Origin of the sequence: Pseudobacteroides cellulosolvens ATCC 35603 = DSM 2933 (assembly GCF_001262605.1) — a bacterium.
In the GTDB taxonomy this organism is placed as follows: Bacteria; Bacillota; Clostridia; order Acetivibrionales; family DSM-2933; genus Pseudobacteroides; species Pseudobacteroides cellulosolvens.
Map to the genome: position 1 here is coordinate 6,555,172 of NZ_LGTC01000001.1, position 230,686 is coordinate 6,785,857.

Annotated in this window: 190 protein-coding genes, 1 tRNA gene, 2 pseudogenes and 1 riboswitch (1 of these 194 cut by a window edge); of the genes and pseudogenes, 108 read left to right on the forward strand and 85 right to left on the reverse strand. The window is 34.7% G+C overall.

The features are described from left to right. The 3 genes in view from Bccel_RS27160 to Bccel_RS29925 are tightly spaced (at most 56 nt apart) and all read left to right on the forward strand, a layout consistent with a single transcriptional unit that may run on beyond the window. Positions 1-1,564: the 3' end of a Pls/PosA family non-ribosomal peptide synthetase gene (locus Bccel_RS27160; protein ID WP_036939945.1), read on the forward strand. It extends 2,576 nt beyond the left edge of the window; the window shows 1,564 of its 4,140 coding nt (coding positions 2,577-4,140); the start codon falls outside the window, past its left edge; its stop codon occupies positions 1,562-1,564. Positions 1,565-1,620: 56 nt separating this feature from the next. Beyond that, the gene (gene sigI, locus Bccel_RS27165) at positions 1,621-2,358 is read left to right on the forward strand and encodes an RNA polymerase sigma-I factor (RefSeq protein WP_081926864.1); all 738 of its coding nucleotides are present in this window, start codon (positions 1,621-1,623) and stop codon (positions 2,356-2,358) included. Between the two features lie 17 nt (positions 2,359-2,375). Further along, the gene (locus Bccel_RS29925; protein WP_036939948.1) at positions 2,376-4,028 is read left to right on the forward strand and encodes an anti-sigma-I factor RsgI family protein; all 1,653 of its coding nucleotides are present in this window, start codon (positions 2,376-2,378) and stop codon (positions 4,026-4,028) included. 108 nt (positions 4,029-4,136) lie between these two features. On the opposite strand, the gene Bccel_RS27175 is transcribed toward Bccel_RS29925, so the two are convergent. Next, positions 4,137-4,556: a C-GCAxxG-C-C family protein gene (locus Bccel_RS27175; RefSeq protein WP_036939949.1), complete on the reverse strand. Its 420-nt coding sequence runs from the start codon at positions 4,554-4,556 to the stop codon at positions 4,137-4,139. 101 nt (positions 4,557-4,657) lie between these two features. After that, positions 4,658-6,136 (reverse strand): dockerin type I domain-containing protein, encoded by a 1,479-nt coding sequence (locus Bccel_RS30550; protein ID WP_050753933.1) that lies wholly within the window; start codon positions 6,134-6,136, stop codon positions 4,658-4,660. Between the two features lie 156 nt (positions 6,137-6,292). Here Bccel_RS30550 and Bccel_RS27185 point away from each other — a divergent pair, with 156 nt between their 5' ends. The 6 genes from Bccel_RS27185 to Bccel_RS27205 all read left to right on the forward strand — a co-directional run bounded on the left by Bccel_RS27185 (position 6,293) and on the right by Bccel_RS27205 (position 11,925). Further along, on the forward strand, positions 6,293-6,508 hold the full coding sequence (locus Bccel_RS27185) for a hypothetical protein (protein ID WP_152966109.1): 216 nt from the start codon (positions 6,293-6,295) through the stop codon (positions 6,506-6,508). A 204-nt stretch (positions 6,509-6,712) separates the two neighbouring features. Then, complete coding sequence (locus Bccel_RS31890) at positions 6,713-6,898, forward strand: hypothetical protein (protein WP_242857054.1); 186 nt, start codon at positions 6,713-6,715, stop codon at positions 6,896-6,898. Next, a complete protein-coding gene (locus tag Bccel_RS31895) occupies positions 6,883-7,782 on the forward strand; it encodes an SGNH/GDSL hydrolase family protein (RefSeq protein WP_242857055.1) in 900 nt (299 codons plus the stop codon). Before Bccel_RS31890 ends, Bccel_RS31895 begins: the two co-directional genes overlap by 16 nt. A gap of 16 nt (positions 7,783-7,798) precedes the next feature. Beyond that, on the forward strand, positions 7,799-9,220 hold the full coding sequence (locus Bccel_RS27195) for a GDSL-type esterase/lipase family protein (RefSeq protein WP_081926853.1): 1,422 nt from the start codon (positions 7,799-7,801) through the stop codon (positions 9,218-9,220). A 172-nt stretch (positions 9,221-9,392) separates the two neighbouring features. After that, complete coding sequence (gene sigI, locus Bccel_RS27200; RefSeq protein WP_036939952.1) at positions 9,393-10,136, forward strand: RNA polymerase sigma-I factor; 744 nt, start codon at positions 9,393-9,395, stop codon at positions 10,134-10,136. After that, on the forward strand, positions 10,129-11,925 hold the full coding sequence (locus Bccel_RS27205; protein ID WP_036939954.1) for an anti-sigma-I factor RsgI family protein: 1,797 nt from the start codon (positions 10,129-10,131) through the stop codon (positions 11,923-11,925). The genes sigI (Bccel_RS27200) and Bccel_RS27205 overlap by 8 nt, the downstream gene beginning before the upstream one ends. A gap of 6 nt (positions 11,926-11,931) precedes the next feature. Here the strand turns inward: Bccel_RS27205 and Bccel_RS27210 are convergent, their stop codons facing one another. Then, a complete protein-coding gene (locus tag Bccel_RS27210; protein ID WP_036939955.1) occupies positions 11,932-13,152 on the reverse strand; it encodes an amidohydrolase family protein in 1,221 nt (406 codons plus the stop codon). 406 nt (positions 13,153-13,558) lie between these two features. Here Bccel_RS27210 and Bccel_RS27215 point away from each other — a divergent pair, with 406 nt between their 5' ends. From Bccel_RS27215 to Bccel_RS27230, 4 genes are all read left to right on the forward strand, one after another. Further along, a complete protein-coding gene (locus Bccel_RS27215; protein ID WP_050753934.1) occupies positions 13,559-15,439 on the forward strand; it encodes a CotH kinase family protein in 1,881 nt (626 codons plus the stop codon). 94 nt (positions 15,440-15,533) lie between these two features. Next, positions 15,534-17,498 (forward strand): CotH kinase family protein, encoded by a 1,965-nt coding sequence (locus tag Bccel_RS27220; RefSeq protein WP_050753935.1) that lies wholly within the window; start codon positions 15,534-15,536, stop codon positions 17,496-17,498. Positions 17,499-17,691: 193 nt separating this feature from the next. Beyond that, a complete protein-coding gene (locus tag Bccel_RS27225) occupies positions 17,692-19,761 on the forward strand; it encodes a rhamnogalacturonan lyase family protein (protein WP_036939957.1) in 2,070 nt (689 codons plus the stop codon). Positions 19,762-19,931: 170 nt separating this feature from the next. Further along, positions 19,932-21,590, forward strand: a complete 1,659-nt coding sequence (locus tag Bccel_RS27230) for a ribonuclease J (protein ID WP_036939958.1) — start codon at positions 19,932-19,934, stop codon at positions 21,588-21,590. 164 nt (positions 21,591-21,754) lie between these two features. On the opposite strand, the gene Bccel_RS27235 is transcribed toward Bccel_RS27230, so the two are convergent. Beyond that, on the reverse strand, positions 21,755-22,414 hold the full coding sequence (locus tag Bccel_RS27235; protein WP_036939959.1) for a hypothetical protein: 660 nt from the start codon (positions 22,412-22,414) through the stop codon (positions 21,755-21,757). Positions 22,415-22,643: 229 nt separating this feature from the next. On the opposite strand from Bccel_RS27235, the gene Bccel_RS29935 reads away from it, so the two are divergent. The 3 genes from Bccel_RS29935 (at position 22,644) to Bccel_RS27250 (ending at position 25,065) form a co-directional block, all read left to right on the forward strand. Continuing rightward, positions 22,644-23,825, forward strand: a complete 1,182-nt coding sequence (locus Bccel_RS29935) for a CAP domain-containing protein (protein WP_152966110.1) — start codon at positions 22,644-22,646, stop codon at positions 23,823-23,825. 176 nt (positions 23,826-24,001) lie between these two features. Beyond that, a complete protein-coding gene (locus tag Bccel_RS31070; RefSeq protein ID WP_201781985.1) occupies positions 24,002-24,769 on the forward strand; it encodes a hypothetical protein in 768 nt (255 codons plus the stop codon). Positions 24,770-24,789: 20 nt separating this feature from the next. Then, complete coding sequence (locus Bccel_RS27250; RefSeq protein WP_036939960.1) at positions 24,790-25,065, forward strand: hypothetical protein; 276 nt, start codon at positions 24,790-24,792, stop codon at positions 25,063-25,065. 212 nt (positions 25,066-25,277) lie between these two features. Here the strand turns inward: Bccel_RS27250 and polX are convergent, their stop codons facing one another. The 6 genes from polX to Bccel_RS27280 all read right to left on the reverse strand — a co-directional run bounded on the left by polX (position 25,278) and on the right by Bccel_RS27280 (position 34,928). Then, positions 25,278-26,981 (reverse strand): DNA polymerase/3'-5' exonuclease PolX, encoded by a 1,704-nt coding sequence (gene polX / locus Bccel_RS27255; protein ID WP_036939961.1) that lies wholly within the window; start codon positions 26,979-26,981, stop codon positions 25,278-25,280. Between the two features lie 132 nt (positions 26,982-27,113). Continuing rightward, positions 27,114-28,802, reverse strand: a complete 1,689-nt coding sequence (locus tag Bccel_RS27260) for a MutS-related protein (protein WP_036939963.1) — start codon at positions 28,800-28,802, stop codon at positions 27,114-27,116. 282 nt (positions 28,803-29,084) lie between these two features. Continuing rightward, positions 29,085-32,045 (reverse strand): dockerin type I domain-containing protein, encoded by a 2,961-nt coding sequence (locus tag Bccel_RS27265; protein WP_160317764.1) that lies wholly within the window; start codon positions 32,043-32,045, stop codon positions 29,085-29,087. A 57-nt stretch (positions 32,046-32,102) separates the two neighbouring features. Then, positions 32,103-33,677 (reverse strand): anti-sigma-I factor RsgI family protein, encoded by a 1,575-nt coding sequence (locus tag Bccel_RS27270; protein WP_036939965.1) that lies wholly within the window; start codon positions 33,675-33,677, stop codon positions 32,103-32,105. Continuing rightward, positions 33,677-34,441 (reverse strand): RNA polymerase sigma-I factor, encoded by a 765-nt coding sequence (sigI, locus tag Bccel_RS27275; protein ID WP_036939967.1) that lies wholly within the window; start codon positions 34,439-34,441, stop codon positions 33,677-33,679. Before sigI (Bccel_RS27275) ends, Bccel_RS27270 begins: the two co-directional genes overlap by 1 nt. Positions 34,442-34,565: 124 nt before the next feature. Further along, a complete protein-coding gene (locus Bccel_RS27280; RefSeq protein WP_036939969.1) occupies positions 34,566-34,928 on the reverse strand; it encodes a hypothetical protein in 363 nt (120 codons plus the stop codon). A gap of 242 nt (positions 34,929-35,170) precedes the next feature. Between Bccel_RS27280 and Bccel_RS27285 the strand changes: the two genes are divergently transcribed. Then, a complete protein-coding gene (locus Bccel_RS27285) occupies positions 35,171-37,036 on the forward strand; it encodes an LTA synthase family protein (protein WP_036940215.1) in 1,866 nt (621 codons plus the stop codon). 72 nt (positions 37,037-37,108) lie between these two features. Here Bccel_RS27285 and spoIIR read toward each other — a convergent pair whose 3' ends face one another. The 4 genes from spoIIR to Bccel_RS27305 form a co-directional block, all read right to left on the reverse strand. Beyond that, positions 37,109-37,807 carry a stage II sporulation protein R gene (gene spoIIR, locus Bccel_RS27290; RefSeq protein ID WP_050753937.1) on the reverse strand — a complete coding sequence of 233 codons (699 nt, stop codon included), beginning with the start codon at positions 37,805-37,807 and terminating at the stop codon, positions 37,109-37,111. A gap of 230 nt (positions 37,808-38,037) precedes the next feature. Further along, positions 38,038-39,648, reverse strand: a complete 1,611-nt coding sequence (locus tag Bccel_RS27295; RefSeq protein WP_036939970.1) for a CTP synthase — start codon at positions 39,646-39,648, stop codon at positions 38,038-38,040. A gap of 236 nt (positions 39,649-39,884) precedes the next feature. Further along, positions 39,885-40,937, reverse strand: a complete 1,053-nt coding sequence (locus Bccel_RS27300) for a PIN/TRAM domain-containing protein (RefSeq protein WP_036939971.1) — start codon at positions 40,935-40,937, stop codon at positions 39,885-39,887. Between the two features lie 67 nt (positions 40,938-41,004). Beyond that, positions 41,005-41,484 (reverse strand): CarD family transcriptional regulator, encoded by a 480-nt coding sequence (locus Bccel_RS27305; RefSeq protein ID WP_036939974.1) that lies wholly within the window; start codon positions 41,482-41,484, stop codon positions 41,005-41,007. Between the two features lie 359 nt (positions 41,485-41,843). Between Bccel_RS27305 and Bccel_RS27310 the strand changes: the two genes are divergently transcribed. From Bccel_RS27310 to murA, 5 genes are all read left to right on the forward strand, one after another. Further along, positions 41,844-46,739, forward strand: coding sequence for an S-layer homology domain-containing protein (locus tag Bccel_RS27310; RefSeq protein WP_036939976.1), 4,896 nt, complete (start codon positions 41,844-41,846; stop codon positions 46,737-46,739). A 10-nt stretch (positions 46,740-46,749) separates the two neighbouring features. Beyond that, complete coding sequence (locus tag Bccel_RS27315) at positions 46,750-50,652, forward strand: S-layer homology domain-containing protein (RefSeq protein WP_036939980.1); 3,903 nt, start codon at positions 46,750-46,752, stop codon at positions 50,650-50,652. Positions 50,653-50,722: 70 nt separating this feature from the next. After that, positions 50,723-51,577: an S-layer homology domain-containing protein gene (locus tag Bccel_RS27320; RefSeq protein WP_036939982.1), complete on the forward strand. Its 855-nt coding sequence runs from the start codon at positions 50,723-50,725 to the stop codon at positions 51,575-51,577. Between the two features lie 298 nt (positions 51,578-51,875). Next, positions 51,876-52,634 carry a YwmB family TATA-box binding protein gene (locus tag Bccel_RS27325; RefSeq protein WP_050753938.1) on the forward strand — a complete coding sequence of 253 codons (759 nt, stop codon included), beginning with the start codon at positions 51,876-51,878 and terminating at the stop codon, positions 52,632-52,634. A gap of 67 nt (positions 52,635-52,701) precedes the next feature. Next, the gene (gene murA, locus Bccel_RS27330) at positions 52,702-53,961 is read left to right on the forward strand and encodes a UDP-N-acetylglucosamine 1-carboxyvinyltransferase (RefSeq protein ID WP_036939984.1); all 1,260 of its coding nucleotides are present in this window, start codon (positions 52,702-52,704) and stop codon (positions 53,959-53,961) included. A gap of 331 nt (positions 53,962-54,292) precedes the next feature. Here murA and Bccel_RS27335 read toward each other — a convergent pair whose 3' ends face one another. From Bccel_RS27335 to Bccel_RS27345, 3 genes are all read right to left on the reverse strand, one after another. Then, positions 54,293-54,592 carry a hypothetical protein gene (locus Bccel_RS27335; protein WP_036939987.1) on the reverse strand — a complete coding sequence of 100 codons (300 nt, stop codon included), beginning with the start codon at positions 54,590-54,592 and terminating at the stop codon, positions 54,293-54,295. Between the two features lie 163 nt (positions 54,593-54,755). After that, entirely contained in the window at positions 54,756-55,907 is a 1,152-nt protein-coding gene (locus Bccel_RS27340) for a S1C family serine protease (protein ID WP_050753939.1), read from the reverse strand. Positions 55,908-55,975: 68 nt separating this feature from the next. Further along, positions 55,976-56,317 (reverse strand): hypothetical protein, encoded by a 342-nt coding sequence (locus Bccel_RS27345; RefSeq protein ID WP_036939989.1) that lies wholly within the window; start codon positions 56,315-56,317, stop codon positions 55,976-55,978. Positions 56,318-56,785: 468 nt separating this feature from the next. Between Bccel_RS27345 and Bccel_RS27350 the strand changes: the two genes are divergently transcribed. After that, positions 56,786-57,301: a hypothetical protein gene (locus Bccel_RS27350; RefSeq protein ID WP_036939991.1), complete on the forward strand. Its 516-nt coding sequence runs from the start codon at positions 56,786-56,788 to the stop codon at positions 57,299-57,301. A gap of 183 nt (positions 57,302-57,484) precedes the next feature. Here the strand turns inward: Bccel_RS27350 and Bccel_RS27355 are convergent, their stop codons facing one another. The 9 genes from Bccel_RS27355 to rd all read right to left on the reverse strand — a co-directional run bounded on the left by Bccel_RS27355 (position 57,485) and on the right by rd (position 64,506). Beyond that, a complete protein-coding gene (locus Bccel_RS27355) occupies positions 57,485-57,682 on the reverse strand; it encodes a DUF951 domain-containing protein (RefSeq protein WP_036939999.1) in 198 nt (65 codons plus the stop codon). Positions 57,683-57,727: 45 nt separating this feature from the next. Next, on the reverse strand, positions 57,728-58,552 hold the full coding sequence (locus Bccel_RS27360) for a mechanosensitive ion channel family protein (RefSeq protein WP_050753940.1): 825 nt from the start codon (positions 58,550-58,552) through the stop codon (positions 57,728-57,730). Between the two features lie 214 nt (positions 58,553-58,766). Next, complete coding sequence (locus Bccel_RS29350; protein ID WP_081926856.1) at positions 58,767-58,889, reverse strand: cyclic lactone autoinducer peptide; 123 nt, start codon at positions 58,887-58,889, stop codon at positions 58,767-58,769. A gap of 42 nt (positions 58,890-58,931) precedes the next feature. After that, on the reverse strand, positions 58,932-59,795 hold the full coding sequence (locus Bccel_RS27365) for a hypothetical protein (protein WP_036940004.1): 864 nt from the start codon (positions 59,793-59,795) through the stop codon (positions 58,932-58,934). 333 nt (positions 59,796-60,128) lie between these two features. After that, positions 60,129-60,845, reverse strand: coding sequence for a gamma-glutamyl-gamma-aminobutyrate hydrolase family protein (locus Bccel_RS27370; RefSeq protein ID WP_036940006.1), 717 nt, complete (start codon positions 60,843-60,845; stop codon positions 60,129-60,131). Between the two features lie 88 nt (positions 60,846-60,933). Next, positions 60,934-61,509, reverse strand: a complete 576-nt coding sequence (locus Bccel_RS27375; protein WP_036940007.1) for an ANTAR domain-containing response regulator — start codon at positions 61,507-61,509, stop codon at positions 60,934-60,936. A 220-nt stretch (positions 61,510-61,729) separates the two neighbouring features. Next, entirely contained in the window at positions 61,730-63,064 is a 1,335-nt protein-coding gene (glnA, locus tag Bccel_RS27380; protein WP_036940011.1) for a type I glutamate--ammonia ligase, read from the reverse strand. A 405-nt stretch (positions 63,065-63,469) separates the two neighbouring features. Then, positions 63,470-63,811, reverse strand: a complete 342-nt coding sequence (locus tag Bccel_RS27385) for an STAS domain-containing protein (RefSeq protein WP_036940014.1) — start codon at positions 63,809-63,811, stop codon at positions 63,470-63,472. A 530-nt stretch (positions 63,812-64,341) separates the two neighbouring features. Further along, positions 64,342-64,506 (reverse strand): rubredoxin, encoded by a 165-nt coding sequence (gene rd / locus Bccel_RS29355; protein ID WP_081926857.1) that lies wholly within the window; start codon positions 64,504-64,506, stop codon positions 64,342-64,344. 170 nt (positions 64,507-64,676) lie between these two features. On the opposite strand from rd, the gene Bccel_RS27390 reads away from it, so the two are divergent. The 3 genes from Bccel_RS27390 to Bccel_RS27400 all read left to right on the forward strand — a co-directional run bounded on the left by Bccel_RS27390 (position 64,677) and on the right by Bccel_RS27400 (position 69,516). Beyond that, positions 64,677-65,351, forward strand: coding sequence for a hypothetical protein (locus Bccel_RS27390; protein ID WP_201781986.1), 675 nt, complete (start codon positions 64,677-64,679; stop codon positions 65,349-65,351). A 377-nt stretch (positions 65,352-65,728) separates the two neighbouring features. Next, positions 65,729-67,819 (forward strand): transcription termination factor Rho, encoded by a 2,091-nt coding sequence (gene rho / locus Bccel_RS27395; protein ID WP_457920559.1) that lies wholly within the window; start codon positions 65,729-65,731, stop codon positions 67,817-67,819. Positions 67,820-67,878: 59 nt separating this feature from the next. Further along, a complete protein-coding gene (locus Bccel_RS27400) occupies positions 67,879-69,516 on the forward strand; it encodes an ArnT family glycosyltransferase (protein ID WP_081926858.1) in 1,638 nt (545 codons plus the stop codon). Between the two features lie 414 nt (positions 69,517-69,930). On the opposite strand, the gene Bccel_RS27405 is transcribed toward Bccel_RS27400, so the two are convergent. After that, complete coding sequence (locus tag Bccel_RS27405; protein WP_050753941.1) at positions 69,931-71,070, reverse strand: PGAP1-like alpha/beta domain-containing protein; 1,140 nt, start codon at positions 71,068-71,070, stop codon at positions 69,931-69,933. Positions 71,071-71,312: 242 nt separating this feature from the next. On the opposite strand from Bccel_RS27405, the gene Bccel_RS27410 reads away from it, so the two are divergent. Together Bccel_RS27410 and Bccel_RS27415 are read left to right on the forward strand one after the other, a co-directional pair. Then, a complete protein-coding gene (locus tag Bccel_RS27410; protein WP_036940020.1) occupies positions 71,313-71,753 on the forward strand; it encodes a CBS domain-containing protein in 441 nt (146 codons plus the stop codon). A gap of 667 nt (positions 71,754-72,420) precedes the next feature. Next, positions 72,421-72,573, forward strand: a complete 153-nt coding sequence (locus Bccel_RS27415; protein WP_036940021.1) for a small, acid-soluble spore protein, alpha/beta type — start codon at positions 72,421-72,423, stop codon at positions 72,571-72,573. 144 nt (positions 72,574-72,717) lie between these two features. On the opposite strand, the gene Bccel_RS27420 is transcribed toward Bccel_RS27415, so the two are convergent. Continuing rightward, positions 72,718-74,901, reverse strand: coding sequence for a DNA gyrase/topoisomerase IV subunit A (locus tag Bccel_RS27420; RefSeq protein ID WP_036940022.1), 2,184 nt, complete (start codon positions 74,899-74,901; stop codon positions 72,718-72,720). Between the two features lie 30 nt (positions 74,902-74,931). Beyond that, a complete protein-coding gene (locus Bccel_RS27425) occupies positions 74,932-76,911 on the reverse strand; it encodes a DNA gyrase/topoisomerase IV subunit B (protein WP_036940023.1) in 1,980 nt (659 codons plus the stop codon). Between the two features lie 245 nt (positions 76,912-77,156). Between Bccel_RS27425 and Bccel_RS27430 the strand changes: the two genes are divergently transcribed. The 3 genes from Bccel_RS27430 (at position 77,157) to Bccel_RS27440 (ending at position 79,717) form a co-directional block, all read left to right on the forward strand. Beyond that, entirely contained in the window at positions 77,157-78,137 is a 981-nt protein-coding gene (locus Bccel_RS27430; RefSeq protein WP_036940024.1) for a hypothetical protein, read from the forward strand. Positions 78,138-78,211: 74 nt separating this feature from the next. After that, entirely contained in the window at positions 78,212-78,799 is a 588-nt protein-coding gene (locus Bccel_RS27435) for a hypothetical protein (protein WP_036940027.1), read from the forward strand. 24 nt (positions 78,800-78,823) lie between these two features. Beyond that, positions 78,824-79,717, forward strand: coding sequence for a DUF350 domain-containing protein (locus Bccel_RS27440; protein ID WP_036940028.1), 894 nt, complete (start codon positions 78,824-78,826; stop codon positions 79,715-79,717). 178 nt (positions 79,718-79,895) lie between these two features. On the opposite strand, the gene Bccel_RS27445 is transcribed toward Bccel_RS27440, so the two are convergent. The 3 genes from Bccel_RS27445 to Bccel_RS27455 all read right to left on the reverse strand — a co-directional run bounded on the left by Bccel_RS27445 (position 79,896) and on the right by Bccel_RS27455 (position 80,762). Further along, a tRNA-Met gene (locus Bccel_RS27445) sits at positions 79,896-79,968 on the reverse strand. A gap of 178 nt (positions 79,969-80,146) precedes the next feature. Then, entirely contained in the window at positions 80,147-80,341 is a 195-nt protein-coding gene (locus Bccel_RS27450; protein ID WP_036940034.1) for a zinc-ribbon domain-containing protein, read from the reverse strand. 223 nt (positions 80,342-80,564) lie between these two features. Beyond that, positions 80,565-80,762 (reverse strand): cold-shock protein, encoded by a 198-nt coding sequence (locus Bccel_RS27455; RefSeq protein ID WP_036940035.1) that lies wholly within the window; start codon positions 80,760-80,762, stop codon positions 80,565-80,567. Between the two features lie 161 nt (positions 80,763-80,923). Here Bccel_RS27455 and Bccel_RS27460 point away from each other — a divergent pair, with 161 nt between their 5' ends. The 4 genes from Bccel_RS27460 to Bccel_RS27475 all read left to right on the forward strand — a co-directional run bounded on the left by Bccel_RS27460 (position 80,924) and on the right by Bccel_RS27475 (position 85,001). After that, positions 80,924-81,544, forward strand: a complete 621-nt coding sequence (locus Bccel_RS27460; RefSeq protein ID WP_036940037.1) for a PilZ domain-containing protein — start codon at positions 80,924-80,926, stop codon at positions 81,542-81,544. Between the two features lie 196 nt (positions 81,545-81,740). Then, positions 81,741-83,474: a GTPase HflX gene (gene hflX / locus Bccel_RS27465; RefSeq protein WP_036940039.1), complete on the forward strand. Its 1,734-nt coding sequence runs from the start codon at positions 81,741-81,743 to the stop codon at positions 83,472-83,474. 312 nt (positions 83,475-83,786) lie between these two features. Continuing rightward, complete coding sequence (locus Bccel_RS27470; RefSeq protein WP_036940041.1) at positions 83,787-84,212, forward strand: NUDIX hydrolase; 426 nt, start codon at positions 83,787-83,789, stop codon at positions 84,210-84,212. 135 nt (positions 84,213-84,347) lie between these two features. Further along, a complete protein-coding gene (locus tag Bccel_RS27475; protein WP_036940043.1) occupies positions 84,348-85,001 on the forward strand; it encodes a YigZ family protein in 654 nt (217 codons plus the stop codon). Between the two features lie 18 nt (positions 85,002-85,019). Here Bccel_RS27475 and Bccel_RS27480 read toward each other — a convergent pair whose 3' ends face one another. Further along, positions 85,020-85,973 (reverse strand): sensor histidine kinase, encoded by a 954-nt coding sequence (locus tag Bccel_RS27480; RefSeq protein WP_242857056.1) that lies wholly within the window; start codon positions 85,971-85,973, stop codon positions 85,020-85,022. A 357-nt stretch (positions 85,974-86,330) separates the two neighbouring features. On the opposite strand from Bccel_RS27480, the gene Bccel_RS27485 reads away from it, so the two are divergent. The 5 genes from Bccel_RS27485 (at position 86,331) to Bccel_RS27505 (ending at position 91,579) form a co-directional block, all read left to right on the forward strand. Then, a complete protein-coding gene (locus Bccel_RS27485) occupies positions 86,331-87,077 on the forward strand; it encodes a YebC/PmpR family DNA-binding transcriptional regulator (protein ID WP_036940045.1) in 747 nt (248 codons plus the stop codon). Next, positions 87,064-87,591: a DMT family transporter gene (locus tag Bccel_RS27490; protein WP_050753943.1), complete on the forward strand. Its 528-nt coding sequence runs from the start codon at positions 87,064-87,066 to the stop codon at positions 87,589-87,591. The genes Bccel_RS27485 and Bccel_RS27490 overlap by 14 nt, the downstream gene beginning before the upstream one ends. Positions 87,592-87,617: 26 nt before the next feature. Further along, on the forward strand, positions 87,618-87,935 hold the full coding sequence (locus Bccel_RS29360; protein WP_242857090.1) for an EamA family transporter: 318 nt from the start codon (positions 87,618-87,620) through the stop codon (positions 87,933-87,935). Between the two features lie 400 nt (positions 87,936-88,335). Then, positions 88,336-89,121: a copper amine oxidase N-terminal domain-containing protein gene (locus Bccel_RS27500; RefSeq protein ID WP_050753945.1), complete on the forward strand. Its 786-nt coding sequence runs from the start codon at positions 88,336-88,338 to the stop codon at positions 89,119-89,121. Positions 89,122-89,149: 28 nt separating this feature from the next. Beyond that, positions 89,150-91,579: a vWA domain-containing protein gene (locus Bccel_RS27505; protein WP_036940050.1), complete on the forward strand. Its 2,430-nt coding sequence runs from the start codon at positions 89,150-89,152 to the stop codon at positions 91,577-91,579. 78 nt (positions 91,580-91,657) lie between these two features. On the opposite strand, the gene Bccel_RS27510 is transcribed toward Bccel_RS27505, so the two are convergent. Continuing rightward, a complete protein-coding gene (locus Bccel_RS27510; RefSeq protein WP_036940053.1) occupies positions 91,658-92,548 on the reverse strand; it encodes an AraC family transcriptional regulator in 891 nt (296 codons plus the stop codon). 384 nt (positions 92,549-92,932) lie between these two features. Between Bccel_RS27510 and Bccel_RS27515 the strand changes: the two genes are divergently transcribed. The 3 genes from Bccel_RS27515 to Bccel_RS27525 all read left to right on the forward strand — a co-directional run bounded on the left by Bccel_RS27515 (position 92,933) and on the right by Bccel_RS27525 (position 99,139). Continuing rightward, positions 92,933-94,348, forward strand: coding sequence for an MATE family efflux transporter (locus Bccel_RS27515; RefSeq protein WP_036940055.1), 1,416 nt, complete (start codon positions 92,933-92,935; stop codon positions 94,346-94,348). A gap of 448 nt (positions 94,349-94,796) precedes the next feature. Next, positions 94,797-97,904, forward strand: a complete 3,108-nt coding sequence (locus Bccel_RS27520) for a bifunctional diguanylate cyclase/phosphodiesterase (protein WP_050753946.1) — start codon at positions 94,797-94,799, stop codon at positions 97,902-97,904. A 177-nt stretch (positions 97,905-98,081) separates the two neighbouring features. After that, a riboswitch (NiCo riboswitch) is annotated at positions 98,082-98,184 on the forward strand. An 88-nt stretch (positions 98,185-98,272) separates the two neighbouring features. Beyond that, positions 98,273-99,139, forward strand: a complete 867-nt coding sequence (locus Bccel_RS27525) for a cation diffusion facilitator family transporter (RefSeq protein WP_036940056.1) — start codon at positions 98,273-98,275, stop codon at positions 99,137-99,139. A 29-nt stretch (positions 99,140-99,168) separates the two neighbouring features. Here the strand turns inward: Bccel_RS27525 and Bccel_RS27530 are convergent, their stop codons facing one another. Continuing rightward, positions 99,169-100,371 carry a putative glycoside hydrolase gene (locus Bccel_RS27530; RefSeq protein WP_036940060.1) on the reverse strand — a complete coding sequence of 401 codons (1,203 nt, stop codon included), beginning with the start codon at positions 100,369-100,371 and terminating at the stop codon, positions 99,169-99,171. Positions 100,372-100,805: 434 nt separating this feature from the next. Between Bccel_RS27530 and Bccel_RS29365 the strand changes: the two genes are divergently transcribed. From Bccel_RS29365 to Bccel_RS27545, 3 genes are all read left to right on the forward strand, one after another. Then, positions 100,806-101,246, forward strand: coding sequence for a DUF4190 domain-containing protein (locus Bccel_RS29365; protein WP_081926860.1), 441 nt, complete (start codon positions 100,806-100,808; stop codon positions 101,244-101,246). Positions 101,247-101,414: 168 nt separating this feature from the next. Further along, the gene (locus Bccel_RS27540) at positions 101,415-101,735 is read left to right on the forward strand and encodes a DUF2752 domain-containing protein (RefSeq protein WP_050753947.1); all 321 of its coding nucleotides are present in this window, start codon (positions 101,415-101,417) and stop codon (positions 101,733-101,735) included. 33 nt (positions 101,736-101,768) lie between these two features. After that, the gene (locus tag Bccel_RS27545; protein WP_036940061.1) at positions 101,769-103,574 is read left to right on the forward strand and encodes a MutS family DNA mismatch repair protein; all 1,806 of its coding nucleotides are present in this window, start codon (positions 101,769-101,771) and stop codon (positions 103,572-103,574) included. Between the two features lie 12 nt (positions 103,575-103,586). Here Bccel_RS27545 and Bccel_RS27550 read toward each other — a convergent pair whose 3' ends face one another. Next, on the reverse strand, positions 103,587-104,033 hold the full coding sequence (locus Bccel_RS27550; RefSeq protein ID WP_036940064.1) for a Fur family transcriptional regulator: 447 nt from the start codon (positions 104,031-104,033) through the stop codon (positions 103,587-103,589). A gap of 320 nt (positions 104,034-104,353) precedes the next feature. Here Bccel_RS27550 and Bccel_RS27555 point away from each other — a divergent pair, with 320 nt between their 5' ends. The 8 genes from Bccel_RS27555 (at position 104,354) to Bccel_RS27590 (ending at position 113,687) form a co-directional block, all read left to right on the forward strand. Further along, positions 104,354-105,070, forward strand: coding sequence for a lysophospholipid acyltransferase family protein (locus Bccel_RS27555; RefSeq protein WP_036940066.1), 717 nt, complete (start codon positions 104,354-104,356; stop codon positions 105,068-105,070). A 75-nt stretch (positions 105,071-105,145) separates the two neighbouring features. Beyond that, complete coding sequence (gene yihA, locus Bccel_RS27560; protein ID WP_152966113.1) at positions 105,146-105,727, forward strand: ribosome biogenesis GTP-binding protein YihA/YsxC; 582 nt, start codon at positions 105,146-105,148, stop codon at positions 105,725-105,727. Positions 105,728-105,766: 39 nt separating this feature from the next. Next, positions 105,767-107,593 (forward strand): AMP-dependent synthetase/ligase, encoded by a 1,827-nt coding sequence (locus Bccel_RS27565; protein WP_036940073.1) that lies wholly within the window; start codon positions 105,767-105,769, stop codon positions 107,591-107,593. 13 nt (positions 107,594-107,606) lie between these two features. Next, positions 107,607-108,350 (forward strand): M48 family metallopeptidase, encoded by a 744-nt coding sequence (locus Bccel_RS27570; protein ID WP_036940075.1) that lies wholly within the window; start codon positions 107,607-107,609, stop codon positions 108,348-108,350. 136 nt (positions 108,351-108,486) lie between these two features. Beyond that, positions 108,487-108,813: a putative signal transducing protein gene (locus Bccel_RS27575; protein WP_036940078.1), complete on the forward strand. Its 327-nt coding sequence runs from the start codon at positions 108,487-108,489 to the stop codon at positions 108,811-108,813. 169 nt (positions 108,814-108,982) lie between these two features. Beyond that, positions 108,983-109,366: a hypothetical protein gene (locus tag Bccel_RS27580; RefSeq protein WP_036940081.1), complete on the forward strand. Its 384-nt coding sequence runs from the start codon at positions 108,983-108,985 to the stop codon at positions 109,364-109,366. A gap of 465 nt (positions 109,367-109,831) precedes the next feature. Next, a complete protein-coding gene (locus tag Bccel_RS27585; protein ID WP_036940084.1) occupies positions 109,832-111,679 on the forward strand; it encodes a CARDB domain-containing protein in 1,848 nt (615 codons plus the stop codon). 154 nt (positions 111,680-111,833) lie between these two features. Next, complete coding sequence (locus tag Bccel_RS27590) at positions 111,834-113,687, forward strand: CARDB domain-containing protein (RefSeq protein WP_036940087.1); 1,854 nt, start codon at positions 111,834-111,836, stop codon at positions 113,685-113,687. 78 nt (positions 113,688-113,765) lie between these two features. Here the strand turns inward: Bccel_RS27590 and Bccel_RS27595 are convergent, their stop codons facing one another. From Bccel_RS27595 to Bccel_RS27635, 9 genes and pseudogenes are all read right to left on the reverse strand, one after another. After that, complete coding sequence (locus tag Bccel_RS27595) at positions 113,766-114,824, reverse strand: ATP-grasp domain-containing protein (RefSeq protein ID WP_036940090.1); 1,059 nt, start codon at positions 114,822-114,824, stop codon at positions 113,766-113,768. Positions 114,825-114,903: 79 nt separating this feature from the next. After that, positions 114,904-115,707, reverse strand: a complete 804-nt coding sequence (locus Bccel_RS27600; RefSeq protein WP_160317765.1) for an HAD hydrolase family protein — start codon at positions 115,705-115,707, stop codon at positions 114,904-114,906. Positions 115,708-115,712: 5 nt separating this feature from the next. Continuing rightward, on the reverse strand, positions 115,713-116,867 hold the full coding sequence (locus Bccel_RS27605) for a cysteine protease StiP family protein (RefSeq protein WP_242853098.1): 1,155 nt from the start codon (positions 116,865-116,867) through the stop codon (positions 115,713-115,715). A gap of 76 nt (positions 116,868-116,943) precedes the next feature. Continuing rightward, positions 116,944-118,401, reverse strand: a complete 1,458-nt coding sequence (locus Bccel_RS27610; RefSeq protein WP_050753948.1) for a phosphoribosyltransferase family protein — start codon at positions 118,399-118,401, stop codon at positions 116,944-116,946. Then, positions 118,389-119,608, reverse strand: a pseudogene (locus tag Bccel_RS27615) (HpcH/HpaI aldolase/citrate lyase family protein). Before Bccel_RS27615 ends, Bccel_RS27610 begins: the two are co-directional and overlap by 13 nt. 79 nt (positions 119,609-119,687) lie before the next feature. Further along, complete coding sequence (locus Bccel_RS27620; RefSeq protein ID WP_050753949.1) at positions 119,688-121,835, reverse strand: calcium-translocating P-type ATPase, PMCA-type; 2,148 nt, start codon at positions 121,833-121,835, stop codon at positions 119,688-119,690. A 62-nt stretch (positions 121,836-121,897) separates the two neighbouring features. Continuing rightward, positions 121,898-122,653 carry an HAD-IC family P-type ATPase gene (locus Bccel_RS27625; RefSeq protein WP_050753950.1) on the reverse strand — a complete coding sequence of 252 codons (756 nt, stop codon included), beginning with the start codon at positions 122,651-122,653 and terminating at the stop codon, positions 121,898-121,900. A 19-nt stretch (positions 122,654-122,672) separates the two neighbouring features. Continuing rightward, positions 122,673-123,260 (reverse strand): TerD family protein, encoded by a 588-nt coding sequence (locus Bccel_RS27630; protein ID WP_036940100.1) that lies wholly within the window; start codon positions 123,258-123,260, stop codon positions 122,673-122,675. Between the two features lie 400 nt (positions 123,261-123,660). Next, entirely contained in the window at positions 123,661-124,833 is a 1,173-nt protein-coding gene (locus Bccel_RS27635) for a hypothetical protein (protein ID WP_036940103.1), read from the reverse strand. A 241-nt stretch (positions 124,834-125,074) separates the two neighbouring features. On the opposite strand from Bccel_RS27635, the gene Bccel_RS27640 reads away from it, so the two are divergent. Beyond that, positions 125,075-126,628, forward strand: coding sequence for a transglutaminase-like domain-containing protein (locus tag Bccel_RS27640; RefSeq protein ID WP_036940106.1), 1,554 nt, complete (start codon positions 125,075-125,077; stop codon positions 126,626-126,628). A gap of 29 nt (positions 126,629-126,657) precedes the next feature. Here Bccel_RS27640 and Bccel_RS27645 read toward each other — a convergent pair whose 3' ends face one another. Beyond that, positions 126,658-127,614 carry a hypothetical protein gene (locus Bccel_RS27645; RefSeq protein WP_036940109.1) on the reverse strand — a complete coding sequence of 319 codons (957 nt, stop codon included), beginning with the start codon at positions 127,612-127,614 and terminating at the stop codon, positions 126,658-126,660. Between the two features lie 199 nt (positions 127,615-127,813). Between Bccel_RS27645 and Bccel_RS27650 the strand changes: the two genes are divergently transcribed. The 4 genes from Bccel_RS27650 to Bccel_RS27660 all read left to right on the forward strand — a co-directional run bounded on the left by Bccel_RS27650 (position 127,814) and on the right by Bccel_RS27660 (position 131,103). Further along, complete coding sequence (locus tag Bccel_RS27650; protein ID WP_036940111.1) at positions 127,814-129,004, forward strand: M24 family metallopeptidase; 1,191 nt, start codon at positions 127,814-127,816, stop codon at positions 129,002-129,004. Between the two features lie 394 nt (positions 129,005-129,398). Beyond that, entirely contained in the window at positions 129,399-130,262 is an 864-nt protein-coding gene (gene ddpX, locus Bccel_RS27655) for a D-alanyl-D-alanine dipeptidase (protein WP_050753951.1), read from the forward strand. 298 nt (positions 130,263-130,560) lie between these two features. After that, a complete protein-coding gene (locus tag Bccel_RS29370; protein ID WP_081926861.1) occupies positions 130,561-130,710 on the forward strand; it encodes a Spo0E family sporulation regulatory protein-aspartic acid phosphatase in 150 nt (49 codons plus the stop codon). A 204-nt stretch (positions 130,711-130,914) separates the two neighbouring features. Next, entirely contained in the window at positions 130,915-131,103 is a 189-nt protein-coding gene (locus tag Bccel_RS27660; RefSeq protein WP_036940114.1) for a hypothetical protein, read from the forward strand. A gap of 174 nt (positions 131,104-131,277) precedes the next feature. Here the strand turns inward: Bccel_RS27660 and Bccel_RS27665 are convergent, their stop codons facing one another. The 7 genes from Bccel_RS27665 to Bccel_RS27690 all read right to left on the reverse strand — a co-directional run bounded on the left by Bccel_RS27665 (position 131,278) and on the right by Bccel_RS27690 (position 141,316). Beyond that, positions 131,278-132,765 (reverse strand): methyl-accepting chemotaxis protein, encoded by a 1,488-nt coding sequence (locus tag Bccel_RS27665; protein ID WP_036940117.1) that lies wholly within the window; start codon positions 132,763-132,765, stop codon positions 131,278-131,280. 363 nt (positions 132,766-133,128) lie between these two features. Then, positions 133,129-135,636 (reverse strand): M4 family metallopeptidase, encoded by a 2,508-nt coding sequence (locus Bccel_RS27670; RefSeq protein ID WP_050753952.1) that lies wholly within the window; start codon positions 135,634-135,636, stop codon positions 133,129-133,131. A 47-nt stretch (positions 135,637-135,683) separates the two neighbouring features. Beyond that, entirely contained in the window at positions 135,684-135,833 is a 150-nt protein-coding gene (locus Bccel_RS30555; RefSeq protein WP_160317766.1) for a hypothetical protein, read from the reverse strand. A gap of 209 nt (positions 135,834-136,042) precedes the next feature. Then, the gene (locus Bccel_RS27675) at positions 136,043-137,686 is read right to left on the reverse strand and encodes a DEAD/DEAH box helicase (protein WP_036940121.1); all 1,644 of its coding nucleotides are present in this window, start codon (positions 137,684-137,686) and stop codon (positions 136,043-136,045) included. A gap of 27 nt (positions 137,687-137,713) precedes the next feature. Then, positions 137,714-138,760 carry a hypothetical protein gene (locus tag Bccel_RS27680; protein ID WP_036940122.1) on the reverse strand — a complete coding sequence of 349 codons (1,047 nt, stop codon included), beginning with the start codon at positions 138,758-138,760 and terminating at the stop codon, positions 137,714-137,716. 153 nt (positions 138,761-138,913) lie between these two features. Further along, the gene (locus Bccel_RS27685; protein WP_050753953.1) at positions 138,914-141,019 is read right to left on the reverse strand and encodes a serine/threonine-protein kinase; all 2,106 of its coding nucleotides are present in this window, start codon (positions 141,017-141,019) and stop codon (positions 138,914-138,916) included. Between the two features lie 57 nt (positions 141,020-141,076). Next, entirely contained in the window at positions 141,077-141,316 is a 240-nt protein-coding gene (locus Bccel_RS27690; RefSeq protein WP_036940124.1) for a hypothetical protein, read from the reverse strand. 505 nt (positions 141,317-141,821) lie between these two features. Between Bccel_RS27690 and Bccel_RS27695 the strand changes: the two genes are divergently transcribed. Beyond that, positions 141,822-146,087 carry an HAF repeat-containing protein gene (locus Bccel_RS27695; RefSeq protein WP_050753954.1) on the forward strand — a complete coding sequence of 1,422 codons (4,266 nt, stop codon included), beginning with the start codon at positions 141,822-141,824 and terminating at the stop codon, positions 146,085-146,087. Positions 146,088-146,532: 445 nt separating this feature from the next. Further along, positions 146,533-147,630 (forward strand): alpha/beta hydrolase-fold protein, encoded by a 1,098-nt coding sequence (locus Bccel_RS27700; RefSeq protein WP_160317767.1) that lies wholly within the window; start codon positions 146,533-146,535, stop codon positions 147,628-147,630. Between the two features lie 281 nt (positions 147,631-147,911). On the opposite strand, the gene Bccel_RS27705 is transcribed toward Bccel_RS27700, so the two are convergent. Next, positions 147,912-150,488, reverse strand: coding sequence for a sugar-binding protein (locus Bccel_RS27705; RefSeq protein ID WP_081926863.1), 2,577 nt, complete (start codon positions 150,486-150,488; stop codon positions 147,912-147,914). A 357-nt stretch (positions 150,489-150,845) separates the two neighbouring features. Beyond that, positions 150,846-153,887, reverse strand: coding sequence for an S-layer homology domain-containing protein (locus tag Bccel_RS27710; RefSeq protein WP_036940125.1), 3,042 nt, complete (start codon positions 153,885-153,887; stop codon positions 150,846-150,848). Between the two features lie 236 nt (positions 153,888-154,123). Here Bccel_RS27710 and Bccel_RS27715 point away from each other — a divergent pair, with 236 nt between their 5' ends. Both Bccel_RS27715 and Bccel_RS27720 read left to right on the forward strand, forming a co-directional pair. Then, on the forward strand, positions 154,124-155,206 hold the full coding sequence (locus Bccel_RS27715) for an FHA domain-containing protein (RefSeq protein ID WP_036940127.1): 1,083 nt from the start codon (positions 154,124-154,126) through the stop codon (positions 155,204-155,206). Between the two features lie 138 nt (positions 155,207-155,344). After that, positions 155,345-156,010: a helix-turn-helix domain-containing protein gene (locus Bccel_RS27720; protein ID WP_036940129.1), complete on the forward strand. Its 666-nt coding sequence runs from the start codon at positions 155,345-155,347 to the stop codon at positions 156,008-156,010. A gap of 105 nt (positions 156,011-156,115) precedes the next feature. Here Bccel_RS27720 and Bccel_RS27725 read toward each other — a convergent pair whose 3' ends face one another. The 5 genes from Bccel_RS27725 to Bccel_RS27745 form a co-directional block, all read right to left on the reverse strand. Then, positions 156,116-156,889 carry a hypothetical protein gene (locus Bccel_RS27725; protein ID WP_036940132.1) on the reverse strand — a complete coding sequence of 258 codons (774 nt, stop codon included), beginning with the start codon at positions 156,887-156,889 and terminating at the stop codon, positions 156,116-156,118. 24 nt (positions 156,890-156,913) lie between these two features. Then, positions 156,914-159,475: an acetate and sugar kinases/Hsc70/actin family protein gene (locus Bccel_RS27730; protein WP_162838939.1), complete on the reverse strand. Its 2,562-nt coding sequence runs from the start codon at positions 159,473-159,475 to the stop codon at positions 156,914-156,916. Positions 159,476-159,665: 190 nt separating this feature from the next. Next, positions 159,666-160,355: a hypothetical protein gene (locus tag Bccel_RS27735; RefSeq protein WP_036940138.1), complete on the reverse strand. Its 690-nt coding sequence runs from the start codon at positions 160,353-160,355 to the stop codon at positions 159,666-159,668. Next, a complete protein-coding gene (locus tag Bccel_RS27740; RefSeq protein WP_050753956.1) occupies positions 160,352-161,650 on the reverse strand; it encodes a hypothetical protein in 1,299 nt (432 codons plus the stop codon). Before Bccel_RS27740 ends, Bccel_RS27735 begins: the two co-directional genes overlap by 4 nt. Before the next feature lie 92 nt (positions 161,651-161,742). After that, the gene (locus Bccel_RS27745) at positions 161,743-163,149 is read right to left on the reverse strand and encodes a type VI secretion system Vgr family protein (RefSeq protein WP_036940139.1); all 1,407 of its coding nucleotides are present in this window, start codon (positions 163,147-163,149) and stop codon (positions 161,743-161,745) included. A 314-nt stretch (positions 163,150-163,463) separates the two neighbouring features. On the opposite strand from Bccel_RS27745, the gene Bccel_RS27750 reads away from it, so the two are divergent. The 21 genes from Bccel_RS27750 (at position 163,464) to Bccel_RS27850 (ending at position 189,664) form a co-directional block, all read left to right on the forward strand. Beyond that, complete coding sequence (locus tag Bccel_RS27750) at positions 163,464-164,387, forward strand: serine/threonine protein kinase (RefSeq protein ID WP_050753957.1); 924 nt, start codon at positions 163,464-163,466, stop codon at positions 164,385-164,387. Positions 164,388-164,845: 458 nt separating this feature from the next. After that, the gene (locus Bccel_RS27755; RefSeq protein WP_036940141.1) at positions 164,846-165,382 is read left to right on the forward strand and encodes a hypothetical protein; all 537 of its coding nucleotides are present in this window, start codon (positions 164,846-164,848) and stop codon (positions 165,380-165,382) included. Between the two features lie 33 nt (positions 165,383-165,415). After that, the gene (locus Bccel_RS27760) at positions 165,416-167,317 is read left to right on the forward strand and encodes a stalk domain-containing protein (RefSeq protein ID WP_050753958.1); all 1,902 of its coding nucleotides are present in this window, start codon (positions 165,416-165,418) and stop codon (positions 167,315-167,317) included. Positions 167,318-167,429: 112 nt separating this feature from the next. Beyond that, on the forward strand, positions 167,430-167,822 hold the full coding sequence (locus Bccel_RS27765; protein WP_036940146.1) for a hypothetical protein: 393 nt from the start codon (positions 167,430-167,432) through the stop codon (positions 167,820-167,822). A gap of 140 nt (positions 167,823-167,962) precedes the next feature. Beyond that, positions 167,963-170,125 carry a hypothetical protein gene (locus Bccel_RS27770; RefSeq protein ID WP_036940149.1) on the forward strand — a complete coding sequence of 721 codons (2,163 nt, stop codon included), beginning with the start codon at positions 167,963-167,965 and terminating at the stop codon, positions 170,123-170,125. Between the two features lie 98 nt (positions 170,126-170,223). Next, complete coding sequence (locus Bccel_RS27775) at positions 170,224-170,646, forward strand: hypothetical protein (protein ID WP_036940151.1); 423 nt, start codon at positions 170,224-170,226, stop codon at positions 170,644-170,646. Positions 170,647-170,876: 230 nt separating this feature from the next. Continuing rightward, complete coding sequence (locus Bccel_RS27780) at positions 170,877-171,401, forward strand: hypothetical protein (RefSeq protein WP_036940154.1); 525 nt, start codon at positions 170,877-170,879, stop codon at positions 171,399-171,401. 42 nt (positions 171,402-171,443) lie between these two features. Further along, positions 171,444-171,893: a DnaJ domain-containing protein gene (locus tag Bccel_RS32235; RefSeq protein ID WP_036940156.1), complete on the forward strand. Its 450-nt coding sequence runs from the start codon at positions 171,444-171,446 to the stop codon at positions 171,891-171,893. A gap of 29 nt (positions 171,894-171,922) precedes the next feature. Beyond that, complete coding sequence (locus tag Bccel_RS27790; protein ID WP_050753959.1) at positions 171,923-172,540, forward strand: FHA domain-containing protein; 618 nt, start codon at positions 171,923-171,925, stop codon at positions 172,538-172,540. 34 nt (positions 172,541-172,574) lie between these two features. Then, positions 172,575-173,096 (forward strand): FHA domain-containing protein, encoded by a 522-nt coding sequence (locus Bccel_RS27795; RefSeq protein ID WP_036940159.1) that lies wholly within the window; start codon positions 172,575-172,577, stop codon positions 173,094-173,096. Positions 173,097-173,101: 5 nt separating this feature from the next. Continuing rightward, on the forward strand, positions 173,102-173,941 hold the full coding sequence (locus Bccel_RS27800; RefSeq protein WP_050753960.1) for a PP2C family protein-serine/threonine phosphatase: 840 nt from the start codon (positions 173,102-173,104) through the stop codon (positions 173,939-173,941). Positions 173,942-173,980: 39 nt separating this feature from the next. Further along, complete coding sequence (locus tag Bccel_RS27805; protein ID WP_050753961.1) at positions 173,981-175,693, forward strand: PP2C family protein-serine/threonine phosphatase; 1,713 nt, start codon at positions 173,981-173,983, stop codon at positions 175,691-175,693. Between the two features lie 60 nt (positions 175,694-175,753). Then, the gene (locus tag Bccel_RS27810) at positions 175,754-176,125 is read left to right on the forward strand and encodes a DUF4280 domain-containing protein (protein WP_036940164.1); all 372 of its coding nucleotides are present in this window, start codon (positions 175,754-175,756) and stop codon (positions 176,123-176,125) included. A 64-nt stretch (positions 176,126-176,189) separates the two neighbouring features. Continuing rightward, a complete protein-coding gene (locus Bccel_RS27815) occupies positions 176,190-177,611 on the forward strand; it encodes a contractile injection system protein, VgrG/Pvc8 family (RefSeq protein ID WP_036940167.1) in 1,422 nt (473 codons plus the stop codon). A gap of 114 nt (positions 177,612-177,725) precedes the next feature. After that, positions 177,726-178,214 carry a polymorphic toxin type 44 domain-containing protein gene (locus Bccel_RS27820; protein ID WP_050753962.1) on the forward strand — a complete coding sequence of 163 codons (489 nt, stop codon included), beginning with the start codon at positions 177,726-177,728 and terminating at the stop codon, positions 178,212-178,214. A 99-nt stretch (positions 178,215-178,313) separates the two neighbouring features. Beyond that, positions 178,314-183,482: an RHS repeat-associated core domain-containing protein gene (locus Bccel_RS27825; RefSeq protein ID WP_050753963.1), complete on the forward strand. Its 5,169-nt coding sequence runs from the start codon at positions 178,314-178,316 to the stop codon at positions 183,480-183,482. 21 nt (positions 183,483-183,503) lie between these two features. Continuing rightward, complete coding sequence (locus Bccel_RS27830; protein WP_036945963.1) at positions 183,504-184,160, forward strand: hypothetical protein; 657 nt, start codon at positions 183,504-183,506, stop codon at positions 184,158-184,160. Between the two features lie 208 nt (positions 184,161-184,368). Next, a complete protein-coding gene (locus tag Bccel_RS27835) occupies positions 184,369-185,133 on the forward strand; it encodes a ParB/RepB/Spo0J family partition protein (protein ID WP_050753964.1) in 765 nt (254 codons plus the stop codon). 724 nt (positions 185,134-185,857) lie between these two features. Further along, positions 185,858-186,820 (forward strand): hypothetical protein, encoded by a 963-nt coding sequence (locus Bccel_RS27840; protein ID WP_036945745.1) that lies wholly within the window; start codon positions 185,858-185,860, stop codon positions 186,818-186,820. Next, a complete protein-coding gene (locus tag Bccel_RS27845; protein ID WP_036945747.1) occupies positions 186,808-187,296 on the forward strand; it encodes a hypothetical protein in 489 nt (162 codons plus the stop codon). Before Bccel_RS27840 ends, Bccel_RS27845 begins: the two co-directional genes overlap by 13 nt. After that, positions 187,280-189,664, forward strand: a complete 2,385-nt coding sequence (locus Bccel_RS27850) for a restriction endonuclease (protein WP_036945749.1) — start codon at positions 187,280-187,282, stop codon at positions 189,662-189,664. Before Bccel_RS27845 ends, Bccel_RS27850 begins: the two co-directional genes overlap by 17 nt. Positions 189,665-189,677: 13 nt before the next feature. Here Bccel_RS27850 and Bccel_RS27855 read toward each other — a convergent pair whose 3' ends face one another. From Bccel_RS27855 to Bccel_RS29375, 9 genes are all read right to left on the reverse strand, one after another. Further along, positions 189,678-192,575 carry a DNA methyltransferase gene (locus Bccel_RS27855; RefSeq protein WP_036945751.1) on the reverse strand — a complete coding sequence of 966 codons (2,898 nt, stop codon included), beginning with the start codon at positions 192,573-192,575 and terminating at the stop codon, positions 189,678-189,680. Between the two features lie 765 nt (positions 192,576-193,340). Then, complete coding sequence (locus Bccel_RS27860) at positions 193,341-194,105, reverse strand: ParB/RepB/Spo0J family partition protein (protein WP_050753964.1); 765 nt, start codon at positions 194,103-194,105, stop codon at positions 193,341-193,343. Positions 194,106-194,313: 208 nt separating this feature from the next. Beyond that, positions 194,314-194,970, reverse strand: a complete 657-nt coding sequence (locus tag Bccel_RS27865; protein WP_036945963.1) for a hypothetical protein — start codon at positions 194,968-194,970, stop codon at positions 194,314-194,316. A gap of 21 nt (positions 194,971-194,991) precedes the next feature. Then, positions 194,992-195,798, reverse strand: coding sequence for an RHS repeat-associated core domain-containing protein (locus tag Bccel_RS32920; RefSeq protein WP_338053635.1), 807 nt, complete (start codon positions 195,796-195,798; stop codon positions 194,992-194,994). 106 nt (positions 195,799-195,904) lie between these two features. After that, positions 195,905-196,495, reverse strand: coding sequence for a hypothetical protein (locus Bccel_RS27875; RefSeq protein WP_050753966.1), 591 nt, complete (start codon positions 196,493-196,495; stop codon positions 195,905-195,907). A gap of 79 nt (positions 196,496-196,574) precedes the next feature. Continuing rightward, entirely contained in the window at positions 196,575-197,813 is a 1,239-nt protein-coding gene (locus Bccel_RS27880) for an IS110 family RNA-guided transposase (protein ID WP_050753967.1), read from the reverse strand. A 246-nt stretch (positions 197,814-198,059) separates the two neighbouring features. Then, the gene (locus tag Bccel_RS27885; RefSeq protein ID WP_050753968.1) at positions 198,060-198,404 is read right to left on the reverse strand and encodes a DUF2493 domain-containing protein; all 345 of its coding nucleotides are present in this window, start codon (positions 198,402-198,404) and stop codon (positions 198,060-198,062) included. Further along, positions 198,370-198,585: a hypothetical protein gene (locus Bccel_RS27890; RefSeq protein ID WP_050753969.1), complete on the reverse strand. Its 216-nt coding sequence runs from the start codon at positions 198,583-198,585 to the stop codon at positions 198,370-198,372. Before Bccel_RS27890 ends, Bccel_RS27885 begins: the two co-directional genes overlap by 35 nt. A gap of 6 nt (positions 198,586-198,591) precedes the next feature. After that, entirely contained in the window at positions 198,592-198,762 is a 171-nt protein-coding gene (locus tag Bccel_RS29375) for a SymE family type I addiction module toxin (RefSeq protein ID WP_082225175.1), read from the reverse strand. 1,032 nt (positions 198,763-199,794) lie between these two features. On the opposite strand from Bccel_RS29375, the gene Bccel_RS29380 reads away from it, so the two are divergent. The 8 genes from Bccel_RS29380 to Bccel_RS27925 all read left to right on the forward strand — a co-directional run bounded on the left by Bccel_RS29380 (position 199,795) and on the right by Bccel_RS27925 (position 204,929). Beyond that, on the forward strand, positions 199,795-199,965 hold the full coding sequence (locus Bccel_RS29380) for a SymE family type I addiction module toxin (RefSeq protein WP_081927302.1): 171 nt from the start codon (positions 199,795-199,797) through the stop codon (positions 199,963-199,965). 6 nt (positions 199,966-199,971) lie between these two features. Beyond that, positions 199,972-200,187, forward strand: a complete 216-nt coding sequence (locus Bccel_RS27895; protein WP_050753969.1) for a hypothetical protein — start codon at positions 199,972-199,974, stop codon at positions 200,185-200,187. After that, a complete protein-coding gene (locus tag Bccel_RS27900) occupies positions 200,153-200,497 on the forward strand; it encodes a DUF2493 domain-containing protein (RefSeq protein ID WP_050753970.1) in 345 nt (114 codons plus the stop codon). Before Bccel_RS27895 ends, Bccel_RS27900 begins: the two co-directional genes overlap by 35 nt. Positions 200,498-200,743: 246 nt before the next feature. Then, positions 200,744-201,982: an IS110 family RNA-guided transposase gene (locus Bccel_RS27905; RefSeq protein ID WP_050753967.1), complete on the forward strand. Its 1,239-nt coding sequence runs from the start codon at positions 200,744-200,746 to the stop codon at positions 201,980-201,982. A 79-nt stretch (positions 201,983-202,061) separates the two neighbouring features. Then, complete coding sequence (locus tag Bccel_RS27910; RefSeq protein ID WP_050753966.1) at positions 202,062-202,652, forward strand: hypothetical protein; 591 nt, start codon at positions 202,062-202,064, stop codon at positions 202,650-202,652. Positions 202,653-202,755: 103 nt separating this feature from the next. Beyond that, entirely contained in the window at positions 202,756-203,709 is a 954-nt protein-coding gene (locus tag Bccel_RS27915) for an RHS repeat-associated core domain-containing protein (RefSeq protein ID WP_050753971.1), read from the forward strand. 37 nt (positions 203,710-203,746) lie between these two features. After that, complete coding sequence (locus Bccel_RS27920) at positions 203,747-204,442, forward strand: hypothetical protein (RefSeq protein ID WP_050753972.1); 696 nt, start codon at positions 203,747-203,749, stop codon at positions 204,440-204,442. A 106-nt stretch (positions 204,443-204,548) separates the two neighbouring features. Beyond that, positions 204,549-204,929 carry a hypothetical protein gene (locus Bccel_RS27925; protein WP_050753973.1) on the forward strand — a complete coding sequence of 127 codons (381 nt, stop codon included), beginning with the start codon at positions 204,549-204,551 and terminating at the stop codon, positions 204,927-204,929. Between the two features lie 122 nt (positions 204,930-205,051). Here the strand turns inward: Bccel_RS27925 and Bccel_RS27930 are convergent, their stop codons facing one another. Together Bccel_RS27930 and Bccel_RS32240 are read right to left on the reverse strand one after the other, a co-directional pair. After that, positions 205,052-205,378 (reverse strand): hypothetical protein, encoded by a 327-nt coding sequence (locus Bccel_RS27930; RefSeq protein ID WP_036945980.1) that lies wholly within the window; start codon positions 205,376-205,378, stop codon positions 205,052-205,054. Between the two features lie 55 nt (positions 205,379-205,433). Then, positions 205,434-205,556: a ParB N-terminal domain-containing protein gene (locus Bccel_RS32240; RefSeq protein WP_276326182.1), complete on the reverse strand. Its 123-nt coding sequence runs from the start codon at positions 205,554-205,556 to the stop codon at positions 205,434-205,436. Between the two features lie 686 nt (positions 205,557-206,242). Here Bccel_RS32240 and Bccel_RS27935 point away from each other — a divergent pair. The 3 genes from Bccel_RS27935 (at position 206,243) to Bccel_RS31075 (ending at position 211,488) form a co-directional block, all read left to right on the forward strand. Next, entirely contained in the window at positions 206,243-206,878 is a 636-nt protein-coding gene (locus Bccel_RS27935) for a hypothetical protein (protein ID WP_036945982.1), read from the forward strand. An 802-nt stretch (positions 206,879-207,680) separates the two neighbouring features. Further along, positions 207,681-210,062, forward strand: coding sequence for a type I restriction-modification system subunit M (locus Bccel_RS27940; protein WP_036945847.1), 2,382 nt, complete (start codon positions 207,681-207,683; stop codon positions 210,060-210,062). Positions 210,063-210,081: 19 nt separating this feature from the next. After that, positions 210,082-211,488 (forward strand): restriction endonuclease subunit S domain-containing protein, encoded by a 1,407-nt coding sequence (locus Bccel_RS31075; protein ID WP_201781988.1) that lies wholly within the window; start codon positions 210,082-210,084, stop codon positions 211,486-211,488. A 594-nt stretch (positions 211,489-212,082) separates the two neighbouring features. Here the strand turns inward: Bccel_RS31075 and Bccel_RS27950 are convergent. Further along, a complete protein-coding gene (locus Bccel_RS27950) occupies positions 212,083-212,718 on the reverse strand; it encodes a hypothetical protein (RefSeq protein WP_036945982.1) in 636 nt (211 codons plus the stop codon). A gap of 686 nt (positions 212,719-213,404) precedes the next feature. On the opposite strand from Bccel_RS27950, the gene Bccel_RS32245 reads away from it, so the two are divergent. Together Bccel_RS32245 and Bccel_RS27955 are read left to right on the forward strand one after the other, a co-directional pair. Beyond that, on the forward strand, positions 213,405-213,527 hold the full coding sequence (locus Bccel_RS32245; RefSeq protein ID WP_276326182.1) for a ParB N-terminal domain-containing protein: 123 nt from the start codon (positions 213,405-213,407) through the stop codon (positions 213,525-213,527). Positions 213,528-213,582: 55 nt separating this feature from the next. Then, positions 213,583-213,909 carry a hypothetical protein gene (locus Bccel_RS27955; RefSeq protein WP_036945980.1) on the forward strand — a complete coding sequence of 109 codons (327 nt, stop codon included), beginning with the start codon at positions 213,583-213,585 and terminating at the stop codon, positions 213,907-213,909. A 184-nt stretch (positions 213,910-214,093) separates the two neighbouring features. Here Bccel_RS27955 and Bccel_RS27960 read toward each other — a convergent pair whose 3' ends face one another. The 5 genes from Bccel_RS27960 to Bccel_RS27980 all read right to left on the reverse strand — a co-directional run bounded on the left by Bccel_RS27960 (position 214,094) and on the right by Bccel_RS27980 (position 217,253). Next, a complete protein-coding gene (locus Bccel_RS27960) occupies positions 214,094-214,411 on the reverse strand; it encodes a hypothetical protein (RefSeq protein ID WP_050753974.1) in 318 nt (105 codons plus the stop codon). 106 nt (positions 214,412-214,517) lie between these two features. Beyond that, positions 214,518-215,213 carry a hypothetical protein gene (locus Bccel_RS27965; protein WP_050753975.1) on the reverse strand — a complete coding sequence of 232 codons (696 nt, stop codon included), beginning with the start codon at positions 215,211-215,213 and terminating at the stop codon, positions 214,518-214,520. A 37-nt stretch (positions 215,214-215,250) separates the two neighbouring features. Then, a complete protein-coding gene (locus Bccel_RS27970) occupies positions 215,251-216,204 on the reverse strand; it encodes an RHS repeat-associated core domain-containing protein (RefSeq protein WP_050753971.1) in 954 nt (317 codons plus the stop codon). A gap of 25 nt (positions 216,205-216,229) precedes the next feature. Beyond that, positions 216,230-216,592 carry a hypothetical protein gene (locus tag Bccel_RS27975; protein ID WP_160317768.1) on the reverse strand — a complete coding sequence of 121 codons (363 nt, stop codon included), beginning with the start codon at positions 216,590-216,592 and terminating at the stop codon, positions 216,230-216,232. 124 nt (positions 216,593-216,716) lie between these two features. Next, positions 216,717-217,253 carry a ferredoxin domain-containing protein gene (locus tag Bccel_RS27980; protein ID WP_050753977.1) on the reverse strand — a complete coding sequence of 179 codons (537 nt, stop codon included), beginning with the start codon at positions 217,251-217,253 and terminating at the stop codon, positions 216,717-216,719. Between the two features lie 214 nt (positions 217,254-217,467). Between Bccel_RS27980 and Bccel_RS30565 the strand changes: the two genes are divergently transcribed. Further along, positions 217,468-217,641, forward strand: coding sequence for a hypothetical protein (locus tag Bccel_RS30565; RefSeq protein ID WP_160317769.1), 174 nt, complete (start codon positions 217,468-217,470; stop codon positions 217,639-217,641). Between the two features lie 32 nt (positions 217,642-217,673). On the opposite strand, the gene Bccel_RS27985 is transcribed toward Bccel_RS30565, so the two are convergent. From Bccel_RS27985 to Bccel_RS29385, 5 genes are all read right to left on the reverse strand, one after another. Then, positions 217,674-218,240, reverse strand: coding sequence for an IS110 family transposase (locus tag Bccel_RS27985; protein WP_050753978.1), 567 nt, complete (start codon positions 218,238-218,240; stop codon positions 217,674-217,676). Beyond that, entirely contained in the window at positions 218,240-218,911 is a 672-nt protein-coding gene (locus Bccel_RS27990) for an IS110 family transposase (RefSeq protein ID WP_050753979.1), read from the reverse strand. Before Bccel_RS27990 ends, Bccel_RS27985 begins: the two co-directional genes overlap by 1 nt. A gap of 247 nt (positions 218,912-219,158) precedes the next feature. After that, positions 219,159-219,503: an SLOG family protein gene (locus Bccel_RS27995; protein WP_050753980.1), complete on the reverse strand. Its 345-nt coding sequence runs from the start codon at positions 219,501-219,503 to the stop codon at positions 219,159-219,161. A gap of 17 nt (positions 219,504-219,520) precedes the next feature. Next, positions 219,521-219,685: a hypothetical protein gene (locus Bccel_RS30570; RefSeq protein ID WP_160317770.1), complete on the reverse strand. Its 165-nt coding sequence runs from the start codon at positions 219,683-219,685 to the stop codon at positions 219,521-219,523. A gap of 6 nt (positions 219,686-219,691) precedes the next feature. After that, a complete protein-coding gene (locus tag Bccel_RS29385) occupies positions 219,692-219,862 on the reverse strand; it encodes a SymE family type I addiction module toxin (protein WP_082225175.1) in 171 nt (56 codons plus the stop codon). Between the two features lie 1,036 nt (positions 219,863-220,898). On the opposite strand from Bccel_RS29385, the gene Bccel_RS29390 reads away from it, so the two are divergent. From Bccel_RS29390 to Bccel_RS28005, 4 genes are all read left to right on the forward strand, one after another. Further along, positions 220,899-221,069 carry a SymE family type I addiction module toxin gene (locus Bccel_RS29390; RefSeq protein WP_082225175.1) on the forward strand — a complete coding sequence of 57 codons (171 nt, stop codon included), beginning with the start codon at positions 220,899-220,901 and terminating at the stop codon, positions 221,067-221,069. A 6-nt stretch (positions 221,070-221,075) separates the two neighbouring features. Then, complete coding sequence (locus Bccel_RS30575; RefSeq protein ID WP_160317770.1) at positions 221,076-221,240, forward strand: hypothetical protein; 165 nt, start codon at positions 221,076-221,078, stop codon at positions 221,238-221,240. Positions 221,241-221,257: 17 nt separating this feature from the next. Next, positions 221,258-221,602, forward strand: a complete 345-nt coding sequence (locus Bccel_RS28000) for an SLOG family protein (RefSeq protein WP_050753981.1) — start codon at positions 221,258-221,260, stop codon at positions 221,600-221,602. Between the two features lie 247 nt (positions 221,603-221,849). Beyond that, positions 221,850-223,088 (forward strand): IS110 family RNA-guided transposase, encoded by a 1,239-nt coding sequence (locus Bccel_RS28005; protein WP_050753982.1) that lies wholly within the window; start codon positions 221,850-221,852, stop codon positions 223,086-223,088. Between the two features lie 32 nt (positions 223,089-223,120). Here Bccel_RS28005 and Bccel_RS30580 read toward each other — a convergent pair whose 3' ends face one another. Beyond that, on the reverse strand, positions 223,121-223,294 hold the full coding sequence (locus Bccel_RS30580) for a hypothetical protein (RefSeq protein ID WP_160317769.1): 174 nt from the start codon (positions 223,292-223,294) through the stop codon (positions 223,121-223,123). 214 nt (positions 223,295-223,508) lie between these two features. On the opposite strand from Bccel_RS30580, the gene Bccel_RS28010 reads away from it, so the two are divergent. From Bccel_RS28010 to Bccel_RS28035, 6 genes and pseudogenes are all read left to right on the forward strand, one after another. Beyond that, positions 223,509-224,045 (forward strand): ferredoxin domain-containing protein, encoded by a 537-nt coding sequence (locus Bccel_RS28010; RefSeq protein WP_050753977.1) that lies wholly within the window; start codon positions 223,509-223,511, stop codon positions 224,043-224,045. Between the two features lie 80 nt (positions 224,046-224,125). Next, positions 224,126-224,533 carry a hypothetical protein gene (locus tag Bccel_RS28015; protein ID WP_036946096.1) on the forward strand — a complete coding sequence of 136 codons (408 nt, stop codon included), beginning with the start codon at positions 224,126-224,128 and terminating at the stop codon, positions 224,531-224,533. A 22-nt stretch (positions 224,534-224,555) separates the two neighbouring features. Beyond that, positions 224,556-225,383, forward strand: a pseudogene (locus tag Bccel_RS30585) (RHS repeat-associated core domain-containing protein); the annotation flags it as partial. Then, the gene (locus tag Bccel_RS28025) at positions 225,361-225,978 is read left to right on the forward strand and encodes a hypothetical protein (RefSeq protein WP_036946065.1); all 618 of its coding nucleotides are present in this window, start codon (positions 225,361-225,363) and stop codon (positions 225,976-225,978) included. The pseudogene Bccel_RS30585 and the gene Bccel_RS28025, both read left to right, overlap by 23 nt. A 1,227-nt stretch (positions 225,979-227,205) precedes the next feature. Beyond that, on the forward strand, positions 227,206-227,649 hold the full coding sequence (locus Bccel_RS28030; RefSeq protein ID WP_036945946.1) for a hypothetical protein: 444 nt from the start codon (positions 227,206-227,208) through the stop codon (positions 227,647-227,649). Between the two features lie 15 nt (positions 227,650-227,664). Beyond that, positions 227,665-228,252: a VanZ family protein gene (locus Bccel_RS28035; protein ID WP_036945948.1), complete on the forward strand. Its 588-nt coding sequence runs from the start codon at positions 227,665-227,667 to the stop codon at positions 228,250-228,252. Positions 228,253-228,792: 540 nt separating this feature from the next. Here Bccel_RS28035 and Bccel_RS28040 read toward each other — a convergent pair. Together Bccel_RS28040 and Bccel_RS28045 are read right to left on the reverse strand one after the other, a co-directional pair. Further along, entirely contained in the window at positions 228,793-229,374 is a 582-nt protein-coding gene (locus Bccel_RS28040) for a VanZ family protein (RefSeq protein ID WP_036945950.1), read from the reverse strand. Positions 229,375-229,463: 89 nt separating this feature from the next. Next, complete coding sequence (locus tag Bccel_RS28045) at positions 229,464-229,913, reverse strand: hypothetical protein (RefSeq protein WP_036945952.1); 450 nt, start codon at positions 229,911-229,913, stop codon at positions 229,464-229,466. Positions 229,914-230,686: the final 773 nt, after the last annotated feature.

Genomic DNA, 230,686 nt, shown 5'->3' on the forward strand with positions numbered 1-230,686 from the left:
CACACTTTGTATTAATTCTACAATGGCAGACGATTCAATGATTAAGGAGCAATCTATGATACCGTCACGTGTGACTATTCCTTCAGGAGAGACATGGGCAGGATCGCCGGCAGTTCCTTCAACTGCTGATGGTGATATTATAGAGCTTTTAAATGCCGGGAAAAAGGTTGGATTATTCAAGAAGGTTGTATTTTCAGTTCTGCATATAATGGGACTTTTATTCCTTGGGCTCTTTAATACATTAATCTTTACCCAGGGATTTGCATTCGGATATTTTTACTTTTCAACACCAACCTGGATGCTATTAATAAGTCCTATTACCGCCACAGCTATGGTTTTAGTATTGTGCCTGGAGATAATCATTTTTAAAAGACTGTTTATGAATAAAATAAAACCTGGAATTTACAGTGTATACTCCACTTGTTATGTTAGAAAGTGGATAGCAGATAATATAGTGTATGTCAGTCTTCAATTTTTACATACCCTGTATGCAACCTTATACACAATTCCATTTTTAAGAGCTTTAGGAGCCAAGATAGGTAAGAAGGTAGAAGTATCTACTGTAACTCACATATCTCCTGAACTTTTTGAGGTAGGTGACGGAAGCTTCTTTGCGGATGCGTCAATGGCAGGTACTCCGAAAGCTTTTAACAATTGTGTAATGTATGAAAAAACAAAAGTTGGTTCAAGGACATTTATTGGAAATAGTGCATTAGTGCCAATTAACACTACAATAGGCGATGATTGCCTCCTTGGAGTTTTGTCTGTACCGCCTGAGAAGGGTGAAACGGAAAACGGAACATCCTGGCTTGGAACGCCTGCTATGTTCCTGCATAAGCGTGATGTTAACAAGGATTTCAGTGATGAAACCACTTACAAACCTGGGAAGCTTTTGTACCTTAAGAGATTATTGATTGAGTTTATACGTGTAATACTACCAACAAACGTTTACATAGCGGCCACATATGGCCTGGCGTATTTGTTCCATTACTTTGCCAACACCTTCCCGTTCTGGGCTTCGATCGGTCTTATTGCAGCAACTGCTGTTGTGGGAGAAATAGCATTAATACTCTTTGTTGTACTTTTAAAGTTCTCACTTATCGGGACCTACAAGCCTTGCGTGAATCCACTTTGGAGCGAATTTGTATGGAAAACCGAGTTTGTAACAGGTATTTACGAAAATCTACTTGGAGATTATGTTCTTACTCCTCTTGCAGGAACGCCGATGCTGCCCATAGTAATGAGACTCTTTGGCTGCAGGATTGGTAAAAAAGTATTTTTGGATACAATTTTTATTTCGGAGTTTGACCTTGTGAGAATTGGTAATGAGGCGGCAGTTAACTTTAATTCAACTATGCAGACCCATCTTTTTGAGGACAGGGTTTTGAAGATGGCATATCTTACGATATGCAAAAGAGCAAGCGTTGGAAATGGTGCTGTAGTGCTCTACGATACATTTATGGAAGAAGGTTCTAAGCTGGGAAGTTCATCACTTTTGATGAAGGGAGAAACATTGGAAGCATATACACACTGGCATGGTAATCCGTCAAAATTTGCCGGATAATACTTGCAAAACCATCAGACATGCAAAATAATAATATTAAAGGGGTTTGAAGTTTGGTGCTTTGGAGTAAAAAAGAAAAAAAGGATGCTTCAAAAAAGAATGAAGATATTTCCCAGATAATTGAAAGGATAAAGAGTGGTGACAATAAACTCAGGGAAAGATTTATAGAGGATTACCGACCTTTTATTATAGGTTGTGTTTCAAAACAAATGAACAAATTTATTGATATAGAGAATAGTGAAGAGTTTAGTATAGGGCTAATGGCTTTTGATGAAGCCATTAGCAGCTATAATATAATGAAGGGGCAGCACTTTTTAAGTTTTGCAGAGCTTGTAATCAGTAGAAGACTTATAAACCATAGAAAAAAAGAGGTTAAGAATTCAAAAGTAATACCATTTTCTTATTTCGGGGGAGAAAGCGAACTGGTTATTGAGAACTCCATTTCTCAAAAATCCGTATACCTCCATTATGATAGATATGAAATGCGTGAAGAGATATTGATCTACAATCAGAAGCTTGAATTGTTTGGTATAACAATGGATGACCTTGTAAAGAAGTCTCCAAAACATAAAGATTCCAAAGAACTTATGATTGGCATAGCCAAAATTATTGCAGATAATGAATTTTTATATAACAAGCTTATTAGCAAAAAAACAGTGCCAATGTCGGATCTTATTGCGTACATAACTGTAAATCCTAAAACTGTTGAGAAAAACAGGAAATATATTATAGCAGTTTGCTTGGCATTAAAAAGTGAGCTTGAAATTATTAAAGGATTCATTAAAAAGTTTTAGAAAGGGGGGGAATATAGATGATTAAAAGTGGAGTTATCATTAAACTTGAGAAAAAAGAGGCAATTGTATTCAATGATTTGTTGGAGTATGAGAAGATAAAAAGGGTTGAAGGCATGTTTGAGGGTCAGACAATAGAATACAGGACATCAAAGTATGAAAATGTATACAAAAAATTAAAGATTCTTTCAGGAGCAGCAGCGGTTTTAGTTTTAATATTCAGCTTTTATATGTGGTTTGCAGTAATAAGCAGGCCCCAGATTTTTGCATTTGTGGATTTGGATATAAACCCTAGCATGGAGTTTTCGATAGATGAAAATAATTGTGTAATTGGATTGAAACCATTAAATAGTGATGCACAGAAAATTGTGGATTCCCTTGACGAGACATCAGGTAAGCCTATAAATGAGGCAATTAACTATGTAATTATAAGATTACATGCTGAAGGTATTTTAAAAAGGAAGAAAAACCATAAAATATTGATTTCTTCAACTCCAAATTCAACGGGTTTAAGCCAGGATGAGAAGAAGGACATTTATAAAAAGCTTGATGACACTATGAAACTGATAGAAGGCACTCTTTCAAAGCAGAAGGATGTAAATATATCTGTAAAGACCTATTTAAGCAAGGATCCTGAAATTAGAAAAAATAGTCAGGAAAATAAGATGTCCATAGCAAGGTATGCTGTTTATGAGAGTGATAGAATATCTTTACAAGATGCAAAAAGTGCAACTGTAGACAAGTTATTAGAATATTTGCCGGATAACAAGTCCAAGGACGATATTTTAAGCAATGCTTCAGTTGATGATAAGGGGAAAACGGCATCAAATGAAACATTAAACGGTACTAAAGAGCCTATTCCATCAGGAAAACAGAATGGATCACAAAGAGATAATAGCAAAAAGGCAGAGGTAGATTTGAAAAATGATTATACGGGTTCCGATAAAGCTAATCAGGATAAAAGCCACTCTAATAAGAAAGATACTTATTCTGATAAGGACAATGTTTTATCTGAAACAAATGAAAAAGATGATAATAATGAATATAATCAACGTTATGATTATACGCCAGCGATTGCTGTAACGCCGATTGTAACCTACGTATCTACAGTATTACCGCAGGTTACTTTGTATCCCACAGCAAATCCGGTTTCGACGGCAATACCAGTTGTAACATCGCCAGTGACAATACCTGTAACAACAGTAAAATTACCTGTGATAACACCTCATATTCCACCAGCAAAAACTACACCAAATCCTACAGCTGCAGTTACAGAAAGGATACCGGGAACTGGAAGACCTCCGGTTGTTGATAGAAACAAGCGTGAGAGAAATGGCTGGGGGCAAGAGGATAAACATGAAAAAGATCTAAATGGCGGAACGGAGCCAGGAAAATTGCCTATGCATCCAAATACGACACAACCTACAATTAAGCCTGACTTTACACCACATCCAATACCTTCAATGGGGCCTGCTACGACGCCAGCACCGAAGCTGACACCAGTACCGACACCAATACCCACATTGTCTTCTGGTGCTACGCCTGGGGCAATTCCTACATGGAAGCCAGGTCCGCCTGAAGCAATTCCTACATGGAAGCCGGGTCCGCCTGAAGGTCGTGTTATGCCGAGAGGTACACCTTTACCGATACCTCCTCCTATAAGAAGACCATAATGAATTGCAAATAAGATAGCTTATCCCTTCTATAAAACAACTGCTCAAATTCTCTTAAAGTCGGGCAATTTGAGCAGTTGTTATTTTAATGGAAAATTAAACTTAATATTATAAAAGATTCTCCACAATATCTACAGCATCTTTGACACACTTGGAGCAAGTAGTGGAAAAAAGCCCTTGTTCCCTTGCTTTTGCCATATCACAGCCAAGTATATCCTTGCATATTATAGACTTGTTTCTCTTTTCAAACTCATCACAGAATTTATCGATAATTGAATAGGTTCTTTCGTGGGAAATGGAGTCTTGGGCACTTGTTTTGCCATACTTTAAACCTATAAGCATTATCGCACCTGAAACAGCCCCACAGATTAATTGCTTTCTGGCAATACCCCCTCCAAAGCCATTAGCAATTTTTAAAGCAAGATCCTTTTCAAGACCCAATCTATCACTGAGTGCTGCTAATACTGCCTGCGAGCAAATAAAACCTTCATTAAACATATCTACTGCTTCCTGAGCTTTTGATACCATATATTTACCTCCCATAAAAGAGCATTATTTTCCGATATATTAAGGCATGAATTAAAAATTACTAAAAGTTAATAATCTTTTGCATTTGTCTGTCGCAAATTCTAATAGTTTAAGCTTGTTTTGTTAAAATTCATTGCAAGAATGAGGACATCACTCATATTGATGGAACCATCTCTGTTCAGGTCAATGCCTGCAGCATATTTTGAGTCATTGGAGATGCTGTTGAAGCTTTTTGCAAGTATTATGACGTCCGACATGTTAATAGCATTATCCCCGTTAAAATCTCCTGCCATAAGTTTTATTGGAGAATTTTCAAATGAGAGCTGGGTGTTGGAGTTTATTATGACATTTTTGATATCCTTGGAGAGATAGCCTTCCTTACTTATTTTTATTGAATAACCGGAAGTGTTTTTCGGTAAATCTTTTATTATGAAATATCCGTTTTGATCGGTAACTGCTGACTTGCCTGCTTCAGGAACTTCAACCTTAAAACCTGAAGCTAGTAACTGCTTTGAATTTCCGGTATATGAAAAGTCTGGTGATACATATCCCGAAAGAGTGTATGTACCCGGGAGAGTGGCTGTAGGAGCAGCAGTTGTAGTAGGAACAGGTGTGGAAGTAGGAGTGGCAACAGGTTTACCAGCAATTATTCCATCCAATTCTGTTTTTGTCACACTTACAACACTTCCGTGTCTTACTCCTGCCGGAACACTTACATTAGTTACCTTTGTCCAGCTTGTTGAACCCAAATCTGTGGTCTTCCAGCACTCGAATTTGCCGTTTTGGTTAAAAAGGTCAGCATACATATACCATGTGTTGGAGTTGTTATCCTTGAAAACGAATGGGCCTTCTGTGCCGGCTGATGTTATAAAATTCGGTGTATGTACAGTGAAACTGTTTGGATTTAGTGTCGTTGATTTGGCACCTTTAATTGATTTTCCGCTTGAACGCTCATCCTTGAAAAACAAATAAGCTGTGCCGTTATGCTGGATGACATCAGAGTCTATTACGTCATAGCCGGGATCGAAAAATACTTCGTTTGGGGTTATTGTATTGAAATCGGTGGTATAGTTTACATAAGTGCGATTATAATTTGTATTTCCAGACCATATGATGCCGTATTGCTTTTTATTGTAGTCATAGAACACTTCTGGTGCCCAAGCGTGCATGTTTGTTGAGTGCACCTTAAGCAAACGCTCGTTTTTAAAGGTAATAAGGTCATCAGATTCCCAGACATGGATGTATTGGCTGTGATCTGACCAGGTTGTTCCCAGCATGTCTGTAGCAACTATAACAAAGCCGCCATCCTGCTTTCTGCGGATATATGGATCACGGATGCCTTTGGTTCCCATAGTTGCATAAAGAATAGGTTTTCCATCTTTTATATTCTTCCAGTTAAGTCCATCAGTGCTGTAACAGAGATTCAGACCATACTCGCCTGTTGCCTGTTTAAAGTAACCCATGATATAACCGGAGTAGCTTTCTGCGGATACCGGCTGGCTAATTGACAGGAAAACCACTGATGAATAAATAAAAATCATAATAACAGTCAGTATTTTTTTGAAATTTTTAATAATCATATACAACCTCCTTATTGACTGGTTTGAAAATATTTTCTATATTAAAAGATCAGATTATTAAAGTGGTTAATTATAGTATATATTTACTATAAAAAGCTTTCAAGCAATATATTTATGTCTATGTTTTTTAAGGATTATTAGTCGAACATCCAGCCAATGATGCAAACATTAGATGAGATAATAAATGAATATAGTAGAAGTCTGTTCGTAAAATATATAGAAAATGGTGTTATTATAGGATCTGTCCGTGGTTATATTGATGAAAATGACACCAAAAACAGATGTTTCTATTCAAAGCTAGGTTATGTAGATACTTCATTTAGGGAAGTAAATAATGTTTCATTAGTTTTTATGAGTAAGGATAACAAATAAAGTTTGAGAGTTATCACTTCCACTATAGTTTAATCTTCAAACTCAAAATGATTATTGCAAAACATATAGTTCAAAAATGTACCCTAAAAATAATATTCTTTTCGCATATTAATAAAAATTATTATTTAGCGTGAGATCTTGCATCTTACGGTAACAATGATTTTAATTGATTTTTATTTTATAACTATCCAGGGGGGACATATTATGAGGAAGATTGTAAGTATAGGATTGATGTTTTTTTTACTGTTTACTTGTTTTGCAATAATTCCGCTAGGGCAGACTACAGCTGATGCAGCCGATGCTAAGCCGACGGTCTATATTTGCGGAGATTCCACTGTCCAGAGCTATTCGGCAAGCTATGCACCGCAAGCGGGTTGGGGCAGTTTATAGCGAAATATTTTACATCGGATGTATTATTTGTAAATAAAGCTATAGCAGGCAGGAGCTCAAAAAGCTTTATAGCAGATGGACGCCTGGATGAAATTATTAAAGTGATAAAGGCTAATGACTATATATTCATACAGTTCGGTCATAATGATGCCACCATAAGCAAGCCTGAACGTTATGCAGAAGCAGGCACCACATATAAGGAATGCCTCCGACAGTTCATTGACAGGGCAAAGGAAAAAGGTGCCTTTCCTGTTCTAATTACACCTGTTGCAAGATTAAATTATGTAAACGGTGCTTTTAAAAATGATTTTCCAGCATATTGTACAGCTATGAAAGAAGTTGCCAAGGAGAAAAATGTACCCTGTATAGACTTGATGAATAAGTGTTTAAGCTACTATACTTCATTGGGATATGACAAGGTGTATCCTTTTTATATGGTTTCATCAAATGGAACCGATTATACACATTTTACGGAAAAAGGTGCAATGCAAGTTGCCAGAATAGTTTCAGAGAGTGTAAAAGAATTAGGTTTGGATATTTCCAAATTTGTAAAAGGATCTTCTACGCCAACAAATACGCCTACACTAAAACCAACCTCTACACCGACAATTAAACCCACCAATACAGTAAAACCAACAAATACTGCCACTCCTAGTCCTACCAATACTCCAATTCTGCATAGCGAGGATTTAAACGGTGACAATGTAGTGAATATGGCTGATGTCATATTGATAGGACTATACTTTAATCAATTGGTTAATGAGCAAAACAAAAGGTTTGATGTTAACAAAGATGGAGTAATAAACATGAGTGATGTTATGAAAATAGCGATTAGTTTCAATAAGTTTACAATTTCAAATCCTGGTGAAGTGCATATAGATTAAAATGGGAGGTCACAGCATGCATAAATGGAAAAAGTTTTCGGTTACAATGAGTGCAATTGCTGCTTTTACAGCAATGAGTTTTAATATATCCGGCACCAGTTTCAGTGCAACCACAGACTACAAGTTTGATTTCGGAGGTGGCGGTGTTCAGTCAGGTTATATTGGAACCAGTGCATCTACAGCTTACAGCAAATCATTGGGTTATGGTTTTAATACTCCGGCAAATATGAAAAATGTAACTGCATCAGGTACTGGAGCTGCCAGTGATGCGGTTCAGTTTCTTACTTACGGCACAAAAAGCACAAATACCTTCAATGTAGACCTATCCAACGGCTTATATGAGGTGAAAGTTACTCTTGGTAACACAAGCAGGGCAAGTGTAGCGGCTGAGGGTGTTTTCCAGATAATTAACATGACCGGAAATAATGCAGTGGATAAATTTCAGATTCCAATAACCGATGGACAGCTAAATCTGTTGATTACAGAAGGCAAAGCAGGCACAGCTTTTACTTTGAGTGCTCTTGAGATTAAAAAATTGTCGGACAATCCTGCGACAAACAGAACAATATATATAGGAGGAGACTCAACGGTATGCAATTATTATCCCCTAGATACCAGTGTACAAGCTGGATGGGGGCAGATGCTGCCTAAATATGTAAGCACAGATCACTTTCAGATACGAAACATGGCATCAGGCGGACAGATTGCTAGGGGTTTTAGGGATGACGGGCAATTTGAAGCAATAATGAAATATCTAAAGCCTGGTGATTACTTTATTATACAGCTTGGTATCAATGACACTAATGCAAAAAACAACACTACAGAAGCACAATTCAAGGAAATAATGAGGGACATGGTTGTAAAAGCAAAGGCAACGGGTGCAACAGTCGTACTGTCAACTCCCCAGGGAAGGGCAACAGATTTTAATGTCTCAAATGTGCATACTGCTGTTGGCAGATGGTATAGAGCATCTACCATGGCTTTGGCAAAGGAAGAAAACGTACAGCTATTGGATTTAAATGTATTAAGCTCGACTTATTTTACATCAATTGGACCCGATGCGACTCTTGCACTCTATATGTCGGGAGATACATTACACCCAAACCGTGCAGGAGCTACACAGCTTGCACGAATAGTTTATGAAAGCCTGAAGCTGCCCATTGGTTCACCTACACCAACTAACACATCAACTAAAGCACCAACCAACACACCACTACTAACAAAAGCCCCTTCCAATACCCCAACTTCTACTGCCAAAACACTGGTGGAAGACATAAATGGGGACAGGGTAGTAAATATGGCGGATGTTATAATGCTTGCCCGCAATTTCAATGCACAGGTGACTGATAGCACCAGAAGTTGTGACTTAAACAGCGATGGTGTCATCAACATGAGTGATGTTATAAAGGTTGCATTGAAATTCAATACAAGCATGTAAGATTCAAGTCATTACTAATCATTAGAAAATTGGAATTTTAAAAATAAAAAAGCAAAACGCCATGTTATAATATTATTATGCAAAATAAACATGGCGTTTTTTATATTATATCAATAATTATATCCCGAAAAAGTTTTAAATGCACGCATATATAGCAAGGGTGTGATAGTATTTGTTTAAGTTCGGTTTTAACCCTGGTAAAGATAAAAACAGTGTTGAATACATAGTAGAAAAGATTAAATCAGGGGACACAGATCTAAAGGAAGAATTCATCAAGGATAACATATTATATATAACAAAGCTTGTTTCCAACATTGTGGGAGCATATGTCGACAACAAAAACAGCGAAGAATTCAGCATAGGATTATTAGCATTCAATGAAGCTATAGACAATTATGATTATAAGAGGAATGGAGATTTTTACAAATACTCTTATATGGTTATAAAACACAGGATTATTGACAATATCAGGAAGAACAAGAGGCACCAGAATAATCTGCTGTTCTCATCAATAGAAGATGATTATGATTTTAGCAATAGGTATATGGTATCAAACTCTCATTATCAGTTTGAAAATATTGAACTGGCTGAGGAAATTGACCTTTTTGAGAAATGCCTTTCGGACTATGAGATTTCATTGGGGGATTTGGTATCAAGCTCACCGAAACACAAGGACTCAAGGATGTTATCCATCAAAATAGCAAGGACCCTGGCTGAAGATGAAGAATTGTACCAAAAAATGATTAGGAAAAAGTGTATTCCATTATCAGATCTGCTTAAAAAAATTCAGGCAAGTAAAAAAACAGTTGTTAGAAATAGAAAATTCATTATTGCTGTGAGTTTGATTCTAAGGAGTAGGCTTGATGACCTTAAGGAGTTTGTTGTGAATATGGAAAAGAGGGAAAAGTATGAATGATTTAGATAATATAGGGGTTGTTATAAAGGTTGACAAAGATGGAGCTGTCGTAATGACCGATGAGGTTGTATTTAAGAGAATTAGAAAGAGAGAGGACTTGCAAAAAGGACAAAAGATACTTATTAATGAAAACGATGTAATAGATAATGATGTGACATTAGAAAGCAAAAAAACAATAAAATACTATTACCCCTTGCTGGCAGGTATTGCTTCAGTTATTTTGGTAGTGTTTGTTTTTTATCGTGTATTTGTTGTAAACAATACAACATATTCTTATGTAAGTATAGACATCAATCCTAGTATAGAGCTTGAAGTAAGTAGAGCAGAGAGTATAAAGGATGTCAGGGCTTTTAATGAGGATGGAAAAAGACTTTTGGAGAATATGGAATTAGAAGGCATGAATATCAATAAAGCAATTAAGCTGATTATAGATAAATCAAGGGGAATGGGCTATTTTAAGAACAACGAAATAAACAGCATATTGATTGCTGCAGTACCAGGAAAAGATAGCAATATTGAAAAAACAGAAGAGGAAAAGAAGTTTAATGATTTTCTGGACAGGATAAAAAAAGATATAAAAATTACCTACAGCAGCTTTATTGATGCAAAGGTAATCATGGTTTCTCAGGGCATTAGGGAAAAGGCGGAAAAGAATAACCTTTCAATGGGCAGATACTATATTTATTCCCAGGAGAAAATGGAAGGGAAGCAAGGCTCTGCACAATTACAGCTGCCGCCGACAGACACTGAATCTCCCATAACAACCGGAGCACACATTACCACCAATTTGCCAATGACAGCCTCACAGCCTGCAACATGCACAATATCAAGTTTGCCGTTATCAACTCCCCAAAAGCTGCAGGCAAAACCTACATACTCGATCCCTGCAAATGACAAAAGCAATGCAGGAAATGACTTAGAGAAAGGTAAAGATGCTGGGGTGCTGCCAACGCCTCAACAAATTGAAGCAATCTTGGGAAGCGGATTAAAAGGGGCGTATTATAACAATAGCGATTTAACCCAATTGGCTATGTGCAGAATTGATCCGGAAATTAATTTCAGATGGGTTGAAGACTCTCCCGATGGATTGATTGGAAACGATACTTTCTCGGTTAGATGGACAGGCTTAGTTGTTCCAAGATTTTCTGAAAGGTATACATTTAGCACTTACGCGGATGATGGGGTGAGGCTTTGGGTAAATAATGTACTGATTATTGATAACTGGAAGTCTCAGAGATCGGCAACCAGTCAGGGGAGTTTGGATCTTGCAGCAGGAAGGCAATATGATATTAAACTTGAGTATTTCGAAGATGTTAAAGCCTGTCAGGTTAAGCTTTTTTGGAGCAGTAAATCACAGAAGGCAGAGATAATACCATCAAGCCAGCTATATCACAAAACCGTCGTTTATCAAGGGGAGGATGCCAAGTTTTCGCGGTGTATAAAAGAGTCTTCCAACAGCGGATTTAGCGGTAATGGATATGTGAATTTTATAAATGAGAAAGGAAGTTACGTTGATTGGATTGTTGATATAAAAAAGGACGGTATATATACATTAAACTTCCATTATACAAATGGTACGGACATTGACAGGCCTTTAGAAATAATAGTAAATGAGATACCAGTATGTAACCGCCTGAGCTTTATTGGTACCGGCAGTTGGACTTTGTGGAAGCATCAGTATGTTCCGTTAAACCTGAAAGCAGGAATAAATGTAATTAGGACAATTGCAATTACTAAGGATGGTGGACCTAATATAGATTATATGGAATTAATAGCGGCTCAAAACTAGATATTATTAAAGCTGGTCCACTACTATTCGTCCATCCCGTAAGACCATGACTATATTCCTGGTGTCCTTTATGTTCTTAAGGGGATTTCCGTCTATTACTATGAGATCAGCCACCTGTCCCACGCCAATAGTACCGATGTAATCAGTTCTAAGTACTTTAGCGGCACCACTGGTGGCTGCTTTCAAAGCTTCCCTGGGCGTAAGACCGCTCTCAACCAGCTTTTCCATTTCATGATGAATTCCATCACCAAAGAAAGCCCCTGGCATCCCTGCATATGTTCCAACCACAATACGCGGCATATTATGATTCAATATTAACTTCAATATATTATCAGGCCACAAATTATTTATATCGCCAGTATGGTCTTCCAAATGCTGAAGACTATCAACTCCGGCATCAAGAACATCCTGTAGATCTTCTTCAGTGCCCCATCGGGCTACAACCGGAAGACTATGATTATGTGCCTCGTTTACAATGGCATGTAGTATATCATGTGCCACAGGATGTAGTGCATGTTGGCGGTCTCCTCTATCTTGGACCACTTTAATGAGGTCAATAGGTTCATCATTGTGAGCAAGTTCACGCACCATTCTTTGAGCTTCTTCAGGAGTAGACGGAAGCCGGACTGATTCTGGATCTGCACCCAAGACATCGGTAGTATGGCTTCCTGGGATTGTGAATACGGGACCTGCGGCAAATATGCGGGGACCTTCAAGCACTCCGTCACGAATCTGTTTTTTCAAATCCATAATCCATTTATATTCATCTCCTAAGCTGCATACCGAGGTAACGCCGTTTTTCAAAAGGGCTTGGCGTTTGTCAGGTGTGAAGCGTACCAAATCGGCAAGCATCTTTGGCATGGACAGAAAATTCAAAACCTTATTAACCTGGTGCTCATAAGAACTCAAATGTACATGCATATCAATCAATCCCGGCATGACGGTGCAACCATTCATATCCAATGTGGCTGCCCCTTCGGGGATTGTGATATCACTTGAATTTCCAACCTTCACAATGACACCATCTTTAATTAATATGGTGCTATCCATAAAAGAATTAAGGTTCTCGCCGACAAGCACCGATGCTCTAGTCAGGGCTAAATAGCCCTTCTGTACAGTCTTTGGTTTATAAAGTGTCAAAGTGTAATAAACATACCCTGGTATACCCAGCAGTAAAATAATAACCAATATGATCAGCATGAAACGCGTAAGAAACCGTAATACCATGAATTCTATCTCCTTACATTTATCACTTTTAACATTAGATAAAATAACCTAAAATTATACATTATTTTAATAATATATAATTACTAGCAAAAATATATAAATCAGTCGCAGTTTAAGTTTTACTTGAATATATTGGCCTTCTTAATGTTACTCAACCCCGATAGAACATTGATTTCATCGATGAAATCAGATATAATTTTCTTATATCCTTCCAAAATTTTGGCCGTAAAGTTTAATAATGGGTTTCGGTATATGATATAAAGTAGAGATAAGATATAGATATGTCTTGCAAATACTGGTTTAGGGGGTAAGAATAAGTTGAATTTTTAATTGTATTAAAAGTTAAAAGTAATACTTCTAATTAGGTATTAGTATTTGCATATATTTATATTTTAGGGGTGTATGTATGTTTAGAGAGAAAAGAAAATTAGTTATTCCTTTCGTTATTACGACTGTAATCTGCAGTAGTATCTTTTCTATAAACTTTGCAGCAGATACAAATCCGCCGCAGGCAAAATTCGAAATATCAAATGTTACTCCTACGGTAAATCAAGAAGTTACATTTGATGCTTCCTCATCCAGTGATGCTGAAGGTGCAATTGCAAGCTATGAGTGGGATTTTAAGGATGGCACTAAAGCTACTGGTGTTACTGTTACCCGTGTATTTACAACAATAGATGATTTTAATGTAAAACTTACTGTAAAAGATGCGGCAGGAAATGTTGATACAAAAAGTAAGAGAGTATTTATTGGGAGGCCTGAGGGTTGGACCGAAAAAACCCATTCTAAAAGTGCAGATCCTGATTATGAGCTTTTATTTCCAGATGATAAGGTTCTGAGAATGGATATTAAGATGAGTTCAGCCGATTATCAAAAAATCAGAACCAACTTGCAAAGCATAACTATGAGCTCTACTGTAGAGCCTGTTTATGTGCCGTCCACAGTAACTTTTGAAGGCAAAACATGGTGGAATGTAGGCTTTAGGTATAAGGGAAACAGTTCTCTTGTCAGTCTAAAAAGTAAAACAAAACTGCCTTTCAGGTTAGACTTTGATGAATATGAAGATCAAAATCCGGAAATAGATAATCAACGTTTTTATGGATTCTCGTGCATGACATTGGCAAATAACTGGAATGATAATTCTTTTATGAAAGAAAAAATTACATCAGAAATTTTCAGAGAAGGTGGTGTTCCGGCTGCAAAAAGTTCATTTTGCAGAGTGTACATAGATACTGGAAGCGGACCGAAATATTGGGGACTTTATACCATGACCGAGGACCCTTCCGATGCTATGTTAAAGGAACAATTCGGAGATGACAGCGGAAACTGTTACAAGCCGGAAGGAGCCGGTGCTGATTGGTCATCACCTTTTAAGCAGACTGCATTTGTAAAGAAGAACAATGAAGATGCTGCTGACTGGAGCGATGTGATGGGAGCACATTCAGCATTATGGGCAACAAATACCGATGCTGCTGCATGGAGAACAAACCTGGAAAAGAACTTTAATTCAAGAAGCTTTTTGAGATGGCTGGCTATCAATACAGCTGTTGTTAACTGGGACAGCTACGGTCAAATGGCCCATAACTACTATCTATATAATGATATCGCAAACAATGCCGGGCTGATATGGATAACATGGGATCATAATCTTTCAATGACACAAGGCAAGGTAGCAGGAGGATCAAGGTCAAGGAGTTTGTCATTGGATGAAGTTACCAACCAATGGCCGCTCATAAGGAAGCTTATCGATGATCCTGTTTATAAGAATATATATCATTATGAAATGCAACAAGCTATAAACGGATGTATGAATGCCGACAAAATTGCTACAAAGGTTAGAGCGTACCAATCCTTAATAAAACCATATATTGTAGGACCGGAAGGGGAAACAAGTGATGTAACTCTCTTAAGCGGGGGAGAAACTGCTTTTAACTCAGCCTGCGATGCAATTATAACCCATATAAATAACAGGCAGACAGCTGTTAATGATTACCTTAAGACAATATCCATATCACCTGTTCCTGTACCGACAAAAGTTCCAACTGCCACGCCTACCGAAAAACCATCACCTACTCCCACAACGTTTACAGAACCCTCTGTAACAGAAGACCTGAATAATGACGGTACTATAAATATTGCCGATATAATACTTATTGCAATTACATTCAATTCAGTAGTCGGAAATCCCAATTACAATAAGGCCTATGACTTGAGTAGTGATGGTGCAATTAACATGTTGGATGTAATTATAATAGCAAAGAAGTTTAATATGGTTATGCATGAATGAAAAATTACTTCCGCTTTAGAGTGGAAGTAATTTTTTGATCATGACTTATTGGAAATTAATAATACTTTTTATTTAACATTTAAGGGGGCAGTGTATGTACTATAGAAAGATAAGTAAATTAGTAATTTCTTTTTTAATAACAGCAGTAATGTGCAGCAGTATATTTTCAGTTAATTTTGCTGCAGATACAAAATCGATAGAGGCAAAATTTGAGATTTCCAACATCACTCCTGCATTAAATGAAGTTGTTACATTTGATGCTTCCGCTTCAACGGCTGCAGAAGGTGGAGAAGGCGAAAAAGGCGAAATAGTAAGCTATGAATGGGATTTTGAAGATGGATCATCAGCTGATGGAGCGATAGTTACTCGTTCATTTGCCGAAACAGATGATTACAATGTAATACTTACGGTCAAAGACTCAAATGGAAATATGGCGTTTAAAAAGAAGAAGATATTTGTAGGAAGACCCCAGGGGTGGACCGAAAAAACACATTCTAAAAGTGCAGACCCTGATTATGGACTTTTATTTCCGGATGATAAAGTCTTAAGAATTGATATAAAAATGAGTCCGGATAATTATCAAAAAATCAAAACTGATCTTCAAAACATTTTCGCAAACATTCCACAATTTCCGGTAGGCCAGATACCGTCATTCCCGGAGGGTGGAATACCGCAGTTTCCAGGTGGAGAGATGCCTCCAATTCCGGGGGGTGGAATACCACCATTCCCAGAAGGTGAGTGGCCGGATATACCCGGTATGGATTTTCAAGACCCTATCTATGTACCTGTTACAGTCAGTTATAATGGGAATACATGGTTCAAGGTAGGCTTCAGGTATAAAGGAAACAGTTCTCTTATGAGTTTAAGAGATAAAACCAAACTTCCCTTTAGGTTAAACTTTGACAAGTTCGAAGATGAAAATCCCGAAGTTAATAATCAGCGTTTTTATGGATTTTCCTCAATGACATTCGGTAATTGCTGGAATGACAATTCTTTTATGAGAGAAAAAGTTGCAGGGGAAGTGTTCAGAGAAGGTGGCGTACCGGCAGCGAAAAGTTCATTTTGCAGAGTTTATGTAGATACAGGAAACGGACCTAAGTATTGGGGACTTTATACCATGACTGAGGATCCAAGCGATGCAATGCTAAAGGATCAATTTGGAAATGCTAAAGGGAATTGCTATAAACCCGAGGGAGCAGGTGCTAGTTGGACATCACCATTTATAGAGGAGGCATTTATAAAGGAAAACAATGAAGAAGATGCTGACTGGGGTGATGTACAGAGTGCACATGAAGCATTATTTGCAGACAACACTGATAAAGAAGTGTGGAGATCAAATCTTGAAAAATATTTTAATGTTAGAGGGTTTCTGAAATGGCTGGCTATCAATACAGCAATGGTAAACTGGGACAGCTATGGAATCATGGCACATAACTATTATTTATATAATGACAAGGATAAGGGCTTGACATGGATAGCTTGGGATCATAATCTTTCCATGTCTAAAGGAATTATGGGTAAAGTGTTAAGCTTATCATTAAACGAAGTTACCGATAAATGGCCCCTAATTAGAAAGCTCTTGGATGACCCGGTTTATAATAACCTCTATCATTATGAGATGAGGAAAGTAATAAAAGGTTGTATGAATGCTGATAAAATTTCATCCAAGGTAAAGGCCTATCAAACATTAATAAAACCCTATGTTGTGGGCGAGGAAGGAGAAACAAATGATGCAACTCTATTAGTTGGGGGAGAAGCTGCATTTAACTCAGCATGTGATGGAATTATCAATCATATTATTAGCAGGCAAAAAGAAGTAAATGAGTACCTAAAAACAGTTTCCATTACACCGCCTAGCCCCAAAGTAACTTTTAAACAAGTAGACCTCAACCATGATGATATAATAAATATGGATGATATCATTATTATGGCCAAAGCATTTAATACAGCAAAGGGACATGAGAGCTATAATGCTGCATGTGATTTTAATGAGGATGGTTGTATAAATTTGCTTGATATAGCTGTCATTTCAAAAATGTTTGGTCAAAATAAGGATTAGTATTAATAATTAGTTATCAGAAAACTGGTAAAACCACTTTTGTTATGTCTAGGAAATTAATTTACGTTTGTATCCCAAAAAACATAAAAAATTTACGTATTTTTATATGTCTAGAAACTATATAGCAGAATATAGATATAACCTTTATAGATAACATAGTAATTTTAAAATACAAAAAGGAGGTTTTGCTTTAATGAGTAAGTGCAAAAGAAAGACAAAGAAGGTTTTCCTGCTTCTATTGGTAATGGTACAGATTGCTTCACTGATCATACCAGGCCAGTCAGCAAATGCTGCGACATTGCGTCTTATGGAAAAACTGGACAGGGGTCTGGTTGCAGTAAAGGTAAGTAATGGGGTTTTTGTAAGCTGGCGTATGTTTGGTACTGACCCAACCAGCATTGCATTTAATATTTACCGCAACGGGACTAAATTAAACTCTACACCAATAACTACAAGCACCAACTATCTTGACGCAAGTGGAACTACCGGATCAACCTATACGGTGCGTCCCGTTATAAACGGACAGGAGCAAGTTGATTCAGAGAAAGCTTCTGTTTGGGGACAGAATTATCTGACAGTGCCAATTAAGGCACCAGTTAGCGGTTATACAGCAGGGGACTGCAGTACCGGAGATTTGGATGGAGATGGACAATATGAGGTTGTAATAAAGTGGGAAGGCCGTACACAAGATAATGCAAATGCAGGTGTTACCGATCCTGTATGCCTTGAGGCTTATAAACTTAATGGTACACGATTGTGGACTATAAACCTGGGTAGAAATATTCGTGGTGGGGCTCATTATACCCAATTCCTGGTTGCAGACTTTGACAGCGATGGAAAGTCGGAGGTTGTATGTAAGACTGCAGACGGCACAAAGGATGGCAAGGGAAAAGTTATAGGTGATGCTAATGCAAACTATGTAACAGCGGATGGATACATATTGACCGGACCTGAGTATCTTACTGTTTTCAGTGGTGTGACCGGTGAGGCCCTTGCAACTGCAAACTATGATCCTCCAAGAGGCACTGTTTCTTCATGGGGGGACAACTATGGCAATCGAGTAGACCGCTTTTTAGCCTGCGTTGGGTATCTTGACGGGGTTCATCCAAGCATAGTTATGTGCCGTGGATACTATACCAGGTTGACTATTGCTGCATGGGATTTTAGAAGCGGCAAGCTTACAAAAAGATGGTTTTTTGACAGCAACAATAATACTAAATTTGCCGGACAAGGTAACCACAACTTAAGTGTTGGTGATGTCGACAATGACGGTAAGGATGAGATCATATACGGTGCATGTGCTGTAGATGACGACGGTAAAGGAATGTATACAACAAACCTTGGACATGGAGATTCCATGCATTTTGGAGATTTGAATCCCAATAGAGCTGGTTTGGAGGTATGGACCTGCCATGAAGGAGAAGGTGGAGCAGACCTTCATGATGCAAGAACAGGCACAATACTTTTTAGATGGAATGCCGATAAAGATACAGGCAGAGCTTGTACTGCAGATATTGTAGCATCATCACCAGGTGAAGAGATGTGGGCGGCCGGTTCACCCCTATTTAGTGCTACAGGCCAGAACCTTGGAACAGCACCAGGCGTAGCCAACCATGCAATTTGGTGGGATGGTGACGAATTAAGGGAGCTTCTTGACGGTACTACAATAACAAAGTACGGCAGTGGAACTTTACTAAGTGCAACTGGCTGCACAAAAATAAATGGTACCAAATCCAACCCAAATCTGCAGGCGGATATTCTTGGAGACTGGAGAGAAGAACTAATATGTAAGACCAGTGATGAAACGGCTCTCAGGATTTACACAACTACTAATGTTACAAACAGAAGGATATACACATTAATGCATGACCCTATTTATAGAAATGGTATAGCGTGGCAGAATGTTGCATACAATCAACCTCCCCATACCGGATTTTTCATAGGAAGCGGTATGACTGTACCGCCTGTACCTCAGATAGCACTTGTAGGCGATGACGGACCAAGCACTCCACCTACAAGTACACCGACAAATACTCCAACAAAATCACCGACAAATACACCAACACAAGGGATTGTGTCGGCACCTGAAGATATTAACGGAGATAAGGTTGTTAATATGTCGGATGTTATATTGATGGCATCTCATTTTAACGCGGTGTCAACAGACAGCAATTATGACAGGAAATGTGATGTAAACGGTGATGGAGCAATCAATATGTCGGATGTTATTATGGTTGCAGCCAAGTTTAATAAATCTGTATAGTAAAATCTATCTAAAAAATTTATCTATTGAAGAACATCAAGCTGGATATATCCCTTGATGTTCTTTTTTTATGTATAAAAAAGAGATTTCAAAAAAAGATTTCATAAAAAAGTAATTCCTTAAAAAGGATTTGGGAATAATATTATATAAAATTAATTTGGAGGTTTATAGTGGCAAAAAGTAAAAAGAAGCTAAAAGTTATTCCCCTTGGAGGATTGGGGGAGATCGGAAAGAATATAACGGTTTTTGAGTATGGCCAAGATATTATTGTTGTAGATTGCGGTATGGCATTCCCTGATGATGAAATGTTGGGCATTGATTTGGTTCTGCCTGATACTACATATCTGGCTAAAAACATTGAGCGTGTTAAGGGAATTATTGTTACTCATGGACATGAGGATCATATTGGAGGACTTCCATATTTATTGAAAGAGGTTAACGTTCCTGTCTATGGGACAAGGCTTTCATTAGGACTTCTGGAATACAAGCTGGAAGAACACGGAATTCTATCAAGCTGTAAACTGGAAACAGTAGTGCAAGGGCAAACTTTGGAACTGGGTTCCTTTAAAGTGGAATTTATCCGTTCAACTCACAGCATTGCAGATTCAATTGCACTGGCGATACATACGCCTGTAGGAACGGTTGTCCACACATCGGATTTCAAGGTGGATTATACACCTATTTCCGGAGAGCCAATTGATTTGCTAAGGTTTGCGGAGTTAGGCAAAAAGGGTGTTTTGCTCCTTATGTGCGATAGTACTAACGTTGAACGGCCTGGATATACCATGTCGGAGAAGACTGTTGGAGAAACATTTGAAGAAATTTTTATGAATGCGAAAAGCAGAATACTGGTTGCTACTTTTGCATCAAATATTCACAGGATACAGCAGGTAGTTAATTCGGCAGTAAAATACGGCCGTAAGGTGGTTATATGCGGCAGAAGCATGATCAATGTCAGTAAAAAGGCAATGGATTTAGGTTATCTCAATGTTCCTGAAGGCGTCCTTGTAGATATTGAACGAATAAAAAATTTTAATCAGGATGAGCTGGTTATTATTACTACCGGAAGTCAGGGAGAGCCTATGTCTGCACTTGCAAGAATTGCAGTAGGGGAGCACAGGCAGGTGGAAATAATACCGGGAGACTTGGTAATTATTTCAGCTACACCTATTCCGGGAAATGAGAAATCGGTATATGGAGTTGTCAATGAACTTTTTAAAAAGGGTGCAGAGGTTATATATGAATCTCTTGCAGATATCCATGTTTCAGGCCATGCATGCCAGGAGGAACTTAAGCTGATGCAGAGGCTTATTAAACCTAAATATTTTATGCCTGTTCATGGTGAATACAGGCATTTGAAGAAACATTCAAACCTTGCCCAGAACCTTGGAATGAATAAAGATAACATAATAATAATGGAAATAGGGCAAATCCTTGAGATCAATTCTGAAAGTGCTGCTGTAACCGGAACTGTGCCTTCGGGAAAGGTGCTTGTGGATGGACTTGGCATTGGTGATGTTGGAAATGTTGTATTAAGGGATAGAAAACACCTGTCGGAAGATGGTCTTATCATAGTTGTTGTAACTATACAGAAGGAAAGCGGTAATGTAATTACAGGGCCTGATATTATTTCAAGGGGCTTTGTATATGTTCGCGAATCTGAGCCGTTTATGGATGAAGTTAAACAGGTATGCAAAGAAGCTGTTTTAAAATGTGAAGGAAGGAACTGGCCTTCAAAGAAGGGAGCTATCAAGGATACCCTTAGGGAGTATATCTATCAGAAGACGAAGAGAAAGCCTATGATACTTCCCATATTAATAGAAATTTAGTTGTTTTTCTATTTGAGTGATCCAGGGTATATTTGGATTCATACATGCTGATACTCCAGCTTGCTATGCAGGAATACATACGGTGTATATTAATATAGATGCCGAATTGTAAAGTTATATAAGTGTGCTATTATAGTATCAGCATGAAATTATCTTAAGAAATATTAAAAAGCAAATACATAGATACTTCCATCATTTGACTCGATGCTAGTTCGATTTTGTGATTTTAGTACTTTGTTACCTGAAACTACTAATGCTAGTCCACAGGCTATCTGCTCATTGTTAATCAGCTTTTGCTTTTTGCCATTAGTTACCTTATATACATTAGATGCAGAAGTTTTTGATATATTGTTGGTTTCTTCAAAATATCTTAAAGTAAAAGAATCATAAATACTATTAATATTTTGATATAATGTTAATTCATCAAAACTTAATTGTTTAAAAGATTCAACTAATTGATTTTCATCATATAATGCTTCGTAACCTAACCACTTTTCTGCTTCTCTATTTTGAATAATGTACTGTTTTTTTATAGTGTCATAGTTTATTTCATAAAATAAATATTTGTTGTTGTTTTGACATATAAAATTTAATAATAACTGCTGGATTGATCCGTCTTTTCCGTATCTTAACTGAAATTTATCAATTTTCATGATATCAATATGGTTTATAGATGCTTTAATACTCTTTATTTCTTTTTGTAAATCTAACTGCTTAATATTTTGAAGCAGGCTAACCAAAGTTTTTTCAGAACAGTTATTTGAAATGCTACAACCAAACAAAAGTAAGAACAACATACTGAGAAGTACTATATATTTTTTCATTTTTATTTTACCTCTTCCAATAATAATATGGGACAAATCAATTATAATGGGCAAGATATTTATTCTGATAATAATGTATATTATACCATTTAGTTATGTATAGAAATAGTTCAACATCTGGTTTGTTTAAAAATAAATTGGTCTAAAGTCCTATATAAATTTAGGAATAATTTGTATATAATATTGAATATGACAAATCTTAATTTTTACGATTGGAGGATGATGTTTGGTGAACTACTCAAAAATCAGGCAACGCATTATTAAGTTTTCAATGGGGCTGATTGCAACCGTTTTGGTTACATCGGTTTCTATACCAGGGTACGCTTGCAAAGGTAATACAGATTTGCCCCAGACAAAACAAAATACATACTCTTATAATAAGAAGTTCAAAAATTCCAGAAACAAAAAAGTTCTAAGTTTATCTGTTGCTAACCAAGGCTCAGCAACATTTTATCAGCACATAAACTATAAAGGGTATTCGGTTGTTTTACAGGAAGGGGACTATACGCTAAGAAAGCTAGTTGCAAAAGGGATTAAGAATAATGATATTTCATCTGTTAAAATAACACAAGGTTTTCAGGTTACAGTATTTGATGGTGACAATTTCACAGGTAAGAGTTGGGTTTTAAAAGCTGATAACAGTGATTTTACCAAGGGAAAATTAAATGATAAAATGACATCGGTGAAGATTAAACGAATTTCTCAAACTCCAATACCAACAAAAGCGACTGCAACCCCAACATTAAAGCCGACACCGACAAAAGCATCAACGACTGCTCCCACTGCAACAATATTAAAGTCAACACCGACAAGTACATCAACTGCTGCTCCTACTGTAACACCAACATTAAAGCCAACTCCTACAAAAGTATCAACTACTACCATAACACCAACAGCTACATTGAAGCCGACTTACACAGTAACTCCTACTAGTACGGTAAAGCCAACTGCTACAAAAGCACCAACTGCTACATTGAAACCAACTTCCACTGCAACACCTACTCCGGTATCAAGTGGTATTAGTGCAGATGAGCAGGCACTTTTGGATTTGGTGAATAAAGCAAGAGCTGATGCAAATCTAAAGCCTTTACAATATGATTTGCCTCTTGCCAATGTAGCTATGGTAAAAGCCAAGGATATGGTGGATAACAACTATTTTAGCCATACTTCACCTACATACGGTTCCCCATTTGACATGATGAAAACATTCGGCATCAGCTATAGATACGCAGGTGAAAACATCGCTGCTGGATATACTAGTGTTCAGGATGTATTTACAGGATGGATGAACTCTGCCGGACATAAGGCCAATATATTGGGTGAGAATTTTACACACTGCGGATTTGGTATTGCAAACGGCGGAACTTATGGAGGAAAAACCTGGGTACAGATGTTTATAGGAAAACCTTAATCGTACTTATTTTCTAAAGCTATAATGAAGCAGCCAATAAAATTGGATCTATACAACATTTTATTGGCTGTTTGCTTTTATTGAATTCATGATGGCAAAATGATACTATATAAGAAAAAACGGATATTTATATTTTTATCAGCAATAGCAAATTTTGCAGATAGGGTTGGTGAGGTATGGGAGACAAAGCATTAGTTGGTGCAAGAAGTGGAAAGGGTTGTATGCTTAGTATTATAGTACCCAAGCTAAGTAAATGTTCAAATGAAAAAGCAAATAAACAAATGGTTAACGAAATAAAGAAGAGATGCGAAGGAAAAACTGCTTCTGAGATTAAGAAGACCCTTTTGCAAGATGTCAAGGGAATGGATAGCTTACCAGCTCAAGAGTTGGCTGCCTTGGTTGTTGACATAGCAAATACTGTAGGAGTTCCCGTATTCCAATATGAAAACAATCCCTTGGATAATCCAAAAGCTATGGCAGATATTATATTAAACCCTGAAGCGGTTTATGGCTTTTCACCTGATCCTGAATCAACGCGTATCGGAGAGTTTGCAAGCAGCATAGATTGGACGAATCCGGAACAGGTTTCAAAAGCCACCGCAGCGAGAGAAAAATATCACCAGGAAAATGACTCAATTGCTGATTTAGTGGTCAAAATGAAGAAAGAAGATGCGTCTCCAGAAGAAATTGCAAAAGCTGCAGTGAATCAGCGAAATAAGAATAGGCTTGATAGCTACTTAAAAAGAGGAGACGAAGCAGGTTATCAAAGAGTATTACGAAGTAATCAAGAGACATATGGTAATCCTTTAGGTATGACACCGGAAGATGCATTAAAAAAATACGGATCATGGGAAAAGGTAATTGATAAGACAATGAGCACTAACTCAGGAATGGATGCTTGTTGCGGATTGTATGACAAATACTTTCATTTATATGGAATTTAGCAAATTGAGGAGGCAGTATAATGGAAAAAAATAACATAAATGTTTCGATTGATAATTATGATGATGATAATATAATTGTTTACTTTGAAAAAGACGGAAAAAATGTTTGGAAAACTTTTGGGTTGTATAATTTTAGGGATGAAATGGATTTTTGGGGAATGCCTTCGCTATTGAAGGAAGTAAATGGCAAAAACGGTTTTGTTTTTAGCAATAAAATAGATATTGATCTGTTAAAATCGGAAATAGACAGATTTATTTATGATAATAAACTAAATGAAGCTGATTTGATTTTGTAAATAGCCTCGATTGTTGCGGGCATTTCAAAAAATACATTATTCAAGTATTTTTTGTATAAAATCATTAATTCAGCTTTTTGAAATGCCCTATTGACCAGTTAATTATTTGATAATACCTAATAAACAAAATATAACTTCTGCTATAAATTTTGTTCCGGTGTTGAATAAACTGTCAACACTGGCTCATAATCGGAAGTAATACTTTACTCAATTCATTTACCAAACCTGAGACTTTCCCAATCCATTGTATTAATAACATTTGAGGCAGAAAGCCACCCTTTTCTTGCTATATTTACACCGTACTCAATATCATTTATACCCTCAAGGCAGTGGGCGTCAGGGGATATGACAAACGTGCAGCCTTCTTCCAAAGCACTTTTCAAGTACCTCCAGTCCATATCAAGCCTGTGAGGATTGGCGTTTATCTCCAGCACTATCTTTTCTTCTGCTGCAGTTCTAATAATCTCCTTAATATCTATTTTAAAAGGCTCTCTTGAAAGGAGAAGTCTTCCGGTGGGATGACCAAGTATTGTGACATGCTTGTTTTTCATTGCTTTTATCACTCTGTCGGTCATATCCTTCTCATCCATATTGAAGGATGAATGTACCGAAGCAATGGTAAAATCGAACCAGGACAACACCTCATCGTCATAGTCTACACTTCCGTCCGGAAGAATATCAAGCTCAATACCCTTTAAAATTTTAAAATCACGGTGCTTTTGATTAAGCTTGTCAATTTCTTCATGCTGCCTCTTTATATCATCCACCTTGAGTCCACCTGCATAGTAAGCGGTTTGGCTGTGATCGGATATTCCAATATAGCTGTATCCCTTCCCTATACAATATGTTGCAAGGTCTTCAATATTGTTGGAACCGTCACTGTAATTTGTATGAACATGAAAAACACCCTTTATATCATTAATGGTAATAAGATCTGGTAGAGTTCCGGTTGATGCGGCTGCGAATTCACCGTTGTTTTCACGCAGCTCAGGAGGTATGTATTGGAGACCGAATACCTTGAAAATATCCTCTTCAGTGCTGCAATCTATTATCAAATCGTCTTTAAAAAGCCCGTATTCATTCATCTTAATACCCATTTGTTTTGCCAAATGTCTTAAGGCTGTATTGTGCTCTTTGCTTCCAGTAAAATGATGGAGTGCATATGGATACTCATTGTCCGTTACAACCCTTAAGTCTACACTTATTCCCTCGTGCAATATTACACTGGATTTGGTATCACCCTTTGAGGTTATAGTTTCTACAAGGGGATGCTTTGTGAATATGTCCATTACTTGAGAGCTGTCATTGCAGCTTACAAGAATATCGATATCCTTTATAACTTCCTTTTTTCTTCTTAGACTTCCGCATTCACTGCATCGGATAACGGCACTGTTTTCTCTTAATGATTTTAAAAGCTCATTAGCAAGCCTGTATCCATGAGGATATAGGAATTTGCCGGCATACTTGTTGAGGTTTTCTATTCCCTCGAGTATTTTCTGTTGTGTTTTTTCACCAAAGCCTGTGAGCTTTGTAAGCCTGTTTTCTATGCAAGCATATTTTAGCTCGCCAATAGTGGTTATGCCAAGCTTTTCATATACAGCTCGCACTTTCTTTGGTCCAAGGCCCGGAATTTTCAGCATATCTATGAGTCCTTGTGGGATTGATTCTTTAAGGTTATCATAATATATGAGTTTTCCTGTTGTAACCAATTCGCCGATTTTTTGGCTCAAGGCAGTACCAAACCCCTTTAACTCCTTAAGCTTGTCCTCTTTTACAAGAAGCTCAATATCCTCATCCATGAATTCAATTGCTCTAGCCGCCTCATAGTAAGCCTTTGATTTAAAAAAGCTTTCTCCTTTGATCTCCAGCAAAACACCTATTTCGTTTAAGATATGGATTATATCATGCTTGTTCATATAAAACCCTGCTGCCTCCTAAATTAAATCAATAAATCACATAATTACTTTTAATTAGTTCATTTCAAAAAATACATTATTCAAGTATTTATTATTTGTTATTACATTATATATTGCATTTTAACATTATTTCTATACAAAATCATATTTTTTCCAGATACCCTCATTTGTGAAGAAAGAGGCTTGGTTTTCCGCTTGGTCTACGATATTATCATCATAACCAAGAAGCTTTAAAAGCTTAATGGCATTTCTGCTGTATGCCCTGCCTTCATAAAGCTTGTAGTCAAAAAGGACCTCACTACCTTCAATTTTTTCCTGGAAGTGATGGTTTGTGAAGCGGTCTTCAAGTATATGTGTAAGCTCTATATCATGAGTTGCAACAAAGCACATGCTGTTGCTTGCGGCCATGTATCCAAGTACCTGAGTTGAAGCGGCAATTCTTTCAATTGTATTGGTTCCTCGCAGTACCTCATCAACAATACAAAGGGATGGTACATCATCATTAAAGCTGTCTAGAATTCGTTTCAAGGATTTGATCTCTGCAATGTAATAGCTTTCATTGTTATCCAGGTTATCCTTTAGTGCCATTGATGTATATACCTTAAACAAACTACTTCCATACTCATGACAAAGGCATGTATTAATGGTTTGTGCAAGAATTGCATTTATTGCAATGGTTTTTAAAAAAGTAGATTTCCCGGAAGCATTGGAGCCTGTTATTAAAACCGGACCGGAAGCAGTGAGGGAGTTTGGAACAGGATCCTTAATAAGGGGATGGAATATATCTGTAAAGTTTATAAACCTTTTGCCGGCATTGCTTGATTCGTTGAATTTGGGGATACAATAGTAAGGGATACTTTTTCTGTATGAAACAATTGAAATTATGCTATCAAAGAGACCTAAAGTTTTATAAACCTTCAATAGATCCTCCTGATAGCGAACCACTAACTTGATTATTTTCCCGTAATTCAACACATCAACTAATAAAGCAATCTTAATTGTTTCTGTAAAAGGGTCGCTGCTGTTTTGGACGACGGAATAGCTTAGCTTGCCAATCTTTGAAACATTTTTTAATGTGTCTGCCAATTTTGCTTCATGCCCGCAAATGTGACCTATCCCAGCTGTTTTTATTGCACAATTAACCAGCGAAATAATCCTGCTTATTGCATCAAGCTCGGTTGAAAGCTCGGTTTTGGCGAGATTATAGACTATTATGTTGGTTACAAAAGATAAAGCTAATAGGGTTACACCTATATTAAAATTAAATATTAGAATTACCAAAGAAATTATTGGTATGATAGAAAGTATTCTGTAAATTGTGAACTTCCATGAGTCATAACTTACCATTTTAAAAAGATAATTGGTAAGACTGAAACTTCTGTTTTTACCTATTTTTGAAAGCAGGAATTGAATTTTCTCCCTAGTGGTGCTGTTTTTATCAAAAAACTCCATGAGATTTTCTTTATCAGCCAGCTCATTTGCAAGAAAATCGGGTGTCCTCATTAAATAGTATAAAAACTCTTCACCAGGAGATGAACAGGTATTATTAATGCGGGTGAATATTTTGCCCATATCAAGGTCGTTCCAGGTTATATCGTCAATGTAAAAGCTATCCTTTTCTGTTTTTGATAGATTTTTAAAGAAGCTGGCTATGGATTCCATGTCTCCTGGCTTATATTTATTTTCAGGTACTTGCCCCCATGAACTTTTTATATGACTTGTTATTCTATTGTTGTTTTTAATTCTATTGTAAACTGCTGTTGCTCCAAGAAATGCAAGCACAGCTAATATGATTAACCCTGTTGTAATATCAATTGGCATTAATAACATCTCCTTAGTAAATGTTTATTTAAGTAAATTAACCATAGTATAACATAAAAAATTAAAAAGTGTTCTTTATAAATATAAAAAAAACGTATGCATCAAAGAGAAACGTGCATACGCCAAATCTAAGAGAAAATATATATTAAAAGTGATTGATAGCACTTTTAATTTGTATTTGTCTAGGAAATTGTGGTGTAATCTGCATCACAATTTCTTACAACGACAGTCAAGGTTACAAAATCACTTTTTGATTTTGTAAGAAAGCCAGAGGTGATTTTATTACACAACTGCAGCTGAGTAGCTTGATGTTGTTGCGTTAAAGTGTTTAGCAAGGATCATTACATCCGACATGTTTATTGATGAATCGGAGTTGAGGTCGGCATCCGGTAAGTATGTTCCATCGCCTTTAACCCCACCGAAATATTTAGCCATTATAATTATATCGGACATATTAATTGTACCGTCTTGGTTAAGGTCGCCTGCCCACATAAGTACAGGGGAGGCTGATGTACCTATAACTTTGTTGCTGTCTATTACAATTTTGTTTATTTCCCTCGCAAGATAGCCTGCTTTGCTTATTTTAACATTAAATGATGCTACTTTTTCCGTTATACCACTAATTTCAAAATAACCGTTCTGGTCAGTGGTAGCGGAGCGGCCTATACCAACTAGCTCAATCTTGAAGCCGGCTTTAACTGTTTTTCCTGCTTCAGCACTATATGTGAAATCAGGTGCTATATAACCTGAAAGCTTATTGCCTTGTACAGGACCTGTAGGAGTAGATGTTGGTGAAGTAGGTTTGGTAGGGGTAGGTGATACCGCTGTACCGTTTGGCTCGCCGTATACAATACCTCTCCCGTTTGTTGCCACAAAAACACGTCCGTAAACTCTTAGATCTCCTGTAATTGAGTAGTTTATAGAACCATACTGGTGCTGGTCGTCATTTACTCTTATCCAGTTTTTAGCCATGTCATCAGAACGATATACGGCATATAAGCCATCTGTTTCACCGCATATATAAATAGCAAGATAATCTTCACCGGCTTTTGCTTTACCAAAGCCAACAACATCACATCTTGTAACGCCATTAACTTTATTAATTGTTTTACCACCGTCAGTTGTATATGAAAGGCCTGTTGTAGAACCCGGAATCCATACATGACCCTCTTTGCCGGGGACTGCTTTAATTTTGGCAGAAGCAGCTTCCAAATCTGTTTTTGCAGATGTAAATGTTTGACCACCGTCATTGCTTACATATAAAGTATTTTTTGCATATGCATAGAATACTTTTGGATTAACTCTATCCGAGCAAACATTAGCTCCTGCAGGAAGTGTGCTGACAGCTTTCCATCCGCCGTTTACATAGCATATAACTCCCTGACTTGTGCTTGGCGACCAGACAAAGGTTGCACCATCTGCAGATACTGCAACAGAACCACCCTGAACTATATCGTCTGCATTAGTTGATGGGAATGTATAGCTTACATTTGGTTGAACTTCCGACCATGTTTCACCGCCGTCTTTTGAAATAGCAACGCTCTTTTTGACCATTTCATATTGTTCTTTATCGGTGTTACCAACTCTTACAATAATTTTGGGATTGAGCTCGGCATAATCCAGACCTGTAGTGCTAGTAAACCTTGGAGTTGTCATCATCATATCCGGACCTGTTTTTAAATCCTTATGTACAAATCCACAGATATCACCAACACCGCTTATTAGTTCTACACCGTTAACTGGCGGGCATATCAGACTTAAGACGGCAGTTTCCTCAACTCCCATTCCCATAACTTCGATATTTACAAATTCGCCTTTATCCCAGTCTGTCAAATTTTTTGTACCGTAAATAGTAGCACCTGTACCGTACATCATTTCATTGGAATCAAAGGGATTAATTGCAAGTGCACTCATCATCCATCCAAGTTTTGGTGCAGGATTATTCATTATTTCGTCACCTTTTACCAACCCGCCGCTTGCTGCGTTTATCTTATTTCCAAATGTAAGCCAGGGTGCTTTTGAAATATCCATAGTATATTTCATGTTTCTTGATGGATATGAATCCCCCATTTTCCATATAGGATCCCATGATTTTCCTGCATCCAGTGAACGGAAAATATAGTTATCCGGCCACCATGACTGAAGTGATGAAATTATGAGTGTGTCCGGATTTTGTGCATCAACACTTAAACCCGAATATCCGTACCAGTTTTCATACTTTGGAGAACCATCCCAGTTATAGTCTGAAGGAGGAGTTATATCTGTCCATACACCTGTATTTGTATCATATTTATAAACTGCACCGTCGTCAGCCTGGTAAGGACCACCTCTATCACAATATGTAACATATAAAATTCCTTTGCTGCTTATAACTGCATGATGCGGTATACCAATTTTTAAAGCTTTACTATTATGCTGCTTGAAAGTACTTTCTGTAGGCTGACCTTCAACTGGTTTCCATGTTGCACCTGCATCATGGCTTACATATAACGGATTCTTTTTATCGGCAACACCAACGTAAATGTCCTTTGTTGGGGTACCTTTAGTACCTTTAAATGAATCAAAAGTTACAAAACACAATCCCAAATTGTCAGATGAATATTCGAAATTCGGATCTTCAACATAGTTTCCGACATTTGTGAAACTGCTAACCTTTGCCCATGTTTTACCATAGTCTGTACTCTTCCACAAACCTTTACCGCTTCTTGCAGCAAAATATAATATGTTATTGCTGTTAGGATCAACCATCAAACGCTCACCAACTGAACGTCCGGGCATATTTCCCCCGAATTTAAACGGCAGCTCAGTTCTTTCCCATGTTTTGCCGTAATCGCTGGAACGCAGAATATATCCATTCATTGTTGTCCAGCTGTTTGTGTATGTACCAGCGGCGATATAAACTCTTTTTGTATCAACCGGGTCTGTAGCTATACTTTCACATCCTAAAAGGTTCCACTCATCTGGTGATACCCAATCAGTAAGAGGCTCCCATTCTAATGTTGTCTTATTTCTTATATATGCTCCTCCCATGTCGGTACGAGCATAAACAAGGCCCTTCTCTGTGGGGTTATAAACAATCCCGCAAACATATCCGCCGCCGCCGCCAATCTTCACGTTATTCCATTTGTAGGGCTGAGTGGTAACAGCTGATGTCTTCATTGCAGGGAATGTTGCACATATAACAGTAAGTGCAAGCAACAAAGATAGCAGATTCTTAAAACTCTTTTTTTGTGCATGTTTCATATTGACTACCTCCTAATTTTTGAAATTTTAATATAATTAATAAAAATAAACCATCACCTAATTTGGCTCTTTTCCCCATACCAGTGCATCGGAGATGTAGGCAGTAATCTTGTCCTGGACTGTGAAATCCTTAGCCTCAGCATCAAAGGAATAATCATTATCCTGTTCAAAATAGCCCCAATCTTCCTTGGTAATTGAGCCAAATGCATAAACCTCTTTATTTGGAAGCAGGGTACCATTATCAAAGTATATCTCAACATAATGATCTGTACCGCTTGCCAGGGAGTGACTTGCGAATTTACCATGAACATCGGTTTTTTCTCCATGGCTGAAGAAATATGATGAATATATGGGTTTGGAATCCCCTTCTTTAGTGAAATAGTATCTTATCTTCACGTCTTTCAAATCTATTGTGTCAGAACCTGTATTTGTAATTTTAAAATCCAAACTGATTCCCTGGGTGCGTTTTAGTTTGTCTCTGTTGTAAAACTCCAGCTTCAGGCTATTTGATCCATTCTTTTCCGAATTATTTTTACCGGTAGTGCCGGAAGGAGTAGGAAATGAATCAGATGCCTTAACCTTAGAAGGAGCAGGAGTATTGCTGCTTTGTGTTTGTGTAATTTTTGCAGCAGGCGTGTTTGTATATAAATTTAGTGTCTGCTTTGAAGTTGGTGATAAAGCCTGTATTGCAGGCGTAGTTATAGATGTATTCGTAGCCACAGGCTTTGAAGCAGCTGCCTTTCCGGAAGGCTGACTGGTATTTGTGGACTTACTGTTAGTATTTGGAGTTACGGAGGATGAACCCTTTTTATCGGTTTTAAATAAGCCTGACAATTCTGCCAGGTGAAAAACAGGAGTATCGGTTAAGCTGGATTCGTCTAATTGACTGCCGTTCTCCCTTGCTTTCAAATATAAATAATACTTTCCCATGGATACATTATTTTTTGATGAAGCTTTTTTATGGGATGAAGCAAGACTTAAAGCTTCACTTCTTATTTTCAGTTTTTGGCTTTTGGCAATTAAATCAACTTTTTTCTTACTATTTGACAGAAGAGAATTTACAGCAGCTTTATCATCAGCATCATATAATGCTGCTGAGAGTAAAACAAAATTCTCAGATTTTTTATCTATAACACCAATGGAAATAAGCTTTTCAATATACTCCTCCAATGCCTGGTTAACAGGTTTGCCGTATAGGTCAATGTCATCAGTCACTTCTGCGGAATCATTATTTAGAGCAACAACATTAACAACATTGAGGTTTTTATCAAATTCAAATTCGGTACTTGGATTGACATCAATATCAATATACCCATATATTGGAGTTCCAAATGGGCTGTATACTTTAAATAGAACCAGGGCAGCAATCAGTACAGCAGCTGCTGCAGATAAAAATGGCAAAAGTTTCTGCTTTTTATTTCTGTGAAGCAGAACATCTGAATACCTGAACTTTACAGTATGCCCAATCTCCATATGGCTTTTACGGCGAATGAAAATAAATCGGCCATTTGAGTCGAGGACAACAGCCTCACTGTCAGACATTTCATAAACAATTCCTATATCATAGTTGTTATCATGTGCACTATCTATTGAATTTTCCATACCATATTCAATAGTACCGCTGTGCTTCATTAGCTTATCCCCTCCTCCGCATACTTGAAAATCCTTTTGGATATCTCAAGATTACTTTTTAAAATTATTGAAACAGCAATTATGTACTTTCTATTGTTCTCAATCGTTCTTCTGTGTACATTTACCTTTTTTAGGAGCTCGTTTCTAGGTATGTTTTTGTTTTTCTTCAGCTTTTCAAAGAGCTGGTTGTCGTTGGCAAGGATTCTTGCTATTCTTATACAAAGCCTGCGGGAATCGTCATGCTTTGGAGAACTAACAGCAAGATCCGCGATGGTTATGCCATATTTTGCCAGTTCATGCCTTAGGGCATCGATCTCTTCGCTTACCTCAATATTTTCATAATTGTAATGGGAGTCGGAAGTTAGATATTTTTCTTCAAATGCATCATATTCATCAATACTGGAGAAAGGGTAAACTGTACTGCTTTTTTTATTTTTTCGCAAAAAATCAATTATACGACTTTTTATTACTTGTTCAGAAAACATGAAAAAATTAGATCCTTTATTAAGATCAAACTTGTTTATAGATTCATTAAAAGCTTCCATACCAATACTAAACTCATCATGGTTGTCTTCGGTTATAAATTTTCCCATAACCTTTGATACAACTTTGAAGATGAAAGGTTTGTGAGCAAGTATAAATCTTTCTCTTAAATTACCATCCCCTCTTTTAATCTTTACAAGTATTTCGAGCAAGGAGTTATCTTGAGAATCCCCAGTTTTCTCAAATTTTCTATTTAGATTGAATATACTTGAGATAGCCAAGAAAAATCAAACTCCCTTCCTGGTATAGTGTTTCGGAGTAAAGTAAATTTTTGATGTGGCTGATTAAAATAAAAATATAAAATTTATAAGATTTACATGACAAAAACATAGAGACGCACATACATCAGGACATTGATTCAAGTATATTCATAAATTCGCTCTCGGAGATATAGTTAGTTTGTTTATACATACTGCCATTTTTGTAAAAGCGTATATAAGGAACGTTAAAATTCTTCCAGCGAGTTTCTTTAAAGTTTTTAAACTCATAAAAATAATCGGTTTTATTATATACAAGCTCATATATGTCAATATTTTTATCTGTCTTAATGGAATAAACCCAGCTTTTCATATCAGTCCATTGGGGGCACCAATCCTGTGTCATAATTACAATGACGATATTCTGGGAACTTATAACGTCCCTGCCGAATTCACCGTTTTTTATAGCACTCAATGATTGATCTTTTGTAATGATTGTGTTTCGAATCATATATTACCTTCCTGATCGTAAATTTATAATGTAATAATGTAATTATATTTTACTCTTTAAAGTAACATTAATCAACAAAAAGCAACATATTGTGCTGGAAAATTAAAAATATAAATATTGGAGTTTGTTTCTTTTCAAAACGTGTAAAAAAGTTTATAATTATGTAACTATATTAAAGCGATAAATAGTTTTTAAATATTATTTTATAAAGAGTTTCATTAGGGGAGTGTATAGTGAGGAACATGAGAAATATGGTAATTTGTATTTGGAAATTTATAAAAAGGATTAGTAAATGGTGTGCCGACTTTACGATTAAGGAAATTTGTTTTTTATACACTTTTTTAGCCATTGCATTTAAATCGGTAGTTTTTCTTGGATATGTCAAAGGGCCGAACTTTTCCGAAGTAAATATAATAAAAGGGTTATCCACCATATATTATCCCCTTTACTTTATATTTTTCATATTGATTATTTTGGTAGGATGCTTTCTATTAAAGGGGATTGGCAGGGGAATATATCTTTTTGTCACAAACCTTTTAATCACAGTTTTATTTATTGTTGATATTTTATATTTCAGGGCTTTTGAAAAATTTGTAACTCCTCACATGCTAAAGGAGATAGGAAACCTTGATAACCTGTCCGATTCAGTCATATCATTTTTTAGTGCAGGGGATATATTATTAATCATTGATATTCCGATCATGCTATTTGTGATGATATGGCTTCATAAAAAGCTATTTACATCACGGGCTAAACCGGTTGTTTTTTCCGTATTATTTTTGATTTCAGCCGGATATTTACTTCATATCCCTTTTAAAACCCAGGTTTTGGGGATTAAAGACAAGTATGCTTTCATTTTTGATGTTACCTGGAGGCCAGATCTTACTTTTAAGAGGTTATCACCAATTGGATACCATATAAATGACCTTATAGTGTACTATAATGATTGCAAAACAGTTAAACTCAGCCAGGCAGAGGTTAAGGAAATAAAAGACTGGTACAATGCCAAGAATGAAAACCTTCCGGATAATAAATATAAGGGAATGTTTAAAGGAAAAAACCTTATATATATTCAGGTTGAGTCCCTTGAGAACTTCGTTTTGAACAGAAAGGTATATGGGCAGGAAATAACACCTAATCTCAACAAGCTCTTAAAAAACAGCATTTTTTTCAATCATGTTGAGGAGCAGGTAAATATGGGTACCAGTTCTGATGCTGATTTTATGGTAAATACCTCTATCTACCCGGTAAGAAGGGGAAGTACATTTTTCAGATACCCAGACAATTACTATAACTCACTGCCATTGCAACTTGAAAAAACAGGATATTCGACTACCGCCATACATCCTGATAAGGGAAGCTATTGGAATTGGATGAAGGCACTTAAATCCATTGGATTTCAAAAATGTATAGACTCATCCCAATTTGTTATGGATGAAATAATAGGTTTGGGGCTTAGTGACGGATCTTTTTTTAAGCAGGTTAAGCCTATAATATTAAAGCAAAAACAGCCTTTTTATACATTTATGGTTACTCTGTCCAGTCACGGACCCTTTAACATTCCTCAAAAGTATAAATCAATGACCATTCCGGAGGATGTTGATAAAACAAGGATGGGCGGGTATTTTCAGTCTGTTCATTATACAGACAAGCAGATAGGCAATTTTATAGATGAACTGGATAGGGCAGGTATGCTCGAGAACACCGTTATTGCTTTAGGTGGTGATCACTGTGGAGTTCACAAGTTTTATAGATATGATATTGTCAGCATGAAAAATAAAGAGGATTGGTGGATGGAAAACTACAACTATATTCCTTTTATGGTATATAGTAAGGGTAGTAAAGAAGAGATTGTGAGTGTCAGGGGTGGACAGATTGATATCATGCCTACATTGCTAAGCCTTATGGGGGTGGATGAAAAGGAATATTCAAATTCTGCCATGGGGAGAAATCTACTTAATACAAATAAGAATTTTGTCATACTGGCAAATGGAAGCAGGGTTGGAAGCATAGATACGGATCAAAAACAAAAGGAAAACGAAATTAAAGGGCTGGAAATAGCAGATATTATTATTAAAAGTAATTATTTCAAAGAATATAAGGAATGACTAAATAGGATTTTATCGCAGTCTGCTAATGCGATAAAATCCATACAAAGAGGAATTGTGCCGATTGTGCACTTATTTCTTGAACACTTTATTAAAAAATGATGATATCTTTACTTTGGAGCCATTAACAAAATCCATAACTTTAAATTTTACTTTAACTGGTATATCATCATTGTTAGTTGATGTGATAACCTCATATTCTTCTTCAGACATGCAATTTTTAAGCTTTACCTTTACATCGTCGGGTACTGTTCCATGGGTTGCATCAACAAAGCATAACGGAGGAAACAGCACACACCACCAGTTAGCTCCTTCACCTGTTCCTATTACTATTCTCAGTGCCTGATAATTGCCAGCTGGCAAAGCTATATCACCGTATGTCTTTGTTGGGAAAGGAAAATTACCAAGCATTGATTTTACAGGATAGTTTTTACCCCATCTTAAAACCTCTTCTTTTGCTATTGCGGTTATTTTATCCATATCTTTATTGAGAATATCTTTTGCATCTTTAAGGCTTGAATCAAGCTTTAAGTTATCTTTCATATATTTTAATACAACATCCCGTACGCTTCTTTTAAGTGCCTGATCTTCAGTTGTATCGCTGTTGGCTATTACATGGAGCCTGATAATATCATCTGACAGATTTTTGTTAAATTCGTCAGAATATGAGTTACATATAAGTATAGAAATAAGAACCAAAAGTGCTAGAATGCTTGAAATTAACTTTATAACCGGTCTGGATCCAGAATTAAATAATACCTTTCTTTTCATTGTAAAATCCCCCTAAAATGTTATGTATATCTTTGTTCTTCCTAAGTTAACTTATTTAGCTTTGTATAAATAAGTATTGTCAAAACTAATAAAGTTTATACATTATAGAAAATAATTGAATACAGCTGGGAAATCACGGGTTTACGGCTTTTAAACGTATTGGAAATAAATATAAAAAAGCCAGCTTAATAGCTGGCTTTTTTGAATTTTTACATTTTTAAATTATAAAACTACTTTTTATCCTGAAATTCCAGAGAAGCTCTTATAAAGTCTTTAAACAAAGGATGAGGCCTGTTTGGTCTGGACTTGAATTCAGGATGGAACTGTACTCCAACATACCAAATATGATCGGTAAGTTCAATTGTTTCTACCAGCTTTTCACTTGGAGATACACCTGAAACTGTAAGACCCTTGCTTACCAATATATCCCTGAACTCATTGCTAACCTCGTACCTGTGTCTGTGCCTTTCATATACAAGACCTTCTTTGTATATCTGGTTAAGCCTTGATCCTTCCTTAATCTTGCATGGATATAATCCAAGCCTCATTGTACCGCCCATTTCATCGATGTCCCTTTGATCCGGCATAAGGTCAATTACCGGATAAGCTGTTGAAGTGTCAAACTCGGAACTATGTGCTGTTGAAAGGCCAGCAACATTTCTTGCATATTCAACGACAGCCATTTGCATACCAAGACATATTCCAAAGTAAGGTACGTTATTTAGTCGGCAATACTTTGCAGCTAAAATCTTTCCTTCTATTCCTCTATCTCCAAACCCTCCGGGAACCAACACACCATCAACATCACCCAGGTTCTCAAGAAGGTTGCCTTCATCTAAATACTCTGAATTTACCCATTTGACTTTAACGTCTGAACTATTAGCTATTCCGCCGTGCTTTAAAGATTCGACAACGCTTATATATGCATCATGAAGCTCTACGTATTTGCCGACAAGTGCAATGGTTACAGATCTATCCAAATTCTTCTGCTTGTTAACGAGTTCCTGCCACTCTGTGAGGTCGGGTGCTTTACATTGAAGATTAAGTTTTTTGCATGCAATATCTGCCAAACCCTCATTTTCAAGCATTAGAGGAACTTCATACAATATGTCTGCATCAAGGTTTTGAATTACTGAATCACCCTGAATGTTACAGAATAGACCGATCTTATCTCTAAGGTCTTTTGAAAGATGTTCTTCTGTTCTGCAAACTATGACATCAGGCTGTATACCTATACTCCTCAATTCCTTTACACTATGCTGTGTAGGCTTTGTCTTAGGCTCCTTGGAGTTGCTGAGATATGGAACAAGTGTAACGTGAATATACATTACATTTTCACGTCCTACATCAGTTGACACCTGTCTGATAGCTTCCAGGAAAGGAAGGCTCTCTATGTCTCCAACAGTTCCGCCGATTTCTGTAATAACAATATCGGTGCGATCGGATTTTCCAACTCTGTAAATCCTGTCCTTAATTTCATTGGTAACGTGTGGTATAACTTGAACAGTACCGCCAAGGAAGTCTCCTTTTCTTTCTTTGCTTATGATGGACCAATAAATCTTTCCAGTTGTAACATTGTTGTTTTTGCTTAAGTTTTCATCAATAAACCTTTCATAATGGCCCAGGTCTAAATCTGTCTCAGCACCGTCATCAGTAACAAAAACTTCTCCATGCTGATATGGACTCATAGTACCTGGATCTACGTTTATATAGGGGTCAAACTTTTGAATAGTAACGTGCAAGCCTCTTGCTTTTAAGAGCCTTCCTAGAGATGCGGCAGTTATCCCCTTCCCTAAACCTGACACAACGCCGCCGGTAACAAATACATACTTCACAGACATGATTAAAATCCTCCTAAATGGTCCGAACCACCCTTAAATAAAATATATCTTAAGAATAAATCTGAATAACACCTAAAAAAACACACTCTTTATTTTATATTCGTGCTTTTCCAGTGTCAATAGAAATATATTAAAAGCGTTATCAATATAAAAGCTAAAACACTTTGTTTATAGTGTCTTAGCTTTAATGAGCTGTTAATTTTTTTTATATTACTTGCTAAATTGAAAGTTATACCTTAGTTAGGTTTTGCAAATATCATTCTACCTGCTGAGGTCTGAAGATGGCTTGTAACAGTAACACTTATGGATTGTCCGATATAGTTTTTACCGTTTTCCACAACTATCATGGTTCCATCTTCCAAATAACCCAGTCCCTGGCCTGGTTCCTTGCCATCCTTCACAACCTGAATTTTCATCTCATCCCCAGGTAATGCCACAGGTTTGACAGCATTGGATAAATCATTTATATTCAGCACCTTAACTCCATGGACGCTTGCCACTTTGTTAAGGTTCATATCGATTGTTATAACAGTGCTGTTTATTTTTTTTGCAGCTTTTAATAACTTGTCATCAACCTGATTACCCTCAATTCCCTCAAATTCTTTAACACTAACTATGTCAGCAAATTCTTTTTGCAGTATATTGAGGATGTCCAGGCCTCTTTTACCTTTGGCTCTTTTTAATGAGTCGGAAGAGTCAGCTATTAAACGTAATTCTTCCAGCACAAAATCAGGTACAATCAGATTACCGTCTATGCACCCTGTTCTTACTATATCAAGTATGCGCCCATCTATTATGGTACAGGTATCGAGAAGCTTTTTGCCGGAAAAACTACCTGCTGTATTTTTCGCAAACTTTGATGAATCAATAATAGAATCATTACGCTTTCCAACTACAAGCCCTATAGAGAAAAAAATGCAAGCAAAGAAAACATTAGCAAACAAAGCTAAAGGCAAACCGATTATGGCAATATTTTTTATCGGTATAACAATCAGGTTTGCAATTATCAGGCCAACAATTGACCCTATTGAACTTATTGCTAATTCATATAAGCTTAAATTTTGTACAATTTTTTCTGTCTTATCAAACACAGCTGTAACCAATTCAATAGTTTTATCGCCTGCCAAATAGAATAACACACCACAAAATATAGCAGACAATATTATCATCGTTATCTGAATCATTAAGCCTGTTTGAGCATTAGATAAAGACAAAATGGTATTAGTCAACGTAAAACCGGTAATACCACCAACAACGGAGAATGAAATCTTTATGATTTTATTAAGCACTATAGTTATCCCCCAGATTAATCATAAGGCGGTCTTAGAGGTCATTGCTTCGTAATAGGCGAAACAACTAAAAATTGAGATACTTGTTCATTATTCTTTCTATTTCTAATGGTTCAATATTTTTTGCCAGAACAAGTTCACTTACTAAAATTTGTTTTGCACTATTTAACATTTTGCGTTCACCTGTAGACAACCCCTTATCTCTGTCCCTTTGAATGAGTGATCTCACAACACAGGCAATTTCAAAAATGTTACCGCTTTTTATTTTAGTCATGTTTTCCCTGTACCGTTTATTCCAATTGTTGTTTGAAGATTGCTCCATTTCACCTAAGGTGGCTAATACTTTATCGGCATCTTGATTACTAATAACTTCCCGAATTCCTATATCCGTTACATTGCTTGTGGGTATCATTACCTTCATTTCACCTACGGGTATTTTTACCACATAATAACTTTTTTTCTGGCCAAGAATCTCTTTCTCTTCAATAGACTCAATGATTCCTGCACCATGCATCGGATAAACGATCTTATCTCCTATATTATACATATGTACGCCTCCATAACAAATAAAGCAAGAAAAAAGGAAAATAATTTATCTTTCTATTTATATATATATTGAATGAAAAGACTAACAAAGTTTAATCTATTTATAACTTGTCTTACAAATAAGAAAAATAAATGGAATAAAACTTTTGAAAACTCTTAATACCACCCCCCCATTGATACAGAGTAATAAAGTTTTTATATTTTAAGTATACTATAAACACTTTTACATGTCAAAACATTCATTTTAACATTAGGTAATAATGTGTGTCAATAAGTGCATTTTAAAAAATATGCCCCTAATCTTATAATTTTTAAATGCCGATATATATTACTAGACATATAAATAGAGGTGGCGGTTTTATGAAATCTGTGAGGAAGCTGCTGGCAGTATTCTTGACCATTATAATTGCTATTGGAAATTTTCCCGTGAGTCAAAAAGTGGTAAATGCTGCAGCATCAACTTTCTATCTTACGGCATATGCATTCGATTCGGAGAAATTAACCCTTAGATGGCCTGCCTTGGCGGGGGCTCAGTCTGTAAAGGTGGTATATCATACTCCTACTGAGCCTGTTGAGATTAAAGAAATCAATAGTAATCAGATTACAAATACCATTGATGTTCCAGGCCTTCTGGACAATATTGTATATGACATAAGGCTGGAGGTATATGGAAGCAGCGGTTGTACAGGCCCGGTTATTGGAAGAGGCCTTTTGTATTTTTGCCCAAATATAAGCTTCAGTGCAAAGGTACTGGAACAGACCAGAAAGGCTGTTTTGGGAGGAGGCTATGAAATTGGGGTTAATCCTGCTTTAAATCTTAAGTGGACCATTCCAAAGGTATGGGTTTCGGCTACCAGCACCTTTGAATATATAAATGAGCCGGAGGCCATGGCTGAGATTCAGCAAAAAATAAATTCGTTTTATAACGATACAAGAGAATTTACCACTTTTAACTTTAGGATAAATATATCTACAGACTATAACAGTTTAAACAGTGGTTCAGCTCAATCAGCTATACTGGTGAACCAGGTGGCTCCTGCTGATTCATCATACAAAGCTAGTGTGTCGGGAAGCAGTGCAGAAGCTGATGTAAATGCGATGGATGAGGCTGGGAGTGTTAATTTTGATTTGATAGGAAGAGCAAGCAGTTCATCGGAATTGCCTGCGGCTCAAGCGTCTTACCAGCTGCCTGACGCTGATTTATTACCGGGGACAGTGTATTACATGAATATTAAGCCAATTGTTAAAAACTCGTCCGGGACTACTGTTAATGCCATAACAGTTGGGGCTGCAATCACACAGAATGGAAGCCGTCTGATGGGGGCTACTCCTTATGTTTATACGCCATTAAGATTTCAGATTTCCAGAGATGAAGCAAATAACGTATATGTCAAAGTATATAGAATTAATCAGGGCAGTCTTGATTTGCCCGCTTTAAAGTATGAAGTACAGACAGGTGATGATCCTACAGTTGAGGGTGACTGGAGGGTGAGAAAAAGTCTCAATGACAGTTACTTTCCAAATGGGTCTGCCTACGCATTGACGGCATTTACTGTGAGTAATGCTAATAACCTCATCTATTACAAGGTGGTTGTCAAGACTGATTCCTCTAGTGACAGGCTGGAATCACCCAAAATGCCATATACGATAAGTGAGGATAATTCCAGGCCGCCAGTACCAACAAGCCTTACAATTGTTGACAGAACTGCAGTCCCAGGAGAAATAACAAATCCTCAAAACAATGCTGTAGTCAATATTAAATCAACTGACGTTACTATTTCCTGGAATAAACCTTCGAACTGGAATGAAGTAAGAAATGCTGATCCATATGACGAAAATGAGGATTTATATTTTCACTTTCTATTAAGCACAAGCCAGACTGATATATCTACTCTGCCATATCCAAGGCTGGAGTTTAACGGTATGCTTTATGGTGAATTTCAGGCGAAATACAGGCTTGTAAAGTATGTCAGTGCCAATTCTCCCAATATTGTTGAGGATGGAAACAGGCTTGTATACAAGTTGGAGGGTTTTGAACTCTTTAAGGGTGAGGATGCGGATGGCATTGCAGATAATGACATTATAAATCCTGACGGTTACCCAACGTATCTTATACCCAATAAGGTGTATTATTTGCAGATGTATACCGCAAGCGGTGCTTATAAAGGATCTACAGATAAGGAATGGATTTCTGACAGGTCGGTTCCCATAAGCTTCACAACTCTAACAATGGGTGGAAGAGAAGTGCCTATGCCTTATAATTTAAGGCTTACAAAAAACAACAGTGAAACAATACCAGGTCCGCCTGTGGAAATTTCCAATAACATTGAGCTCCAATTTGAGAAGATAAATATTAACTGGGCTGATTATACATCAAACTTGAGTGTTACAAAGGCTGTTTATTATGACTTGTATGCCAGTAACAGTACAGATAAGGATTCATTTATAAAAGTAGGCTCCACCGACAATCCCCTTGGAGATGTTAAATTCATAGGGACCGATGCACAGAGCACTTCAGTTAAAGTAACGCTGTATAAGTTTTCCGAGGGAAACCTGGATAATTTGGATCCTTCACCCTACAGCGTATTTGGACCAAAGTTAAAGCCTAACACCACATACTATTATACCCTCAGGACCAGGTTGATTTTCGGGTCTTCTTTACAGGAATCCATGTTTACGGCTATATTGCCTGTAACCACTGTAAATGGCAGACTGTCGCCTCCAGATGAATCTTTGAGAAATCCTATAGCACCTATTGACTTTTCAATTGCTAGGGACAGGTCTGGTAATCTTATGGTATCTGGATCAACTGTGGTGTTTGAGTGGAAAAACAGGGAACCTGATGTGAAGTATGAGATTATATGCACAACAAATATGATTGCATCTGATGCTCCCGCATCTATGTATACTGATGATATGTACTACAATAGCTTTAGGTCTGCTTTGGGAAATTTGTCTCTTGATCCAGATGAAGTGCCCTTAGCTGATAAATTTACATATGATGACTTGGCAAAAAAGTGCCAATATTCCATAGACAGCTGGATTTCACCAAATAAATTGTATTATTTCAGTATAAGAGCTGAAAATAAAACTAACGGCAAATCCAGTGCCTGGGTTTGCATACCAGTAACAACGCTTTTGGTTGAGTCTCCGGCTAACCTTATACCTATAACCGATTCTGAGATAGGTATTTCATGGGAGGATACAAGCGTAAACACAACTCCGGATGACTTTAAAATTTTTATTAAAGGCCCGGATGATAAAGACTTTAAAGCGTTGACAAGGGCTAATTATGTTGTGTCGCGGGAAAACACAATTTATTACGGAAGGATATTTAACTTAAAATATAAATCTTTATATAATGTTAGAGTTTATAAGGGAAACTCAGACCTTTCACTTGCTCTTGAGAAGAATGGCATAGTAACCATGGATAAAGATCATCAGGTGGAAGTAAAATGGAAGGGAAGAAGCGGCTATAAATATGAATTGGCAATAAAATCATCTGATGATGTGGAGTATACAATATTGTCAGATTCAGATCTTGAGCAGTTTGTAGACATGAATTCGGAAGTTCTTCCATATTATGTTGAAAAGTCACCGGAACTTGGCGGTACCAACTTTTATAACTTTTATGCAAGAATCAAGACTATTGCTACAATGCAGCCAGATGGTACTGTTAAGCACGTCCCTCTAAAATCAAACATGAAATATTATATAAAAGTCCGTGCATACAAGGTTGACTCCCTTGATACTTCTGCTGTTTCCTATTCAAAATATGCGGGTCCTGCAGATATAAGAACGGAGTTTAATCAGGATGACTATGATAAGACCGACCAGGATACAAAGGAAAAAGCCATACTCCTTGATAAAATAGGTAAAATGGAGGAAAATCTCCTGTGGAAGATGGCTGTAAACAGTGATACAAACAAGCTTCTTCTTAAGGGAGAGCGGATGGAAAATGTACTGCAGAACAATGGAAGGTACCCTTATATTCTTGATATTTCGCCATCCGCAAATATTGATACAGATGTTGTATATATACCAGCAGGCATAATAAAACTTATGAACACTGAAGATAGAAGCCTTGTGATTAAAACTTTGGGAACTGAGTTTACGATAAGACCTAGAACACTGGATTTAAGCAGCGTAGCTAAGACAAACAATTATAACTTTGAAAGTGAATTCTTTAAAATGACTATCTCACGAAGTACCGGTGGTGCTGTCATGCCTGGGAATTCCATGCTTGCCTCAAAAATTACTTCAATTGGGTTTAAGGCAATAGATGCAGAAAAAAATGCTTCTGAGGTGGAAAAATTGATAAAGGATAAGCTGTACAACAAAAATACGGGACTTATCCAGGAGAGAATAAACCTTGTCTTGTCCTCGGATTCTATAAAAATGACGCCCAGCGAGATGGAAAAGTACCTTTCGGATCAAACTGATGATTTGATTAAAGTATTAGCCAACTATATAGAAAAAACCATTGAAGGTCATGGAACTACTCCGGGAATTATAAAAAGTGAGGCACAAGTTACACAACTTAACGATGCTATGCCAATTAAGCTTACATATAAAGGTTCCAAGGGAAAAGTATATCCTTATGTTCTTAACACAGGAGAAACTTCATGGAGGAAGCTAACGGATAAAGCTTATACAACAGAAGGCGACGGGGTTTCGTTTACATCTTCCAGCACAGGAAAATACGCTGTCATTACAAATTCCAATTCTATATCAGATATGCCCGAAAACAGCATGGCTGCTGAAGATATAAGAAAGTTTGCGGCAAAATATGACTTAAGCAAAGTATTTGGAACAAACGGATCAATATACCCTGAAAGCACACTAACGGTAAAAGATGCTGTGAGTTTGTATGAGCTCATAACTAGTAAGGGAAAAGGTGCGGCAGGTCTTGATACAAAACAGAAGATCTCAGCAATGGGCCTCACAGATATTTTTGGGAGTGTGGGTACGATGAAAAGCATTGAAAAGCAGGAGCTTGCAGGAATTGTTGCAAAACTTTATGCATCAAAAATGAGCATTGATATAGAAAACTTTGAGCCTTCAATAAAACATCAAATTAGCGATGAAGGATCCATATTACCAAAACTAAAAAAGTATGTGGTTCTTTGCATTGATATTAAGGTGCTTAATGTTGATGAAAAGGGTAACTTCAAGCCGGATACTCCTGTTACACGGGCTCAAGTCATATCAGCTATAGTCAGGGTTTTAGAAATGACTGGTGATTTGCAAAGGTGAGGTGAAAATTATGAAGTCCTTTAAGAGAATTTTAAGTCTGATAGTTATTGTTGTTATTCTTGCGACGATTAATCCTTATTATTACAAGGTTGCTTATGCTGCAAACGCAGATATATCTCCCCAGGAAGCACCGGAGAGACTGAGGGTTGAAGCAATAAACGCTGAAGAACCTCCAATTGGGTATAATGAGTTTGACGGCTATTATGTCGATTTGAAATGGGACCAGGTAACATTTCCTAATGATTCAATTTCAGGATATATAAACGTTCACCTGCAGGAGGTAAACAAACCATATAAACCTGCTGTAACAGTAGAACTGAGGGAAAGGGACATTCCAGGAGGCACTACCCAGATAAGGCTTAAGAATCTTAAGTCAGGAACAATTTATTATGCCACCCTGACTGCTTACCACACCCATTCAAATGGAAACACGACCTATAACAGTGCATTATCTGTTGAGTCTAACAAAGTAAAATTTATGACTGATATGAATCTTATAGGTTCATCATATGGAGTAAGTCAGCTTAAAATTGAGTGGGATGATGTATGGAATGTAGGCAGGAGGATTGACTATAAGCTCTATGTGTCAGAAACCCCAGAGTTTAACAATGTTCAGCCCATCTACGTGGGAGAAGGACAGATAGAGCCACTAGGACCTATAAAGGTCAATCAGATTTCCGGCAGGCTGGAATATGTACTAACAGTTAATGACCCAGGCAGGGTTTACTATATAAAAATTGTGCCTGATATTGTGGAGGCCATCCTTAAAAAAACCGATGAATCAAGTGTAATAATGGTTAGTAGCTTTATTATAGCCAGAACCAGCAAGATATCCGAAACAGATGAAGGAAGCATCTGGAGGTTTGACTGGAGTGCTGTTGTCACTGGATTAAGCAGCACAGATATGACAATTTCCTATCAGATATTTAGGGGTGATGTGGAAAATAATGATGTTCCGCAGTATATGGCATCTGTTGATGATACAAACTTTTTTATTACGCTGCCTCCTGGAGAAAATAGATATTACTATACAATTATCGCAAGTATAACAAAAAATGGAGAGGATGTATATCCTGGAATAAAGATTAAGTCCGATAGAATTTTGTTAAATGAGCATGATATAATAACCACTCCTGGAGTACCTGATATTACAGATCTTTTTGAAAGGGTTACAGGAGATACCATAATCAGCTATGAGGATGAACTTAAACCCAACAGTGCTACTGTTCTTTGGAGGGTGCCCCAAAAAGGGGATGGAAGTATTGATACAGAGATTTCATATGATATATGGCTTATAGATAACCCAAACCTACTGGACAATCCACCTGAAGGCAATAGAATTGAGCGTGATTTTAAGCCTTCATCAGCAAATTTAATCATTAACGGAACTGAGATTAAAGGCTACAAGTATACTGTTTCAAACCTGACTGCTAACTCTACATATTATTTCAAAATAATTGCAAAAAAAAGTCTGGTAGACTATGTTGATGGCAGGCTTCAAAGTGTAGTAAAAAAATCAGATCCTGCAGTAAAAGTAATAATTACCCCATCGGAAGGTCCCATAGATCAACCCCTAATTCCCGGAAGGCCACCATTTAGCATTAAAATGACAGATGAAGGTCAGTCTGCTATTACAGCAACAACTGCAACAATAAGGCTTAAAAATAAATGGTATGAAAAGTTTAATGATGAAATTGGAAAATGGGAGTATGTAAGGACAGAAAAGTTAAGTCAGGACGATATTCCGGTTTATTCACCCACACCAGAAACATTAGATGGCAAAAACTACCGTGTTGTAGAGTATGATTCAGGTGTTACAATAGATGTAGGATGTGTTGAATACATTGAAGGAATGTCATATAATGACATTGAGAATATAACTGCCAACAAGATAACCGGGTTTCCGGTCACTCCTAACGATGCAGCAGAGAATGGCAGTTTAAACCCTGATGGAAGAAAGCATAATGTTGACATCACATTGACAAACCTTATTCCAAATACTACTTACATCATATGGGTAAGAGCTGCAAGAAGGAGTGTAAGTCTTATATCAGGTCCATCGGACCCCATAGTCATAACAACGGACCCTGATGTTGTACCACCTATAGTTAAGCCTACAGTGCCTATTTTTAATTATGGCCTTGCAGGGGATACTTTTGTGGATCTGGGATGGAATTTTAATAATAATTACAAATATACTTTAAAATACGGTACTGTAGAAAATATAAATTCAACTACTGGAACAGTACAAATTAGCCCTGAGGATCTTGCAAATGCCAATTTTTACAGGATAAAGAATCTTTTGCAGGATACGCTATATTTTTTCTGGGTTCAGGCTGAAACGATCACAGGAGGCTCTAAATCGGAATGGAGCGACTCATATATTTTAAAGACTCTGCCTTTAAATCCTCCTGAAACTCCTGCAGGCTTTGGTGTAAAAAACGGTGATGATGCTATTACAAAAAACAGCATAACATTTGAATGGGTTATGGATGAAGGCATGGAGTACAAGCTTGAGGTCGCATCAGATGTTAATTATAAGAATATGACTGAATATAAATGTAAAAATGTGTCGGAGTTTAAAGTTGAGAGTCTCAAATCCAATTTCAGGTACTATGCCAGATTATATGCATATGACCCAAAAAAACAGGCCTACTCCGCTCCAACACAAAGCATAACTGTACGGACTGAAAGAAGTGATGACGATTATGATTCAGATCAGGATATTGAAAATATACTTACAGGTGAGTTTGTAGTTGTTGATCCAAAGCTCATCAACAATATTTGGAATATTAGTATTACCGGATCAAATGCCGATAGATTTGTAGAGCATATGCAGAATGACAAAGTAATTGATTATAAAATAGATTTAACCAATCCTCCTGCTAAAGCAAGCAATATTAAAATAACAATTGGAAGTAAAGTTTTGGATGCTATGGCAGTTCTAAAAGAAAATATGGTTATCACAGCAGACAGCGATACTGATGGAAAGCTGCAGTTTATATTTGGAAATGATATGCTTGCCGAAAAAACAAGAATGTCTTTATCAAAGAAAGTGGGAGAATTTAATTATGAACTTAGCATTGTATTTCCTGGAACAAATGAGAAGGAGGGAAGCTCCAACCTGGAATTTAAGACAAGCGATGTGATTATTGGGTTGACTGCTAATGGGAAGGGCAGCTTGTCTACTGTGCAAAAGTTTGATCAGCCGATGAAAATTCTCTTTCCATATACCGATTACAGCTGGTATAGGGAGGGCAAGACAAGCGGATATGGATTTGATAATGAAAGTATGAAATGGAACAAGCTTAAAACAAGTGCTGTATTTGATGAGAATGCAGGAAAAGGGTTTGTAAAGGTTAATGCTGAAAAGCCGGGCAATATTGCTGTTGCAGAACCCGGAAAAAGCTATTATGATGATATATCGGGCAATTGGGCAGAAAGTTCAATCAATAACGTAGCTTCCAAATGCAATTTGAAAAGCATAGAAGGCAGTTCTTTTAATCCTGATAAGAATATTAGCCTGGGAGAAGCAGTAAAGCTTATGCTGGATGTGATGAATGTTAATTATGGCAATGATTACATGACAAAAGCATCGAGAGCTAAGATTATTACTGAAAGTGAGATTGGGAACCAGGGAAATAACTGTACAAGGGAAAAGGCAATTGCTATGATAAGCAGGCTATATGAAATAAAAACAGGTAAATCCGCTAATGCTTCAAGTTCAGAAAATACAGGGTTTAAAGATATAGGTGCTGTATCTGAAAAGTATGCCAAACAGGTTAATTTTGCAATACAAAACGGCATAGTTACAAAGAGGGATACCAATTACCTGAACCCATCGGGAACTGTTACTCGAGCGGAGGAAGCGGCAATGATAGAGAAGCTTCTTATTCTTACCGGTGAGCTATAGTATCTTATTTGGTTTGTTATTAGTCATGATCGAAAAATAATAGCAAAGCGAAATTTCCTTGGAGGCTTTTATGAATACACTATATAAATATGCTGTTGGCCTATTAATTGCAATAATACTTGTAAATATTCTTCCAATCGGTATTTCTTATGCACATGGGGTTGTATATGATACTGTTTCAATTGAAGGGAACAAATTAAGAATAACATTAAAATGGAGTGACCCTTATGATAAGAGGGGAATATCCATTGCATTCTATCATTTAAAGAACGGCAAGACTTTAAATATAGGCTATGAGATAAAGGATGGAGCAAAAAATATTGCATCACTGGATTACAGCCTTGCAGGAGCTATTGTTCCAATAAGGGTTGTGCTTACAAATATTTCACCAGGGGCAGACCTACCATTTAAAGATATCAAAAATACCGAGGCTGAAGAATTTATAAGGCATCTTCACGACATGGGTATTTTAAACGGTAAGGAAAGGGATTTCTATAAACCTAAAGATCTAGTTTCAAGGGCTGAATTTGCAGTTCTGATTACTAAAGCATTAAATTTGGAAATAGTTAAATCCGGTGACCTTAAGTATAAGGATATCTCAAAACACTGGGCTAGGGATTATATTAATACAGCATCAGAAAATGGATTCATATCAGGCTATAATGACGGTACCATGAGACCGGATAACAATGTCACTGTAGGAGAGGCGTGTACCATTTTATACAAGGCATTCAAACTTAAGACAAATTACAATGGAATATATGACAAGCTAAAGCAGGATAAATGGTACAGCCAATATGTAAAAATAACTTTTGATCTCCATATTTTATCGACAAGTGACAGCATTTATAGAAATTTTAATGAAGAAGCATTTATAAATAGGGCAAATTGTGCCATCATATTAAGTAGAGCATTATCAAGATAAAAAGCATTATTAGTTTTACATTTGGCAGAGCAAAAATAAAATCACTTGTGATTTTGCAACCTTGGTGTTGTCGTGAGAAATTGTTGTGTAGAATACATAACAATTTCCTAGACATTAACGAACGGTTTTTACGGGATTTGCGATAGACAAATGTAAAAAACTAATTGATTTTTATCAAGATGAAAGCATTTTTAGATTTAAAAAAATATGTATATACCTCGTCTAATGGGCAATAATTTAATAGAATTACGCCCGTATTATTTTCTTTTTGGCGAAATAAACGAAAAGGACTGAGGTTATGAAAAAAGCAGTTTATATGTTGATTTCCATAGTCATTCTGATCAGTATTATTCTTACCATAAGGTATTTTGAAAAATCACAGAAAGATAACGGATCGGTAGATGTACTTTCGCAATCTTTTAAGGCATCAGGTGCCCAGTTTTTAAGAAGTGAGCTTTATTTTTGGGGAAGGGTAAAAAACAGCAATTTAAACAGCTTATGGTCTATTGGTAAAAGTGTGTTGACAAACATTGGAGTAAGCGAAAGCAATATACATATAAATAATGAAAACAATTGTGAAGAACAGCAAAAAATCCAGGTTTTTAACAATCTGGATCAAAATGAAAACCCGATTATAAGCCTTCAAATAGATAAAAACGGTAACAAACCTGAAGAGAGTTTTATATCGGCTAACCTGATAAGCAAGGAGCCATACGAAAGTCTTGAGGGTGTGAAACAAAAAGTATTACCGGTATTTGATGAATTAAAAACCAAGCCCAAAGTTACAGCTTGTATAATGGGAACATTCCAGGGAAAGAAGGAACCATACCTGCTTGATGACATATGCAGGAAAGTTTTAAAGGAGGTGAGTGCGCTTAGTGTTGAAGAGTTTAATGACGGGAAAACTGCCAGCGTGAGTGCATATTCACCGTTGATTAAGGACTCTATTAATGTAAATGGTAAAGAAATAAACATAAATTTAGCGACTAGATATAATGCAATAGAGGATAGGACATATTTATGGCTTGCGACACCGATAATAACGACAGAATATTAATAACAATAAATGACCTATATCTATTAACCAAAGATAAATACAGTTAATATACGAAAGGGAGATTAATGTGTCCAAATTAATAATATCATGTGGAACGCCTCTTAAGGGTGAGGTAAGAATCAGTGGTGCCAAAAATTCGGTATTGCCGATAATGGCAGCTTCTTTGCTGGCTGATGGCAAGAGTGTTATTGAAGAAATTCCTTATCTAAACGATGTTAGAGTTATGGGAGAGTTGATTAATTCTTTAGGTGCTGGAGTGGAATTTTCAAATTCAAAAACTACAGTTTTAATTAATCCATCCGATATTACAAATACCACGGCACCTTATGACTTGGTCAACAAAATGAGGGCATCATTTCTAATCATGGGACCTCTGCTTGCAAAATACGGTGCTGCAAGGATACCCCTGCCGGGAGGTTGTGCTATAGGCTCAAGGCCTGTTGATCTCCACATAAAAGGGTTTTCTGCAATGGGGGCGGAAATAACTCAAGGACACGGATTTATCGAAGTTAGAGTAAATGGAAGGCTTAAGGGCAGCAAAATCTATTTGGATTTTCCAAGCGTTGGGGCTACGGAAAATATAATGATGGCAGCAGCAATAAGCGATGGCCAGACAATAATAGAAAATGCAGCTATTGAACCGGAAATTGTTGATTTGGCTACATACCTGGGGACAATGGGGGCAGACATTAAAGGTGCAGGTACGGATACAATCAGGATTAATGGAGTTGACAGGCTAAAAGGTGCTAACCATACAGTGATACCTGATAGAATTGAAGCAGGAACATATATGGTGGCGGCTGCTATAACCGGAGGAGATGTTAGGGTTGATAATGTGGTGCCGGATCACTTAAAGCCTGTAACGGCAAAGCTTCGAGAAGCGGGGGTTGAAGTGTCTGAGGAGCTTACAAGTGTCCATATTAGAGCTGGAGATGATATAAGAGCAGTGGATATAAAAACTCATCCTTATCCTGGATTTCCTACAGACATGCAGGCACAGATGACATCACTTATGAGCAAGGCTGAGGGCACAAGCATGGTGATTGAGACAATATTTGAAAATAGATTCATGCATGTTAATGAGCTTAAAAGAATGGGTGCCAACATCAAAATAGAGGGCAGAAGTGCAATAATAGAAGGCAATCCCAACCTTTTAGGTGCTCAGGTAAAAGCTACAGACCTAAGAGCGGGAGCTGCACTAGTGTTGGCAGGTCTTGCAGCAGAAGGTATTACCGAAATTACAGACATAGAACATATTGAAAGAGGCTACGTGGACATAGAGAAAAAACTTAAATCCCTGGGAGCAAACATAAAAAAAGTTGATTAAGTTTTAAAATTTAAAATTGAATAGTTGGTATAGTAGAATAAAAAAAGTATCTTCGATATTTGAAGGTACTTTTTTAATGTCTTATTCTTTTTTAAAACTTGGATTTTTATACAGGGAAAGTAGCAAAGCCGAAATGCCGCCAGGATAATCAATATACTAAGGCATGATTGAAATATTACTTCCTGCTTTAAGCATGTGCTCATGAGTTAAGTGAACACAAAAGCCAAATTATACGGGAAGTTATATTTTTAACATGCCTAAATTACTTTAATATATCTAGTATTTGACAGCATTTCTGTATAAATCAAATATTTATTTAATGTGATAAAATTTAGGTTGGAAATAAAAGTCCATAGAAGCTGTCGTTTTCTATTTTTCCAATTCCATATCCGTAACAAAATGCCTGATGCATGCCTGAGAGTATTAGGGATGTCAAATATTCACGTTCTTCCTTATCAAGGCCTTTATCCATATTTTTCATAAAACATTTGGTTTTGTTTTCAGCAATACTGTGAATAGCTTGACTGGTTTGTACTAGATCATTCTGAAGCTTGGCACTTCCCAGCTTTATATATGCTTTTACCGTGTTTTCAAATTCTGTATAATCGTTTATATTTTTGTTATTTGACATGATATTTTACTCCTTTTATATAACCAGAATTTTTGAGTGATACTATTAAGATTATTGCCAATATTAACAAAAATAGTATGACTATCTCGTATTTCCCAAATCCTAATATAAACTAATTCTTAAAGATAAAGATTTCTTTAACCTGATTAATAATTTTTGATTCCTATCTGGTAAGAAACGTTTTACCGTCTTTTTCAGTCAGTGTTATAGGTACTTTTACTGGTTTGCCATTATTACAGTAAGTAACGTTTATAACATCTCCAGGCTCTTTGGAATAAATATATGACCTTAACTGGATCATGGTATTTATCTTATGCCCGTCGACCTCTTCAATTACACAGCATTCCTTTATTCCTGATTTGTATGCAGGACCAGTCTTATCAATGGTAGAGATATAAATACCATTATCGAGATTAATATTTTTATCAATATAAGAAATTACATCTTTATCATAGGCGAATATGCCCATGTAAGGTTCTTTAAATTGACCTTTGTCCACTAATTTGTTTATGATGGGCTTAACTACATTAACAGGTATAGCAAAACCTATGGCTTCAGCACTGGTTACCTTGATGGTATTAATGCCTATAACCTGACCTTGTGCGTTTAGCAGAGGACCTCCACTATTACCCGGGTTAATGCTGGCATCGGTCTGAATCAGGTCCTCCATATAATTTGCTCCCTCATCAGTTTCAATTTTTATGGTTCTGTTTAATGCACTTATAATTCCGGACGTTACGGTTCTTTGAAGCTGAAGCCCTAATGGGTTACCTATTGCAACAGCCGGCTGGCCTATTTGTACCTTACTTGAATCGCCGAGAGGTATTGTTGGGAGTCCATTTAGATTTACCTTAACTACAGCCAGATCAAGTACGGGGTCCGACCAAATTGTTGTTCCGTCAATATTTTTTCCATCGGAAAGGGAAACTATTATTCTTTTGGATTTTCCGCCTGCTACATGGTGATTGGTGACGATATATCCATTGGAAGTTGCAATAACACCTGATCCAACGCCCCATTTTTCAGCAGTATTTCCATCAAAAATTGAATTGCCATCTACCCTTAAAACAGAAACTCCAACAACTCCAGGTATGGATGACTTTGCAACCGATTCAGCAACTGATACACCGGATTGTCCTTGGGAACTTAAAAGCTGAGGTTGGGGAATGCCTGAATTATTATCAAGTTGAGGGATAGGGTTTTGCTGGGGTTGTTTGTAAAAATTGAGAAATAAGGCAATAACGAGGGTGCTTAGGACTGCTGTAGAGACAAGGATATAGAGTATCGTTTTCTTGGAATTATTATTTGAAAGCATATAATCATCCTTTTATTTTTTATTATTTATTATGTAATTGAAAGGATGAATTAATGCATAATTATGACTTATTTTTCTTCAGTTGTTTTATTTTTTGCAAGTGCAACTATGCTTCTGTAAATTAGAAGGATTGATATAACTAATATAATTATATTAAGTAGTAGATCTGCCGAAAAATCGGATGTAGAAATCCGGGTTAAAAGCGGAATGCCGTTAATTAAGCCCACAAATAAGCCTAAAATTAATAACAAGACAGGATGTTTGACCATGTTTTTTATAGGAGTTGCAACCTTCCCTGTACCGACATAATATCCAGGGTTGTATTGATTATCCTGCCACTCTTTTAAATCAGACAAATTCTTTTCAAATTCATTTGACTCATTATTAAGGTTATCATCTTTGGGTTCCATAAGTATCCTCCTTTATATTGTTGGTTGGTATGATTATGAAAGTATTACATTTTTAAGTATTTCTCTTGCTGTTTCAGCCTGGTCTTTCTTAACTAACACCCTGCTGGGACCTGCTAGACATTACACATTCATATTCTATATAATCAACACCAATTATAACATCCTTTTCTTCACAGAGTTTAATCACCAATTCAACATCACAATCGGAGCACTTGGTAAAACCATCACTATATTCATCGTTACACTTTTAGTTATATATCATAATTATATCAGACGTTACAGAATTTAACAACATTTATACTTATGAATTGATATTGTTTTAGTGAGATGTAAAATATTACTTTACTAAATAAGGCTATTTTTGGTATAATACTTGGAAATTGTACTATTATTAATGCATTAAGGTTTAGTAACTTCAGATGAGCACATTATCTGTTTGCAATTACTTTGAAATGGGAGAGATGTTTCATGTGTAGATATTTAAAATTAATGCTGATTATTTGTATTGCTGGGTTTATATTGCTTAGTTGCAGGTCTAATAATACTGTAAATGAAGATGAGCATTTTCCACAACCTGAAGTAGTTAAAGTTTATAATATGGGTGAAAAAGAATTTGAACTGTCTTCTGAAAAATGTACGGAGTTAAGGGACCTGCTTGATAAAATGACATTTAAGAAATTAGATATAATACCACCTAGGTTATCAGCAGAAATCCTACCAGATGATTATGTTATTGTTAACAAAATTCCATGTATTACTATAAATTTGCCAAAGGACTACAATACAAAGAATCTGATTAGTGCCAAAAGTCTTGAGAGTGCTAAAGAAAATGATTACATGCCATACTCAGGTAAGATTTTTATACCTTTGGATGGTCAATATAGAGGGGTATTATATCTATACAGTAACGCAAAGAGGATTACTCATATAGAAAGATTGAGTGATAGTGATTTGGATGAAATTATAAAATTAATTAATAGGTAAGGTTTAGATATTTGCCTATTTAAAATCATAATCATCATAGAATATTTTTCATACTATAATTATGGATTATCAGCTATTATTATATTTATAATAATTAACTTGTTTTCAAAGTAAATTTTTATTTGAAATAGCTGCATATAGTATATAATAGTGGTTAAAAATGTTTGTAAAGCTACGAGAAATTCAACAGTCTCCCACAGACTTGATTATTTTCTTTACATTTTTCTCGAATTTTGGCCGTGGAAGCATTACCTGGTGTGAGCAACCAAGACACTTTATTCTGAAGTCTGCACCGGTTCGCATTACCTCCCACTCCTTGCTTCCGCATGGGTGTTGTTTTTTCATTTCTACCACATCACCGACATTAAATTTAATTGGCATATGATTTCCTCCGTAAAGTAACATGTTATGTATACGATAGTTGTATTATAATGGCCTTTGCCTGTAGTAAAACTCTATATTTGCCTTGCTGAATTCATCCTTAACGAGTTCGCGAAATCTTCGTTCAACCGCGTAATGTTCATTGGGTAGAGTTTTGGTTGTTACTCTCAAAACTAGATTATCCTTATGAAACTCTGTAACCCCCAATATTTTGGGTGCTTCTACTATTACATCGAATTCTTTTACGATTTCTTCGCAAATCTTGTTTACAATATCTACAGCTTTGCTTAAATCTGCCTCGTAGGATATGGGAATATCGATGTTTGCTGTTTTGTTGCCTTTGGAATGATTTATGATCTTTTTAATCTCTCCATTAGGTATAATATAAAGGTCTCCATTGACATTTCTAATCCGGGTGACCCTTAATTCAATATGTTCTACCGTACCATTGAGGTTATCAATGGTAATAATATCACCAACTTCAAACTGATTTTCAAACACTATAAAAAATCCCGATATCACATCTTTGATGAGGCTTTGTGCACCAAAACCTATGGCCAAACCACCTATACCTGCAGCAGTCAGTACCGATTTTATATCAAAGACATCTGTTAGTATTGAAATAACAGCAATAGTGTATATTAGATACTTAAATATACTTCTTGTCAGGGTTGACATGGTATCAAGGCGTTTTATGTTTATGCTGTATTTAAAGTTCTTTTGCTTTTCAAAAGTCTTCTTGATAATAAAATTACCTACTTTTACAACAACTATAGCAATAATTATTATACCTAAAGATTTAATAGTATACATTACTGGCGAATTCATATTCACAAAGGTTGACTCAATAAATTTTATTACATTATCCATTATCCATTTACCTCGCTAAAACATATTAAAAGGATTTATCAAAGATTTTAACATATTATATGCTATTATTCCATAATAAATATAAACAATATAAAAGGTATTGGAGTAAAATTGTAAAATAATAAAACACTCCAACTGTTTTTGAAGTGTTTTATTATCTTCCTCGTATAAAGAATAAAGGATATAAAATAGAGGATATATTAATCATGGAAGGCTACTTTCGAAAGCACTTTGGCGTTTTAGGCTGATAAAATATCCAAGCACAAGCAGTACTACTAACTAAAACTGAGATAATAAAAAGTGCTGATGATAATAGCATTAATATTTTGTTTCTCATAATAACATCCCCTTGTCCCTTTATTTAATAGAGTATACTCTATTAGTGCAAATTAGTTTTATTTGCTTTCGTATCTGAATTTACATCATTCTTCATGGAGATAAGAATATTTTTAACTTCGCAATAGTCTTCACATTCCATTAATCTACATAGATAGTCAATATTCTGAAAAACCTCTCTATTGTCGTATACTCTTTTTTGCTCTTCTTCTTTTTGAATATCTCTTCTCATCTTAAATACATTGACAACAATGACTATAGTAAAAATAACCACAAATGCTAAATTCATAGCAATAAGGATTTTGTCGCTAGTAGAACTAAATAACTCTTTGTTTGACCAATATATTTTGAAATTAAAAATTATGATTAAAAATGTAAATAATAATTGTAAAACAACATAACGTACTCTTGTTAAATAATATATACTTATGTGCTTTTTCTTGAAATTTAACACCTTTATATTCAATTTGAAAAGAATTAATGTAATTATACAAAATATTGAAAAAGAGGACATAAATAACATCCGACGCAAAAAATTATCCTTTTCAATATCGGCAAAACTGTAATTTGTAACAATTAATCCGATATTAGTTATTACAGCTTGTGTAATTGTTAGCACAATAAAAGCTAATAATGCTGCAACAATTGCTTCAACAAAACTTAAATTATAAAGAAATAAAACTGTAACTGTAAGTATAATAAGATTTAGTATAGCAGTAAGTGTAGTATTGGAATTACATATAAAATTTATGCTGGCAAATGCTATTGAGGTAATTATAGTTACAGCAATAACATTTCTAAATTTAACTGTATCCTTTTTACCAAGAATCGTCCATGCAAAAAATGATAACAAAAATTCTTCAGGAATTGACATGGTTAAAAAGTTTATTAGCGAAAACTGCTCCATATGCTATAATTCCTTCCTCCAAATTAAGATAACAATAATACAGTACCATATTTTTTTGTTAAACACAATAATTCAGAGGGATTCGACAACATATTGTATATTACTACAAAACTTGATATTAAATTTTCAATATTCAACAAAATATAATAAATAAAAGTAAAGCAGCATAGTATATCAAATGCTTTAACAGCAATGTTTCCCGTGTCTTTCATATCTATAAATTATCATATGGGTTTAATGAGTTCAATATAAAGTTTTGAATCGACAATATATGCATCGATTCGACAAAATGTGTCGAATCGTACCGCAATATGAACTATATTGTAAAAAAATTTATTTGCAACTTTGTACCAAACCCTCAAATAAAGATAGAAAAATTTTATCTGATTCCCACATAAGCTCAGGATGCCATTGAACTCCTAATGCAAACCTACGGTTTTTATACTCAATGGACTCGATTATGCCGTCTTCTGACACTGAGCTTATTTCAAATCCGGGTGCTATATTTTTCACTGCCTGATGGTGGAAAGAATTAACTCCTATTGTGTCTGATTTTAAAAGCTTTTTTAATATAGAGCCTTCTTTAATACTTATATTATGGGTAGGGTACCAACTGGGAGCGGCTTGTGAATGTTTGATAAGGCTTGTATCCTGTATTTGGGAGTGTATATCCTGGTAAAGACTTCCGCCCATAGCTACATTCATAATTTGTATACCTCTGCATATGCCAAACACAGGCTTGTTTAACTGGATAGCCCTTTTAATTATATATATCTCCATTACATCCCTGTATGGAGATATATCCCCATTGAAGGGGAGATTTATTTCATTGAAGTATTTAGGGTCAACATCGGGGCCCCCTGATATGAGAAATCCGTCACAATGCTCAACCATGTTTTCAATAAGCTCCTGCTGCGTACACATGGGCAACAATATCCCAAGACCTCCTGCTTCATTAACACCTTCGCAATAGCCTTTTTTAATGAAGGTCTGCTGATTGGAATAGTCGTACCATGGAGTAATACCTATTAAAGGACGTTTATTATTCATATACAATACCTCCCAGTGATCTGCGAACCATCTTTAATACATTTGAAATTATAAATGTATATCGTAAAACATATATAAAAAATTAATTCTAAATATCATATGCAAGTATAATTGCTTTTGAAATTTCTTTCATGGAAATTCCCTTATCCATGCTTTGCTTTTGTATTCTCTTAAATGCTTCTGCCTCGGAAAGATTAAGGTGCTTCATCAAAAGCCCTTTAGCTTTTTCAACTTCTTTCCTGGTACTTAAAACTTCCTTGAGATCGGTGATTTCCTTTTCCAGCGTATTAATTTTCTTTCTTGCTTTAAACATCAGATCTACTGTATTTAAAAGGTTTGTTTTCCCTATAGGCTTTGAAATACAAGAGAATCCTATATCATTACTCAGTTCCTCTGCAAGGGTTTTCTGAGATTCTGTAGCAATAAGAATTACATCACAAAGTTTATCTTCCAACAATATCTTTGCGACCTCAAGTCCGTTGGATATAGGCAAATCATAATCAAGCACCACAAGGTCAGGTCCAAGTGCACGAACCCTTCTTAAGCATTCCTGATCGTCAGAGACCTGTCCTGCAACAATATAGCCGTTTTCGCTAAAAAGTGTTTTAAGTTTTCCAGATGAGACTTCATTATTCATGGCAATCAAAATTCTTGGAGATCCCACATAACACACCCCTGTTACTATAAAATTAAATCCATAATTTCCTAGACATAACAAAATCGCTTGCGATTTTGCATCCTTGGTTGTTGTCGTGAGAAATTATAGTGTAGAAAACACCATAATTTCCTAGACATAAATTAAGACAGCCGAACCTAAAGGCCCGGCTGCTCCATTGCTGCTGGTAAAATTCTAAACAATGATATTGTTTAATTTATATAAAGAATTAATATTTTGTCAAGTATTGGTCGATTTCCCACTGAGTTATTTTCTTACTATAGTCTTGCCATTCGTCATTCTTGGCTTCTATGAATTTATTAAAAACATGCTCTCCCAATACTTCTCTTGCAAGTTCGCTCTTGCTAAGCTCGTCTATAGCTTCCCTCAAACTGCCTGGAAGCGAGTCGATACCTTCAGCTATACGCTGCTGCTCAGTCATTTCAAAAATATTTTTATCTATAGATGCAGGAGGTTGAATCTTGTTTTTAATGCCGTCTAATCCGGCTGAAAGGATGGCTGATAACGCCAGATATGGATTACATGATGGATCTGGACATCTTAGCTCAACCCTTGTTGATGAACCTCTCGCAGCAGGTATTCTAATAAGAGGACTTCTGTTCCTTGCTGACCATGCAATGTATACAGGTGCTTCATAACCTGGAACTAGTCTTTTATATGAATTAACAAGAGGGTTGGTTATAGCAACTATAGACCTCATGTGCTTCATAATTCCACCTATAAAATAGTATGCATCTTTGCTGAGTTGAAGCGGATCATTTTCATCATAAAAAGCATTTTTTCCATTTTTAAAAAGTGACATATTGGTGTGCATTCCTGATCCGTTGATACCAAATATTGGCTTTGGTATGAATGTCGCATGGAGGCCGTTTCTCTGTGCTACCATCTTTACAACAAGTTTAAAGGTCATTATGTTATCAGCTGTTGTAAGAGCCTCGCCGTATTTAAAGTCAATTTCATGCTGGCCTGGAGCTACTTCGTGGTGGGATGCTTCAATTTCAAAACCCATTTCCTCAAGAACCAGACACATATCTCTGCGTGCATTTTCTCCAAGATCAACTGGACCCAAATCAAAATAACCTGCGTTGTCATGGGTTGCAGTTGTAGGGTTTCCTTCGTTGTCAGTAAGGAACAGGAAAAATTCACACTCAGGTCCTACGTTAAATTCATCGTATCCCATATCAGTTGCCTTTTTTATTGCTCTTTTGAGTATATACCTCGGATCGCCTTCGAAAGGTGTACCATCAGGATTATAAACATCACAAATCAAACGTGCAACCTTTCCTGCCTGAGGCCTCCACGGGAAAATAGCCAGAGTGTTGATGTCCGGTCTAAGGTACATGTCTGATTCTTCAATACGGACAAACCCTTCTATTGATGACCCGTCAAACATACACTTGTTGTCTAAGGCCTTTTCAAGTTGTTCAACAGTTATGGCTACATTCTTCAAAATACCAAATATATCGGTGAACTGAAGCCTTACAAATTTAACGTCCTGCTCTTTTGCAATCCTTAAAATATCTTCCTTTGAAAAATTGGACATATACAACACCTCTCCAATATTATTGTTTAGTAATGACTAAAATAAACTTCTGCTATAAATTTCACTCACATGATAACTTAACTCGTCAACACTTGCTTAGAAAGCGAAAGTGATATTTTAATCATTCCTTAATGATGATTCAACATAAATTCAACATAATTAAAAGCATTAAAAAAGCGCACTCAAAAAAGGTCATAACCTCATTTGAGAACGCCATTGTTCTTAAAGTTTTGTCTACGATATATTATAATAATTACTAACTTATATATTAATAATTATTAAATAAATTATATCACAATAAAAATACTATGCAACAAATATTTTTTAAATTCCAGGAAATTATGATGAGTGTTCAATCAAGATTTCTCAGGACAAAGTTAAAATTATAAATTGATGTATAATATTCTATGTGGTTACTTTCTTAAGTGCTTCACTTTCATTTCCGTAAATCTCAATAAATCTATTAAGCCTTGTAACCTCAAACAAATTCATAATCTCAGGTAATAGATTGCAAAGTACCATGCGACCATTCATTTCCTTAAACTTCTTATAAGTATCTATGATTATACCAAGTCCGATACTATTCATATAAATAATACCTTCCATGTTTACTATAACAATCTGACCCGCACTTTCCTTTACAAGATTATCAAGGAGATCTTTAAATTCGTTCTGGGTAGATATTCTCACCTGACCTATTAGTTTAACAACTTTGACGTTGTTTAGTTCCTTGACTTCAACTTTCATTGCTTAAGCCCCCTCTGAAATTTTTAGCCTGATAAAGCTTCTAGTCCTGGTATATTATTTCAATAATAATTCGAAAAACAATTTTAAGGCTGTAATATAAGTTAAAAGACAATTCTTTTAATTAATGTAAGATCTAATGAAAGATCAATATTGAATTAATACAGTTAGCTTGTATTAATTCAATTATATATCAAATGAAAATTAAATTCAATAAGTTTGGATATTATGGAATAGATTAATTTCTTACAGAAGTGTTTTTAGCTAGATTTATCAGTACTTTTAAAGGAAACGAACTGTAGAAGAGTAACGCACACATACCTCTACAGTTCGTTATCCATCACACATTCAAAGATCTTATATGTTTTGCAATAATCATTTTACATATGTAATTATTGCAAAACATTTTCCTTGATTAATATGTTACGAAAAATCATTTTTATAATACAAATGCAGACCATTCAACTACATTTTAATGTAAATTTTGTTCGCAACATATATAGTAATGTTCAAACAATTTCTTTAATCATCATTTATTCAGTATACTTTTCAAAAGAATCCTTACCAACACCACACAATGGGCAAACCCAATCATCCGGAATATCCTCAAATGATGTTCCGGGTGCAATACCGCTGTCAGGATCCCCTGCTTCGGGATCATAAATGTAACTACATACTGTGCAAATATACTTATCCATTAATATCACTCCTTTAAAATATTTATTATTTCATACCCATAGCATAGTATATTATAACAAATTTTTCTTAATTAATTAATTAAATTTTGTAAAAAATCATTTCCGAGGATATTTCTTTAAAAGAGGATTTTTTCATAGATTTGGCGAATTATTATTGCGAGGTGTTTCATATGCTGATAAATACTTGTTTAACCATGGGATATAAATGTAATTTTTGCGGATCTTTTGAATTTTTCAATATTTCGCTTTTTAAGGTGCTGAGTAGAAGGGTATATACTCTTACTTGTCGCTGTAATAATTCAAAAATTACAATTTTCAATGATAACATAAATGATTATAGGATCAGGATTCCATGCATAGGCTGTGATAGCAATCATGTATTTAAGTTATCGAGAAACGACCTTTTAATGAAGTCAGTCAGTGTTCTGCACTGTCCAGACACGGGTATTGAATTGTGTTTTATCGGTACGGATGAAGAAGTGCGCAAGAGAATAGACAGTCTTGAGAAGAAGTTTGATGAGTTGATTGATCTTTTTGGATATGACAAATACTTTTTAAATACTCAAGTTATGTTTGATGCCTTAAACAAGATTCATGATATTGCTGAGGGCGGAAATCTCTATTGTGAATGTGGCAGCAGCGAGATTGAAATGCTTCTATATGAAGACAAAATACATTTAAAATGCTTAAGGTGCTTTGCCAGTATAGTGATTGATGCATCGTCCAATAAGGATCTTAAGGATATATTGAAAAAGAATCAGATAATGCTGACTAAAAAGTCTAATGAGTTTATGGAAAGTCATTCAAAGCATTTGGCACAAAAGACTGATGACAAGCAATACTGAGCATGAGTATTAAAATAAAAATACAAATAAATGTGGAAATAAGAATATAATTGCATTATATATGGAATAATGTGGAACAAATAGTGCTTTAGTAGTAAAATAGTGTATCAAATCCAAGGAAATAATTTACATTATTTCCTAACTGCGTTGACAAAGTATTTTTTGGATGCTATAATGTTGTCAAAGTAGCAATCGTTTTTCTCACCTACACAAAAATCTTCTGTTTTTGAAGGTTGTAGTTGTACATCTACTTGAATGAATTCCCAAAATGATGGAAATAAATAAATAAAGTTTATATAAGGTGGTGGACTATGGAGGGAATAAATCTCGAAAGTAAAACCCTTGAGGATTTACGTTATATTGCGAAAATGTTAGGGATTAAAAATGTAATGAAATATAAAAAGAATGAACTGATAGAGAAAATTTTAGAGTCCGACGACAGCAATATTGCTCAAGGTAACGATAAAAGAGAAAACATACAAATTGCTCTTTCTGCAAAAGAATCCGGTTCAAAAGATAATAAAGAGAAAAGCAAGGCTCAAGAAAATGAAGAAAACAAAGATGCAAATGAGCCTGTACTTAGGAAATCAAGGCGTGGAAGACCCGCAAGAGCAGCATCGGAGAAGGAAGCAGAAGCTAAGAGCACAGAAAAAGCTGATGAGGTTAAGGAACCAGTTGATATAAATAATAATGATGCAAATCATGATAATAAAAAATCAGCAAGTAAAACAAAAGAAAAACGCGGTTCAAAACTTAAAGCGAGTAAATTATCTGAAGATAAAACACCTGAAAATATAAAAATTAATGATGATAAAAAGGCAGAAGGTAAGGAAGATATAAAAGAAGCTATAAAAGAAGCTACTGAAAAAGACCAACCTGAGAATCTGCTTGAATCACCTATGCAAAAAAAAGATACTAAGGCTGGAGAAGTATCAGAGGTTGAAAAAACCAAGCCTAAAAGTGTAAATGAAAGAACAGAGGTTAAGGCTGAAACTGTAAAAATGAGTTCTATTGATAAAAGTGCCAATGCAGTTGCAGATGATAAACCATCTGTTAGTAAGAGTAATGTTGTATACGAAGGCAGAAGGGAAGAACCTGCTAAGGTAAGAAAGTTTGAACAGCCAAGAGAGTTTAAACCTGGTCATAGAAATGATAATAGGGCTGAAGTGAGAACAGAAAATATTTCCGACCAGAAAGCCGATCAAAAGAATGACTTAGCACCCGATCAAAAGCCTGATATCAAAGTAGAACAAAAGCCTGAGATAAAGGTAGAGCAAAAACCCGAATTAAAATCTGAAAATGCTCAGCAGGCTCCTATTGAGAGACAGACACCTATGGAAAAAATAGAAAGTGACGATCCTGTTGAGGGAGTTTTAGAAGTGCTTCCTGATGGATACGGCTTTTTAAGAAGCGATAATTATTTATCAGGGGCTAAGGATGTTTATGTTTCTCCTTCTCAAATCAGAAGATTTAGCCTGAAAACCGGTGATAAAATAAAGGGTAAAGGGAGAATTCCAAAGGAAGGCGAGAAATTCCAGGCACTTTTGTATGTCCAATCTGTGAATGGCGATTCGCCTGAAGTGGCTTCTAAGAGAATACCATTTGAATATTTGACACCAATATATCCAGACCAAAGAATTACGCTTGAAACTGCACCTAGGGAGTTATCCACAAGATTGATAGACATGATTGCTCCTATAGGTAAAGGACAGCGTGGTATGATTGTTTCTCCTCCAAAAGCAGGTAAAACAATGCTTCTTAAAAAAGTTGCCAACAGTATTACGACAAATTATCCTGAAATAGATTTGATCGTGCTTCTAATTGACGAAAGACCTGAGGAAGTAACCGACATGCAACGTTCAATAAAGGGAGAGGTAATATACTCTACCTTTGACGAAGTACCTGAACATCATATTAAAGTTGCAGAAATGGTACTTGAAAGAGCTCAAAGGCTTGTTGAACAAAAGAAAGACGTTGTAATACTGTTAGATAGTATTACAAGGCTTGCAAGGGCGTACAACCTCACCATTCCTCCAACAGGAAGGACATTGTCAGGAGGTCTCGATCCAGGAGCACTTCATAAACCGAAAAGGTTCTTTGGTGCAGCAAGAAATATAGAATTTGGCGGAAGCCTTACCATTATGGCAACAGCGTTGATTGAGACAGGAAGTAGAATGGATGATGTTATATTTGAGGAATTCAAGGGAACAGGTAATATGGAACTCCATCTTGATAGAAGACTTTCTGAGAAGAGGATTTTCCCTGCTATAGATATAAACAAATCCAGTACGAGAAGGGAAGAATTACTCCTTAGTCAAAAGGAACTTGAAAGTATTTGGGCTATAAGGAAGGCAATGAGCAATATGGGAACGGCTGAAGTTACTGAAATGATTGTCAATAAGCTCATGCAAACCAGGAGTAACGAGGAATTTCTTAAGACTATAAATATAAATTTTGGAGATAAATAAGAAAATCACAAAGGTGTAAGTTTAATATTAAACTTACACCTTTTACTGGTTACTACGAAATGATTAAAATATTAGTTCGGAAGGGTATTTTAATCATTCCTAAAAGATATCAAAGAAATGGTGATATTATGTCAAACGTTACTAAAGCAAATAATAAAGGAAGAGTTACTAAAAATATTGATAAAAAAACTGAAAAGATGACTAATGGTCTCATTCATCGAATGTTTAGGGATTTTTATGTGCCGATTCTGGCAATCTTCTTATTGTTGGTTTTTGCTATATTCTTTCTAAATGATAAAAGTATCGGTACTACCAACATTCAAATATCATTTTTAATTGGTATCATACCTGTTATAGGCTATGCTGTATATTTAAAGCTCAACAGGAATCTTAATATTGGCTCTCTTGCAGTTATGATTATTATTGCCGGCATATTATTAAGAGTTGTTTATACACTATACACTCCGTTTACAATCAGGCAGCATGATGTAATAGGAAGCTCCTTCAGCCATCTTGATTATATAAGGTATGTGGCTGAAAAGCTATCTTTGCCGGATGTAGGCTATTGTCAGGCATATCATCCCCCATTGCATTATGTTATATCTGCGGTATTTTACAAGCTGGGCAAGATAATAGGGCTTAGCAACTTTTATTCTTTCAGGCTTGTACAAGTTGAGATGGTTTTCTTAAATAGCATGACGCTCATTTATTTTTATAAGATATTAATGGAATTTAAGCCTAAGAAGCTGGTGACCTTGTCAGCATTGGCTATTTTTGCGTTTTTCCCGTATAATATATATTTTTCATCATTCTTAAACAATGACAATACAATGTATTTTTTCTATATACTTACTGTATATTATATGATTCGATGGATGAAGGTGAAAAGCAAAAAGAATGTAGTTCTAATGGCATTGTTTATGTCACTTACCATGCTTGCCAAGAAAAATGGAATAATACTCATTCCAACTATATTGGCTGTATTTGCTGCAGCACTTGTAAGAGATAAGGCAAATGCTAAAAATATTTTTAAGCAGGCTGGTGTATTTATATTGATTTCAGTACCTCTTTGTATAGCTTATCCAATAAGAAATTTTGTATTGTTCAAACAGGGGCTCATGTATGCACCAGGAGTTGATTTCGAAAAATACGCAAATACCATCAAGAATCTTTTCTATATTCCTATAAAAGGCTTCATTGATCAGCCATTTACGCAAGATCCTTTTACGGGAAGAAGCGAGCTGTTTGCCGATTATGTGATAAAGTCATCTCTTTTTGGAGAATGGCGTTTTGACGGGCTTGAGAAGATTGCAACATTACTTTTATTTGCAACTGCAGCTTTAATAATTATTGTGGTTATATATCTACTTATACAGAATATAAAGCTGTTAAAGGGTTATGGGTTTATATTTCTATTGTGCTTGCTTTTGCCTTTTGGACTTTTATTTCAGTCCCGGTTATCAATACCAGTAGTATGTGCACAAAACTTCAGGTATGCAGGTGTGGGTTTAATATCTGCAGCGTTCTTTTATGGTCATGCAGTTAATAAATTCTCAAATTCTAGGTTGAAATTTATGAAATATGTATTTACATTTATAACTGTTACATTTTGTATAATTTCGGCTGTTTTTATCCTTAAAATTGGTGTTGCACCACAAAGTGTATACGATTATTCGTTTACCGTAGAACTTAAGTAAGAAATGACTAAAATATTACTAAATATTAACCAATTTTAAATTGGTTAGTTTAAAGAAATTGAATGAATAAGCTTATTTGATACCCCTTGATATTACTACGTTTCAGATATCAAGGGGTTCCGTAATTTTTAAGCATAGAAAAAATTTTACCAAATCAGATTTGTTCTATTGACATGAGGTCCATACTGAGATATAATTCTCAATGTCAAAATTATTTCAGTGTCAAATTGTACTAATCTTATACGAAAATACTACCTGTGGATAAGTATAAAAGTTATACACATTATTTTCACACATATTTTTATTTACATAATTCTAGAATGGTTAACGTCTTATAAATTAGGGGTTTCAGGGTTTTTATACTCAAATAAGTTATCCACAGATGTGTGGATAATATCCACATAGTTTAAGATATTATTTAGTTGGTTTACTTTCTGGAAGCGGTAGTTTTCCGTTTAACATTTCTTCAATTTTTTCAAAAACTTTATTGTTAAAGAGTATATTTTTGTGATTAGCGGCGTTTAGGATGCTTCCATCCAGCAATTTATCTATTGTGAGATTATTTTCGCCTACGTTAAAAACTTCGGTACCGATATTCCATTCATCAAGACTGGCACTTTCTGCTGTTACAACCTCATCATACTGTCCTAATATGCTTCCTGTATGAATGAATTTATTTAGTCCGTTATTCAGCATGGAAGGCATTATTTTGGACAATAGAGGATTATCCGGCATAAGGTCTTTTATACCCTGGTCGTTATAGAGGTTAGCTCCTAAAGAAGCCCAATAGGACCCTTTATGAGGGACAGAAACAAATATTATTTTGTTAATGTTGCCTTTGGCCATATAACCGGGACTGCAAGTGTAATATCTGGCTACAAGGCCACCCATGCTGTGAGTTATAATGTCAAATTTACTAACCTGTATCCCTTTATTTAAGTAGGCATACTGTTGGGTACTCAAATAATTATCTAATTCTTTAGCTCCATTTTTGACACCTAATTCTGATTTATATTCAGGCACCATGCAGTCAAATTTCTTTTTTAACAAGAAATCCTTCATTCCTTCAAATATGTCAGGTTGCTCCTGATAGCCATGCAGCATTACAACAGGCGGGCGCACAAGATTGACTGATGTTATGGAATTAACATTGGTATCATGAATGCGGGCTACTATACTTATTTTAGTCTCAACACTTTTAGATATATCCAATTGTTCCGGGGGCAGATACTTAATTATAGCATCACCCATAGAATCTGTCCTTGATTTGGATGGATATACGCTTCCTATACCAGGACTTACAGAAAAGCTTAACGGAATATCAGCACATGGACTTCCATTTATATCACGCACTTTAGCCACAAGTACCAGTTGATTCTCCTTATCGCACGAAAGTGAATTGACATTCATATTCACTTTGTAGATATTGATTACAAGATTATTGCCAAAAAATATTTTATACTTTAAATAATCAGAAATATTTTGAAGGCTTGTTAATAAAACAAATAGCAGCAAAATGCCTAATGCGAATAAAATTGGTCTTTGTTTTTTCATAAGCATCAACCTTTACTAAGGAATGACTAAAATATTACTACCGAAAGTAATAATTAAAGAAATTTTTTCTTTAACGTTACTTTATATAAATATTATATAAAGTTAATGTCGGTATATAAATGGCAATATAAGGCATACTGAAAAGTGATAAAACCATTATTTTCATAAATTATTTTTATCTAATGAAGGAAAAATAAATCGTAATCTAAATTTATAAATTAAGAAAGAGGAGATGATTTGGTTTGAAGGTAAAAGAAATTATGACAAAAAATATTGCATATTTAAACCCAATGAGCACAGTTGTTGAAGCTGCACAACTTATGCAGAAACACAATGTAGGTGCAATCCCGGTTTGTGATCAAAGCGGTGTTATAGGTCTAGTTACAGACAGGGATATAGTTGTAAGGAATATCGCACATGGTAAGAGCCCTAACGATACGCCTGTAAAGGACGTAATGACATCACAGGTTACTACTATTTCACCAGAAACTGATGTTGATGATGCGACAAAAATAATGTCACAAAATCAAGTAAGAAGGCTACCTGTTGTTGAAAACAACATGTTAGTTGGAATTCTTTCATTAGGTGATATGGCTGCAGACTCTCGGTTTGATACGGAAGCATCAAAGGCACTTGCTGAAATATCAATACCTGCAAAGCCAGAAAAAATGCCTAAAAAATAATTAAGGCTAATAATTATGAAAAAAACACAAAATAGAAAAAAATTCATGTAATAAAAAATTATATTGGGATAATAATAATATCAGAAGTGCTTGATAAAACTTATATGAATTAAGTTCTTAAGTACTTCGAAGTTAAACATTAGAACCCATTTATAATGGTTTATGTTTGACGAAATTACACTGATATTCAATAAATAAGGCATGCATGCTAGATATGTTGCGAAAAAAATTTTGGATTAGCAAATGTAGTTGAATCGGTTACGTTTGCATTATAAAAATGAATTTTTCGTAACATATGAAATAAGGAAAATGTATTGTGATAATTATAAGTATAAAATAATTATTGCAAAACAAAAAGCAACTACTGTTAAAAATAAGTTATAATATTAGTCTTACATTTGGCAGTGCAAAATGATTTTCTGATATTTTGTGATAGACAAATGTATAAGATTAATCATAACTTAGGTAATTAAGTATTTTAAATTGAATAACCTCTTACATTTGTCTCTCACATAATAATGTAAAATTTACATTATAACCACTGCCAAATGTAAGACTTAAAATAATTTAAATTTTATTAAGTGCTTTAACTAAAGTTGTTTGAATTAGGTGTAATATTTTAAAATTCGAGGAGGTATTAGCTGTGAGTAGACAAAGGCACAGTATCATGTCTGATAAGCTTAAGACAGAGATAGCAAAGGAACTTGGAGTCTACAACACGGTAGAAACTGAAGGTTGGGGATCGGTATCGTCAAGGAACTGCGGTAACATTGTCAGGAAAGCCATTGAGATAGCGGAACGTAACTTTGAAGGAAAATAACCTCATCAAAATAGAATGTTTTTTAAATCAGGTATGAATTAAATAGTCCTAGGTTTTAAATCATACAATTTAATTAATTATTCAAAAAATAGAATAGCTGGCTAAATGCCGGCTATTCTATTTTTGTATGATATTTTTATGATTTTAAAAATCCATTTTGATTTGATTGTCTTCCTTATCTTCATCTTTTAAATAGCAGCCAACAGCTGGTATATTCTTTGTCCTGTAGTAATCCAAGTTTGAAAAAGCAACCTCACTTATGTTGTTTATTTTTATAAGCTTACTTCCTTTTTTAGAAAGAAGCACCTGAACTCCCTGGGAGTCTCTAGTGGTTTTAGGATTTATTGAGGAGGTATTGAATATCAATACCTTGTCAATATTGCTGTATGCCACAAGATCTATATCCTCTGCAATATACATGATGCTTATAAGAGGTGATAGATCGGAATATGCATTTGCCAACTTTTTGCGGTTGGTCTTTGTTGCATAACTGTTTAAGTCAATTTTGGCTGCTTTTCCGTTTTCAAAGAAAAACATCATGTAACCTTTATAATCATCTGTAGCTGTCAGGTAAATAATCTTTTCATCAGCATCAAGTTGGAGAACATTAGTAAGATATTCTCCAAGGCTGCTTGCCTTACAGTCGTTAAGTTCATAGATTTTCATCTTATAGACAGTAAACTTGTTTGAGAAAAGAAGTAAATCCGATTTATTATGAGTTTCCAGCTCTTGTATTATAAAGTCATCATCCTTAAGCTTGTGATCGGGACTGGTACGCAAGGATGTAAGGGCAATTTTCTTCAAATAGTTATGGTCTGTTAGGAAAAGCTTAAGGTTATAATCCTCAATAAAATGCTCATGAGTTATTTCCTCAATATGTTGTTCGTGTATAATTTCAGTACGCCTGTCACGACCGTATTTTTTGCTGATTTCGGAAAGCTGTTTTATTATTATTTTGCGAACCTTTTTTTCATCATTGTAAATACCAGTCAGCTCTTCAATTTCCTTCTCAAGGTCTTCGATTTCGCTTACCCTGTTTAGGATGTATTCTTTATTCAGGTTTCTCAGCTTTATTTCCGCTATAAACTCAGCCTGAATATGGTCTATGGTAAACCCGCTCATAAGGTTGGGAATTACCTGGGCGTCCTGCTCTGTTTCTCTAATTATTCTGATAGCCTTATCAATGTCAAGAAGTATTTTTCTAAGGCCTAATAACAGGTGCAATTTATCTTTTTTCTTGCCTATATCAAAGAGGGTCTGTCGTTTAATACAATTTGTCCTGAAAGCTACCCACTCTTTGAGTATTTCACGGACGCCCATAACTCTAGGGCTGCCGTTTACAAGGAGGTTGAAATTACAACTGAAGGAATCTTGAAGCGGAGTAAGCTTGTACAGCTTATTCATCAATGCCTCAGGATCAGTGCTTCTCTTAAGATCCAATGTAATCTTAAGGCCGCTCAGGTCTGTCTCATCGCGGACATCTGTGACATCTTTTATTTTACCGTCCTTAACACAGTCTATGACTGAATCTATAATTGACTCGGAAGTTGTTGTGTAAGGTATTTCATAGACCTCTATACAATTATTTTCCTTGTCGTACTTGTATTTGGAGCGTATCTTGAAGCTGCCTCTTCCTGTGTTGTATATGTCATTTATGTCCTTTTCAACATAAATGAGTTGGCCTCCGGTCGAAAGATCAGGGGCTTTAAGATACTGCATTATATCAGTATTCTCATCGTTTATTAACTGGATGGTGGTCTCACAAACTTCTCTCAGATTGAAGCTGCATATATTGCTTGCCATACCGACTGCTATTCCCTGGTTTGCATTTACAAGCAAGTTGGGATAGGTGGTAGGAAGCAAAGTTGGTTCTTTCATTGTACCGTCATAGTTATCTATAAAGTCCACAGGATTTTTTTCCAGGTCCCTAAAAAGCTCTTCACAAATCTTATCAAGCTTAACTTCTGTATAACGAGGGGCAGCAAACCGCATATCCCGTGAATATTGCTTTCCGAAGTTTCCCTTTGAATCTATATAGGGAAGAAGCAAAGCATCATTTCCCCTGGTGAGTCGCACAAGGGTCTCGTAAATTGCCATATCACCATGAGGGTTAAGCTTCATGGTCTGGCCTACAACGTTGGCAGACTTTGTCCTGTTCCCGGTAAGAAGGCCCATTTTGTACATTGTATAAAGAAGCTTTCTGTGGGAAGGCTTAAAGCCGTCTATCTCAGGTATTGCCCTTGAAACTATAACACTCATCGCATAGGGCATATAATTTTTTTCAAGAGTTTCAACTATCTTTTGTTCAACTTTATTATTGTGTGACATTACGTTTTTCTCCTTAACTGTTAAAAACAATTAACTTACATCGATCATTTCAAGGTATTTGTAACCATGCTCTTCAATAAAGCTCTTTCTTCCCGGAAGATTGTCGCCGAGGAGGAGGTCGAAATACTCCGCAGTTTTCTGGTAATCATCAGGTACAACCTGTATAAGCCTGCGGCTTTCAGGATTCATAGTAGTCTGCCACATCATTTCAGGCTGATTCTCTCCCAGACCCTTTGACCGCTGAATTGAATATTTCCCACCCATTTTAGCTGTAATGTCGACCTTTTCCTTGTCCGAGTATGCAAAATATGATTTGTTTTTATATACTATTTCATATAGCGGTGACTCAGCTATAAAAACTTTTCCCTGTTGTATGAGGGTAGGAACGAGACGATACAGCATTGCAAGTATCAGAGTTCGTATCTGGAAACCGTCCACATCGGCATCGGTGCATATTATTATCTTATTCCAGCGAAGGTTGTTTAAATCAAAGGTGTTAAGGTCCTTGTTATGTTTTGAATTAATTTCTACCCCACATCCTAATACCTTCAAAAGGTCAACAATAATATCACTTTTAAATATACTGTCATACTCTGCTTTTAGGCAATTTAATATTTTTCCTCTTACCGGCATAATAGCCTGAAATTCCGCATCTCTTCCAAGTTTGCAGGAGCCTAAAGCAGAATCACCCTCAACAATATAAAGCTCTCGTCTTGACAGGTCTTTAGTTCTGCAATCTACAAACTTTTTCACACGATTCGAAATATCAATTGAACCGTTCAGTTTCTTTTTTATATTAATCCTTGTTTTTTCTGCTGTTTCTCTACTTCGTTTATTTACAAGAACTTGTTCAAGAATTTTTTCACTTTCCATTTTATTCTCAATGAAATAAATTTCCAACTGCTGCTTTAAGAAATCTGTCATAGCTTCTTGAATAAACCTATTGGTTATAGATTTCTTGGTTTGGTTTTCATAGCTGGTAATTGTGGAAAATGAATTTGTCACAAGTATAAGGCTGTCCTGAATATCTGCAAATGTAATCTTTGCCTCGTCCTTGTTATACTTGTTTCTTGCTTTCATGCATTTGTCAATTTCATATACAAGGGCCGCTTTCACTGCTTTATCGGGGGCACCTCCGTATTCGAGGAAACTGGAATTGTGGTAGTATTCCAGCATGTTAATCTCGTTGTTGAAACAGAAGGCTATCTGCATTTTAACCTTATACTCAGGTTTATCTTCCCTGTCACGTCCTTTTGTAGAGGTTTCATAGAACTGTACGTCTGTAAAGCCTTTTTCTCCGCAGATCTCTTTTATATAATCAACAATACCGTTTTCGTAACAGTATTCATAATTTTGTCCTGATTCTTCATCAAATAGCTTAAATAAAATACCTGAGTTAACTACTGCCTGTTTCTTCAAAACTGTTTTAAAATACTCCAGCGGAATATTTATATCTGTGAATACCTGTAGGTCAGGTTTCCATTTTATGCAGGTACCTGTGCTTTCGTAATTGAATTTTTCTTTCTTGAGACCGCCAATATTTTCGCCTTTTTCAAAATGAAGGTCATGTTTAAATCCATCTCTGAAAACTATGACATCCATATACTCGGAGCTATACTGGGTTGCACAGCTTCCAAGGCCGTTAAGCCCTAAACTGAACTCATAATTCTCTCCTGAATTATTTTTATACTTACCTCCTGCATAGAGTTCGCAGAAAACAAGCTCCCAGTTGTATCTTTCTTCTTTTGGGTTATAGTCCAGCGGAATTCCTCTGCCATAATCCTTAACCATTATGGAGTTATCAGCAAACCTTGTTACCTCAATAACATTACCGTATCCTTCCTTTGCTTCGTCGATTGAGTTGGAAAGAATTTCGAATACGGAATGCTGGCAGCCTTCCAAACCGTCAGAACCGAATATAACGCCTGGCCGCTGCCTTACCCTGTCAGCTCCTTTTAACGATGATATACTTTCATTACCATACTTGTCAGCTTTGGTGTTCTTTGTCATTAATAACCATCCTTTGCCATTTTGCTACACTATATGATTTTATTGAATTATCCGTATTTTTGCAATACCCTTAGGCATTGAAATTATTTCATTATAACAATTATTGCACGAACAGGTGTTCGTGTCAAGCTTTGTTGCAGATGATAATGTCAAGGTTATAAAAGCACTTTGTGATTTCTCTCTTTAATGTTATAATAGGATTTGTTAAATTAATTAGGAATAAATAATTTCCCAGGGGTGAAAAAATGCGAAAAAGAATACTAGCACTATTATTTGTTTTAGTTTTTCTATTTACACAAGTTAGTGATGTGTATGCAAGAAGGGGCTATTCAGGCAGTAGGAGTTCTCGAAGCTCAGGCTTTTCAAGCTCGAAAAGCTACTCAGGGTCATCAAGCAAAAGCACAAAAAGTTCATCAAGCAAGAGCACAAAGAGTTCTTCAGGATATTCAGGATCGTCAAGTTCCAAGAAGAGTACAACAGGAAGCTCAAGCAGTTCTGGCAGTTCAAGTGGATCAAGCAGTTCAAGTAGTTCCGGCAGTTCATCAAGTTCTGTGGGAAGTACTTCCAAGAGCAGTAAGCTCAACACATCAAAGAAAACATACATGGAGGATACTTATAAAAAACAGGCATCAACAAAGAAGTACAATGCAAGTTTAAGTTCAGACCAGAAAAAGGTGTATGATTCTTCAATGAAGAGAAAATATAATGTAAATAACAGGATGGACTTTGAAGATGCTATAAGGACACGTCCACAGAGAATAAACTATTATAGTTCAAGAACTGTCATAGTAAACTATAATACAGGGTACTTCAGGAGCCCTTTTTCTTATGGATATGCTTCAGTAGGGCCTTGGGATCTGTGGTTCTTAATGAGAGCATCGGAAATGTTCTGGTATCATCATTGGATGGATATTCAGCCATACAGGAATTACTTTGACGCTGCACATTTTGCTCAGATGGAAGCCAGGGTAAGGGCTTTGGAAGCAAGGAGCATAGCGAGGGATGATAATTACTTAGATCCTGATGTAGACCCGGATCTCCAGTTTTCTGATGATTACCAGCAAAGGAATATCGACACCATTTATTATTCCAACAGATATCCTTCGAGGGCAGGTAACCCTATAGTAACAATAATAGTAATTTTAATAATTATAATAATTTTAATAATAATCATTAAGAAAGTTTCAAGACCCAAAAAGCCAAGAGGTCAAAGCAGAATATATTAAGTAATGACTAAAATATTACTATATTTGAATTATTGTTAATTTATAATGTTACTGCAAAAAGAAGGAGGTAAAAAATGTTCGGATTTAACAGAAGCTCGGTAATAACAAAAGTTTATAACCCACTACAGATAACACCCAATTCAATGGTGGAGTTTAATGTGGGAGAACTAAAAAATAAAGGCATTTTTAAGTTCATGAAGGTTATTGAAATGAAAGTAGGAGAAAGATCCTATTCAAGATATGTTATATATTCAAAATCAGAAAATGCGGAATATGTACTGGAGGTTTTCAAGGATAACAATGATGCTTTGGAGACTTATTTGTACAATATGGTAGATACCATACCATTTGACGAGGATTTTCTATATAATGTCGCAGGGCAAAAATATCTCACATCTCCCGATGGAGAAGAGTACGAGAGATGCTATATGCCTGAGGAGGATGACCGAATTGATGGAATATCAGGTCGGGTCAGGGTTTATGACGTTCAATCTGAAGAAATAGAACATGAAATAGGTGTGAAAATTTGGGATTACAGCAGGTCTATCGATGACAGAGAAGAGTTCCTCAATGTTGAAATGCTTGAGGACACGGGAATGTTTAGAATATTTGTCGGAGAAATGATAGAAGACATATTCTATAAGGTTTATCAGGGAGAATAATATTATTCATAAGGAGGGGCAGTGATGGATTTAGCAGGCTACTTAAAATTTTTAGGCAATAATTTTTTGTTTAACATACCAATAATTTTAATTGGATTTATCTTGGGTTGGTTTATGTACTCCAAGATAATTCTGCGTAAGATAAATTTGAAGGATGCTTTATTTGAAAAGGATAACCTTGCAGCTTGGATTGAATTCTTAGGTGCATTTATATTTCCTACGCTGTATCTTGCCGCAAAGGCAATTGAAGGGCCAGCACATGAGGATATATTTATGGATCTTTTGATTTGTATAGGATATGAAGTAGGATTTATAGTAATATTTACTATTTTACGTTTGTTCTCAAACTTAGCTATTAAGGAAATCAGTCCACCCGATGTTGAGGGAAAAATAAGTCTTAACAATGAGATTTATAATCAGAAAAACGTAGCTGCATCAATATTTTCGGCAACACTGTCAATTATATCGGTGAGTATGATAATGTTCTTGGATTTTATGCCGGAGGAATTATTTGCATCTCTTTTTAAGATATTGACCGTTGTAGTTTATTCATTAGTTGCGTTAATGGTTTACAGCATTGTTTTAAGATCAAAAACCACTCTTTTTAAGGAAATCTTTGTAGACAACAATCCTGCAGCGGGGATAGCCTTAGGAGGGTTCATTTTAGCGGTAGAAACTATTTTGACCCATACCATAGAGTATCAGTTGGAATTTGACTTAATAGATCTTTTAGTGGTATCGGGCATCGGACTGGTTGTTCTGCTGGTGATGGCATATTTGATGAAGTGGTTATTTGCAGCAATATTGAAAGTGAATATATGGAATGAGGTTTATGAACAGAATAATGTTGGGGCTGCCATAGGCCAGGTTGTTCTTTACGTTTCCATTGCCAATATAATTGTTCATTTTTTGAAGTAACATTTGTAAAATGTCTAAAGCCTCTTGTTCAAATGAACAAGGGGTTTTTGTTTGTGTGCTATGAAATAGATAAAACTGTTGAGAGATTAAGCATTCTGAGTTATTGCAATTCCTGATGTTTATAATTAATAGAAATATAAAAGCCGCTTGAAGTTTATATCAAGCGACTATTATTTAGTTGCGGGAGCTGGACTTGAACCAACGGCCTTCGGGTTATGAGCCCGACGAGCTACCGACTGCTCCATCCCGCGATATATAAGGTACTATAGTAAGATAACATACTTTTCTGTAAATGTAAATGTTAAATTTAGGATAATAACACATGTTCAATATAAGTATATGCATTATTATATTATATTATGCATTGTTGGTTTATGATTTATAATAATGTATATGCATCAAAAAAGGAGAGCTAAGCTCTCCCTTTAATTACCACCTATTACCGCCACCGAAGCTTCTTCCGCCGCCTCTGTTATTATTTCTCTGCTGCTTTCTTGCTTTTCTGCAGTCAGGACATCTTTGTGGTTCGTTTTCGAATCCTTTTTCCTTGTAGAAAGCCTGTTCGCTTTCATTAAAAATAAATTCTGAGTTGCAATCTTTGCAAGTTATAACTTTATCCGCCATATCTATATACCTCCTTTAATTTATTTGGATCTAAATATTCCTGATTTTTCACTCCAATAGATTAAAGAAGTTATGGTCAGAAAATTAATCCGTTAATATATAGAGACTAACTTCATAAGTATATCACAAATTTTCGTATTAAGCAATATTCACAAATATAAAAATTTATATAAATCATAAATGATAATATACTTTTCACTTGCATTCGAAAGTGGCAGCCTGGTCAGGATACCCTTACATTTGTTGCCTGCAGCCCACGCTGGCCTTTTTCCAAATCAAACTGGACCTTTTGGCCTTCAACAAGTGACTTGTAGCCTTCTCCTTTAATGGCAGAGAAATGCACAAACACATCATCTCCATCTTCTCTTTCAATAAAACCAAAACCTTTTTCTGAACTAAACCATTTTACTGTACCAGTCATTTAAGTACTGTACCTCCTCAAAGCCTTATAATTTAAGCATATAAAATATTATGCTTCTTAGTATATTATGTTAAAATATCACTTTAGTTATTCAATTGTTAAAAAATTTGAATTTACTACCGATAAACATAGTGATTTGATCTTTTTAAGGGAGGAAAATTATGTTTATAAAACCTGGTGAGATTATTTCAATAAGCCATCATTCAATAAATATTTTAAGGAGTGAGGTGGTTGATGTACAGGATCATGAAAGTGGAGGTCAGGTTTTAGCAATTCACATTATGAAGGAATTTGCTGATTGTATGTTGTTTGAAGGTGACACGGTAGCCATTGCATTCAGGAGCGGTGATAATATTTACACTACGAGCTGCCATATTATTAATATAGATATAGATAAGAATGTTATGCAGCTTGTGGTTGAGAATGAGGAATATGTTATTAACCACAGGGCTTTTGAAAGATTTCCGGTTTCATTATATTCAAGTGTGGTGCTAAGAAACAGCAAGTCTGAATTTGCTGCAGTTGTAAAAAATATAAGTTTCAGTGGACTTCTTATTTGCTCTAAGATGGAAATAGAATCCAAGCAGAATATTGATTTAAAGTTATATCTGAGCAATATACCAGTCAATCTGACAGCTGAAGTAGTTTGGTCCATGAAAAATGAGTATACCTTTGATTATGGACTTAGGATAATTCATATGGAGTATTCACATCAAAATGTATTAAGAAAGTACTTGGAAAATCTTAAGGTTAACCAGGAAGTCATAATTCAAGGAGGCTAAAAAGCATTTTTGATGGAAATGACAATAAAATATAAGTAGAAGGCCTTGCTGCCTGGAAATAGTCTGCTATAATATAAGTAATAATGTTTTTGGTGGACATCATTAAGCAATTTAGGGGTGAATTTTTATTAATATAATTGGAAATCTTGAATCAATAAGGGACTCGGTTATTACAGAAATTGAAGGAATTTTTGATATGGCTTTTGAAGCTGGGGATTTAATGCCTCAGGAACTTGTTCAAAAGCTTGCATTTTTTACCCATAAAATAAACCGTGAAATTGCAGTTTACCTTGATAGGAAAGGGACTGTTACAGATATAAGCATAGGTGATAGCTCAACGGTGTCATTGCCTGAGCTTGAGGGACGTAAAAGTAAAATGCGGCTGTCAGGCATAAGGTGTATTCATACTCATCCAAATGGTACGGGGCAGTTATCTTCTGTAGACATTAGTTCACTTATAAACCTCAGGCTTGATGCAATGATAGCCTTGGGTGTAAAGGATGGAGAGCTTACGGAAGCTTATGTTTCAATACCTTCAAGAGCTGAATCCGGAGAATTTGATTCGGCTGACTTATTCGGGCCCTATCAACCTGGTGACCCTGAGTTGGGAAATATATTCGGACTCATAATTGAACGTGATAAGAACAATAAAGCAGCCTTTTATGATAATGATGTTGAAGAAGAAAGAGCCATTCTTGTAGGTTTGGAGACATTGTCAGGCAGGATGATCGGTGGAAAAAGTGAGGCTGAAAGATCCCTTGACGAGTTAGAAGAGCTCGCAAACACATCTGGTGCTGTTGTTATAGAAAAAATACTTCAAAAAAAACCAGTCAAAGATCCGGCTTTTTATATTGGGAGGGGTAAGGCTGAAGAGATAGGTTTATTGTGCCAGGCCGCAGGAGCGGATACATTAATCTTTGATGTGGAGCTTTCAGGGGCACAGGTTAGAAACATTGAGGATGTCACAGGTGCAAAGGTTGTTGACAGGACTACCCTTATACTCGATATATTTGCTCAAAGGGCACGTTCCAAGGAAGGAAAACTTCAGGTAGAATTGGCTCAGCTTAAGTACAGGCTTCCGAGGTTAACCGGCATGGGGGGGCAGCTGTCCAGGCTTGGTGGTGGAATAGGTACCAGAGGACCTGGTGAAAAGAAGTTGGAAGTTGACAAGCGTCATATTAGAAGGAGAATTAACTTTCTTGAATCTGAATTGGATCAGGTAAGTATAAGAAGAAACCGTACCAGGGAAGCAAGAAAGAAGAATACAGTTCCTTCAATAGCACTGGTGGGGTATACCAATGCAGGAAAGTCCACATTGATGAATAAGCTATGCAATTGCGATGTATTTGCTGAAAATAAACTTTTTGCAACACTGGATCCTACAGCAAGAAAGCTTCAGCTTGCTGATGGTAAAACTGCACTTCTCGTTGATACTGTTGGTTTTATCAGAAAGTTACCACATGAGTTGGTAGATGCATTTAAGTCAACACTGGAGGAAGTTGTATATTCAGATATTCTACTCCATGTGGTGGATGTTTCCAATGAAGAAGCTGAAGAGCAAATTGCTGTAGTCATGGATATACTTGAAAGTTTGGAAGCTTTACAGAAGTCAATGATTCTGGTTTTAAACAAGATTGATATGGTAAATGGTAAACATAATATACGTATACCAGACAAAGATTGCAAAATTTTTGAAGTTTCGGCTGTTACCGGACAGGGGATTCCTCAGCTTATTTCAGGGATTTCAGAATTGCTTTCTGAAAACGAAATAAATATTGAATTTACTATTCCATACAATCAAGGTTGGATTTTACCTTATATGTATGAAAACGGAAAGGTAATGGAAACAGATTATAAAGAAGACGGCATAAGGGTTAAGGCAGTTATAAGAGATACAAAAATCGAAAAAATCAAGGAGTTTTTAAATTAAAAGTGTCAATAGGCACTTTTAATTTTTATATAAAAAATAATTTTTTTATCAATTTAAACTTTTCATTGAATTAATGACTAATAAATAGTAATATAATATATAAGAAGTAAAATTTTCTATTTAAACTATATATTTTACAGTAGTCATTTAATTCTTTATTATAGAATGCAAAATATGTAAATGTACTTATAAAAATCAATAACTTGCATTTAATACACTGAAGCTAATACTCCAATAAAATTAATTTTTAGGTGCTTTACGGGCTTGCACCTTAAAATATGTATCATAATATAATTGAAAGGGGTCTTATATATGCTTGTAAGGAATTGTGCGGGTGGGGTGATTTTTCATAACAACAAGGTTTTTCTTTTAAAAAATGAAAAGGATGAATGGGTACTGCCGAAAGGTATTATTCGCAAAGGTGATTTTTCGAGTGAAGTGGCTGTAAGAAGAGTATACGAAGAGACCGGAATAAATGCTGAAATAGTAACAACTGCTGGATGTACAAATTACGAATTCTTTTCTGTAACACGTCAAAGACCTGTCTGCAACAAAATAACCTGGTACATAATGAGATCCCAAAATGAAGATTATAAAGTTAATACTGAAGAACAATTTACTGATGGCGGCTATTTCGAAGTTGAGGATGCTATTAGACGTATTACATATAGTCAGGATAAATCCCTCGTTAGTCTCTCTTTTAAAAAGATTAAGGAGATTGAATGTATTACGGTTTAAGTACCTAAGCAAAAAAATTCTTTAATGAATAAAATAATAGTGCTAATATAAAAGGTAGCGATTAAAAAATATTGCTGCCTTTATTTTTTAGTAAGTTATATTCCAATATTATGTTAGGAATGAGTGTTAACACAGGTGATTAAAGAATATAAAACAGTTTTAAATGAAGCAGTTGCACAAACAGAAGAAAAAAAATCAAGATTTATTGCATCGGTAAAGCATGTAAAATGTGAGGAAGAAGCATTGGAATTTGTAAGCAGGCTTAAGACACAGTACTGGGATGCTACTCACAATGTGTATGCCTATCATATTGTTGGTGATAGTGTGATCCAGAGATTCAGCGATGATGGTGAACCATCCGGTACAGCAGGAATCCCTGTTCTTGAGGTTATTAAGAAAACAGGTATACAGGATGTTGTAGTTGTTGTTACACGATACTTTGGCGGTACGCTGCTTGGTGCGGCAGGATTGATTAGGGCATACGGCAAGTGCGCGGCAGCAGGAATTGAAGCTGCAAATATAGTAAAAAGACTGCTGTGTCAAGAAATAATTGTTATAGTTGAGTATACGATTTTTGGAAAAGTGCAAAACAAGCTAGAAGTTGATGAATATATAATAAAAGAAATCAATTATGAGCAGGATGTTCAATTGACAGTATATATACCGGTTGAATCAACTGAGGTGTTTATAAAAAATTTGACTGAACTAACAAATGCAACAGCTATTATAGAGGCAAAAGGAGAGGTCTATATAACAGTGGATCAAAACGGTAAGATTATAAACACATAAATTGCAAATTACTAAAAACTAAAAATAAATATCGGAAAATTCGATGTTGATAGCTTCAATTATCTTGTGACTGCTGTTTTCTTTAACAGGAGCGGGTTCTTGTGATTCAGAATTTAATATTATGGGTAATTCAATTATGAATTCACTTCCCTCACCCTCGTCGCTAACTAATTTAATGCTTCCGTTGTGCAGGGTTATGAAGAATTTTACAAGAGAGAGGCCTATTCCGCTTCCCTCATTTTCTCGTGTAAGACAGCTGTTTGTTTGCTTAAAACGCTCAAAAATTTCTGAATGAAGCTTTTTAGGTATACCTGGACCGGTATCTTTTACGGAGATAAGAACACTATTTTCAATTCTTTTGATGTTGACATAAATTTTTCCTCCAGCTGGCGTGAATTTTATGGCGTTTGATAATAGATTCAATACTATTCTTTCGATTTTATCAATATCGACAGACATAAAGATTTCCTCTTCTTCGGTATCGAATTCCATGATCAAATCCTTTTGTTTTGAATAAGGTGCAATTGATTGCACAATTTCTTCTATAAGATAAACAATATTGCAATTTACGGTGTTAAGCTTTATAAACCCGGAATCCATTCTTGTTATGTCCAATATGTTGTTTATAAGCCTCAGGAGTCTATAGCAGTTATGTTTGATGGTTTTATGGTATTTTGAAGATTTCCTTTTATCGTTTATATAGGGTGGGCACTTTGCCTCTATCAGTTGTATAGCTCCGAGAATAATGCTTATAGGTGTTTTAAGCTCATGAGATACGTTGGAAAAGAATTCAGTTTTTCTTTTATCATTTTCGAGTAGTTGCTTATTGAGGGTGGTTAATTCTTCTAAAAGCTTTTGCTGTATGGGGTCATAGCCTTTATAAGCGACTTTATCTAAATCTGTAGTGTTGATTTTATTTGTAGAATTTTGTTTAAAGTGCATTACAAACAGAGAAGCTATCAAAATTACCATAATGACGAGCTGAATAAATATATAATAATTCGATGTATGCATTGGGTTACTGTATAGGAAATAGAACAAAGCAAAAAAAACAATGGGAACAGAAATTATAATCAATAATTTCATTATAATTTTATATGCATGATTTGTTAAGTTTATATGATTAAATCTTTTAAGCATGTAATATACTCCTTTGATAACAAAAAATAACATATATATAATACATAATCAAACAAAAAAAGTAAATATATTTCTGGAAATAATATTTTAAGCTAAAAAACGGCTTTATTAATTTATGATTTTAAATTATAATTTATAACATGTAATTATGGTTTTAAATTATTTATTTGTTATTACGGGAGGTATATTATGTCCGGACATTCAAAATGGGCTAATATTAAAAGAAAAAAGGAAAAAACCGATGCACAAAGAGGAAAATTGTTCACTAAGTTAGGAAGAGAGCTTAGTGTTATTGTAAGACAAGGTGGACCGGATCCTGAAGCTAATGCGAAGTTAAAGGATGCTATTGCAAAAGCTAAGGCAGCAAACATGCCTAATGACAATATAATGAGATGTATTAAGAAAGCCTCAGGAGAACAGGATGGGGCAAATTATGAGGAAATTGCATATGAGGGATATGGACCAGGTGGTGTTGCTGTAATTGTTGAAGCGATGACTGATAACAAAAACAGGACAGCAGGGGATGTGCGTCATTATTTTGATAAATTTGGCGGCAATCTTGGAACAACAGGATGTGTGTCCTTTATGTTCAGTAAAAAAGGCACAATTATGATAGAAAAAAGCAGTAAAGTAAATGAAGATGATCTCATGATGGAGGCCATAGAAGCAGGTGCGGAGGATTTTAAAAGCGAAGAGGAGTATTATGAAATAACAACCTCTGTTGAAGATTTTTCAAAAGTAAGGCAGAGCCTTGAGCAGAATGGATATGAATTCATTGAGGCGGAGCTTACCATGATTCCTGCAACTATGACAAAGCTTGCTGAACCAAAGCAGATTGAGTTTATGGATAAATTAATAGAACATCTGGAAGACATGGATGACGTTCAGAATGTTTATCACAACTGGGATATGCCTGAGGTAGATGAAGAAGATTAGTTTTGTTGAAAAAGAGAAAAAAATTATACTAGGGCCCCTGCAAATGCTTGTATCATCCATATTATTTGCTGTTATGAACTATACCGCAAAGCTTGCATCGGAGGATATTTCAGGTTCCGAGGTTGCGTTTTTCAGACTTCTTTTCGGTGTAGTTATTGTATTGATACTTTCGTTTACAGGGGTTATAAATATTTCCTCAAAAAATAAAGGTTTGCTGGTTGCAAGGGGAGTTTTCGGCGGAACAGCTGTTTTGCTGCTCTTTATTGGTATCGCCAGCGGTTCTATGACAAACAGTGTGGTCCTAAACAATACACACCCAATTTTTGCTGCTATAGTAGCAATAGTAATTTTGAAAGAAAAGATAACTTTTAAAATGGCTGCAAGCATTTTAATTTCATGGGTTGGTATTATTATCCTTTTCTACCCAGATATGGATACACTTCAACTGGCTGATATGCTTTCCCTTGCATCGGGTATTTTGGGGGATTTGCAATTGCCAGCGTACGCCAGTTAAGAAAGCTTAATGAATCAGCCTGGACGATTTTCTTTTATTTTTGTATTTTTGGATTAGTTGCATCCTTTATTTTTTGCATACCGACATGGAAATGGCCAAACTTGAAGCAATATATACTGCTCTTGCTCACGGGCTTTTTTGGAATGCTGGCACAGGTAATGATGACTTCAGCATATAAATACTGTAAAGCTGCTATTGGCGGTGTATTGTCAATGAGCACCTGTGTTTTTACTGCATTTCTGGGAATTCTATTGATAAATGAACCTCTTACGGTTTATGAGCTGATAGGAGCTGTACTTATTGTTTCATCCAGTGTTTTTGTGGTTGTAATTGACAAGGGATGAAAAATTTCCTTAATCATTTCATTTCCCATGCCGATATTAATAACATAAAAATGGCAATAATAACAATATAAATCATATAATAACAGTATGAATGTTTATTATATTAAAAGTTTTAATAATCTAACATTTGGCGGAGCAAATAACGAACGGTTTAAACGTTATTTTACAATGGACAAATGATAAGATTAATTGATTTTAACAGATTTGCTTAAGACAAATGTAATAGATTTATCACTTTTAATAAAGCTTAAATATACTATGTATTATTAAGCACCATTTTATCACAATTAAAAGTGAAAAAAACCGAATATTCGACAAAAAAATAAACATAGAGCAAAAAATATTAGTGAAAAAAAAGGTACTATAGTTTATAATAGTATTAATAGGGGGGTTATGCAGCATGAAAAGATTGCACGATAGAATTAGACAAGTGCTCATTTTTTTAATTATCATCATTATGTGTAGCAGCATGACGGCAAACATATGTACAGCTGAAACAACCAGCGGAAGTGACGAAATCAAGGTGTTTTTAAACAGTGAAAGGCTCCAGTTTGATGTAAACCCGTACATAAAAAATTCCAGAACATTGGTACCTTTCAGAAAGATATTCGAAGCTTTTGGGTTGGAGGTGCAATGGAACCCAGCGAACCAGACAGTTGTAGCTACTGGTAAAGGTACTGAGATTTATTTGGAAATCAATAACAAAGTAGCTTATGTAAACGACTTAAAGAAGACTCTTGATACACCGCCAGAGATAACAGGGGGAAGGACCTTTGTACCGTTAAGGTTTGTAGGAGAAAGTATAGGGGCTGTAGTTGATTGGAATAGCAAAACAAAAACTATATCTATTACATATGCCAACAGTTCAACAGAAATTGGCCAGACTGTTAATCTTGGGGAAATAAAACTATCAATTGACAAGGTTGATGTAGATTATGAGGGAAAAACATATTTAGTAACAGGAAAAGTTAATTCGGACATTAAGAATCTTTATATTTATCTCTATGAGGACTCAGATAAATATATATTCTCAAAAGTTAAAATTTTAGAAAAAAATGGAGAATTTTTTGATTTTGAATCGGGAAGGCACCAACCATTAGATATAAAGAAAGTGAATTATATATGTGTTTATGAATTTTCTGATAGTGGTGAAAAGGTAAAGGTTGCTGAGTATCAGAATAAGTAGAAAATATATATATGAAGGGGGTTTATTTATGAGTAGGAAGTGTATAGCTATTTTGATAACCTTATTTTTTGTTTGTTTTAATGTCATATCAGTATCGGCTGAAGTGAAAGATAAGCCGAGCATAGCACGTGAACTTTATGATTCCAAGGATAAAGTAAGCACTAAAGATATTGAGGTTAATCAGAAGCGAACCATGAAGTTTTCAAGTTCAGGTTCAATAGTTTTAGATGATGTTGCAAAAAATGAGAGGCATATTGTTTTTGTCCTAGATACTTCAGGAAGTTTAAAAGGGGTAGTTGGTGATGATCCATCGCCTTTTGACTATGCACTTTTTAGTGGCGGTGCTGAAAGATTTAATATGCAAGGGGATTCCCAAAAAGTAATTGGAAAGATACATGCTAATGGTGCTGTTAATTTAAGTACGTCAAATAATAAATATTCTTTTACGTATCCTACTGAAACTAATCCGGAAGAAAGTAAGGGAGCTATAGAATATATCGGCGAAGCGACAATAAATGAGAAAGCAACAAATAATGAAATGTTTACACCAGGTATAAATATTGATATGCCGGAATTGATAGAGGTATTAAGAAGAGCTGACCTAATGGATGGTGGTGTTACAGTATCAGAGATCCAAGAGTTTTGGAAAGGTGATTATAAAGATAATAATGTGAAGCTTGGAGCACCTAATGCTGATAAAGAAATGAGATATAAAAACGTAAATAGGCCTTTTAATGGTAGTGAACGAACATTGCCTAATGGGACAAGAAAGGTAAATGAATATAAATACAACCAAGACATGTTTGAAATAACAGGAAATGGTACATTTAAAATTCCTGATAAGACAATATATTGGTTTGATGGTCCGGTATTTTTTTCTGTAAATGTAGAATTCGAAGGAACAGGTATGATAGTTGCGGATGGAGATGTAATTTTTACAGGTACAAAAATAACTACTAAATCATCAAATCCAGATTGTATGGTTTATGCAGCAAGTGGTAATATTCTTGTACTTAATGATACTTCCAATTTTAACGGAATACTGTATGCACCTGGTGGAGCTATTGATTTTAAAGGAGCTAATGTTAAAGTTAAAGGAAGTGTTGTTGCAAAGGAATTAAACTCAATACCTGCTAACTTGGAAGTGGAGTATGCACAGGGGAATGCAAAAGAGATTGTTGAAAGGGTTGATCCACCAGTAACATATAGCAGTCAGATGAAATCTGTTGTTAAAAATTATATTACTGATGTAGCAAAAGATAAAACCAAGGTTACAAAAGTTGGTGTAGTTAAATATGATGTTAATGCAAATGATTCCGATGAAAAGCTGTATAATATAACCGATGGTGAATTAGATGATATAGTCGATGCAATTGATTTAATAAAGGATCAAGATACAGGAAAAAGCAATTTAGGTGATGGCATAAGGAAGGCGTATAAAATTTTAGATAAAAATAATACAGCTTCTAAAACTATCATTGTGTTATCTGGAAGTAGACCAAATCATTGGACTGCAAAGCAAGGTAGTACGACAGAGATTTATCTTGAGAAAAATGATGTACTAACTAATACACGCTTTAAAGAAGATAAATCGGAAGATAATTTTTCTAATAGATCAATAATGTATTCAAAAAGTATGTCAGAAATCGCTGCTTCAAAAGGCATTGTTCCAGCTTTTATTAATTTTCTAGAGGAGCCCAAAGATGCTACCGCTATTGGCTATAAAGAAAAACATGCTGCATGGGAGAAAGTGGAGAATTCCTTTAAAGAAATAGCAGATGAAGTTTTTGATGGTATATTAAATTATAAGGATGGTCACTATAATTCTAATTCTAAGGATACTGAACCTTTACCACTCATTGAAAGTTTAAAGAAAAATAAAGGTCTAAAAACTTTATATTACAAATCTTCTTATACTACTTTGAATAATGATATAGAAAATATTGTTGATATAAATGATATAGATTATTCAATAGATGTTACAGTTAGTTTTAAATTTAAACTTCCTTTAGGTGTTAAGATAGATGAAAAAAAATTAAGTAATAATTTTGTACCTGGTACGCCTGAAAAGGATTTTGACAGTAAAGGTGCAGAAGTTTATAGGCAGGTAATAGAATCAAATCCAGCTGATCCAAACAATATATATAGTATAAGTCTTATAGGAAATAAAATACCTGATCCTGCAGATTCTAGTAAGTCACTGATGAAATTCACTCTTCCAGTTGATTTTATGAAAGATGTAAAAATAGAAGGATTGAAGTTTATATTGCTGCAAAAGATTGGTAAAAATGAAAAAAGTAATTTAGAATTTTTAGGTGATGAATTTACTATGACATACAGCTATAATTATAATAGGCTAAATCCTATAAGTAATGTTATTCAAAAGGACTCTAAGTCATTCACTATAAATCCAAGTACAGTTGACTATAATGTATTTTATAAAGTTGAAACAAACTAACGAAAAAGTCGATTATCATAAAAAAAATAAAAATACCGGTTAAATAGCCGGTATTTTTATTTTGACTATAAAGTTAGCTCAAATATAACTGTGCTTCTTCCTGAACTCCCCAGGAGACAGCTTAATTTGCTTTTTAAATAAATAACTAAAATAAGGTATATTGTCAAAGCCGCATTTTGTCGATATATCTGATACAGGTAAATCAGTCCTTATTAAAAGGTCTTTTGCCTTGTCGAGACGAAGCTTTGTGATAAAAAGATTAGGGGTAATTCCCATTGTCTCTGAAAAAACCTTATGAAAGTGGTTGGGACTTAGATTGGTAAGGGCAGCCAAATCATTTAGCAATATTTTCTTTTGAATATTCTCATCAATAAATTCTATAACCTTTTTGATTGTTCCGTAGTGGGGTGACATGGGAATAGTTTTGTTTATTAATGGGTTTATGCAATCCTGGTAAAGCATGTAGAGAAGGTTAAGAGCATAAGATTTCTGAATAAGCTCAGTACCTGTTGATGGGGATATATACTCTTTTAAGATTGAATCAAAAATAAACTGATATTTTTCGGGATGAGGAGGATGGAACACTGTGGGAATTGACTCGATAATAGGGTTAATAAAAGTGCTCTGGAATTTTTGCTTATTATATATATCGTAGATGGAAGGATCCTTTCCCGTATTACCCAAAAGATCAATGCAAACGAAATAACAGCTGTAGGGCATAATTCCCTGGGTATATTGGCCGGGTTTTCTGAATATTACATCTCCCTGACGTACAGAGTAAGTTTGATCCTCAATCACCATAGCTCCTTCGCTAAACACAATGAGTTCCAATTCGTAATCATAAACATTACGCTCTCTCAAACGATAGCCCGCAGGTAAATTTGCACCTTGAGTAAAATATAAAGATTTGAGAACCAATGGAGATAAATCTTTATTTTGACATTCAATTTCAGCACTTTTAATTTTCATATTTACACCTCTATAATTCAGAATATAAACTTTATCAATTTATATGAAGATTAATTTTTGTAATTTGCAATTTGTATACATATATTTTATCGTAAGATTTTGAAAAAATGAATAATATAATGTATTGCTTTTAAGGGTAAATGGCCTTAAAATATTGTATAGAGCTCAAGAAAATTAGTACCGCTGGATTGATACTTATCATAAAAATTCATAAGATCCTTAATTCATAAGATCCTTGATTTAAATCGTCGAACAGAAACTATTTAAGGCTTCTGATTTTTCAAACAATTAAATTTATTATGAGTATGTTAAGGTTTAGTTTGGTTTATTTGGAATACTTTTGTGTGGATTTTATGGAATTTTGACTTAAATGGAGTTGATAAAATGGAAAAAAATAATTTTTTGGACAAACGGATAACTCTTTTTGCACTAATATGGCCTATTCTTATTGAGTCTTTTTTAAGGATGCTTTTTGGAACTGTGGATACATTTATGTTAAGCGGATACTCAGATAAGGCTGTTGCTGGAGTTGGTGCTGCAAATCAATATGTATCTATTCTAGTACTCATATTTCAAATAGTATCGGGTGGCTCGGGAATAGTAATATCACAGTATCTTGGAGCGAGAAATAATAAAAAGGCTTCTGATGTAGCAGTGGTGTCAATAATGTTCAATTTGGTTTTTGGCCTATTGATAAGCCTTATACTTTTTATTTTTGCAGGAAAGATTCTTGGATTAATGAACTTTTCAAGTGATGTTTACCAATTTTCAAAAGAATTTTTAACCATAATTGGGTCGTTTTCCTTTATACAGGCAATGAGTATAACTGTTTCTGCTATTTTAAGAAGCCATGGACATGTAAAATATCCAATGATGGTAAACATGGGTGCGAATGCACTGAACATAATCGGTAATTTTATTTTCATATATGGTATGTTCGGAATGCCTGTCCTAGGCGTTAAAGGAGTTGCCATATCTACTGTTACCAGCCAGATTGTAGGACTTATTGCAATTTTCATCATTCTTAAGAAGAAGGTTGGGATAAGTTTCTCTATAGCTAAAGTAGTAAAAATGCCGAAAGATTTGATAACTGATGTACTAATGAGCATTTTTAAAATTGGAGGGCCTTCTGCAGGCGAATCTATTTCTTACAATATTTCTCAGGTTGTTATAACAGCTTTTATAGCAAAATATATGGGAGAAGATCCACTTACAGCAAGGTTTTATGTTTTTAACCTGATGTTTTATATTATGCTGTTTGGATTAGCTACAGGGCATGCTACACAGATAATGATCGGACATCTGATTGGTGCAGGAAGAACTGATGATGCATATAAGACATGCCTAAGAAGTCTTAAGATTGCAGCCGTTATATCTTTTGCTGTAGCTATCGTATTTGCAATATTTGGAAAGGTGCTTTTGGGAATATTTACAGACAATGACAACATTATAAGGCTTGGTGGCATGCTATTTTTAATTACTATTGTCTTAGAACCTGGAAGATCGTTTAATATTGTTTTAGGATATTCTTTAAAGGGATCAGGAGATGCAAAATTTACATTGTACTTGGGATTGGTATCCATGTGGATAGTAGCAGTTGGCATGAGTTATCTACTAGGCGTTATAATGCATTTAGGGCTTGTAGGAGTTTGGGCTGCATTTGCTATGGATGAATGGGCGAGAGGAATAGTTATGCTTAAGAGATGGCGTTCAAGGGCATGGGAAAAGATGTCTCTTGTAAAAAAGGAAGATATTGAAGTCGAAGCCAATGACGAGAAGTTGCTGCAAAGAGTTAATTAAGAAACGCTTAAATAACTACTTCATTTTGCCAGCTGCAGGAAGAGTTGAGTGTACACAAAAGCGATCATATAGAATAAAAAATGGTTTGTTTTGATTGAGAAAACTATCAATCGAAATAAACTATTTTTTTGTCGAATAATTATTTATTTTGTTATTCCAAAATTGGTTGGCATAATATATAATTATTAACAGGTTTGTATTAAATATATTAAAAATGTTATCTTTTAATATACTATTAAATTATCTATAATGATAAACTTCATGTATAACTTATTATACAAGTGTTGACATTTCGATTTTATAGATGCCAAACTGCAGAACTTTATATAAGTTGGGTATCTAAATTCTCCAATTGAATGCTTTTTAATGTTTAGGAAACAAAAATGGTAATGCTTAAGACATGCTTTAGTGTTCTGAATTTTAAAGCTATCTATAATGGAGGAGTTCCATGAAAATTCGGTTTTACGGTCGGACAAAACCTTTTTATACTATAATTACAGCAATAGCAATACTTTTTATAAGTGGTGCAACTTATTATCTTTCTTATGAAAATTTAAAAAGCAATGTAATGGAATCTCTGGAGGAGCTATCGGGGCAAGGAGCCAGAACTGTTGAAGCAGAGCTAAGGCTCCAGCTTGACTTGCTTGGTTCTATTGCAGCACAAAGCATAGTCTCCGACCCTTCTGTAAGTCTTGAAAATAAGCTTCAGGAAATAAAAAGACAAGCAGTATTAAAAGGTGCAATAAGGTATGGAATTTCTGACCTAAATGGTAACACATATACAACAGACGGTAAACGGTTTTATAATGGCGATAGAGAATACTATCTAAAGGCATTGAAGGGTAAGAGAAGTATTCAAGGACCAGTGATTAGCAGGGCAGATGAAAGAGCGGTTGTAGCATTTGCTGTTCCTCAAAAAGATGATAGGGAAAATATTATAGGAGTTATACATGCTGCATACAACATAAATTACATAACTGATATTATAAGGCAAATAAAGTTTGGGAATGACGGCATTGCATTTATAATAAACAAAAGAGGCACAGTGATAGCTTGTGGAGATCCCCAGAAGGTTTTTATCATTGAAAGCTATTTCGATAAAACTAAGATTAGAATAAAAAATAAAGAATTGATTGGTCTGGAAGATAATATGCTATCAGGAATCCCAGGTTCCAGTGAATACTTATTGGAAAAAGTGACCCATTACATTGGATATGCTCCAATAAATGGCACTGACTGGTTTATTGCTGTTACAACTTCAAGGACACAAGCAACTGAAAAGGTTCATAAAGTAATATATATCATTAATATTGTCATTTTGTTATTTATTCTTGTTTCCATATTTACAGGTGTATATAGCCATTATTTGAAAAAAAGGCTTATTTATGAGGAAGAAGTATCTAGAGGTCTTATTGACATTGCAAATATTCTGTCAATAAGGTTAAAGTATGATGGCACTATTATATCATTTAACAAATATGCAGAAATTGCAACACAATTCAGCTATAAAGAGGTAGTGAACAAAAGCTTTGTTGAAATGCTTGAAAAGGAAGATAGAATTAAGTTTTTTGAGATTCGTAATTCTTTAAAAACGACTGATTCTTCTGAAAACGTACAGATGTCACTAAAGAGGAAAGATGGTAAACTGCTTCATATTATTTGGAATGCAAATATGAAGGACGATTATAAAGATAAGTCCATATTTTTTATTATTAACATGATAGGCATGGACCTTACAGAGCGGATTGAGTCAGAGAGGAATATTCGTGATAACAACGAAAAGCTTACTCAGGTACTTAGAGAATTAGAATCATCACAGGAAGAGTTAAGGAATAAGTATGATGAACTCAATATAACGAAGAATAAGCTTGTGGACAGTGAACAGCGATTCCAGTTGTCATTGGAAGGGTCTAATGATGCCATATGGGATTGGAATGCGTTGGATAATAAGGTTTTTTATTCAGATAAGTTTTACGAAATTACCGGTTACAGCAGAGGAGATATTGGAGATTCATCAGACGAATTTAGGCTGTTATTTCACCCTGAGGATATAAAAGCAGCCGAGGAAGCCAAAAGAGAGCATTTTCAAGGCTTGACTCCTAATTTATTCTATGAAGTTAGAATTAAGACAAAAAACACAGAATATATATGGATTTTAGTTAAAGGAAAGGCCATTAAGGATGAAGCAGGAAATTTAGTGAGAATGGCGGGTTCAATAACAAATATAAATGATAAAAAAATCCATGAACAGATGATTAAAAAGCTGGCTTATTATGATTTGCTTACGGGATTGCCGAATAAACTTGTTCTTAAGGAACATACCGGCAAAGCAGTGGAAGATGCTATTAAAAGTGGAAATTCAGGAGTATTAGTGCTAATTGATATAGACAATTTCAAACTTCTAAATGACTCGTTTGGACATTATTATGGTGACTTACTCCTTGTAGAACTAAGTAATATGCTCATTTCTATATTTGACAGCACATGCATGGTTTCGAGAACGGGAGGAGATGAATTTGCGGTCCTTATACCAAAGGTTAGTTCTGATTCTTTGATTAAAGAATACATAGATAAAATAATGGCAGCATTTTCTAAAACTTTTAATGTTGATGGAAATATATTTTATATAACCGCAAGCATGGGTATTGCTTTGTTTCCTGATGAGTCCAAAGATTTTGATACACTTTTAAAAAATGCTGATACCGCCATGAATTATGCTAAAAAAATGGGAAAACCCAATTACAAGATATATACTAAAACGTTGAATGACGAAATAATGGAAAAGGTAAGATTAGCCAGCAGTTTAAGAAAAGCATTGGAAAACAATGAATTCCAGTTATATTACCAGCCTCAATATATTACAAGAACTAGAGAAATATGCGGATTTGAAGCACTTTTAAGATGGAATAGTCCGGAATATGGGTTTGTTATGCCAGGTAGATTTATAAGTCTTGCTGAAGAAAATGGTTTTATTATTCCTCTGGGTGATTGGGTTTTAAAACAAGCATGTTTATTTAAAATGAGACTAAAAAATGAAGTAATAAACTGCTTGAACATTTCTGTTAATATTTCTATAGTTCAATTAATGCAAGAGGATTTTGTTGAAAAAGTATTATGTATTGTTAATGAAACTGGGTTGGATCCTGAATTTCTGGAAATAGAGCTAACAGAGTCTGTGCTTATCCAATCTATAGATGAAAATCTTATTAAGTTGAAGAGACTTAGAGAGAATGGGGTAAAAATTTCTCTTGATGATTTTGGAAAAGGTTTTTCATCACTAAGTTACCTCAAAAACCTTCCTGTAAATACACTCAAGATAGACAAGGAATTTGTTGATGATATCGGCTTAGGTACTGATATAACAGATTCTATTGTGCATATAGGACAAAAAATGGGCCTTAAGGTTATTGCAGAGGGTGTTGAGACTGATGTGCAATACCAGCATCTTATAAACACCAACTGTGATATGGTTCAGGGATATTATCTTGGGAGGCCTGTTCCTGAAGATGATGCAATAAAAATGATTGTACAGCAATTAGGATACATTCCAAAGTAATAGTAATTTACATCTGGAAGTGTGGAACAAAATGCAAGTTTATTTAATAATATATATAGTTCGTTATTAATAAATTGTGTATTTGATATGTTGAAATGTTGCAATGTATTTGTCATTGACAGCAGTTTCCTGGTTGTTATATAATCTTTATTAATCGCTTTTGACCATATAAAAATTAAAAGGAAAATAGATCAGGCCATTAAGTCTTGGACTTTGTGGAGCCGGGCCGGTTTTGCGGCAGCAGGATGGCAATTATTGCAGAAATACCTGTGGGACTATATTGTAGTAATACTTATAGTCTCACAGGTTTTTTAAGTTTCTGGAAAACTATAAAGCGAGTTAAGAGATTTTGTGGAGGGATGGGGATTATGAGCGATTCCAGTATTAAAACAAGGGTGGCAATTTTATCGGTAGTTTCAAATTCGTTATTAATTGTTTTAAAAGTAATTGCAGGTATTTTAAGCGGTTCAGTCAGTATAATTTCTGAGGCTATTCATTCAGCCATGGACTTGGTAGCTGCAGTTATTGCATTCTTCTCTGTCAGAATTTCGGCAAAGCCTGCAGACAGGGACCATCCATATGGACATGGAAAGGTTGAGAATGTTTCAGGGGTGATTGAAGGCCTTTTGATTCTAGTAGCTGCTGTTATTATAATTTGGGAAGCTATAAAAAAGATTATTAATCCAACACATATTGGTGAAACTGATATTGCTCTCATTGTAATGTTTATATCTTCTGCGGTGAACTTTTTTGTATCCAGAAAGCTTTATAAAGTGGCTAAGCAGGTTGATTCAGTAGCATTAGAAGCGGATGCCCTTCATCTTAAGACAGATGTATATACATCTTTAGGAGTTGGAATAGGAATGGTCCTAATTAAGTTTACCGGTATATCAATTCTTGACCCGATTGTTGCAATACTGGTTGCATTGTTGATTTTAAAGGAAGCCATATCACTTATCTGGAATGCTTACTGTCCTTTATTGGATACAAAATTATCCGACAGCGATGAGGAAAAAATAAAGAATGTTATAAACAAGTACAAAAATGAGATAATTGATTTTCATGAATTGAGAACAAGAAAGTCAGGAAGTGTTAAATATATCGATTTTCACATGACTGTCAATAAGGATTTTTCCGTTGAGCAGTCCCATGAACTCAGTGATAAGATAGAAAATGATTTGGAGCAGATATTGAAGAATACCAATGTAAGCATTCATATAGAACCAGGCGTATAAAAAGGGGGCTAAATCGCCCCCTTAAAAAATTATTCTTTTTTAAAAGCCCCTTCATGATATGAGTTCATTGGATCCCATACGAACCATTCCTCATAACCTGCATCATAAACACCTTGTATTTGCTGTCTTACCTGTTCATTATCATAATGCTGCCAGTTTCCTTTACCTATCCATGAAGCATCAAAATCCTGAATATAGGTTCTTATTTTAGGAGTGCTGCCTTCCACCTTAGCGAGACGGTCTTTAGCCTTTAGAAGTGTATTTTTAATGACGCCATAAGGATCAAGGTCAGGTTTTTTAAATGCAGTACCATTAATTATCTGACCAAGAGCATAATGAGATGGATATGCCATTGGATATATATAATCGATGTCTTTACCTATATGCTCAAGGTACTGTCCTATGCCCTCATTATCTCCAGGTGTTTCGCATATTATTGCAAAAACATCTGCTGAGAGAATAGCATTTGGCATTTGTTTTCTTGCTTCAGCTAAAAAGTCATTTATAGTCTCATACATTTGCTTATTATTATTGTTGCCAAAAACCATGTTGCTTTTCTTTCCATCAGGAAAACGAACATAATCAAATTGCACTTCGTCAAAACCTTTAGCAAGTGCTTCTTTTGCCAGATCTATGTTATACTGCCAAGCTTCCATGCTGTAAGGATTTACCCATGTTACTCCATTGTGAATGTATAGTCCGCCATTTTTATTTTTTATTGCCACTTCAGGTTTTCCTTTAGAAAAGTAAGGATCCTTGAAGCACACAATTCTGGCAATGGAATAAATATTGTTGTCACGGAGCTCCTTAGTTACTTTTTCAGGGTCGTATCTTACATCAATTGCTTTAACTTCCTTTGCCGCAGGAACTGAAGAATTAACGGTAACATTACCGTCATCATTCTTGTAGTCTATTACATAGCTGTTGATTTCAGTGGTGTTTGCAAGCTCTATATAGTGCTTTAATCTAGCACCTGCAGAAGTTGCAGTAAGGTATAGGCCTTTTGCTTTAACCAGCTTCTTTTCCGGGACTTTAGTAGGTGTGGGTTGTGGCACGTTTGTTTGTGTCTGATTATTACCGTTTGGCTTTGAGCCTGCAATATTAGAGCCAGGCATTTTGTCAGCTTCCTTCTCCGGACTGATGCCGGAATTGGAACCACATGAAGAAAGAAGCAATGAGGCAATAACTGTAGAAGCGAGTAGTAGATTTTTCATGCAAAGGAATTTTTTCATGGATTATCGGCTCCTTTTTAATTAATTTAACTGAGAATATACAATAAATGCTTTTTAGGAGATTTCAAAAATTTCCTCGGCCAATTTTTATGGTGGAGAGCAGTAAAATTAGTATTTTTGAATTCTCCAGTTGACCAGCTATTTTTTAGAAATCACCTTATGATGGAAATTTTGAATAAAGATAAATAAAACGAAATACAATAATATGATTAATTATATAATTAAAATTTATCAAAAAAATTCTGAATTATCAATGCCTAATATATTCACATTAAGGTATGATAAAGAAATTTAATATATGTACATCATTAGGGATAAAAATTTATGCACTATCTTGTAATATTGCCAGAATTAATATAAAATTTTTATGTGCATTACAAGGATTGACTAAAATAAGGTAAGGAATGACTAAAACAATTACAGGAGGCTGACTGATGAAAATCTGTCCAAAATGCAACTATTCAAATCAGGATTTTGATAATGTTTGTGTAAGCTGCGGTACACAGCTTGATAATTATAGCCACTACAACAGCTTTGCACCGCCGAATATGCCAGTTGTAACCAATGGGTTTTCAATTGCATCAATGATTTTAGGCATATCATCTATTGTTTTGGCATGCTGCTATGGAATTGGTATTATTCCAGGGATACTTGGAGTTATATTTGGGTTTATGGCAAGGAAAAAGATAGATAACTCCCAAGGAAGAGAACAAGGAAGCGGGCTTGCTTTAGCCGGGATTATTACCGGGTTTATAGGCATTTTATTTGCGATAGTAGTTTTAATAATTCTTGCTTTAACCTTTAAAGATATTGACTGGAATACTTATATTCAAAAAATGAATGAATTACAAAGAAATAATGATAGAAGCTTTTAATATAAATAATAAAGACGTTTGAATATTGGAGAAGTAAATTATTTTTTCTTCAATAATTCCATAGGATAAACATTGAAAAGAGAAAATTTATTAATAAACTTAGTGTGGCTTTTAATATGCTTGTTGCCCTTATTATGTTCGTTTATCTTGAAAACAGATGGGCAAGTGGTGGCATTCAGATTTCATAATAATTACTATGAATTCGGAATGCCATGTGTTTTTAAGACCATTACCGGATATGAGTGTCCTTCTTGCGGAGGTACAAGAAGCTTTGTTTATATGAGTAAGCTTTCTATAGTGTCAGCATGGAATGCCAATAAAGCTGCAACAATGCTATATATGCTTATGATACTGCAAATTCCATACAGACTTATATTGATTGTTGGTGGGAAAGTTCCATTTCAAAGGTGTATTGCAAGGATTGGAATAGTTTTTTTGATTTTTATTGGGGTTGTAGATATAACAGAATTTGTTGCTCAATTTATTTAACATTTATAATTACCATAAAAAGGAGACGTTGGCATGAAAACACCTTATGATTCATATACAAGGCGTAAAAATAAGTATGATATGTTAATACAAAGCCTCACAAAGGCTATTAATATGGTGAGCAATCTTAGACTGGCAGTTTTTTTAGTAGGATTAGCTGCAGGCGTAGTGTTATATCTTGTGAAATATTACATATTGCTTTCAGCTGTTATTTTTGTATCCATTATTGTGTTTATATATCTTGTTATTAGGCATGAGAAACTTATAGATATTAAAAAGTTCCATACTTTCTTGTTGGAAATTAACCAGAATTCCATTAAGAGGCTTGAAGGCAAGTGGCATGAATTTACTGACACAGGAGATGAATATAATAATTCCGAACATAGATACTTTGAAGATTTGGATATATTCGGTAAGGGTTCATTGTTTCAATGGATAAATACCTCTAAGACCTATTATGGAAGAAGTTTCTTTAAAGATATATTGGGAAACACTCCTAAGTGCATTGAAGACATAACAGAAAGGCAGCAGGCGGTTCTGGAATTATCACGAAAGCTTGGATGGAGACAGAGGTTTCAGGCTGAAACCATGTCGGTACCTGATAAGACAATAGATCCGGATGAGCTTATTAAATGGGCTTTGGACACTGAGACATTTTATATTAAAAAGTGGTTTACCATATTTGTAAAGGCTTTGCCTGTTTTTACCGGAATAGTAATTTTGCTTGCTATGAATACCCAATTTATAACTTTTCATATTCCTGTATTATTGCTGCTGATACAGGCAATTTTATTGAGGATTAAGAGGAAAAAAAGGAGTGAGGTATTTGACTTAGCTGAAAAATACAGCAACGACATAAAGGTTTATTATAATGCATTAAAGCATTTTGAAAAGCATAATTTCAAATCAACCCATATTAAGGATATAAGGGCTGGAATGGTTAATAATGAAGGCCTGAAGGCATATAAGCAATTGGATAGGCTGTCAAAAATAATAGATAACATATCTGCAAGGCACAGTGCATTCTTTGAATTGCTAAATATACTTACCCTCTGGGACTTCCAGTGTATGACTGCAATTGAGAAATGGAAACAAAGTTCAGGGAAGTTTCTTTTGTCTTGGATTAAGGCAATTGGAAAGGTGGAAGCTTTGTGTGGGCTTGCAATAATCAGTTTTGACAATCCCAAATGGCCTATGCCCGATATTTGGGACTCAAAGCCGTTTATTGAAGCAAAAGGGTTAGGACATCCTTTGCTGGGGCAAAATGGAGTCAGCAATGACCTTAAAATTAAAAATCAAGTGAAGGTACTTCTTATTACTGGCTCAAACATGTCGGGTAAAAGCACATTGCTGCGTACTGTGGGGATTAATCTTGTGTTGGCTTATGCAGGTGCACCTGTTTGTGCGCAAAGTTTTTCGGCATCAATAGCTGATATTCATACCTGCATGAGGGTTAGTGATGATCTGGGAAAAAGCATATCCTCCTTTTATGCGGAGCTCTTGAGGATTAAAGAAATTGTAAACAGGGCTGAAAGCGGAGAAAAGGTATTTTTCCTGCTGGATGAGATATTTAAGGGAACTAATTCAAGAGATAGGCATATGGGGGCACGCGTTCTTATTAAAAGACTCTGCCAGCTTAACTGTTCAGGCCTTGTGTCAACACATGATCTTGAGTTAAGTGACCTCGAGAACGAGGGGTTTGAAGTGAAAAACTACCATTTTGAGGAGTATTACAAGGATAATAAGATAAACTTTGATTATAAACTTAGGGAAGGGGTATCCACCACAAGAAACGCAGTTTATCTTATGAGACTTGCAGGTATAGATATAAGCGAGTAAAACAATTAATTTTTATAGTGATCTATCGGCACAGCTGCTGCATGTACCATAAAACTTAACCCTATGGTCTCTAACAATAAAACCATGCTCCAATAATATCTGCTGTTCAAGGGATTCTAAAAGATCCTGTTCAACTTCTATAACTGTGTTACAGGAAGTGCAGATAAGGTGGTGGTGCCGGTGGCTGCTTTCATGTCTGTTAAGTTCGTATCTGCCAAGTCCATCATCCAGATCCAGCTTATGGACAATGCCTATTTCATTAAATAAAAGCATAGTCCTATAGACTGTTGCCAATCCTATATCTGGGTTGGACCTTTTTACTAAATCATGTATTTCCTCGGCACTTAAGTGCTTTTCACGGCAGTTCATTATAATATCGAGAATGGTCTGCCTTTGAGGAGTTAACTTACATCCCTTCTCTTTGAGAAGGGAACTTAAATTTATAGGATTTGTGTCCATTTGTTTTACTCCTTTTTGGTACATCGACAAATAGTAGTTTTTATCATAAAATATAAGAAATAATATGAAATATTAAACTTTAATATTTCATATTGGTTGTAAATATATTATATTAAATTTATAAAAGGTTATCCAGATATGTTGCGAAAAAGATTTTACATTAGCAAATACAGTTGAATCGTCTGCATTTGCATTATAAAAATGAATTTTTCTCAACATATGAATCTAGGAAAATGTTTTGCAATAATTAAAAATGTAAAATGATTATTGCAAAACATATAGATTAAAAGTGTTAAAAATCTTACATTTTGGAGGTATAAATGATTAGGGCTATTATTGTATTGTTATATTTTGCAGGATATCTTTTATATTCCCTCACCTTTAGGCTTAGAGTTTTGGTTATGAACTGGAGGGGTAAGAAAACTGAAGCGGTTGATTTTATCAATTATCAGGCAGGGTTATGGGCACGCCGTGTGATTTGGTCAACTGGCTCGAAGGTTATTATTTCGGGGCAGGAGAATATACCTAAGGATAAAGGTGTAGTATTTATTGCAAATCACCAGAGCTATTTGGACATTCCCGTAATGATAGGTTATATTGAAAAGCCTAAAGGATTTATAGCAAAGATCGAACTGCTGAAAATACCAATTCTAAGCATGTGGATTAAGCATTTAGGAGGAGTATTTATAGTTAGAAATAACCCTAAACAATCATTAAAAGCAATAAATGAGGGAGCTGAGAAGATAAAAAAAGGCGATTCCATGGTAATTTTTCCTGAAGGCACCAGGAGTGCAGACGGTAAATTGGGAGAATTTAAGCCTGGAAGCTTAAAACTTGCGGTTAAATCAGGTGCACCAATAGTACCTGTTGTTATAAAAGGCACTGTGAATGTACTGCCAAAAAAGAAGTTTGCAGTTAAGCCTTCCCAAGTGGAAGTCTATGTGCTTTCTCCTATTATACAGGATGAGGCTGCAAAAATTGATACCAATGATCTTACAGAGAAGATAAGAAATGCAATTATGGAGAAATTGAAATAATACTAAAATATAAGGTGAAAATATTTATTATTATTAAAATATTAAAATATTAAGAGAAAAATAGGAGGATTAAAGTTGATAATAAAAAACGCTGATTTTGAAATTACAGCTGTAAACCCGGCACAGTATCCTGTGTCAGAATTTCCTGAGGTAGCATTCGTAGGCCGTTCCAATGTAGGAAAGTCATCAATCCTAAATACACTGACCAATAGAAAAAGCCTTGCCAGAGTGGGTGGTACTCCCGGTATGACTAAGACAATTAACTTTTTTAATATAGATGACAGAATGTTTTTTGTTGATTTACCCGGTTATGGGTATGCTAGTGTTTCCAAGGAGAAAAAGTCATCATGGGAAACTGTTGTAGAAAAATACCTTTTTACTAGAGTCAATCTGAAAATGATAATAATGCTGTTAGATATAAGGCACAGTCCAACAAAGGATGATAAAACCATGTATAAATGGATATTGGATAGCAAAATACCCTATATAATAGTTGCGTCAAAAGCCGATAAAATATCAAAGGGTCAAATATTAAAGCATATACAGGTTATAAGATCAGAACTTCAAATATCTCCTGATATTAAGATAATTCCTTTTTCATCCCAAACCCGGCAGGGAAAGGAAGACATACTAGATATTATTGGCACTTTATTGTAATTACCCTTAGGAATTATATAAAGAGGAAAGGGCAAAAAAATGAAAAATGGAATTGATATATGTAATAAAGACGGCAGGAGAATAATAAAAGGAACAGGGTATTATAAGCCCAGTGTTGTTGTGAAAGATCTAAGGGAGATTGTCAATTGTGCAAAGAGATATGGTGACAAAACAGGCTTTAGGTATAAGGATAAAAATGGCAAAGTAACTGGAAAGACTTATAATGAATTTGCTTATGATATTGATTGTCTAGGAACGGCTCTTATATCGATAGGGCTTAAAGATGCTTCAATAGCCATACTGAGTGAAAACAGATATGATTGGGGTGTTTGCTACTTATCTGTTGTAAATGGCGTAGGAATTGCCGTTCCAATGGATAAATATCTTCCAGCAAAAGAGGTTGAAAACCTTATTGAACGAGGAAAAGTCGATGCAATTTTTTATAGTTCATCATACCAGCATGTTATGGATGAGGTTGCGGCATCAAATGACAGAATTAAATACTTTATATGCATGGATGAAATAAGTGAAAAAATTATTGACAATACCAAGTTTAAATCTATGAGCGAAATAAAAATTCAGGGTAAGAAACTTTTGGATGGAGGGGACAGATCTTTTATAGATGCCGTAATAGACAGGGATAAGATGTCCATACTGCTTTTTACTTCAGGTACTACAAGCATGGCAAAAGGTGTAATGCTTTCTCATGCCAACATTGCCAGTAACGTGGTTTCTGTAGCAACAGATATAAAGGTATACAATGATGATGTTCACCTGTCGCTTCTGCCGCTTCACCATACCTTTGAGAATACCGTAGGTTTTCTGTTTATGGTATATAGCGGTGTTTGTATAACTTACTGTGATGGTATAAAATATATAGCACAAAACCTGAAGGAATACAATGTTTCTCTGCTTATTGCAGTTCCGGCCATATTTGAAGCCTTATACAGAAAGACAATGGAGGGAATAAAAAAATCAGGAAAAGAGAAATCATTTAATACAGCATTAAAAATATCTGGAATCTTAAGAAAGTTTGGTATTGATTTAAGGAAGAGATTATTTAAGGGTATATTCAGTCAATTAGGGCCTTGTCTCAGGCTTGCAGTCTCAGGTGCTGCACCTCTTGACAAGGAGGTTATAACAGGATTTGAAAATATAGGATTTAAGATACTTCAAGGATATGGTTTGACTGAAACATCACCTGTTGTCGCTGCCAACAATGATTTCATAAACATTCCAGGATCCATAGGCTATCCATTAGGCGGGGTTGATGTAACATTGGACTCAATTGATGATAATGGTATGGGTGAGATTATGGTTCGTGGAGAAAATGTAATGCTGGGGTATTACGATAACCCTGAGGAAACTAGAGAGGTTATTACGCCTGATGGATGGTTTAAGACAGGGGATCTGGGGACTATTGATGATAAAGGAGTAATAAGGATTACTGGACGGGCTAAATCCATGATAGTGTTGAGTAACGGTAAAAAGGCGTTTCCTGAAGAATATGAGGTATTGCTTAACAATATAAAAGGTGTTAAAGATTCTTTTGTTTGGGGAAATGTTGCCTCGGATGGTGATGTCCAGGTATGTGCAGAATTGGTTATCGATAAAGATAAGATAATAGAGGATAATAGCCAAATGCTGCTGGAGAAGGATCTGGCTTCACTATTTGATAAGGCGATAAAAGAAATTAATAAGGATCTTCCTCAATATAAAATTATCCGTTATTTTATAATGACATATGATGATATCGTTAAAACTACAACCCTTAAGATAAAAAGGCCTGCTGAGTATGAAAAGGTCAAGTCAAAGCTGGAAAAGGCAGGACTTGAGATAAGGAAAGCTTCCGGTAAGATTTTTTAGAGGATGAAAAATTATGAGTAATACAATAGAATATTCTCTTAAAATTGGAGAGAATGAAATTCCATATAAAATTAAAGAGAGTTCTAAAGCCAAATATATACGGCTTGTTATAGACAATAACGGTCTTTCTGTTGTTAAACCCAAAAGAGTTGGACTTGGTCAAATTGAGAAAGTATTATGGGAGAAAAGCGATTGGATTTCCAAGTATTATCTAAAACTAATTGAGAAAAAGCAGAATATGGTTGAAAGAAAATGGGTAACTGGAGAGACTTTGCTATACTTGGGCCAGAGCTATAAATTAAATATAACAGATATTAAAAAGAGCATCGCATCTGTAAGCTTTGATGGCGATGCCTTTTATGTACTTATGGATGAAAAAGCAGCCGATGAGGAAAGACAGATAGTTGTTGAGAGTGTAATAAAAAAATGGTATAGAAAAGCAGCGGGCAGTGTTATCAATGGGAGACTGGAGCATTATTGCAGTATCACTGGATTAAAGTACAAAGTCATGCGGCTTAAAGAGCAGAAAACACGATGGGGCAGTTGTTCAAGAGATGGTAATCTGAATTTTAACTGGAAACTTGTTATGGCACCATTATGGGTTGTTGATTATGTCGTTCTTCATGAGGTTTGCCATTTAAAGCATCTAAATCACTCCAAGGATTTTTGGTGGTTGGTGGAATATCATATGCCTCAATATAAAAAAGCTCAGGAATGGCTTAAGAATAATGGAGCTTCATTAACATTAAATTATTGATGGTATATTATATTGTTTAGAAAATTTTAGGAATATACTTCTAAAAGTAGTTGCTAAAGTGATATAATATTAATGATAATAAAATTGAATAAAGAATTATAAATACCCTGATACAAAGGGATATAGGGGGGTAACTATGATTTGTCCAAAATGTAAGCAAGAGTACATCACGGAAGGTTTTACATGCCCTGTATGCAATATTATGGTATCTGACAAGTTGACAGAAACCAGCAGCACTTTTACTTCTACCGATGAGTTTGAGTATGAATTTCTTTTAGCCACTTTTAATGATTTAGACATTTCTTTAGTTCGATCAATTTTAGACCATGAAAAAATAAATTATTCAGTAAAAGGGATTTTCAGCTATGGAAGCAGAGTTCCTGCAAGAGTAATGGTTAGAAAAGACCAGTATGATTTTGCTGTAGATATGTTAAAAGATGTAAGGTTGAATTACTCAGTATAATTAAATGTTAATTACTCTTCATATTTATATTGTCTTAAGAAATTATGGTATATGTTATTAATTGAGATAAGTGAATTTATTATTTAAATATACCATAATTTCTACTTATGAACAAAAGGTTACTTGGATGCATAATATGTAGCATAACTTTTTTTAAGGATAAAATGCTATGAATTCGGAAATTGTATTGACTAGTATTCTTTTGGGATCACAGGATAATATAAAGTCTAGAAAAGTACTGAAAGGCTCATTTGTATTGGAAGAAGGACAAATGGATATATATGAAATTCGAAAAATTAATGCAGCCATTTGCGATGTAAATGATTATGAGGATGAAGGTACATACTATGCTTCGGGAAAGGTTAAAGTCACAATGGATTATCTGGTTGAAAAAGATTGTGATAACGTTGAGAGTATAACATATTATCTTCCATTTTTCTTAAATAGGGAAGACAAATTGGAGGAATTGCAATTGGAGAGGCTGTCCATTAATGTATTATTTCCTCGAAGCCTAGAGATAGAGGCTTATGTAATATCATGTAGTTGCAAATAATTATTGACAACTGATGTATTTAAATATATTATCTTTATTAGAGATATTTAATTTTTATAATTTTTTATATATTTTTTATATATTTATATAAATACAAACATATAATTTATTAAAGCAATATTGATTGCTTTATATATAGAGAGTATAAAGTATAAGGAAGATGTTAGCCTAGTGTAGTTGTCCTATATAGCTGTTCTTTGAATTCTTAATTTTAATACTAATTCCGTTATTTTCCATACTGCTTAAAATTTAATTTTTTTGGACTAAAAAGAGCTGATACTCTTGTAGAATATATATGTGATGTTTACGAATTATTGTACTGATTGTATTTGTGTTACCAGGATTTACGTTTGTTTTTAAAGGAATTACAAAGAAGTGATTGAGGGTTTTACTTACTAATTAATTAAAATTCAGATATAACAGGCATTTCCAATACTTACTCATAAACCTAAGGAGGTAATTGTTATGTTCAGGATTAGAAGGTTATTGGTAGTTTTAGTAATGGCTTTGATTACCGGAGCACTTTTTAATTCCATGTCAGTTTTTGGAGCAACGGCTGGTACATACAAAATAAGTGGTTATGTAGAACCGGATTTTCATTTTACCAACTCAATGACTAAAGCTGATTTTAAAGTTGAGATCGTCGGTACATCCTATTCAGATGTGACTGATAGTATGGGGTATTTTGAAATACCAAACATACCAATAGCTGCCAGCATTAATGTTAAAGTTAGATTTTCAAAAGCTGGGTACTTGAGAAAAGAGATAGGTAATCTGACAATTGGCTCTGAGGTTTTGATAGGTAGTAAGGAAGATCCTGTGAAGATGTGGCCGGGTGATGTACTTCAGGATGATGCAATCAATTTTGTTGATGTTCTATTGATGGCAAAGAGCTATAATGCAATTAAAAATGAAGTCTTATACAGCAAGATTTGCGATTTTAATCTTGATTCGTCAGTTAATGTGGCAGATGTTATCATTATGTCAAGGCATTTTAATGCAGTGCCGAATGAATACGCAACTGAAAAAGTCAGCTATGTTGCACCTGATAAGCCAGGAGCTCCACAGAACTTAAAAGCTTTATGGTATACAGGTTCTACCATTTCATTAAGCTGGGAAGCACCATCAATAAAAACATCTATATCAGGGTATGAAATATATCTTAATGACAAGGTTGCAGCAACATCAAAAACTACAAATATAACTTGTTCAGGTCTTAATCCAAATAAAGAAAATACCATTTATATAAAGTCGATAAACAGTTCGAATGTTAAATCCGATGCAAGCAATATTTTAAGGATAACTACTCCCATAGATGACCATGGCAATACTATTGATAGGGCAACTCCTATAGAGTGTGAAAAAGAAGTTGTAGCTTCTATGGAGTCAAATGATACTGCTGATTATTTTAAATTTAAGCCGCAAGTATCAGGTACTTATGTGTTTAAAATGTATGTTGGCTCTAAATTATACGGATACCTCTATAATGAATTTGGGGAAAAAATGGGCGTTTTTAATACTGATCAATTTAACTTGATAGCAGGAAAGGAATATACTCTTGGTATCAAAAATGTATCTACATATGGGGAGTATAGATTTTATGTTAGACAAAAGACTATAAAGCCAGATATAGTAGTGGATAAGATTTTAGTTGATAATGCTTGTATAAAAGAGCCTAGCTCCATAAAGATAAGGATAGTTAATATTGGCGATGCTCCAAACACAAGTAGTTTTAGAGTAGCATTAGATATTGATGGCCAAAATAACCTGCTTTGGGCTGATTGTGATACAATTATTCCAGCTGGGAACATAGCAACTCTCTCAATAAATGGGGGATTTAATGGATTGACTACATGGACACCTATGGAAGTTGGAATCCATTCAATAACTGCTAATGCTGATATACTGAACAGGGTGACTGAAGTTTTTGAGGATAATAATACATTTTCATGTAGTGTATTTTTTGATGATTATTCTGATAGTCTTGACTATGCTAGAGCCATTCAATTAGGTAAGGAAGTAACAGGAATTATTACATCTCCTCAAGATAAAGACTTCTTTACTTTTATACCATCTAGTAATGGAAATTATAAATTTGAATTACCAGGTTCACATTATACTAATGTATATGTATATGATAAAGATTTGAATCAGGTTGCAGAGACTACGATTGCTACAAGAGGTGGAGCTCGTAATAGTTGTTATGTTAAGGCTCCGTTAGAAGCAAACCAGAAGTACTACATACTTGTTCGTACTGCAGATTCAAATGATTTTATAAACGAAACATACAAATTAGTTACGAGTATATATTAGCATTTAACATTACAATAAAATAAATATATGTAGAGTAGATTTGCAAATAAGATAAATGTCTATTGTACAATTTATCTTATTTGCATTATAATGTTAACATATATAGAAATATTATTATCACTTATTTTATTATTATTATTTGGGGGTAATACAAATGCATAATGTAAAGAGAAATATAAGAATTTTTTTATTTATTCTTGTGATGAATCTGTTGTTGTTCCCTGTAAATTCTAGTAGTTTAGCTATTAGTAAGATATGTGGTTACATAGTTCCTGATATAGATTTGTTAAATTCGGAAATTAGATCAGGTTTTAAAATAAAAATTGTTGGAACAAATGCTAGCACAAATTCTGATTCTAATGGGTATTTTGAGATAACTGATTTTCAGTCAACGTCTGGTATGGCATATACCTTAGAGATTACTAAAGATGGCTATCTTAAAAGAGAAATTAAAGATATAGAGATTAACTCATCTATTTTTTTAGGATCCGGTGCTACTCCAATATATATGTGGGCAGGAGATATAGCTGTAAAGGGGGCTCAAGATAATTCTATAAATATAAATGATGTTATCCAAATGGCCATTTCTTTTAATTCTACTAAAGGAAGCATAAATTATAATACAAGCTGTGATTTTGATCTCGATGGAGCAATTAACATAAAAGATGTAGTTACTATATCAAGGCATTTTAACATGACTGGTGACAAATACGGAAGTATTGAAATAAAAGTTTTGGAGGATGAAAGGCCACCAGCACCAGATAATCTCAAGTATTCATGGTGTACAGGTACTACTGTAGCATTAGATTGGGTTTCATTAGGAAACAATATATCTGTTTACGAAGTATATATTAATGATAAGTTGGTTTGCACAACAACAAATAAAAGCATTGTTTGTACAGGATTAGAGTCTGATTCCGATAATACAATTTATGTAAAAGCGGTTAATGAAAAAGGTACAAGATCTTTATCAAGTAATATACTAAATATAAAAGCTCCGGAAGATGACTATGGAAATACAATAGAAACTGCTACTCCAATTGAATGCGAAAAAGAAATTATTGGTGGATTTCAAGGATCTGGCGATGTTGACTATTTTAAATTGATACCCCAAAATTCAGGCACATTTATATTAAAAAAATATATTGGTACATTGTATTCATGCAAAATTGTAGATAGCAACAATAATGAATTAAGTTATTCAGGAGATTACGAATATAATCTAGTTTCGGGTAATGTCTATTATGTAATTATTAAAAACATATTAAATGCTGACGATTATGGTTTTATAATAAGGCAAAAAAGCACAAAGCCAGATTTGATTTTTGATGAAGTTAAATATAATTTAGATATGGTAGGTGTACCGGTTACCTTCAATGTTCATGTAAGAAATATTGGAGATGCAATTTCAAAGGGAAGTTTTAGAGTTTCATTTGACATTGATGGTGATGCTGGAGTTATATGGGCGGACTGTAAAAATGATATAAAAGTAGGCGAAACGGTAAGTTTAAATATAACAGCAGGGAAAAATGGTGAAACAACCTGGACACCTCAGACGGTTGGTGTACATAATGTAATTATTCATATAGACTCTGATAATCAAATAGATGAGGTAATTGAGAGCAATAATTTTCATAGTTATACAATACATATTGATGATTATCCAAATAGAATAGAAACCGCAAAAGAAATCAAGATAGGTGAGGAGTTAAAAGGTTCACTTGGTAATAATATGGATAAAGATTACTTTTATTTTGAACCTGAAAAAAGTGGATTTTATAGAATACAACTTCCAGGTACAAAATTTACAAATGTTTATTTATTGGATGCAGGTATGAATCAAGTGTATAAAACTACTATTAATTATAATTCAGAGCGTAAAAGGCTAGGGTGTTATGTTGAAGGCAATTTGGAGGCAAATCGGAAATATTTTATAGAAATAGAACCTGCAAACGCTAAAGATTTTGTTTTTGAAAATTATACTCTTTCAATATTTGAAGTGCAATAGTATATTTATTAATTTAATATAGATATAAAAAATAGCATTTATGATATATTTCTAAATGCTATTTTTTAATGTACAAACCTACAACAACACTTCCTTTTCAATCTGTGAAACCAAAACATCCAATTTTGGCTTTGGTATCACTAAATTAGGATCCTTGTCCAAAAGGAGCTTAACGGCTAAAAATGGTATATTAATGCCACTTAGACAGGATATCCATACCCCACCTGACATTCTGGGATTAATCTCAAGAATCTTGGGACAATCCCCGTCATAGCGTATTTGAACATTAAATGCATAAGACAGGTTAAAGGTGCGGGTTAATTCTGATGCAATATAAGTAAGTTCTGGAGAATCCTCAAGAAGCCTTGCCCTTCCATCAAGTTTTTTTCTGGGGACGGCTGAAAGGAGCTTTCCATCTAATGCCAGGCAGTCAATACTGTATTCATATCCATCTATGAATTCCATAACCATCAGGCTTTTGAAGGAATCTCTCTGAGAGAGCCTTTTTAATGCATCATCTAAAGTGATTCTTAGGCTGGAAAAGGAATACAAGTTGTCAATTGAGCCAGCTGATTCATCTATGATTCTGAAGCCTGCACCGCCTTCAGAATGAACAGGCTTGAAACACGCCTTGAAGCCTTGATTTAATATGTTTTTACAAGCTTTTTCAAAGTCATGAACATTATCAACTACATAGTACTTTGGTATGTTAAATAGCCTTTTGCCGTTTAACATATGGCGTGGATGGGAAGTTAAATCTGTGTTTTGACTAATGTAATCATAAAATAAGGCCTTGTCCGATAAAATTCTAGTGTTTTGTGAATCACAGCAAGCCAATAGCTTAACGCCAATCTCCTCAAACTTTTCAGAGCTTTTGTTGATTGTGACCATGTTGGTGCGGGGAGCAAATATATCAATTTTATGCTTTTTGCAAAAGTTCAAACAAAAATCAACATATTCTTCTTCTGGTATCATTTTTTCAATTTCATAATAATCGCATGCTTTGAATATAACTGAATTGGGGTTTCTGTTTGTAGCAAATACTTCTAATTCTATTTCATTATTCTGCTTAATAAGGTTTATAATATGATAGGCAGTATTAAACCAATTGTTAAACCAAATTCTCTTTTTATTCATTCATCATCATCATCCTTAAAATACGCTGCAAAGCAGCAAAATTAACAGTCATATTATATAATATAAAGCTATAAGTTTATTACTTATAGGTGTCATTAAATATTTTCTCAACAATTTGAAGTATCTCTAGGGAGGCTTCTAAACCTGTGCCATTTGTTATTATGCACTTTTTGCCGGAATTAAATTTATTGCATATTTCACCATGAGAGGGTAGAATGGCGAAGTCTGCCATTGAGAGGAGTTCAAAATCCATGTATGAATCACCTGATGCAACTACTTGCTTGTGAGGAAGCATATTTTTTATATACTCTATTGCGTTCCATTTATTTAGTGACTTGGGTATAAAATATAGCTTTCTTCCGTGAAGGCAGCTGTTCCAATTATAGGCTTCGATCTCCTTCATAAAGTCATTTAGCTCATCCATTGGGGTTGCATCCAACTGAATGATACAGTAAAAAAAGAATGTCTCTACCTGACGAACGTCCAAAACCCAGTTTTCATGATACAATTGGCTTTTAAACTTGTCCAATACATGTACCAAAGGGTCACAGTCAGATAATTTATTCTGCATGTGTTCTTCCCAGTTCCGGTCTAATACCCCATCTATTAAAACGCTTCCGCCGTGGTTAACAACTGCAAACTTTGGAAAAATAGATGACCTGAAAACGTTTATCCTTTCATACTGTTCAAGGGTTCTGGTTGTAGTAGGAATAAGTATTAGTTTATCACTAAGGCTCTTGAGTTTGTCCAATGTATCATGGAGTACGTAGGTTATTATATTATCATTTTTCATTTCTGAAGGAATTACTTTGTCCTTCAGAGCTTCAGTTATGTGCTTTTCAGAAAAAATCAGTGTTTGATCAAGATCAGTTGCAAAAATCAATTTTGTTATCTCCCCATCTGTTTTATTAATCCTATACATTTATAGGACTTAAGGTCATATTGTTCTACCTCAACGTTTTTTTCTCTTGCCAATTGTAATACATTACAAAGGCTTTTGTCATTAATATCCTTCACCAGCACCTTCCATGGAACCCTGCGCAGTAGTACCCTTATAGTTTCACCTATGCCTGGTTTGATGTGATTAATGTCATCAATGGAATAAAGTTTGCCGACATCTTCTACATCTTTCATGCCTATCCAGCTTGGTTCTATATCCGATGGCTCATTATCCACTAATGAAGCTAGATTTGAATTGTCTATGCTGAAAAAACAGGATGTTATTTTATCTATAAAGTAATTGGACAAATCCTCTGCTATAAGCTCTTTATAGAACTTTACTCCATGAAAGTCATTATCGCCTATTAGGTCGCTTCTGTGAACAGTCCTGCTTATTAAACCGGATACTGTAGAGTTTAGACATGCACTTGGAATAAGAAAATCCTCTCTGGTTCCATAAGTGCTGACACAGTGCCCGGGGTCGGCAAGCACTGCAAGGTCGGTATTTAGCATAATACCGGTTTTTGTATAAAGATCGGAGCATGACTGATTAAGGACTCTGGTTATCATGCCTTTACCGGTCCACCCGTCTATAAACTGTATTTGCTGTTCTTTATGATTATTAATTATATATCTTACAGCATTTTCATCAATACCTTTACCCCTTATAATTGAAACGCTGTAATGAGAAACTTCAAGCCCCATTTTTTCTTTTAAATAGCGTTTAATAAGAATTCCAACAGGAGTACCTGCCCTTGCAAGGGAAACCAGGACAATGTTTTTTCCCCGATTCCTCAAAATCTTATTTGCGACTACAGCTGTAGCGTGGGCAAGCTTCGGTGCCGATTCATCCAATGAACGGTGAAACATTTTTATATAATCATCGGAAGGTTTATATTCCACAGGAAGCATCTCAGAGTAGTGAGTTCCTGATTGAATGGCTTTTTCTCTGTATAAAGTGTCACTTTCACTGATAAGCCCGGAAATTTCCTTTAAAAGAAAGCACACATCAGTTATATCATAGCTCCCTGAAAATGTGTATAGCATTTTTGTATTTTCATTATGTATATTATTAATTGCTGTATTATCAACTAAATTACTCATTATAACTCCTTTTCTTATACATTTTGCATTTCTACCATTGTTGCAAAATATATACATTATAGAAATGATTCAAAAATTACTTCCCCGAACAAAATAGTATAGTTACTTTATTAATTCCAAGTTGGCCGATAACATTTATAAAATCATTCAGGCCATTTTCATCAAATCTTCGTTCAAAAAACACATAAAGCTCATCATAAAAGCCATATGGAATATTATATACAAAGTTGGTTACAGCAGGGTTTGGCGGACAATTAAATGTAAACTTGTTGGAAACAGGGTAGCCGGATGCCTGTGACGGAAAAATTGGGCTCCGGGTTGTTGAATGGTAATATATTTTCTTATCAATGAAGCTTGATATTAGCAGCGGGATAAACATGAATTCTTCGGTGCCCAAAAACAGTATACGGTCCCCTGTTATTTTATCCCCAATAAATTTAGACACTTCACGGATTTGGGATATAAGGTTTTTATCATCAAAAGAACTTATACCAAACCTTCCTGTTTGCTTCAAATAAGGTGTGTTGTTTGTTTTGCCCAACCCGTTTACTGACGGCAAATATACTAATTCCTTAAAATATCCGCCCAGATCAATGTATTGGATTTCCGGTTCAATATTTTTCTTAATGTGTACATCACATTGAGGATTCATATCAAGATTTGTTTCAAGGTACCTATCTACAGCATCCCAGCCTCCTAAACTCAAAGCTGGAGTCACATTAAACTGACCTGATACAAGGGATATGAATCTTACCCTAAGGGAGTATTCTTTTTCAAATTCCTGAAGATATTCTATATCAGCATTTGAACGGAAGTCAAGTATTGATAAAACCACATACTCTTTCCGTTTGTGAATTTTATCCAATTCTTTTATTATATTAAGCACAGTTCGTCCTGTGGATATTTCATCGTCAACAAGCACAATAGGAGAATCGGACTTCAGTATTTTAGGATTCACAGGATATACCCTGTGGGAAGTAGCATGGGAGTGCTCTTCTTCAAATACAATTTTGTTGTCAAAGTTTGCAATATCCTCTCTGGTTGTATGTATAAATGATGCATTATCAAAGCAGCTGAATATTGAGTGCCCTAGAGCTGTTGCTGTTTCTGCAAATGCAAGGAACAGTATATTTCCATCAAGGGAAATTGGATTTTCTATAAGCTCCTTCCATAAGGCTTTTCCATTTTTACAGTTGATAATTGAATCGACTATTTTGTTCGCCTGTGTCCCGTAAATAGTAGTATCTTTAGAAGAAATAAGTGTGGAATGGTATTCATCTAAAAGGGTATAGGCAAGCAATGCTCCCGTCAAAAGAGAATTAACATTTGTTACGGGAATATGTTTTCCCAGTACTTTACTTACAAACAAAAACCTGCGTTTTTTGTTTATTCTTGCTCCAACTGAAAATATAAGCTCCATCGGAAGCTTATATTTATTATTTTTTAATTCAATATTTACATTGAAAAGGTCTAAAACCTGAGAAATGTATGTATTATTGTTTTCCATAATAAGTACGGGGTTTACAGCAAGCATGTAAATGAATTATGCTGGTGAAATACCCCGAAAATATTTGCCCTCCTCATTATTTTTTCTGCCCATAGGGTATGTGGTTTGATTTCGTTCATTTTATTTGAATATGTACTTTTAACTGCACCATTTCCATCAGGGCATGTAGATAATATACTGCAGGCATCCATATATTCTTCATGAGTTACAACATAAAGTGCATGAACTGGTATGATATGTGTCGGATGTATCACTGTTTTGCCTACAAGACCATTTGCCTTATCAAGAGTCACTTCTCTCATCAGACCATCGGTATAGTCATCAAGAAGCTTTAAACGTATTTTTTCACCCTCCGGTCCAAAATAACCCCGAAATGGTGTACGCCTTAGTTGAGGCTTCAACACTCTCTCGCTTGAGAAATATTCCCAAACAGGGCCTGAAACAACATACTGCCTTTCCAGCCTGTTGAAGGTATTTATGAAAAAGGCTATGCAATCCCTTATTACTGAAATATCGTAAATAGTTACATCAGGGCTTCTGCGTATTCCAAATAATCCGCTTAGATCAGTTCCCCTATTCTTATGTTTAAAACCAGGTGGGAATAATAATCGATAACTGAAACAAGCTTTTTTATGGATTCAGCTCTTTTTTCCCAGTATATAAGCTCGGGCGATTCCAAAATGGGCATAGCATAAAAGGTCTTTCCAACAGATTCTATGACCCTTTTTAAATTTTCAAAATACTCTTCACAATTGCTGTCTGTAAATTTTGGAAAAACGAAGCCGGTGATGTTTTTTAATAAATTACCTGCTATAATACGAACTTTTTCCAGATGCATAGGATTACGAATCCTGATAAATATAAGGGGGATATCCTCATACTGGAGTTCACCGGCTTGTATTGCCGCTTCAAGTCTTTCCAAATGTTCTATAAGGGATTTTTCAGCTTCTTCAACCATGTTGTCACCGATAGAATCTTCAGTACAAATTACCATGGACATTAAGCCTTTGTGTTTACCTTCTATAAGGTCTTCTATTATATTTTCTCTGACAGCAGGCATATAGAGTGTGGCACCTAATGCATATGCTAGATTATCCCTGCTATCATCCCTTTTAATCGTTCCGGGTTTTATATAAAAAATTGAATCAATTTCTTTATCGTTTAAATAGTTAAAATGCCTCAAAATACACCTACCTAGAGGCTGTTGCAAATTGACACATAATCTCAACATCATATTGTGCAGACTTTAAAGGATTAAGGACAATATGTATTGGTCAAAATGCGTTCTGTAACAGCCTCATTTCCATATATCTTTATTTTAAAATTGCTTTTCCTATAGTTCTAAAAATTCCGCTAAGTATTAATGTACCTATACCTACAAGTATTATTTTACCCCACATGATAAGAGGAAGCGGCTGTGTATTGAAGAATGTGCCGCCAAAGGATGTGATTAACACTTGTACTACTACAATGATACCTAATACGGTAAGGAAGCTTTTGCTCTGACCAAGATTCTTAAAGACCGAAGCACCCATCTTGACAGACCTTGCATTAAACATGTTAAATACCTGCATGAATATATATGTTGTAAAAAGTACTGATGAGAATGCATATTTGGTGGCCTCAGCTTTTTCAAGTTCGGCTATACTGCTTACACCAAATGCATTTGCTACACCCATGATGTCAAATGCCTGCAGTGCTATAATAAACAACATAAAACATACGCCCATTGTACCGATATTATAAAACATGGTCTTAGTTACAAAGGACTCAGTACGTCTCTTAGGCTGATCCTTCATAATATCACCGCGAGATGGCTCAAGTCCAAATGCCAGTGCAGCAAGGGTATCCATAACCAGGTTAACCCACAGAAGCTGTATAACTGTCAAAGGTATGGACTTAAAGTTTGAATTCGGGAAGAATATCATAAGTATGGGACTAAGTATTGCAATCATAAGTGCTGAAAAGTTAATAGTAAGCTGGAACTGGAGGAACTTTTGAATGTTTTCATAAAGAGTACGTCCCCATTTTACAGCCTTTACAATACTTCCGAAATTATCGTCAGTCAATACTATATCACTGGCTTCCTTGGCAACATCGGTACCGCGAAGTCCCATGGATATACCAACATCAGCTTTCTTAAGTGCAGGAGCATCATTTGTACCGTCGCCTGTAACTGCAACAACTTTGTTTTTAGACTGGATAAGGTTAACCAGCCTTTCCTTGTCTGAAGGCGTAGCACGTGCCAATACTTTTAGCTTGTCCAGTACCTTTAATATTTTATCATCAGAGCTTTCTCTGAATTCAGTACCTTCCATTGCAGCAAAATCACCCTTCGCAAGGCCGATTTCTTTTGCTATGGCAGTAGCAGTTTTAATGTTATCACCTGTAACCATTTTAACATCAATGCCGGCAGAATGTGCAACTTCAACAGCTGCAGGAACATCTTCCCGTATAGGATCGCTTATTCCCACAAGTCCTAAAAGGATAAGATCATTTTCAACATTCAATGTTGAATGGAATTTCTCGCTGGATTCAACTTTATACGCAAGGGCAATGATTCTCATTGCTTTATCGCTCATTTCAGAAATAAATGAGTCCAGACTTGCCTTATGCTTATTTATATCCTCAACCTTTGAATCAACTATTATATTTTTACAAAAGCTTATTATCTTTTCCGGAGCACCTTTTACATATGTTATTCTGCATTGATCGGTAACACCGCAGTTTTTGCCGTCATCCAGTACCTGGCAGTTTTTGCATGTGTCGTATCCTGATGTTGAAGACATCATTTTTTTCTCGGATGAGAATGGAATTCTGTGGTAAACAGGGGTGTCTTCACGGAGCTGATGGAAATCTACTCCGAAAGATCCGATCCATGACAGTAATGCACCTTCTGTTGAGTTACCTACAACCTTGTAAGTACCGTCTTCGTCCTTAACAAAATCTGCTGTTGAGTTTACAGTCAAAAGATATTTAAGTATGTTGAAGTAGTTGTGATCCTTTATTTTATTAAAGGAATCCTTATTATACTTCTGACCGGCAAATAAAACCTCTTGAACTGTCATCTGGTTTTTGGTAAGGGTTCCTGTCTTGTCACTGCAAATAACATTAACAGAACCAATTGTCTCGGTTGCCATCATCTTACGGACAAGGTTGTTATCCTGACGTATCTTCCTCATACTGAGTGCAAGACTTATTGTAACGGCCATGGGCAGCCCTTCAGGAACGGCAACAACTATGATTGTAACAGCAACAATGAAATAGTTGAGTATGGTTTGTATATTTTCCACTACATTATCGGGAGTTATGGCAAAGAATGACATGTAGACCAAAAACAGAGCAGCTAATAAAGAACCACCAATAGAAGCAATTTTTTTCACGTTCCCCTTGCCAAGGAACAATCCCAAACCGCTAATTGCTGCTATAGCCAGAATACCGATAATTGCTGTTGTCTGCATTGATGAGCTTATTGCACCAAAACCACCTTTTAAAAGTGACGATGCGAAAAGGGAGAAGAAAATCAGCACTGCAGCAGATGTACCGACTTTGCTGATGAGGCCTGCAAGATCTGCCAGCTTGATCTGAAGGGAGTTTGATCCTCTTCTTTTCTGGAGAGCGACCTTAATATTTCACCCATCTGCATTTTTTCACCTACGGCTGTAACAATGGCCTTTCCTTGTCCTGATACAACTACGGTACCGCCTATGATCTTTTCGTCTTCTTCTGATTTGTTTACTGCAAGAGATTCTCCTGTCATAAGAGATTCATCTATAAGTAGGTCTACACTGTTTATAAGAGTAGCATCAGCAGGTACTTTGTCACCGCTTTCAACCTCTAAAATATCTCCTACAACCAGCTCATGGGTTGATATAACATTTAATGTACCATTTCTTATGACTTTTACCTGTATGTTTTCATTGTCCTTCTTTAGAGTCTCAAAGGCTTGGTCAGCTTTGTATTCGCTCAGGAAGCCAACTCCGGTAGCAATGGCTACAGCGATAAATATACCGATGCCTTCCCAGGGAACATGACCTTCGTAAAACCCTAATAACACAGAAATTGCAGCACATATACAAAGAATAATGATAGTAGGGTCTTTGAACTTTTCAAGAAATTGTTTCCATAATGGGTCTTTTTCCAAAGGTGTAATTTCATTTTTTCCATACTTGTTTCTGTTATTAATTACAGCATCATCCGTTAAGCCTTTATGAGGATCTGAATTATACTCTTTTAAAAACTTTTCTGCACTTTTGTAAATTTTCGTTTTATTATCCATAGTTACTCTCCATTGTAGTTTATTGATATCTCATTACGATGTCTTTAAGCCCAAGATCATTAGTGCCTTCACCAATTGCAGCAAATTTCCAGTCAGCGTTGTACCTGTAAATTTCACCAACCATCAAAGCAGTTTTGCCAGCATAGTTTTCAGTGAGGTTATACTTCAACATTTCCTGATTGCCTTGTGGATTGACAATTCTTATAAAAGCGTTATTAACCATGCCGAAGTCCTGCTTTCTATTTGCACAGTCATAGATATTTACTACAAAAACCAGCTTGTGAACATCTGATGGAACTCTCGACAAATCTACAAGTATCTGCTCGTCGTCTCCATCACCTTCTCCTGTCAGGTTGTCACCTGTATGAACAACGCTTTGGCAAGGGCTTTTAAGGTTTCCGAAGTATATGATGTGTTCCTTGCGGGTAATTCTGTTATTAGCATCTAACATCAATACAGATGCATCACAGTCAAAATTAACATTGTTAAAAAGGCCTCTTAAAAGTCCTGGCTTTATAGGATCCCATCCTAATCCTACCATCAGTTTTGAAATAGATGTTCCTTTTGTTAAATCAATTCTTTGTCCTTTTTGAAGATTAATACTCATAATTCTCATCCTCCGTAATTTTTTAATATTTTAACCAAAAAACCATTTCAAATGCAATTATAGATCATACTACTATTAATATACACTTTTAAGGTTAAAGCTTCAGATACCCTAGAAGACTTTACAGAATAATATTTATGGATAAACTATTTAAATAATATTAATTAATTCTATTAAATTTATTTAAATAATTTATTGCTATATAAATAATTTACACTATCAAGTCCAAAAAAGCAAATAAAATGATATGTTTTGCATAAAGTATTATGAAAAACAAAAACTATCTTTGATAAAAAGTGAAGTAAGGAATGATTAATATATTACTAAAATTGAAAAGTAATATTAATATTATATTACAAAAATCCAAAATTCTCAATAAGGGCATTTCAAAAAATACTTTTCAATTAAACTCCTTTTTTACTTTTTCGTATATATAATCTTTAATAATTTGCTTTTGTTTTTCCATATAGCTGTTTAGAATATCTTCGATGTATTCTGATAATAATTTTGCACCATAATGGCTATTTATTTTGTATGGCCCGCTCCTATAGCATCCTTCGTCCCACTGTAAGCTGGTATTGATTGTAAAGTAAAATACCGGAATAAGATATTGTAGTTTTTCCTCAAGCCTTTTTTCAAGAAAACTCAAATTAAGCCTTTCAATAATATAGTCATTAACAAAGCTGATCTTAAAACAGTAATGCTTACTTTCGCTGTCAGTACTTATAAAATGTTCTATTCTGTAATCACTCTCTATGCTGCTTTTGAACATATACTCGGCTTCTTCGGATGAAGGTATGGGAAATGAATAAGCAGGTGAGTTGGTGTAATAATCCTTAAATATATCCTGCCTTGACTTATCTAAGGAATTATACTTGTATTTTATCAAATAACGGCATAAGTCATTTATAAACACTTTACAGTATTCACTGAAACAGGATCTCTCCTTTGATGATGAATAGCTCTTACATATATCATTACTTGAATTCAATACACAATTCATAATATTAAAAGCAAGATCAGAATCATCATCTGAGGATTCATCAAAATCAATATCCAAATTCAATGCAAGCTCAGTACTTTCAAAAACTCTGCAATTAAGGGCAATCTCTATGGCTTTCTTGTACTTAATCAAAAAATCCTTGTTTTGTATTCGACCTAAAAAGTGCATGGCTTCATCCAATTGAGTAATTACTTCTAAAGATTCGTAGTCTAATGAGGTTTCATGTCCTTTGAATATACTGACCAGGGAGCTTATTACATCATCACTTTCTTTTTGCTTTTTATAATTTGTTTCCTGCAAAGATGCCTTTTTATCATTTAATTTTTTATATATATGCTCATATGACAGTTTTAAAATTAAGCCGGATGAAAGCAAGAGGTCGGTAAACTCCTCTGTATATTTAAATTCAATTTCAAGAGAAAAAGGATTATCATTATGTAAAGTGTCTTCAAACACGAAATTAACAGTGCATAAGTCCTTGGATATAGCTGGAATAAGCTTATCCAAAGAATTTGTTTCAGATTCATTATTACTTAACTTGCTAAAAAACAGATTTAGATATTTTGACATATTAAAAGTTCCTTTCGGAAAAAATTAATGGTGCTTTTTATATCGCAATAATTTATAATTATATAATAAGCAACTATTCTTTTATGTTTGTCTATTAATTTTATCACAACAATTGTATATATTAAAATAAATAAAATTATTTAATAGTAAATATATATATAAACTGATTAATTTTGTATATATGCTATTAAGTTATTTTTAGGGCATTTATTTAAAACCTTTATAAAGGAGTCGGGAGAAATTGGCAAAAAAGCTTATAGTAGCAATTGCATTTATATTTATTGTTATGCTTGCAGCATCATTGCAAAATACCAAGATACAGAATCAGCAGGAAATGCATTTTACACCCGGTAAGGACGAAAAATATGTGTCTTTATTATCACCACCCTCTTTTAAGCAGCTGATGTCGGTAAGTGAGCTTCTGGTAAAAGTGGAAGGCAAGCAGAAGACTGGGGAGATAGATGCTGCTAATAAGCTGATTATGGACTATCTAAAAAATTATAAGTCAAGTATAAGTGAGATGGAAATGAAGCTTTTAAGTGATGAAATTGAGAGAATTAGAAGAGTACCTTTAGATTACAAACTTGATGAGAATAGTCTTTTTACTGAGCTTTCAAGAAGCATTAGAGGATTTGGTAAAAATGAATTTATAAAATGGCAGAAGGAAGGTAGATTTGACTTCAAGACCATAAACGGCAGGAAAATGTTTATGAATTCAAGTAAAAGTAACCTCTTTTTCAGGTATCCCGAGCTTAATGCAAGAAGAATTGATTATAACAGGAACATCAATTTTGCTAACGAGGTATATGCTGCCGTCAGTGCAATAAAAAACGGAAAGGCATCAAGTGACGGTATTGTGAGACTTCCCCGAAAAACACAGATAAGCCACAGCTTAGCCTTAAATGATGGTGTTGTCAATAAAGGTACAAAGCTTTCATGCTGGATTCCTTACCCTATCAAATCCGACCATCAGGACAATATAAAATTAATATCATCCTCATATGCTGTAAAATCAATTGATAATGAAAAAAGCTCAATAAGATCTGCTTATTTTGAGATAACAACAAACAGCACCAAACCATTACCATTTGAAATTGTGTACAGTTATACTTCCTATAGCCATTACAGGAAGGTGGATCCGATAAAGGTAGGTAAATATGATGAGAGCAGTGAGCTTTATAAAAAATATACCGCAGATGAGCCCCATATTTCATTTGGCGAAAGAATAAAAAGCCTCGCTAAGAAGATTGTAGGAAGTGAAACAAATCCATATAAAAAGGCAAACAAAATTTATAATTGGATCTGTGACAATATAAAATACAGCTATGCTGTGGAGTATTCCACAATAAGAAATATAAGCGAGTATACTTTGGAACATGGCTATGGCGACTGCGGCCAGCAAGCTCTTTTATTTATAAGTCTATGCCGCAGTGAAGGAATACCGGCTCGCTGGCAGTCGGGATTAACAACTTATAAAAGCCGTCAGTTTATACATGATTGGGCTGAAATTTATATCGAACCATACGGGTGGATTCCGGTTGATACCTATATGGGAGTATATTTTACATCTGTATCGGATGCATTGGATAGCAAAAAAAGCAGGGAAATAAGAGATTTTTATTTTGGTAATATGGATTACTTTAGGATGGTAGCTAATAAAGGTCATTTCCTTGAACTGAAACCAGGAAAAAAGTATTTAAGGTCTGATACAGTTGATTTCCAAAGGGGTGAAATTGAAAGCGGCAGCAGGAACTTTTATTTCAATGAATGGAAGTTCAAGTATAAAGTTAATTAAAAACCTTAAATAAGACTACCGGCTTGAGATTATAAAAACTCATAACTTCCCTTCCATCCGAGGGACTTTCCTTTTAGAACTTTCATAGAATTTCCATTGATAAGATTAAAATACACTTTGCCATAAGACTCAGCAAAGACTGATGGAAGTTCAGGAGAAAGGTATTCAAACTTGCCAAGGCCATAATCTCTGTCGATCTTGGCCTTAAGCTTATATGCTCCATTAGGTGAGGAGATTGTAAAGGAGTCAGCAATTGATTTTTTTGCAGGGCCTGAGTCCGAGGACTTGCCATAAGTACCTGCTTTGCCGTTGCTGTAACGGATTTGACCTCGCCAGGAAGAGGCTTGAACCTGTAATCCGTAGTATTTTTCTAGTAAAACATCTTCCAATGCGGTTGTATTAACAACTATTCCAACTTTTTTTGGTGTGAAGCTGAATTTTACCGCTTCCTTTAAAACACAAACACCGGAATTTATAGTGTTATATCCTTGTACCATATTTTCTATATTAACTTCTACGTTTCCATAGTATGGTTTGCCTTTTGAAATAGCTTGGCCATTAACCTTTACAGAGAGTCCAATCATTTTTGAAGTGGCTACGCCTGTGCCGGTTAATTTGCTTCCATGCCAGCCTCCTGTGAAAACAGGTAGGCTTCCATCCCCTTTAGAAAGGCATTTTACCATATATGGACCTAGCCAGTCTGTATTTGATTTCAAAAAAAGCTTTGATTTGCGGGTGATCCATGGATTAATTTTATAGGGATTGTTTGTTATGTAAATAGAGTTTAGATCAAAGGAATTATTGACTCCACTTGGACCAAAAACAAGGTGCATGTCAACTTTTGGGTTGTACTTGAATGTAACATGTACATTAGATCCCTGCCACACTACGGCTTGCTGGGGTGAATTATCAGCAGATATTTGGGTCTCAGCTAAAAGACCTATTATAATGTAAATTGGAAGTATTAAAAACAAAATTTTTTTCATAATTAAAAGTCCTCTTTAGTTAAAAATTGCTATATATGTTAAAAAAGGTTTTGCATATATATTAGAAGGTGTAAATAATGTTGCAATTATTACTTTTAATATATTCCATATATTTTGAAAATAAATTAATATATAAATATAATATCGTATATTAATGATATATTATAAATAGAAATTATTATAACACAGGAGAATAGCTATGGAAACACAGGTGCCAAAAACAGAACTTGATATAAGGATGAAACAATTTAGAGAAAGAATGGACAAAGATAAGCCGGAATGGGAAATAGCAATTATATTCAGCAAGATAAATCAATATTACTTTACAGGAACTATGCAGGAAGGAATGCTTGTAATATCAAGGGATGGTGATGCAATATACTGGATAAGAAGAAGTTTTGAGCGGGCAAAGATGGAGTCGGCATTCACGGAATTGAGACAGATGGAAAGTTTCAGAGATGCTGTTCGGGCATACGAAAAATTGCCTGATACTGTATATATCGAAACAGAAATTCTTCCATTAGCATACTATCAAAGGTTTCAAAAGTACTTCCCATTTAAGGAGTTTAAATCCCTTGATTTGCAGGTTATGGCTGTGAGATCGGTAAAAAGTCAATATGAGCTAGCATTAATGGAAGAAGCAGGACGAATACATAGAAGGGTCCTTGAGGACAGGGTTCCGCAGCTTTTAAAGGAGGGCATGAGTGAAGCAGACCTGGCAGTACAGCTATATTCTATCATGATTGAGGAAGGGCACCATGGAATATCACGTTTTAGCATGTTTGATACAGATATTGGTTTAGGACATATTTGCTTTGGGGAAAGCTCATTATATCCTACATATTTTAATGGTCCTGGCGGACACATGGGTTTGGGACCTGCTACACCGCTTTTGGGGAGTAGGGAGAGAAAACTTAAAAATGGAGATCTTGTGTTTATTGATATCGGGTGTGGTACTGAAGGCTATCATACCGATAAGACGATGACTTATATGTTTGGAAAAAAGCTTTCTGATGAAGTCATTGCAGAACATGAAAAGTGTGTGAAGATACAAAATGACATTGCCGGTATGTTAAAGCCGGGAGAAGTGCCTGCAACTATTTATAAAACTGTAATGGGCAAATTAAACTCGGAATTTCTTGATAACTTTATGGGCTATGGACAAAGAAGGGTTAAATTTTTAGGACATGGAATAGGTCTGCAGATAGATGAGCTTCCTGTTATTGCAGAAGGCTTCAACGAGCCTATAAGAGAAAATATGGTCTTTGCACTTGAACCGAAGAAGGGGATTCAAAATGTTGGTATGGTTGGTATAGAAAACACATTTATTGTTACTCAGGATGGCGGAAGATGCATTACAGGCAGTAATGCCGGGTTAATATATATATAGATTAAGGAATGATTAAAACATAACTTCCGATTATGAAGAGCAGATATAAACAAATAGGACCTTGGGGACTATGTCCTCAAGATCCTATTTGCAGGATAGCGTTAAAGAAGCACTAAATTTATCTTAAAGCCTCAAACGCAAGGCGTTTGAGAGTTTAAGCGAAATATAATATTTAATGCCTGGGAAATCATGGTGCATTATACGCCGCAATTTTCCACGACAACATCAAAATTGACAAAATCATTTCATGATTTTGTTCTTTGCAGCAGGTAAACTTCCTAGTATTTTATGAAGTTAACACTACTTGGCACAAACTTTTGCTTTATCAGCAATTCATAATATCATAACTAAAAATATAAATCAATTACCACAAAGGTGAATACAGGTGAATACTATGATAAAAAAGCGTTTTTGTTTATTTTTATCCATTTTTATAATATTTTTTATACTATTTAGCTATACATTGCATACAGAAGAGATCAGTTCCAGCCAAACTATACCTATTACAACAAAGCCTAGTATATCAATGCTTGATACAATAAGCACACCAACAATAATCATATCTGCAGCTAATAAAACAACAACCAATACACTAACAACTAATACATATATACCAACAACCAATATAAAAATAAACAATTCACGCGTGTCAAAGACACCGATAACCATACCACAAACTCCGACACCTGGTGCCAAGGGAAAGGTTAAGGAAGTCAAGGGGCTTGTAGAGTTATTGAAGCTGGACAATACATTCGTAATTGATATTAAATATGCTACTAAAGATAACTTTACCAAGAAGGTAATTTACCCATCAGCCAAATGTATCATTAATAAAAATACTGCCTCAAAGCTAATAAAGGCAAATAACGAGTTTAAAAAACTAGGTTATACTATAAAAATTTTTGATGCATATAGGCCACATTCAGCACAGAAGATATTGTGGGATGCAGCCTTAGACAAATCATTTGTTGCCGATCCAAAAAAGGGTTCCAATCACAACAGAGGTGCAGCTGTTGATTTGACTTTGGTAGACAAATCAGGAAAAGAGTTACCCATGCCATCAAATTATGATGAATTTACAAAAAGAGCAAGGCTTGACTACAAGGACTGCTCTAAGGAACAAATTAATAACAGGGAGCTGCTGGGCAGAATTATGGTTAAATGTGGTTTTAAAAGAATAAGGAGCGAGTGGTGGCACTTTGATGATTCAAATGCAAAAAAATTTCCGGTTCTAGATATTCCATTTGATAAGTTTTAATTATACAACTACTACTATTTTTACATTTTGCTTATAATGTATGTAAAAAAACAACATATTTATAGCTAACCGAATAAAATATGGAATAAAAAGTATATTAATATAATAATTGTATTGACATGTATAAAATGTTATTTTAAAATATGTATGTACTAAATGCACTGCATTTAATGGAAGGGTAAAGTGTTAATCTACTTATAATACTTGATGAAAAGGAATGGTATTAAATGTAAATGCCGCCTATTATAATAACATTCCTTTATATAATTTTAATATTTAATTTATTCTGGGGGTGACTATGGTTGAACAATTAGAAGATTTAAGAAGCAAGCTTCATGAAGTAATGGAGTCAGGAAGTACAGAAGATATTTTAAGGGTTAGTCAGGAATTAGACATTTTAATTATGATTTACACTCAAAAGACTATGGAAAATAGGTTATCAGATTAATTATCCACTAGTAAAGCACTTTAGACTTGGTCTTCAGTTGATGGTTGGTCCCAGGAGCAGGGCATTAACAACTGGTTATTTTAGGTTTAAAGTGTTTTATTTTTAAATAAAAATATATTATTAATATTGACAAAAAATTGGCAATTCCATAAAATAGTCATGTAAGTTATGTTAAATACTATAATTCATTGGAGAGAGGTTAATATGGATATTGAACTAGAATTGGTTAAACTGTGTAACGAGTTTCTTGTTTATGTCAATGAACTTCACAAGGATGACAGCATAGATACTGAAATGTTAAGCAAAATGAGTAGAAACAAAATGCAGTTTTTACAATCTCGTAAGGACAAATTAAGATCGTTTCCGAATGTTATTATAGCAAAATCATTGTAGTCTGTTTCATTGGGCTTAAAACTTCTAAAGAACAAACACCAATCAAATCTTCAAATATTATCACAAACATAGCTGAACTTACTCTTATACATAAAAACTTTACAAACAGTAGTATATATTTTGCAATATGAGTTTAATGCTTCATGCAAATATTGCAAAATATATACATACAATCTATTCATCCGATTTACTCTGTACAACAAGTTCCAGGCTATTACTGGATTTTTTTATTTGTTCTATCATTTTAAAAATGTTTTCAATACTATTATCCTGTTCCTCCACTGTTGCAAGCATTTCTTGCGTTGATGCAGATTGTTCTTCGGATATGCTGGCTATACTATCAGACTCTAAGTTTATATGCCCAAATATTTCTTTAATGCCTCCCACCATTTCCAATTCTTTTTCAATATATCGATCTATCTCTTCGAAAGAATTTATAATATTTTTAAAACTAAGGTTAACCTTTTGTACTATCTCTTCTCCAGCTTGTGTTGCCGCTTTTCCGTTCTGAACTTCTATCAGGACATTCTGGGTTTTGCTCTTAATCATATTTATTGTACTATTGATTATATTTACTGTTTTAGCACTTTCTTCAGCTAGCTTACGTACTTCATCAGCAACTACTGCAAATCCTCTTCCTTGTTCGCCAGCTCTCGCAGCCTCTATAGCAGCGTTTAAAGACAACATATTGGTTTGCTCGGCAATTTGAGTAATTCCCTCAAGAAATTCGTTAACTTCATCCATGCTTTTCTGAAGTTCTGATACTGTTTCAAAGGAGCTTTTGACGGAGTTGTTAATAATGCTCATTTGTTTGCTCATCTCAGTTATTTTTTCTGCTCCTTCAGATACAACATTTCGGGTGCTCTTTGATATATTAGACATCATATTTGAAATGTCTGTTGTTCCTGTTACTTTGTCAACTGCTTTACCGATCATATCATTAATCTGACAGATGCTGTCTGCTTGGCCCGACACACCCTTGGTTACTTCATTTACTGTTACAGTTACTCCTTTACTAGCTTCACTTACTGATTTCAAGCTGGTAAAACAATTGTCCACTTCAACATTTAATAATGATGTATTTGCTTTTACAGACTCCATGGTGTTTTGTATATTTTCCAGCAATGTAACTGCTTTTTTCTCTTTCTCTGCTATAGAACTAATTAATTCACTGCCCCACTTTGAAACAAAAAATAATATAATCATACAGAAATTCATAATACCAAAGAAGATATAATGGGTTTGGACATTTTCAATAGGATGCATTAAATTTCTTAATACCATAAAAACATCAAAAGCAACAATAAATGTTAGAAAGAACTTTTTATTCAAATACAGAGTTGCAAAGCTGACAACAATCCATAGGCATATATTTTGAATGAATTGACTGTTTTGTTTATCCATTCCGGCAATAGTCTGGAATGAGGACATGAACATACTTAATAGCAGCGAATAACACAATATATATGCTGTTAATTTTTCATGTTTCTTTTTAATAAGAAAATAAGCTGATGTCATAAGGCTTAAGCAGCTGGTTGTTATTGTAATGACGGTAATGGCATCAATCTGACGGACAAAGTTGCTGACAAACAGTATACATGAGAAGAGAAAAAGCACCTTATTTACCCTTAAGGTGTGATTGATTAAAAAAGAGTCTTTCATTAGCTTATATCCTCCCTATTAATTAAATTGGGTATTAAATTTCATTTTGAATTAGTATCCAAGAAAAAATGATATTGGGGAAAAAAGAAATAACTAAATATATAATTCGATATTTTAATAAAAATTCCTTTATGATCAGTATATATACATATTAAAATATTTTTTTGGCTTTTATTCGGCATACCCTATGAAGGGTAAGCTCACCTCATATCAGTGCTCAATTACCTCCCTTGGTTTAATAACTAAATTCATATTTTTAGCTGGTAAGGTAGGCACAATACACTTTTTTAAAGTTATTGCAGCATAATACAAAAGAAATTACAGTGCATGCTGCACCATAATTTCTTTTGTTGGAGTTAAGGTTTACCTTTTGCTCTCGCCTAAACAAAATGCACAATTGTCATAGCCGTTTATATGGGCATATTGGAGTGTATGATACCCTACCATGTTCGCTTTTGCCATTTTATCAACCCACTCACAGCCTTTTTTATGTATTTCACCGCTATTTCTATTTACAATATATTCGAAGGATGCGCCGTTTAATAAATTTATAACATGGGTTATGCTTGCAGACTGCTTACCTCCAAACAATTGTGAACAAAATGTCTGTAATTTACCGCTTGTATTGTCAGGAAACTTGATATAAATCCTCACATTGCTCTTATCAGACGGCTTAAAAGGAATATTCCTAATATAACTAACCTTGTTTGCATCAATAGTATAATAGTTGTATCGGCTTTCGCTTTTTTCAAGCTTGACACCTTCAAACTCTACTCCAACAGTCAACCTCTTTAATATTTTGAATTTTATCTTGGAGTTTTTCGGTATATCAGTCATATCAAGCCTCAAATCGCCTTTCTCGGCATTAGTAGGTGCCTGTAAATAAAAATCCAGCTCAACTACCCCTCCTTCAATAATGTCAACGACATTTACATTTCTCCACGCAAAATTGTTGCTTTGAGAAATAAACTTATTATACATCTCACCTGTAGTGATTATGGATTTATCCGGTGACGGGTCATCAGTGCTATCAAGCTCTGCGACAATGCAGAAATGCCCGAGCGGGGGAAGATTTGAAGCCTCCCATTTAATAGGAGCAGTAACAAACGTTTTGCCTGGAGCAAGATCAAATATACCTGCAGCTCCTATAATTTTCCACGTAGACGGATTGTTAAAAGATGAGGGATCTGTCCAATATACCTTAACGGCTGAACTTCCGGAAACCGATCCTCTGTTCTGAAGCCTTACATAAATATAATTATCTTGTCCAATTTCCACATTCTCACATAATGTATCATCACTCAAATCTGCAAATTCCTCCTTAGGATTTTCCACAAGATTGTTTCTTACTATTATATCAGGGCTAAGATAAAGAGTACCGACAGATGGAATGATTCCTGTATCTGTAAGACTATCTCTTACAAATATGTCAGGGCCGATTCCCACTGCAGTAAAGGCATTTTTAACAGTGTCTAATATTCTTAAGTATTCAGGATCGTTTTTATAAATTAAATCGACTGCATTTAGGCAAGCTTCCCTGCATTCTATAAATGTTGCGTTATTGTTACCAAGAAGACCGATGCTTAATGCATGGAAAAATATCTTCTCGATCTTTTCTCGCCCTATTCCAACTACTGAAATACCGCTATTAGGGTGGGTTCCGCCATTACACATCAAATAACAGGCATAGTTTACAAAACCGCTTGAATAATGGGGATCCTGACCGTTAAAATATCCTGTATTCATAGAATCCAATGAGCTTAGAAAATGATTGGGCTGACGCCAAACAGCATTGACATCGCTGGGGTTATTCATTATTCTTCCGGCATCTCCGGCAATTGTTGGGGTTGTACAGTCTTCAAATATTAAAAAGTCACCTCTGTCAACCATAACAGCAAATATATCGGAAAATGATTCGTTTAGTCCTCCGGCTTGATTGAAATAATCCAAATTTGCAGTATAATCCGTTACTCCATGAGTGAATTCATGGGCTGCAAAATCAAGGGTGTTTGTATAATCAAGCAATGATCCGTCTCCATCACCAAAAACTATACCTGTTCCTATCCAATACCCGTTATTTTCGTTATCTCCGTAATGTACACCTGCATAAAGAGGTGATCCATGGTTATCAAAACTATTCCAATTATGGGTGTTTTTAAAATAATCCACTACCTGCCCCAGAAATCTTAACGCATCAACTTCAGGACCTTGATGTAGTTTCCTAGGGCTTGACGCTGAGTTTTTCCAGTTATTATCTGAATCAAGGCTTATATTTGAATTTGTCGGGTCAATAAATAATCCATCACAATCACAAACCCGTATTGACGGTCCACCGGATGCAACTCTGGAGTTATCTATGAGTTTGTAGTTATTGCCATCCTTAAACGTCCTGATATTTCCAGAACCGCTGTAATAACCTGTTCCGCTTCCTGTTGAATCAGGCATCGCTTTAAGGTCGTTATGCTTTAATATTATGTTACCATTTATTGCATCTATGAAGTATTTGTTTATTGTAAGTTCTTTGTTTTCATAATTGACTATCCTTAATATCCAGGCAAGGTACCACTTTTCTTCATATTCAAAGATTTTAAGGGTGACTGGAACTGTTTCATCCAATTTTCCTTTTTTCATATCATTTATGGCTATTTCTACAGCCTTATCTGCATTTATTTTTGGCTCTGTATCTATATCAAGCTCTGGCTGGTATTTGTTTGAAATTCTTGTTATAGTACTGCTTTTATCGAATTGTACTCGTATAGTGCCTCCATGTACAGGAACACCATTAAAGCATTGCTGCATTGCAATTACAGTATTTCCATGTATATCTGAATTTGCCTTTAATGCTGTAAGATCCTTAAGAGGATTTTTCATTTTAAAAAGATTCTTGTGCTCGTTTAGAAACTCCTTGGCAGTTGCAATCAGTCTATTTTCACCCTTAATTTCATATGCCTCCGAAAGTAAACCCTTAATGGAAGCGGGGCAGCTAATTTCTCATCCCATCTTATCTTTAATTCGGGATCAATGCTAATCATTTTGCTAAGAATGGCATTTTGTTTTTCAGTAATCATAAAGTTCTCCTCCTTTTAAATAAATTAGTAAATTAGGTTGATTAAATTTTCTTAACTTTATGATATACCCGAAAAATTAGCTAAAGTTGTTATTTGTGGTGAATTGTAATTATAGTGTGGTGAAATGTTGTTTTTTAATGCTGGGCTGTATATGAAAAAAGCTACAATCCGTATAGAGATTGCAGCTTTAATTAGGTAAAGTTTAAAAACTAGCTTTTCGGCTTATATGCTTTTGGCTTCTTTTTTGACCTTGATTTTTCTATGTTAATTTTCTTACCCTTCATTTTATAGTTCTTCATTGATTCAAGAACCTCGGAGGCGTATTCTCTAGGTACTTCAACAAAAGTGTAGTTGTCGAATATTTCAATAGCTCCTATAAGCTTGCCGGGAAGACTTGTTGAGGAAGCTATGCCCTCGACTATATTCCTTGGCTGAATTTTGTTGATCCTTCCTATATTGATAAAAAGTCTGACCATTTCGCCATCTAATGAGGGAGAATCTTCATCAATTTCCTTGATAGGCAGTATTTGCTTACCTGTTTGTGCTGCATAGAGCTTTAATAGTGCTGCTGCAACATCATGGGATGTGATAAAATTCTCCTCGGTGTTTTGGTCGTTTAACGTGTTCACTATTTTTTCAACATAGCCTATATATTTATCGTATTGACCATCAAGTATGGCTTTTTTAATTGACTCAACCATACTGTTCATCTTGTTCTCTTCAACATCCGAGTAAGTCGGAGGCTTCATAAGGGTTATAGTTGATTTGGTATATCTTTGAATATCGCGAAGCTTATATATTTCTCGGCCTGTAACAAATGTAAAGGCTTTTCCCGATCTGCCTGCACGGCCTGTTCTTCCTATTCTGTGAACATAGTACTCTTCATCATTTGGAATATCATAGTTGAAAACCGCATCCACATCATCAACATCAATACCGCGGGCAGCAACATCGGTGGCGATACAGATGTCGAACTTGCCTTTTCTGAACCTGTTCATTACTTTATCTCGCTGTTCCTGACGCATATCACCATGAAGAGCCTCAGCGGAATAGCCCCTGGACTGCAGGTTTATAGCAAGCTCATCAACTCTTTTTTTAGTATTGCAGAACACAAGGGACAGCTTTATACTGTTTGTATCTATAAGTCTTGAAAGTACTTCTAGTTTGGCCCCTTCACTGACTTCCAGATAATATTGCTCAATGCTGGGAACAGTAAGCTCCTTGTGTGCGACCTTGATATGAATGGGATTTTTCTGATATTTTGTAGTAAGCTCTAAAATTTCCTTTGGCATAGTGGCAGAAAACAAAATCGTTTGTTTTTCTTCAGGAACTTTTTCCAAAATAACATCTATATCCTCTCTGAAGCCCATGTTGAGCATTTCATCAGCCTCATCAAGAATAACCATCTTTAAATTGGATAGCTTTAAGGTATGTCTTCTCATATGGTCCATAACACGTCCGGGAGTTCCTATTATTATCTGGGGACGTTTTTTTAAGGCCATTATCTGACGCTCTATAGGCTGTCCTCCATATATAGGAAGTATCTTAACCTTATTCTTGTACTTTGACACGTTTTTTAGTTCCTCTGCCGATTGTATTGCCAATTCTCTTGTAGGGCAGAGAACAAGTACCTGGATGCTTTCAAGGTTGGAATCAAGCATTTCTATGGCAGGTATGCCGAAGGCACAGGTTTTACCGGTACCGGTCTGGGCTTGCCCTATTACATCTTTTCCTTCCATTATGTGAGGTATGGATTTGGATTGGATTGAGGTTGCTTCCTCAAATCCCATTTCTGCTATAGCTTTCTGTACCTCTTCAGAAAGATTTAAATCTTTAAAAATTAAATTTTCCACTTGTATCTCCTTCTATTTACCATGATTTCAGTTTTCAGTAATATTATTTAAATAATTATATAATGATTTTCTTTTTTTAGTATATTCGCTTTTCCATGTCTTCTGATCCTTAGTTAAAGTATCCAATTCATTAGCTATCTTATTAAAGGTTTCTACATCTTTTTGATCATAAAAAAGTACGTTATTGCCTTTTACAATAAAATGCCCATCAAGTCTTTCAAAAAGCTCAACAAAGCTCAAAGATAACTCACAAACCTGGTTTATATTATCTATTTGGGTTTGTGTGTATTCTCTTTCCGATTGTGCACACTTTTTTAGTTTTTCCAAATTGCCTGATTCATAATTGCGTAAAAAAATTATTTGCTTAGATGCAGTATCTAAATATGTAAAAAATTCCTCATGTACATTAATTAATTTATCTGTTTTAGCTTTAAATGAAGTGAAGTCTTTTTTTGCCTTTGAAAGAAGCTTTTTATCACTGTAAGATTTTTGATTGAAAGACTCACAAAGCTTATTAAAGTCATCCAAGGCCTTATTCCAAGACTTTCGTTCATTAAGGTAATCATTATATTTAATTGAAATGCCAGCTAATATTTCGCCGTTTTTCCCATATTTCTTATCAGGGTAGATGGTATCTTCAATTTTGATATCCGTTATAAGCCTGTTGGATATGAGCTTTAAAGCATAGTCGGTAGACTTATTTATGGAACTGGAATGTAAGACAGAACCAAACTCATTTATAACCATAGCACCTTGGGCTAAAATGAAAAGGATGCTTAAAACCAACAATCCGTTTGCTCGTATATTGATAGATTTAGACCTTAATATTATAAAAAGTGGAATTAAAAAAATAATACTTGAGCCAATGAGTTTTGCTGCTGTATGAGCTATACCTTCCGGTACAAAAGGAATGGCGTTGCCTGCGATGTAAATAAACTCTCCACATAGAAACATTAAAAATCCAATTGAAAAGAAAACTATTGACATTACAAAAGTAACAGTCCTTTTACTGTTATTATTCTGTTGTTGCATATGATTATAATCAATCATGTTATATCCATAATTATTTTCCAATATGAAATCAGCCTCCTAATGTGTGGAAAAGTCTATGACATTTCAATACAAATTATAATTATATCATAAAATGTTAACATTAAACACGATTTGTGAAATAATATTTTTTTATATATCGTCTGCATTTGCAAAACATAACTATATTGAAGATATTCATTTGATATGGTTTTGAATTTTCCATATGCAATAATTATTACTATCGGAGATGAAAATATTACCATTTACATCTGTTGCCAAATCTCTCGGTTTGGAAAAAAATACATTATAGCCTGATGTGGAGGATAAATATTTATTGCTCATTTCTACTGAGCCGGCAATTGTCTCAACATCAACCAGGTTACCATTATTCATTACAACCCTCCTTAAAATAATACCATCAATAACATACATAAAATTTTCGTGAATAACAATTTTCCTTGGAGAAAAAAATCTGCTGTTGGCTCCATCTATATAATGCCTATCACCTTTTTTGCCAGCGAAAATTTCAAAGGTTTTAAGCAGTTTATTCCATTTGTATATAACGCCGTCGTCAAAGCTTGAAACGTAAAGGTTATCATATTTATCCACAGTAATACTCTCCACAACTTCTTCATACCTTTCCGACTTTTTTATTAAATTTATTCTATCAACAAAGGAAATTTTAGTTAATATCTTGTCTGATGTGCTTACAGGTTGAAGAACATACATATTCTCAGAGCTGTCAAAAGCAAAATCCGATATATTAAAATGTGATTCGGTATCCTTAAAGATCAAGAACGGTTTGTTGTACTTTAAAACATATATTTCCGAAACCATTTGCTGGTTTTCATTCTCGTATGGTTTTACTGAAAAATAAATGTTTCCGCTGGAAGTTGTTTTTACCAGATCAATTTCCTTACCAACTTCAAGTGTTTTTACAAAACCGTCTTTTATGAATCTGAGCTTGTTAAGGTCAGCAACATACAGCTCACCACTCTTGCCAAATGATAAACTTGTTGGTTCGGCTAGTATTGCGGTTTTTAAAGGCCCGTCAGTTGCATTACCGTTTAAATCATCATGCTGGCCAGTTCCTGCAAATGGAAAGACATTGATATTCTTTAAGTATTTCAGATTGACATCTATTTCATTAAAACCATCCAAGTATTTGTTAACCAGTACAGTCAGCTTTATGGGCTTTTCGTTATAAGCTCCGGCAAATTCGGCCTTACCTTCTTTGAGGGGAAGTATTTTACCATATCTTATAGTTGCAATATCGGGATTTAGGTATTTCCATTCTATATCTGATGCTTTTATATCAACCTTGTCACCATCAGAGTATTTTTTTTCCAACTTGTAGGAACCTGTTTGATTTAGAGAAATAGACATTATTTGCGGAGTGAGCAGCAGAAATGCTGAGTTTTCCCGCTTTAAATCAGTTACTCCATAATATATGGATGAAAAGGAAACAATGGTCATAATAATGCTGGAAGCGATTATTGTACGGTTAATTCTTCTTAATTTTTTATCCAATATACCCTTATTTATATTGTTTAGATCGGACAATAATTCATTAACACTTTGGTATCTGTCTTCAGAGCTATATTCGATGCATTTTCGTATGATATAGTTCATATTTTTTGATATTTTATTGTTTGTTTGAGATAGGTGGTCAATACCCGATTCAGGAAAGCATCCGGCCAGAAGCTGGTGTAATGTTACTCCAAGACCGTATATATCGGAGCGGGCATCGGAAGTGCCGTTGGTCAATTGCTCGGGTGCAGCATACAATGGAGTACCTGCTCTTACGGTATCTTTCCTGTCAGTACCCTTATATTCCCTGGAGATTCCAAAGTCGATGAGAACCGGCCTGTTGTCTCTGGTAATAATTATGTTATGGGGTTTCAAGTCCCTGTATATAATTGGTGTAGGAAGGGTATGCAAATATATCAAGACTTCACAGATTTGCTTAGCCCAGGATATTACTGTTTTTTCAGAAATAAGACCTTGGGTTTCCATAATCCTGTTTAATGGAATACCTTCGATGTAACTAACAACAATGTATTTTCCAGTATCATCCTCAAAAACATCAGCAAGTTTGGGAAGACAAATATGATTTAATTTTTCCAATATACGTTTTTCTGATAAAAGCTCATGATTTGAGGTTTTTGCCATATGTTTCAGTGCCCAAAGGTTGCCAAGCTCAATATTTCTGCAGAGGTAAACTACGCTTGTAGCACCTTGGCCTAATACTCGCTCTATCTTATATTTATTCTTTACAATTTTACCGATCATATTTTCCATAATATTCGCATTATGCTCCAGATATCAAGAATATTTTGTGATGTCTTGTTGACAAAATCATTTCATAATTTTGTTTTCAACAGAATTTGTATTTTCGAATTCATACACTACAGCGGTATTCTCAAATGGATCCAGTGTACTATGCTTGTTTACCTCAAAAACTGAATCTTCATCAAGTTTTTTTTCAGATTTTCTGGGTTTGCCTGAAAAATTTAATTTAAAGTACAAGATCAAAAGGATAATATTTATTATTAAAGACCCCAAACCTATAAATATGTATATATATTGAAACTTCATAAAATCCTCCGACCTAGTATTATACCTTACCATTACATGTATATGATAATGCCATCAGGTAGAAAAAGGCAAGAGTTTATTTAATGAGTTTAGGCATGATTGAAATATTACTTACCGTTTTGAGCGTGTGTTCACGAGTTAAGTTAACACGAAAGCGAAATTATACGGGAAGTTATATTTTCAACATGCCTTAATGATTATAAAATTGTACTGAAAAAATACAATTTTTATAAAACCATTATACAAAACTATCACACGAAAAATTACTTTATAATCATAATGAAATAAATGTGAGATGAAATGCCTATATGTGGAAAATGGTTCGGCTAAAAATTCGGAGGAATTTTCACATTTTTCTTACTTGAAAATAGTGATACTATGTTTCGTGTAATAAGGTATTTTTACCAGTTATTTATTCTTATGATATTCCTGATTGCATGAAACATTATTTTAAAGATCAGGATTAGTATGCACAAATATTAATTAAAAGGGGAGGAATTACAAAATGATGAAAAGAGTTATTGCATTTTTTTTAGTAATCACAGTTTTATTAACGGCAGGATGTATTTCAGGACCATTAACAGTTTATGCAGAAACAAGGGTAGTTACAGGATATACCATTAGTGGTAATTCTGCTTATGGCAGCAGTGGAACGTATAACTACAAAACTATTGATAATGAGCCGGAAGGAGCTACGCTGGAAATAATAACTTATTTAAAAAACAACAAGGATTTTTATGAATTTAAAACCATACCTTCTGGTTGGAACGTTGTTTCAACCAGAAATGACACAATAATTGATATTTATGGTGCAGGTTCATATGGAGGTGCAGCGGGAAATGCCACTGTAACATATACTACAATAAAAAAAGATACCTCAGCATCTAAAGCTGATTCGGTGACAACAATGACACCTGGGATCCCTTATACAGGGAATGACTTTGCAATTTATGCAAACAATGTAAATGATATCTCAGGTATAAATAAGGTTGAATTTTATACTTGGACAGATAAAGATGGACAGGATGATTTGATAAAGTCGCCTGGTACGTACAATGCTACTAAAAATTTATGGTGTGTTAATGTTAATAAGGCCGATCACAAGAATGAGACTGGAATTTATTATACTCATGTATATGCAGAGGATAAAGCAGGAAATTATACTTTTGTTGGCAACGTGGCATATATACTTTTAAATCAAGCTGAGGGTTATATGGAAAGTGTTGGAGATACTGCAATTGAGGGATGGTGCTGGCAGGCATATAAACCCAATGAACCTATTGATGCCCATATCTACATTGATAAAAAGTTTTATAAGGGTGTTAAAGCACAAATTTTGAGAAAAGATCTTGCAACTAGCGGCAAAGGAAATGGATATCATGGTTTTTCATGCCCTATCAATTGGTTGGATTTTTCTCAAGGACAACATTTGGTTGAAGTATATGCAGTTGATGGATATGACCATAATCCTATGATTGGATCAATGAATTATACCTCTAAAGTAAAAAGAGAGGCATCAATTTCTGCATCACCAAATCAGATTTATTATGATAATCTTCTCGATCTTGATAAGTCAATCATAACCTGGAAATCCAATGTAGCAACACAAGTATGGGTATCTTCCAATGGAAAGGATACTTTGCTTGCAGAAAAGCCTGCAGGTCAGTATACTCAAGAAGCATTGATATTGCCAGGTAACGTAAGTACAGTTAATGTTTACGATTACACCGATTCTGTAAAAGGAGAAAAGCTTGCATCAGTTAATGTATATAGTACTGAAAAAAAAGCATCTATTACTACTTCAGTAAGTTTTACAGGTGGTATAGGTAAAAATATAATATCCTGGAATTCTAACATACCAACACAGGTTTGGGTTGCAGATAAAACAGGATATGAGTTTAAGTGTTTTGCGCAAAAGCCTGCAGGTGAATATTCTGAAGTTATTAATCTTACACCAGGCGAATATTATACTGCTTCCATATATGATTACAATGATGGGGTAAAGGGACGATTGATGGATCAAGTTGGTATACTTGGAGTTGCACCATCTACACCTGTACCAACTGCGACAAACACACCAAAGCCAACACCAACAAATACACCAACAAATACACCAACAAATACACCAACAAATACACCAACTAATACACCAACAAACACACCAAAACCAACACCTACAAATACACCAAAACCAACAGCTGGAACAATTGCGTTGCCTGTACTAAAAGATCTTGGAACACTAGGGGGAAGTGAAACACATGCAAATAAGATAAATGATAAGGGACAGATTGTCGGGTACTCATTTTTAGAAGATGATAAGACCTATCGTGCATTTTTGTGGGAAAACGGAGTTATGAAAGATCTTGGAACTCTAGGTGGGTCACGTTCAGTTGCAACTGGAATAAATAATAATGGTCAGATAGTAGGATACTCTGATTTAAAGGGCGATAATGTCTCACACGCATTTTTGTATGAAAACGGAAAAATGATAGACCTTGGAACTTTAGGAGGATCAAATTCCTATGCAAATGACATAAATGACAAGGGGCAAATAGTAGGGAATTCATTTAATAAAGACAGCAGTGCAAAGCATGCATTTTTATGGGAAAATGGAATAATGAAAGATTTAGGTGAAAATATACTTACTGAATCAGATGCTATTGCTATAAATAACAAAGGACAGATAGTAGGGTATTCCTATCTTGAAGGAACGCATGCAATTCATGCTTATTTATGGGAGAATGGGAAAAGCAAGGATCTGGGGATATTAGGAAAACCACAAAATACAGCTCCGTATAACAGTAATGAGATATCAATTGCTTATGACATCAATGAAAAAGGACAGATAATAGGGTATTCCGTTATTCCTAACGGTAGAAACCATGCATTTTTGTGGCAGGATGGTTCTATGAAAGACTTGGGTACTATTAGCGAAAACATTGATGAAGTCTCATGTGCTTTAGGCATAAATGATAAGGGTCAGGTTGTAGGTTATGATTCATATTTGCAAGAAGCATTTTTATGGGAAAACGGAGTTATGAAAAGTTTAAAAGAGAATTTGGACTATTTTACTTATGCTTATGATATAAATGATAATAGTCAAATAATCTGTGCAAATGTTAAAAATCAAAGGTCTTATCTATATGAAGTTATATATGTAACACCAACACCAACATCAACAAATACACCAACGCCAACAAATACACCAGCACCAACAAATACACCAGCACCAACTTCAAATGGTAATTACTCAATATCAGGGTATTTAAGCCCGGATTTCGTATGCACAAGTAAGAGCATAAAGTCAGGATTTAAGATAAAAGTTATTGGTACTGAAATTGAGGCTTTTACAGACGAATATGGTTATTTTGAAATTAAAAATTTACCTCCGCAATCAAAGGGGTATAAGCTGGAGATTACAAAAGACAGTTATCTTACTATGTACATAGTGGATATTAGCCTTACAAGTAATGTTAAAATAGGAAGCATGGCAGTGCCTGTCTACATGTGGGCTGGGGATGTTACTATAAATGGATCTCATGACAATGTGATCAACATGAATGATGTTATTCAGATTGCGAGAAGCTTTAATAGTTACAATGCAAATGTTGATTTTAATGGGGACGGTTCGGTAAATATGTCTGATGTAATTATCATGGCAAAAAACTTCAACCGTACTTCGTCAGATTATCCAAAGGTAAATATCACATACGATATCATGCAATCAAATACTCCTGCTCAGTCAAGTACTGGTACTCCTATAAGTACAGCAACAAACACACCAACAAGTACACCAACTAATACACCAGCCAATATCCCAACAAATACACCAACTCCAGCAAATACCGCAGTTAAACCATCAGCAAGCATTTCGTATAAATTTGAGGATGCGGATACTATTGTTGTATCATATGATTTTAATGTGCCGGTTCAAGTGAATGTAAAAAGAGACGGGCTTTCGGAAAATGTTGCAGAAAGACGTGAATTAGGGCAGTTGGGATTATTCTGGTTTGATGTGGCTCCAGGTCACAGTTATGAATTTATTGTTTATGATTACTCTATTAAAGTAAAAGGAGAAAAGCTTGCCACTGTGACTGTGGCCAGTGCCTCGCAGGCCCCTACAGCAACCAATACACCAGCAATTACACCAACAAGTACACCAACGAGTACACCAATAAATACGCCGACAGCTACACCTACCAGTACACCACTTCCCCCTCAATTTAATATCACTTATAGCCAGCAGAATACCAACGAGCTCGTGGTATCGTCAAATATTCCTAATCAGCCTGTATATATAAGGTATTATTTTGACTATGCTTACCCAATAGGAGTTGGACCTTTTCCCAATATAGTGTACTACGGTTTGGAAAAGATGGTTGGATATACCGATAATAGCGGTATGTTAAAATTCAAGGTTCAGGAGCCTCTTGAATATGGGACATATAAGCTTGAAGCAAGGATTGCAGGTATTTTAAAAAGTGGAATTGGTGCTGCAAAAACTGAATCTTTTATTAAGCTTTATGAAAATCCTGAAGATAAAAATTCATTGATCGCAGTATCAAATTATCCAGGCAAGGATGTTACTGTTACTTATTATACTTTAGAACCGGTAATTGGGCCATCCACAGGGGAATTACGCTCATATAAATATAAATTGGATGCCAGAGGAGTATTACAATTTAAAAAAGATCTGGATTTAAATAATTACTATATAAATATAAAGATGGATAATTTGGTATCTAACAGTATAATACAAAACACAAAATAATATCAAATAATAAATAATATAATATCAAAAGAAATAAAAAATAAACAAATTGAATCATCAGTAAATCTAATTTAAACTGCCATTATATTACAATCAATAAAATGGCAGTTTGTTGTACATAGAAAAACTAGTTATGATGATATGGCTGAAGATTACTTTAAAGGTGAGCAAGAATTCATATTTAAACATATTTGAATTTTTTTAATAAACAGAACACAAAAAAATATCTTTTAACGAACAATATATTATGAAATGCTATAAAATTTGCGAACAGCAATTTTTATATAATTTTTTATCTATACCTAAGATAGTATTATTTTGGTTAAAAGGGCTAAAGAAAGAATTGAAAGGGGGAGTTATGTAGCCAAATATCCAGATGAATAACAACAAAATAGATATTAACATGAATAAGTATCTCAACAAAATTTTATTGGAGGTTTATACTATGATTAAAAAGGCTTTATGTGTATTTTTTAGCAGTGTAATGGTTGTTACATGCATAAATTTTTCAGCTATTACTGTATCAGCAGATGCACCGTCGGGATTTGACCAAGTAAAAAACGTTCCACATGGAACAATAACAACACAGACATATAATTCGACTACAACAAAAACTAACCGAAAAGTAAACGTTTATACACCGCCCGGGTATTCAACCAGCAAAAAGTACAATGTGCTGTACCTATTGCATGGTATTGGTGGCGATCATGATGAATGGAAAAACGGAGGTAATCCTCAAAATATTCTTGACAATTTATATGCAGAAAACAAATTGGCCGATATGATAGTAGTTATGCCAAATGGACGTGCAATGGCAGATGACAGGCCAGTTGGAGATATTTATGCTTCTGATAAGGTAGCAGCTTTTGATAATTTTCAATACGATTTGAAAGATAATTTGATTCCTTACATTGAGTCACATTATCCTGTGCTCACTAATCGGGAAAATAGAGCTATTGGCGGATTATCCATGGGTGGGGGACAGTCATTGAATTTCGGTTTTAAATACATGGATTTATTTGCCTATATTGGTGCATTTTCACCAGCACCAAATACTAATTCTCCAACTGTACTTGTACCTGATGCAGAAAAAGTTAAGAAAAATATGAGAGTTATTTATATTTCCTGCGGCTTACAAGATAGTCTTATAAACAATGCTAAGGGTGTTCATGATCATTTGGATAAAAACAGTGTTACACATACATATTTTACAAGAGCAGGTGGTCATGATTTTGTTATGTGGAAGGAAAGCTTATATCAGTATTCACAGCTAATATTTAAAGGTTTGGCTTCTCCAACACCAACAAATACTCCAACAAACATACCGACAAATACGCCTGTCCCAACTCCTACAAAAAAGATTAGTTATGATTTAACCGATGATGGTTATATAAATATGGCTGATGTAATAGTTCTTGCAACTAAATTTAATTCAGTAAAAGGTGATTTAGCTTATACCGAGATGTGTGACTTTGATAAAAACGGTGCTATTAACATGGCAGATGTAATTATACTTGCTCGTTTGTTTAACTCAGCTGTATAAAAATAAATTAATTTAATTTAAATAAATGTTTTTATTCTTCATGACTAAAGGGGTGTTTGCCAAATTCAGGTAGACGCCTCTTTTGGAATTTTATGAGTAGCAATCAATATGAAGATAAAAGGGTTATTAGTGTGTTATTAATAATACATACATAAAAAACCGGCAGTTGTTGAAAAATATTCAAACGCTGCCGGCTTAATACTTCTTAGAGCATAAGGTTTCTTTTAAACCTAAGTAAATCATTTTTTAATTTCTCGCGACAACGATCAAGGTTGATAAAATCATTTCATGATTTTATTCTTCAAACACTTGGATAGTACAGTAAATATTTCAGCTCTGGTAATACTTTTACCGGGTTTAAATGTATTGTCCTCATATCCATTGATAATTTGGGACTCAGTGGATTTAGCTACAAACTTGTATGCCCAATCTGATATATCTTTTGCATCTATAAACTTGAGATGATTATTTGATTCCCCAAGATTAAATGCTTTCATGATAATGGTTACTGCTTCTTGTCGGCTGCAATCCTTATCAGGCTTGAATGTTTTATCATCAAATCCCAATATAATGCCTTTTTCTTTAGCTAGTGCTATATAGCCTGCCGCCCATGAAGGGATACTGTTTTTGTCGGCAAAATCCAATGCGGGCTTTTCAGATGGCTTTAATCCCATGGCTTTAAGTACAGTTACTGTAAGTTCAGCCCTTGATATGTTCTTATCAGGTCTGATTGTACCGTCCTCATAGCCGCTTAAGATATTCTTTGCTATCAAATCGTTTATGAAGTCTTTTGCCCAGTGATTCAATATATCATTAAAACCAGCTGCCGGTTTTGTCTTATTTTCCTCTGTTTTTGTACCGGGTGTAGGTGTAGCAGTTGCAGATGGTGTAGCGGTTGCAGATGGTGTAGCAGTTGGAGTCGAAGTGGAAGTTTGATTATTGACTTGTGATCCGCCTGAGCTAGTACTGGTTTTAGAAGTACTGGTTGGAGCAATAGTACTAGTTGTAACAGGAGCTAAATTTTCATCTTTAAATACATCTGGTAATATGTCATAGATGTACTGATTTATAAAACTCCAATTATGTGTACCATTTTCGCTCACAATAAAATAGAAATTTCCTTTTGTTGTATCTGACGAATATATGAAACTATCCTTTAATTGTTTTAAAGCATCTATCTGAGGTTTCATGTTATTATATGCAGGATCCATTTTACCTGTAGCACAGAACACCTTAAAATCTTTTGGTGCAGAATAACCAGCATTTTTAGGAATGCTATTCAGATACTCTGCTGTTTTCTGAGCATCACTATCTCCAGCTTTCTGACCCAGTGCCCAACAGTCACCGCTTAATGGCATAAAATATTTGATATAGTCAATACAGTTAATAAACGTATACCATGTACATACCGAGCCCATTGAGAATCCCCCAAAAGCTCGGTGATCTCTTGAAGCCTTAATACCCTGCAAACTTGCTGATGGTAAATAGGTATTATATTTTGTTTCAACCAAGGAAATAACTGTATCGGTCAATTCCTGATAAAAATATGCCACATCATTTTTACCACCATAAAATGAAGGTGTTACAACTATAAGTGGTTCAATATCTCCCTTTGCAATCATATTATCAAGGATTTTCATCAGTTCTTTTCTCTCACCAGGTCCACCGAATACTAAATTCTCATTTTCTCCGCCGCCATGCATAAGGTATAAAACGTTATACTTTTTGTTCTTATCAGATGTGTTATATCCGTAAGGGAGATATACATTTAGATATTTAGTGTCCTTTTTTTCTGAATAAACTGCATTAGTTACGCTATACTCTAGTTTTTCAATAGTTCCTTGTTGTTCATTATCTGCTCTATATTCATCAGGAACCAATTTAAATTCTTTTTCGTTAGCAGCTTCATCGGTTAGTATCAGCTTGCCAATAGCTGTTTTTAAGGCTTCTAATTCATCATCAATTTCCTTCTGAGTGACATTTTCTTTTGCAACAACTTCTTCTGCTTTTTTTATTGCATCTGTTACTACGCTTTCATTTGTATAACGTGTAAAATCAATTTTTTTCGCACTAATAATAAGATTCATAAGGTTATAAGGATTCAATCCACTGACTGCACCATCTGCCTTTCCGGTAAGCAATACTTCTCCAAATACACTGGTGTCTCTCCAACCATTGCCTGTAGAATCAAAAACATTAATGGTGCCGACTCTGTCTGGACCTAGTCCATCATTAATCTGTAAATCCAATCCAAGAAGCTTTCCATTTGAAGGCTTGTCCTTCAATGCAATTCTTGCTTCAATCAAATAGCCATCAGCTGTTTTTTTCGCACCGGTGTAAAACCGTTCTATGTCACCGATGTCGGAAGACGGAGAATTTTCACAATTTACTCTAAAGTGTAAATCATCAACATTATAATCTACAGTCTTATCATTTTTCTCATCTAAAAAGATTTCTGCCGAATCTTGCATATATAGATTAGAGGACTGTACAGACAAATATTCGTCCTTTACTTCTGCAAGGACATACAAAGCATTGTCATCCCATAAGGATTTAAAAGTGGCTGAAGCATAAACATTGCCTACTATGCATTGTGGTTTAACCTCTTGTGCATTATTCCAAACATCATCTATATCACCGTCAATAATAGGTGATCCGAAATAGGAAACTATTCTTTTCTGTGAATCAAGACCATTTTCATCCACAGGTACTTTTGTTGATGACGAAGTATCATGAGCAATGATAGCCTTAGTATCTTCTGTAACTGCCCATAGATTAACAGTGGTCATCATGCTCACAATCATGATGCTTGATAGAATAAAACACAAATACTTAATAAAACCTTTTTTCAAAAACATTGTTACTCCTCCTTAAAATTTATAATTAGTATATTGTATCCCACTATTGCCAATATATGTTTCGTTACAAAATGTATTATGTATTTTCAAAAGCCCTTAGTTTTTATATACAAGCTTGAATTAGGCAGCATATTCCTGAAATGCATGTTTTATCCATGCAATGGTAATTTTAAAAATACCATATAAAAAATTTTAATTCAACGAAAAAATTGCTTATTTTCATTAAAATTCTGTCATTTTTAATCCAATTGAGTTTATTTATGGGAATATTATAGGTTGCAGGGCAAGCAATGAATCGAAGCTGAATGACCAGTACAGGCAAACTTATAAATAAGTTTACATGTATTAACTATGCATTTAAAGCTTTAAATAGAGTCTATACATAATTACAGCAGCATCGCCTCTGTTGCAGGGAAGCGTACCGCTAAATAAGCCGTTACTTCTTTTTACAATTAGGCCTTCTTTATTTCCTAGGGCTATATATTTTTGGGCCCATTCAGGTATTTTATTCCTGTCTTTAAAGGTTAGATACTTCTCTTCGTCTTTTAAGAAATGAAACCCTTTTACTGAAACCAGGGAAGCGGTGCATATCTTGACAATTTCCTGCTTGTTTATTACATTGCCTCCTCTGAAGGTATTGTCTTCATATCCATTAATGAGGCCTTTCTTACAAGCAACTGCAACTGAGGTGTAATACCATGCCGTTTTATAAACATCTTTGAAATTTATGGTCGCATTTTCATCACTAAAGCCCAGGTCTTTTACAATCAGGCTGGTAAATTCACTCCTGTTGATCTTGGCATCAGGATCAAAAGTATACTCGTTCCTTCCACTGATAACACCTTTTGAGGCAAGAACTTCAATTGCTTTTTTTATTTCTGAGTTTATGTTTTCTATATCCTTAAAAGTCTTCTTGTTTTCAACAACATAATAATCTCCAGAGCTTTTGGTGTTTGTCAACAGTGTTTTTCCTTTTAAATCCTGGTGGCCTCCGAGATTGGTTATTTTCTCCTTTGATTTATTTAGAATCGTACTGAATTCAGGATTTCCATTACCAAATGGAAGTTGTATTCCAATATTATGATTTAATTGGTTCTTTGTAGTACCATTTTTGTATTTAAAAAGAAGGGCTAGAAGATTGCTTTTTATTTTTGGATCACTTTGGATACCCCTGTCATTAATGTTTATAATCAGATCTTTACTTAGCTGATCTTCAATGCTTTCATTAAATAAAACTATGTTTCCCACATTGGTTGAAACTTTTATGTCAATTTCCTTTTTCATTATAGGAATGATGTCATTAATAACATATATATCCAATGTTTTTTGGGGTAAGGTAACATCAATATTAATAGTTGCACGGATTTTTCTGTTTGCACGTACATCTTGTTCATCAAGGAATTTGCCTATGTCCTGTTTTGCCTTTAACGCCTGTATACTTTTAGGAAGGATAAGACTTTCATTTATTTCCAACAAATTGTTTGCAGCAGCAACTTTTTGACTGGTTATTTCCTCAATGGTTTCTTCGGCTTTTTTGGTAATAAGATCCCCTTTTTCATTAAAAGGATCATCAACACCTTCAAATTTTTCTGCAATTTCTAATATTTCTTTCTTAAATATGTTGATTTTTTCATCATAGGTATTATCTTTGTCAGACGAAGAATTGTCAGGCTCAGAGCCGGGAACGGCTTTTGTTGGTATTGATGTGCTTTGTCCTTCCAAGTTGGGGGTAGCTGTTTGGGATGCCGTGGGAGTAGACAATGCAGGAGAAACCGGGGGTATAATTACGACAGAAGATGTGGAAGTTGCAGTTGGTGTCGGCAAAGATGTGTTTGTTGATGGGATAATTGGTTTTATTATGATATCGTTTGTTTTTACAGGCATATTATTATTGTATGAAACCTGATAACTCACTGTTTTTTCCCATTCAGCAGGCTTAACTTCCGGAAGTAGAAGTGTAGCGGTATTTGTATTCGGGTTAAAACTGTAAACACTAAATGTGACTGATGAAATTTCTGTTCCGTTTGTAATGCTTGAGATAAAAAAATCAGAGTCTTTTACAGACGATAATTGAGTACCTGAAAAATGAACTTCCAAATAGTTGTTTAAAATATTTGTGCTTTTTATAAATGCCTGTACATCAATGCCCTTGGGAATGGAAATGTTTGTTCCGTTTATTTGACCCAATTGAAACAATTTACCGTCGGTTGTTATATAGCTGCTTGTCTTATTGTCGGTAGATAAATCAATAACATTTTGAGCCAGGATACTTGGTGCTGTAACATATTCCCCGGTAGTTGCCACCTGTGAGCAATTATTACTTCCCCATCCCCATAATGAAGAAGTTTCATCCAATGCAATGATGTGTGAGTCGCTAACGGATATTTTTGCTACAGAATCCATAACCTTAATTGGTAAAGACCTGTCATAAGTGGTGCCGTCCCCCAATCTGCCAAGAATGTTTGAACCCCAGGAATATAATGTTTTATCGGTGCCGATTGCATAAGTTGAGTATGAGGCTGGTATAACGTCCAAAACATTGTCCAGAATCTTCTGAGGACTGTTCCTGCTAGCACTTTTTTGACCGTCACCTAATTGGCCGTCTTTATTGTTACCCCATGACCACAATGTGTTGTCGGATTTTAGGGCAAAGCATGATGAGTATTTAGTAGCAGCTACTTTAATTACATCTTCCATTATATTGACTGGTTTTGTGCTTATGTCAAATGATTTATTGCCCAACTGACCATCAGCATTATAGCCCCAAGACCAAAGACTGTTATCATTCTTTATGGCAAGGGAAAAATTATCTTCACTTATTGCATATTTAACTCCATCCATTATTTTTATAGGAGTTATTTTTGAATCGGTAGTTCCGTCTCCTAGTTGGCCAAATTCATTGTCTCCCCAGCCCCAAAGGCTGCCGCCACTTTTTACTGCAAGGCATGTATGATTGCCGGCCGATATATTTGTTACATCATCCATAATACATTCCGGGATCGAACTTTCGGAACAAATGCAGCTTTTTGATTCTGCATGGGAATTTAAACACCAGGACCAAAGCTTTTTGTCATTGGTAAGTGCCAGTATATTTCCGGTGTACCCGACTGATACATCAATAACATTTTCCAGAATCTTAACCGGTGATGTATTTTTTATTACCATAGAATTATCGATACTTGTACACCACTGCCAGAGGCTGTTGTCATCAAGTAATCCAAGGCAGATACCATTTTTGGTGTGAACTCTTTTCCATTTATATTCTATTAATTGGTAGGTCGTATTGTTCTGTGTATTCCCTGAAGCACCATCAGCCAGAACAATGTAATATTTGTTTGGCAGAAGGTTTATTACAATAGATATTAATAAAATTGTGCAAATACATTTTTGTTTTACCATATTAAACTCCTGTTGCGTAAGACTTATATTATATAATAATTCATTTAGGTAGAAAAAGGCAATATGTATTACTATCTATATTTTAAGGTATAATTGCCTAAAGAATATTTTGTCACGACTAGGACAAGAATCTTGAATGGGATTCTTTTTTAAAATATAATGGTTATTGGAATAGAGTTTTCGTTTAATTACAACTAATATATGCCGCAATTAATATTTATAATAGGGGTTATAGTATGGAAATAAAGATATTTGGAGATGCTTTGAATAGCTTATTAAATATTTTGTTTATCAATAAATCTGAGTTTATAAATAAACTTGGAATCAGTAATGACACTTGTGAGAACTGGTTGAAAGGTAAAAATGCTCCTCATTATGGTAATTCCGGTTCAACAAAAAATGTTACATTACAAGATGTTATAAAGGTATTGGATGAACAGTACCAGAAACGCCTGGATAGAGGCATGATTGATGAAGAACTTATAAAAGAAATTTTGTCTGATCTTTTCTTGCCAAATGATACAAAGAAGTTTTTATATGAATACATAAATAAGCCTCAATTTGTGCAAATGCTTGTTGAAAATGCTTATGAATATAATAAGTTTTTGGAAAACAAGGAAAAACACTTATGGAAAAAGGCTATAGATGTATTCAGTGATGCGTTTATTGAAGATAATAAGATAAAGATAAAATTGCATATTGGTGAAAAGTGTCTTAATGTGTGCACAGATAACATAATAACGCTTAAAAGATTATCTTCTGCCATATTTGAAGAACTTGCAAAAAGAGACCTTACTGGAAATGATGTGGAAAACGCAAAGGAATATTATTTTAAAGTATTTGATAAAAGTAAGAAAATTCATATTATTAGAGCTGATAATAATGTACGGTTTAAAACTATTGAAGAGATTGGATTTGATAAACTTGAACTGGTTGAACATCATGGTGAAACAACAGTAATGATAGATAGAAATCCTAAAAGTGAAATAAATGTTTATCCGGTTATGGAAAGGATTTTTGATAATGAAACTGATGATACTGATTCAAAAGCCAATCCTGATATTGTAACAATTTCAAAGAATAATTTTATTGTTGGGCGGATAAGTGAGTTGTCGGATTATGTTATTCCTAGTAAATTTATCGGAAGAGCACATTCACAGATATCAATTGAACAAGGAAGATATTTTATTAAAGATTTAGGTTCGGTAAACGGTACATACTTGAATGAAGAAAAGCTCAAACCAATGGAAAAATATGAGATATTCAATAATGATATAATTGGATTTGTAAATTTTAAGTACTTATTTAGACATGATTGAAAAATTACTTCCGATTTTGTACGCAGTTTCAAAGGTTGAAAGGTAATTAGTATTTCCAAGATCTTGATCATAAATTATAATAGGTATTGATGAAATACAGCAGCATAAATAAATATCGATAAACTAGGAGAATTATATATGAGTAGATTGGGTAATGAAATCAGCAGGCTGAGAAAGGAAGTCGGTATGACGCACAAGCAGCTTGCGAAAATTGTTGGTGTATCGAAAGCTTTTATAATTGATGTTGAATCAGGCAAAAAAATATTGAGTGAAGACCTGGTCAATAAAATATCCAAGGCTTTAAGGAAAGAAATAGGCAAGGTTGATTTATATGATGATGAAAAATATAACAAGCCTGAGCCTGATCCTAAAGTAGTCAGGATAGTTGAAAAACCTGTGCAGGATGTTTGGAATGATGCATTGGCAGGAGTTCTGGCAGCGGTTCCAGTATACAATTATAAAATGGACAAAGCTCTTAATACTAAGAAGATGCCCATAATTTCCAATAAGGTTGAAGGCTATCCCAAGGATAAAGTGTTTTATCTGTCCGTAGAAGATGATGATATGGCAGGTTTCAGGATAGGCAAGGGCGATGTTGCCCTGTGTCACAGCACTCATGAATTTGAAAAAGACGGAATTTATTTTGTTGAGATAAATGATAGAAGGGTTGTAAGGCAGATTAAATCTATCGATGCTTCAAAGTTTCTGGTTGTAAGCAATAGGGGAAGCCTTATAACAACTACTCTGTTTAAGAAGGACGTTAAGGTACTGGCGAAGCTCATAAAGCTTGAGATTGTGTTTTGATGGGTATTGAAGTGACAAATGTAAGATTATTAACACTTTAATATAATAAAAATATATATTGGCTTTTCCCATTAAGAAAGCTGGGAGAATTTCTCCCAGCTTTCATCAATCAACAATAATCCTGTTAGGCCTTACTGGACGTGCCTCAACTCTCCTTACGCCGCTTTCAATTTCCTTGACAATTGTCTTCAAATGCTTGTATATCTCCAAATTGGTATATTCCTTATAATCCATTTTAAGCCTGTTTGCTATATAATATAAGATCATATCCCTGGTGACTTCATTTTCACTTATGCAGTGCATTGCAAAGCTGACATCATATATGTTTTCTGAGCTGTGCTTTAGCACTATTCTGGAAAAATACCTTAATATATCAGGACTCAGGGTACTTTTACCATAACCTGAATATTCTGCATTTATTATGTTAACCGTATTAAACTCGGTAGCAAAATCATAAAAGTCCGTATACACCGATCTAAGTATTGCACCTTCACGAAGTTTGAACCTTCCGAGTTCCAGTTCGTCGTCACTTTTATCAATAACATCATCAATAAAAATTTTGGTTTTATGGGTGCTGAAGTCTCCTTCAGCACTGTCTCCAAGGAATTTCACCTTTATTACAACTTCCTTGTTTGTATTGTAATAGGGAAATTCGTACTCACCTGTTAGCATGTATATCCGGCCATTGTGCTTAATAATACCGCTTTTGACGGTAATGTTATTACCGCCGATATGTATGTCGGTACCTGCAATTATACCGTTTGAGTATTCCTTAAAATAGATGTCGAAAAAATCCCGTGGATAGTCCCTTAGATTCTCCAGCATCTCCTTCTTTAGTATTCTGCCCTTACCAAAATTAGGGAAAATATTTGAAAACAATTATAACTCCTCCCCCGGACCTTACTATTTTAAACCATCAAAGAAATCAAGCTCAGATAAGTCATCCTCAAAGGCAAAGAATTTCTTTTTACCTATATAGAGGTGATCATCCTTTCTTGCAATGGGCACTACATGGAAGCCCCAGTTCTTATCATGGGCATATAGGAAGAAACGGATTTCGCCGTTTTGTATTGTATCTGTATCCTCCTGCATTATTTTTCCATGGTATTCCTGGGTTATTTCTTCAGGCAAAATCCTTTTATAGTCGTTGAAGTCATTCTTATATATGTACTTTTGCCTTAAAGCACCCTCATGGCTCTTTAATGAAAATTCTATTTCCAATACTCCAATAGGTCTTGATATAAAGCCTTTTGCCTGAGTTACCTTGTCCAGGCTGCATATCAGCATCTTTTCCTGTTTATTGAAGGTAAGTGCACTTACCGAATATGGAATAACAGGAACATTGTTTCTTATGATTGCTTCAATATCTCCAATTTTCTTGGAGTTGAGATAACGTAAAACTCCTCTCAAGCAGGACAGTTTAAGGTCAGGAATGCTCTCGTCATCTTCCTTCCTTTGCTTGAACTCAATACTTCTTCCAGGTACAAATTCCTTTAATGCCTCTTTGAAAATATCAATTCTGCAGGATTGACCTGTAAGCTTTATAATGGAGTAGTCCTGGAGTTTTCTGTTTTGATAGAAGGTATCCAGGAATTTCCTGACAATCTCGTATATATCGCCTTTTATAAGCTTGTTGATTTCTTTTATATTAAATACAACATCAGGAACCTCATAAACTGTCTTAAAATTCCCTTTATCAATTACTGAAAGACACCATTTGTTAAGGGTTGTTATATGAAGGTCACTTTCCTGTCCGTCAATATCTGTGCAATTAAACTTGTTTCTAAGTATGTTGGTTTTTTGGAAAAACTCCTTCTTCATATTGTCGGCGATTTCCCAAAGGAAGTAGAAATTGTTTTTAACTCGCTGATAATCTTCGCTCAACTTGTTTTCGTATTCTTTAAACCTTGTAGGGATTATTTTTTCAGCCTCTTTGTAAAACTCTTCAAACCGCTCATATACCATGGAAACGCCGTACTCGTCAACATACCTGAATATATCACCGCTAGGCAGGTCTATAAAATGGTCAATATCAAACACTTCGTTTTTATTTTTGTAATACTGGGCAAAAAGTATTTTCATAAACTGCAGTAATCTGTAAGTTATATTGTTACCGCCGAAATTGGTGTCTCCATTTTCATAGGTTGTGTTGATATCAATCTTGTAGGATATATAGCCTTCCTCTATTCTGAAGGAACAGGAGGATAGGTCGGTAGTACCGCCCCCGCAGTCAATTATAAGTGCATTATATTCATCGCCGTCAATATACTTGTTCTTGTCAATCTGGTCTGCAATTGTATTGTATAAAACTGCAATTCCTTCATCAAGTGCATCTTCGATTTCAAGCCTGTACTCAGGTATAATTTCCTGAAACATCTCTAAAAACTGCTGTTTTAGCTTTACGGGGCTTGATATATGTATATTTTTGAATTTACATTTGAACTGGTGCTCTGCAATTTGAATGATATACTTTACATAAGCCCTTATAATATCTCCCCTGCTCACTAATGCAGTGTGTCCCTTTTCATCATAGATTTCTTCCATCTTATGATAATTGTTGACCCATCTTTTGATTCCCTGGAAAAAACTAGCATTACCCGTATAATCATATCTTCTTAAGATGTTCTTTGCTTCATAACCATAAACGTATTTGACATCTTGAGGATCTGAGCAGTCTGCAACATAGACCAGAGTTGGTATTATATCAATCCATTTTTCATCCTTTTTTGTAACATCCAAAAATTTAACAACATTAATTTCATTAAGTTTTATACGTTCATTTAGAATATCATTATAGCATGGAGATGACACATAGCTGCTGCTTAGGAATGCACCTGCCGTAGTATTGGAGGTACCGAAGTCGATGGCAAGTACTGTGTCGGTTTCTTCAAGCTCTCTAAACTCCAAATCTATTACAGGAATTTTGTAGTACTGAAGGTTTGGAGTAGGAAGTGGCTTGTCCGAGTAATACACTTTGTATAGATATTCCGAATCATCCTTTTTAAAGAAGAGGAAGCTGTAATTTTTGCTGTTTATTTTCTCAATTTTCAGGTTGTTGTTAACAACAAGAAAGTAAGCATCTTCTTTTGTAAGATCCTTAACCAGGTTAAATATACCGCAAAGATTGTTGTTTTCGTTTATAAGAAGTACATTGGATTCTTCTATATCGTTTCCAATCTCAATCCTGTACATATCTTCCTTTTTAAGGCCGATATCGTTGTATAAGGTTATTTTTGCAGGTATTTTAATCTTTTCCCTGTCCTGTAGAGGCGTAACCAGGTATGTTTTAATTATCTTGTTGATTTTTTCAAAGCCGCTTTCCTTGTAGTCTTTAATAAGAAGACTCTCCTCAGCACTTCTGAATTTCAGGATAGTACTTATAAGCTTCTCTCTGTCAAGGTGATCGACAATGCCTTTTACCAGCTTTTCATCATAGCAGATGGTACGAAGCTGGAAGGTTGTCATCTCATTAAGCTCTGTTCTTTTATATAATCTTTTTATACCGTCTCTGTATATAATAGAAATATGAATCCCCCCTAAAATTTATAAACATTAGTAATGACTAAGAAATAACATTCAATTCTCATCGTCCAAAACCCCGTTAAATCGTCTGGATTTTGTCCTTGAGAATATGAAGTTATTTCTAAGGCATTCCTTAATATAATGCAATTTTATCTATCTTCATGGTTTCATCAGTACCTATGATGCCGAAGTGATCCATCCAATACACTTCCACCCGGAAATTGATGGGTAGGAATATGGTCTTTATAAACTCAAATTTGGCTACATTAAGATCATTTCGCTCATAAGGTATATAAAACAACAATTCGTCAATTGTTTCGTAATTGGCATAAATGGTGGATTTGTGGAAAATCCTTCTTACAGTATCCTTCAAGAGATAAAGTCCCTCACCTGTTATGTACAGCCTTATAATGTTTTGAGCGATTACAACTTTATCCATTCTATCAAACAACTGAAAGCCTTCCCTGATTTCTTTTCCAAGGAGGCCGTTATTGATATCTGCTATTATAAACCTTGAGTAGAACTCTCTCTTATTCATACCTGACATGAGGTCAATGCTTGTGAGAAAGTGAATTGTAACATCAAATAAAGTTTCTCTTAGCTCAAGATCCTCAAAATTATCCAGGCTGAAAAAGTATTTAAAAACTTCATAAAACCTGTAATACGGGTTTAATTCAACTTCCTGCTCAACATCCTTGAAGTTTATGTTTTCATTGCTGAGCTCCATATATGGAGAATAACTTTTAGCCGCTATAAACTTGATTTTTGTTTCATCTATTCCAAGCTGCCGTGCTTTTATGATAATATCCCAGATATAATTCATACAAGCTCCCCTTCACATTCATATTCGGGAAAATACATCTGGATTTCAGACACTATAAAGCTTAAATGGTCGTGGATAAGAAAATTATCCATGTGATCCGATTTAAATTTCAAGTGCATGATCTTTTTGTCGTTTCCGATTCTGATATCATCTACTATAAATGCATTTAAATCATAGGTTGTTGAGGAACCGACCTTACCTTGAAGAATATCTATGCTTATAAGCTCGAAATATTTGGAAACATCAAATGAATTAGCTATTCTAGATATCTCGCCCTTAGTCCTTATAAGTGAATTCTGTTTTTGAGCGAATCTATTTATAAACCCGGGTTTGCGGCGGTTGGATACCAGCTCATACTTGGTTTTTCTCTTTTCTTCCTCCGGATTCTGTGCTATCTTAAGAATATCCCAAGTGCTTGCAAGTTCCATGGGTGATATTATAATAAGATCTTCTTCAGTTCGTTTGATGTATTTTACCAGAGCTTCATTAACATCTACAAGATATCCGTTCTCATATCCTAGTTTACTCAATGATATGGAGTGCTCAAAGTTGACATTATCAATGGCTGGCATGGGAAACCCATCACTTTTAAGGTTTAGCTTCTGGACATTCCACAAAAGCACCATATCCGAAAGCCTATATTGTTCATGTTCTTCCAGATTAAAGTTTATTTCCTGGATCTCTTCATCCTCTTCGATCATCCCTTCACAGCCTGTAAGTATTACATCAAAGAACTTATTAAGGTACGGATTGTTAAGCGTCTTCCAGGCAACACTGTTTTTCTGGAAAATGTTATAAATATTTTCTACTTCGTCTGAATAAGACTTATTCTGAACAAGCTTGACTTTTATCCTGTGGCTTTTCCTATCTGTAATAATTTCACCTGAAAATTTGCGGGCACTTTTTGCTATTTCTCTGATAACCGTATAGCCGCATTTCAAAAATACAGTTGAGAGTTTTATGTCCTCACCCTTTTTTATTCCATCTAGAATATCCAAAGAGCTTATTTCTTTAATCTCCAGGTCTTCCGGGAAAACAGGGAATAAGAATTCATCTATAGGACTAACATTTTCTTTTTGTGCAATTGTTACAAAGATATCGTATCTGCTCTCAACATCTTGAACTTCGCTAAAGACCCTCTCTACAAGCTTTTTGTTGGCATTATCCTGGTAATCTATAAGGTTTATAAGAAAATCCCTCATAATGTCATTCAAAAGCTTATGCTGCTGTAAGTCCTTCATTTTACTTAATCTCTCAGGAATTATTACATCCTTTAGGTTAGTCATGTCTTCCATATCGATTCTTCCTTAAATAAATTAATATTGAGTGATTTTAATATAATCAAAAATAAACAAAACCGCGTGAGTTTTTATGGCATTAAAACTAATTAATTAGTTTTAACCTGATCACCTTTTATTGTGGTAATTCCGTTCATTTCAATCAAGCTGCCTTTGCATTTGATTCCAATACCAGTTGCTGCAGACATTTGGATAGTTTGTTTGGATTCCATGGAAATTCCCTTATCTGCAACTATCTTAACATCTTTTTTGCTATATATTTCAATACCCTTATCTTCAATAAGCTTGATCAGGATCTCACCATCTTTCGCAGATATAACGATTTCCTTGTCATTAAACAGTATTTGTTTACCGAATCTGGTTCTGAATATCTTTACATCGGGATCCTTTATAAAGTCTCCGCCCTTTGTACGCCTTCTTATTGAGTCTGTAACAACTCCTTCTTCCTCTTTGTTGGTAGGGAAGTACAATTTAACACGGTCTTCAAGCTCTGGCATACAGTACCAGCCGGTGTTTCCTTCTGTAGTGTAAGCTGTGGAATATGGGAACCAGAATGCTTTATCCTTTGGCTGTTCTTCATCTATTTCCAGATGAACCTTTATATTGTCCTCTTTTATTTCAATTACTTTACCTTCCACTGAACGGCCCACTGCTCGTTCATTTAAGATAAGGTCCTGGCTTAAACCTTTTTTGGGGCACAGAGTGTATTCATGCTTAAACACCCCATCTAAAAGCTTTCCAACAGATTCGTAAACATAAAGGGTTTTGCTCTGGAAACTCACAGAATCTCCGATATTTAATACTTTATCAGTTTCAACCTTGTAGTATATAAAATCCTTGTCATCTATACCTTCTATAAAGTTTTCAGATGAATATCTGAAATCGCTTATTTTTTTCGAAACACTGAAGTTAAACTCATCCAGTTCCTTGCTGCCTCCCTGAGGCACCCCAAACCAGAACTTTGGTTTATCTGATATAGGGTCGGGAACAAGTCCAGTATTAAAGTGTGAAGCCATTCTAATCAAGAATTCCCAATCAGTCTCATCATACTCAATAATGAATTTTTGAAGCTTGGAGCCTTTAGCAGCTTCATCAATGTAGTCTGCACCCGGATAATCCTTGATTACTTTCCTTATAAGGTCGGTATATGCCATGGTTTTATCCTGGAAGGAGCGTCTTATAAGCTTAATATCAAGATTGAATGAATATGAGACTGCTTCAACTTCAAGATAATAAACATCTCTGAAAGCTTTAACCTCAACATTGGTTACAATTCCCTTGAAGAGCTGCGTAGAAGAAGATTTCCCGTTATGGTTGATTTCAATCTTGGATTGTATATCCGTCATCTGTATATACTTATCTTTCTGTCCTTCCGGGACAATAGCTGTAAAGTGGACTCTTACGTGCTCATTGATCCTTCGAACGATGGTAAGTTCAGTGGGATGGATATCATATGGTAATATTTGAATCTCATGACCTGCTAAAATATTTGACATTTTACCCCCTCCATTTCTTCCTCAAAATTCAAGTAATATAAAATATTATTAGTTTCTATGTATTCTATAAAAAGTGAAAAATATAAAAATTAACACTTTTATTCTAAATTTAAACATCGGTAATGTTTTCCATGTATTTGAATTAATTTTATCATATTTTATAAATTTATCAACAATTTTTGTGTTGTACAAATTTTGTATTAAGTGTTTATAACAACGGTAGCTATTGACTTCATTGTGTGTCATAGTTATTATTTATTTATAGCAAACTTTCCCTTGGATGGGGTTTATGTTTAACGGAGGTAAAGATTTAAATGGATTATGAATGGCTTCAAGAAGGAGTTATCCTTAAGGATCGTTACAAAATCAAAAAAGAATTGCATGTCAGCGACTTGTCCATTGTATATTTGTGTGAGGACATGACATGCGATATGGAATGTATTGTTAAGGAATATTATCCAAAGGGTAAAGTTTTAAGGGATATGGATGGAAAGACTTTAGTTTTCAGGATGCCTTCATTCAGGAAGGCCTATGACGAAGCTGTGGATAATTTCATAAATGAAGGCATCATTTTAAAGAAATACAGCCACAAAAACATAGTTAAGTGTATTGACGAGTTTAAGGAAAATGATACTGGATACATTGTATTGGAATACTGCGAAGGTAAAACGCTTAACAACCATATGAAAGATGAAAAAGTGGTATCTATTCCAGGTTTGTTTAAGGATCTTTTTATACCCTTAATGGATGCTGTGGAGCATGTCCATAAAAAGGGTATTATACACAGAGACATTAAACCTTCAAATATTATTTTTCACAAAGAAAGAGGGCCTGTGCTGATAGACTTTGGTGCAGCAGTAAGCTTTAAGGATAAAAAAGAAAAGAAAATATTCTTTAGCCATGGATTTTCACCATTGGAGTTTTATTCAAAGAACTCAAAGCAGGGTAAATTCTCTGATGTGTACAGTGTGGCTGCTACTATATATTATTATCTGAGCGGAATAACACCCCAAAACTCACAGGAAAGACGTATTAAAGATGAAGTTGAGAATCTAAAGAATTGTAACTATGAGATATCGGGGATTTACTCTTTTGTTATCATGAGAAACCTATCTTTGAACTACAAAAAAAGGTTTCCATCTATTAGGCTTCTAAAGCTCTTTTCATACATGGAATACTATAAACAAAAACGTAAGCAAAAATACACAAGTGACAACTCACATCAGCTTAATAGTTGATTTTTGACGGCATGATTTTATAACTATGCATAAAAATGTAAGAAATAATGGATATTTTTTTAAGTAAAATGTCAAATGTCGTATGTAAAGGCTTCGCGTCATGTAATATGTTTACATTTAAAATGAACGAAAACAATATGTGATGTGAAGCTTCTTTATGCTTAAAATACAATGTATATACAAAGAAAATACATAAATACATGGTATGGAATACATTGACATGTGTAAGTGCGTATGATAAAATTTTTCCGTAGTCATATTATAGTTATTTCGGTAAATGTGGATAAAAACTTAACAGAAAAATTGCGGTATTAATAAAAAAATTGTATTAAAGTAGCATAATTTGTATGTTTTGATTTATAAGGGTTAATAATTTAAGACATTATCACCATATCTTGAAAATTTTACAGTGTTTTGGTTTTATTATAGTAAGAAATTTACTGTTTAGGTGGGATATAATGGAAAATAATGAGAAATACCTTAAAGTTCTAAATATTATTAGAGGGCTAATAATATTTAATTTTATAGCTATATTGTTTGTGGCTTTTGTTGTTCCTGGTAAAGGAGGCACTTCTGAGTCTGAAACATCTCCTACAGTGTCTGCGGTGTCAGAATTTACACCTGTCCCTTCAGATATAGAATCAACAGAGCCTGTGCCAACTAATGATGGCAAGACTGTTACTCCCGAGCCGTCAAATTCGGAGGAAGTTACGGAGGAACCTACAGCAGAGCCGACAGCTGTGCCAACTGAAGAGCCAACAGCAGCTCCAACGGTAGCACCGACAAAAGCAGTTGTACCTGTACCTACAAATACTAAACCAAGAATTAATACGCCAATAAAGACCAGGCCGCCATCAGTAACAAAAACCAGACCACCGTCAGTGACAAAGACCAGACCGCCGACGCCCACAAAGCCAAGGCCGACACCGACAAAGACAAAGCCGCCGACGCCCACAAAGCGAAAGCCTACTCCTACGCCCAAAATAGCTTTTTAATTGATATATAAATAAATTAGAGGAGAGATAAAAATGATCAGTAGTAAAAATAAGTTGTTCAAAAGTCTTGTAATAATGCTTGTGTTTATACTATTTATAAACAGTTTTGGAGTAGTAAGCCAGGCAGAAGATAATAAACAGGTTGTATTTGTGAATGAAAGGGAACTTAGGGCAGAACCGGGTGCTATTGATTCTAACGGAATTATATATTTCCCAATGCATCCTTTATGTAATGCACTTGGCATTACAGCAAAACCTGTATCTCAGGATACATATAAACTGACATATGCCAAATTAAATAGAGAAATTACAATTGCAAAGGGTAATAAGACTATAATAATAAATGGGATTTCTCATCAGCTTTCTTTTAATGTAATGGGAACCTACCCTGTTGGTACAATAGAAGAATATATGATACCGCTAAAATATATTGTAGAGCAGTTTGGCGGTGAAGTAAATTTTGCACCTGAATTGAAAAGGATATATGTAACTGGAGACGCTCCCATAAAGTTTAAGGATAAGGCTCTTGAAGAATCAGTACGTGCATTGACCAAAAAGCCTGTGGGAGATATTTACAAGTTTGATGTTCAAGATATTTTCTCGTTGGATTTATCAGCAAAGGGTATAACTAACATTGATGATCTTAAATATTTTGAAAACCTTACTTATCTAGATATAAGAGATAACAAGATAAGTAATTTATCTGCTATTGAAAACTTGAAAGGTTTAACGGCATTATTTGTAAAGGGAAATGATCCGTCATTGGATGTTTTTACGCCTATTGCAATGTTCTATGAGAATATAAAGCAAACTGACATCAGTTTTGATGTAAAATTAGACAGCAATTTAGAGTTGGCTATAAGGACAGCAATCAAAAAGACCACTGGTAAAATAGAGCCAAAGGATATAAGAGGGCTTGCCGAATTTAATGCAAGCGGTAAAAAGATTCTTTCAATCGAGGGTTTAAATTACATGGTAAGCTTGAAAAAGCTGGATCTATCAAATAATAGCATATTAAACTTAGGACCTATTAAGAATCTCACAAAGCTTGAAAGTCTTACATTAAATAAGAATGGTATATCGGACATCAGTGCTTTGAGCAAATTGCAAAAACTGTCTGCATTGGATTTATCAAATAATAAAATAAAGGATTTAAGTTTTCTGAAAGACTTAAAGGGCCTTAATGTCTTAAAGCTAAGTGATAATGTGATTACTGACGCTGCACCCATCAACGGACTATTAAATATTAAAGAATTATATTTAAGCAATAATAAGCTTACCGATACATTTGGCCTTGAAAAGCTCATGAACTTAAATACACTGTATTTAAAGGACATAGACCCAAAGGACCCAAAAAAGGTTACAAGTGCTATACCAAAAGAAAAGCTCAAGGTATTCAAGGACCTTTTTACAAAGTTAAAAAAGACTGATTTAACTAAGGAAGAAGTTGGTGTGCCAACTGTAACCGGAGTTACATATAGTCCTACAAAGGCAACAATAACACCGACGCCTAGTCCTTCCACAGTTCCAGGTGATGCAATTCTTCGCTACTATATTGGTAAATCCACATATACAGTGAACGGTTTAGAGTATAAAATGGATACTGGTGTTGCACCTATTATTAGAAATGGAAGAACAGGAATACCAGTAAAATACATAGCACAGCATATTGGAGCTAGTACAGGTTGGGACGAAAAAGAAAGAAAAGTGACTATCACATATGGTTCAAAGGTAATAAATCTCTATGTGGATATAGATTATGCAATGGTTGACGGAAAAATGACTAAATTGGATGTAGCACCATTCATAGTTAATGGAAGGACAATGGTCCCATTGAGATTTGTAACTGAAACTTTGGGACTTGAAACAAAATGGAATGAAGCAAATAAAGAGATAACACTGATTTATAAAAAAATAAATAAAAAAAATAAATAAAAAAAATAAATAAACTAAATAAATAAACTAAATAAATAAACTAAATAAATAAACTAAATAAATAAACTAAATAAATAAACTAAATAAATAAACTATAAGGGAGGTCTGAGATATGCCTTTCAAAGTAACAATATCAGGAGGTATTACTCTAGAAAATTGTGTGGAGTCAGTAAGCTGCAGGGTTGATACGCCAAATGACTCAGATGCTAAATCAAATTATGTTGGAAATGTAATTGAGATAGTAGGCAAGATTGGGTATGGAGAGTCTACTATAGGGCTTTATTCCTGGTCGCTGCTGCCATCTGACGACGGTCAGGCTTATAGGAATGTTGATGTTGAGGTCATAGGAGAAGATAAGAAAACTGTTAGAAAGGTGACTTTTCCGAATGCTTTTGTTGTGGATTACTCTGAAACATATTCTTCGTCCTCAGGAAAAGGATTGTTCAGCCTTTATTTAAAACAGAAAAAAGATAAGAATGATGTTGTTTCTGCCAGTGGATTATAAATAAAATGAAAAGTGTTATTAATAATACATTTGCAAGAGCTAACAACAAAAGCTTTTAGCGAGATTTAAGATATACAAATGTATAAGATTAATGACTTTCAATTCTGTCATTTATATTTGAGAAACTAAGGGGGATAAAAATGGATATCATTAACCAAACAAATAGATGCGTTCTATTTGAAGAAATCAACCCTGAGAGATTGGACCTTCTAACTCTTGTGGGTGATGTCAAAGGGATTGACAGCCTTGATGATGAAAAAATCAAAGAGATAAACAGGGAACTCCTTGTAAGAAGCTTTGATGAGTTCTTAGAAAAGTTTTCACCTAGCGTATACTCGTTTTTTAATGCAGCTGCTGATGATGGCAAGGGTGCTGTTGTTTATACGCTAAAGAGACCGGAAAATATACCACCTGAGTATATTTCGGAAATTAAGCTTGACCATAATAATGATTTTCTTAAAATGCTATTTACATTGATCGACACAAAAAGAAGTCAGGGTATCATAAATGTTGACTTCAGGTTCGACAAGGTTCTGGATATGATATCTCCTAAAAAGGTTATGGATGATATAAGACAGTCCAGAAAAGAAATTCATTATCTCTTTGACAAGTATGATGAACTGGATGAAGGTGATCCTAAAAAGCTTGATTTGGGAGATAAATTAAACTATAAATTTGAAGAAGCAAGACAAAATTATAATAACGTAATGGCAATGCTTCCTCTTGCAATAGAAGACATTAAAACAAGACTTCTTTTAGGAGGCGGGGAAAGCGGCGGAGAAGCTCAGGCAGTACAGGTGGGTATGCTCACAATAGGTGAAACCGGAGAGCTCAAAATAATTGAAGCTCCTAAGGAAGAAAGCAATGCACTTATGCTTGCTTCAGAAAATAGCAATAACAGCCTTGTTACAATTTTTGAATCTGATTATGATTCAGTTACAGATTCACCATCTTCCTATGTTAAGGATCTTGTGGTAAGGACATTCTGTCCGTTGCCTGCTACATTGACAGAGGTTGATATTGATAGGGAAATTGCTAACTATAGAGCATACCTTGAGTTTTATACAAAGGCAAAGGACGATTTTGTTAAAGCCTCCAAGCCGTTGGTTGAGAAGCTTCTTGGTGTAAAAATGTTCTTTGACCAATATAACACAAAGACAAGAGGAATGAAGCCTTCACTTATTATATCAAACAATAAGCTAGATATGACTGTTAAAAGTAACAACATGCCAAGGCTCGAAACTTACCTCAATACAGTAAATGCAAAAAATGATTTTTCAAATACTGTATGGTTCGGTATCGTTCCAGCAATTGAAATAGAGTCAGCAGGAAAACCGAAGATAGGAAGAGCAATATTTGCCGGCAATAAAGAAGTTAAAAAAGAAGGAAATACCATGGAATCCCTAACAGCATTGCTGCAGACACTTAAAAAATACAGGGTTCAGGTATTCTTCAACTTCCAGGCAAATGATGAAACCACCTTCAATAACCTAGCAACAATGGGTGTTGATAAATATATGGATAAATGTCAGATGATGACAAGGCAGGAGTATAGTGAGTTTGCGATACCATGCCTGCCAAACTTTACGATAATACCAAAGGACAAGTCAGGTGTTGTTATTGATACAATTATTCAGAAGACAGAGGATGGTAAAGTTAAGGTCTCCGATTCCAAGGAAGATATAATGAAGCTTTGGATACAGGGTGTTTATGTTGACGCTTCATATGTAGCGGCAGGTATAGTAGCTGCATACCAGTGTCCTGAGTACCTGAAGGAAATATTTAAAAATGCCAGCAGAAATTATCCTGGAGTAAGGTTTGACATTGAAAGAGAAGATTACAGCTTAAGAATGGTAACAACTATGGCTAAGGAAATAACCGGTTTTACCAATAACATAAAGGATGAAATTAATAAGAGAAGCTTTGGATTTGTGTTCTCGTCTGAAAATGCACAAGTAGATGGCAAGGATGTAAAGAGAATTACTGTTTATAAAGCTAGAAGTCTTGCTATGACAGACAGCGGCTTTGATTCAATATATAAAACAACAGTTAGCACATATATTGAAAGAATTTTGAGATTTACAACTAATGACTTTAAGCAGGATAAAATCGAGATATTCTTCAGCAATAATCCAAAGAGCCAGAAGGAAGTTTGGAAGGCTGACTGCAAGTTTATTAATTCAATAGTGCAGCCAGGCGATGACTTGAACTTCACAATAGATGAGATGACAAATATGTGTAATATTGACTTGACATTCAATGGTAATGTTAAGAACCTGGAAGTTGTTATTTCCAAGAATTAATTGCTTTAATTATAAAGCACTAAATAATGTTGGGTATTAATGCATTGAGTATTAATATATATTAAACTAATTTATTAAACAATAAGGAGGGTTCAATTATGGCATTCAAACTAGCTGTAACACCTGCAAGTGTAGGCGGAGGAGGAGATTCCTTCAATCTCGATGAAAAGGTTATAAAGTCTGTTGTTTACAAGACAGATACTCCTGATGATTCAAATGCAAGATCACACGATGTTGGAGCAATCCTTGAAATCAGGGGAAATTTATTACAAGCAGCTGAGGAAGATACTAAAAAAATGGCTAAATGGACACTTGAAAGTGCTCTGCCATATAAAAATGTAGTTGTTACTCAAACTGCTGGTAGTTTTGTTATGAGAGAATATACCTTTACAGAAGCTTTCGTTGTAGATTACATTGAAGAATTCAATGATACTGAAGGTGAAGGAAAGTTTACTCTTATTTTGAAACAGAAGAGAGAAAACATTAAAGACGTTAAAATTGAAGGCGGATATGGTGCATAAGGAATACTCCTTGTGACTACGTTGATAGCTACATAAACGTATAATGTTTGATAGGATTTAAAAGGCAGAAACTTCTGCCTTTTAAATCCTATAAATACAAATTGCTTTTATTTGGGCAATTACTCAAGGTTGTAAAATCGCAGATGATTTTGTTCTATAGTTTAAATAATTTTTCTGAATAATTAAAGAAATAACTTCTTTAATCATTCTATATATACAGGTGGAACAGGATGGAATACTTTATAATATTGCAGGATGATAGAGTTATAAACTATGCTGAGCCGTTAGGATTATCAAAGTTAATTAATAAAGACCAGGTTAAAAATGCAGATCTGGAAGCTTTGAATACTGACCCAGTAATGGTTCATGTTAAAGATAAAGATGAGAGTGAGTTTATTGACGTTATAGAGAAGCCTGTTTTACTTATATCTGATAAGATTAAACAGGTATTTGATGTGTTTGGAAATGGTGAGTTTTATAAGCCTGTTGTACTTGGAGATCCCAAGCATATGGATACACATTTATACCATCTCATAATACCTAATAAGGTTGAATGCCTTTCAAAATTGAGTGAGTTCAATCCGGACGGCACAATAAAGAGATTGGTACTGGACAGGAGCAAATTATTCGGGGAACATATATTTTCCGTAAATGGAATTCGGGAATACTTTATTATTGTGGATCTGGATGTAGTTGAAAGTATTATTAGAAGTGATTACCTTGGAATTAAGTTCAAAAGTGTTGAGGTTGATTAAAATCAGTTGATTTTAATCTGAAGCATTGAAAGGATTAGTGCTATGAAAAACTATTATGAAATTTTGGGAGTTCAAAGAAATGCGACTCTTGAAGAGATCAAAAAAGTATATAAAAAGCTTGCGAAGAAGTATCATCCAGATTTGAACCAAGGAAATAAAGAAGCTGAGCAAAAGTTTATTGAGATAAAGGAAGCATATGATACACTAAGCGATGAAAGTAAAAGAAAGTCATATGATTCCAAGCTTGATGGAGGCAGCGGCGAATCTTCCCAACAGCAGGGAGGGAGACCAAAAAGTCCAAGATCAGAGCCGACAGAGTCTGCCAAGTTTGATTTTGAAGATGTTGAAAGAAGCTTTGAGAGGTTTTTCGGATTCAATCCTAGAACCAACAAAGTTAATATAGAGACTGAGAAACAAAAGGAAAAGAAAAAAAATCCTCTTGATACCACAGATGCATTTGAACAATTCTTTGGATTCAGGAGAAAAAAGTAATATTAATTATTTTTTAAGGGGGTTGCTTTATGGGTAACGGTGGGAAAGTACCCGATGTAAAGAATAATTTTAAGAAATTTGTCAATGAAAAAAAGATGGAGACCTATTCTGACAAGAAGAAAGCTCTTTGGATTATGATTATTGATATTCTTATAGTTATTATAACTCTGGCTACATTATACTTTATATTTTTCATTGATAATGACAAGCCCATTCTTGATTATTTTGGCTATGCTGCCATTTTACTGATTGTTTCTTTTGGGGTGTTTAAGTTTATCTCAATTGGATTTAGCAGTTCAACAAGCTCCAATATAACAAAAGTTGTTTTGGTGGATGATGATGGTTCAAGCATCAAGACATGGAATCTTAAGGGTAAGGTATCACTTCTTATTGGGAAAAATTCTAATGAAAATGAGGTTGATATAGATTTATCAGAAACCACTTATTCATCTTTGGTAAGCAGGCAGCATGCTGTTATGAATTATTCAAATAATAACTGGTATATTGAGGATATTGGATCTTCTAATGGTACCGGATTAAAGAAGGAAAATGATGATTTTAAGTTAAAGCTTGAAGCAGGAAAACAATACGAACTAAGTGCAGGGGATACGCTTTATATTGCAAATACCAAGCTTGTTTTGAAATAGTATTAAAAAGTATTAGAAAGTTGGAGGAATTAACATGCCTAGTGATTTGGTAAGATGCTCTAACGGGCATATGTATAATACAAAAAGATATGGAAATAAGTGTCCTTTTTGTGATGCAGGTCTTGAAAAGTCAGGAAATAAAGTTATGAGGCCTGCAATGGACGGAGAGAAAACACAAACTACTGATGATCCTTTGGGTATTGAGCCTGTTGTTGGATGGCTTGTTTGTATTGACGGAGAGCAAAAGGGAAAAGACTATAAAATACGTAAAGGAAGAAATTTTGTCGGCAGATCGGATGATATGGATATTGCCATAATAGGTGATGTATCCATTTCTAGAAGGAATCACGCATCTATAAGTTATGATCCGAAACAAAGAGTTTTTTATCTTATTCCAGGTGAAGGTGCTGGGATGGTATATAGAAATAATGAAGTTGCATTTGTGCCTGTGGAATTATCACCATATGACCTTATTGAGATAGGTAAATGCAAACTAATATTTATTCCTTTGTGCGGTGTGCATTTTGATTGGGAAAACGATGATAAAGAGGAATGATTCTTATGATGGAATACTTGCAAGGTCCCTACGTTTTTGTGCTCATATCTTTATTGGTAGTCTGTGCCCTTTTTTATATAAGATATCGATTAATAAATATGAAAAAGGATAACTACATTGTCATAGGCAACGGGCAGACAATAGGTAAGAGGGACGAGCAGGAGGACAGTTTTTCAACAGTAGAAAATGAAAAAGGCATTATGGCTGTATTGGCAGATGGTATGGGTGGATATACCAACGGAAAAGTCTCTTCAAGCATTGCTGTTAATACATTTATTGAGGAGTTTTCCAACTCATACAGCATTTATCCCATAGAGGATTTCTTCAGGAATGTGTCACGCATAAGTAATAGAGCAATCCTCGACAAATCAAAAGGTTCAAGATCAGGTACGACTCTCGTATCTGTAATCGTCACTGATGAAATGCTTTATTGGGCTTCAATAGGTGATAGTGCCATAGCACTTTTTAGAAATGGCGAGGTTATGAACTTAAATAAAAAGCATATATTCGAGTCCGAGCTCGAACAACAATACATATCAGGTAAGATTTCAGAAGAGCAGATGCTTAATAACCCTATGAAAAAAAGAATTACAAGTTATCTTGGGGCTGAAGTTCTAAAGGATATAGAAATATGCGAGAAGCCTATTAAGCTAAAACGCGGCGATAAGGTGATACTATGCAGTGATGGTGTGTATAACAGCATTACTGAAATTGAGATGGAAACAATAATGGCGGAAAGAATAAAGCCATATGAGGTTGCTGAAGAGATAATAGAAATGATAAAGGCAAAGAACTTTCCTAAGCAGGATAATGCTACCATTGTTATTTTGGAAGTATGCCAATAAATAAATTGTATATAGGGATATGTATGCCGGAGGTTAACAATGAGGAAGAACAGCATTGAATTTAAAACAGGCTTTACTTCAGAAGCAGGTACTTATAGAACAAATAAAGATTTCTTCGCATATGCAGAATTAGATGACTATGCGTGTTATATAGCTGCAGATGGTTTGGATTCAGATGATGAGGTTAAGAGTGCAGAATTGGCAGCCAATTGTTTTTTTGAACATTTTATGGAAAATCCAACCATGTCAAGAAGAAAAATAAAAAATTACATTATGCATGTACATAAAAAACTTATTGCGAACAGCACAAGTGTGAGACTCAAATCAAGTATTGTAATAATGGTCACAGACTATACAAGTATCATTTGGGTTGTTTCCGGCAATGCAAGGCTTTACCACTTCAGAAAAGGCGGGTTCAGCTTTAGAAGTAAAGATCAGAGCGTTGCCCAGATGATGTTGGATGCTGGTAAGATTTCAGAGGAAGAATGCAACATGCATGATGAACGTAACAATTTGACGAACTTTATCGGTAATGCAAAAGGGTTCACTCCGTTTATATCCAAGAAGTTCAAGCTCAACGATGGGGATTCCGTTGTTATGTCAACATCAGGATTCTGGGAAAATATTGATACTCTGGACCTGGTAGAAGCATTAAAAGAAGGTACTGAGCCTAGTGAGATCATATGTGGCCTTGAGGATTTGTTCCTATCAAGACAGAGCAAAGTTATAGAGAATTATACATTGGCAGTAATACTTATGAATAAAGTGTTTAAAGAGGGACCAAAGCAGGATAAAAGGATTAAATTAATTAAAAAGATTGCAATGATTCTCGTCCCTATATTAATTGTTGCTTCAATCGGCTTAATCGTAAGGAATGTAAAGAAGAAAAACCTTGTGAAGGATGCTTTTCAGTATGAGCAGGACGGCGATAAAAACCTCAAAGATAAGCTTTACGACCAGGCAGAAGAGGCTTATTCCAATGCAGTAAAAGCGGTTAAAGCCATAAATGAGAAAGAAGCACTCCAAAGAGTAGAAAGAAAGCATTCAATATTAAAGAAGTTACTTGAGGGTGATGAGCAGTATGACAAGCAGGATTTTAAAAATGCCAATGTAAGTTACACCGATGCGATGGGTAATCTTAAGTTTTTCTCTCAGTATGATAACAATGCTTTTAGCAAGGAAGAAATGTATAACACTTTAGATAAAAAGATTAAAAACACAAAAAATTGTCTTAATGTTATAGATCTGTTCAGCAAAGGGAATAAGCTGTTTGATGGAGGAAAGTTTGCTGAAGCAAAAAAGGCTTTTGAAGATGCAAAGAAATTAGCAAATGAAATTTATTATACTGATATGGCAGAAAAGTCGGAAAAAAAGGCTGGAGAAGCTGATGAAAAATTAAAAGAAATTGAAAAAGATAAAGGTAAAAAAAATGAAGAGGAAAAACTCTTGGCCACTTTTACAAATGAGGTTAAGACAAAGTGGAAAGATGTAGAGGAACTTGTGAAAGATGCCAAGGGCTTCGAAACAAAAGAATATGAAAAAGCTATAGGAAGATATAATAAAGCAATTGAAAAATGTGAGGAAATAGCTAAATTACCTAGTTCTGAGGATTATAAAGCTATTAAGGATAAAAAAGAAGTAACAGAAATGAAGGAAATTAAGGATGCAATAAAGAAGCAGACTGAATTTGAAGATAAAGTTATTGATCTGGAAAAGAAAAAAGAAGAAGAGGCAACAAAAAAGGCTGGATAGTATAAATTTATTTGTACTATAGGTCAATAAATATAGCAATTATGAAAGAAGGGATTATTTATGGCAACCTATGTAGTGCAGGGGGCAAAGTTAAAGTGTACCTTTGGAAGTCAGGAAAGCACTTTCCAGATTCCAATGGATCATAAAATCTATATTAATAACAAGCCACAGGGAAATATGATGGACTTTAAGCCGATGATGAACATAATGCCCTTTGGATTGTGTAGCAGCCTAGCTAACCCTACAGTTGCAGCGGCAACAGCCGCAGCCAGTGGTGTCCTTCAAAAGATGCCATGCATACCTGCAACGGTTACACCATGGTTCAATGTAAAAATGAATGTTTTATTGGAAATGTTTCCAGCAATGCTTGACAGTTCAAAAACAATGTGCATGTGGTGTGGAATGATCAGCATAACAAATAACGGACAATGATTAAAAAAGTTTGGAGATTTTTATAACATAATTATTAAATCATTCTTTGGATAGGGGGGAGTTTATGGGCAGCAAAACTACAATTGCCTATGGTAATGTTAAAATTAAATCACCGTATGAGATTAAAACCATTCTTAATCTACGAATGGAGAAAAGTATTAACGACCATGCAAAAATATACATATCAGGGATTATATCCGACGAAAATAAGGCCAAATACGTGGAGCAAGCAACAATAAAAGATGTTATTGAGGTTACTCAAACAGATGATAATTCTGCTACTACCAAGCTTTTCAAAGGCATTGTAACTGAAATACAGATAAAGGCTGCCAGAGGCGTATACTACATAGATATTGTAGGAGCTTCATCTACCTTCAACATGGACATCAAACTTAAAAGGCGTTCTTTTCAGGATAAGAATATGGCCTATACAGACCTTGTAAAAAAGGTTATAGCTGACTATCCAGGTGACTCTATAGACATAGCTGCTAAGGGTAAAAAGCTGGAAAAATTTATAATTCAGTATGATGAAACAGACTGGGCATTTTTAAGGAGAATGGCATCACATTTTAATACAGGCCTTGTTGCTGATCATCTATCAGATAAACCAAAGTTCTGGTTTGGAATTCCTGAGGGAGGAAGCAAGGGAAATTTGGAGGAGTTTAACTATAGTGTAAGCAGAAGGGTTGAAGACTATAGACAGTTATCGGAAAATAGGGTAGAAGGAATTGATACGGCTGACTTTACCTATTTTGAGGTGGAAACCGATAAAATTTTAAGTATTGGGGATACAGTCTCATTTAACAACATAACTCTGTACGTATATAGGTCATCAAGTTATATTAAAAGCAGTGTACTGCGGCATTTGTATTATCTTGCACCCAAAAAAGGCTTGACTCAGGATCTTTTATTAAATGATAATGCATGTAATAAAGCGGTAGAAGGTAAAGTGATTGAGGTAAAAGAAGATAATGTAAGAGTTCATCTTGATATTGACAAGGAACAGCCAAAAGATAAAGCGTTCTGGTTTCCTTATTCTACTACACACACCTCTGAAGGTAATACAGGTTGGTATTGTATGCCTGAGCTTGATGATAAGGTTAAATTATACTTTCCTACAAACAAGGAAGAAGAGGGAGTTATTGTTGACTCTGTTAGAAGAAGGATAAAGGGCGGAGACAAAATACAAAAGCCTGATGAAAAGTATTTCAGAACCAAGTTTAAGAAGGAAAACAAATTTACAGAAAAGGAACTTGCTTTTTCTGCGAAGGACGATAAAGTATTGATAAGCATGCATGAAGACAAGGGAATAGAAATATTGTGTGATAGCGAGCTTAAAATTAAGAGCGAAAATGATCTGATTATAAATGCGGATAAGATAAACATGGAAGCTTCAAAGGGAATTGATATTGTCTGCAACTCAAGCAGTATAAAAATGGACGGAAAAACGGATATAAAGGGTTCTTTAGTTAAGATCAGGTGCTAGATTAAAAGTATTAATGGTCATAAATTTGGTGGAGCAAACAAAATCGTTTAGGATTATGCAACAGATAAATGCGAATTATAATCACTTTTAGTTATGAGGGAGTGAGGCATTTTTATGAATTGGAAAAGCACAGCTATTTCTAAGTCTGATATGGAAAATCTAAAGGCACCAAAGATACGGGATATTACACAAAAGCTTGATAATTTAATGAGTACATATGAGGAAAAATATAAATATGCTAAATATTTGCCACTTCCAGCTAAATATAAGTTGTTCTATGATTTGGTAAAGAACAAAGCAGAATTGGATTTAAAAAATCAGCCTGATTGGCAGGATGAAAAGTTTATTTATGATGGTGAAGTTGTGGATAACGATGTTCCTGGGAATATAATGTATGGTTATATGGGAAAAGTGTTTGATATCCCAGATATGATGCTATGTGCAGCAGCTGGTGCTGCACAGAAAAAAGCGGGTACATCAAAGAAAGAGTGGGAGAACTTGGAAAGTTACGGAGATGATCCAAGGGATACAAAAAGAATCAAACAAGGTATAGCAATATATAAAAAACGTCATAAAACTATTCTTGATAGAATATTCGAGTAGTTAGATTTGGCCGAATAATTTGACATTTAAAAATGCTGTTTAGTCAGCATTTTCTTAATATACACTTAAAAAGTGTTATTGTAAAAGTGAGGTATCGTTATGAATTGGAAAAGTACAAAGATATCTAAAACTGACTTGGAAAAGCTAAAAGCAGGGAAGCTTAAGCAAGAGAATAAAAAGAAAAAGAAGAAGGCATCACCAAAGGGAAAGGGCATGAGCAAAAAGTCAAAAAGTCCTAAAAGCAAAAATCAAGCAGCCCAAAATGTATGCACTTCTGGTGATCCTGTAAACGTTGTAACAGGAAGTTTTTACATAGATGCAACAGACCTTTTGATTGAGGATAGAGGAATTAATCTTGAGATAAAAAGAAAATATAACTCAACTGACGAATCGGTAGGCCCCATGGGAAAAGGCTGGACCTTTGAGTTTGAAAGCAGAATAGAAAGACGCGGAGATGAATTGACTTATGTCTATCCTGACGGGAGTGTTAAGGAATTTGAGAAAAAAGAAGGCCAATGGATAAACGCAAGTGACGATGATGAGTCAGATAATCTTGTGGAGCTTGAGTCAGGCCAATTTTCTTTAAAAAACAAAGACAAAAAGACATTTATATATGACAAAAACGGAAAACTAACTTCCATTTCAGATAAAAACAACAACACATTAAAAATATCTTACAATCATAAAGGTGAAATCGATACCTTTATAACTCCTGGCGGAAAAATTATCACGTTTACATGCAGTGCAGGTAAAATACTTCAGATAACCGACAACATAGGCAGAACTGTAAAATATAAATACTTAGGAGACAACCTTTCTGAGGTTACACTCCCTAATGGGGGAACTGTAAAATACACCTTTGAGCAGGGGTGGATTACAACTGTTACCGACCAAAACGGCATTACATATGTAAAAAACGAATATGATGAAAAAGGCCGGGTAATAAAGCAGTTTGATAAAAACGGAAACATCACAGAAATGATGTATAATGACGATGATAAAGAGAACGTCTTTATATTTCATGCTACAAATGTAGTTGAAAGGTACAGGTTCAACGAGCAAAACCTTTTATCCGAAAGGGTTTATGCTGATGGTACCAGCGAAATTTATACATATGACATATATGGAAATAAAGATTCCGTTACAGACCGCTTGGGAAGAACTACAGAATATGTATATGATAAAGACGGGTATCTATTGGAAGAGATATATCCAAATGAATATACAGTTACAAATTACTATGACAGCTTGGGAAACCTGATTAAGACTACAACAACAGGCGGTTCCGTGAAGTTATATATCTATGATGGAAACAACAATATTACCGAGGAAAAGATACTTATTGAAGATGACATATATTCAATAACGAGCTATTCATACGATGAGCACGGAAGGCTTATTGAGAGGGTTGACCCCGAAGGCAATATCACAGAATTTGAGTATGAAGACCACCATATTGATAAGCCTACTGCAATAAAGGATGCTGAAGGCAATGTATTTAAATACAAGTATGATAAAGCAGGCAGGATGCTTTCCATTACCACATCCTACGGAACAGTAGAATACACATATAATTCTCTTAACAAGGTGACCAAAAAGGTTGATGCATTAGGTAATGTTACCCAAATGGAATATGACATGATGGGAAACCTTGTTAAAAAGATACTTCCTGGCAGCAGGGATGCGGCTGCTGAATACGAGTTTTACTACGATGACATGGATAGGCTTGTTAAAACCATTGACCCATTAAAAAATGTAATGGCTTTAAAGTATGATATACATGGGAATTTAGTTAAGGAAGTTAATCCAAACTTTTACAATAAGGATACCGATGATGGTATCGGCGTCGAATATGTATATGACCAGAGCCAGAGGAAGATAAAGAATATTTACCCAACAGGAGGAGTTGGAAGAACAAAATACGATCCTGTTGGAAATGTCATAAAAACCATTGAACCTGGAAGATATGATGTATATTCTGATGATGGTGAAGGAAACGAGTATGTTTATGATGAGCTTAACAGGCTTTCTCTCATAAAGGACCCTGAAGGAAACACTGTTAAAGCTTTTGAATACGATAATGACGGCAGGGTGGCCAAGGAATTTAATGCTAAAGGCCATGCTGTTATTTACAAGTACAATGCGGTAGGATGGCTTATTGAGAAGAGGGTTCCTGTAGATGAAAAGGACTCAAAGGCACAGTATAATATAACACTGTACAGTTACGATAAAGCAGGTAGAAGGATTGAAGAAAAGGTTTCACAAGTATATGTGGATGAAAAGAAATATCCTGAAGAGTGGAACACTATAACTTATGTTTATGATAAAAACAATCGTATTATCGAGGTTTCAGATTCCACAGGAGCAAGAATCCAATATTCCTACGACTGCCTTGGCAACAGAACAACAGAAATAATTAAAATAAATGATAACAAAAATAAGATTATAAGGTACAGATACAACAGCGTTGGCTTGTTGGAAAAGAAGACTGAAGAGATAGATGGAGACGACCTTGTAGAAAAAATAGAAGGTAAGGCAATTGCTCAAACCCTTTACAATTATGATGGTAACTATAACCTGACTGGGGTTACAACTCCCCTTGGCTACAAAACCCAGGTAAGCTATGACAAAGCTGGGAGAATTACAGAGGTCAAAAAGGTCTTAGGCAAAAACGAAGCCAGAACCACAACCTATGAATATGACAAAGCAGGCAATCTAATTAAAGAAACAGATTGCAACGGTAGTTCCATAAAGTATGAATATGACAGTATGAATAACAGGATCAGGATAATTGACAGGGAAGGCGGAATTACAAGGCTGTTTTATGACGAAGCAGGCAATGTGATTAAAAAGGTATCCCCCAAAAACTATGATTCTAAAACAGATGACGGAATAGGAACCTCCTTCGTATATGACAGTCTTAACAGGCTGACAGAGGTAATTGATGCCCTTGGAAATGTTGTAGAAAAGAGAAAGTTCAATGGTGCTGGTGAACTTGTTGAGAAGATGGATGCAACAATGCTGGCAGCAGAATACAAATATGATATTGGCGGAAGAATAAAGGAAATATCAACACCTGGTGCAAAGCAAAAGGGGATTGCATCACAGCAGTATACTTATGATGCAATGGGAAATATAACCGGAATTAAAGACGGCGAAGGCAACTTGGCCCAGCATAAGCTTGACCTGTGGGGAAGGGTAACAGAAATAGAAAAAGCCGACGGAAGCCTGGAAAAGTACAGCTATGACCATGCCGGCAATATTGTTAGTGCTACCGACGGAAATGGAAGTACCACTGAGTATGTGTTCAACAGCTTAAACAAGCTTTCACAGATTGTAGACCCGGCAGGAGATATCATATCCTTTAAATATGATTTGCAGGGAAGGGTAGCCCGTAAGGTAGACAGAAACAGAAAAATAAGTGAATTTATATACAATCAGGATGACAGTATAGTACTAAAAAGAGATATGGCTTCAGGCTACCGCGAGGAGTATGCCTACAACCTGGATGGAAGCCTTAAGTCAGCTGTAAATGGTGCTGTTAACTATTACTATGAGTATACTCATGACTTGAAGTTGAAGTCAAAGCGGGCAAACGGAAAAACTGTTCTAAATTACAGGTATGACAAGGACGGCAACCTTATAGAGCTAAAGGATATTTTAGGAAAACTCACTACCTATAAATATGATGAGCTTGGAAGGCTGTCAGAGGTATGGGATGCATCACAGAAAGAAGCTGCTTACACATATAACCTTGACAACACAATTGCTTCTATATGCTATGGCAATGGGACAACAATAGAATACAGCTATGATGAGGATAAAAATGTAACATCTATAGTGTCAAGAAATAAAAACGGTGAAGAAGTTATCTCACATAATTATTCCTATGATAACAATGGAAACCAGATCGAGAGAGTTGAAAATGGCTGTGTTACAAGCTTCATCTATGATAAACTCAACAGACTGGAAAAAGTGGTTTATCCTGATGTGGAAGAAACATTCAAATATGACTTTGCAGGAAACAGGATATTAAGGACAAAGGGAAATGTAAAAGAAGAATACAGTTATGATAAAAGAAACAGGCTGGTGGAGAAGGTTGAGGGAGGAGCACATACCATTTACCAGTATGACTCCCACGGAAACCTTATACAGGAAAGCGGCAGGCGTGGAATTACCAAGTACACCTACGACTGTTTCAACAGAACTACATCTGTACAGAGTGTAGAAGGCGGATTCATAAAGAATGTTTACGATCCTGAAGGCTTAAGGTATGAGGTTCAGGAGAATGGTAATATCAGCAGGTTCGTATTTAGCGGAGGAGATATTGTATCGGAGTTGGATGGTGGAGGTAGTTTAAAACATTCTACCATAAGGGGGCATGAGCTTCTTGCACATAAGGAAGTGACAGGGAAGAGTTATTATTATGTTAACAATGCCCACGGGGATGTTACTGCATTAATCAGTGGTAATGGAGAGATAGTTAATAAGTATCAGTATGATGCATTTGGTAATACAGTTGAGGCTGTAGAAAAGGTACAGAATAGATTCAGGTATGCAGGTGAACAGTACGATCAGGTTACAGGGCAGTATTATTTGAGAGCTAGGTTCTATAATCCAGTTGTGGGAAGGTTTACACAAGAGGACACATACCGGGGTGATGGATTAAACCTCTATAGCTATGTACAAAATAACCCTGTAAATTACTACGACCCAAGCGGATATTGTGCTGCTAAATCAGCAACTTTTACAAAGCCTGAAGGTGTTACATATGAAGGACCTCTTTATAGAAACGTTGGAACTATGCCTGATGGAACACCTGTAAATCCGTTGGAGATTAGTGGCTTTACAAATACACAAAACTATCGCTATACACAAAACGGAGTAAATGGCATTTATTTTGCGAGTAGTCAACATGTAATGGAGGGAGAAATGGGAGCTTATGGTGCTGACCCATATGCAGATAATCGAACTACCTATCATTATGATAATGTTAAACTGGATAATATGCTAGATTTAACGGATGCATCAACACGCGATAAATTAAATGTAAAACTTGAAGATTTGGTTATTGATGATTATAAGAAATATAAAACACCTGATCCATCACCAGCAGTTACACATACATTAGGAAGATATGCTTCAGAGAATGGTTATAGCGGAATTATTGCACCATCAGCAAGAGCTAGTGGTGGTGTTAATTTGGTTGTATTCAATCCTAATAAAGTTAAATTTGGAACTTATACAACAATTCATGATAAGACTTAACGATATTATTTGGGAGGAAATATGATTGCAACAATTAACAAACAACAGCTTTTGCGTCTAAAAGACGAATTAATTCAAGCTATATACATTGTAAATAATCAAAAACAGAGGGAAACACCTAAATTTCTTTCATATTTGAATGTTATGAAAAAAAACATAGAAACATGTATTGATTGTGATTATGATGGGTTAGAGGAACTGGTTGGGTATTTATGTGATGATTGGACGATGGCTTGTAAAGTGGATTATGGCCTTGGAACATGGTATGTAAAGGATGACAATATAGACATCAAAGCTACTGAAAATAGAAAGTTCGATCAAGCTATTATAGAGATAGATAAAATATTGCAAACAAATCATATTATGGCTAGAACATGGTATGATTCCAATGATTTGCATAATATAGGGCTTTCTTTTAACAAGTGTAAGAATGATTGGGATACCATGATAAACGATATTATTAATAAATATGGTTTGATAAAATCTGAAATAGCAGTGATTCCCGATGATATATGGACATACGCCAAATATCTTTCCATAGCTTCGGACAATAATTCATTAATTAATTGGTTTTCAAAAGAAATACCTGGTTTTGGCTATTTAGCCCCATTAGAGATTGTAAAGCTTGTTAATGGTGAAAATATATTACGCTCTTTTATGATGGATATTACTATATAAATGTATGATAATGTGTGCTGTAATGTAAAGTTAAAATGGAAAGATTTATAGGCTGGGGTTCCCAGCCTTATTTACATTGAAAGAATAGAAATTCTGGAAAACGGCAGAGAATATCAGAGGGCATGAACAGTATTTTATTGATAAGTGTAAAGTTATGTAAAAAATTCCGATATTACATTTGATGAAAACAAAAAAAGGAGTTGATTACATGGCAAACGATATTTCACAGCTTAAAACCCCTATAGCGGATTTTCAGCCTGACCCAAACCAACCTCGTAAATACTTTGATGAAACAGCACTTTTAGAGCTATCCGAATCTGTTAAACAATACGGCGTTTTACAACCGATCATCTACTATGTGAACGAGACAGGCCAAAAAATAATTGTTGCAGGAGAAAGACGATATCAAGCAGCTAAACTGGCTGGGCTCACTGAAATTCCAGCTATAAGCATTGAAAGCAATGATGCGGACAAAGTAGCTATTATTGAAAATATCTTAAGGCAAGACTTGACCCCTTTGGAAGAGGCAGAAGCACTACAGCGATTAAAAGACAAATACAAGTATTCAAATGAAAAGCTTGCCCAAGTTTTCACCAAATCACCAAGCAATATAAGTGAAACGCTACTTATTACAAAGCTTCCAGATATTATAAAAGAAAATTGCAGAAACAGGCCTGAGATACCCAAACGAGACCTTATTAAAATTGCTAGAATGAGAAGTGAAGCTGGTCAAATCAATACATTCAATAAACTGATAAAATATAAGCCTGAAAATGAAGAACCTAAAAACGAAGAACAAGACGGAAAGGAAAACTACAAATTAACATTAGGCTTTATAAAAAGCTTAACCAGCAAGCTTAATAAGTCAAACATTATCATGTCCAATGATGAAGAAAGAACAAACATGAAAAACCAACTTGAGCTATTAAGTGATGCAATTAGCAACTACATGGACAAAAACGGATTAAAGTAAAAATTCATTAATTAATTTCCAATTTTCAAAAAAGTTCTACATGTAGAATTATTGCTGGAACGCTATGACACAACTGTTATACCAGATTTTTATGCAATTATTCCCAGTCCTATATAAATTGAAGCGAAATGATAAAGTAGCATAATAAAATCACAAAAATTATAATGATTTTTTCCAGTTTAGGTATTGAGTTTTAAGAACAGCTTCAAAGTCGACTTTGTGAGATTCTAACGAAGCGAGTCTTGGGAAAACCAATCCCCCCACCCTTTAGAATGGCTAGCGAAGCAGTGCTTTTGAATCTATATAGCAGCTTATAGGTAACTGAAAAGCTGCTTCGCAGTAGTCTTGCAGAGTCAGGCCGGATAAAGTATACGATAAATCATTTATCGTATACTTTATCTGATCCTGTAAGTAATATCATGTGGCTACGCAGAATTTCCAGCTCTACGTATACGCTGAACTGAAATATAATCCTGTTAGTAATGTTTTTAGCTAGGAGTTTTATAACTCTTGAACTTGATTATAAAGAATACTTAATGAATCAGTCCAGTAAAACATAATTCTATCCTTTTTATATAGTGTGTACCATCAAAACAAGATTTGACGCTTAGGCATTGATCACAAATGAAGAAATGGAGGATAGTCACATTGCACGATAAACAAAGTGACATATAGTCACATATATTTCCGCTTAATGGAGTATGATTATTATTAGGTGATTTATATGGAGTTGAAGAAATTGTTACTACATTTAAATTATTTAAGTGTTGTGTTTCATAACAAAGGAATAAAGGATATTTATACTAATAGTAAAATATATGAATTGGTAATTGCGGAGCAATTAGGACATACAATAATTAATGGCCATGCTCATACATTTGATGCAATAACTCCAAATGGTGAGATAGTAGAATACAAACATTTCAAACTATCAAGTTCAAATCATACATGGGCATTTAATGACTTTTCAAAGAAAACAATTGAAAAACTTAATACTATACAGTATGTTATATTTGCAGAAATTGATGATAATATGGTTAGACCGATTGTTAGTAAAATGTATGTTGTCTCAGCCAGAGATGTTGCAAAATATTTAGCTAGTGCAACATTACAAATAAAAAACTCACGATATATGATTAATGTTAGCACGAATCAAATTAAACAAAATATGAATTACAATTTAATTTATCCAAAATATAAAGAGTTTTCAAAAGAATTAAATGATGTATTTGATACGGTATATCAAATTGAGCAGAAAACAAATATTTTAGGATTGTTAACTAGCAATAAGATATGGGAACTTTTGGTAGCTGATATTTTAGGACATACTGTTAATTCTGAGCAAAAAAAGCATGATGCAGTTGATGAATTAGGAAATACTTTTGAATATAAAATCAGTGGTGATAAAAAGGTATGGACGTTTCAGGATATATCGGACAATGTTTTAGATTCCTATTTAAATGATAAAGCGATTATTTTAGCAGTAGTAAATAAGTCGATCTTTGGCGTGAGAGATATCTATATGTGTAATCCGAATGCTATGGTTACATTATTAAGGAAAAAGCTACAAAAGAAAATACTAAAAAAAATGGAAAAGGGTGAAAAAGTAACAAGGTTATCAGTTGCTTTTGGAAAACGTAATCTTATGGAGTTAATAGAAGGAGGATATGCACAATGTCTTCTTTAGACATATTTATAGAAAACATAAATAGAATTGCGTTATTAAAGAATTTACAAAGCTATAGGCAGATAGCAGAATATTTGAATGTAACAGAAGATGCATTGAAGCACTGGAAAAATAAAACAAGATGTCCATCGCTAAGGCAAATAGATGATATAGGAGATAGAATTAACTGCTATGCCTATACCCTTATTCAAAGTAATGGTGAAATATCGAGAGAAATTGATTGTGTTCAAAATAACTCAAGAAAGATCTTTGTGGAAAATTTAAGAAAGTATTTCATAGATAAAGGAAGATTTTCGTGGAATGACAAAGTTGCACTGTTTTATGGATTTGTAAGTGAAGATGTTTTAAAGTCATATTTTAGAAAAGAAAACTACAAAACTCCTCCATTAAAAAGACTAGATGAAATGGCGGAAGCATTGGGGATTCCCACATACAAGTTAATAAAGGAGAGTAATCATAATGAGGAAGTTAATTGACGAAGATGTAAAGAAAAAACTGAATAAAATCAAATTTGCTATTGAAGAGATCCCGAATACTGTACCAAGTGAAATGAGGACAACTTTTAATTTTAAAGGAAGAAAATCTCCTGCTATTGCTGAAAAAGTAATTAAAACTATCTGTAATGAAAATGATTCACTCTATGATCCGTTTATGGGCTCAGGATCATTTGTTTTTGCGGCTATGGGAAATGTGAAAAAAATATATGGAACAGAACTGGATAATTATACTTTTTTTGCTGTAGAGGCATTAATGACTAAAGCTGATATGGCTAAGCTTGCTGAATTATTTCAACAAGTAAAAGATAATGTGTATAAGAAGATTATGAACCTGTATGCGGCATCTTGTTGCGGGCAAAAAAACTACATTTCTAAAGTTTTGTTTGATCCAGATGAGGGAAAAGATGGCTATTTTTATCCTTCAGAGAATAGGGAAATCATTGATGGAAAAAATGTAAAATTAGTAGAAAAATGTCCCATATGTGGTGAAAAAGCAAAGAAATTTGATAATGATGATTATATAAAAATCAAAAGTCTAGACAGTGAAGATGTTTCAAGATTCCCAAAACATAAATATATTGAGAATAGCCGTATAAATATTACTGCATCGAGAGGAGCTGATCGATATGATCGCATTTTTACACATAGAAATAAGATCGCTCTTTTATATTTGCAAGATTCAATTAACCAATTGGAAGAATCATTTGAAAGAGATATTTTGGAACACATTCTTGTTGCATCCATATCATTAGCTAGAATTGCAATGTATGGGTCTAGTACTGATATATTATATCATGTGGTTGGACACGGTGCACAAGATATGAATGTTTGGTTGTTGTTTGAAGAAAAGTATAAAAATTTTTGCAAATTTAAAACAGTTTATGCAGATTGCCAGATTGGTACAAGTAAATCTGAAATAAATATTTCTAACAGTGATTATGCTAAATATATTGATAATCACCCCGAATTGAAAGTAGATGTTATCTATACAGATTTTCCATATACAGATCAGGTACCATACTTGGAAAGAAATCAATTATATCGTGTATGGCTTGAAAAGTTTTATAATAATAGCTTTAAATTGTCTGATGAGATGCTTAATCAGGAAATAGTTCAAACAGATGCACCGACTCGTACAAATAAGCAAGATATTGAGTCATACTATAAAGATATAGATAATATGTTTGCACATTTTTCAATGGTATTAAAGGAAAAAGGGCTAGTGCTTCTTACGATGAAATTAGGGAAAGCAAAGTATTTTAAAACTTACATAGAAATAGTTAATCTTGCAAGAAAAAATGGATTTGAATATGCATATCAAGTGGGTGTTGAAAAGAATGATCCAACCATTAGAAAGCAGTCTGCATTTACAAATACATTTATGAATGAGATGATTGTTGTGTTTTATAAATTACCAGAGGAAGAGAAGTATTGGTATATTTATAATGATAATTATGAATTCTTACTTGTTAAAAAGGTGTATGCGTATATAATTAATTCTAAAAATTATGTCACAGTATCAAGTGCAGTATCGCTAATATGTAATGACATGAAATCAAAGTATGGGAAGACCGCAAACAATGAGGTTATTGAACGAATTAGAAAAGTTCTAGGTGAATATTTCGTTATAGATGCTGGGATAATACAGATTGACAGTAATCAATTATATTTAGATATAGAGGATTCAACAGACTTATATACAAAGTTGTATGACTTAATGCCTATATTTATCAGGCAATTGCTAAATAATAAAGGTAAGTTTGTGCTTGAAGATGTATATTTTGAATTAGTGAATGCTTTATGTGACGGAAATCCAAAAACAATTGCACAAATTATTGAGGATGAAAGTCATCAGCGGGATATAGAAAATCTTATTTCAAATTATTGTGAAAAAGAAGGTCAATATTATGTGGAGAGAAAGGACATTATTAAGCCAAAAGACGATGCAATTGATATATCTACATTAAGTGGAACAGATTTTGAAATACTAGTACAAAGCTTACTCAAAGCTGAAGGCTATGAAAATGTTGTTAAAATGGGTGGTGCAGGAGATTTAGGTGTTGATATTATAGCATCAAAGCGTCAAAAAGAAAAAATATTACATTACATTTTTCAGTGTAAGCGCTGGGCATCTAATGTTGGTTCAGATCCAATACAGAGACTATATGCGGAACGAGAAAGAAGAGGATTGGATTATGCAGTGTGTGTAACAACATCTGGTTATACTAAGGATGGAAAAATGGTGGCAGAAGATTTAAACGTGGAAATGGTTGATGGAACAGCTCTTATGAAAAGATTAAATAAGCATTTTCCAGGAGAGTATTATAATGGCATAATAGATATATAAAAACGAGCGACATTTAGTCGCTCGTTTTTTTGATCTCCCACCTTGAAATAGAGGAATTCCAAGCTAGATGTTTTTCAAAAATATCAACAAGTGATGAATATTTTTCGGATAGTTTATGTAACCATCCATTTTGGATTAAAACTTCCATAAGTCCATTATCGTATAGCTCATGAGTAGACATATTCTTATTACTTTTAACCATATATTTACTTTGTCTAATAATGTTATGCTCAATTTCAGAGAATTCTTCACTTGCATGATGTATAATAGGTGAAGAGTCTTTAATAAACAATAAGATAGAATCACCATTTAAGGATTTCTTAGGACTTATAATATTTTTTAGAGTGACTGTTTTGTCTATATGAATTTGGCTTACAAAACGAAAACAATTTTTTTCTAGTATACTTATTAGCTTACTCCAGACATTTAGGTTGCAATCATGGAAATATAAACACAAGTAATGGTTTGGCTTGAGTTTATCAGCACACACTTGGAATACTGCTTCTAATAATTTGAAATAATCATCCTTATCTTTATTTCGTGAAGGTGCAGAGGAAACAATTATCTCGTCTTCCAAGTTATAATTCAATCCTAAAAAAGGTTTATACAATTGCATATATTCAGAGTATAGTACTTGTTCAAGATATGGAGGGTCAGTAATGATTAAATCAACACTATTGTTTGGAATGTCTGTAGTTGTTATTAGCTGACTTCCTTTTTGCATTAGTAAGCATGTACCGGGTTCTAATTCACTAAAGGTGTCTACAATTTTTGAATTTGCATAGTGAGTTTTCATAAATGGTATTACTTCGTAGAATTTACGTATTTTTTTAACATATATATCTATAATGTTTTTTTCTACACAATCAGTCTTTGGAATCCATAGTGGCCATTGTGAGTTAGAATGCTTATCTGTTATTTTACATAAATGCAGAACAGACATTAAAATGTACTTTAGGATAAGTTGATACTCACTGTCATATGAAGCGATTATTGATAGTATTTTATCTAGTACGGATAAATTTCTTCCAGTAAATATGTTTTTAATATCATCATTTTCAGCAACCGCTATTTTGGAATTATGTAATAATGACGTATTTTTAATATTATTAAGTGGTTTAATTGTATTCATTATAACTAAATCTTCCTGAGAACCGGATTTAGTTAATTTCTTTGAACAATTACAAGTGTAGTTTATAGTTTTTATATTTATTTCGGTTCCTTTTCGATCCGGTTTATCAAAAATTACCTTTGAAATTATTCCGTCATGACCACACTTAGGACAGTGTGTTGTGTAATATGCATTTAAAGGTTCTATCTTGGAAATAAAAACTTCTAATACATCTTTGAGGCCATCTAATTTATTTATTAAAAGCAATGTTTTAGAAATAAAAATAGGCATATCATTAATATCACACCCAATTGCTTTTCTATCTAATTCTGTACTAATAGCTTCTAATGTTGTAACACCTGAACCAAGAAAAGGGTCAAATACTACATCTCCTTTATTTGACAAGGCATTAATAAGTGCATCACAGATATTAAATGACTTTTGCGACCAGTACAAATGAGAGTTATACATAGGGTTATTTTTGGTTGGTGTGATTAGGCTAAGTTCATTCTTTAGAGATTCTATATTTATATAGTCTAAATTTTTTTCTCCACATAGAATAAGATATTCAAGAACCTTTTTTTGAGCACTGTTTCTATGATTTGCATGATTATATGATTGTTTTACAACACTAACTTGTGAATCTCCGAAATGTTTTTTTGCTAAAGAAATTAGTTCGTCTATAGAGATTGTGTATCTGTCAGTAGCTTGGGTTTGTGCGTTTTCAGGGTAAGCATAACTAAGAGCTAGGTTCGTTTTGGACTTTGAACAAAATTGTATTAATTTTTCTAATTGTCCTTTTGCAAAGCCACGTTGACTTAGCTTAGATTGATACCTACCTTCAGTATATAATCCTTTTGTGTATCCAGTATTAGTAGTCGTTAGATTTGGATATTCATATTTAGCAGCAACATTTAGTAAGTGATAGTATCTTGAGTACTGCATATCTGTATAAGGTGGATCAGCGTAAACTAACCCCACATTTGAAAAAATATCCTTATTAAGTAAATCTTCAAAGTTTGAATTAAAAATTGCATTTTTACCTGCAAATTTGGAAAGTGGAATATTAACATATTCTTTAAATTTTTTTATAAATAAATCATATACATGCTTATTACGCTGCTGAAATAACCGAGACTGATTTTTTTCAAGACTTAATGGTTGAGCCATATGACCGTCTTTTGAAAAAACACATTCTTTCATGGCAAAAAAAAGGCATGAGAACAGAGCGTTTTGGTATTCATCTTTTTGAGCATGTATTGTTTTTATTATTGAATCTATTTCTAATGATTGTTCTATACCAAAATAACTGCTGGCATAGTATGATACAAATAAATAATAATCATTGTAATTTTTTATACTTTCAACAGTGAGTGGTGCATTTGTGATAGCTGAATTCTTCTCGTTCCAAACTGTTGGATAGTCCGCATATAATTCTAGTAATACATCAAAATTATTGTTTTCTAGAGCTTTTTTCTCATCATGTATATATGAAAGCAGTGGTTTGGCAAGCTGTTTGCAAAACTTATTATATTGATTTTCAAAATAAGCTAAAAAATCTGAAATATTTTTTAAATCAGGTTGATTTAAAATCGAATCTGCAATTATACTGGCATAGCATTCGACATCATTCGCAAAAACTTGATAATTATCACGAAACATGTTACTTATGGCACCAGAACCGGAAAATATGTCCAATATGGCTTTGCCTTCTTTTATATATGGTTCAAGAGCTTTATAAATAAAACTATGAAGGTTGTTTTTACTTCCTTGATAGTTTAAAATAGTAAAGTTATTCATTTTAGCATTCCTCCACAATATATTATAGTTGCTAATAGGAGAAATGGCAACCACAAATGAAAAAATATTGTTAAAAAATTCGCATCGGAAAATTAGTAAAATTTTTTAATAGCATACATTAGGTGATTTATGATAACTATATCACTTAGTATAGCACCTTCGCTGGATGATATGATGGCTTTTTGTGCTACCCGTCGGTACTGCATCAGATTTACAGCGTATTAGGTAGGCTGGCAGCGATTGGCAAAAGTTCAAGAGTTATAAAATTCCTAGCTAAAAACATTACTAACAGGATTATATTTCAGTTCAGCGTATACGTAGAGCTGGAAATTCTGCGTAGCCACATGATATTACTTACAGGATCAGATAAAGTATACGATAAATGATTTATCGTATACTTTATCCGGCCTGACTCTGCAAGACTACTGCGAAGCAGCTTTTCAGTTACCTATAAGCTGCTATATAGATTCAAAAGCACTGCTTCGCTAGCCATTCTAAAGGGTGGGGGGATTGGTTTTCCCAAGACTCGCTTCGTTAGAATCTCACAAAGTCGACTTTGAAGCTGTTCTTAAAACTCAATACCTAAACTGGAAAAAATCATTATAATTTTTGTGATTTTATTATGCTACTTTATCATTTCGCTTCAATTTATATAGGACTGGGAATAATTGCATAAAAATCTGGTATAACAGTTGTGTCATAGCGTTCCAGCAATAATTCTACATGTAGAACTTTTTTGAAAATTGGAAATTAATTAATGAATTTTTACTTTAATCCGTTTTTGTCCATGTAGTTGCTAATTGCATCACTTAATAGCTCAAGTTGGTTTTTCATGTTTGTTCTTTCTTCATCATTGGACATGATAATGTTTGACTTATTAAGCTTGCTGGTTAAGCTTTTTATAAAGCCTAATGTTAATTTGTAGTTTTCCTTTCCGTCTTGTTCTTCGTTTTTAGGTTCTTCATTTTCAGGCTTATATTTTATCAGTTTATTGAATGTATTGATTTGACCAGCTTCACTTCTCATTCTAGCAATTTTAATAAGGTCTCGTTTGGGTATCTCAGGCCTGTTTCTGCAATTTTCTTTTATAATATCTGGAAGCTTTGTAATAAGTAGCGTTTCACTTATATTGCTTGGTGATTTGGTGAAAACTTGGGCAAGCTTTTCATTTGAATACTTGTATTTGTCTTTTAATCGCTGTAGTGCTTCTGCCTCTTCCAAAGGGGTCAAGTCTTGCCTTAAGATATTTTCAATAATAGCTACTTTGTCCGCATCATTGCTTTCAATGCTTATAGCTGGAATTTCAGTGAGCCCAGCCAGTTTAGCTGCTTGATATCGTCTTTCTCCTGCAACAATTATTTTTTGGCCTGTCTCGTTCACATAGTAGATGATCGGTTGTAAAACGCCGTATTGTTTAACAGATTCGGATAGCTCTAAAAGTGCTGTTTCATCAAAGTATTTACGAGGTTGGTTTGGGTCAGGCTGAAAATCCGCTATAGGGGTTTTAAGCTGTGAAATATCGTTTGCCATGTAATCAACTCCTTTTTTTGTTTTCATCAAATGTAATATCGGAATTTTTTACATAACTTTACACTTATCAATAAAATACTGTTCATGCCCTCTGATATTCTCTGCCGTTTTCCAGAATTTCTATTCTTTCAATGTAAATAAGGCTGGGAACCCCAGCCTATAAATCTTTCCATTTTAACTTTACATTACAGCACACATTATCATACATTTATATAGTAATATCCATCATAAAAGAGCGTAATATATTTTCACCATTAACAAGCTTTACAATCTCTAATGGGGCTAAATAGCCAAAACCAGGTATTTCTTTTGAAAACCAATTAATTAATGAATTATTGTCCGAAGCTATGGAAAGATATTTGGCGTATGTCCATATATCATCGGGAATCACTGCTATTTCAGATTTTATCAAACCATATTTATTAATAATATCGTTTATCATGGTATCCCAATCATTCTTACACTTGTTAAAAGAAAGCCCTATATTATGCAAATCATTGGAATCATACCATGTTCTAGCCATAATATGATTTGTTTGCAATATTTTATCTATCTCTATAATAGCTTGATCGAACTTTCTATTTTCAGTAGCTTTGATGTCTATATTGTCATCCTTTACATACCATGTTCCAAGGCCATAATCCACTTTACAAGCCATCGTCCAATCATCACATAAATACCCAACCAGTTCCTCTAACCCATCATAATCACAATCAATACATGTTTCTATGTTTTTTTTCATAACATTCAAATATGAAAGAAATTTAGGTGTTTCCCTCTGTTTTTGATTATTTACAATGTATATAGCTTGAATTAATTCGTCTTTTAGACGCAAAAGCTGTTGTTTGTTAATTGTTGCAATCATATTTCCTCCCAAATAATATCGTTAAGTCTTATCATGAATTGTTGTATAAGTTCCAAATTTAACTTTATTAGGATTGAATACAACCAAATTAACACCACCACTAGCTCTTGCTGATGGTGCAATAATTCCGCTATAACCATTCTCTGAAGCATATCTTCCTAATGTATGTGTAACTGCTGGTGATGGATCAGGTGTTTTATATTTCTTATAATCATCAATAACCAAATCTTCAAGTTTTACATTTAATTTATCGCGTGTTGATGCATCCGTTAAATCTAGCATATTATCCAGTTTAACATTATCATAATGATAGGTAGTTCGATTATCTGCATATGGGTCAGCACCATAAGCTCCCATTTCTCCCTCCATTACATGTTGACTACTCGCAAAATAAATGCCATTTACTCCGTTTTGTGTATAGCGATAGTTTTGTGTATTTGTAAAGCCACTAATCTCCAACGGATTTACAGGTGTTCCATCAGGCATAGTTCCAACGTTTCTATAAAGAGGTCCTTCATATGTAACACCTTCAGGCTTTGTAAAAGTTGCTGATTTAGCAGCACAATATCCGCTTGGGTCGTAGTAATTTACAGGGTTATTTTGTACATAGCTATAGAGGTTTAATCCATCACCCCGGTATGTGTCCTCTTGTGTAAACCTTCCCACAACTGGATTATAGAACCTAGCTCTCAAATAATACTGCCCTGTAACCTGATCGTACTGTTCACCTGCATACCTGAATCTATTCTGTACCTTTTCTACAGCCTCAACTGTATTACCAAATGCATCATACTGATACTTATTAACTATCTCTCCATTACCACTGATTAATGCAGTAACATCCCCGTGGCCTTAATTAGGTAATATGTAGTTGTTATTTTTTATAGCACTTTGTTATGGTGCTATATTATATAGAAGAAATTCATTAAGCTTATTAGTCTTCTTTTGTATCTTTCATTTTTGTAACCAATTCATCGAGGAGAATATCATTCTCAATATCTTTTGTTTTTGCTGCATCTGGGGCTGTTTGTTTAACTTTATTATCTTTTTCTATCTTAAATTTACCTTGGTAACAACCAAGTGCTTGGTAGTTTGTCTCTGTAACGACTGGCCCAATATATTTATATAAGAATAGCAAATAATGTTCAGAGGGCTTAATTACACTTACTCCATCTTGTGAAATTTCAAATCCATCTTTACTGATTCCACCTGATTCTAAAATATTCAAGATATCACTTTCTTTGACATTGCCTTTATGAACTTTTAAGACTTTTACCTTGGATGAAGTAAAAGTTACATGCTCATACTCGAAACTCTTTTGATCATTTGTAACTTCAGCTTCTATAATAATTTCTGATGCCTTTTTCAAATCTTTCAAATTATCGTATGATCGTACTAATGAAGAGCTATTATTGGCACTACTATTAGTTTGGCTTTTGGTTGTATCTGAATGGTTGGAACAAGCAATGAAAGTGAAGCATAAAACTGCTACTACTGATATTAAAACAACAATCTTTTTCTTCATTTAAATACACCCCTTGAATAATTTTCTCACGATAGCATATATAAAAGCCCTGTAAAAAACAAGGCTCATATATATACTATCATGTATTTTCTGTTTTGGAAATGGTTGGTTTTATGTACTCCCTTTGGTGAATCATCATTGAATAGATAACCTTTGCAATCTGCCTCATTACTGCAATTAAGGCCTGACGCTTAGTTTTTCCCTGTGATATCTTCTTATTATAATACTCCAGAAAAGTTTCATTTATCGGGCTTTTCTTATCTCTACCCCTACAGATATTCCTTGATGCTATGTCTCTAAATATTTCATACAATCGCCTGTTTCCCTGCTTATTCCTAAAGTTCTTGTCCTTATCGCCTGATGAACAGGAAACCGGACTTATTCCAGAGTACCGACACATTTTATCGCTACTGGAAAACCTCCTGATATCACCTATTTCACTGATTAGCATTGCAGCGGTTATTGTATTAATTCCAGGCATGGTTTCAAGCCTGTAGGGAAATTGCTTCATGTGTTTCTTTATCTCAGCCTCTATTACTTCCAGTTCCTCGTTACAATGCTTAATTTCCTTTATACAATGAGATACAATAAAGTCCCTTGTTTCCTGATATTCCGTTGATGTATCGCCATCTTTTGCAACAAGCATCAATATCTTTTCTGCATGTTCAATTCCAAAAAATCCGCTGCTATGGATAGAGAGAAATTCTGCAAGCTCTTCCTTGGTAATGCCTTTTAACTTTGATGGAGAGGGAAAGTTTTGAAAGAATTCCATTCCGGCCTTACAGTAAGTTACCGTAAAGAATTTAGGATAGCTTGGATAATGATGCGAAATGTAGCTGTGAACCTGATTTTTAGATGCAGCCCGTATCTTGACTATTGAATTACGCCGAGATACTAAAAGCTGCAGGGTCCAGCTATCATCATGAATTGATGCATCTGGAAGGGTATCCAATTGATTTAATAGAACCTTGGCAACACAGAACGCATCATGCCCGTCCGTTTTGTGAGCTATGGCCTGATTACGCCTTTCTGTATAGGTTAGAGAAGCATCAACAGATTTTACAGTATAGCCGAGATTTAAAAGGAATATGGCAAAGTTCCTGCCGTTGCCTGAGGTGTCCTCTAGGCCGAAACATGGAGAAATACCACGTTTTAGATGGGATTTAACAAATTCAATAAGCTTTTCAAAGCCCTTTTTGTTGTTCTCAAACCTGAGTTCTCCGAGCTTTTCAGTAAAGCAGTTAATTATCACTGCCACATGGGTACGCTTATGAATATCCACCCCGATAAAGAGTTTACGCATTTTTGGATGTAACATATTACATTCCCCCCTGTATTAAAATTTCAAGGTACAAACCTTGGCACAAAAGCACCCTTAATATCAACGATAAGCCCCTAAAAAAGAGACTCCGCAAACCCACGCCAACTATTTGCAAGGTAACAAGCCCTATAAAATAAGAGCTTTTAACCTGGGAAAAACGGCAGCATTGTTATAACGAAATATGTAAAAATACATATCGCATGACCACGAACAGCCACATTATTCCCAGCTTAAAAACCCTTATCATCCGTATATCTTAAAGGGTATGCCAGCATGTGAAGCCCTTAAAATCATGTCACGAGTACCCTTGCTTTTTACCAAATCCTCATGGAATACCAAAAGTAAATCAGGCTTTTCCATCTTAAGCATCTGGGCATTCCTGATAGGTCCGGCACTTTTGCCAAACCTCTGCCAGTCTGCCGGATACTCAACAAACCTGATGCCGCACTGACGAGCAGCACGAACAGCAAGCGTATCAGCACCCCGACACCCTCCGGCAATAAGCAAATCAATATCAAGACTTTTGACAACAGATAAAATCTTCTGGTAATCCCTATAATAACGGCTTCCAGATACTAAAACCTTCATATGTAAAACCTCCAGATTTACTGAAAAAGCCTGTAAAAATACAAGCCTTTGCACTAAAACCGGAAGCTGCAAATACAGCTATATCAATGCTTTTTGAAAATATACAAGATGAAAAATACCAATCGAAACTGGAAAACTGAGCTGCCATAATCTCTGGCAGCCCTATGTAAAAACCTCTCAAAATCCCTCATATCTCGTCCTCACAATCTACAGGGCGAATGGTAATAATGCCCTGAGATACATCAATAACAACCCTGCACCCAACCTCAAAACCGTATGTAGCAAGCCACTCAGCGGAAACCACAATAGCAGGTGAATCATCCAGCCAATGACTCCTGACAGATGATAAAGCCACCATAAAAAAACACCTCCCAAATACTACTCATAAGCCTATGAAGGAAGATACCCTGCATAAGCTGGTGCAAAAGATACCGCTATATCAGAGCCTATGTCAATGGGCTTTGAAAAAAAATAAAAGAAAAAATCCTTACCCTGCAATTCTCCGAAGTCTCTCATACTGCACTAATCAGAGTCTTTGCAGCCCGCATCAGGAGAAAGGGGTGACTTTTTTGTTTGTCACCCCTTTCTCCTGAAACTCCAGGTATGGCAAATATAAATGCCATACCTGGAGTTGAATGATACTCGAAAGCCTCTGTCAGAGAAGCTTTTGAGCCGCTTACGGGTTCAAGCTGATCTTATAAGCACCTTAAAAGACTCTTTGTAAGCAGCTTACACAGACACATACACTAAAAGTATCAAATCATAGATTGCTACTTTTAGTTAGGCAGCTGGAAAAACTAATAAAAAGTTTTTCCAGCTGCCGTATGAGTCAAAAGAGATTCTTTGTAGTAACAGCAACGCCTCTTCGTAGAATAAGCGTAACCTGTAAGCCGCTATGTAGAGACGTTCAGAGACTCTTGTAAGCGACAACAAGCGATAAAAAACATTTCCAAACTATATTTTTTATCGCTTTAGGATTGGCAAAAAGACATGGATCTGTCTTTTTTGCCAATCCGTATGTGACATTATTGGTACTTACAGGCGGTCTTTGTAGAAGCTCATTAGATCAGCAGAACTACAAGAACTCTTCAAGGCCTCTTGCAGTGGCTTATAAGACTCATCAAGTGTAGATTTTAAATATATTTATTTGAAATCTACACTTGAGATATGACAGAAAGGACTGATAACAGTCTTTTATGCCATATCGGATGAAGTCTACGAAGCCTCTTAAAAAGCTTCCCTAAAGCCCCTCTGAAGGAAGTATTTTTTCTTTTATTTTTTTATCAAAGTCCCATTGACATAGGCCTGATATAGCGGTAGCATTTGCCCCGACTTATGCAGGGTATCTTCCTACATAGGCGCATGAGTAGTATTTGTGGAGGTGTTTTTTATGGTGGCTTTATCATCTGTCAGGAGTCATTGGCTTGATGATTCTCCTGCTATTGTGGTTTCCGCTGAGTGGCTTGCTACATTTGGCTTTGAGGTTGGATGCAGGGTTGTTATTGATGTATCGCAGGGTATTATTACCATTCGCCCTGTAGATTGTGAGGACGAGATATGAGGGGTTTTGAGAGGTTTTTACATAGGGCTGCCAGAGATTATGGCAGCTCAGTTTTCCAGTTTCGATTGGTATTTTTCATCTTGTATATTTTCAAAAAGCATTGATATAGCTGTATTTGCAGCTTCCGGTTTTAGTGCAAAGGCTTGTATTTTTACAGGCTTTTTCAGTAAATCTGGAGGTTTTACATATGAAGGTTTTAGTATCTGGAAGCCGTTATTATAGGGATTACCATAAGATTTTAGCCGTTGTCAAAAGTCTTGATATTGATTTGCTTATTGCCGGAGGGTGCAGGGGTGCTGATACGCTTGCTGTTCGTGCTGCTCGTCAGTGCGGCATCAGGTTTGTTGAGTATCCGGCAGACTGGCAGAGGTTTGGCAAAAGTGCCGGACCTATCAGGAATGCCCAGATGCTTAAGATGGAAAAGCCTGATTTACTTTTGGTATTCCATGAGGATTTGGTAAAAAGCAAGGGTACTCGTGACATGATTTTAAGGGCTTCACATGCTGGCATACCCTTTAAGATATACGGATGATAAGGGTTTTTAAGCTGGGAATAATGTGGCTGTTCGTGGTCATGCGATATGTATTTTTACATATTTCGTTATAACAATGCTGCCGTTTTTCCCAGGTTAAAAGCTCTTATTTTATAGGGCTTGTTACCTTGCAAATAGTTGGCGTGGGTTTGCGGAGTCTCTTTTTTAGGGGCTTATCGTTGATATTAAGGGTGCTTTTGTGCCAAGGTTTGTACCTTGAAATTTTAATACAGGGGGGAATGTAATATGTTACATCCAAAAATGCGTAAACTCTTTATCGGGGTGGATATTCATAAGCGTACCCATGTGGCAGTGATAATTAACTGCTTTACTGAAAAGCTCGGAGAACTCAGGTTTGAGAACAACAAAAAGGGCTTTGAAAAGCTTATTGAATTTGTTAAATCCCATCTAAAACGTGGTATTTCTCCATGTTTCGGCCTAGAGGACACCTCAGGCAACGGCAGGAACTTTGCCATATTCCTTTTAAATCTCGGCTATACTGTAAAATCTGTTGATGCTTCTCTAACCTATACAGAAAGGCGTAATCAGGCCATAGCTCACAAAACGGACGGGCATGATGCGTTCTGTGTTGCCAAGGTTCTATTAAATCAATTGGATACCCTTCCAGATGCATCAATTCATGATGATAGCTGGACCCTGCAGCTTTTAGTATCTCGGCGTAATTCAATAGTCAAGATACGGGCTGCATCTAAAAATCAGGTTCACAGCTACATTTCGCATCATTATCCAAGCTATCCTAAATTCTTTACGGTAACTTACTGTAAGGCCGGAATGGAATTCTTTCAAAACTTTCCCTCTCCATCAAAGTTAAAAGGCATTACCAAGGAAGAGCTTGCAGAATTTCTCTCTATCCATAGCAGCGGATTTTTTGGAATTGAACATGCAGAAAAGATATTGATGCTTGTTGCAAAAGATGGCGATACATCAACGGAATATCAGGAAACAAGGGACTTTATTGTATCTCATTGTATAAAGGAAATTAAGCATTGTAACGAGGAACTGGAAGTAATAGAGGCTGAGATAAAGAAACACATGAAGCAATTTCCCTACAGGCTTGAAACCATGCCTGGAATTAATACAATAACCGCTGCAATGCTAATCAGTGAAATAGGTGATATCAGGAGGTTTTCCAGTAGCGATAAAATGTGTCGGTACTCTGGAATAAGTCCGGTTTCCTGTTCATCAGGCGATAAGGACAAGAACTTTAGGAATAAGCAGGGAAACAGGCGATTGTATGAAATATTTAGAGACATAGCATCAAGGAATATCTGTAGGGGTAGAGATAAGAAAAGCCCGATAAATGAAACTTTTCTGGAGTATTATAATAAGAAGATATCACAGGGAAAAACTAAGCGTCAGGCCTTAATTGCAGTAATGAGGCAGATTGCAAAGGTTATCTATTCAATGATGATTCACCAAAGGGAGTACATAAAACCAACCATTTCCAAAACAGAAAATACATGATAGTATATATATGAGCCTTGTTTTTTACAGGGCTTTTATATATGCTATCGTGAGAAAATTATTCAAGGGGTGTATTTAAATGAAGAAAAAGATTGTTGTTTTAATATCAGTAGTAGCAGTTTTATGCTTCACTTTCATTGCTTGTTCCAACCATTCAGATACAACCAAAAGCCAAACTAATAGTAGTGCCAATAATAGCTCTTCATTAGTACGATCATACGATAATTTGAAAGATTTGAAAAAGGCATCAGAAATTATTATAGAAGCTGAAGTTACAAATGATCAAAAGAGTTTCGAGTATGAGCATGTAACTTTTACTTCATCCAAGGTAAAAGTCTTAAAAGTTCATAAAGGCAATGTCAAAGAAAGTGATATCTTGAATATTTTAGAATCAGGTGGAATCAGTAAAGATGGATTTGAAATTTCACAAGATGGAGTAAGTGTAATTAAGCCCTCTGAACATTATTTGCTATTCTTATATAAATATATTGGGCCAGTCGTTACAGAGACAAACTACCAAGCACTTGGTTGTTACCAAGGTAAATTTAAGATAGAAAAAGATAATAAAGTTAAACAAACAGCCCCAGATGCAGCAAAAACAAAAGATATTGAGAATGATATTCTCCTCGATGAATTGGTTACAAAAATGAAAGATACAAAAGAAGACTAATAAGCTTAATGAATTTCTTCTATATAATATAGCACCATAACAAAGTGCTATAAAAAATAACAACTACATATTACCTAATTAAGGCCACGGTGATGTAACTGCATTGGTTGATGGCACAGGTGCAGTGGTGAATCGGTATCAGTATGATGCCTTTGGTAATACTGTTGAAGCCAAAGAACAAATCCATAACCGTTTTCGTTATGCTGGTGAACAATACGACTCTGTAACAGGTCAGTATTACCTTAGAGCTAGATTCTATAATCCAGTTGTAGGAAGGTTTACACAGGAAGACACCTACAGAGGTGATGGTTTAAACCTTTACAGTTACGTTATGAATAATCCCATTAACTACGTTGACCCTACAGGACATTGGGGTGATGCCGTTCATAGAGGAGTTACTGAAAGCATAGCTTCTAACTTACTAGAAAATCCAGACTATGGAGAAATAGTTGGAAAAGCTAATACAGGTGTTGACTCAAGCCCAATGACCAGCCCATATGCTAAAGCAACACAGCATTGGCATTTCGATCATAACAAAGGTACTGGTGTAGACACAAGGCAACTTCATTTTGAAGAATACTATAAAAAGTCTGTTGACACATGGAATAATGCAGAGAAAGATTATGCCAACAATGTAGCTAATATAGAAAATTCATCTTCCTATAAAATGAAAAAGATTTTTATGGGAGAAGAAAAAGCAAAAAATAGTTGTTTACAAAGCTTAATGGAAGAAAGAGAAAAACAACGTAAAAAATCTCTTGAGCAATTAGGAAAAGGATTACATCCTTATCAGGACATTGATGCACATATGGACTGGGATACAGGGCCGCTTGGTGTGAATGCTCATCATGCCAACAGTGGTTATGATAGAATCAAGATTTTTGATGATCCACGTTACGATCTGGTAAAAAATCCGGCAGGTGGCTATGACCCGATAGATTCTGGCGATGATCATGGAAGTGCAAGGTTTAAGAAAACAAAACAAAAGACTGAAGACGCTATTAAACAGTTTATGAAGGATGTTAATTACTGTGCATCTAAAAGCCAGACATTTTAGAGAAGTCTATGATAGATATCATGAGTGAGGGGGATTTATGGCATTTCGACATGGATTGATAAGCTTTTTAATTATAATAGTTACATCTTTAATTTTAATAATAGTAGGAATTGTACTTCTTGTTAAGTTCAGAAACGGGTTTAATGCAGTAAGAGGTTTAAGCATTCTGTTGATTTTAATAGGAATAATAATGATTCTTTTTTCTAAAAAAGTATGCATTAGAAATGTGAGATTGAAAGGGAATATCGATGTAAAGCCATTGAGTGAAATGCATATATCTCAGAATGTACAAAGCATTAAAGGTATTATGGAAGACATTGAATCATTTAAGGAATTAAAAGTTAATACTACTAATGGTGTTAATAATGCTGGAATTACTGAAATGTTAACAGGAACTGATGATAAAGGATCACATCTTGAGGTAAAGATATTAGTATTTGATAGTGTAGAAAGTGCTTTCAAGTCATATAATTCCAGATACAAATCTTATGGTAAAGACTACGGTATTATGGAAAAAGGAGGAACAGAAAGCGACAGATACTTTATAACATATATAAACCAATTAAGGGCAAGTCCTGAGTCCCTTTACGAACTGATGGATTCATACATGACTTATTTGTATTTTCAGAAAAACAATATTGTAATTTCTTTGTGGGAAATGAGAGGCCAAAGCGAAAGTAAAATAGAAAAATATATCCAGTTAATGGCAAACAGGTTGTCCAAATTGGAATGATGATTAAAATAGCTAATTTAACAGGTCGGATTATTCCGGCCTTCTTAATGTAAGTGCCTTAATTAAAAGTACTTACAACTTCTTTGAGATCAAGAGGAGAGTAATCATGAAGGATTGGACAAAGGGGTGGACCAGATATACTGAGAGTTGGACAGAATTCACAATGGATGAAATTAATGCAATGGCTTCTGAAGTAAAATCACTGGAGAACTCTTCAGAAATGAAATGTTCATCATGTGGTAAAATTTCAATCAGGCATTACTATCGAGAAATAAGCACATCTGCAGGAGTATCATGGTACTGGTGTTATAATTGTCGCAAATGTACTCATTTTAGAGGTGCTCCTCGTTCCAAGGAGTATGTATTTAATGATCCTATATCTAGTGTTCCTGAAAAAGGGGGAATCAAGTGGTATGAATATCTGAACTCTCTTTGGGATGAAGGTATTTTACCACAGATTTTTAAAAAGAAAGGTAAATCGAAGTAGTATCTAACATCAGGGACTACTAAATTTCATAACAATATATGATTCTGGAAACCAGCAGAGAATATCAAAGGTGCAATGATAGAAACCCAAGAACTTTTAAAAGAGAAAATCCTATATATCTATTAATTATCTACATCAAAAGGTTTTAGCAAAAGAACTTTTAGCATCTTTTCAGCAACTACATACAAACCATCATCAAATTTTGGGGTATCATTATATGCACCTAATGGCCTATCAAATTCACAATCAATTGTTGTTGACTCATCAACTTGACCATTGCTTACAACAATAACCATGTAACCTTTATGATTGTTAAATTCTACATCAAAATTATATATGTAACCATCTTCAGTTAATGTTGTTTTATTATGTTTAAATTTAAATAATTGCCAATTGTTTAATATTGTATTTCCTGTACCTGCACTACCACTTAATTTTATTGATGACATCAAAACTCCTCCTTATAATTTAATGGATAAATAAACCGTTTGTTTTATGTCCTAATTAAAAAATCTCAAAGTATTTAAGCATACTAAGTGCCGTTTCATCAAAATACTTTGTGGGCTGGTTTGGGTCAGACTGAAACTCCGCAATTGGTACTTTCAACTGTGAAATATCATTTGGCATGTTATCAACTCCTTGTAGTTTCGTATAACAATTTTATCGGATACTTTTTCCAAATAATATACACCTGATTTAAAGAAGTCTATAAGCATTTCTCTGAAGCTGCTTTAAAGCTACTCACGAAGCGGAATCCCGGGCCTTTTGTCCCCATTCTTTAGAACCGCTGACGGAGCCGTTCTTTATAGCATTATGAGAGACTTATAAGCAGCTAGTTAGACACTGCAAAGTGGACTTAGAGAATCAGAGCCGGTTCTAAATGATATCATTTTTACACAAAGTATTATCAAATGGGACAGTGGAGAAAATATAAAGTCACAAGAAAAGGAAGGATTATTAAAATACAATATAAAGTTTACATAAATCCAATTGCTATATCTCTATCAACTTGAGCTGGGAGTTTTCCCAGCCTTTTATATTCTTCTGAAAACCATCAGGTTTTGGACACAGTTCTTAATACTTTAGTTATACTTAACTTTATGCTATCATTGTATTACAGTTAATTGAGAAAAATATTGCTAAGATTATTAGCATTTAATGTATAATACAATGACGCTACTATATTCATAAAGAAATAATGCCTACAATTTAAACAATATTTTACTCCTAGTGCAGAAATAAATTTGGAAGTAACAGTTACCACTAATATACTCATATTCCAATAAGATTGAGTTAGGAGAGGTATTTATAATATGAGTGAATTAATTAAGTTTATTGAAAACAATGATATTAATGGAATTGATAATATACAAAAACAATTAAAGTCAGGCAGTTATGCAAAAGACATTTTTAATGACGAGGATATACCAATATTAATTGAACATTTGGAATCAATAAATGATGTAAGACTTTGGAACTCTATATGGTCAGTATTATTATTAGTGTCAAAGAATGATTTTCTTATTAAGTATTGTGAAAATGCTTTGGATAAAAATAGATCAATCAAAAAACAAGATCTATTACACAAAAGATTAGGTTACCTTTTGAATTGTTTATTCAAGTATCTTCCAGAGAGAAGAGAAGAGCTTTTACAGGATTTTTTAAATTCAAGGGAGATTACATTAAAATTTACAGCTGCTGAGGAACTTGCAAATACCCAACTAACTAATGCTTTAATAACTATGATCGATATTTATGAAAGCTCTATTTGTAATTATGATCATCATGATATAGTAGATGCTATTGACATGTGGATATGTTATGAAGGTAACAAAGATATTTTATTTGAGCTAAAAAAAAGAATGACTGCATCAGAAAATGAGAAACTTAAAGCAAAATATAAATATTGGTTTAAAAATATTAAATCCAACAAAAATGATTTAGAGTAAGTAATGACACAATTTAGAAATATAATTATTATCAGAAGTTATTGGACATCAATTTCCTTAATATTACAACATTATAGTTTTCAAATTTATGCCTATATTAACTTACCTATCTTTTTGGCATTTTTTGAATCTTATACCATACTATAAGAACAAGACTATTGATGATTTCTGAGTCCTTAATTAGATACTCACGGAGCGGAATCCCGTGCTTTTTGCCCCCGTTATTTAGAAATACCAATGGAGCCATACTTTAAGTATTCTTACAGTTGGCTATTAAGTTGTTTCCAAAGTATCTATGCAGTGACTTTCAGAGCCAGGACAGTAAAGGAATATAATAATAAGTATTATCGTATTCCTTTACTGTCCTGTAAATAATATATTTGGAGCCAAGAGTGTTGAATTTATATCTTCAAAATTGGCGTATTGCGTTCAAGATAAATTATCGATTATACTTTGTATGGTATTTAAATATTATCTATGGTAAAATATTCAAAGGGTAGTAAAACTAATGCTTATGGCATTCATTTTACAAAGTAGAAATAGCGTGAAAAAGAAATTTTGAGCTGAAACAGCTCGTAAAACACAAAAACAAGGCTCACAAAATGTCGTGAACCTTAAAGAATATATTCCCACCGTCATAAAGCGTATGACCGACACCTGCACATTATAAGCAGGTTGGTGTACTTATTTCTAATGCCGGGGAATGGCCTTGTTAAAACTATACAACTAATTAGCATTATTGAAAACTATTTTTTCATTACTATTTGTGCCGCCAGCGACTGCGGCGGAATGGAGAATTTTTATGAATTATAATATTGTAAAAAAATATTTGGATAAACAAAAGTATAAAGTTGTTAAAGAATATGATTTTGATAACTCTTCAATTTTATATACAAATGAAATAACTCAAAATAGAAAAATTAAGAAAATATCTGGAGATGAAGAAATAGTCAGAGCTTACATTTTGTCAAGATTAGTTAATGACTTGGGATATAGACCTGAAAATATAGAAATTGAGAAGGAATATGATATTGGAAGACCGAAAGTAAATAAGCCTAGAATCGATATAATAGTTAGAGATAGTAAAGGTAGTGCTTTTTTGTACATTGAGTTAAAAAGCTCTGAAGAATTTGAAAAAGACAAGGATGAAGTTATTGAGAAGCAATTATATAATCTTGCCTCTCAAGAGAAAGGTCAAGGTGTTAATGTAAAATATCTTGTACTTTACTCGTTTGAAATTGTTAACAATCAAGTTCAAGACAAATGTATGTTGATCGATTATGAAAAGTATACTTCTTTCGATTCTTGGAAGGAAAAACGAAATTTTGCAGATAAAATTCCTGAAAGATACGGAATAGCTCAAAAAGAGCCCTATGTAAAAAGTGGGAAAAAAGATTTGGTAACAAATTACACTTCTTCGTATTTAGACTACATGAGAAAAAATCTACATAATGTACTTTGGGGCGGTGGTGGAACAGATGATAATGATGTCTTTGCGTCTCTTACTAATATTATTTTAGCCAAAATACAAGATGAAAGTGAAAAGAAAAAGGGTGAAAAATATGATTTTCAAACATTTTCCTATACGAAAGAAAATGATGAAATTTTCGAAACCAATGAAGAGCTATTTGATAGAATAAATGCTCTTTATAGAAGAGCATTAAAACAAAGGTTGTTTATTTTAGATGAAAGTAGACTTAATAAATCTTACATTATTGATGAGAATAAATTTTCACTTACTAAACTTAAATATGCAGTATCCGAACTTGAGCGTTACTCATTTGTTGATGGGAAAAACAGTTTGGATGGGAAGGATATTTTAGGTGACTTTTTCGAAGGCATAATTCGTGAAGGATTTAAACAAAGTAAAGGACAGTTTTTTACTCATATTAACATTGTGAAATTTATTCTTTGGGGTTTGCAACTTGATAATCTAGCTATAAAAAGGGTAAACGAGGATTTAGAAATACCTTATTTGATTGACCCTAGTGCAGGTAGCGGAACATTTTTGATAGAGTATATGAAGTTTATTACCAAAAATCTTAAATACAAAATGAAAAATAAGCTAGATGAAACTAGAGATGTAGAAGATAAATTTAGTCAATGGTTTTTGCCTGACCATAGGGAAAACAAATGGGCACAAACTTTTATTTATGGAGTTGAAATAAATTTTAACTTAGGCACTGCAACAAAGGTTAATATGATACTTCATGGAGATGGTTCTACAAACATATTTGTTAAAGATGGACTTCTTCCCTTTAAATATTATGATAAAGAAACTGCACCAAACTTTTTGAAGCAATATGAAGAAGATGAAAATTATTCGAATAAAGAAGTAAATCAACAATTTGATGTTATTGTTTCTAATCCTCCATTTAGTGTTGATTTGGATAATGAAACAAAAAAGAGTGTCACAAAAGAGTTCATTTTTGGAAGCAAAAAGAATTCAGAAAACTTGTTTATTGAAAGATGGTATCAACTTCTTAAGCCTAATGGGCGTTTTGGAGTAATTTTACCAGAAAGTGTTTTTGATACAACAGAAAATAAGTATATTAGATTATTTATTTATAAGTATTTTAAGGTAAAGGCAGTTGTTTCATTACCACAACTTACTTTTGAACCATTCACTTCTACTAAAACAAGTATTTTATTTGCTCAAAAAAAGACAAAAGCAGAAATTAAAAAATGGAATAAAATTTGGGAAAAGTATTGCGGAGAATGGAATAATATAAAAACAAGAGTTGATAATTTAATTGCAATTTATAATGGAAAAAAGACTAAGAACAAACTGCCTTCTATTAAAAATCTTACTGAAAGCGAAGAAAGAGATATATTACTAAGAATGTTAAAAGATCACATGGAGTTAGACGACATTAACCTTTCACCTGTTCAAATAGTTAAAAAGTATGCAGATGAACTTGTAGAGCTTTGTAAATATGATGCTGATACTAAAGATATTTTTGGTTTTGTAAATACATGGTGGGTATTTGGTGAAGTGGCAAAAGAGCTAAAATACAACATTATTATGGCAGAGGTAGAAAATATAGGTTACAAGAGAACTAAAAGAGGCGAAAAAATATTACCAAACGATTTGTTTAGAATTGATATGAATGGTGATATATTAATTGATGATGGCATAATGGAGACAGCACTTGATTATATACGACAGATAGATTGGGATTAATTATAAAGGGGTAAGGTATATGGCGTTAAAACAATTTATTATAGATTTTAAAGACTTGTCAATTGATCCTAAACTAGGGTTAAAAGATTATGCTCCTCTCTACAAAAACGGAATTAGTCTTAAAAATTTTTTGTTAAATAGAAGTACGAATATTGATATTAGATCAGGAAGAACACCATCAAGATTCAATGAGCAATATTGGAATGGTGAGCATGAATTTTTAACCATGGCAAATGTTGATACATTAACATTCACAATAAATGAAATCTGTGAAGATAAAATTACTGATGTTGCAATTGATGAAGATAAAACGCTCTATAAAACGAAGAAAGATTCCTTAATTATTTCTAATGCTATGACTTTAGGTTTATCCTTTTTGGTAGATAGATCGGTATATATTAACCAAAATGTTTTTGAGGTAAATTTAGATGAAACTAAAATAAACAAGAAATTTGTATTATGGTATTTTAATTTAATTATAAGACCGTTATTTCAAAATACATATACATCAAAATATCTCACTAAAGATGAGTTAGGAAGAATTAAATTGCCAAACATTTCAAAAGCAAAGCAAGATAATATGGTTAAACAAATTGAGCAAATTGAGCAAAGAATAAGATCACTTAAAAAAACAATAGTAAAACCATCCTTTATAATAAATAAAGTATTCGAAAGAGAATTTAAGTTTGATGCAACTAAATTTGAAAGTCTAAAACAAGTGAAGTTTTATGAAACTGACTTTATTTCTTTTTCTAACAACAAAGATTTGCGTCAAAGTGTTAAATTTCACAGAAATGCTGGTGTATTTGTTTATGAACAGTTGAAGTTAATAACAAACAAGAAAATTAAAAATTTTCTTGCTGAACCAATTGTATTAGGTGCTGGGGTATCTCCTTTAAATTATGATGAAAACGGTGATTATTATTATATTACAATGGCAAATATTAAGAATTGGAAATATGAAAGTGAAGGTTGTAAACTAGTTTCTAAAGAATATTCAGATAAAAACTTGAATAAAACAGTTTTTAAAAATGACATTTTAATTGCTCGTTCAGGTGAAGGAACTATTGGAAAAGTTGCTCTTATTGAAGACGAAAATTTAAATGGAATTTTTGCTGATTTTACTATGAGAATAAGACTAAAGAACTATAACCCTCTTTTTGCATACTATTACTTTAGAACGGATTATTTTCAATATCTAGTGGAAATTAACAAAAAAGGTCTAGGAAACAATACAAATATTTTTCCAGTACAAATTCAAGAATTTCCAATGATAGATATATCGCCATCAAAACAACAATATATAGTCGAGGTAATTGAATCTGAGCTTAATAAACAGAAAGAAATTGAAATGCAAATTCAGAGCGAACGTAATAAAATCGAAAAAATTTTAAAGTCTACTATTGAAGAGAATTCGTTTAATTAGATATTCTAAAGAGTAATAAGATAATTCAAAACACAAAGTGATAAGTAATAAAATAAGAAATCAAATAGGGATTATTGCATATTCATGAACATCCGAACGGCAATAGCGAAAGCATCCAAGACAGCAAACCGGAAATATCCGGAATCAGTGTCTAGATAGCCGAAATACGCAGGATTATTCTTTGAAGATATAAATTCAACACTCTTGGCTCCAAATATATTACTTACAGGACAGTAAAGGAATACGATAATACTTATTATTATATTCCTTTACTGTCCTGGCTCTGAAAGTCACTGCATAGATACTTTGGAAACAACTTAATAGCCAACTGTAAGAATACTTAAAGTATGGCTCCATTGGTATTTCTAAATAACGGGGGCAAAAAGCACGGGATTCCGCTCCGTGAGTATCTAATTAAGGACTCAGAAATCATCAATAGTCTTGTTCTTATAGTATGGTATAAGATTCAAAAAATGCCAAAAAGATAGGTAAGTTAATATAGGCATAAATTTGAAAACTATAATGTTGTAATATTAAGGAAATTGATGTCCAATAACTTCTGATAATAATTATATTTCTAAATTGTGTCATTACTTACTCTAAATCATTTTTGTTGGATTTAATATTTTTAAACCAATATTTATATTTTGCTTTAAGTTTCTCATTTTCTGATGCAGTCATTCTTTTTTTTAGCTCAAATAAAATATCTTTGTTACCTTCATAACATATCCACATGTCAATAGCATCTACTATATCATGATGATCATAATTACAAATAGAGCTTTCATAAATATCGATCATAGTTATTAAAGCATTAGTTAGTTGGGTATTTGCAAGTTCCTCAGCAGCTGTAAATTTTAATGTAATCTCCCTTGAATTTAAAAAATCCTGTAAAAGCTCTTCTCTTCTCTCTGGAAGATACTTGAATAAACAATTCAAAAGGTAACCTAATCTTTTGTGTAATAGATCTTGTTTTTTGATTGATCTATTTTTATCCAAAGCATTTTCACAATACTTAATAAGAAAATCATTCTTTGACACTAATAATAATACTGACCATATAGAGTTCCAAAGTCTTACATCATTTATTGATTCCAAATGTTCAATTAATATTGGTATATCCTCGTCATTAAAAATGTCTTTTGCATAACTGCCTGACTTTAATTGTTTTTGTATATTATCAATTCCATTAATATCATTGTTTTCAATAAACTTAATTAATTCACTCATATTATAAATACCTCTCCTAACTCAATCTTATTGGAATATGAGTATATTAGTGGTAACTGTTACTTCCAAATTTATTTCTGCACTAGGAGTAAAATATTGTTTAAATTGTAGGCATTATTTCTTTATGAATATAGTAGCGTCATTGTATTATACATTAAATGCTAATAATCTTAGCAATATTTTTCTCAATTAACTGTAATACAATGATAGCATAAAGTTAAGTATAACTAAAGTATTAAGAACTGTGTCCAAAACCTGATGGTTTTCAGAAGAATATAAAAGGCTGGGAAAACTCCCAGCTCAAGTTGATAGAGATATAGCAATTGGATTTATGTAAACTTTATATTGTATTTTAATAATCCTTCCTTTTCTTGTGACTTTATATTTTCTCCACTGTCCCATTTGATAATACTTTGTGTAAAAATGATATCATTTAGAACCGGCTCTGATTCTCTAAGTCCACTTTGCAGTGTCTAACTAGCTGCTTATAAGTCTCTCATAATGCTATAAAGAACGGCTCCGTCAGCGGTTCTAAAGAATGGGGACAAAAGGCCCGGGATTCCGCTTCGTGAGTAGCTTTAAAGCAGCTTCAGAGAAATGCTTATAGACTTCTTTAAATCAGGTGTATATTATTTGGAAAAAGTATCCGATAAAATTGTTATACGAAACTACAAGGAGTTGATAACATGCCAAATGATATTTCACAGTTGAAAGTACCAATTGCGGAGTTTCAGTCTGACCCAAACCAGCCCACAAAGTATTTTGATGAAACGGCACTTAGTATGCTTAAATACTTTGAGATTTTTTAATTAGGACATAAAACAAACGGTTTATTTATCCATTAAATTATAAGGAGGAGTTTTGATGTCATCAATAAAATTAAGTGGTAGTGCAGGTACAGGAAATACAATATTAAACAATTGGCAATTATTTAAATTTAAACATAATAAAACAACATTAACTGAAGATGGTTACATATATAATTTTGATGTAGAATTTAACAATCATAAAGGTTACATGGTTATTGTTGTAAGCAATGGTCAAGTTGATGAGTCAACAACAATTGATTGTGAATTTGATAGGCCATTAGGTGCATATAATGATACCCCAAAATTTGATGATGGTTTGTATGTAGTTGCTGAAAAGATGCTAAAAGTTCTTTTGCTAAAACCTTTTGATGTAGATAATTAATAGATATATAGGATTTTCTCTTTTAAAAGTTCTTGGGTTTCTATCATTGCACCTTTGATATTCTCTGCTGGTTTCCAGAATCATATATTGTTATGAAATTTAGTAGTCCCTGATGTTAGATACTACTTCGATTTACCTTTCTTTTTAAAAATCTGTGGTAAAATACCTTCATCCCAAAGAGAGTTCAGATATTCATACCACTTGATTCCCCTTTTTCAGGAACACTAGATATAGGATCATTAAATACATACTCCTTGGAACGAGGAGCACCTCTAAAATGAGTACATTTGCGACAATTATAACACCAGTACCATGATACTCCTGCAGATGTGCTTATTTCTCGATAGTAATGCCTGATTGAAATTTTACCACATGATGAACATTTCATTTCTGAAGAGTTCTCCAGTGATTTTACTTCAGAAGCCATTGCATTAATTTCATCCATTGTGAATTCTGTCCAACTCTCAGTATATCTGGTCCACCCCTTTGTCCAATCCTTCATGATTACTCTCCTCTTGATCTCAAAAAAGTTGTAAGTACTTTTAATTAAGGCACTTACATTAAGAAGGCCGGAATAATCCGACCTGTTAAATTAGCTATTTTAATCATCATTCCAATTTGGACAACCTGTTTGCCATTAACTGGATATATTTTTCTATTTTACTTTCGCTTTGGCCTCTCATTTCCCGCAAAGAAATTACAATATTGTTTTTCTGAAAATACAAATAAGTCATGTATGAATCCATCAGTTCGTAAAGGGACTCAGGACTTGCCCTTAATTGGTTTATATATGTTATAAAGTATCTGTCGCTTTCTGTTCCTCCTTTTTCCATAATACCGTAGTCTTTACCATAAGATTTGTATCTGGAATTATATGACTTGAAAGCACTTTCTACACTATCAAATACTAATATCTTTACCTCAAGATGTGATCCTTTATCATCAGTTCCTGTTAACATTTCAGTAATTCCAGCATTATTAACACCATTAGTAGTATTAACTTTTAATTCCTTAAATGATTCAATGTCTTCCATAATACCTTTAATGCTTTGTACATTCTGAGATATATGCATTTCACTCAATGGCTTTACATCGATATTCCCTTTCAATCTCACATTTCTAATGCATACTTTTTTAGAAAAAAGAATCATTATTATTCCTATTAAAATCAACAGAATGCTTAAACCTCTTACTGCATTAAACCCGTTTCTGAACTTAACAAGAAGTACAATTCCTACTATTATTAAAATTAAAGATGTAACTATTATAATTAAAAAGCTTATCAATCCATGTCGAAATGCCATAAATCCCCCTCACTCATGATATCTATCATAGACTTCTCTAAAATGTCTGGCTTTTAGATGCACAGTAATTAACATCCTTCATAAACTGTTTAATAGCGTCTTCAGTCTTTTGTTTTGTTTTCTTAAACCTTGCACTTCCATGATCATCGCCAGAATCTATCGGGTCATAGCCACCTGCCGGATTTTTTACCAGATCGTAACGTGGATCATCAAAAATCTTGATTCTATCATAACCACTGTTGGCATGATGAGCATTCACACCAAGCGGCCCTGTATCCCAGTCCATATGTGCATCAATGTCCTGATAAGGATGTAATCCTTTTCCTAATTGCTCAAGAGATTTTTTACGTTGTTTTTCTCTTTCTTCCATTAAGCTTTGTAAACAACTATTTTTTGCTTTTTCTTCTCCCATAAAAATCTTTTTCATTTTATAGGAAGATGAATTTTCTATATTAGCTACATTGTTGGCATAATCTTTCTCTGCATTATTCCATGTGTCAACAGACTTTTTATAGTATTCTTCAAAATGAAGTTGCCTTGTGTCTACACCAGTACCTTTGTTATGATCGAAATGCCAATGCTGTGTTGCTTTAGCATATGGGCTGGTCATTGGGCTTGAGTCAACACCTGTATTAGCTTTTCCAACTATTTCTCCATAGTCTGGATTTTCTAGTAAGTTAGAAGCTATGCTTTCAGTAACTCCTCTATGAACGGCATCACCCCAATGTCCTGTAGGGTCAACGTAGTTAATGGGATTATTCATAACGTAACTGTAAAGGTTTAAACCATCACCTCTGTAGGTGTCTTCCTGTGTAAACCTTCCTACAACTGGATTATAGAATCTAGCTCTAAGGTAATACTGACCTGTTACAGAGTCGTATTGTTCACCAGCATAACGAAAACGGTTATGGATTTGTTCTTTGGCTTCAACAGTATTACCAAAGGCATCATACTGATACCGATTCACCACTGCACCTGTGCCATCAACCAATGCAGTTACATCACCGTGGCCTTAATTAGGTAATATTCTGCTTTAATTTAATCAATTTTTTTAAAGTTTTATCTTTATTTGTAATCATCCATTTTGGATATGTTTCTACTACAGACCTTTCAAATTCATCATAAGGTTTCAATATTTTTTGAGAAAACCATTCAATCATATAATCAAGAACTTCTTCATTTACAGCCCATAAAGAATGTCCTTTTAATTTAGTCTTATACCATAATTCATAATCGTTCCAGTTTTCATCAGATAATTGTTTTATTAAACCACAATTATTACATTGAATTAACTTAGCTCTTAGCTTATGAACTGGCTCCCTATAAGTACCTGCTGGCACTCCTGGTCCACCCATTACAGCATCAGCTTTTTCCTGCATTTTGGGCATTTCACTGCATAAATGACCTTGTAATCAATCTCCAAACCTATCACTTCCTTATATTCTGCTACATTTTTTATAGCACTTTGTTATGATGCTCTATACTATAGAAGAAACTCAATTATTACCTATCAAAGAATATATTTTTACTGCTTGAGCTTAAAGGTATACCAAAGATAATTTTTGCTTCACTGCCTATAAGCTGCATTTTGTTTACGGCTTTTCCCACAGAGAACATAACCCTGTTATCGACTCTTGCATCCATTGCGACACTTACAGCTGAACCAACTGCAATACCTAAGTCACCTGTATTAAATGAACATGGATTATCAGGATATTTGTTCTTTTCATCACAATTACTGAAACCACATAGCCCGCAGTTTTTAACCCCTACAGGATTTAACTTAGTAGCAATTAACACAAGCACATCAGAACGTAAGATATTATCAGCATCCCTTATAAAAAAATCAGCTGCTTCACCTTCTTGAACCATTTGTTTCATCATATCAGCAATTTTTACTATTTCATCTTTATCTGCAATGGATAAAATTAAATTATCAACGCCTCTTGCTTTTGGTGCAGTTCTGGCAGCTATTAGCATCTTCTCAGCAACATTCATCAAAGCTTGTTTTCTTATATCTTCTTCAAATAATATACTCAAAGCTTGTACCTCCAATATTATTGCGGTAAGCAATTCATGACAGCATATATAAAAGCCCTGTAAAAACAAGGCCCATATATATACTATCATGTGTATTAAGTTTTGGAAACTGTTGGTTTTATATACTTCCGTTAATGTTTTATGTTTTCATGTCAAAAGAATTTTTGATATAATTGGTAAGTAAATGTTAGTATTTAATGGAATGAGGTTTCAAATGTATTATCTGCTTTATGGAGTACTTGTTGGGGTACTATTTGGTTGCATTGACATGTTTTTTATAGCACATAGAAAAAGCATAAATACAAAAGGTAATCTATTATGGGCTTTTATAAATAAAGTACTACTTGGATTTTTGATGGGCTTGGCAAAGTTTTTAATAAGTAGTTAATCCATATTTCAGCTATATTAATTACTGATTTATCATGCGTTTTCTATTTTGGAAACTGTTGGTTTTATGTACTCCCTTTGATGAATCATCATTGAATAGATAACCTTTGCAATCTGCCTCATTACTGCGATTAAAGCCTGTCTCCGTGTCTTTCCTTCTGATATTTTCTTATTAAAGTATTCCAGAAAGGTTTCATTTATAGGGCTTTTCTTATCTCTCCCTCTGGAAATATTCCTTGATGCAATATCTCTAAATATCTCATACAATCGCCTGTTGCCCTGCTTATTCCTAAAGTTCTTGTCCTTATCGCCTGATGAACAGGAAACCGGACTGATTCCGGAATAACGACACATTTTATCGGCACTTGAAAACCTCCTGATATCACCTATTTCACTAATCAGCATTGCAGCGGTTATTGTATTAATTCCAGGCATTGTTTCAAGCCTGTAGGGAAATTGCTTCATATGCTTTTTTATCTCAGCCTCTATTACTTCCAGTTCCTCATTACAGTGCTTTATTTCTTTTATACAATGAGACACAATAAAATCCCTTGTTTCCTGGTATTCCGTTGATGTATCGCCATCTTTTGCAACAAGCATCAATATCCTTTCTGCATGTTCAATTCCAAAAATCCACTACTATGGATGGACAGAAATTCCGCAAGCTCTTCTTTGGTAATGCCTCTAAGCTTTGACGGCGAGGGAAAGTTTTGAAAGAATTCCATTCCGGCCTTACAGTAAGTTACCGTAAAAAAACGCGTATAGCTTGGATAATGATGCGAAATGTAGCTGTGAACCTGATTTTTAGAGGCAGCCCGTACCTTGACTATTGAATTACGCCGAGATACTAAAAGCTGCAAAGTCCAGCTATCATCATGAATTGATGCATCTGGAAGGGTATCCAATTGATTTAATAGAACCTTGGCAACACAGAACGCATCATGACCGTCAGTTTTATGAGCTATAGCCTGATTACGCCTTTCTGTATAGGTTAGAGAAGCATCAACAGACTTTACAGTATAGCCGAGATTTAAAAGGAATATGGCAAAGTTCCTGCCGTTGCCTGAGGTGTCCTCTAGGCCGAAACATGGAGAAATACCACGTTTTAAATGGGATTTAACAAATTCAATAAGCTTTTCAAAGCCCTTTTTGTTGTTCTCAAACCTGAGTTCTCCGAGCTTTTCAGTAAAGCAGTTGATAATAACTGCCACATGGGTACGCTTATGAATATCCACCCCGATAAAGAGTTTTCGCATTTTTGGATGTAACATTTTACATTTCCCCCCTGTATTAAAATTTCAAGGTACAAACCTTGGCACAAAAGCACCCTTAATATCAACGATAAGTCCCTAAAAAAGAGACTCCGCAAACCCACGCCAACTATTTGCAAGGTAACAAGCCCTATAAAATAAGAGCTTTTAACCTGGGAAAAACGGCAGCATTGTTATAACGAAATATGTAAAAATACATATCGCATGACCACGAACAGCCACATTATTCCCAGCTTAAAAACCCTTATCATCCGTATATCTTAAAGGGTATACCAGCATGTGAAGCCCTTAAAATCATGTCACGAGTCCCCTTGCTTTTTGCCAAATCCTCATGAAATACCAAAACCAAATCAGGCTTTTCCATCTTAAGCATCTGGGCATTCCTGATAGGCCCGGCACTTTTGCCAAACCTCTTCCAGTCTGCCGGATACTCAACAAACCTGATGCCGCACTGACGAGCAGCACGAACAGCAAGCGTATCAGCACCCCGACACCCTCCGGCAATAAGCAAATCAATATCAAGACTTTTGACAATAGATAAAATCTTCTGGTAATTCCTATAAAAACGGCTTCCAGATACTAAAACCTTCATATGTGAAACCTCCAGATTTACTGAAAAAGCCTGTAAAAAATACAAGCCTTTGCACTAAAGCCGGAAGCTGTAAACACAGTTATATCAATGCTTCCTGAAAATATCCAGGATAAAAAACACCAATCGAAACTGGTAAACTGAGCTGCCATAATCTCTGGCAGGCCTATGTAAAAACCTCTCAAAATCCCTCATATCTCATCCTCACAATCTACAGGACGAATGGTAATAATACCCTGTGACACATCAATAACAACCCTGCATCCAACCTCAAAACCGTATGTAGCAAGCCACTCAGCCGAAACCACAATAGCAGGTGAATCATCCAGCCAATGACTCCTGACAGATGATAAAGCCACCATAAAAAAACACCTCCCAAATACTACTCATAGGCCTATGTAAGGAAGATACCCTGCATAAGCTGGAGCAAAAGATACCGCTATATCAGCACCTATGTCAATGGCTTTGAAAAAAAATAAATGAAAAAATGCTTATCCCTGCAATTCTCCGAAGTCCCTAATACTGCACTAATCAGGGTCTTTGCAGCCCGCATCAGGAGAATGGGGTGACTTTTTTATTTGTCACCCCATTCTCCTGAAACTCCAGGTATGGCATTTATATTTGCCATGCCTGGAGTTGAATGTTACTTAACTGCCACTAACGGAGCAGCTTATGAGTGTCTTACGGGTTTAAGCTGATCTTATAAGCACCTTAAAAGCCTCTTTGTAAGCAGCTTACACAGACACATACACGAAAAGTATCAAATCACAGATTTGCTACTTTTCGTTAGGCTGCTGGAAAAACTAATAAAAAGTTTTTCCAGCAGCCGTATGAGTCTTAAAAGTTTCTTGAAGTATCTGCAACGCCCCTCCGTAGTAAGATCATAACCCGTAAGCTACCCTGTAGCTGCACTCAGAGACTCTTGTAAGTGACAACAAGCGATAAAAAATATCATTAAATTATATTTTTTATCGCTTTAGGATTGGCAAAAAGACATGCAGCTGTCTTTTTTGCCAATCCGTATGTGACATTATTGGTACTTACAGGGGTCTTTGTAGAAGCTCATGAGATCAGCGGAGCTGCAAGAACTCTTCAAGCCCTCTTGAAGTGGCTTGTAAGACTCATCAGGTGTAGATTTCAAATATATTTATTTGAAATCTACACTTGAGATATGACAGAAAGGACTGATAACAGTCTTTTCTGTCATATCGGATGAAGTCTACGAAGCCTCTTAAAAAGCTTCTCTAAAGCCCCTCTGAAGAAAGCATTTTTTCATTTATTTTTTTATCAAAGTCCCATTGACATAGTTGCTGATATAGCGGTAGCATTTGCCCCGACTTATGCAGGGTATCTTCCTTACATAGGCTCATGAGTAGTATTTGTGGAGGTGTTTTTTATATGGTGGCTTTATCGTCTGTCAGGAGTCATTGGCTGGATGATTCACCTGCTATTGTGGTTTCGGCTGAGTGGCTTGCTACATACGGTTTTGAGGTTGGATGCAGGGTTGTTATTGATGTGTCACAGGGTATTATTACCATTCGTCCTGTAGATTGTGAGGATGAGATATGAGGGATTTTGAGAGGTTTTTACATAGGGCTGCCAGAGATTATGGCAGCTCAGTTTACCAGTTTCGATTGGTGTTTTTTATCCTGGATATTTTCAGGAAGCATTGATATAACTGTGTTTACAGCTTCCGGCTTTAGTGCAAAGGCTTGTATTTTTTACAGGCTTTTTCAGTAAATCTGGAGGTTTCACATATGAAGGTTTTAGTATCTGGAAGCCGTTTTTATAGGAATTACCAGAAGATTTTATCTATTGTCAAAAGTCTTGATATTGATTTGCTTATTGCCGGAGGGTGTCGGGGTGCTAATACGCTTGCTGTTCGTGCTGCTCGTCAGTGCGGCATCAGGTTTGTTGAGTATCCGGCAGACTGGAAGAGGTTTGGCAAAAGTGCCGGGCCTATCAGGAATGCCCAGATGCTTAAGATGGAAAAGCCTGATTTGGTTTTGGTATTTCATGAGGATTTGGCAAAAAGCAAGGGGACTCGTGACATGATTTTAAGGGCTTCACATGCTGGTATACCCTTTAAGATATACGGATGATAAGGGTTTTTAAGCTGGGAATAATGTGGCTGTTCGTGGTCATGCGATATGTATTTTTACATATTTCGTTATAACAATGCTGCCGTTTTTCCCAGGTTAAAAGCTCTTATTTTATAGGGCTTGTTACCTTGCAAATAGTTGGCGTGGGTTTGCGGAGTCTCTTTTTTAGGGACTTATCGTTGATATTAAGGGTGCTTTTGTGCCAAGGTTTGTACCTTGAAATTTTAATACAGGGGGGAAATGTAAAATGTTACATCCAAAAATGCGAAAACTCTTTATCGGGGTGGATATTCATAAGCGTACCCATGTGGCAGTTATTATCAACTGCTTTACTGAAAAGCTCGGAGAACTCAGGTTTGAGAACAACAAAAAGGGCTTTGAAAAGCTTATTGAATTTGTTAAATCCCATTTAAAACGTGGTATTTCTCCATGTTTCGGCCTAGAGGACACCTCAGGCAACGGCAGGAACTTTGCCATATTCCTTTTAAATCTCGGCTATACTGTAAAGTCTGTTGATGCTTCTCTAACCTATACAGAAAGGCGTAATCAGGCTATAGCTCATAAAACTGACGGTCATGATGCGTTCTGTGTTGCCAAGGTTCTATTAAATCAATTGGATACCCTTCCAGATGCATCAATTCATGATGATAGCTGGACTTTGCAGCTTTTAGTATCTCGGCGTAATTCAATAGTCAAGGTACGGGCTGCCTCTAAAAATCAGGTTCACAGCTACATTTCGCATCATTATCCAAGCTATACGCGTTTTTTTACGGTAACTTACTGTAAGGCCGGAATGGAATTCTTTCAAAACTTTCCCTCGCCGTCAAAGCTTAGAGGCATTACCAAAGAAGAGCTTGCGGAATTTCTGTCCATCCATAGTAGTGGATTTTTTGGAATTGAACATGCAGAAAGGATATTGATGCTTGTTGCAAAAGATGGCGATACATCAACGGAATACCAGGAAACAAGGGATTTTATTGTGTCTCATTGTATAAAAGAAATAAAGCACTGTAATGAGGAACTGGAAGTAATAGAGGCTGAGATAAAAAAGCATATGAAGCAATTTCCCTACAGGCTTGAAACAATGCCTGGAATTAATACAATAACCGCTGCAATGCTGATTAGTGAAATAGGTGATATCAGGAGGTTTTCAAGTGCCGATAAAATGTGTCGTTATTCCGGAATCAGTCCGGTTTCCTGTTCATCAGGCGATAAGGACAAGAACTTTAGGAATAAGCAGGGCAACAGGCGATTGTATGAGATATTTAGAGATATTGCATCAAGGAATATTTCCAGAGGGAGAGATAAGAAAAGCCCTATAAATGAAACCTTTCTGGAATACTTTAATAAGAAAATATCAGAAGGAAAGACACGGAGACAGGCTTTAATCGCAGTAATGAGGCAGATTGCAAAGGTTATCTATTCAATGATGATTCATCAAAGGGAGTACATAAAACCAACAGTTTCCAAAATAGAAAACGCATGATAAATCAGTAATTAATATAGCTGAAATATGGATTAACTACTTATTAAAAACTTTGCCAAGCCCATCAAAAATCCAAGTAGTACTTTATTTATAAAAGCCCATAATAGATTACCTTTTGTATTTATGCTTTTTCTATGTGCTATAAAAAACATGTCAATGCAACCAAATAGTACCCCAACAAGTACTCCATAAAGCAGATAATACATTTGAAACCTCATTCCATTAAATACTAACATTTACTTACCAATTATATCAAAAATTCTTTTGACATGGAAACATAAAACATTAACGGAAGTATATAAAACCAACAGTTTCCAAAACTTAATACACATGATAGTATATATATGGGCCTTGTTTTTACAGGGCTTTTATATATGCTGTCATGAATTGCTTACCGCAATAATATTGGAGGTACAAGCTTTGAGTATATTATTTGAAGAAGATATAAGAAAACAAGCTTTGATGAATGTTGCTGAGAAGATGCTAATAGCTGCCAGAACTGCACCAAAAGCAAGAGGCGTTGATAATTTAATTTTATCCATTGCAGATAAAGATGAAATAGTAAAAATTGCTGATATGATGAAACAAATGGTTCAAGAAGGTGAAGCAGCTGATTTTTTTATAAGGGATGCTGATAATATCTTACGTTCTGATGTGCTTGTGTTAATTGCTACTAAGTTAAATCCTGTAGGGGTTAAAAACTGCGGGCTATGTGGTTTCAGTAATTGTGATGAAAAGAACAAATATCCTGATAATCCATGTTCATTTAATACAGGTGACTTAGGTATTGCAGTTGGTTCAGCTGTAAGTGTCGCAATGGATGCAAGAGTCGATAACAGGGTTATGTTCTCTGTGGGAAAAGCCGTAAACAAAATGCAGCTTATAGGCAGTGAAGCAAAAATTATCTTTGGTATACCTTTAAGCTCAAGCAGTAAAAATATATTCTTTGATAGGTAATAATTGAGTTTCTTCTATAGTATAGAGCATCATAACAAAGTGCTATAAAAAATGTAGCAGAATATAAGGAAGTGATAGGTTTGGAGATTGATTACAAGGTCATTTATGCAGTGAAATGCCCAAAATGCAGGAAAAAAGCTGATGCTGTAATGGGTGGACCAGGAGTGCCAGCAGGTACTTATAGGGAGCCAGTTCATAAGCTAAGAGCTAAGTTAATTCAATGTAATAATTGTGGTTTAATAAAACAATTATCTGATGAAAACTGGAACGATTATGAATTATGGTATAAGACTAAATTAAAAGGACATTCTTTATGGGCTGTAAATGAAGAAGTTCTTGATTATATGATTGAATGGTTTTCTCAAAAAATATTGAAACCTTATGATGAATTTGAAAGGTCTGTAGTAGAAACATATCCAAAATGGATGATTACAAATAAAGATAAAACTTTAAAAAAATTGATTAAATTAAAGCAGAATATTACCTAATTAAGGCCACGGTGATGTTACTGCATTGGTTGACGGCACTGGTGCAGTGGTCAATCGGTATCAGTATGATGCATTTGGTAATACAGTTGAGGCTGTTGAGAAGGTGCAGAATAGATTCAGGTATGCCGGAGAACAGTACGATCAGGTTACAGGGCAGTATTATTTGCGTGCGAGATTCTACAACCCAGTTGTTGGAAGGTTCACGCAAGAAGATACTTACAGAGGCGACGGATTAAATCTATATGCATATGTAAGCAACAATCCTATAAAATATGCTGACCCAAGCGGATATTGTGCTGAAAAGAGCAATCCATATAGAGATAGCTTAAGTGAACTTGATGCGAAAGGATATGATCAGTTCCTTGATAGAACAAAAGGAATATTTGCTTCAGAAACCGATGCACAGAAAGCTTTTCAAAAATTACTTGATCGAGACTTTAATAGCTTTGCTAAATGTTTTGATTTCTCATCACCAAAAGATGGTGCAGTTTTCTGGAGTAAAAACATTGGTGCTGCAGAAAGATACGCAGAAATGATTGGTGGGACAATAATGGAAAATACCCAAGGTGGAAAAGTACTGAATGGCTGGACGTGGCTAGGAGAAAAATTTACAACTTGGGATAAAGGATTAGATACCGATCAGCAACCACTGTGGAAAAGTGTATCATCAGCATATGCTAATGGTGTTACTGGAAAAGTAGCATATGTTCATCCTGATCTTCCAGACGGAAAAGGGATTGGTGATGTATGGAAAAATACAGAGGCACCAATAGTATCTCTAAGACAAGAAGAAGGATTAGTAACTGAAGTAGAGGAGGTATTTTGCAATGTCCCAAAGCCAAGCATATAATGACTTAATAAATCAGGTTAATGCTACAGGTATGCAGAAAATGGATGGATATAATCCCGATACTTTAGATGAAATATATGATAACGAAAGAGATAGTGCTGAGGATATAATATGGAAAGCTTTTCAGGATGGTGATAGCGGAGTTTCCATATTCCTGCCTAAACTCAGAAAATATAATGGAATAGATGAACTTGAAAATTCTTTACTTAAATGTATCATCCCTAGCGGTAGAAGTATTGAATTAGCAAGAGCTTTATACACCTATTCAAAGGATGAAAAATATTTAGATATCTTTGTTGCTAATTTACAATCGAATGATGAAAGCCACAGGATTACAGTTTTAACAAAATTAATGGAATTTAGTCCGAGCGATAAAATATTTGAAATATTTGGAAATAGTTGTCTTAATGATCTATCTAAAATTGCAAGATCTACAGCAGCAACAGGGTTACTGTATTGTAAGGGACACATAAAAAATCCTTTTAATATCATGGAAGTAATGCAAAAGACAACATTAAAAAAATTATTGACTGACGACAAGGTGCAAGAACGTCAAAAAAATATTAACGCATTAAGAGATGAAAAATTAAAATAAAATAGAAACAACTTCTAGGCTGGGGCTTTTCCCATCCTTTCTTTCGGAGCCTCTCTGAGGTCGCTAACGAAGTGAAGCCCGGGCAAAGGGCCCCCATTCTTTAGAAAAGCTAACGTAGCCTTACTTTAGAGCTTTTTTAGCCACTTATAAGCAACTGATTGGTCGCTGCGGAGTGGGCTTAAGCATCAGAGCAGGGAAAGTATACGATAAAAGTTTTATCGTATACTTTCCCTGCTCCTGAAGCCTATTTTATGAGACTTCACAGAATTTCCGGTTTGCTTATCCCAAAATCCAATTTTGTTTTGTGAGGCAGTGAAAATATTTATTTTTTCTTTGTTTTAATTGTTAATAGAATAATAGGTTTAGCTTCTAATGGCTTTATATTTGAACGAATATTTGAAATTTCCATACAACTATTGTAACTTCTTTGAAACAGCCGAGAAGTAAATCCAAGGCTTTTGGCTCCCCCATTCTTTAGAATTGCTTTCAACGGGGCCCTTGGACACTTCATAAAAAAATGAACTGGGATAAAGCCTAGGAGCAAAGTGGAGTTAGGATTTGAGTAAACTGATAAATATATAAATGTATATGTCGCTATCATTTAAGTTTAATATTTATAAGGAAGGCTCAAAACTGATAGAATCCAAGGTCAAAATCGGATTCGGGAAATCCGACCGTCCGGGATTGCAGGGGGGCTACAGAAAACGTGACTGAAGTTGAAAGGCTGTTTTCTACCCGATCATGATATAATAGTAAATTCAGTAGATGCAAAATCTAAAACTTACCTAAACAATAAACAATGATACTTCCATGGTTTCCATAGTCTTATGAGTAGTATTTGATAAGGTATTTTTGAGGTAAATTTATACAAAAACAATTAAAATACGCCGACAAATTTCAACATTATTTTTACAGTTTAAATGCTAAAATATTACTGTCTGTACAGGCAATAACATTTAAACAAAAAAATGAAGGAGGATTTTACTTATGATTCGTAGAAAACTTATTTCTGGATTAGTTTTATCAATACCTGTCCTTGTTTGCAAACAAATATCGCTCTAAATGTTGTTTAAAATACATTTTTTTATTTTACTAATACAAATTTAAATAAGAAGGTAATTTTTGACTTTCATTACATGTTTCGACAATATTCTCAAGAAGTTATCTGTATAATATATGTAAATGGGGAATATACACTAATAACTAATTCTACGAGGAGGAGTTTACATGAAAAAGAGAATACTAAGGATATTATCAGTTTGTTTATCTATTTGTTTTTTATTAATCTCCACATTTACACTCATCACTTATGCATATGCAGATCAATCGGTAAATTTTACATTTAACAGTTTTGCATCTGGTAGAGGTTATGTAGATGGTAGCTCTAATGGCACGTATTATTCATTGCTACCCGGTAATGTCTCATTAACAATATCAACTTATTCAGTATTAGATACACAATCGAATCAATATGTATCTGGATATTCTTGTCTAGTAGATTTAATGAATGGAACTAAATCCTATGGAACAAGAGTAATCAGCAATACATCCTCAATAGGAAGGTGGGTTGCAGATGCTAATTCAACTGGATATTATTTATATGCATGTGGTCAACAACCATGTACATATAAAATATTTCACATAGAAGGTACACTACATGACCATTATTAATTCAGGAGAGGTCTTATGGTAGAAGGATTTCATATTTCTTCAAAATACTTTATTATTTGCATGTTAGCTTTATGGTTAATAATAAGATTTATCGTACTTTTTCGAAAAAAAATCAAAAACAAGCAAATATACATTGCAAAAGAGATTGTAATTAACTCTTTTGCAATGTATATAATATTTCTTACAGGAATAACATTGTTTCCAGTTACAATATACTGGATCAAACAAAAATATTATATATCTCCATATGTAGAGTATACTCCATTTAAACATATTTTTGAATCAATTGACAATGGTGTTCCTGTAAGGTTTATAGCAAAAAATTTAATTGGTAATATATTTCTTACTACACCTATAGGTTTGTTTTTACCACTCATATGGCGTAATAAGTTCAAAACATTTAGATCAATATTACTTTTTGGGATAATTATTTCTTTTTCCATAGAAGTATTGCAATATATTGAAGGAATTGTATTTCCTTCAATATATACTAGAGCTAGTGATATTAATGATATTATACTTAATACTATTGGCACTCTATTGGGATATTTTGTTTTCAATAACTTATTCAAACGCAAATTAGAGAAAAATATAACACTTTAAACGTATTATTTCCCCATTTTTAAAACAATTAATTCAATTATATTTTTCAAATAAAATGGTGTCATTTTCATGTAAAACGACACCATTTTTTCACCTTTTCCCAATCTATCTCATGTAATTCTCAACAATAACCGATATAACAGTTGTGTCACAGAGTTCATGAGATCAGCAGAACTACAAGAACTCTTCAAGTCCTCTTGCAGTGGCTTATAAGACTCAACAAGTGTCATATCGGAAGAAGTCTACGTAGTCTCTTAAAAAGTTTCCCTAAAGCCCCTCTGATGAAAGTATTTTTTCTTTTATTTTTTCAAAGCCCATTGACATAGGTTCTGATATAAAGGCCGGATTAATCCGACCTTTTCTATTTGAGGAGTACTTTTTTCATTTTAATATTCTAAACTTCCTTTTAACACATCACCAGTTTTTGTATCAATAATATAGTACCAGCTACTTCTTACCATATTTATTAGCATTTTCCTTTCCGCCGTCACATACTATTTTTTCACAGCATCAGATAAAGAAATATAGTTATACGTTTCTTTATACACCTAATTTTTCCATTAAAACTAATTTTTTAAGCAAAGGAAGAACGCCTTTATAAATGTAAAACCCAATCAATGTTCCTAATGTATTATAAATTAAATCATCAATATCTGCAATTCTGTATGTAAATCCTAGAAAAGAACTTACTACATACTGAATAACTTCAATTAATGTTGAAGTTATAGCACCAAGAATAAGCAACTTTTTAAAGCTATTAAGTTTTGAAAAAATTAAAGGAACAAAAAATCCATATGGTATAAACAATACTATGTTGCCTATAATTTGTTTAATTATATGTTTAATACCAATGATATTATTGCCATAGATTTCCACTACTGATTTTAATGGCATATAATTAAATATTATAGATGAAGATTTATTAATTTTTCTAAATAATTCAATATCTGTTATTGGCAAAGGGAAAAAAATTTTATTAATTGCAAAGCAAATATATATGTAAAAGATGGAATAAAGTATAAATTCCTCAATTGAAATCTTTTTCTTTAATCTTATTCCTAGGATTATTAGTATGTAAATTACTAAACTAATAGTCATTACTAAATAATTAAACCGTAGCATATAAAATCCTTTCATTTGTAGACATATACTTGAAGTGTTGGAGGGCTACACAAGTTATGTAGCCCTTTAAAATAGATTTTACCAAATAATTAATAATGGTCATACATTATTCCTGAAGATAAATAAGAAAATCCTGGATCACCACCAGATACATATATATAATATTTGCTTGAATTGGTATCTACACTCCATCTTGATGTTGTACTATAACCATTTTGAGAATAGTATATTGTATTGGTACCATAACTTTGATCAATTGACCAATCAATTTCTCTTTTCAGAATTATCCAACATTCCTTAGTACCATAAAAACCACTGGGAACTGTTGTAAGAGTATTTACTAAATCTAGTCTTACATTACCAGGAGTTAAGCTATAATATTTACCATTTGCTGAACCATCAACCTCACCGTGACCACCAGTGGCACCATTAAATAAAAAGTAAGTCGATTGGTCTCCATAAGCCCATATAGTACCACCAAACACACATAATGAAATTACTAATAGAACTAATCCAGAAATAAGTTTTCTACGAATCATAAGTAAAATCCTCCTTCATTTTTTTTGTTTAAATGTTATTGACTGTACAGACAGTAATATTTTAGCATTTAAACTGTAAAAATAATGTTGAAATTTGTCGGCGTATTTTAATTGTTTTTGTATAAATTTACCTCAAAAATACCTTATCAAATACTACTCATAAGACTATGGAAACCATGGAAGTATCATTGTTTATTGTTTAGGTAAGTTTTAGATTTTGCATCTACTGAATTTACTATTATATCATGATCGGGTAGAAAACAGCCTTTCAACTTCAGTCACGTTTTCTGTAGCCCCCTGCAATCCCGGACGGTCGGATTTCCCGAATCCGATTTTGACCTTGGATTCTATCAGTTTTGAGCCTTCCTTATAAATATTAAACTTAAATGATAGCGACATATACATTTATATATTTATCAGTTTACTCAAATCCTAACTCCACTTTGCTCCTAGGCTTTATCCCAGTTCATTTTTTTATGAAGTGTCCAAGGGCCCGTTGAAAGCAATTCTAAAGAATGGGGGAGCCAAAAGCCTTGGATTTACTTCTCGGCTGTTTCAAAGAAGTTACAATAGTTGTATGGAAATTTCAAATATTCGTTCAAATATAAAGCCATTAGAAGCTAAACCTATTATTCTATTAACAATTAAAACAAAGAAAAATAAATATTTTCACTGCCTCACAAAACAAAATTGGATTTTGGGATAAGCAAACCGGAAATTCTGTGAAGTCTCATAAAATAGGCTTCAGGAGCAGGGAAAGTATACGATAAAAC

Excerpts from the sequence above, each read along its gene's own strand:
- Bccel_RS29925 (WP_036939948.1), top strand. The coding sequence starts at position 2,376 with ATGATTAAAAGTGGAGTTATCATTAAACTTGAGAAAAAAGAGGCAATT.
- Bccel_RS27175 (WP_036939949.1), bottom strand. The coding sequence starts at position 4,556 with ATGGTATCAAAAGCTCAGGAAGCAGTAGATATGTTTAATGAAGGTTTT.
- Bccel_RS30550 (WP_050753933.1), bottom strand. The coding sequence starts at position 6,136 with ATGATTATTAAAAATTTCAAAAAAATACTGACTGTTATTATGATTTTT.
- Bccel_RS27185 (WP_152966109.1), top strand. The coding sequence starts at position 6,293 with ATGATGCAAACATTAGATGAGATAATAAATGAATATAGTAGAAGTCTG.
- Bccel_RS31890 (WP_242857054.1), top strand. The coding sequence starts at position 6,713 with ATGAGGAAGATTGTAAGTATAGGATTGATGTTTTTTTTACTGTTTACT.
- Bccel_RS27195 (WP_081926853.1), top strand. The coding sequence starts at position 7,799 with ATGCATAAATGGAAAAAGTTTTCGGTTACAATGAGTGCAATTGCTGCT.
- Bccel_RS27205 (WP_036939954.1), top strand. The coding sequence starts at position 10,129 with ATGAATGATTTAGATAATATAGGGGTTGTTATAAAGGTTGACAAAGAT.
- Bccel_RS27210 (WP_036939955.1), bottom strand. The coding sequence starts at position 13,152 with ATGGTATTACGGTTTCTTACGCGTTTCATGCTGATCATATTGGTTATT.
- Bccel_RS27215 (WP_050753934.1), top strand. The coding sequence starts at position 13,559 with ATGTTTAGAGAGAAAAGAAAATTAGTTATTCCTTTCGTTATTACGACT.
- Bccel_RS27220 (WP_050753935.1), top strand. The coding sequence starts at position 15,534 with ATGTACTATAGAAAGATAAGTAAATTAGTAATTTCTTTTTTAATAACA.
- Bccel_RS27225 (WP_036939957.1), top strand. The coding sequence starts at position 17,692 with ATGAGTAAGTGCAAAAGAAAGACAAAGAAGGTTTTCCTGCTTCTATTG.
- Bccel_RS27235 (WP_036939959.1), bottom strand. The coding sequence starts at position 22,414 with ATGAAAAAATATATAGTACTTCTCAGTATGTTGTTCTTACTTTTGTTT.
- Bccel_RS31070 (WP_201781985.1), top strand. The coding sequence starts at position 24,002 with ATGGGAGACAAAGCATTAGTTGGTGCAAGAAGTGGAAAGGGTTGTATG.
- Bccel_RS27250 (WP_036939960.1), top strand. The coding sequence starts at position 24,790 with ATGGAAAAAAATAACATAAATGTTTCGATTGATAATTATGATGATGAT.
- polX (WP_036939961.1), bottom strand. The coding sequence starts at position 26,981 with ATGAACAAGCATGATATAATCCATATCTTAAACGAAATAGGTGTTTTG.
- Bccel_RS27260 (WP_036939963.1), bottom strand. The coding sequence starts at position 28,802 with ATGCCAATTGATATTACAACAGGGTTAATCATATTAGCTGTGCTTGCA.
- Bccel_RS27265 (WP_160317764.1), bottom strand. The coding sequence starts at position 32,045 with ATGAAACATGCACAAAAAAAGAGTTTTAAGAATCTGCTATCTTTGTTG.
- Bccel_RS27270 (WP_036939965.1), bottom strand. The coding sequence starts at position 33,677 with ATGAAGCACAGCGGTACTATTGAATATGGTATGGAAAATTCAATAGAT.
- Bccel_RS27280 (WP_036939969.1), bottom strand. The coding sequence starts at position 34,928 with ATGATTCGAAACACAATCATTACAAAAGATCAATCATTGAGTGCTATA.
- Bccel_RS27285 (WP_036940215.1), top strand. The coding sequence starts at position 35,171 with ATGAGAAATATGGTAATTTGTATTTGGAAATTTATAAAAAGGATTAGT.
- spoIIR (WP_050753937.1), bottom strand. The coding sequence starts at position 37,807 with ATGAAAAGAAAGGTATTATTTAATTCTGGATCCAGACCGGTTATAAAG.
- Bccel_RS27295 (WP_036939970.1), bottom strand. The coding sequence starts at position 39,648 with ATGTCTGTGAAGTATGTATTTGTTACCGGCGGCGTTGTGTCAGGTTTA.
- Bccel_RS27305 (WP_036939974.1), bottom strand. The coding sequence starts at position 41,484 with ATGTATAATATAGGAGATAAGATCGTTTATCCGATGCATGGTGCAGGA.
- Bccel_RS27310 (WP_036939976.1), top strand. The coding sequence starts at position 41,844 with ATGAAATCTGTGAGGAAGCTGCTGGCAGTATTCTTGACCATTATAATT.
- Bccel_RS27315 (WP_036939980.1), top strand. The coding sequence starts at position 46,750 with ATGAAGTCCTTTAAGAGAATTTTAAGTCTGATAGTTATTGTTGTTATT.
- Bccel_RS27320 (WP_036939982.1), top strand. The coding sequence starts at position 50,723 with ATGAATACACTATATAAATATGCTGTTGGCCTATTAATTGCAATAATA.
- Bccel_RS27325 (WP_050753938.1), top strand. The coding sequence starts at position 51,876 with ATGAAAAAAGCAGTTTATATGTTGATTTCCATAGTCATTCTGATCAGT.
- Bccel_RS27335 (WP_036939987.1), bottom strand. The coding sequence starts at position 54,592 with ATGTCAAATAACAAAAATATAAACGATTATACAGAATTTGAAAACACG.
- Bccel_RS27340 (WP_050753939.1), bottom strand. The coding sequence starts at position 55,907 with ATGCTTTCAAATAATAATTCCAAGAAAACGATACTCTATATCCTTGTC.
- Bccel_RS27345 (WP_036939989.1), bottom strand. The coding sequence starts at position 56,317 with ATGGAACCCAAAGATGATAACCTTAATAATGAGTCAAATGAATTTGAA.
- Bccel_RS27350 (WP_036939991.1), top strand. The coding sequence starts at position 56,786 with ATGTGTAGATATTTAAAATTAATGCTGATTATTTGTATTGCTGGGTTT.
- Bccel_RS27355 (WP_036939999.1), bottom strand. The coding sequence starts at position 57,682 with ATGCCAATTAAATTTAATGTCGGTGATGTGGTAGAAATGAAAAAACAA.
- Bccel_RS27360 (WP_050753940.1), bottom strand. The coding sequence starts at position 58,552 with ATGGATAATGTAATAAAATTTATTGAGTCAACCTTTGTGAATATGAAT.
- Bccel_RS29350 (WP_081926856.1), bottom strand. The coding sequence starts at position 58,889 with ATGAGAAACAAAATATTAATGCTATTATCATCAGCACTTTTTATTATC.
- Bccel_RS27365 (WP_036940004.1), bottom strand. The coding sequence starts at position 59,795 with ATGGAGCAGTTTTCGCTAATAAACTTTTTAACCATGTCAATTCCTGAA.
- Bccel_RS27370 (WP_036940006.1), bottom strand. The coding sequence starts at position 60,845 with ATGAATAATAAACGTCCTTTAATAGGTATTACTCCATGGTACGACTAT.
- glnA (WP_036940011.1), bottom strand. The coding sequence starts at position 63,064 with ATGTCCAATTTTTCAAAGGAAGATATTTTAAGGATTGCAAAAGAGCAG.
- Bccel_RS27385 (WP_036940014.1), bottom strand. The coding sequence starts at position 63,811 with ATGAAAGTTGAAGTCAAGGAACTAAACAACGTCAAAGTTGTTAAACTA.
- rd (WP_081926857.1), bottom strand. The coding sequence starts at position 64,506 with ATGGATAAGTATATTTGCACAGTATGTAGTTACATTTATGATCCCGAA.
- Bccel_RS27390 (WP_201781986.1), top strand. The coding sequence starts at position 64,677 with ATGCTGATAAATACTTGTTTAACCATGGGATATAAATGTAATTTTTGC.
- Bccel_RS27400 (WP_081926858.1), top strand. The coding sequence starts at position 67,879 with ATGATTAAAATATTAGTTCGGAAGGGTATTTTAATCATTCCTAAAAGA.
- Bccel_RS27405 (WP_050753941.1), bottom strand. The coding sequence starts at position 71,070 with ATGAAAAAACAAAGACCAATTTTATTCGCATTAGGCATTTTGCTGCTA.
- Bccel_RS27415 (WP_036940021.1), top strand. The coding sequence starts at position 72,421 with ATGTCTGATAAGCTTAAGACAGAGATAGCAAAGGAACTTGGAGTCTAC.
- Bccel_RS27420 (WP_036940022.1), bottom strand. The coding sequence starts at position 74,901 with ATGTCACACAATAATAAAGTTGAACAAAAGATAGTTGAAACTCTTGAA.
- Bccel_RS27425 (WP_036940023.1), bottom strand. The coding sequence starts at position 76,911 with ATGACAAAGAACACCAAAGCTGACAAGTATGGTAATGAAAGTATATCA.
- Bccel_RS27430 (WP_036940024.1), top strand. The coding sequence starts at position 77,157 with ATGCGAAAAAGAATACTAGCACTATTATTTGTTTTAGTTTTTCTATTT.
- Bccel_RS27435 (WP_036940027.1), top strand. The coding sequence starts at position 78,212 with ATGTTCGGATTTAACAGAAGCTCGGTAATAACAAAAGTTTATAACCCA.
- Bccel_RS27440 (WP_036940028.1), top strand. The coding sequence starts at position 78,824 with ATGGATTTAGCAGGCTACTTAAAATTTTTAGGCAATAATTTTTTGTTT.
- Bccel_RS27450 (WP_036940034.1), bottom strand. The coding sequence starts at position 80,341 with ATGGCGGATAAAGTTATAACTTGCAAAGATTGCAACTCAGAATTTATT.
- Bccel_RS27455 (WP_036940035.1), bottom strand. The coding sequence starts at position 80,762 with ATGACTGGTACAGTAAAATGGTTTAGTTCAGAAAAAGGTTTTGGTTTT.
- Bccel_RS27460 (WP_036940037.1), top strand. The coding sequence starts at position 80,924 with ATGTTTATAAAACCTGGTGAGATTATTTCAATAAGCCATCATTCAATA.
- hflX (WP_036940039.1), top strand. The coding sequence starts at position 81,741 with ATGGCTTTTGAAGCTGGGGATTTAATGCCTCAGGAACTTGTTCAAAAG.
- Bccel_RS27470 (WP_036940041.1), top strand. The coding sequence starts at position 83,787 with ATGCTTGTAAGGAATTGTGCGGGTGGGGTGATTTTTCATAACAACAAG.
- Bccel_RS27480 (WP_242857056.1), bottom strand. The coding sequence starts at position 85,973 with ATGGTAATTTTGATAGCTTCTCTGTTTGTAATGCACTTTAAACAAAAT.
- Bccel_RS27485 (WP_036940045.1), top strand. The coding sequence starts at position 86,331 with ATGTCCGGACATTCAAAATGGGCTAATATTAAAAGAAAAAAGGAAAAA.
- Bccel_RS27490 (WP_050753943.1), top strand. The coding sequence starts at position 87,064 with ATGAAGAAGATTAGTTTTGTTGAAAAAGAGAAAAAAATTATACTAGGG.
- Bccel_RS27500 (WP_050753945.1), top strand. The coding sequence starts at position 88,336 with ATGAAAAGATTGCACGATAGAATTAGACAAGTGCTCATTTTTTTAATT.
- Bccel_RS27505 (WP_036940050.1), top strand. The coding sequence starts at position 89,150 with ATGAGTAGGAAGTGTATAGCTATTTTGATAACCTTATTTTTTGTTTGT.
- Bccel_RS27510 (WP_036940053.1), bottom strand. The coding sequence starts at position 92,548 with ATGAAAATTAAAAGTGCTGAAATTGAATGTCAAAATAAAGATTTATCT.
- Bccel_RS27515 (WP_036940055.1), top strand. The coding sequence starts at position 92,933 with ATGGAAAAAAATAATTTTTTGGACAAACGGATAACTCTTTTTGCACTA.
- Bccel_RS27520 (WP_050753946.1), top strand. The coding sequence starts at position 94,797 with ATGAAAATTCGGTTTTACGGTCGGACAAAACCTTTTTATACTATAATT.
- Bccel_RS27525 (WP_036940056.1), top strand. The coding sequence starts at position 98,273 with ATGAGCGATTCCAGTATTAAAACAAGGGTGGCAATTTTATCGGTAGTT.
- Bccel_RS27530 (WP_036940060.1), bottom strand. The coding sequence starts at position 100,371 with ATGAAAAAATTCCTTTGCATGAAAAATCTACTACTCGCTTCTACAGTT.
- Bccel_RS29365 (WP_081926860.1), top strand. The coding sequence starts at position 100,806 with ATGAAAATCTGTCCAAAATGCAACTATTCAAATCAGGATTTTGATAAT.
- Bccel_RS27545 (WP_036940061.1), top strand. The coding sequence starts at position 101,769 with ATGAAAACACCTTATGATTCATATACAAGGCGTAAAAATAAGTATGAT.
- Bccel_RS27550 (WP_036940064.1), bottom strand. The coding sequence starts at position 104,033 with ATGGACACAAATCCTATAAATTTAAGTTCCCTTCTCAAAGAGAAGGGA.
- Bccel_RS27555 (WP_036940066.1), top strand. The coding sequence starts at position 104,354 with ATGATTAGGGCTATTATTGTATTGTTATATTTTGCAGGATATCTTTTA.
- Bccel_RS27565 (WP_036940073.1), top strand. The coding sequence starts at position 105,767 with ATGAAAAATGGAATTGATATATGTAATAAAGACGGCAGGAGAATAATA.
- Bccel_RS27570 (WP_036940075.1), top strand. The coding sequence starts at position 107,607 with ATGAGTAATACAATAGAATATTCTCTTAAAATTGGAGAGAATGAAATT.
- Bccel_RS27575 (WP_036940078.1), top strand. The coding sequence starts at position 108,487 with ATGATTTGTCCAAAATGTAAGCAAGAGTACATCACGGAAGGTTTTACA.
- Bccel_RS27580 (WP_036940081.1), top strand. The coding sequence starts at position 108,983 with ATGAATTCGGAAATTGTATTGACTAGTATTCTTTTGGGATCACAGGAT.
- Bccel_RS27585 (WP_036940084.1), top strand. The coding sequence starts at position 109,832 with ATGTTCAGGATTAGAAGGTTATTGGTAGTTTTAGTAATGGCTTTGATT.
- Bccel_RS27590 (WP_036940087.1), top strand. The coding sequence starts at position 111,834 with ATGCATAATGTAAAGAGAAATATAAGAATTTTTTTATTTATTCTTGTG.
- Bccel_RS27595 (WP_036940090.1), bottom strand. The coding sequence starts at position 114,824 with ATGAATAAAAAGAGAATTTGGTTTAACAATTGGTTTAATACTGCCTAT.
- Bccel_RS27605 (WP_242853098.1), bottom strand. The coding sequence starts at position 116,867 with ATGAGTAATTTAGTTGATAATACAGCAATTAATAATATACATAATGAA.
- Bccel_RS27610 (WP_050753948.1), bottom strand. The coding sequence starts at position 118,401 with ATGCTTGCTGTAAACCCCGTACTTATTATGGAAAACAATAATACATAC.
- Bccel_RS27620 (WP_050753949.1), bottom strand. The coding sequence starts at position 121,835 with ATGCAGACAACAGCAATTATCGGTATTCTGGCTATAGCAGCAATTAGC.
- Bccel_RS27625 (WP_050753950.1), bottom strand. The coding sequence starts at position 122,653 with ATGGATAATAAAACGAAAATTTACAAAAGTGCAGAAAAGTTTTTAAAA.
- Bccel_RS27630 (WP_036940100.1), bottom strand. The coding sequence starts at position 123,260 with ATGAGTATTAATCTTCAAAAAGGACAAAGAATTGATTTAACAAAAGGA.
- Bccel_RS27635 (WP_036940103.1), bottom strand. The coding sequence starts at position 124,833 with ATGTCAAAATATCTAAATCTGTTTTTTAGCAAGTTAAGTAATAATGAA.
- Bccel_RS27645 (WP_036940109.1), bottom strand. The coding sequence starts at position 127,614 with ATGAAAAAAATTTTGTTTTTAATACTTCCAATTTACATTATAATAGGT.
- Bccel_RS27650 (WP_036940111.1), top strand. The coding sequence starts at position 127,814 with ATGGAAACACAGGTGCCAAAAACAGAACTTGATATAAGGATGAAACAA.
- ddpX (WP_050753951.1), top strand. The coding sequence starts at position 129,399 with ATGATAAAAAAGCGTTTTTGTTTATTTTTATCCATTTTTATAATATTT.
- Bccel_RS29370 (WP_081926861.1), top strand. The coding sequence starts at position 130,561 with ATGGTTGAACAATTAGAAGATTTAAGAAGCAAGCTTCATGAAGTAATG.
- Bccel_RS27660 (WP_036940114.1), top strand. The coding sequence starts at position 130,915 with ATGGATATTGAACTAGAATTGGTTAAACTGTGTAACGAGTTTCTTGTT.
- Bccel_RS27665 (WP_036940117.1), bottom strand. The coding sequence starts at position 132,765 with ATGAAAGACTCTTTTTTAATCAATCACACCTTAAGGGTAAATAAGGTG.
- Bccel_RS27670 (WP_050753952.1), bottom strand. The coding sequence starts at position 135,636 with ATGAAAAATCCTCTTAAGGATCTTACAGCATTAAAGGCAAATTCAGAT.
- Bccel_RS30555 (WP_160317766.1), bottom strand. The coding sequence starts at position 135,833 with ATGATTACTGAAAAACAAAATGCCATTCTTAGCAAAATGATTAGCATT.
- Bccel_RS27685 (WP_050753953.1), bottom strand. The coding sequence starts at position 141,019 with ATGGAAAATATGATCGGTAAAATTGTAAAGAATAAATATAAGATAGAG.
- Bccel_RS27690 (WP_036940124.1), bottom strand. The coding sequence starts at position 141,316 with ATGAAGTTTCAATATATATACATATTTATAGGTTTGGGGTCTTTAATA.
- Bccel_RS27695 (WP_050753954.1), top strand. The coding sequence starts at position 141,822 with ATGATGAAAAGAGTTATTGCATTTTTTTTAGTAATCACAGTTTTATTA.
- Bccel_RS27700 (WP_160317767.1), top strand. The coding sequence starts at position 146,533 with ATGATTAAAAAGGCTTTATGTGTATTTTTTAGCAGTGTAATGGTTGTT.
- Bccel_RS27705 (WP_081926863.1), bottom strand. The coding sequence starts at position 150,488 with ATGTTTTTGAAAAAAGGTTTTATTAAGTATTTGTGTTTTATTCTATCA.
- Bccel_RS27710 (WP_036940125.1), bottom strand. The coding sequence starts at position 153,887 with ATGGTAAAACAAAAATGTATTTGCACAATTTTATTAATATCTATTGTA.
- Bccel_RS27715 (WP_036940127.1), top strand. The coding sequence starts at position 154,124 with ATGGAAATAAAGATATTTGGAGATGCTTTGAATAGCTTATTAAATATT.
- Bccel_RS27720 (WP_036940129.1), top strand. The coding sequence starts at position 155,345 with ATGAGTAGATTGGGTAATGAAATCAGCAGGCTGAGAAAGGAAGTCGGT.
- Bccel_RS27730 (WP_162838939.1), bottom strand. The coding sequence starts at position 159,475 with ATGACAACCTTCCAGCTTCGTACCATCTGCTATGATGAAAAGCTGGTA.
- Bccel_RS27735 (WP_036940138.1), bottom strand. The coding sequence starts at position 160,355 with ATGAATTATATCTGGGATATTATCATAAAAGCACGGCAGCTTGGAATA.
- Bccel_RS27740 (WP_050753956.1), bottom strand. The coding sequence starts at position 161,650 with ATGGAAGACATGACTAACCTAAAGGATGTAATAATTCCTGAGAGATTA.
- Bccel_RS27745 (WP_036940139.1), bottom strand. The coding sequence starts at position 163,149 with ATGTCAAATATTTTAGCAGGTCATGAGATTCAAATATTACCATATGAT.
- Bccel_RS27750 (WP_050753957.1), top strand. The coding sequence starts at position 163,464 with ATGGATTATGAATGGCTTCAAGAAGGAGTTATCCTTAAGGATCGTTAC.
- Bccel_RS27755 (WP_036940141.1), top strand. The coding sequence starts at position 164,846 with ATGGAAAATAATGAGAAATACCTTAAAGTTCTAAATATTATTAGAGGG.
- Bccel_RS27760 (WP_050753958.1), top strand. The coding sequence starts at position 165,416 with ATGATCAGTAGTAAAAATAAGTTGTTCAAAAGTCTTGTAATAATGCTT.
- Bccel_RS27765 (WP_036940146.1), top strand. The coding sequence starts at position 167,430 with ATGCCTTTCAAAGTAACAATATCAGGAGGTATTACTCTAGAAAATTGT.
- Bccel_RS27770 (WP_036940149.1), top strand. The coding sequence starts at position 167,963 with ATGGATATCATTAACCAAACAAATAGATGCGTTCTATTTGAAGAAATC.
- Bccel_RS27775 (WP_036940151.1), top strand. The coding sequence starts at position 170,224 with ATGGCATTCAAACTAGCTGTAACACCTGCAAGTGTAGGCGGAGGAGGA.
- Bccel_RS27780 (WP_036940154.1), top strand. The coding sequence starts at position 170,877 with ATGGAATACTTTATAATATTGCAGGATGATAGAGTTATAAACTATGCT.
- Bccel_RS32235 (WP_036940156.1), top strand. The coding sequence starts at position 171,444 with ATGAAAAACTATTATGAAATTTTGGGAGTTCAAAGAAATGCGACTCTT.
- Bccel_RS27790 (WP_050753959.1), top strand. The coding sequence starts at position 171,923 with ATGGGTAACGGTGGGAAAGTACCCGATGTAAAGAATAATTTTAAGAAA.
- Bccel_RS27795 (WP_036940159.1), top strand. The coding sequence starts at position 172,575 with ATGCCTAGTGATTTGGTAAGATGCTCTAACGGGCATATGTATAATACA.
- Bccel_RS27800 (WP_050753960.1), top strand. The coding sequence starts at position 173,102 with ATGATGGAATACTTGCAAGGTCCCTACGTTTTTGTGCTCATATCTTTA.
- Bccel_RS27805 (WP_050753961.1), top strand. The coding sequence starts at position 173,981 with ATGAGGAAGAACAGCATTGAATTTAAAACAGGCTTTACTTCAGAAGCA.
- Bccel_RS27810 (WP_036940164.1), top strand. The coding sequence starts at position 175,754 with ATGGCAACCTATGTAGTGCAGGGGGCAAAGTTAAAGTGTACCTTTGGA.
- Bccel_RS27815 (WP_036940167.1), top strand. The coding sequence starts at position 176,190 with ATGGGCAGCAAAACTACAATTGCCTATGGTAATGTTAAAATTAAATCA.
- Bccel_RS27820 (WP_050753962.1), top strand. The coding sequence starts at position 177,726 with ATGAATTGGAAAAGCACAGCTATTTCTAAGTCTGATATGGAAAATCTA.
- Bccel_RS27825 (WP_050753963.1), top strand. The coding sequence starts at position 178,314 with ATGAATTGGAAAAGTACAAAGATATCTAAAACTGACTTGGAAAAGCTA.
- Bccel_RS27830 (WP_036945963.1), top strand. The coding sequence starts at position 183,504 with ATGATTGCAACAATTAACAAACAACAGCTTTTGCGTCTAAAAGACGAA.
- Bccel_RS27835 (WP_050753964.1), top strand. The coding sequence starts at position 184,369 with ATGGCAAACGATATTTCACAGCTTAAAACCCCTATAGCGGATTTTCAG.
- Bccel_RS27840 (WP_036945745.1), top strand. The coding sequence starts at position 185,858 with ATGGAGTTGAAGAAATTGTTACTACATTTAAATTATTTAAGTGTTGTG.
- Bccel_RS27845 (WP_036945747.1), top strand. The coding sequence starts at position 186,808 with ATGTCTTCTTTAGACATATTTATAGAAAACATAAATAGAATTGCGTTA.
- Bccel_RS27850 (WP_036945749.1), top strand. The coding sequence starts at position 187,280 with ATGAGGAAGTTAATTGACGAAGATGTAAAGAAAAAACTGAATAAAATC.
- Bccel_RS27855 (WP_036945751.1), bottom strand. The coding sequence starts at position 192,575 with ATGAATAACTTTACTATTTTAAACTATCAAGGAAGTAAAAACAACCTT.
- Bccel_RS27860 (WP_050753964.1), bottom strand. The coding sequence starts at position 194,105 with ATGGCAAACGATATTTCACAGCTTAAAACCCCTATAGCGGATTTTCAG.
- Bccel_RS27865 (WP_036945963.1), bottom strand. The coding sequence starts at position 194,970 with ATGATTGCAACAATTAACAAACAACAGCTTTTGCGTCTAAAAGACGAA.
- Bccel_RS27875 (WP_050753966.1), bottom strand. The coding sequence starts at position 196,495 with ATGAAGAAAAAGATTGTTGTTTTAATATCAGTAGTAGCAGTTTTATGC.
- Bccel_RS27880 (WP_050753967.1), bottom strand. The coding sequence starts at position 197,813 with ATGTTACATCCAAAAATGCGTAAACTCTTTATCGGGGTGGATATTCAT.
- Bccel_RS27885 (WP_050753968.1), bottom strand. The coding sequence starts at position 198,404 with ATGAAGGTTTTAGTATCTGGAAGCCGTTATTATAGGGATTACCAGAAG.
- Bccel_RS29375 (WP_082225175.1), bottom strand. The coding sequence starts at position 198,762 with ATGGTGGCTTTATCATCTGTCAGGAGTCATTGGCTGGATGATTCACCT.
- Bccel_RS29380 (WP_081927302.1), top strand. The coding sequence starts at position 199,795 with ATGGTGGCTTTATCATCTGTCAGGAGTCATTGGCTTGATGATTCTCCT.
- Bccel_RS27900 (WP_050753970.1), top strand. The coding sequence starts at position 200,153 with ATGAAGGTTTTAGTATCTGGAAGCCGTTATTATAGGGATTACCATAAG.
- Bccel_RS27905 (WP_050753967.1), top strand. The coding sequence starts at position 200,744 with ATGTTACATCCAAAAATGCGTAAACTCTTTATCGGGGTGGATATTCAT.
- Bccel_RS27910 (WP_050753966.1), top strand. The coding sequence starts at position 202,062 with ATGAAGAAAAAGATTGTTGTTTTAATATCAGTAGTAGCAGTTTTATGC.
- Bccel_RS27920 (WP_050753972.1), top strand. The coding sequence starts at position 203,747 with ATGGCATTTCGACATGGATTGATAAGCTTTTTAATTATAATAGTTACA.
- Bccel_RS27925 (WP_050753973.1), top strand. The coding sequence starts at position 204,549 with ATGAAGGATTGGACAAAGGGGTGGACCAGATATACTGAGAGTTGGACA.
- Bccel_RS27930 (WP_036945980.1), bottom strand. The coding sequence starts at position 205,378 with ATGTCATCAATAAAATTAAGTGGTAGTGCAGGTACAGGAAATACAATA.
- Bccel_RS32240 (WP_276326182.1), bottom strand. The coding sequence starts at position 205,556 with ATGCCAAATGATATTTCACAGTTGAAAGTACCAATTGCGGAGTTTCAG.
- Bccel_RS27935 (WP_036945982.1), top strand. The coding sequence starts at position 206,243 with ATGAGTGAATTAATTAAGTTTATTGAAAACAATGATATTAATGGAATT.
- Bccel_RS27940 (WP_036945847.1), top strand. The coding sequence starts at position 207,681 with ATGAATTATAATATTGTAAAAAAATATTTGGATAAACAAAAGTATAAA.
- Bccel_RS31075 (WP_201781988.1), top strand. The coding sequence starts at position 210,082 with ATGGCGTTAAAACAATTTATTATAGATTTTAAAGACTTGTCAATTGAT.
- Bccel_RS27950 (WP_036945982.1), bottom strand. The coding sequence starts at position 212,718 with ATGAGTGAATTAATTAAGTTTATTGAAAACAATGATATTAATGGAATT.
- Bccel_RS32245 (WP_276326182.1), top strand. The coding sequence starts at position 213,405 with ATGCCAAATGATATTTCACAGTTGAAAGTACCAATTGCGGAGTTTCAG.
- Bccel_RS27955 (WP_036945980.1), top strand. The coding sequence starts at position 213,583 with ATGTCATCAATAAAATTAAGTGGTAGTGCAGGTACAGGAAATACAATA.
- Bccel_RS27960 (WP_050753974.1), bottom strand. The coding sequence starts at position 214,411 with ATGAAGGATTGGACAAAGGGGTGGACCAGATATACTGAGAGTTGGACA.
- Bccel_RS27965 (WP_050753975.1), bottom strand. The coding sequence starts at position 215,213 with ATGGCATTTCGACATGGATTGATAAGCTTTTTAATTATAATAGTTACA.
- Bccel_RS27975 (WP_160317768.1), bottom strand. The coding sequence starts at position 216,592 with ATGCAGGAAAAAGCTGATGCTGTAATGGGTGGACCAGGAGTGCCAGCA.
- Bccel_RS30565 (WP_160317769.1), top strand. The coding sequence starts at position 217,468 with ATGTATTATCTGCTTTATGGAGTACTTGTTGGGGTACTATTTGGTTGC.
- Bccel_RS27985 (WP_050753978.1), bottom strand. The coding sequence starts at position 218,240 with ATGCTTGTTGCAAAAGATGGCGATACATCAACGGAATACCAGGAAACA.
- Bccel_RS27990 (WP_050753979.1), bottom strand. The coding sequence starts at position 218,911 with ATGTTACATCCAAAAATGCGAAAACTCTTTATCGGGGTGGATATTCAT.
- Bccel_RS27995 (WP_050753980.1), bottom strand. The coding sequence starts at position 219,503 with ATGAAGGTTTTAGTATCTGGAAGCCGTTTTTATAGGAATTACCAGAAG.
- Bccel_RS29385 (WP_082225175.1), bottom strand. The coding sequence starts at position 219,862 with ATGGTGGCTTTATCATCTGTCAGGAGTCATTGGCTGGATGATTCACCT.
- Bccel_RS29390 (WP_082225175.1), top strand. The coding sequence starts at position 220,899 with ATGGTGGCTTTATCGTCTGTCAGGAGTCATTGGCTGGATGATTCACCT.
- Bccel_RS28000 (WP_050753981.1), top strand. The coding sequence starts at position 221,258 with ATGAAGGTTTTAGTATCTGGAAGCCGTTTTTATAGGAATTACCAGAAG.
- Bccel_RS28005 (WP_050753982.1), top strand. The coding sequence starts at position 221,850 with ATGTTACATCCAAAAATGCGAAAACTCTTTATCGGGGTGGATATTCAT.
- Bccel_RS30580 (WP_160317769.1), bottom strand. The coding sequence starts at position 223,294 with ATGTATTATCTGCTTTATGGAGTACTTGTTGGGGTACTATTTGGTTGC.
- Bccel_RS28025 (WP_036946065.1), top strand. The coding sequence starts at position 225,361 with ATGTCCCAAAGCCAAGCATATAATGACTTAATAAATCAGGTTAATGCT.
- Bccel_RS28030 (WP_036945946.1), top strand. The coding sequence starts at position 227,206 with ATGAAAAAGAGAATACTAAGGATATTATCAGTTTGTTTATCTATTTGT.
- Bccel_RS28035 (WP_036945948.1), top strand. The coding sequence starts at position 227,665 with ATGGTAGAAGGATTTCATATTTCTTCAAAATACTTTATTATTTGCATG.
- Bccel_RS28040 (WP_036945950.1), bottom strand. The coding sequence starts at position 229,374 with ATGCTACGGTTTAATTATTTAGTAATGACTATTAGTTTAGTAATTTAC.
- Bccel_RS28045 (WP_036945952.1), bottom strand. The coding sequence starts at position 229,913 with ATGATTCGTAGAAAACTTATTTCTGGATTAGTTCTATTAGTAATTTCA.